Annotated in this window: 211 protein-coding genes, 4 tRNA genes and 3 pseudogenes (2 of these 218 cut by a window edge); 121 read left to right on the top strand and 97 right to left on the bottom strand. The window is 64.3% G+C overall.

What is annotated here, in order from left to right; genetic code table 11:
* Nucleotides 1-39: the 3' portion of a cold-shock protein gene (locus F0185_RS03340; RefSeq protein ID WP_010398811.1), read on the top strand. The gene continues 165 nt to the left of window position 1, outside the view; the window shows 39 of its 204 coding nt (coding positions 166-204); its start codon lies off the left edge, out of view; the stop codon is at nucleotides 37-39.
* Between the two features lie 91 nt (nucleotides 40-130).
* Here the strand turns inward: F0185_RS03340 and F0185_RS03345 are convergent, their stop codons facing one another.
* Nucleotides 131-1,045 (bottom strand): LysR family transcriptional regulator, encoded by a 915-nt coding sequence (locus F0185_RS03345; RefSeq protein WP_167221588.1) that lies wholly within the window; start codon nucleotides 1,043-1,045, stop codon nucleotides 131-133.
* A 133-nt stretch (nucleotides 1,046-1,178) separates the two neighbouring features.
* Between F0185_RS03345 and aceB the strand changes: the two genes are divergently transcribed.
* The gene (aceB, locus tag F0185_RS03350; RefSeq protein WP_167221590.1) at nucleotides 1,179-2,768 is read left to right on the top strand and encodes a malate synthase A; all 1,590 of its coding nucleotides are present in this window, start codon (nucleotides 1,179-1,181) and stop codon (nucleotides 2,766-2,768) included.
* A 101-nt stretch (nucleotides 2,769-2,869) separates the two neighbouring features.
* Here aceB and F0185_RS03355 read toward each other — a convergent pair whose 3' ends face one another.
* The 3 genes from F0185_RS03355 to gloB form a co-directional block, all read right to left on the bottom strand.
* Nucleotides 2,870-7,336 carry an EAL domain-containing protein gene (locus tag F0185_RS03355; protein ID WP_167221592.1) on the bottom strand — a complete coding sequence of 1,489 codons (4,467 nt, stop codon included), beginning with the start codon at nucleotides 7,334-7,336 and terminating at the stop codon, nucleotides 2,870-2,872.
* A gap of 4 nt (nucleotides 7,337-7,340) precedes the next feature.
* Nucleotides 7,341-8,489: an ABC transporter substrate binding protein gene (locus F0185_RS03360; RefSeq protein ID WP_229476713.1), complete on the bottom strand. Its 1,149-nt coding sequence runs from the start codon at nucleotides 8,487-8,489 to the stop codon at nucleotides 7,341-7,343.
* Between the two features lie 212 nt (nucleotides 8,490-8,701).
* Nucleotides 8,702-9,508 carry a hydroxyacylglutathione hydrolase gene (gloB, locus tag F0185_RS03365; protein WP_167221594.1) on the bottom strand — a complete coding sequence of 269 codons (807 nt, stop codon included), beginning with the start codon at nucleotides 9,506-9,508 and terminating at the stop codon, nucleotides 8,702-8,704.
* A 27-nt stretch (nucleotides 9,509-9,535) separates the two neighbouring features.
* Between gloB and F0185_RS03370 the strand changes: the two genes are divergently transcribed.
* From F0185_RS03370 to F0185_RS03385, 4 genes are all read left to right on the top strand, one after another.
* Nucleotides 9,536-10,309 (top strand): class I SAM-dependent methyltransferase, encoded by a 774-nt coding sequence (locus F0185_RS03370; RefSeq protein ID WP_167221596.1) that lies wholly within the window; start codon nucleotides 9,536-9,538, stop codon nucleotides 10,307-10,309.
* A gap of 17 nt (nucleotides 10,310-10,326) precedes the next feature.
* A complete protein-coding gene (gene rnhA, locus F0185_RS03375; protein WP_099879445.1) occupies nucleotides 10,327-10,764 on the top strand; it encodes a ribonuclease HI in 438 nt (145 codons plus the stop codon).
* A 72-nt stretch (nucleotides 10,765-10,836) separates the two neighbouring features.
* Nucleotides 10,837-11,541, top strand: coding sequence for a DNA polymerase III subunit epsilon (gene dnaQ / locus F0185_RS03380; RefSeq protein ID WP_167221598.1), 705 nt, complete (start codon nucleotides 10,837-10,839; stop codon nucleotides 11,539-11,541).
* Nucleotides 11,542-11,578: 37 nt separating this feature from the next.
* Nucleotides 11,579-11,653, top strand: a tRNA-Val gene (locus tag F0185_RS03385).
* A 158-nt stretch (nucleotides 11,654-11,811) separates the two neighbouring features.
* Here the strand turns inward: F0185_RS03385 and F0185_RS03390 are convergent.
* Nucleotides 11,812-12,336 carry a site-specific integrase gene (locus tag F0185_RS03390; protein WP_167221600.1) on the bottom strand — a complete coding sequence of 175 codons (525 nt, stop codon included), beginning with the start codon at nucleotides 12,334-12,336 and terminating at the stop codon, nucleotides 11,812-11,814.
* 24 nt (nucleotides 12,337-12,360) lie between these two features.
* Here F0185_RS03390 and F0185_RS03395 point away from each other — a divergent pair.
* The 8 genes and pseudogenes from F0185_RS03395 to F0185_RS03430 all read left to right on the top strand — a co-directional run.
* Nucleotides 12,361-13,317 (top strand): annotated as a pseudogene (locus tag F0185_RS03395) (IS91 family transposase); the annotation flags it as partial.
* Nucleotides 13,314-13,553 (top strand): hypothetical protein, encoded by a 240-nt coding sequence (locus F0185_RS03400; RefSeq protein WP_167221602.1) that lies wholly within the window; start codon nucleotides 13,314-13,316, stop codon nucleotides 13,551-13,553. The pseudogene F0185_RS03395 and the gene F0185_RS03400, both read left to right, overlap by 4 nt.
* Nucleotides 13,554-14,134: 581 nt before the next feature.
* On the top strand, nucleotides 14,135-17,311 hold the full coding sequence (locus tag F0185_RS03405; RefSeq protein WP_223164439.1) for a TonB-dependent receptor: 3,177 nt from the start codon (nucleotides 14,135-14,137) through the stop codon (nucleotides 17,309-17,311).
* Nucleotides 17,312-17,446: 135 nt separating this feature from the next.
* Complete coding sequence (locus F0185_RS03410) at nucleotides 17,447-20,758, top strand: GH92 family glycosyl hydrolase (protein WP_167221604.1); 3,312 nt, start codon at nucleotides 17,447-17,449, stop codon at nucleotides 20,756-20,758.
* Between the two features lie 120 nt (nucleotides 20,759-20,878).
* Complete coding sequence (locus F0185_RS03415; RefSeq protein WP_167221606.1) at nucleotides 20,879-22,096, top strand: AGE family epimerase/isomerase; 1,218 nt, start codon at nucleotides 20,879-20,881, stop codon at nucleotides 22,094-22,096.
* 71 nt (nucleotides 22,097-22,167) lie between these two features.
* Nucleotides 22,168-22,365 carry a hypothetical protein gene (locus F0185_RS03420; RefSeq protein ID WP_370663967.1) on the top strand — a complete coding sequence of 66 codons (198 nt, stop codon included), beginning with the start codon at nucleotides 22,168-22,170 and terminating at the stop codon, nucleotides 22,363-22,365.
* Nucleotides 22,365-24,800: a GH92 family glycosyl hydrolase gene (locus tag F0185_RS03425; RefSeq protein ID WP_167222177.1), complete on the top strand. Its 2,436-nt coding sequence runs from the start codon at nucleotides 22,365-22,367 to the stop codon at nucleotides 24,798-24,800. Before F0185_RS03420 ends, F0185_RS03425 begins: the two co-directional genes overlap by 1 nt.
* A 289-nt stretch (nucleotides 24,801-25,089) precedes the next feature.
* A complete protein-coding gene (locus F0185_RS03430) occupies nucleotides 25,090-25,686 on the top strand; it encodes a hypothetical protein (RefSeq protein WP_167221608.1) in 597 nt (198 codons plus the stop codon).
* 336 nt (nucleotides 25,687-26,022) lie between these two features.
* On the opposite strand, the gene F0185_RS03435 is transcribed toward F0185_RS03430, so the two are convergent.
* Nucleotides 26,023-27,363: an ISL3 family transposase gene (locus F0185_RS03435; protein WP_167221609.1), complete on the bottom strand. Its 1,341-nt coding sequence runs from the start codon at nucleotides 27,361-27,363 to the stop codon at nucleotides 26,023-26,025.
* A 680-nt stretch (nucleotides 27,364-28,043) separates the two neighbouring features.
* On the opposite strand from F0185_RS03435, the pseudogene F0185_RS34630 reads away from it, so the two are divergent.
* Nucleotides 28,044-28,827: pseudogene (locus F0185_RS34630) on the top strand (IS66 family transposase); the annotation flags it as partial.
* 20 nt (nucleotides 28,828-28,847) lie between these two features.
* On the opposite strand, the gene F0185_RS35395 reads toward F0185_RS34630, so the two are convergent.
* The 5 genes from F0185_RS35395 to F0185_RS03470 form a co-directional block, all read right to left on the bottom strand.
* Nucleotides 28,848-29,009, bottom strand: coding sequence for a PEP-CTERM sorting domain-containing protein (locus F0185_RS35395; RefSeq protein ID WP_167221614.1), 162 nt, complete (start codon nucleotides 29,007-29,009; stop codon nucleotides 28,848-28,850).
* 568 nt (nucleotides 29,010-29,577) lie between these two features.
* Nucleotides 29,578-30,078, bottom strand: coding sequence for a hypothetical protein (locus tag F0185_RS03455; protein WP_167221616.1), 501 nt, complete (start codon nucleotides 30,076-30,078; stop codon nucleotides 29,578-29,580).
* 71 nt (nucleotides 30,079-30,149) lie between these two features.
* Complete coding sequence (locus tag F0185_RS03460; protein ID WP_167221618.1) at nucleotides 30,150-31,331, bottom strand: hypothetical protein; 1,182 nt, start codon at nucleotides 31,329-31,331, stop codon at nucleotides 30,150-30,152.
* A 671-nt stretch (nucleotides 31,332-32,002) separates the two neighbouring features.
* Complete coding sequence (locus F0185_RS03465; protein ID WP_167221620.1) at nucleotides 32,003-32,503, bottom strand: CesT family type III secretion system chaperone; 501 nt, start codon at nucleotides 32,501-32,503, stop codon at nucleotides 32,003-32,005.
* 20 nt (nucleotides 32,504-32,523) lie between these two features.
* Nucleotides 32,524-33,690 (bottom strand): hypothetical protein, encoded by a 1,167-nt coding sequence (locus F0185_RS03470; RefSeq protein ID WP_167221622.1) that lies wholly within the window; start codon nucleotides 33,688-33,690, stop codon nucleotides 32,524-32,526.
* 553 nt (nucleotides 33,691-34,243) lie between these two features.
* On the opposite strand from F0185_RS03470, the gene F0185_RS03475 reads away from it, so the two are divergent.
* The 6 genes from F0185_RS03475 to sctV are packed head-to-tail and all read left to right on the top strand — an operon-like array spanning nucleotide 34,244 to nucleotide 38,824.
* Nucleotides 34,244-34,429 carry a hypothetical protein gene (locus F0185_RS03475; protein ID WP_167221624.1) on the top strand — a complete coding sequence of 62 codons (186 nt, stop codon included), beginning with the start codon at nucleotides 34,244-34,246 and terminating at the stop codon, nucleotides 34,427-34,429.
* A 7-nt stretch (nucleotides 34,430-34,436) separates the two neighbouring features.
* A complete protein-coding gene (locus tag F0185_RS03480) occupies nucleotides 34,437-35,591 on the top strand; it encodes a hypothetical protein (RefSeq protein ID WP_167221626.1) in 1,155 nt (384 codons plus the stop codon).
* Nucleotides 35,592-35,602: 11 nt separating this feature from the next.
* Nucleotides 35,603-35,962 carry a hypothetical protein gene (locus tag F0185_RS03485; RefSeq protein ID WP_167221628.1) on the top strand — a complete coding sequence of 120 codons (360 nt, stop codon included), beginning with the start codon at nucleotides 35,603-35,605 and terminating at the stop codon, nucleotides 35,960-35,962.
* Nucleotides 35,959-36,408 (top strand): hypothetical protein, encoded by a 450-nt coding sequence (locus tag F0185_RS03490; RefSeq protein WP_167221630.1) that lies wholly within the window; start codon nucleotides 35,959-35,961, stop codon nucleotides 36,406-36,408. Before F0185_RS03485 ends, F0185_RS03490 begins: the two co-directional genes overlap by 4 nt.
* Complete coding sequence (locus F0185_RS03495; RefSeq protein ID WP_167221632.1) at nucleotides 36,405-36,686, top strand: hypothetical protein; 282 nt, start codon at nucleotides 36,405-36,407, stop codon at nucleotides 36,684-36,686. Before F0185_RS03490 ends, F0185_RS03495 begins: the two co-directional genes overlap by 4 nt.
* 44 nt (nucleotides 36,687-36,730) lie before the next feature.
* A complete protein-coding gene (gene sctV, locus F0185_RS03500) occupies nucleotides 36,731-38,824 on the top strand; it encodes a type III secretion system export apparatus subunit SctV (RefSeq protein ID WP_167221634.1) in 2,094 nt (697 codons plus the stop codon).
* Nucleotides 38,825-38,893: 69 nt separating this feature from the next.
* Here sctV and F0185_RS03505 read toward each other — a convergent pair whose 3' ends face one another.
* The 6 genes from F0185_RS03505 to F0185_RS34635 all read right to left on the bottom strand — a co-directional run bounded on the left by F0185_RS03505 (nucleotide 38,894) and on the right by F0185_RS34635 (nucleotide 43,393).
* The gene (locus F0185_RS03505) at nucleotides 38,894-39,541 is read right to left on the bottom strand and encodes a hypothetical protein (protein ID WP_167221636.1); all 648 of its coding nucleotides are present in this window, start codon (nucleotides 39,539-39,541) and stop codon (nucleotides 38,894-38,896) included.
* 40 nt (nucleotides 39,542-39,581) lie between these two features.
* Nucleotides 39,582-40,205 (bottom strand): HrpE/YscL family type III secretion apparatus protein, encoded by a 624-nt coding sequence (locus F0185_RS03510; protein ID WP_167221638.1) that lies wholly within the window; start codon nucleotides 40,203-40,205, stop codon nucleotides 39,582-39,584.
* A 46-nt stretch (nucleotides 40,206-40,251) separates the two neighbouring features.
* Nucleotides 40,252-40,845 carry a hypothetical protein gene (locus F0185_RS03515; protein ID WP_167221640.1) on the bottom strand — a complete coding sequence of 198 codons (594 nt, stop codon included), beginning with the start codon at nucleotides 40,843-40,845 and terminating at the stop codon, nucleotides 40,252-40,254.
* Between the two features lie 3 nt (nucleotides 40,846-40,848).
* Nucleotides 40,849-41,682 (bottom strand): type III secretion system inner membrane ring lipoprotein SctJ, encoded by an 834-nt coding sequence (sctJ, locus tag F0185_RS03520; protein ID WP_167221642.1) that lies wholly within the window; start codon nucleotides 41,680-41,682, stop codon nucleotides 40,849-40,851.
* A complete protein-coding gene (locus F0185_RS03525; protein WP_167221643.1) occupies nucleotides 41,679-42,101 on the bottom strand; it encodes an EscF/YscF/HrpA family type III secretion system needle major subunit in 423 nt (140 codons plus the stop codon). The genes sctJ and F0185_RS03525 overlap by 4 nt, the downstream gene beginning before the upstream one ends.
* A 65-nt stretch (nucleotides 42,102-42,166) precedes the next feature.
* Nucleotides 42,167-43,393, bottom strand: a complete 1,227-nt coding sequence (locus F0185_RS34635) for a hypothetical protein (RefSeq protein ID WP_229476714.1) — start codon at nucleotides 43,391-43,393, stop codon at nucleotides 42,167-42,169.
* On the opposite strand from F0185_RS34635, the gene F0185_RS03540 reads away from it, so the two are divergent.
* From F0185_RS03540 to F0185_RS03555, 4 genes are read left to right on the top strand one after another with little or no spacing between them, the layout of a single operon-like run.
* Nucleotides 43,385-43,618: a hypothetical protein gene (locus F0185_RS03540; RefSeq protein ID WP_167221649.1), complete on the top strand. Its 234-nt coding sequence runs from the start codon at nucleotides 43,385-43,387 to the stop codon at nucleotides 43,616-43,618. The genes F0185_RS34635 and F0185_RS03540 overlap by 9 nt on opposite strands.
* A 3-nt stretch (nucleotides 43,619-43,621) precedes the next feature.
* Nucleotides 43,622-44,041: a hypothetical protein gene (locus F0185_RS03545; RefSeq protein WP_167221651.1), complete on the top strand. Its 420-nt coding sequence runs from the start codon at nucleotides 43,622-43,624 to the stop codon at nucleotides 44,039-44,041.
* On the top strand, nucleotides 44,038-45,924 hold the full coding sequence (sctC, locus tag F0185_RS03550; RefSeq protein ID WP_229476716.1) for a type III secretion system outer membrane ring subunit SctC: 1,887 nt from the start codon (nucleotides 44,038-44,040) through the stop codon (nucleotides 45,922-45,924). The genes F0185_RS03545 and sctC overlap by 4 nt, the downstream gene beginning before the upstream one ends.
* Nucleotides 45,915-46,367: a hypothetical protein gene (locus F0185_RS03555; protein ID WP_167221653.1), complete on the top strand. Its 453-nt coding sequence runs from the start codon at nucleotides 45,915-45,917 to the stop codon at nucleotides 46,365-46,367. The genes sctC and F0185_RS03555 overlap by 10 nt, the downstream gene beginning before the upstream one ends.
* A gap of 3 nt (nucleotides 46,368-46,370) precedes the next feature.
* On the opposite strand, the gene F0185_RS03560 is transcribed toward F0185_RS03555, so the two are convergent.
* Nucleotides 46,371-47,072, bottom strand: coding sequence for a response regulator transcription factor (locus F0185_RS03560; RefSeq protein WP_167221654.1), 702 nt, complete (start codon nucleotides 47,070-47,072; stop codon nucleotides 46,371-46,373).
* 279 nt (nucleotides 47,073-47,351) lie between these two features.
* Between F0185_RS03560 and F0185_RS03565 the strand changes: the two genes are divergently transcribed.
* Genes F0185_RS03565 through F0185_RS03615 form a run of 11 tightly spaced genes read left to right on the top strand, consistent with a single transcriptional unit; the run spans nucleotide 47,352 to nucleotide 57,850 of the window.
* Nucleotides 47,352-47,888 carry a toxin co-regulated pilus biosynthesis Q family protein gene (locus tag F0185_RS03565; protein WP_229476717.1) on the top strand — a complete coding sequence of 179 codons (537 nt, stop codon included), beginning with the start codon at nucleotides 47,352-47,354 and terminating at the stop codon, nucleotides 47,886-47,888.
* Nucleotides 47,885-49,570: a PilN family type IVB pilus formation outer membrane protein gene (pilN, locus tag F0185_RS03570; protein ID WP_167221655.1), complete on the top strand. Its 1,686-nt coding sequence runs from the start codon at nucleotides 47,885-47,887 to the stop codon at nucleotides 49,568-49,570. The genes F0185_RS03565 and pilN overlap by 4 nt, the downstream gene beginning before the upstream one ends.
* A 10-nt stretch (nucleotides 49,571-49,580) precedes the next feature.
* Nucleotides 49,581-50,870, top strand: a complete 1,290-nt coding sequence (pilO2, locus tag F0185_RS03575) for a type 4b pilus protein PilO2 (protein WP_167221656.1) — start codon at nucleotides 49,581-49,583, stop codon at nucleotides 50,868-50,870.
* Complete coding sequence (gene pilP, locus F0185_RS03580; protein ID WP_167221657.1) at nucleotides 50,860-51,435, top strand: type IV pilus biogenesis protein PilP; 576 nt, start codon at nucleotides 50,860-50,862, stop codon at nucleotides 51,433-51,435. The genes pilO2 and pilP overlap by 11 nt, the downstream gene beginning before the upstream one ends.
* Nucleotides 51,432-53,036, top strand: coding sequence for a GspE/PulE family protein (locus F0185_RS03585; RefSeq protein ID WP_167221658.1), 1,605 nt, complete (start codon nucleotides 51,432-51,434; stop codon nucleotides 53,034-53,036). Before pilP ends, F0185_RS03585 begins: the two co-directional genes overlap by 4 nt.
* Complete coding sequence (locus F0185_RS03590; RefSeq protein ID WP_167221659.1) at nucleotides 53,026-54,102, top strand: type II secretion system F family protein; 1,077 nt, start codon at nucleotides 53,026-53,028, stop codon at nucleotides 54,100-54,102. Before F0185_RS03585 ends, F0185_RS03590 begins: the two co-directional genes overlap by 11 nt.
* A 60-nt stretch (nucleotides 54,103-54,162) precedes the next feature.
* Nucleotides 54,163-54,687 carry a type 4 pilus major pilin gene (locus F0185_RS03595; RefSeq protein WP_167221660.1) on the top strand — a complete coding sequence of 175 codons (525 nt, stop codon included), beginning with the start codon at nucleotides 54,163-54,165 and terminating at the stop codon, nucleotides 54,685-54,687.
* Nucleotides 54,688-54,709: 22 nt separating this feature from the next.
* Nucleotides 54,710-55,681, top strand: coding sequence for an ATPase, T2SS/T4P/T4SS family (locus F0185_RS03600; protein WP_167221662.1), 972 nt, complete (start codon nucleotides 54,710-54,712; stop codon nucleotides 55,679-55,681).
* A 2-nt stretch (nucleotides 55,682-55,683) separates the two neighbouring features.
* A complete protein-coding gene (gene pilM, locus F0185_RS03605; RefSeq protein WP_167221664.1) occupies nucleotides 55,684-56,109 on the top strand; it encodes a type IV pilus biogenesis protein PilM in 426 nt (141 codons plus the stop codon).
* Between the two features lie 8 nt (nucleotides 56,110-56,117).
* On the top strand, nucleotides 56,118-57,431 hold the full coding sequence (gene pilV / locus F0185_RS03610) for a shufflon system plasmid conjugative transfer pilus tip adhesin PilV (RefSeq protein WP_167221666.1): 1,314 nt from the start codon (nucleotides 56,118-56,120) through the stop codon (nucleotides 57,429-57,431).
* A complete protein-coding gene (locus tag F0185_RS03615) occupies nucleotides 57,428-57,850 on the top strand; it encodes a lytic transglycosylase domain-containing protein (RefSeq protein WP_166884747.1) in 423 nt (140 codons plus the stop codon). The genes pilV and F0185_RS03615 overlap by 4 nt, the downstream gene beginning before the upstream one ends.
* On the opposite strand, the gene F0185_RS03620 is transcribed toward F0185_RS03615, so the two are convergent.
* From F0185_RS03620 to F0185_RS03635, 4 genes are all read right to left on the bottom strand, one after another.
* Nucleotides 57,847-58,278, bottom strand: a complete 432-nt coding sequence (locus F0185_RS03620) for a GNAT family N-acetyltransferase (protein ID WP_167221668.1) — start codon at nucleotides 58,276-58,278, stop codon at nucleotides 57,847-57,849. The genes F0185_RS03615 and F0185_RS03620 overlap by 4 nt on opposite strands.
* 505 nt (nucleotides 58,279-58,783) lie before the next feature.
* On the bottom strand, nucleotides 58,784-59,197 hold the full coding sequence (locus F0185_RS03625) for a hypothetical protein (RefSeq protein ID WP_167221670.1): 414 nt from the start codon (nucleotides 59,195-59,197) through the stop codon (nucleotides 58,784-58,786).
* 606 nt (nucleotides 59,198-59,803) lie between these two features.
* Entirely contained in the window at nucleotides 59,804-59,986 is a 183-nt protein-coding gene (locus tag F0185_RS03630; protein ID WP_166878676.1) for a hypothetical protein, read from the bottom strand.
* An 88-nt stretch (nucleotides 59,987-60,074) separates the two neighbouring features.
* The gene (locus tag F0185_RS03635; RefSeq protein WP_167221672.1) at nucleotides 60,075-60,224 is read right to left on the bottom strand and encodes a hypothetical protein; all 150 of its coding nucleotides are present in this window, start codon (nucleotides 60,222-60,224) and stop codon (nucleotides 60,075-60,077) included.
* Nucleotides 60,225-60,463: 239 nt separating this feature from the next.
* Between F0185_RS03635 and F0185_RS03640 the strand changes: the two genes are divergently transcribed.
* Nucleotides 60,464-61,558 (top strand): type IV pilus twitching motility protein PilT, encoded by a 1,095-nt coding sequence (locus F0185_RS03640; RefSeq protein WP_167221674.1) that lies wholly within the window; start codon nucleotides 60,464-60,466, stop codon nucleotides 61,556-61,558.
* A 152-nt stretch (nucleotides 61,559-61,710) separates the two neighbouring features.
* Here the strand turns inward: F0185_RS03640 and F0185_RS03645 are convergent, their stop codons facing one another.
* The 10 genes from F0185_RS03645 to F0185_RS34640 form a co-directional block, all read right to left on the bottom strand.
* Nucleotides 61,711-62,106 carry a hypothetical protein gene (locus F0185_RS03645; RefSeq protein WP_167221676.1) on the bottom strand — a complete coding sequence of 132 codons (396 nt, stop codon included), beginning with the start codon at nucleotides 62,104-62,106 and terminating at the stop codon, nucleotides 61,711-61,713.
* Nucleotides 62,096-63,202 (bottom strand): type III secretion system export apparatus subunit SctU, encoded by a 1,107-nt coding sequence (sctU, locus tag F0185_RS03650; RefSeq protein ID WP_167221678.1) that lies wholly within the window; start codon nucleotides 63,200-63,202, stop codon nucleotides 62,096-62,098. The genes F0185_RS03645 and sctU overlap by 11 nt, the downstream gene beginning before the upstream one ends.
* Complete coding sequence (locus F0185_RS03655) at nucleotides 63,199-63,984, bottom strand: EscT/YscT/HrcT family type III secretion system export apparatus protein (RefSeq protein WP_167221680.1); 786 nt, start codon at nucleotides 63,982-63,984, stop codon at nucleotides 63,199-63,201. The genes sctU and F0185_RS03655 overlap by 4 nt, the downstream gene beginning before the upstream one ends.
* A gap of 3 nt (nucleotides 63,985-63,987) precedes the next feature.
* Complete coding sequence (gene sctS, locus F0185_RS03660) at nucleotides 63,988-64,251, bottom strand: type III secretion system export apparatus subunit SctS (protein WP_166898655.1); 264 nt, start codon at nucleotides 64,249-64,251, stop codon at nucleotides 63,988-63,990.
* Between the two features lie 22 nt (nucleotides 64,252-64,273).
* Nucleotides 64,274-64,933, bottom strand: coding sequence for a type III secretion system export apparatus subunit SctR (gene sctR / locus F0185_RS03665; protein ID WP_167221682.1), 660 nt, complete (start codon nucleotides 64,931-64,933; stop codon nucleotides 64,274-64,276).
* Nucleotides 64,930-66,000 (bottom strand): type III secretion system cytoplasmic ring protein SctQ, encoded by a 1,071-nt coding sequence (gene sctQ, locus F0185_RS03670; RefSeq protein ID WP_167221684.1) that lies wholly within the window; start codon nucleotides 65,998-66,000, stop codon nucleotides 64,930-64,932. The genes sctR and sctQ overlap by 4 nt, the downstream gene beginning before the upstream one ends.
* A gap of 67 nt (nucleotides 66,001-66,067) precedes the next feature.
* Complete coding sequence (locus tag F0185_RS03675) at nucleotides 66,068-66,649, bottom strand: hypothetical protein (RefSeq protein ID WP_167221686.1); 582 nt, start codon at nucleotides 66,647-66,649, stop codon at nucleotides 66,068-66,070.
* Entirely contained in the window at nucleotides 66,639-67,127 is a 489-nt protein-coding gene (locus F0185_RS03680) for a hypothetical protein (protein ID WP_167221688.1), read from the bottom strand. The genes F0185_RS03675 and F0185_RS03680 overlap by 11 nt, the downstream gene beginning before the upstream one ends.
* Nucleotides 67,124-68,491, bottom strand: coding sequence for a FliI/YscN family ATPase (locus F0185_RS03685; RefSeq protein ID WP_167222183.1), 1,368 nt, complete (start codon nucleotides 68,489-68,491; stop codon nucleotides 67,124-67,126). Before F0185_RS03685 ends, F0185_RS03680 begins: the two co-directional genes overlap by 4 nt.
* Nucleotides 68,485-69,453, bottom strand: a complete 969-nt coding sequence (locus F0185_RS34640; protein ID WP_167221690.1) for an FHA domain-containing protein — start codon at nucleotides 69,451-69,453, stop codon at nucleotides 68,485-68,487. The genes F0185_RS03685 and F0185_RS34640 overlap by 7 nt, the downstream gene beginning before the upstream one ends.
* 313 nt (nucleotides 69,454-69,766) lie before the next feature.
* Here F0185_RS34640 and F0185_RS03695 point away from each other — a divergent pair, with 313 nt between their 5' ends.
* From F0185_RS03695 to F0185_RS03720, 6 genes are all read left to right on the top strand, one after another.
* On the top strand, nucleotides 69,767-70,312 hold the full coding sequence (locus tag F0185_RS03695) for an RNA polymerase sigma factor (RefSeq protein WP_166878642.1): 546 nt from the start codon (nucleotides 69,767-69,769) through the stop codon (nucleotides 70,310-70,312).
* A gap of 217 nt (nucleotides 70,313-70,529) precedes the next feature.
* Nucleotides 70,530-71,078: an RNA polymerase sigma factor gene (locus F0185_RS03700; RefSeq protein WP_167221692.1), complete on the top strand. Its 549-nt coding sequence runs from the start codon at nucleotides 70,530-70,532 to the stop codon at nucleotides 71,076-71,078.
* Nucleotides 71,079-71,485: 407 nt separating this feature from the next.
* The gene (locus tag F0185_RS03705) at nucleotides 71,486-71,797 is read left to right on the top strand and encodes a hypothetical protein (RefSeq protein ID WP_167221694.1); all 312 of its coding nucleotides are present in this window, start codon (nucleotides 71,486-71,488) and stop codon (nucleotides 71,795-71,797) included.
* Between the two features lie 165 nt (nucleotides 71,798-71,962).
* Entirely contained in the window at nucleotides 71,963-72,514 is a 552-nt protein-coding gene (locus tag F0185_RS34645; RefSeq protein ID WP_229476719.1) for an Xre family toxin-antitoxin system antitoxin, read from the top strand.
* Nucleotides 72,511-72,984, top strand: a complete 474-nt coding sequence (locus tag F0185_RS03715; RefSeq protein ID WP_167221696.1) for an RES family NAD+ phosphorylase — start codon at nucleotides 72,511-72,513, stop codon at nucleotides 72,982-72,984. Before F0185_RS34645 ends, F0185_RS03715 begins: the two co-directional genes overlap by 4 nt.
* Before the next feature lie 273 nt (nucleotides 72,985-73,257).
* A complete protein-coding gene (locus tag F0185_RS03720; RefSeq protein ID WP_229476720.1) occupies nucleotides 73,258-73,926 on the top strand; it encodes a PEPxxWA-CTERM sorting domain-containing protein in 669 nt (222 codons plus the stop codon).
* Between the two features lie 85 nt (nucleotides 73,927-74,011).
* Here F0185_RS03720 and F0185_RS03725 read toward each other — a convergent pair whose 3' ends face one another.
* Both F0185_RS03725 and F0185_RS03730 read right to left on the bottom strand, forming a co-directional pair.
* Entirely contained in the window at nucleotides 74,012-75,844 is a 1,833-nt protein-coding gene (locus F0185_RS03725; protein ID WP_167221698.1) for an AMP-dependent synthetase/ligase, read from the bottom strand.
* Nucleotides 75,845-76,046: 202 nt separating this feature from the next.
* Nucleotides 76,047-76,865, bottom strand: coding sequence for a TatD family hydrolase (locus F0185_RS03730; RefSeq protein WP_167221700.1), 819 nt, complete (start codon nucleotides 76,863-76,865; stop codon nucleotides 76,047-76,049).
* Nucleotides 76,866-77,134: 269 nt separating this feature from the next.
* On the opposite strand from F0185_RS03730, the gene F0185_RS03735 reads away from it, so the two are divergent.
* Together F0185_RS03735 and eat are read left to right on the top strand one after the other, a co-directional pair.
* Nucleotides 77,135-78,679 carry a hypothetical protein gene (locus F0185_RS03735; RefSeq protein ID WP_167221702.1) on the top strand — a complete coding sequence of 515 codons (1,545 nt, stop codon included), beginning with the start codon at nucleotides 77,135-77,137 and terminating at the stop codon, nucleotides 78,677-78,679.
* 218 nt (nucleotides 78,680-78,897) lie between these two features.
* Nucleotides 78,898-80,280: an ethanolamine permease gene (gene eat, locus F0185_RS03740; RefSeq protein WP_167221705.1), complete on the top strand. Its 1,383-nt coding sequence runs from the start codon at nucleotides 78,898-78,900 to the stop codon at nucleotides 80,278-80,280.
* A gap of 1 nt (nucleotide 80,281) precedes the next feature.
* On the opposite strand, the gene F0185_RS03745 is transcribed toward eat, so the two are convergent.
* Nucleotides 80,282-81,067: a hypothetical protein gene (locus F0185_RS03745; protein WP_167221707.1), complete on the bottom strand. Its 786-nt coding sequence runs from the start codon at nucleotides 81,065-81,067 to the stop codon at nucleotides 80,282-80,284.
* A gap of 90 nt (nucleotides 81,068-81,157) precedes the next feature.
* On the opposite strand from F0185_RS03745, the gene F0185_RS03750 reads away from it, so the two are divergent.
* Both F0185_RS03750 and F0185_RS03755 read left to right on the top strand, forming a co-directional pair.
* Nucleotides 81,158-81,736, top strand: a complete 579-nt coding sequence (locus F0185_RS03750; protein ID WP_167221709.1) for a hypothetical protein — start codon at nucleotides 81,158-81,160, stop codon at nucleotides 81,734-81,736.
* Nucleotides 81,737-81,747: 11 nt separating this feature from the next.
* The gene (locus tag F0185_RS03755) at nucleotides 81,748-82,737 is read left to right on the top strand and encodes a nucleotidyl transferase AbiEii/AbiGii toxin family protein (protein ID WP_167221711.1); all 990 of its coding nucleotides are present in this window, start codon (nucleotides 81,748-81,750) and stop codon (nucleotides 82,735-82,737) included.
* Between the two features lie 13 nt (nucleotides 82,738-82,750).
* On the opposite strand, the gene F0185_RS03760 is transcribed toward F0185_RS03755, so the two are convergent.
* On the bottom strand, nucleotides 82,751-84,226 hold the full coding sequence (locus F0185_RS03760; RefSeq protein ID WP_167221713.1) for a serine hydrolase: 1,476 nt from the start codon (nucleotides 84,224-84,226) through the stop codon (nucleotides 82,751-82,753).
* A 314-nt stretch (nucleotides 84,227-84,540) separates the two neighbouring features.
* Between F0185_RS03760 and F0185_RS03765 the strand changes: the two genes are divergently transcribed.
* The 5 genes from F0185_RS03765 to F0185_RS03785 all read left to right on the top strand — a co-directional run bounded on the left by F0185_RS03765 (nucleotide 84,541) and on the right by F0185_RS03785 (nucleotide 89,725).
* Nucleotides 84,541-84,882, top strand: coding sequence for a DMT family transporter (locus tag F0185_RS03765; protein ID WP_166898687.1), 342 nt, complete (start codon nucleotides 84,541-84,543; stop codon nucleotides 84,880-84,882).
* A complete protein-coding gene (locus F0185_RS03770) occupies nucleotides 84,879-85,454 on the top strand; it encodes a TetR/AcrR family transcriptional regulator (protein ID WP_167221714.1) in 576 nt (191 codons plus the stop codon). The genes F0185_RS03765 and F0185_RS03770 overlap by 4 nt, the downstream gene beginning before the upstream one ends.
* Nucleotides 85,455-85,568: 114 nt before the next feature.
* Nucleotides 85,569-86,453: an alpha/beta hydrolase gene (locus F0185_RS03775; protein WP_167221716.1), complete on the top strand. Its 885-nt coding sequence runs from the start codon at nucleotides 85,569-85,571 to the stop codon at nucleotides 86,451-86,453.
* A 342-nt stretch (nucleotides 86,454-86,795) separates the two neighbouring features.
* On the top strand, nucleotides 86,796-87,608 hold the full coding sequence (locus tag F0185_RS03780) for a TorF family putative porin (protein ID WP_167221718.1): 813 nt from the start codon (nucleotides 86,796-86,798) through the stop codon (nucleotides 87,606-87,608).
* A gap of 32 nt (nucleotides 87,609-87,640) precedes the next feature.
* Complete coding sequence (locus F0185_RS03785) at nucleotides 87,641-89,725, top strand: methyl-accepting chemotaxis protein (RefSeq protein ID WP_167221720.1); 2,085 nt, start codon at nucleotides 87,641-87,643, stop codon at nucleotides 89,723-89,725.
* Nucleotides 89,726-89,859: 134 nt separating this feature from the next.
* Here the strand turns inward: F0185_RS03785 and F0185_RS03790 are convergent, their stop codons facing one another.
* The 3 genes from F0185_RS03790 to F0185_RS03800 all read right to left on the bottom strand — a co-directional run bounded on the left by F0185_RS03790 (nucleotide 89,860) and on the right by F0185_RS03800 (nucleotide 93,184).
* Nucleotides 89,860-90,309: a DUF2244 domain-containing protein gene (locus F0185_RS03790; protein ID WP_167221722.1), complete on the bottom strand. Its 450-nt coding sequence runs from the start codon at nucleotides 90,307-90,309 to the stop codon at nucleotides 89,860-89,862.
* Between the two features lie 52 nt (nucleotides 90,310-90,361).
* Nucleotides 90,362-91,957 (bottom strand): cytochrome c oxidase subunit I, encoded by a 1,596-nt coding sequence (gene ctaD, locus F0185_RS03795; protein ID WP_167221724.1) that lies wholly within the window; start codon nucleotides 91,955-91,957, stop codon nucleotides 90,362-90,364.
* Nucleotides 91,958-92,113: 156 nt separating this feature from the next.
* Entirely contained in the window at nucleotides 92,114-93,184 is a 1,071-nt protein-coding gene (locus tag F0185_RS03800) for a LacI family DNA-binding transcriptional regulator (protein WP_167221726.1), read from the bottom strand.
* A gap of 194 nt (nucleotides 93,185-93,378) precedes the next feature.
* On the opposite strand from F0185_RS03800, the gene F0185_RS03805 reads away from it, so the two are divergent.
* The 7 genes from F0185_RS03805 to F0185_RS03835 all read left to right on the top strand — a co-directional run bounded on the left by F0185_RS03805 (nucleotide 93,379) and on the right by F0185_RS03835 (nucleotide 102,635).
* Nucleotides 93,379-94,629 carry an Hsp70 family protein gene (locus tag F0185_RS03805; protein ID WP_167221728.1) on the top strand — a complete coding sequence of 417 codons (1,251 nt, stop codon included), beginning with the start codon at nucleotides 93,379-93,381 and terminating at the stop codon, nucleotides 94,627-94,629.
* Nucleotides 94,630-94,638: 9 nt separating this feature from the next.
* Nucleotides 94,639-95,292, top strand: coding sequence for a 3'-5' exonuclease (locus F0185_RS03810; RefSeq protein WP_167221730.1), 654 nt, complete (start codon nucleotides 94,639-94,641; stop codon nucleotides 95,290-95,292).
* Nucleotides 95,293-95,313: 21 nt separating this feature from the next.
* Entirely contained in the window at nucleotides 95,314-95,643 is a 330-nt protein-coding gene (locus tag F0185_RS03815; RefSeq protein ID WP_167221732.1) for a hypothetical protein, read from the top strand.
* A gap of 99 nt (nucleotides 95,644-95,742) precedes the next feature.
* The gene (locus tag F0185_RS03820; RefSeq protein WP_167221734.1) at nucleotides 95,743-97,755 is read left to right on the top strand and encodes a TonB-dependent receptor; all 2,013 of its coding nucleotides are present in this window, start codon (nucleotides 95,743-95,745) and stop codon (nucleotides 97,753-97,755) included.
* Nucleotides 97,756-97,987: 232 nt separating this feature from the next.
* Nucleotides 97,988-99,373, top strand: coding sequence for a tetratricopeptide repeat protein (locus F0185_RS35290; protein ID WP_167221736.1), 1,386 nt, complete (start codon nucleotides 97,988-97,990; stop codon nucleotides 99,371-99,373).
* Between the two features lie 207 nt (nucleotides 99,374-99,580).
* A complete protein-coding gene (locus F0185_RS03830) occupies nucleotides 99,581-100,207 on the top strand; it encodes a methylamine utilization protein (protein ID WP_167221738.1) in 627 nt (208 codons plus the stop codon).
* 4 nt (nucleotides 100,208-100,211) lie between these two features.
* The gene (locus F0185_RS03835) at nucleotides 100,212-102,635 is read left to right on the top strand and encodes a putative bifunctional diguanylate cyclase/phosphodiesterase (RefSeq protein ID WP_167221740.1); all 2,424 of its coding nucleotides are present in this window, start codon (nucleotides 100,212-100,214) and stop codon (nucleotides 102,633-102,635) included.
* Here F0185_RS03835 and F0185_RS03840 read toward each other — a convergent pair.
* Nucleotides 102,608-103,087 (bottom strand): hypothetical protein, encoded by a 480-nt coding sequence (locus F0185_RS03840; RefSeq protein ID WP_167221742.1) that lies wholly within the window; start codon nucleotides 103,085-103,087, stop codon nucleotides 102,608-102,610. The genes F0185_RS03835 and F0185_RS03840 overlap by 28 nt on opposite strands.
* A complete protein-coding gene (locus tag F0185_RS03845; RefSeq protein WP_370663976.1) occupies nucleotides 103,084-103,731 on the bottom strand; it encodes a DUF6882 domain-containing protein in 648 nt (215 codons plus the stop codon). Before F0185_RS03845 ends, F0185_RS03840 begins: the two co-directional genes overlap by 4 nt.
* A gap of 35 nt (nucleotides 103,732-103,766) precedes the next feature.
* Between F0185_RS03845 and F0185_RS03850 the strand changes: the two genes are divergently transcribed.
* Together F0185_RS03850 and F0185_RS03855 are read left to right on the top strand one after the other, a co-directional pair.
* Nucleotides 103,767-105,941, top strand: coding sequence for a prolyl oligopeptidase family serine peptidase (locus tag F0185_RS03850; protein ID WP_370663968.1), 2,175 nt, complete (start codon nucleotides 103,767-103,769; stop codon nucleotides 105,939-105,941).
* A 103-nt stretch (nucleotides 105,942-106,044) separates the two neighbouring features.
* On the top strand, nucleotides 106,045-106,371 hold the full coding sequence (locus F0185_RS03855) for a hypothetical protein (protein WP_167221744.1): 327 nt from the start codon (nucleotides 106,045-106,047) through the stop codon (nucleotides 106,369-106,371).
* Between the two features lie 30 nt (nucleotides 106,372-106,401).
* On the opposite strand, the gene F0185_RS03860 is transcribed toward F0185_RS03855, so the two are convergent.
* Nucleotides 106,402-106,728: a hypothetical protein gene (locus tag F0185_RS03860; protein WP_167221746.1), complete on the bottom strand. Its 327-nt coding sequence runs from the start codon at nucleotides 106,726-106,728 to the stop codon at nucleotides 106,402-106,404.
* 267 nt (nucleotides 106,729-106,995) lie between these two features.
* Here F0185_RS03860 and F0185_RS03865 point away from each other — a divergent pair, with 267 nt between their 5' ends.
* Together F0185_RS03865 and F0185_RS03870 are read left to right on the top strand one after the other, a co-directional pair.
* Entirely contained in the window at nucleotides 106,996-107,712 is a 717-nt protein-coding gene (locus F0185_RS03865; RefSeq protein WP_167221748.1) for a hypothetical protein, read from the top strand.
* 35 nt (nucleotides 107,713-107,747) lie between these two features.
* Nucleotides 107,748-108,935 carry a DUF5694 domain-containing protein gene (locus F0185_RS03870; protein ID WP_229476721.1) on the top strand — a complete coding sequence of 396 codons (1,188 nt, stop codon included), beginning with the start codon at nucleotides 107,748-107,750 and terminating at the stop codon, nucleotides 108,933-108,935.
* 152 nt (nucleotides 108,936-109,087) lie between these two features.
* Here F0185_RS03870 and F0185_RS03875 read toward each other — a convergent pair whose 3' ends face one another.
* Nucleotides 109,088-109,663, bottom strand: coding sequence for a helix-turn-helix domain-containing protein (locus F0185_RS03875; RefSeq protein WP_167221750.1), 576 nt, complete (start codon nucleotides 109,661-109,663; stop codon nucleotides 109,088-109,090).
* Nucleotides 109,664-109,876: 213 nt separating this feature from the next.
* Here F0185_RS03875 and kbl point away from each other — a divergent pair, with 213 nt between their 5' ends.
* The 4 genes from kbl to F0185_RS03895 are packed head-to-tail and all read left to right on the top strand — an operon-like array spanning nucleotide 109,877 to nucleotide 114,178.
* Nucleotides 109,877-111,097 carry a glycine C-acetyltransferase gene (kbl, locus tag F0185_RS03880; protein WP_167221751.1) on the top strand — a complete coding sequence of 407 codons (1,221 nt, stop codon included), beginning with the start codon at nucleotides 109,877-109,879 and terminating at the stop codon, nucleotides 111,095-111,097.
* 19 nt (nucleotides 111,098-111,116) lie between these two features.
* Nucleotides 111,117-112,079 carry an NAD-dependent epimerase/dehydratase family protein gene (locus F0185_RS03885; RefSeq protein ID WP_167221753.1) on the top strand — a complete coding sequence of 321 codons (963 nt, stop codon included), beginning with the start codon at nucleotides 111,117-111,119 and terminating at the stop codon, nucleotides 112,077-112,079.
* Nucleotides 112,080-112,119: 40 nt separating this feature from the next.
* The gene (locus F0185_RS03890) at nucleotides 112,120-113,517 is read left to right on the top strand and encodes an L-serine ammonia-lyase (RefSeq protein WP_166896559.1); all 1,398 of its coding nucleotides are present in this window, start codon (nucleotides 112,120-112,122) and stop codon (nucleotides 113,515-113,517) included.
* A 10-nt stretch (nucleotides 113,518-113,527) separates the two neighbouring features.
* On the top strand, nucleotides 113,528-114,178 hold the full coding sequence (locus F0185_RS03895; RefSeq protein WP_167221755.1) for an SMI1/KNR4 family protein: 651 nt from the start codon (nucleotides 113,528-113,530) through the stop codon (nucleotides 114,176-114,178).
* Here the strand turns inward: F0185_RS03895 and F0185_RS03900 are convergent.
* Nucleotides 114,115-116,118 (bottom strand): PKD domain-containing protein, encoded by a 2,004-nt coding sequence (locus tag F0185_RS03900; protein WP_167221757.1) that lies wholly within the window; start codon nucleotides 116,116-116,118, stop codon nucleotides 114,115-114,117. The two genes, F0185_RS03895 and F0185_RS03900, sit on opposite strands and share 64 nt — an antisense overlap.
* A gap of 585 nt (nucleotides 116,119-116,703) precedes the next feature.
* Here F0185_RS03900 and F0185_RS03905 point away from each other — a divergent pair.
* The gene (locus F0185_RS03905) at nucleotides 116,704-117,423 is read left to right on the top strand and encodes a LysM peptidoglycan-binding domain-containing protein (protein WP_167221759.1); all 720 of its coding nucleotides are present in this window, start codon (nucleotides 116,704-116,706) and stop codon (nucleotides 117,421-117,423) included.
* Nucleotides 117,408-117,752 (top strand): annotated as a pseudogene (locus F0185_RS35400) (lysozyme inhibitor LprI family protein); the annotation flags it as partial. The gene F0185_RS03905 and the pseudogene F0185_RS35400, both read left to right, overlap by 16 nt.
* On the opposite strand, the gene F0185_RS34660 reads toward F0185_RS35400, so the two are convergent.
* Nucleotides 117,638-118,234 (bottom strand): TetR/AcrR family transcriptional regulator, encoded by a 597-nt coding sequence (locus tag F0185_RS34660; protein ID WP_229476722.1) that lies wholly within the window; start codon nucleotides 118,232-118,234, stop codon nucleotides 117,638-117,640. The pseudogene F0185_RS35400 and the gene F0185_RS34660 sit on opposite strands and share 115 nt — an antisense overlap.
* A 131-nt stretch (nucleotides 118,235-118,365) precedes the next feature.
* On the opposite strand from F0185_RS34660, the gene F0185_RS03920 reads away from it, so the two are divergent.
* From F0185_RS03920 to F0185_RS03930, 3 genes are all read left to right on the top strand, one after another.
* The gene (locus tag F0185_RS03920) at nucleotides 118,366-119,151 is read left to right on the top strand and encodes an inositol monophosphatase family protein (protein WP_223164442.1); all 786 of its coding nucleotides are present in this window, start codon (nucleotides 118,366-118,368) and stop codon (nucleotides 119,149-119,151) included.
* Nucleotides 119,148-119,765, top strand: a complete 618-nt coding sequence (locus F0185_RS03925; RefSeq protein ID WP_167221763.1) for an NAD(P)-dependent oxidoreductase — start codon at nucleotides 119,148-119,150, stop codon at nucleotides 119,763-119,765. Before F0185_RS03920 ends, F0185_RS03925 begins: the two co-directional genes overlap by 4 nt.
* Before the next feature lie 124 nt (nucleotides 119,766-119,889).
* Nucleotides 119,890-121,905 carry a hypothetical protein gene (locus F0185_RS03930; RefSeq protein WP_167221765.1) on the top strand — a complete coding sequence of 672 codons (2,016 nt, stop codon included), beginning with the start codon at nucleotides 119,890-119,892 and terminating at the stop codon, nucleotides 121,903-121,905.
* 75 nt (nucleotides 121,906-121,980) lie between these two features.
* On the opposite strand, the gene F0185_RS03935 is transcribed toward F0185_RS03930, so the two are convergent.
* Nucleotides 121,981-123,177 (bottom strand): acetate/propionate family kinase, encoded by a 1,197-nt coding sequence (locus F0185_RS03935; protein ID WP_167221767.1) that lies wholly within the window; start codon nucleotides 123,175-123,177, stop codon nucleotides 121,981-121,983.
* Nucleotides 123,177-124,127, bottom strand: coding sequence for a phosphate acetyltransferase (locus F0185_RS03940; RefSeq protein ID WP_167221769.1), 951 nt, complete (start codon nucleotides 124,125-124,127; stop codon nucleotides 123,177-123,179). The genes F0185_RS03935 and F0185_RS03940 overlap by 1 nt, the downstream gene beginning before the upstream one ends.
* An 85-nt stretch (nucleotides 124,128-124,212) precedes the next feature.
* Between F0185_RS03940 and F0185_RS03945 the strand changes: the two genes are divergently transcribed.
* The 4 genes from F0185_RS03945 to moaD all read left to right on the top strand — a co-directional run bounded on the left by F0185_RS03945 (nucleotide 124,213) and on the right by moaD (nucleotide 127,955).
* Nucleotides 124,213-124,818, top strand: a complete 606-nt coding sequence (locus F0185_RS03945; RefSeq protein WP_167221771.1) for a hypothetical protein — start codon at nucleotides 124,213-124,215, stop codon at nucleotides 124,816-124,818.
* A 136-nt stretch (nucleotides 124,819-124,954) separates the two neighbouring features.
* Nucleotides 124,955-126,430: a threonine synthase gene (gene thrC, locus F0185_RS03950; RefSeq protein WP_167221773.1), complete on the top strand. Its 1,476-nt coding sequence runs from the start codon at nucleotides 124,955-124,957 to the stop codon at nucleotides 126,428-126,430.
* A gap of 4 nt (nucleotides 126,431-126,434) precedes the next feature.
* Complete coding sequence (locus F0185_RS03955) at nucleotides 126,435-127,691, top strand: molybdopterin molybdotransferase MoeA (RefSeq protein ID WP_167221775.1); 1,257 nt, start codon at nucleotides 126,435-126,437, stop codon at nucleotides 127,689-127,691.
* Nucleotides 127,692-127,697: 6 nt separating this feature from the next.
* Nucleotides 127,698-127,955: a molybdopterin converting factor subunit 1 gene (gene moaD / locus F0185_RS03960; protein ID WP_166896587.1), complete on the top strand. Its 258-nt coding sequence runs from the start codon at nucleotides 127,698-127,700 to the stop codon at nucleotides 127,953-127,955.
* A gap of 5 nt (nucleotides 127,956-127,960) precedes the next feature.
* Here moaD and F0185_RS03965 read toward each other — a convergent pair whose 3' ends face one another.
* From F0185_RS03965 to dctP, 10 genes are read right to left on the bottom strand one after another with little or no spacing between them, the layout of a single operon-like run.
* The gene (locus F0185_RS03965; RefSeq protein WP_167221776.1) at nucleotides 127,961-128,857 is read right to left on the bottom strand and encodes an ACP S-malonyltransferase; all 897 of its coding nucleotides are present in this window, start codon (nucleotides 128,855-128,857) and stop codon (nucleotides 127,961-127,963) included.
* Nucleotides 128,854-129,717, bottom strand: coding sequence for a triphosphoribosyl-dephospho-CoA synthase MdcB (gene mdcB, locus F0185_RS03970; RefSeq protein ID WP_167221778.1), 864 nt, complete (start codon nucleotides 129,715-129,717; stop codon nucleotides 128,854-128,856). Before mdcB ends, F0185_RS03965 begins: the two co-directional genes overlap by 4 nt.
* The gene (gene mdcG / locus F0185_RS03975; protein WP_167221780.1) at nucleotides 129,714-130,352 is read right to left on the bottom strand and encodes a malonate decarboxylase holo-[acyl-carrier-protein] synthase; all 639 of its coding nucleotides are present in this window, start codon (nucleotides 130,350-130,352) and stop codon (nucleotides 129,714-129,716) included. The genes mdcB and mdcG overlap by 4 nt, the downstream gene beginning before the upstream one ends.
* Nucleotides 130,336-131,052, bottom strand: coding sequence for a biotin-independent malonate decarboxylase subunit gamma (gene mdcE / locus F0185_RS03980; protein WP_167221782.1), 717 nt, complete (start codon nucleotides 131,050-131,052; stop codon nucleotides 130,336-130,338). The genes mdcG and mdcE overlap by 17 nt, the downstream gene beginning before the upstream one ends.
* On the bottom strand, nucleotides 131,049-131,948 hold the full coding sequence (locus F0185_RS03985; RefSeq protein ID WP_167221784.1) for a biotin-independent malonate decarboxylase subunit beta: 900 nt from the start codon (nucleotides 131,946-131,948) through the stop codon (nucleotides 131,049-131,051). Before F0185_RS03985 ends, mdcE begins: the two co-directional genes overlap by 4 nt.
* Nucleotides 131,945-132,259 carry a malonate decarboxylase acyl carrier protein gene (gene mdcC, locus F0185_RS03990; RefSeq protein ID WP_167221786.1) on the bottom strand — a complete coding sequence of 105 codons (315 nt, stop codon included), beginning with the start codon at nucleotides 132,257-132,259 and terminating at the stop codon, nucleotides 131,945-131,947. The genes F0185_RS03985 and mdcC overlap by 4 nt, the downstream gene beginning before the upstream one ends.
* A 15-nt stretch (nucleotides 132,260-132,274) precedes the next feature.
* Complete coding sequence (mdcA, locus tag F0185_RS03995) at nucleotides 132,275-133,942, bottom strand: malonate decarboxylase subunit alpha (RefSeq protein WP_167221788.1); 1,668 nt, start codon at nucleotides 133,940-133,942, stop codon at nucleotides 132,275-132,277.
* Nucleotides 133,943-135,292 (bottom strand): TRAP transporter large permease, encoded by a 1,350-nt coding sequence (locus F0185_RS04000; protein ID WP_167221790.1) that lies wholly within the window; start codon nucleotides 135,290-135,292, stop codon nucleotides 133,943-133,945. It lies immediately after the preceding gene.
* Nucleotides 135,289-135,867: a TRAP transporter small permease gene (locus F0185_RS04005; RefSeq protein WP_370663969.1), complete on the bottom strand. Its 579-nt coding sequence runs from the start codon at nucleotides 135,865-135,867 to the stop codon at nucleotides 135,289-135,291. Before F0185_RS04005 ends, F0185_RS04000 begins: the two co-directional genes overlap by 4 nt.
* On the bottom strand, nucleotides 135,864-136,880 hold the full coding sequence (gene dctP / locus F0185_RS04010; protein WP_167221794.1) for a TRAP transporter substrate-binding protein DctP: 1,017 nt from the start codon (nucleotides 136,878-136,880) through the stop codon (nucleotides 135,864-135,866). The genes F0185_RS04005 and dctP overlap by 4 nt, the downstream gene beginning before the upstream one ends.
* Nucleotides 136,881-137,065: 185 nt before the next feature.
* On the opposite strand from dctP, the gene F0185_RS04015 reads away from it, so the two are divergent.
* Complete coding sequence (locus F0185_RS04015) at nucleotides 137,066-137,779, top strand: GntR family transcriptional regulator (RefSeq protein ID WP_167221796.1); 714 nt, start codon at nucleotides 137,066-137,068, stop codon at nucleotides 137,777-137,779.
* Between the two features lie 135 nt (nucleotides 137,780-137,914).
* Here F0185_RS04015 and F0185_RS04020 read toward each other — a convergent pair whose 3' ends face one another.
* From F0185_RS04020 to F0185_RS04040, 5 genes are all read right to left on the bottom strand, one after another.
* The gene (locus F0185_RS04020) at nucleotides 137,915-138,673 is read right to left on the bottom strand and encodes a hypothetical protein (RefSeq protein ID WP_370663970.1); all 759 of its coding nucleotides are present in this window, start codon (nucleotides 138,671-138,673) and stop codon (nucleotides 137,915-137,917) included.
* 163 nt (nucleotides 138,674-138,836) lie between these two features.
* A complete protein-coding gene (locus F0185_RS04025; protein WP_167221798.1) occupies nucleotides 138,837-139,763 on the bottom strand; it encodes a hypothetical protein in 927 nt (308 codons plus the stop codon).
* A 116-nt stretch (nucleotides 139,764-139,879) separates the two neighbouring features.
* The gene (locus tag F0185_RS04030) at nucleotides 139,880-140,809 is read right to left on the bottom strand and encodes an alpha/beta fold hydrolase (protein WP_167221800.1); all 930 of its coding nucleotides are present in this window, start codon (nucleotides 140,807-140,809) and stop codon (nucleotides 139,880-139,882) included.
* Complete coding sequence (locus F0185_RS04035) at nucleotides 140,806-141,009, bottom strand: helix-turn-helix transcriptional regulator (RefSeq protein ID WP_167221802.1); 204 nt, start codon at nucleotides 141,007-141,009, stop codon at nucleotides 140,806-140,808. The genes F0185_RS04030 and F0185_RS04035 overlap by 4 nt, the downstream gene beginning before the upstream one ends.
* On the bottom strand, nucleotides 141,006-141,392 hold the full coding sequence (locus F0185_RS04040) for a hypothetical protein (protein ID WP_167221804.1): 387 nt from the start codon (nucleotides 141,390-141,392) through the stop codon (nucleotides 141,006-141,008). Before F0185_RS04040 ends, F0185_RS04035 begins: the two co-directional genes overlap by 4 nt.
* A gap of 137 nt (nucleotides 141,393-141,529) precedes the next feature.
* Between F0185_RS04040 and F0185_RS04045 the strand changes: the two genes are divergently transcribed.
* Nucleotides 141,530-142,768, top strand: coding sequence for a TIGR03862 family flavoprotein (locus tag F0185_RS04045; protein ID WP_167221806.1), 1,239 nt, complete (start codon nucleotides 141,530-141,532; stop codon nucleotides 142,766-142,768).
* Here F0185_RS04045 and F0185_RS04050 read toward each other — a convergent pair.
* The 6 genes from F0185_RS04050 to hpnC all read right to left on the bottom strand — a co-directional run bounded on the left by F0185_RS04050 (nucleotide 142,755) and on the right by hpnC (nucleotide 147,901).
* Nucleotides 142,755-143,561, bottom strand: a complete 807-nt coding sequence (locus tag F0185_RS04050) for a head GIN domain-containing protein (RefSeq protein ID WP_167221808.1) — start codon at nucleotides 143,559-143,561, stop codon at nucleotides 142,755-142,757. The genes F0185_RS04045 and F0185_RS04050 overlap by 14 nt on opposite strands.
* A gap of 20 nt (nucleotides 143,562-143,581) precedes the next feature.
* Complete coding sequence (locus F0185_RS34665; protein ID WP_229476723.1) at nucleotides 143,582-144,547, bottom strand: DUF1700 domain-containing protein; 966 nt, start codon at nucleotides 144,545-144,547, stop codon at nucleotides 143,582-143,584.
* 18 nt (nucleotides 144,548-144,565) lie between these two features.
* Nucleotides 144,566-144,703 carry a hypothetical protein gene (locus F0185_RS04060; protein ID WP_167221810.1) on the bottom strand — a complete coding sequence of 46 codons (138 nt, stop codon included), beginning with the start codon at nucleotides 144,701-144,703 and terminating at the stop codon, nucleotides 144,566-144,568.
* A gap of 124 nt (nucleotides 144,704-144,827) precedes the next feature.
* A complete protein-coding gene (gene hpnE, locus F0185_RS04065) occupies nucleotides 144,828-146,156 on the bottom strand; it encodes a hydroxysqualene dehydroxylase HpnE (RefSeq protein ID WP_167221812.1) in 1,329 nt (442 codons plus the stop codon).
* Nucleotides 146,149-146,982: a presqualene diphosphate synthase HpnD gene (gene hpnD / locus F0185_RS04070; RefSeq protein ID WP_167221814.1), complete on the bottom strand. Its 834-nt coding sequence runs from the start codon at nucleotides 146,980-146,982 to the stop codon at nucleotides 146,149-146,151. The genes hpnE and hpnD overlap by 8 nt, the downstream gene beginning before the upstream one ends.
* A gap of 109 nt (nucleotides 146,983-147,091) precedes the next feature.
* Complete coding sequence (gene hpnC, locus F0185_RS04075; RefSeq protein ID WP_167221816.1) at nucleotides 147,092-147,901, bottom strand: squalene synthase HpnC; 810 nt, start codon at nucleotides 147,899-147,901, stop codon at nucleotides 147,092-147,094.
* Between the two features lie 152 nt (nucleotides 147,902-148,053).
* Here hpnC and F0185_RS04080 point away from each other — a divergent pair, with 152 nt between their 5' ends.
* Both F0185_RS04080 and F0185_RS04085 read left to right on the top strand, forming a co-directional pair.
* On the top strand, nucleotides 148,054-149,220 hold the full coding sequence (locus tag F0185_RS04080; protein WP_370663971.1) for an efflux RND transporter periplasmic adaptor subunit: 1,167 nt from the start codon (nucleotides 148,054-148,056) through the stop codon (nucleotides 149,218-149,220).
* Nucleotides 149,217-152,318, top strand: coding sequence for an efflux RND transporter permease subunit (locus F0185_RS04085; RefSeq protein WP_167221818.1), 3,102 nt, complete (start codon nucleotides 149,217-149,219; stop codon nucleotides 152,316-152,318). The genes F0185_RS04080 and F0185_RS04085 overlap by 4 nt, the downstream gene beginning before the upstream one ends.
* Nucleotides 152,319-152,461: 143 nt before the next feature.
* Here the strand turns inward: F0185_RS04085 and F0185_RS04090 are convergent, their stop codons facing one another.
* Nucleotides 152,462-153,781, bottom strand: coding sequence for an MATE family efflux transporter (locus F0185_RS04090; RefSeq protein WP_223164443.1), 1,320 nt, complete (start codon nucleotides 153,779-153,781; stop codon nucleotides 152,462-152,464).
* 274 nt (nucleotides 153,782-154,055) lie between these two features.
* On the opposite strand from F0185_RS04090, the gene F0185_RS04095 reads away from it, so the two are divergent.
* The 11 genes from F0185_RS04095 to F0185_RS04145 all read left to right on the top strand — a co-directional run bounded on the left by F0185_RS04095 (nucleotide 154,056) and on the right by F0185_RS04145 (nucleotide 163,956).
* Nucleotides 154,056-154,142 (top strand) — tRNA-Leu (locus tag F0185_RS04095).
* Nucleotides 154,143-154,175: 33 nt separating this feature from the next.
* Nucleotides 154,176-155,516, top strand: coding sequence for a trigger factor (gene tig / locus F0185_RS04100; RefSeq protein WP_167221822.1), 1,341 nt, complete (start codon nucleotides 154,176-154,178; stop codon nucleotides 155,514-155,516).
* A gap of 37 nt (nucleotides 155,517-155,553) precedes the next feature.
* Nucleotides 155,554-156,171: an ATP-dependent Clp endopeptidase proteolytic subunit ClpP gene (clpP, locus tag F0185_RS04105; RefSeq protein ID WP_054262583.1), complete on the top strand. Its 618-nt coding sequence runs from the start codon at nucleotides 155,554-155,556 to the stop codon at nucleotides 156,169-156,171.
* A gap of 219 nt (nucleotides 156,172-156,390) precedes the next feature.
* On the top strand, nucleotides 156,391-157,659 hold the full coding sequence (gene clpX / locus F0185_RS04110; protein ID WP_166879493.1) for an ATP-dependent Clp protease ATP-binding subunit ClpX: 1,269 nt from the start codon (nucleotides 156,391-156,393) through the stop codon (nucleotides 157,657-157,659).
* A gap of 284 nt (nucleotides 157,660-157,943) precedes the next feature.
* The gene (lon, locus tag F0185_RS04115) at nucleotides 157,944-160,364 is read left to right on the top strand and encodes an endopeptidase La (RefSeq protein ID WP_167221824.1); all 2,421 of its coding nucleotides are present in this window, start codon (nucleotides 157,944-157,946) and stop codon (nucleotides 160,362-160,364) included.
* Between the two features lie 147 nt (nucleotides 160,365-160,511).
* Entirely contained in the window at nucleotides 160,512-160,784 is a 273-nt protein-coding gene (hbs, locus tag F0185_RS04120; RefSeq protein ID WP_054262580.1) for a non-specific DNA-binding protein Hbs, read from the top strand.
* A gap of 66 nt (nucleotides 160,785-160,850) precedes the next feature.
* Nucleotides 160,851-160,926: transfer RNA gene (locus tag F0185_RS04125), tRNA-Val, on the top strand.
* Between the two features lie 30 nt (nucleotides 160,927-160,956).
* A tRNA-Asp gene (locus tag F0185_RS04130) sits at nucleotides 160,957-161,033 on the top strand.
* Nucleotides 161,034-161,242: 209 nt separating this feature from the next.
* The gene (locus tag F0185_RS04135; protein ID WP_167221826.1) at nucleotides 161,243-163,174 is read left to right on the top strand and encodes a SurA N-terminal domain-containing protein; all 1,932 of its coding nucleotides are present in this window, start codon (nucleotides 161,243-161,245) and stop codon (nucleotides 163,172-163,174) included.
* A 102-nt stretch (nucleotides 163,175-163,276) separates the two neighbouring features.
* Nucleotides 163,277-163,615, top strand: a complete 339-nt coding sequence (locus F0185_RS04140) for a hypothetical protein (RefSeq protein WP_167221827.1) — start codon at nucleotides 163,277-163,279, stop codon at nucleotides 163,613-163,615.
* Between the two features lie 53 nt (nucleotides 163,616-163,668).
* Nucleotides 163,669-163,956, top strand: a complete 288-nt coding sequence (locus F0185_RS04145; protein ID WP_167221829.1) for a hypothetical protein — start codon at nucleotides 163,669-163,671, stop codon at nucleotides 163,954-163,956.
* Between the two features lie 123 nt (nucleotides 163,957-164,079).
* On the opposite strand, the gene F0185_RS04150 is transcribed toward F0185_RS04145, so the two are convergent.
* Entirely contained in the window at nucleotides 164,080-166,296 is a 2,217-nt protein-coding gene (locus tag F0185_RS04150; RefSeq protein ID WP_167221832.1) for a hypothetical protein, read from the bottom strand.
* Nucleotides 166,297-166,484: 188 nt separating this feature from the next.
* Between F0185_RS04150 and F0185_RS04155 the strand changes: the two genes are divergently transcribed.
* The 4 genes from F0185_RS04155 (at nucleotide 166,485) to F0185_RS04170 (ending at nucleotide 170,629) form a co-directional block, all read left to right on the top strand.
* Complete coding sequence (locus F0185_RS04155; protein WP_167221834.1) at nucleotides 166,485-167,219, top strand: hypothetical protein; 735 nt, start codon at nucleotides 166,485-166,487, stop codon at nucleotides 167,217-167,219.
* 127 nt (nucleotides 167,220-167,346) lie between these two features.
* Nucleotides 167,347-168,150, top strand: a complete 804-nt coding sequence (locus F0185_RS04160; protein ID WP_167221836.1) for a hypothetical protein — start codon at nucleotides 167,347-167,349, stop codon at nucleotides 168,148-168,150.
* Between the two features lie 354 nt (nucleotides 168,151-168,504).
* A complete protein-coding gene (locus F0185_RS04165; RefSeq protein WP_167221838.1) occupies nucleotides 168,505-169,749 on the top strand; it encodes a PAAR domain-containing protein in 1,245 nt (414 codons plus the stop codon).
* A gap of 4 nt (nucleotides 169,750-169,753) precedes the next feature.
* On the top strand, nucleotides 169,754-170,629 hold the full coding sequence (locus F0185_RS04170; RefSeq protein WP_167221840.1) for a hypothetical protein: 876 nt from the start codon (nucleotides 169,754-169,756) through the stop codon (nucleotides 170,627-170,629).
* Between the two features lie 9 nt (nucleotides 170,630-170,638).
* Here F0185_RS04170 and F0185_RS04175 read toward each other — a convergent pair whose 3' ends face one another.
* Genes F0185_RS04175 through F0185_RS04185 form a run of 3 tightly spaced genes read right to left on the bottom strand, consistent with a single transcriptional unit; the run spans nucleotide 170,639 to nucleotide 172,828 of the window.
* Nucleotides 170,639-171,196, bottom strand: a complete 558-nt coding sequence (locus tag F0185_RS04175; protein ID WP_223164444.1) for a hypothetical protein — start codon at nucleotides 171,194-171,196, stop codon at nucleotides 170,639-170,641.
* A complete protein-coding gene (mnmH, locus tag F0185_RS04180) occupies nucleotides 171,147-172,202 on the bottom strand; it encodes a tRNA 2-selenouridine(34) synthase MnmH (RefSeq protein ID WP_167221844.1) in 1,056 nt (351 codons plus the stop codon). Before mnmH ends, F0185_RS04175 begins: the two co-directional genes overlap by 50 nt.
* Nucleotides 172,199-172,828, bottom strand: a complete 630-nt coding sequence (locus tag F0185_RS04185) for an arylesterase (RefSeq protein ID WP_167221846.1) — start codon at nucleotides 172,826-172,828, stop codon at nucleotides 172,199-172,201. Before F0185_RS04185 ends, mnmH begins: the two co-directional genes overlap by 4 nt.
* Here F0185_RS04185 and F0185_RS04190 point away from each other — a divergent pair.
* Nucleotides 172,827-173,543: an ABC transporter ATP-binding protein gene (locus F0185_RS04190; protein WP_166897988.1), complete on the top strand. Its 717-nt coding sequence runs from the start codon at nucleotides 172,827-172,829 to the stop codon at nucleotides 173,541-173,543. The two genes, F0185_RS04185 and F0185_RS04190, sit on opposite strands and share 2 nt — an antisense overlap.
* A gap of 116 nt (nucleotides 173,544-173,659) precedes the next feature.
* Here the strand turns inward: F0185_RS04190 and F0185_RS04195 are convergent, their stop codons facing one another.
* Complete coding sequence (locus F0185_RS04195) at nucleotides 173,660-175,141, bottom strand: NAD(P)H-hydrate dehydratase (protein WP_167221848.1); 1,482 nt, start codon at nucleotides 175,139-175,141, stop codon at nucleotides 173,660-173,662.
* Between the two features lie 112 nt (nucleotides 175,142-175,253).
* Between F0185_RS04195 and F0185_RS04200 the strand changes: the two genes are divergently transcribed.
* From F0185_RS04200 to F0185_RS04215, 4 genes are all read left to right on the top strand, one after another.
* Complete coding sequence (locus tag F0185_RS04200) at nucleotides 175,254-178,868, top strand: hydantoinase B/oxoprolinase family protein (protein ID WP_167221850.1); 3,615 nt, start codon at nucleotides 175,254-175,256, stop codon at nucleotides 178,866-178,868.
* Nucleotides 178,869-178,927: 59 nt separating this feature from the next.
* Nucleotides 178,928-179,872 carry a hypothetical protein gene (locus F0185_RS04205; RefSeq protein ID WP_167221852.1) on the top strand — a complete coding sequence of 315 codons (945 nt, stop codon included), beginning with the start codon at nucleotides 178,928-178,930 and terminating at the stop codon, nucleotides 179,870-179,872.
* Nucleotides 179,873-180,086: 214 nt separating this feature from the next.
* Nucleotides 180,087-181,958, top strand: a complete 1,872-nt coding sequence (locus F0185_RS04210; protein ID WP_167221854.1) for a WG repeat-containing protein — start codon at nucleotides 180,087-180,089, stop codon at nucleotides 181,956-181,958.
* A 4-nt stretch (nucleotides 181,959-181,962) separates the two neighbouring features.
* Complete coding sequence (locus F0185_RS04215; protein WP_167221856.1) at nucleotides 181,963-182,118, top strand: hypothetical protein; 156 nt, start codon at nucleotides 181,963-181,965, stop codon at nucleotides 182,116-182,118.
* 99 nt (nucleotides 182,119-182,217) lie between these two features.
* On the opposite strand, the gene F0185_RS04220 is transcribed toward F0185_RS04215, so the two are convergent.
* From F0185_RS04220 to F0185_RS04235, 4 genes are all read right to left on the bottom strand, one after another.
* Nucleotides 182,218-183,966 (bottom strand): serine hydrolase domain-containing protein, encoded by a 1,749-nt coding sequence (locus tag F0185_RS04220; protein ID WP_167221858.1) that lies wholly within the window; start codon nucleotides 183,964-183,966, stop codon nucleotides 182,218-182,220.
* Nucleotides 183,967-184,018: 52 nt separating this feature from the next.
* Entirely contained in the window at nucleotides 184,019-185,149 is a 1,131-nt protein-coding gene (locus tag F0185_RS04225; RefSeq protein ID WP_167221860.1) for a nuclear transport factor 2 family protein, read from the bottom strand.
* 229 nt (nucleotides 185,150-185,378) lie between these two features.
* Nucleotides 185,379-186,461, bottom strand: a complete 1,083-nt coding sequence (locus F0185_RS35295) for an AraC family transcriptional regulator (RefSeq protein WP_167221862.1) — start codon at nucleotides 186,459-186,461, stop codon at nucleotides 185,379-185,381.
* A gap of 64 nt (nucleotides 186,462-186,525) precedes the next feature.
* Complete coding sequence (locus tag F0185_RS04235) at nucleotides 186,526-188,157, bottom strand: tetratricopeptide repeat-containing response regulator (protein ID WP_167221864.1); 1,632 nt, start codon at nucleotides 188,155-188,157, stop codon at nucleotides 186,526-186,528.
* Between the two features lie 252 nt (nucleotides 188,158-188,409).
* On the opposite strand from F0185_RS04235, the gene purL reads away from it, so the two are divergent.
* The 4 genes from purL to F0185_RS04255 all read left to right on the top strand — a co-directional run bounded on the left by purL (nucleotide 188,410) and on the right by F0185_RS04255 (nucleotide 193,969).
* Nucleotides 188,410-192,456: a phosphoribosylformylglycinamidine synthase gene (purL, locus tag F0185_RS04240; protein ID WP_167221866.1), complete on the top strand. Its 4,047-nt coding sequence runs from the start codon at nucleotides 188,410-188,412 to the stop codon at nucleotides 192,454-192,456.
* A 295-nt stretch (nucleotides 192,457-192,751) separates the two neighbouring features.
* Nucleotides 192,752-193,192, top strand: coding sequence for a hypothetical protein (locus F0185_RS04245; RefSeq protein WP_167221868.1), 441 nt, complete (start codon nucleotides 192,752-192,754; stop codon nucleotides 193,190-193,192).
* A 91-nt stretch (nucleotides 193,193-193,283) separates the two neighbouring features.
* On the top strand, nucleotides 193,284-193,613 hold the full coding sequence (locus F0185_RS04250) for an NIPSNAP family protein (protein ID WP_167221870.1): 330 nt from the start codon (nucleotides 193,284-193,286) through the stop codon (nucleotides 193,611-193,613).
* Nucleotides 193,610-193,969 (top strand): antibiotic biosynthesis monooxygenase family protein, encoded by a 360-nt coding sequence (locus F0185_RS04255; protein ID WP_167221872.1) that lies wholly within the window; start codon nucleotides 193,610-193,612, stop codon nucleotides 193,967-193,969. Before F0185_RS04250 ends, F0185_RS04255 begins: the two co-directional genes overlap by 4 nt.
* Nucleotide 193,970: 1 nt before the next feature.
* On the opposite strand, the gene F0185_RS04260 is transcribed toward F0185_RS04255, so the two are convergent.
* The 8 genes from F0185_RS04260 to F0185_RS04295 all read right to left on the bottom strand — a co-directional run bounded on the left by F0185_RS04260 (nucleotide 193,971) and on the right by F0185_RS04295 (nucleotide 200,754).
* On the bottom strand, nucleotides 193,971-194,972 hold the full coding sequence (locus F0185_RS04260; RefSeq protein WP_167221873.1) for an NADP-dependent oxidoreductase: 1,002 nt from the start codon (nucleotides 194,970-194,972) through the stop codon (nucleotides 193,971-193,973).
* Between the two features lie 282 nt (nucleotides 194,973-195,254).
* A complete protein-coding gene (locus F0185_RS04265) occupies nucleotides 195,255-196,034 on the bottom strand; it encodes a peptidylprolyl isomerase (RefSeq protein ID WP_167221875.1) in 780 nt (259 codons plus the stop codon).
* A gap of 114 nt (nucleotides 196,035-196,148) precedes the next feature.
* Nucleotides 196,149-196,928 carry a peptidylprolyl isomerase gene (locus F0185_RS04270; RefSeq protein ID WP_167221877.1) on the bottom strand — a complete coding sequence of 260 codons (780 nt, stop codon included), beginning with the start codon at nucleotides 196,926-196,928 and terminating at the stop codon, nucleotides 196,149-196,151.
* Between the two features lie 108 nt (nucleotides 196,929-197,036).
* Nucleotides 197,037-197,312 carry a BolA family protein gene (locus tag F0185_RS04275; RefSeq protein ID WP_167221879.1) on the bottom strand — a complete coding sequence of 92 codons (276 nt, stop codon included), beginning with the start codon at nucleotides 197,310-197,312 and terminating at the stop codon, nucleotides 197,037-197,039.
* Nucleotides 197,309-197,944, bottom strand: coding sequence for a septation protein A (locus F0185_RS04280; protein WP_167221881.1), 636 nt, complete (start codon nucleotides 197,942-197,944; stop codon nucleotides 197,309-197,311). Before F0185_RS04280 ends, F0185_RS04275 begins: the two co-directional genes overlap by 4 nt.
* Nucleotides 197,945-197,959: 15 nt before the next feature.
* The gene (gene msrB / locus F0185_RS04285; protein WP_167221883.1) at nucleotides 197,960-198,355 is read right to left on the bottom strand and encodes a peptide-methionine (R)-S-oxide reductase MsrB; all 396 of its coding nucleotides are present in this window, start codon (nucleotides 198,353-198,355) and stop codon (nucleotides 197,960-197,962) included.
* A gap of 11 nt (nucleotides 198,356-198,366) precedes the next feature.
* Entirely contained in the window at nucleotides 198,367-199,905 is a 1,539-nt protein-coding gene (locus F0185_RS04290) for a protein adenylyltransferase SelO (protein ID WP_167221885.1), read from the bottom strand.
* Between the two features lie 90 nt (nucleotides 199,906-199,995).
* Nucleotides 199,996-200,754: a hypothetical protein gene (locus F0185_RS04295; protein ID WP_167221887.1), complete on the bottom strand. Its 759-nt coding sequence runs from the start codon at nucleotides 200,752-200,754 to the stop codon at nucleotides 199,996-199,998.
* A gap of 261 nt (nucleotides 200,755-201,015) precedes the next feature.
* Here F0185_RS04295 and F0185_RS04300 point away from each other — a divergent pair, with 261 nt between their 5' ends.
* From F0185_RS04300 to F0185_RS04330, 7 genes are all read left to right on the top strand, one after another.
* The gene (locus tag F0185_RS04300) at nucleotides 201,016-202,668 is read left to right on the top strand and encodes a 3-(methylthio)propionyl-CoA ligase (RefSeq protein ID WP_167221889.1); all 1,653 of its coding nucleotides are present in this window, start codon (nucleotides 201,016-201,018) and stop codon (nucleotides 202,666-202,668) included.
* 351 nt (nucleotides 202,669-203,019) lie between these two features.
* Complete coding sequence (locus tag F0185_RS04305; protein WP_167221891.1) at nucleotides 203,020-204,258, top strand: branched-chain amino acid ABC transporter substrate-binding protein; 1,239 nt, start codon at nucleotides 203,020-203,022, stop codon at nucleotides 204,256-204,258.
* Nucleotides 204,259-204,427: 169 nt separating this feature from the next.
* Complete coding sequence (locus tag F0185_RS04310) at nucleotides 204,428-205,372, top strand: branched-chain amino acid ABC transporter permease (protein ID WP_166898017.1); 945 nt, start codon at nucleotides 204,428-204,430, stop codon at nucleotides 205,370-205,372.
* Nucleotides 205,369-206,646 carry a branched-chain amino acid ABC transporter permease gene (locus tag F0185_RS04315; protein WP_167221893.1) on the top strand — a complete coding sequence of 426 codons (1,278 nt, stop codon included), beginning with the start codon at nucleotides 205,369-205,371 and terminating at the stop codon, nucleotides 206,644-206,646. Before F0185_RS04310 ends, F0185_RS04315 begins: the two co-directional genes overlap by 4 nt.
* Nucleotides 206,643-207,407 (top strand): ABC transporter ATP-binding protein, encoded by a 765-nt coding sequence (locus F0185_RS04320; RefSeq protein ID WP_167221895.1) that lies wholly within the window; start codon nucleotides 206,643-206,645, stop codon nucleotides 207,405-207,407. The genes F0185_RS04315 and F0185_RS04320 overlap by 4 nt, the downstream gene beginning before the upstream one ends.
* Complete coding sequence (locus tag F0185_RS04325) at nucleotides 207,404-208,108, top strand: ABC transporter ATP-binding protein (protein ID WP_187362434.1); 705 nt, start codon at nucleotides 207,404-207,406, stop codon at nucleotides 208,106-208,108. Before F0185_RS04320 ends, F0185_RS04325 begins: the two co-directional genes overlap by 4 nt.
* 235 nt (nucleotides 208,109-208,343) lie before the next feature.
* Nucleotides 208,344-210,431, top strand: a complete 2,088-nt coding sequence (locus F0185_RS04330; RefSeq protein WP_167221897.1) for a 3-hydroxyacyl-CoA dehydrogenase NAD-binding domain-containing protein — start codon at nucleotides 208,344-208,346, stop codon at nucleotides 210,429-210,431.
* Between the two features lie 63 nt (nucleotides 210,432-210,494).
* On the opposite strand, the gene F0185_RS04335 is transcribed toward F0185_RS04330, so the two are convergent.
* The 4 genes from F0185_RS04335 to F0185_RS04350 form a co-directional block, all read right to left on the bottom strand.
* Nucleotides 210,495-210,845, bottom strand: coding sequence for a hypothetical protein (locus tag F0185_RS04335; protein ID WP_167221899.1), 351 nt, complete (start codon nucleotides 210,843-210,845; stop codon nucleotides 210,495-210,497).
* Between the two features lie 103 nt (nucleotides 210,846-210,948).
* On the bottom strand, nucleotides 210,949-211,482 hold the full coding sequence (locus tag F0185_RS04340) for a DUF2867 domain-containing protein (RefSeq protein ID WP_167221901.1): 534 nt from the start codon (nucleotides 211,480-211,482) through the stop codon (nucleotides 210,949-210,951).
* 116 nt (nucleotides 211,483-211,598) lie between these two features.
* The gene (locus tag F0185_RS04345) at nucleotides 211,599-212,030 is read right to left on the bottom strand and encodes a hypothetical protein (RefSeq protein WP_167221903.1); all 432 of its coding nucleotides are present in this window, start codon (nucleotides 212,028-212,030) and stop codon (nucleotides 211,599-211,601) included.
* A complete protein-coding gene (locus F0185_RS04350) occupies nucleotides 212,024-212,590 on the bottom strand; it encodes a peptidoglycan recognition protein family protein (RefSeq protein ID WP_167221904.1) in 567 nt (188 codons plus the stop codon). Before F0185_RS04350 ends, F0185_RS04345 begins: the two co-directional genes overlap by 7 nt.
* Nucleotides 212,591-212,763: 173 nt before the next feature.
* Here F0185_RS04350 and F0185_RS04355 point away from each other — a divergent pair, with 173 nt between their 5' ends.
* Together F0185_RS04355 and F0185_RS04360 are read left to right on the top strand one after the other, a co-directional pair.
* Complete coding sequence (locus F0185_RS04355) at nucleotides 212,764-213,336, top strand: helix-turn-helix domain-containing protein (protein WP_167221906.1); 573 nt, start codon at nucleotides 212,764-212,766, stop codon at nucleotides 213,334-213,336.
* Nucleotides 213,337-213,339: 3 nt separating this feature from the next.
* Nucleotides 213,340-213,861: a GNAT family N-acetyltransferase gene (locus tag F0185_RS04360; RefSeq protein WP_167221908.1), complete on the top strand. Its 522-nt coding sequence runs from the start codon at nucleotides 213,340-213,342 to the stop codon at nucleotides 213,859-213,861.
* A gap of 42 nt (nucleotides 213,862-213,903) precedes the next feature.
* Here F0185_RS04360 and F0185_RS04365 read toward each other — a convergent pair whose 3' ends face one another.
* Complete coding sequence (locus F0185_RS04365; RefSeq protein WP_167221909.1) at nucleotides 213,904-214,356, bottom strand: GNAT family N-acetyltransferase; 453 nt, start codon at nucleotides 214,354-214,356, stop codon at nucleotides 213,904-213,906.
* A 100-nt stretch (nucleotides 214,357-214,456) separates the two neighbouring features.
* Here F0185_RS04365 and F0185_RS04370 point away from each other — a divergent pair, with 100 nt between their 5' ends.
* Complete coding sequence (locus F0185_RS04370; RefSeq protein ID WP_223164445.1) at nucleotides 214,457-214,735, top strand: hypothetical protein; 279 nt, start codon at nucleotides 214,457-214,459, stop codon at nucleotides 214,733-214,735.
* A gap of 170 nt (nucleotides 214,736-214,905) precedes the next feature.
* Nucleotides 214,906-215,448: a TetR/AcrR family transcriptional regulator gene (locus tag F0185_RS04375; RefSeq protein ID WP_166898353.1), complete on the top strand. Its 543-nt coding sequence runs from the start codon at nucleotides 214,906-214,908 to the stop codon at nucleotides 215,446-215,448.
* Between the two features lie 7 nt (nucleotides 215,449-215,455).
* Here F0185_RS04375 and F0185_RS04380 read toward each other — a convergent pair whose 3' ends face one another.
* Nucleotides 215,456-215,830: a DUF6463 family protein gene (locus tag F0185_RS04380; RefSeq protein ID WP_167221913.1), complete on the bottom strand. Its 375-nt coding sequence runs from the start codon at nucleotides 215,828-215,830 to the stop codon at nucleotides 215,456-215,458.
* A gap of 147 nt (nucleotides 215,831-215,977) precedes the next feature.
* Between F0185_RS04380 and F0185_RS04385 the strand changes: the two genes are divergently transcribed.
* The 4 genes from F0185_RS04385 to F0185_RS04400 are packed head-to-tail and all read left to right on the top strand — an operon-like array spanning nucleotide 215,978 to nucleotide 218,533.
* Nucleotides 215,978-216,622 (top strand): helix-turn-helix transcriptional regulator, encoded by a 645-nt coding sequence (locus F0185_RS04385; RefSeq protein WP_167221915.1) that lies wholly within the window; start codon nucleotides 215,978-215,980, stop codon nucleotides 216,620-216,622.
* Nucleotides 216,619-217,590, top strand: coding sequence for a threo-3-hydroxy-L-aspartate ammonia-lyase (locus tag F0185_RS04390; protein ID WP_167221917.1), 972 nt, complete (start codon nucleotides 216,619-216,621; stop codon nucleotides 217,588-217,590). The genes F0185_RS04385 and F0185_RS04390 overlap by 4 nt, the downstream gene beginning before the upstream one ends.
* Nucleotides 217,591-218,124, top strand: a complete 534-nt coding sequence (locus F0185_RS04395; RefSeq protein WP_167221918.1) for a gamma carbonic anhydrase family protein — start codon at nucleotides 217,591-217,593, stop codon at nucleotides 218,122-218,124.
* Between the two features lie 16 nt (nucleotides 218,125-218,140).
* The gene (locus F0185_RS04400) at nucleotides 218,141-218,533 is read left to right on the top strand and encodes a hypothetical protein (RefSeq protein ID WP_167221920.1); all 393 of its coding nucleotides are present in this window, start codon (nucleotides 218,141-218,143) and stop codon (nucleotides 218,531-218,533) included.
* A 54-nt stretch (nucleotides 218,534-218,587) separates the two neighbouring features.
* On the opposite strand, the gene F0185_RS04405 is transcribed toward F0185_RS04400, so the two are convergent.
* The 5 genes from F0185_RS04405 to F0185_RS04425 form a co-directional block, all read right to left on the bottom strand.
* Entirely contained in the window at nucleotides 218,588-220,291 is a 1,704-nt protein-coding gene (locus F0185_RS04405) for an MFS transporter (protein ID WP_167221922.1), read from the bottom strand.
* Nucleotides 220,292-220,529: 238 nt separating this feature from the next.
* Nucleotides 220,530-220,910, bottom strand: coding sequence for a hypothetical protein (locus tag F0185_RS04410; protein WP_167221924.1), 381 nt, complete (start codon nucleotides 220,908-220,910; stop codon nucleotides 220,530-220,532).
* A gap of 60 nt (nucleotides 220,911-220,970) precedes the next feature.
* The gene (locus F0185_RS04415; RefSeq protein ID WP_167221926.1) at nucleotides 220,971-223,160 is read right to left on the bottom strand and encodes a serine/threonine-protein kinase; all 2,190 of its coding nucleotides are present in this window, start codon (nucleotides 223,158-223,160) and stop codon (nucleotides 220,971-220,973) included.
* A gap of 155 nt (nucleotides 223,161-223,315) precedes the next feature.
* Complete coding sequence (locus tag F0185_RS04420; protein WP_167221928.1) at nucleotides 223,316-224,500, bottom strand: MFS transporter; 1,185 nt, start codon at nucleotides 224,498-224,500, stop codon at nucleotides 223,316-223,318.
* A gap of 43 nt (nucleotides 224,501-224,543) precedes the next feature.
* Nucleotides 224,544-225,221 (bottom strand): DNA alkylation repair protein, encoded by a 678-nt coding sequence (locus tag F0185_RS04425; RefSeq protein WP_167221930.1) that lies wholly within the window; start codon nucleotides 225,219-225,221, stop codon nucleotides 224,544-224,546.
* A 135-nt stretch (nucleotides 225,222-225,356) separates the two neighbouring features.
* On the opposite strand from F0185_RS04425, the gene F0185_RS04430 reads away from it, so the two are divergent.
* Together F0185_RS04430 and F0185_RS04435 are read left to right on the top strand one after the other, a co-directional pair.
* Nucleotides 225,357-226,535 (top strand): acetyl-CoA C-acyltransferase, encoded by a 1,179-nt coding sequence (locus F0185_RS04430; protein ID WP_166898334.1) that lies wholly within the window; start codon nucleotides 225,357-225,359, stop codon nucleotides 226,533-226,535.
* A 63-nt stretch (nucleotides 226,536-226,598) separates the two neighbouring features.
* On the top strand, nucleotides 226,599-226,877 hold the 5' portion of the coding sequence (locus F0185_RS04435; protein WP_167221932.1) for an acyl-CoA dehydrogenase. 1,578 nt of this gene lie beyond the right edge of the window; only the first 279 of its 1,857 coding nucleotides appear in the window; the start codon lies at nucleotides 226,599-226,601; the stop codon falls past the right edge of the window.

Genomic DNA, 226,877 nt, shown 5'->3' on the forward strand with positions numbered 1-226,877 from the left:
CCTAAAGGCAAGCAAGCTTCGAACATTCAGCCAATCTAATCGCTGAGTCAACGACAAAAAATCCTCGGTTTCCGGGGATTTTTTTTGTCGTTCTTTTCGTCGGCCCGCCTCGCGCGGGCCGATGGCGTTATCAAGCCCCGCTGCGCGCGCGCCAGTAATCGGCCTGTGCATAGGTGCGGCGCAGGAAGTCGACGAAGGCGCGAATGCGCAGCGGCAGGTGGCGGCGCTGCGCGAACACCGCGTGGATGTCGTTGCCCGGCGCGGCAAATGGATCGAGCACGGTACACAGTTTGCCCGCTTCGATCTCGGTTCCCACTTCCCACATCGAGCGCCACGCCAGGCCTTTGCCGGCCAGCGCCCAATCGTGCAGCACTTCGCCGTCGTTGCACACCATGTTGCCCGCCACTTTCAAGGTCACCAGCTTGCCGTTGTCGCGGAAGGTCCAGCCACGCTGGCTGCCTTCGCTGCTGATCGCCAGGCAGTTGTGGCGCGCCAGGTCGGCCAGGGTGTCGGGCACGCCATGGCGTTTCAGGTAGGCGGGCGAGGCCACCAGCACGCGCTGGTTGTCGGCCAGCTTGACGCCGACCAGGCTCGAATCGGACAGGCTGGCGATGCGGATCGCCACATCCACGCCTTCGCCGACCACATCGACCACGCGGTCGTTCAGGTTCAGGTTGACCGTCACATCCTGGTGCTCGGCCAAAAAAGACGGGAGCAGGGGCGCCACATGCTGGCGCCCGAAACCGGCCGGCGCCGACACCAGCAGGTGGCCGCTGGCGCGCGCACTGCGTTCGGCCACCGCCGATTCGGCTTCTTCGAGTTCGCCCAGGATGCGCTGGCAGTCTTCCAGGAAGGCCGCGCCTTCATCGGTGAGGGCGAGCTTGCGCGTGGTGCGCTGCAGGAGCTTGACGCCGAGGCGCGCTTCGAGCGCGTCGAGGCGGCGCCCGATCATGGCCGGCGCGATGCCTTCGGCGCGCGCCGCCGCCGACAGGCTGCCGCGCGCGACCACCTCGACGAAAGTGGATATCTGACGGAACTGCCCCACGTGTTACTCCTTTTGTCTGTGACAAAAACGCACAGATGAATGTATTTTTTGTCTCGTTTAGCTACCAGTTAGTGAATATACTGGAAGGCAGACGAAACGCCAATTTGCATTTTTACCTTCTACAGGAGCACGCATGACTATCAATATCCCCGCCGGCATGGAAATCACCGCCGAGATCAAGCCTGGCTACGAGCAGATTCTCACTTCCGAGGCGCTGGCCCTGGTGGCGCGCCTGACGCGCGCGTTCGAGCCGCGCCGCCAGGAGCTGCTGGCCACGCGCGTGGAACGCGCCAAACGCCTCGACGCCGGCGAGCGTCCCGACTTTTTGCCGGAAACCGCGCAGATTCGCGCCGGCGACTGGAAAATCGCGCCGATTCCGCAGGCGCTGGAGTGCCGCCGCGTCGAAATCACCGGCCCGGTCGAGCGCAAGATGGTCATCAACGCCTTCAATTCGGGCGCCGACAGCTACATGACCGACTTCGAAGACTCGAACACGCCGAACTGGGACAACCAGATCACGGGCCAGATCAATATGCGTGACGCCGTACGCCGCACGATTTCGCTCGAACAGAACGGCAAGCTGTACAAGCTCAATGAAAAAATCGCGACCCTGGTCGTGCGTCCGCGCGGCTGGCACCTCGACGAAAAGCATGTGCTGGTCGATGGCAAGCGTATCTCGGGCGGGATTTTCGACTTCGCTCTGTTCATGATCCACAACGCGAAAGAGCAGCTGGCGCGCGGCGCGGGTCCGTATTTTTACCTGCCGAAGATGGAGTCGCACCTCGAGGCGCGCCTGTGGAACGATATTTTTGTCATGACGCAGCAGGAACTGGGCCTGCCGCAGGGAACCATCAAGGCCACGGTGCTGATCGAAACGATCCTGGCCGCGTTCGAGATGGACGAAATCCTGTACGAACTGCGCGAACACAGCGCCGGTTTGAATGCGGGCCGCTGGGACTACATCTTCTCGTGCATCAAAAAATTCAAGCTCGATAAAGACTTCTGCCTGGCCGACCGTCCGAAAGTGACGATGACGTCGCCGTTCATGCGCGCGTATGCCTTGCTGCTGCTGAAAACCTGCCACAAGCGCGGGGCGCCGGCCATCGGCGGCATGGCGGCGCTGATCCCGATCAAGAACGATCCGGAGAAAAACGAGATCGCCATGGGCGGCGTGCGCAATGATAAAGCGCGCGACGCGACCGACGGCTACGACGGCGGCTGGGTTGCGCATCCGGGCCTGGTGGAACTGGCGATGGGCGAATTCAAAAAGGTCCTGGGCGACAAGCCGAACCAGATCGACAAGCAGCGTCCCGATATCGAGGTAACGGCGGCCGAACTGCTGGACTTCAAGCCGGAAGCGCCGATCACGGAAGCGGGCCTGCGCTACAACATCAATGTGGGGATTCATTACCTGGGCAGCTGGCTGGCGGGCAATGGCTGCGTGCCGATTCATAATCTGATGGAAGACGCGGCCACGGCGGAAATCAGCCGTTCGCAGGTATGGCAGTGGATTCGCTCGACCAAGGGTGTGCTCGACGATGGCCGCAAGGTCACCGCCGACATGGTGCGCGCGATGATTCCGGAGGAACTGGCCAAGGTCAAGGAAGTCGCGCCGAACGGGGATAACCCGACCTATGCGCGCGCGGCGGTCATTTTCGAAGAGATGTCGACGTCGGAGTCGTTTGCGGAGTTTTTGACCTTGCCGCTGTATGAAGAAATCTGATCGTTAGCCGGTACCGCTAACCCCTGGATCCGTCGTTCCCGGCCAGGCCGGGAATGACGCAATGACGCAGTGCCGGGCGGCGCGACCGGCTGTGGAAGTCATCACGCCCGCAGCGCCAGCGCTTCGCGCTTGATGATCAATTCCGCAAACTGCTCGGCCGGCATTGCCGGCGCCAGGTACCACCCCTGCAGCAAGTCGCAATGCTGCGCGCGCAGGTAGTCGAGCTGCGCTTGCGTCTCCACCCCTTCCGCCACCACTTCCAGCCGCAGGCTGTGCGCCAGCGCGATAATGCCCGCGATGATGGCTGCGTCGTCCGCGTCGTGCGGCACATCGGCCACGAACGAACGGTCGATCTTGATGATATCGACCGGGAAGCGCTTCAGGTACGAGAGCGACGAGTACCCCGTCCCGAAATCGTCGATCGACAGGCGCACGCCCAGCCCGCGCAGGCGGTGCAGCGCCTTGAGCGTATCCTGCGCGTGCTCCATCAAGGTGCTCTCGGTGATTTCCAGCTCCAGCAAGTCCGGCGCCAAGCCCGACTCCACCAGCACCGCTTCCACCGTATCGGCAAAATTCTTTTGCAGAAGCTGGCGCACCGACAGGTTCACCGCCACCCGCATCGGCGGCAGGCCCTGGTCGATCCACGCCTTGAGCTGCGCGCAGGCGGTGCGCAGGACGAATTGGCCGAGTGGATTGATCAAGCCCGTTTCTTCGGCCAGCGGAATGAATTCGACCGGAGGCACCATGCCGCGGGTCGGGTGCTTCCAGCGCACCAGCGCCTCCATGCCGATGATGCGCTGGTTGTCCAGGCGCGCCTGCGGCTGGTAAAACACTTCGAGCTCGTTGCGTTCCAGCGCGCGCCGCAAGTCGCTCTCCAACCGCACATGCTCCGAAATCGCCTGTTCCATCGACGCTTCGTAGAACTGGAAACCGGTGTTGGTCTTCTTGGCGCGGTACATGGCGCTGTCGGCGCGCTTGACCAGGGTCGGCACATCGAGCCCGTCGAACGGATACATGGCGATGCCGACGCTGCTGGTGACAAAAATATCGTGGCCGTCGATCTGGAACGGCGCGGCCAGCACGCGGCCGATGGCCTGGGCGGCGGCGGCCGCCGGCGCCGGGCCGTCGACATCGCCCAGCACCACCGTGAATTCGTCGCCGCCCAGGCGCGCCACCATGTCGATGCTGCGCACCGCGCGCCGGATGCGCTGCGCCACCGCCACCAGCAGGCGGTCGCCGACGTCGTGCCCGAGGTTGTCGTTGACGTACTTGAAGCGGTCCAGGTCCAGGAACAGCACTGCCAGCTGGGTCTTGCCGACGCGGGCCTGGTCGACCGCCTGGCCGAGCAGGTCGAAGAACAGGGTGCGGTTCGGCAGCCCGGTCAGCAGGTCGTTGAAGGCCAGGTGGCGGATGCGCTTTTCGGCGCGGTTCGCTTCGATGATGCGGCGCACGCGCTGCGACAAGACGGCGTAATGAATCGGCTTGGGAATATAGTCGCTGGCGCCGGCCGCAAAGGCCCGCTCGACCGAGGAATTGTCTTCCAGGGCGGTGATCATCAGCACTGGAATGCTGCTGCCGCCGGGCAGTTCCTGCATCCGCGCGCAGGCGGTAAAGCCATCCATCACCGGCATCACGGCGTCCATCAGCACCACGTCGGGCTGGAAGCGCTTGAGCATCGTCAAAGCCTGGGCGCCGTCGACCGCTTCTTCGACTTTGAAGCCATCGCGCTGCAAGGTGTAGCGCAAGGTGCTGCGGGTGCTGCGGTCGTCGTCGACGATGAGCACTTGCGGCACATCGTCGGCGCCTCCCTGGCCGGCCGGGTCGTCGCCCGTGACTTCCAGCGCGAGCGCACCGGCAACCGCATTGTAGGCCACGCGCAGGCGCGGGAGCAGCGGCACGATCAGTTCCGGCCGGCCGGCAATGGCGTGTTCTTCGGCTTCCTTGGCCAGTTGCGCCAGGTGGGTCGCGCCCAGGTTGCCCGAGGAGCCTTTGATGGCATGCGCCTTGGCGCGCGCGGTATCAAAGTCGCCGCCATGGGCCGCCGTTTCCAGGTCGAGCAGGTAGTGCGGCGTGTCTTCGAGGAAGGGGCTGATCGCCTGGGCCAGCGACGGCCCCATGATCTCGCGCAGCTTGACGAACATGGCCTGGTCGATCGGGCTGTCGCCGGTCTCCGGCACGTACTTTGCGCTGTCGCCATTGTCGCCACCGCGCACGGCGCTGCGCGACTCTTCACCGCGCGGCAGCCAGCGATCGAGCTTCTGGCGCAGTTCGAACAGGGTGATCGGCTTGGCCAGGTAGTCGTCCATGCCGGCGGCCAGGCATTTTTCGGCGTCGCCGCGCTGGGTGTTGGCGGTCATGGCGACCAACGGAGTGCGCCGCCCGCTGCCTTGCTCGAAGGCGCGGATATGCGCGGTCGCTTCGTAGCCGTCCATTTCGGGCATGCTGCAATCCATCAGGATCAGGTCGAAATTGCCGCTGCGCGCCGCCTCCAGCGCTTCGCGCCCGTTGGCGGCAAATTCGCAGGCGCAGCCGTTCATGGCCAGCATGCCGGCGGCGACCATCTGGTTGGTGCGGTTGTCTTCGGCCACCAGGATGCGGAACGAGGTGCGCGGCGGCGCGGCCAGGGCGCTGGCGATCGCCATGGCCGGCGCTTTGGCCCCGGCCAGCAAGTCCTTCAGGGCCTGCAGCAGGCGCTCTTCGCGCAGCGGCTTGCCGAGCGACGGGTGGCCGTCAACCAGGGTGCCGCCCGAGGGCGTGCCGAAGCGGTCGAGGATCAGCACCAGGGTGCCGGGCGACTCGGCGGCAATTTTGCCGGCCAGGTCGTTGCCGTCGTCGTCGCGGGCGTCGATGTCCATCATGACGATGCGGTACGGGCGCGCCTCGGCGGCGCCGACCTTAAGCTGCAGCAGCGCTTCGCCGCCCCAGCGCGTGGCGTGGCAGTCGATGCCGTGGCGTTGCATGGTCTGGGCCACGAAGCTGCGCACGATCTGGCTGTCGTCGACGACGATCACGCGCAGGCCCGCCAGTTCGAGGTGGGCCGGCTCGGGCAGCTCGCGCAGCGCGGCCTTGCACACGATGTTGAAGGCGAAGGCGGTGCCGTCGCCAAGCGCGCTGTCGACCGTGATGGCGCCTCCCATCAGTTCGACCAGCTGCTTGCAGATCGCCAGGCCCAGGCCGGTGCCGCCGTACTTGCGGGTGGTCGATGGGTCGGCCTGGGCGAAGGACTGGAACAGGTGCTGCTGCTGGTCGGCGCTCATGCCGATGCCGGTGTCGCGCACTTCGAAGCGCAGGCCGCAGTGTGGCGCGTCGGGCGGGCCGTCGGCAAGCGCAATGCTGACCGCCACTTCGCCATGCTCGGTGAACTTGACCGCGTTGCCGAGCAGGTTGATGAGCACCTGGCGCAGGCGCAGCGAGTCGCCATTGACGCATTGCGGCACGCCCGGCGCCAGCAGGTAACCGAGTTCGACATCGCGTACCTGCGCCTGCTTGGCCACCAGTTCGATGACTTCTTCGAGCAGTTTGCGCAGGTCGAAGTCGACTTCTTCGAGCGAGAGCTTGCCCGCTTCCATCTTGGAAAAGTCGAGGATATTGTTAATCAGTTCGATCAGGGTGCGCGAGGAATTCCAGGCCACGTCGACGCATTCGGCCTGGCGCTTGTTCAGGCTCATTTCCTTGAGCATGTCGAGCATGCCGACCACGCCATTGAGCGGGGTGCGCACTTCGTGGCTGACGGTGGCGGCAAACTGCGCCTTCACCAGCGCCATGCTGACGGCGGCGTCGCGCGAGTCTTTCAGTTCCGCTTCGCGCTGTTCGAGCACGTTCATCATCTTGTTGAAGGCGAGCGCCATGTCGATCAGGTCGCGCGGGCCGGCCGGTTCGGCGCGCATGCCCGATTCGCCCGCTTCGGCGCGCCGCATCAGGCGCGACAGGGCGTTGAGCGGGTTGATCATGTGGCGCGTGAGCAGGCGCACCACCGCCAGCAGGATGGCGGCGAACGACAAGGTGACGACCAGGTTTCCGACCAGGAGCGAGAGCGTCAGGCGGTTCAAGGTGTCCTTGGCGATGGCCACGTGCACGTGCCCGAGCAGTTGCCTGGGTGGCTCCTGCAGGTCGAACGGCGAGGCGATGCCCTGGCCGCCGAACACCGGCGCGGTGAAGCGCCAGGCTTGCCCGGTTTCGCTGGCGAGGCGCGCTTGGGTGGTGGGCGGGACCGGCTTGAAGTCGGCTGCGGCCGCGGCCGCGGGCGCGGCGCCAGGCTGGCTTTTCGAGAGCAGCACGACGCCGCGCGTATCGCTGATTTGTACGCTCAGCACGTCGGGGAAGGTGAGGGTGGTGGCAACGACGTCCTGGGCGTTTTCGGGCGAGTGGTACAGCAGCGCGAGGGTGCTCTGGCGCGCCAGGTTCTCGGCGATGCGTTCGCCCTGTTCCAGGAAATACTCGCGCATGCGGGTGCGCGCTTCCCAGGAATTCATCAGGGAGGAAAACAGCGCCAGGCCGACAATGGCGGCGGAAACGATGACGGTCAGTTGACGGCGGAACCCGGTGCGGCGAAGGAAGTCATGGAACATCTACTCAGGGCTCCGGATAGATAAGGTCGAAAGTGCGCTGCTGCTGCTGGCCGATGGTCAGGCCCATGTGGCTGGCGGTACGCAGGTTGATGGCGGTGTGCAGTTCGCGCAGCGGCTGCACGCCTTTTTTGAGTTCACCCGCGATTGCGCCCTCGGCGGAACTGGCCAGCGAGCGGCCCAGCTCCACGTTGTTGGGGCTCATGGCGAACAGCGCGCCCTTTTTCACGTGCAGCACATTGCTGGAAAAGATAGGCACGCCGCTGTCCCAGGCTTGCTTGAGGATCAGCGGCAGCAGGGTGCCTTCTTCGACGGTGGTGCTGTCGTGCGGCAGCCAGACGGCGTCGCGCCGGCTGTCGGCCCCCGCAAACTGCGCCATGTAGACCTGGGCCGCCTGGGCCAGGTCGCGCGCTTCGTACGACACCAGTTCCAGCCCCTGGTCGCGCGCCGCCTCGCGCGCGATGCGCAGCAGCCATTCGGTTTTTTTGGGATCGTAGACCACGATCACGCGTTTGATCTCGGGCAGCAGCGCGCGCAGGCGGGTAAACAGCAGCGCCGGATCGGGCGTGAGGCTGATGCCGTTCAGGTTGACGATTTCGGCGTCCGACAGCAGCAGGGCGCCGCCGACCAGGACGACGATGTCGCGATCGAGCGCCGCCGCCGCGTTCAGGCCCTGGCGCCCGAGCGCGATGACGACCCGGGCGCCGCTGCGTTTGAGCTGTGCGTTGAGTTCAAGCGCATCGAAGCGGGCGTCCACCGCATAGCTGCGCACGCGCAGGCGGGTGCGCTCTTCGATCCCCTGGATCATGCCGATGAAGGCGCTGCGAAACGGTTCGGACACATTCGGATAGAGCACCGCGATGGTTCCCTTGCCGACCGAGGCTTGCAGGTCGGGGCGGCGCAGCTGGTCTTCCAGCTGGGAGGGCGTCATCGGCTTCATATCGTATTGATCGCCGCTGTCGTAGCGCTCGAGCAGGCCGGCCGCTGCCGCCGATTCGGCCGCCATCCCGGGCGCGAGGTCGTCGGCGAGGGCGCGCGCCGCCGGCGCCATCGACAGCAGTAAAGACAGCAGTAAAGACAGCAGTAAAGACAGCAGAGCGGGCACGCAGCGCGCCGCGCACGGCCAGCGGCAGGCGCTGAAAAAGAGAGTAGTCATTGCGTACAGCGGGGACGCCTGGTCCGGTTAATTTGCAAGCAGCCACGCATGTGGGCAGACACCAGTCAGCAGTATACGTTACCGAAGTAGCTCGAAAGAAAGAATTTTGGCGATTCGATTAAAATTCCCGTTCAGGGTATCGGGAGCGCAATGGGCAGGTAGGCCCGGCAGCCGGAGCGGCAAGCGTCGCCTGCGTGCGACGCCAGGCGCCGCTAAAAGGTGTTTTTCCAGGTGCGCAGGGCGGCGAAGGCGGCGCCGGGTGGGGCGTGCGGGTCGAGTTTACCGAGGGCCAGGAGGTTGGCGACGATGCCGGGCTGCTCGTCGCGCAGGAAAGGATTGGTGGCTTTTTCCAGCCCGATGGTCGAGGGCAGGGTGGGGACGCCACGCGCGCGTTTGGCGGTTTCGGCGGCGATGCGCTCGGCGATGAGGTCGTTGGCCGGCTCGGCGGCGGCGGCGAAACGCAGGTTGGCGAGCGTATATTCGTGCGCGCAATACACGGCGGTGTCGCTTGGCAAGACCAGAAAGCGGGCCAGCGAGGCGCGCATTTGCGCGGGCGTGCCTTCGAACAAGCGCCCGCAGCCGCCGGCGAACAGGGTGTCGCCGCAAAACAGCCAGTGCCCGGCGGCCTGTTCGCGCAGGAAGGCGATGTGGCCCAGGGTGTGGCCGGGCACGGACAGCACGCGCAGGGCCAGCGCCAGGCCGGGCACGTCGACCAGGTCGCCATCGTCGAGCGGCACGGTGACCGTGGCGATGGCTTCGGCGCGCGGGCCGTACACGGGAATTGAGGCGGAAGCGTGCGCGAGCAGGTCCGGTACGCCGCCAATGTGGTCAGCATGGTGATGGGTGAGTAAAATGGCGGTGAGCGTGAGATGATGCGCGGCCAGGGCCGCGATGACGGGCGCGGCGTCGCCGGGGTCGACCACGGCGGCGTGGACGCCATCATGGATCAGCCACAGGTAATTGTCCTTGAAAGCGGGAACGGCGAGCACGCTCAAGGGGCGTGGCGTCGGATTGGTCATAGTGAAGGTGTCGGCAAAGGGGTAGGCATGGATAGCGCGGCATCCGAAAAGTCCATTATAGCGCTCGACGGCTGGCTGCAGACGCCGGCGGGCGCGTACGTGCGCGCGTGGGAGCAGGCTTGCCTGGACCAGCTGACGGCCGATATTTTCGGCTACAACGCCGTGCAGATCGGCTTGCCGCAGATCGATGCGCTGGCGGCCAACCGCATGCCCAACAAGTGGCAGGCCGCCACCCGCACCTCGTCGCGCGAGCAGGTGGCGCTGGGGTCGGGCAAGCGCCAGATCGCGGTGGCGCTCGATTTTGCCGAGTTGCCATTCGCTTCGCAAAGCCTGGACCTGGTGGTGATGCCGCACGTGCTCGAATTCGCGGCCGAGCCGCACCAGGTGCTGCGCGAGGTCGAGCGGGTGCTCATTCCCGAAGGCCAGTTGATTATTTGCGGCTTCAATCCGGCCAGCTTGTGGGGGCTGCGCCAGGGTTTGCGGCGGGTGACGCGCTCGCCTTACCTGCCGGTGGCGGGGGAATTCATTTCTATGCCGCGTATGAAAGACTGGTTAAAATTGCTGAACCTGGGCGTGAGCCGCAGCCATTTTGGTTGCTATGCGCCGCCTTGCCGCACCGCGCAATGGCTGGAGCGCTATGCGTTCATGGAGCCGGCCGGGCAGCGCTGGTGGCCGTATCTGGGCGCGGTGTACATGGTGCATGCGATCAAGCGGGTCAAGGGCATGACCATGATCGGTCCGGTCTGGAACAAAAAATCGGCATCGGCCGCGCAAGCGGTGCCGGCCACCAATCGGAAGTAAAGACAGAGAAAGCCAGGATGAGTAAAGTAGAGATTTTTACGGATGGTGCGTGCAAGGGCAATCCGGGTACCGGCGGCTGGGGCGCCTTGCTGGTGGCCGATGGCCACGAGAAGGAAATCTGCGGCGGCGAATTGAACACCACCAATAATCGCATGGAGTTGCGCGCCGTGATCGAGGCGCTGAGCATCCTCACGCGGCCGTGCGAAGTGGTGTTGCACACCGACAGCCAGTATGTCCAGAAGGGCATTTCGGAATGGATCCACGGCTGGAAGGCGCGCGGCTGGAAAACCGCGGCGAAGGAGCCGGTCAAGAACGAAGACCTGTGGAAGGCGCTCGACCTGGCCCAGGCGCAGCACGCGGTGGAGTGGAAGTGGGTGCGCGGACACAATGGGCATCCGGGCAACGAGCGCGCCGATGTGCTGGCCAACCGCGGCGTGGAGACGGTGCGCCGCTGAGCGGGCCACGGCGGGGGGCGCGTGCGCTTTTGCTATACTGCGCGCCTTGTTTCATTTCATTTCCAGACTGCCATGCGCCAAATTGTCCTCGATACCGAAACCACCGGCCTGAATCCTCGCACGGGCGACCGCGTCATCGAGGTGGGCTGCGTCGAACTGCATAATCGTATGCTGACGGGGAATAACTTCCACCGTTACATCAACCCGGAGCGCGATTCGGAAGAGGGCGCGCTGGCGGTGCACGGCCTGACCACGGAATTCTTGCGCGACAAGCCCAAGTTCGCCGAGATCGCCCAGGAATTGCGCGAGTACATCCAGGGCGCCGAAGTCATCATCCATAACGCGCCCTTCGATCTGGGGTTCTTGAACAACGAGTTCAAGTTGCTCGGGCTGCCGACCTTCACCGAGCATTGCAGCGGGGTGATCGATACCTTGGTCAACGCCAAGGAAATGCATCCAGGCAAGCGCAACTCGCTCGATGCGCTGTGCGACCGTTATGGCGTGTCGAACGCGCACCGCAAGCTGCACGGGGCCTTGCTCGATGCCGAGTTGCTGGCCGATGTGTACCTGTCCATGACGCGCGGGCAGAACAGCCTGTCGATGGATGTCGAGGAAGCGGCGGGCGAGGGCGGCGGCTTGCTCGAGGCGGTGGCGCTGGCCGAGGTGATCGTGCTGGCCGCCAGCGCGGACGAGCTGGCCGAGCACGAGAGCGTGTTGGGCGGGCTGGATAAAGCGGTCAAGGGAAACTGTATTTGGAGAAATTACGCAGAAGCGTGACGTTTTGCGAAACGTATGTCATAATACGCCCCGCTTCGGGAGGTTAGCTCAGGGGTAGAGCACTGCATTCACACTGCAGGGGTCGCAAGTTCGAAACTTGCACTTCCCACCATTATTTTTCCTTTAAAATCAACGCTTTACAGCGATCTGATGTGGTTTGACCAGGAATTTGGGGCAAATTTGGGGCGTTCTCAAAATTTGAACTCATCGTCAGGTCTATTCTTTTCCTTTCTGTTTTTTCTGTAAGTCAGCAATGATGTGCGTTCGATGTCATGCGGCGACGCGCCCGTACATCCTGAGTAACCGCTCACGCTTGTCGTCATTCAATCCAGACCTGATCCATTTGCCGTACGTTTCGGTAATCATCGTCGTGTCGGTGTGACCCATTTGAGACGCGATGTACAGCGGCAATTCTCCAGGCATCAACAGGCTCGAAGCGAAAGTCTGGCGTGTTTGATAGGGATTCCGGTACCGCACTCCCGCCTGCTTGAGAATGCGACGCCAGCGGCGATGAATCGGTTTGTCGCCGGCCCACTGCATTCCGTAATTCGGATTGTGAAAGACAAGATTCTTCCTATTTCCGGTGAATGCTGCTTGCGCCTGAAGCGCTTCCATCGCGCCCCTGCGCATGTCGATTTGTCTTAGCCCGGCGTCCGTCTTGGCCGTATCCCTGGCCTCTCCATCAACGAATGCGGCTTCTACGGAAATGCATACTTCGTCAAAACTGACTGCAGGCCATGCTAGAGCTATATATTCCGACGGACGCATGCCGGTGGCGAATGCGCATTGAAACACGTTGTGCTCTTGCGGGCGATCGCTCGCGGAAAGAGCGCTTCCTGGCTCGAAGCCCGCCAGAACGAGTTGCTGGCGCTCGAGTACTACCATGTCGTGTTCACCCTGCCGGCACCGGTCGCCGCGCTCGCGTGGTACAATAAGGCGCTGCTCTATCGCCTGCTGTTCGAGACGGCGGCGCAGACGCTGTGCACCATCGCCGCCGATCCCAAGCACCTGGGCGCCCGCATCGGTGCCACGCTGGTGCTGCATACATGGGGATCGGCACTGACCCACCATCCCCATGTGCACGGAATCGTCCCCGGCGGCGGCCTGTCGCCGGACGGTTCACGCTGGATTGCCTGCAGGCGCGGATTCTTCCTGCCAGTACGGGTGCTCTCGCGTTTGTTCCGGGGACGCTTCCTGGATGCGCTGGCTGCGGCCCACAACGCCGGCCAGATCCGCTTGTTCGGCGAGTATGCCGCGTTGGCGCAATCGAGCGCCTTCGCGCGTTGGCTGGCGCCGCTGCGGCACTGCGAGTGGGTGGTCTATGCCAAGCGCCCGTTCGCCGGACCCGAGGCGGTACTGGCCTGCCTGTCGCGCTACACGCACCGGGTTGCCATCTCAAACCGGCGCCTGGTCGCCATGGACGAACGTGGCGTGACGTTTCGCTGGAAGGACTATCGCACCAAGGACGCGATGCGCAAGACGATGACGCTCGACGTTGGCGAGTTCATGCGCCGCTTCCTGCTGCATGTGTTGCCCACAGGTTTCCACCGGATCCGCCACTACGGGATCTTTGCCAACGCCGGACGCAAGGCCAACCTGGCGCTGGCGCGCGCACTGCTGCATGTGCCGACGCCGGTGGCAGCAGCGCAGATTGCCGAGCCAATTGCGCCAACGTTCATCTGTCGGCATTGTGGCGCGCCGATGGCGATCACAGCTATCTTCTTGCCGATCCATCCGATTCCAGCACCACCACGACATCAAGGCGCTCCGCCATGAACCACGTCGCGCCCCCAATTTGCCAGCGCCCAGGCCGTCGGTCATGGCCGACGTGGGTTTGCTTTGCCTTCGGCACCATAACAACTAACACGCAAGAGACCGAACCTGGTTCCGGCGTTCATATCGCGATCGCTAAACGCCTCGCCGGCGCCATCGACACCCGATCGGCCGCCTCAACCGACAGCCATCCGATCACCGGCACCATTCAAATCGCCATAGCCGGTGGCACAGGTTGACGACAACGACACATCCCGCGGTTTCCTCCATCGCGGCTTGCCCAACGCCGGCCGGAGACGCTTGCGTGCATCCGTTCGGGCCTGTGACGGCGGCCGGCATCGGACAACCCTTAACGATAGCGGCCGTCCGCAAACCGCCCAGCGTTCACCGAGGCTCCGGCACGCCACGTTCCCAGGCATTCCCTCCACCCGTGTTTACTAGACAACGCTAAACTTCACGCAAATCAAGAAAGTTGATTGAAGGCTAGTACATTCCCTAGTATAAATTTGCTTTGTTGAAATGCGAAACTCACCGGCATGCACATGATCCACCGCCGTTTAGTAAATCTGCAAAATTCTAGTTGCATTTCGCTTCGTGCACGCCGCGCGCAACGCAATTGACGGTCTGCCAGGCCCGAGACAGTGTCGCGCTGGTTTCGCATCGAGCTTCAAGGTGGGTTCCGTTCCCGGTCGAGGCATCGAGTGGGATGGCAGACCCGCTTCGCCTTGCGGTGCGGGAGGCTGCGCCCGGTTGACGGACGCCTGACACTTGCTGCCGCTATAAAAGAAAGCCCGATACAGGGCACGATCAGGAGACCAACATGACTTCAAGAACCCATCACGCTTTCCGCCCGCGCTGCCGCGTCACGCCCATCGCCATGGCCGTCGGCCTCGCGTTGCTCTCGCTGTCGAGCGCCCACGCGCAAAACGCGCCGGCCGCCCAGCCTGCCCAGCCGCCCGCAGGGCAGCCGACTGCGGCACCAACGCCGGTCGCGGCAACACCAGCCGAGCAGGCCGCCGGCGCCGCCCCGACCAAAGTCGTGGTCACCGGTTTTCGCTACGCGATCGAGAAAAGCCTCGACCAGAAGCGCGAAGCCAATTCGATCGTCGAGGTCGTGACTGCCGAAGACGTCGGTAAATTCCCGGACAAGAACGTGGCCGACGCCCTGCAGCGCGTGCCCGGTGTCGTCGTCACCCGCAGCGGCGGCGAAGGCAAGAACGTCAGCGTGCGCGGCCTGTCGTCCGACCTGACCCTGACCCAGTTGAATGGCAACTACGTCGCCACCGCCGAATCGAACGGCGATCCGTCGCGTTCGTTCAACTACATGCTGATGCCGTCGAATATGCTCTCCAGCGCCGAGTTGTACAAGACGTCCGAAGCGCGCTTCGACGAAGGCGGCATCGGCGGCACGGTGATCCTGCGCACGCGCCGTCCGCTGGACGTCAAGTCGGGCTCCGGCTTCGTCAACGCCGAGGGCACCTGGGCCGACACCACCAAAAAGACCGACCCCCAGTTCTCCGGCCAGTACGCCTGGCACGACGAGAGCAACCGCATCGGCATGTTGGTCGGCTACACCCAGCAAAAGCGTACCACGCGCACGATGGGCGCCAGCACCGAGAACTGGCAGTGGTATGCCGACAGCTACAAGACGCAGCCGCCGGTCGGCGCGGACGGCAAGCCATCGAACCTCAATTCGTTCTGGTGGGGCCAGTCGGGCTTCTACGACCAGTCGGGCAAGTACTACAGCAAATTCGCGATGCCGACCTCGGTCAACCTGGACGTGCGTACCACCGAGCGCGAGCGCAAGGGCGGGCAGCTGACCCTGCAGTTCAAGCCGCTGCGCAACCTCAACATGACGGCCAACTACTTCCGCTTCGACCTGCAGCAAAATTCCCAGCTGAACCAGCTGAAGGTCCCGGAATGGAATATCGCTCGCTACGACGGCGACGGCAACTGGCCGGGCGGACGCCTGCTCGACGGCCTGAGCTTCGACCCGAGCGGCACCATCGTCACCGGCGCGCAGTACAGCGCGCATCCGGGCAAAAAGTATTACTGCAACAGCGCGCAGGCCGGCGCGGGCGGCCTGGCCAATACCGGCGGCTTCGGCCCCGACGACTGCACCGTCCCGACACCGCAGATCACCGGCGGCTACAGCCGCGAGCGCGCGCTCTCGCAGACCGCCGACCTCGACATAGAATGGAAGGGCACATCGATCGACGCCACCTTCAAGGGCGGCCGCACCTGGGCCAAAGGCGGTCCGGAACTGCAGTTCGGCATGCCGATCAAGCCGCGCATGCAAAATGCGGACAGCAGCTGGGTACTCGGCAACACCGCGACCTCGTGGGACGTGTCGGGCACGCCGTCCATGACCTTCGCGCCGCAACTGATGCAAAACCTGCGCAACGGCATCGGCGAGATCGACCTGGGCTCGACCTCGTCGTCGTGGACCCGCAACAGCACCAAGCAGGACTACGCCCAGGCCGACCTGACCTGGCATGCCGACAGCAACTGGCTCGACTCGGTCCAGTTCGGTGCCAAGTACCGTGACGGCGGCACCAGCCGCAGCACCGGCAACAACTACTGGGCCTGCAAGGGGCTCGACGCCGGCCAGTACGACAACCGCTACCAGAACGGCTGCGATGCGACGGCCAACAAGTTCCGTCCCGAATTCCTGTACGGCGAGTCGCTGGGCAACCTGACGGGCGGCCTCAAGGCCAGCGCCTTCCCAGCCATTAACTACCCGGCCTACATCTCGCACCTGAACCAGACCTATGGCCAGATGCAGACCCGTAACGAAGACAATTTCATCTACAACGTGAATGAAAAGATCATGTCGGCGTACCTGCAGGCGAACTTCAAGACCGATCGCCTGCGCGGCAACCTGGGCTTGCGCGTGGTGCGCACCCGGCAGCACGCCGATTCGACCGACAAGGTCGACTACTACAACGACTATTTCTTCGACGGTCCGGACGGCACGCCGGCACCTTGCCGCGCGGGTGGCCTGCCGGCCGCCGGCGCGCCCGCCGGTTCGGGCTGCACCAGCGGCTTCACGGTCGTACCGGACAGCCAGACCAATCCGGCCACCGGCCACGTCTCGACCTATGTGGTCAGCTCGCTCGAACGCAAGTACACCGACGTGCTGCCGAGCCTGAACGTCGCCTACGACCTCAGCGACACCCTGCTGCTGCGCGGAGCGGCCTCGAAGGTGGTGGCGCGTCCGAGCTACAACGACATCGGTGCGCCAGGCGCGCTGAACTACTACGGCCAGGAATACGTCAACGACCGCCGCCTGATCGGCGGAGGCGACCGCCAGGGCTGGTTCGGGGAGGGCAGCAACAAGGATCTCGAACCGTACCAGGCCACCCAGTACGACCTGGGCGTGGAGTGGTATTTCCACCGCGGCTCGGTGCTCGGCGCCGGCGTGTTCCGCAAGAACGTCCAGAACTTCGCGGTGCCTGTGGTGCGCGACGTCAACCTGAACATCGGCGGCGAATCGATCGCGGTGCAGAATTACGCCACCAGCGCCGGCGGACGCGACGCGGTATCGAAAGGTGTCGAGCTGTACGCCCAGCACACCTTCCGCAACGGCGTCGGCTTCCAGGTCAACTACACGTACAACAAGACCAACCAGGCCGCCATCACCCTGGCCGACGGCACCGAGATCGGCACCTCGCCGCTGGTGGGCAGCGCCAAGAACCAGGCCAACGTGACCCTGTTCTACTCGACCGACAAGCTGATGCTGCGTGCGTCGTACAATCGCCGCGGCCAGGTGGTCAACGGCCTGATGAACGGCTTGAACGTGTATGAAGAGCCGTTCAGCCAGGTCGACCTGAATGCGGCGTATAACTTCACGCCGGAACTGAGCCTGACCGCGTCGATCCTGAACGCGACCGCGGAAGAATCGCGTTCCTACCTGGGCAGCGACACCAAGGCGCGCTTCTACGCCAACAGCTACGCCGGCCGCGTGGCGTATGTTGGCTTGAACTATAAGTTCTGAGTCCGCATCCACCCTCGCCGCGCCATCGGCGCGGCGAGGGTGTTCTTTTTTCGGGACCGGTGTCGACCCTGCCGCGCGCCGCCCTCGATCCGGGTTCGCTGGCCGCCGCCCCACTCCACAGGAGATCGTCCTCACATGAACAACACGCACACCATCGTATCGACCGTGGCCATGCTGCTGGCCGGCGCCGCTGCCGCCGGCGCGGCCGAACCGCGTTTCTCGACCTCGTTCGAAGCGGGCCAGCCCGCGCCCGCCACCCTGGCCGCCGAGGGCGTCAGGGTCGAACCCGGCGACGGCCCGGAGCGCCCCTATGCGGCCAAGCCGAGGGCCGGCTACAGCGGCGCGCGCGCGCTGCGCTACCGTGCCGCCGGCAAGGGCGGACGGCTGCAGCTGTTCCCGGTCGATATCGCGATCGGGCGCGATACCACCCTGTCGTGGAAGGTGCTGCCGGAGATCGTCGACGGCGACATCGACTCCTCCACCGGCGTGGCGCTGGACCTGGTGCTCGACGACGGCCGCCGCATCTCCAGCCTGGACCTGCGCGACAACCACGGCGTGCGCGTCGATGCGGCCGCGCAGGCGCAGTCGCGCACGCTGTATCCGCAGCAGTGGGCGCACAAGGCGGTGCGGCTGGGTCAACTGGCGGGGCGGCGCATCAGGGTGATCGAACTGGTGCTGCAGCCGACATCCGGAGCCGGCTCCAGCGGCTGGCTCGACGACATCGAGCTCACGCAGCAGGCGCGCAGCGCGGCAACGCGGCCGTCGGACCATGTCCTGACCACGCGCGGCACCCAGGCCAACGGCACTTTCTCGCGCGGTAACAACATCCCGGCCACGGCGACGCCGCACGGCTTCAACTTCTGGACCCCGGCCACCGATGCCGGCACCCTGAACTGGCTGTACCGCTGGAACGAGCAGAACGACGACAACAATCGCCCGCGCCTGCAGGCGCTCTCGCTGAGCCATCAGCCCAGTCCGTGGATGGGCGACCGCCAGAGCTTCCAGGTGATGCCGTCGAACGCCAGCGGCCAGCCCGACGCCGACCGCAAGCGCCGCGCGCTGTCGTTCTCGCACGAGAACGAAGTGGCGCGCGCCCACACCTACCGCGTCGACTTCGACAACGGCATCCGCGCCGAAATCGCGCCGAGCGAGCGCGCCGCGATCTTCCGTTTCCATTTCCCGCAAGGGGGCGACGCCAACCTGCTGTTCGATAACGTCGACGAACGCGGCGGCTTGACCTTCGACGCCGCCACCCAGACCCTGCGCGGCTATACCGATACGCGCAGCGGGCTGTCGAACGGCGCCGCGCGCATGTTCGTGTTCGCGCGCTTCGACCAGTCCTGGCAGGACAGCGGCGCGATCGCCACCGGCCGTCCCACCGGCTACATCAAGTTCAAGGCCGACAAGGGCGAAGTGCGCATGCGCATCGCCACCTCGCTCATCTCGATCGAGCAGGCCGAACGCAACCTCGCGCTGGAAATCGGCGACGCCGCCTTCGACACCGTGCGCGAGCGCGCGCAGGCCGCCTGGGATGCGGAACTGGGCCGGGTCAAGGTCGAGGGCGCGAGCGATGACCAGCTCACCACCGTCTATTCCAATCTCTACCGCCTGTTCCTGTATCCGAACGTCGCCCACGAAAACGTCGGCACCGCGCAGCAGCCCGACTGGCGCCACGCCGACCAGAGCGGCTGGTCGACGGCCAACACCGGCGGCGACGCCGTGCGCACCTCGGCGTCCGTGGTGCCCGGCAAGGTGTATGTCAACAACGGCTTCTGGGACACCTTCCGCACCACCTGGCCGGCTTACACGCTGTTGGCGCCGACGCGCGCCGGCGAGATGGTCGACGGCTTTCTGCAGCAATACCGCGACGGCGGCTGGGTGGCGCGCTGGTCCTCGCCGGGCTATGCCGACCTGATGGTCGGCACCAGTTCCGACGTGGCCTTCGCCGACGCCTGGCTCAAGGGCGTGCGCGGCTTCGATGCGCACCAGGCCTACGAGGCGGCGCTCAAGAACGCCACCGTCGTGCCGCCCGTGTCGAACGTCGGGCGCAAGGGCCTGGGACGCTCGATGTACCGCGGCTACGCCGACGCCAGCGTCCACGAAGGCATGTCGTGGACGCTGGAAGGCGCGCTCAACGACTTCGGCGTGGCGCAGATAGCCACCGCCCTGGCCTCGGCCGAGGGCGACACCGCGCGTGGCCGCCGCTACCGCGAGGAAGCCGCCTATTTCAAGGCGCGCGCCGCTGACTACGCGCACCTGTTCGATCCGGCCACAGGCTTTTTCCGCGGCCGCGACGCCAAGGGGCAATGGCGCGAGGCGGCCGGCGAGTTCGACGCGCGCCGCTGGGGCGGCGACTATACCGAAGCGAATGCCTGGAATTTCGCCTTCACCGTGCCGCACGACGCCGAAGGACTGGCGGGCCTGATGGGTGGCCGCGCCGCGCTGGCCAGGCGCCTCGACACCTTCTTCGCCACCCCCGAAACGGCCGATGCCAAATTCTCCGGCAGCTATGGCCAGGTGATCCACGAGATGACCGAAGCGCGCGACGTGCGCATGGGGATGTACGCCCACAGCAACCAGCCATCGCATCACATCCCGTGGATGTATGTCGCCGCCGGCCAGCCCTGGAAGACGCAGAAGATCACCCGCGACATCGTGGCCCGCCTGTACCTGGGCAGCGAAATCGGCCAGGGCTATGCCGGCGACGAGGACAATGGCGAGATGTCGGCCTGGTACACCTTCGCGATGATGGGACTGTATCCGCTGCGGATGGGGTCTCCCGAATACGTGATCGGTTCGCCCGCCTTTGCCCGCACCGACGTGCGTCTCGAAAATGGCCGCCTGCTATCGGTGATCGCGCACGGTAACAGCCCGGAGAACGTCTACGTGCAGTCGCTCAAGGTCAACGGGGCGCCCTGGAACAAACCGTGGATCCGGCACGCCGACATTGCCGCCGGCGCCACCCTGGAATTCACGATGGGCGGCAAGCCGTCGGCGTGGGGCAGCGATGCCGGCGCCTTGCCCGCATCGATGACCAGCGCCGGACAACGCCCCGCAGGCCTGCGTGACCGCTCGCAAGACGCCGCCGTCACCGTCGACGGCAAGCGCGCCCCCGGGCCGCTGGTCGACGACGATGCGGCCACCACCGTGGCGCTGCCGGCCGGCGCGAACGTCGGCTTCACTTTGCCCAATGCCGCCACCATCGTTCACTACACCATCACCGGCGGCAAGGCGCCGGCGGGCACGCTGTCATGGACGCTGGAAGGGCGCGACGGCAGCGGCGCCTGGGTCGTGCTCGACACGCGCGAGAAGGAGCCGTTTGCGTGGGAGCGGCAACTGCGCCCGTTCGGCGTCGCCAGGCCGGGCGCCTACCGGCAATACCGGCTGCGCTTTGCGCAAGCCACACCGTTCGAGCTGGCGGAACTGGAATTGCTCGAAGCGAGGTAAAGGCATGTGCATGCGGCGTTGGCTACAACGCGCTAAACACACCCACATAACCCTGCCAGTCGAGACGAGCGTGCGCACGAGCGGCTACGACGACTGGCGTACACCCACCACCACATCACCATGACTATTTTTCCGAACTTTCGCAGCCCGGACGTGCTGCTCGACCATGCGCGCCACACGATGCGCTTCTACCACCCGCGGGCGATCGACCCCGCCGGCGGCCTGTTCCACTATTTCAAGGACGACGGCACGGTCTATGACCGGCAGCACCGGCACCTGGTCAGCAGCACGCGCTTCGTGTTCACCTACGCGATGGCGTACCGCCAGTTCCAGGATCCGGCCTACCTCGATGGCCTGAAGCACGCGCTGCGCTTCCTGCGCGAGGCGCACCGCACCCCCGATGGCAGCGGCTATGCGTGGATGCTCGATGGCGGCAAGGTGGAAGACGGCACCCAGCACGCCTACGGCCAGGCCTTCGTGCTGCTGGCGTATTCGCATGCCACGATGGCCGGCCTGGACGAGGCGCGCGCCTGGATCGGCGAGACCTTCGACCTGATGGAAGCACGTTTCTGGGACGCCGCGGCCGGCCTGTACGCCGATGAGGCGAGCCAGGACTGGAGCGTGCTGTCCACCTACCGCGGCCAGAACGCCAACATGCACGCGGTCGAGGCGCTGCTGGCCGCGTTTTCCGCGACCGGCGAGCGGCGCTACCTGGAGCGTGCCTACCTGGTTGCCTACAACATCACCCAGCGCCAGAGCGCGCGCTGCGGCGGCTTGATCTGGGAACATTATGACGCCGACTGGCAGCCCGACTGGTCCTTCAATATCGACGATCCGGAGAACCTGTTCCGCCCCTGGGGCTACCAGCCCGGCCACTTCACCGAGTGGGCCAAGCTGCTGGTGCAGCTCGAAGCGCGCGCCAAGGGCGTCCTGAGCGAGGGCCTGGATTGGCTGGTGCCGAGCGCCGAGTGCCTGTTCAAGGTGGCGCTGGAAAAGGGCTGGGATGTGCGCAACGGTGGCCTGTGCTACTCGCTGGCGCCGGACCTGACGGCGTGTGACGCGCACAAGTATTTCTGGGTGCAGGCCGAGAGCGCGGCGGCGGCGGCCATGCTGGCCGCGCGCACCGGCAATGCGCAATACTGGGTCTGGTACGGGCGCTTGTGGGCCTACAGCTGGAGCCATTTCATCGACCATGAACACGGCGCCTGGTACCGCATCCTGGACCGCGAGAACCGCAAGCTCAGCGACGAGAAAAGCCCGGCCGGCAAGGTCGATTACCACACCATGGGCGCCGTCTACGACATCGTGGCCGTGCTCAAGGGCGGCGAGCATGGTTGACGCTCCCTTCATGCTGTGCGCCGGCGAGCAATGGGTCAGCCGGGTCGGCGGCTCGACGTGGAACGTGGCGCGTGGCCGTGGTGGACACGGTGGGCGCGGGCGACGCCGGCCTGCTGCACAATCTGCGCCACCCGGATCGCCCGTTGCAGGCGCACCTGCATGCGGCCCTGGCGGCCGGTTCCGCCGCATGCCTGCAGGCCGGCGCCACCCCGCTGCCGCCCGCCGCCATGCATCAATTGTTCGAACTGCTTGAAGGAGAAGTATCGTGATGCGACATCCCCGTTTTACCTCGCTGCGGCCGGTCCTGCGTCTCGCGCTGCTGGCGTGCATGCCGCTGGCCGTGCACTACCCCGCGGCGGCCGCCGGCGATACCACGCCGGTCAACACCTTCATCGGCACCCAGGACGAAGGCAACACCTTCCCCGGCGCCTCGGCCCCGTTCGGCATGATCCAGGTCGGCCCGATCGCCGGGCACTATGCCGGTTACCGCTACAGCGACAAGCTCATTCGCGGCTTCGGCCATTCTTTCCTGTCGGGCGCCGGCTGCTGGGAGCAGGGCGGGCAGCTGTCGGTGCTGCCGGTCACCGGCACCATCGGCCCGGGCGGCGACTTCGACACCGCCAAGAAGGACACGTTCGACCACAAGCGCTACGCCGCCGGGTACACCCATGCCGACGAAGTCGGCCAGGCCGGCTACTACAAGGTCAAGCTCACCAGCTATGGCGGCATCACGGCCGAGGCCACCGCGCTGACCCGCGCCGCCGCCGAACGCTACACCTATGCGAGCGGCACCACGACCGGCCACGTGCTGCTCAACGTGGCCCAGGCCAACGAACGCCATTCCGTCATCGGCAGTGAAGTCAGGGTGGTCGACGATCGTAGCGTCGAAGGCAAGATCGTCACCAAGAGCTTCTGTGGCGGGGCCAAGTACACCACGTGGTTCCGCATGGTGTTCGACCAGCCGATCAAGGCCAGGGGCGTGTGGGACGATCGCGGCGGCTGGCCGGACGCCAGTGGCCCCAGCCAGCAGGGCGAGGCCAAGCCGCATGGCGTCTGGCTGACGTTCGACCTCAAGAACGGGCAGGCCGTCACCGCGGTCAGCGCGATCTCGCACGTGGACGCGCAAGGCGCGCGCATCAACCTGAGCGCCGAAGGCATGGCGGACGGGCGCCTGATGACGTTCGACGCGATGAAGATCAAGGCGCAGGCCAACTGGCAGCGCGAATTGAAGAGCGTGCGCATTGAGGGCGGCAGCACCGACGACCGCACCGTGTTCTATACCGCGCTGTACCACGCGCTGCTGCAACCGCTGACCGGCAACGACGCCGACGGCCGCTACCGCGGCTACGACGACGCGATCCACACTGCCAAGGACTGGACCTACTACGAGTTCTTCTCGCTGTGGGACACGTACCGCGCGCAGAACCAGCTGCTTGCGCTGCTGCGTCCGGAGCGCGCCAGCGATATCGCGACGTCGGTCCTGAAAATCCGCGAGCACGGCGGCTGGCTGCCGCGCTGGGGCTATGCAAACTTCGAAACCAACATCATGACGGGCGACCCGGTCACCCCGTTCCTGGTCGACCTGTGGCGCTTCGGCGCGCTCAAGGGCCGCGAAGCCGAAGCCTACGCTGCGCTGCGCGAGAACGCCTTCGGCATCCCGGCGCACGGGATTCGCCCGCAAGGCCGTTCGGGCAACCCGAATTACCTGAAACAAGGCTTCGTGCAATACGACCGCAGCTTTGTCTCGAAAGGCATGGACACCGACCCGCACCACGGCGCCTCGGCGACCCTCGAGTACGCGCTGGCCGATGGCGCGCTGGCCGAGATGGCCAAGGCGCTCGGCCATGCGGACGACGCCCAGGTGCTGTCGCAGCGCGCCCTCAACTGGCGCAAGATCTGGGACGCCAATGCGGTGGACCAAGCGAGCGGCCAGCGCGGCTTCCCGCGTCCACGCCTGGGCGACGGCAGCTGGTTCGCCGACGTCGGCAGCGGGTTCGATCCGCGCGGCGACCACGGCTTCCACGAAGGCACGGCCTGGCAGTACCAGTGGCTGGCGCAGCAGGACGTGCCAGGCCTGGCGGCGGCGATGGGCGGGGCCCCGCAAGCCCTGGGCCGCCTCGACCAGTTCTTCGACTACGAGGCGGTGCGGGCCGACCCGAACGCGGTGCGCAAGTCGTGGGTGGTGGGACCGTACAGCTACTATGCCCAGTTCCGCTACAACCCGAACAACGAGCCCGACCTGCATGCTCCATGGATGTACACCTTGATGGGCCAGCCGTGGAAGACCACCACCGTGCTGCGCGGCGCGGAAACGCTGTTTACCAATGGCCCGGGCGGCGTGACCGGCAACGACGACTTGGGCACCATGTCGGCCTGGTACCTGTTCAGCGCCCTGGGCATCTATCCGGACATGCCGGGCAGCGGCCGCTTCCTGCTGCACGCGCCGCGCTTCGCCCATGCCGAGATCGACCTGCCGCAAGGCCGCACCCTGCGCATCGAGGCGCCAGGCGCCAAGCCGGGTCAGAGCCGCTTCGTCAAGTCGGTGCGCTACGGTGAGCGCGCGGTGGAGCGCGTGTGGCTCGACTGGGAACAACTGCAGTCGGGCGGCGCCCTGAAGTACCAGCTTGCGCCGCAGCCGGACACCAAGGGCTGGGGCACGCGTGCCCGCGACCTGCCGCGTCCACCGGCCGGCATCGCGCCATAAGCGGCCGCAGCGCGGCACCAAGGCTCCCTGTGACGTAAGCAGGCGGCGGCACGGGCACCAGCACGGGCCCGTCGCCGTCCTGTTCTTGATGGGGACCTGGCCGCGCCGCCTGCCGCGGATTCACCAATTTGACGTTCCATCATGCAGATATTGCCGTTCGTCGTCTTGCGCGGACCGCATCGGTCCGGTCGATTAAGCTGCTTACATCCGATTACATCGGGTCTTCGCCAATAATTTTCCATGTAAAGAACGACAATAACCGATATGGAACCTGACAACATCGAGTCAGTTGGGCAAGCTGCTGCCCGGCATATTGTTTACAGCGCTATTCGCCTCCTCCGCCGCCGCGTTGGCGCAAACGACGCCGACCGATGGCGAGGCCTTGCGCGCCGAACTGCACCAGCACTATCCGTCGCTCATCTGGGTCGAGCGGTATCCGTCGCTCATCTGGGTCGAGCGGTATCGTCAAGCCTACCCCGCCGAGGCGCAAGGCGATACGGCCTTATGGCGTGGCGACCCGGCGCCAGCGCTCGATTCCAGCGCCAGGATCGTCGATGCCTTGGCCGCACTACAAGATCAGCACGTCGCGCTTGCGGGGCCGAAGGCTGGCAAGCAGGAAACCCTGGGCGTCTTGTTCCGAACCAGCGGCGATGCAGCGATGGTCGTCTGGCGTCATCTTGATCCTGACCCTTTGCGCGCCCTGTCCCTACTGAAGCACGCTGTGCAAGCCGAGCGCGGTATCGCGGCCCAATCCCTGCTCGCGCTTCCTCCCGGTGAATCAGGCGCTCCGCACGCCCGGCTTTCGATACGCGCTGCGGCACCACTGCAGATCGGCTCTGCGGACAAGCTACGCGACCAGTTTGCGGAAAGCGGTATTAGCGCATGAAGACCGCGCTCGAACCGTGGGACGATGCCGACATGCTGGCCCAGCGCCTGTGGTACGGGACGGCTGCTGTTCATTCTGATCTGGTGGCGCCCGCCAGCAGGCCGGGCGCCGCCGAGGAAAATCACTGCGCAATCAGTTTTGGATCGCCGTTGACATCTAACGCCAGATGCGACTCCAAAAGGTGCCGGGCGTGTCTGCTTTGCCCGGGGCTGGAGAAGAGGTAATCGGGAACTGAATCGGGATTGACGTCGTCGGAACTCCGGGAATCTCCATTGTCGGGATCTGTGTGGCCTCGCGAATCTTGTCGCTCGCAATGCGGCATGCTTTTTCGGGGCTCTATGCCGTTTTCAGTGGAAATGGACGTCCGGCGCGGTAGATGGTAGATCGGATCGGCGCGGCCGGTTGCATCGGATTGATGGGCAAGTTCTTTAGTTTGGACATGCGAAGGTAGGCGATGGCGACGAAGTTCTTCACGGTGCGAAATCCGCGCGCGGCCCGTTTGGTCTGCTGGAGCATGCCATTCATCGCCTCGACATAGGCGTTGCTGCGCCCATCGAGCATACCGCGCACGACGCCGGCCAGGCGCTCCTTGAGCGTGGTGGCGAGCTTCTTAAATGGATCGAGCCGGCTGCGCCGTGCCCACGAGATCCATCTCTTCAAGGCGGCCTCGGCCTGCTGCGGGCAGTTGCTCGTCACGCCGGCGGCGTAAGTCGAGCGCAGCCCTTCCTTCAGGCGCCACGCGCGTGCGCTCTTGAGGTTCAAACGCTGCAGCCGGTACATCGTGTTGATCTGATCGACGCTCCAGTCAGCATGATCCTTGCGCATGCCCCAGAGCATGCCCTTGAGCGCCTTACGGTCCGTTCCCATCGCTGCCCGCACGACGCGCGGCTGGTCACGCATCTCGTCGCGCCTGACGGCATCCATCGCCTCGTTAGCCAGGGCGATCACATGAAATCGGTCGAAGCTGATCTGGGCTTGGGGCAGCATCTCGGTCACGCCCTTGGTGTAGGCGGCGCTCATGTCCATGCAGACGTGTTTGATGTGGTCAGGATCGCCGCCGTGCGCGATCAAGTTGGCCTTGAAGTCGATGACGGTGCCGTGCTTGCGGCCTTCGGTCATGAACAGCAGGCGCTTCCCTTCCAGATCATGGACCAGCGTCACATAGTCCTGACCACGCCTGAAACTCAAGTCGTCGATGCCGACCACGGCGACGCCGTTCATGTCCTCCTGGGCGCGTGCCATGCCGACATAGTGTTCGATCCGGCGCCACAACTGCTTCGCGTTGACACGCAACAGGCTGGCGGCGTGCGCGACCGGCATGGATTGGCACAGCGTCAAGGCGAGCGCCTCGAACAGCAGCGTGAAGCCGCTGCCCGGCCGCGCCCACGGTGCCTCCACAGTCGTCGTCTTGCCGCAAGCGCCGCAATCGACGCGCGGCACGTCGGCGTGCAACCATGCCTCGTTCTGGAAGAAATCGAGATGGCGCCAGTCGCGCCGGACCCTGTCGTGAATGCCTTGCCCGTTCACGCCGCAGGCCGGGCAAGGCAGCTGCTTGGCGTTGCAGGCCACCTCGAAATCGATCCTCCGCTTAGCGGTGTCGAGCTCGACCTTGACCACCTCCCATGGCGACTTCAGCCCCAAGGCGGACGTGAACAGAGCTTCGACACCAATACTCATTGCGGCTTCCTCGCATCAAAACAACGGTCATTGCTGTGGATGGGCACATCGTCGCCGGGCGTCTGCATGGCCATCGCCCCGGCATGCCAGGTCGACGGCCATGCCCCAGCGTATTGGCCCTGCACAGCGTCAAGGGTTCGCTTCGCCGAGCCGCGCTTCGCGCGGCCCGCCCTTGACCCTGTTCCGGGCCGATCACGACGACATCAGACATTCACAGCGGTAGCCGACATGGTAGCCGAAGTCAACTTCCACTCAAAACGACATTGGGCCCAATAGCTGGTGGTCCGTCTTCGTCAACGCGTTGACACAGCCCCATGCGAGCAAAGCCAGATACGGCGCAGTTTCAACGCTGAGAGCTGGGTCTCCTTGTCATCGGCATTGTCCGCTTCGCGCGCGCAAGCTGCCGATGCTCCACAAAAGATTCGCGGGTAGCGCTGTCATTGCATGAGGGGCACATTCGAAACTTGCACTTCCAACCAAAATTGTGTTTGAAATCAGTGGCTTGCAAATTGTGTTGCCGGCCCTTTTTGATCGAGTACGGAAAAAGTATGAAAAACGATTCTGGACGATATGGGACAAGGCCGGACGTTGAGTGCTTGTCGCCGTCGCAAAATAGGGGCAACTTTGCTTGATCATTCTGACATTGATTGGCCCCGATGGACAAGGGATGAATTCGCTACGGCATGCATCTGAGCTCCCTTGCCGACGTCAGCTTCATCGCCGGCATGATCATCGACAAGTTCGCCTACCACCAGCCGTTGTACCGTCAGCACGTCAAACTGCAGGATTCCGGCATCAATGTCAGCCGCGCCTGGATCACGAAGCTGATGCCGGCAGCGGTATCGCTGATCGAGCCGATCTTCAATGCCCAGCTGGAGTCGGTGCGGCGCTCACGCGTAATCGCAATGGACGAAACGCCGATCAAGGCGGGGCGTGCTGGACCGGCCAAGATGAACGCCGCCTACTTGTGGCCGGTCGTGGGAGAACAGGATGAAATCTGCTTCCTGTACTACCCCAGCCGGGCGGCCAAGCACGTTGAGACCGCGCTTGGCCTGCAAGCGGGGATTCCTGCCGAGCAGTCCCTTCCTTGGTGCGCTGGCGTATATTCGCGAGCGCCGGGCCGGCCTGTCGGTCTACCTGGATGACCCGGAGGTATCGATCGACACGAACCACCTCGAGCGCGCCCTGCGGGTCATCTCAATGGGTAAAAAGAACTGGCTGTTTAGCTGGACCGAGCTGGGCGCCAAACATATCGGCATTGTGCAAAGCCTGCTGGCGACCTGTCGGCTGCACGACATCAATCCGTACGGCGACTTCGTGGACGTGCTGCAGCGTGTCGGCCAGCATCCGGCGTCACTCGTGCATCAGCTCACGTCACGGATCTGGAAGGAGATGTTTTCCGCCAATCCGCTACGCTCGGACTTGCATGACCTTGGCGGCCGACTTACATGCGCCGCCGCGTGATCGCTTACGCCGATAGCGCGTTACGGCGCCGCTTTGCGGCGGCGAGTCATACCCGCCAGGCCAAGCGCACCGATGGCAAACAGGGCCAGGCTTGCTGGCTCGGGTACATTGTTAGCAAGTCCGACAGCGCTCGCTCGTTGAAGAGAAATGGCTGTGGCTGGCAGGGCTTGATTGCAGTTCATCAGTGATGGAAAGGGCGTCTTGTACCTATGCGCGTACGACGAGCTTCCAAGCGTAGGCGGCCCGCTTGACTTGTCGAACGCCGCACGCTTTTCGCGCGGTGGATTGCAAGGCAGGCGATTTCGGCATCGTGCAAATCCCACTTGCTCGCTCTGACATCGTGCCTGGCTTCGCGCATGGGTTTGGCGGCCGCTGCAATACCAAATGCGCTGTCGTGCGCGCTACCACTTGTTTCCAGTCGCGCGTAAAGCGGTGGCTGGCGAGGTTCAGTCCCATGTCGATCAGGGCAAGTAATTGCATGACCGGCATTGTGGACGGATGGTTGACAGTTTGTTAATGTCGTGCCCGCCACGATGTCGGCAGAATTTGGCTGGGGATGAAGCGGCATCGGCCGGCGCGATGGGCCGCCCGATGCTTTCCACGCTGTCAAACGACGCTCGCGGCTGCGCTGCGAACCGCTCACGTCTTGCGCAGCCGGCCAGAGGCCGGCGGTTCCGCATCGGTGGCGATGGTCCGACCCCCATGACGATCGATGCCGCGCCGATCGTGACCACTGGCGGCGTCGATTACCTACGGAACGTGGCGGTCGAGCCGTCTGCGCAGTTGCGTCGCCATCGCCGGCTGCCGATGGCGTGGTTTCGCTGCTGATTGATCCGGCATGCCGCGACCCGCGGGCATGACGCCTTCCAGCAAGCTCTGCGTTTTGCCCAGCCTGTCGAGAAAGCGCGCGGGCAATGCGCTCAGATGGTCGGAAGGCAAGGTCAGCAGCGAAAACTCGCACCATAGAAGGACTTCTTCGGCACTTCCGCTGGCGCTATGGATCAATACCGGGGGCGGTTGGCCGAAGGTATTCTGATTCAATATCTGCCAGCCTGAATCGTCTTGCCCGTCCGTCCTGCTTCGCCTCAGCGGCACCACCAGCAGCGTCTGTCCAGTCGGCTCGACCGTGACGAACATCGTGTGCAAGCCGATCTTGAATTCGTAGCTTGGCGCCGCAGTGACGCATCGCGGGTTGATGCCGAAACCATGAAGCAGCGGCGACAGTTTGAGGAAGAGTTTTTCCGGTTCCATTGTTTGGTCCTGTCAGCAGGTTGGACTCACTGTCCGTAGCGGCTGGACAAGGATGAGTGTGACGACGCATTCTATGAGCTCGACGACGCATTCGATGAGCTCGAAGATACATTCGATGAAGAGCCCCACGAGCCGTCCGAGTCGTCACCTTCAACGTCGGATGCATCCGACGAGTCCGACGAGTCCGACGAGACATCGTTCGCGGTCGGGCGCATGGACTCGATAGTTTCCGTCGGCGCGCCGAAGAATTGGTGGGGTACCAGAATCTGGGGCCGTAACAAGCCGTTCATCAGCGTATTGATGTCCCCGTTTTGCAGCAGGTCGTCGCGCAGCGCGTCGGGCAGAACCCGGCCGCGCTCGATAATCAACAGACCCAAACCCTTCATGAGGTGCGGGCCGTGCATCAGCGTGTTCGCGGCGTTAAGTGTCTTGCCATGGTTATCCAGATCATCCTGGATTTTCTCGCGTTCCGGTTTCGACAGTGCCTTGAATGCCGGAACGTCCTTGAGCCAGGGTTCTACAGGCGAGAACTCACCCGTTAACACGTCGTGCGGGTGTAGCAAGCCGTGCTGCTTGACGGCGGCTTGATCGAACGGAAACCTGTGTAATTTTCTGCCGAACCGGCTGTCATCCTTCTGGTTGGGTCCGGTGCCCAGGGAAAAGAAAACATTGTCATCCGTCGCGAGCTGGAGAATATCGTTAACATCGGTATTTGTATCGTCAAACTTTATTAGCGATTCCTCGGCCTCCCTTTTTTCTTCCGTACCGTCGTCCAGCAACGCGATTCGTTCTTCTATCTTCTCGTTGATAGACTCCAGTTTTTGGCGCGAAAAAAGCACAGCGTTTCCGTTGGCGTTCAGTCCATGATTCGTGGCATGTGTGATCTGCAAATCCGCTGCCTCAAAACGCTTCCTGAACTCGATCTCGGGCTCGGTCAGTTTCCCAACTCTGACGATCAGATTCCTCAAATTGAGATGCGAGATCTGTTGCGTCGTGCGGTTTATGCCGTTTGCACCCCTGTGTTCCGTCCATCTCGCACCCTGGTCGATCATTTGACTGTGAGCTTTGACAGCCTTGCCGGTGCGATATGCCCTCGCGATTGTGAGTGCTTCAACTTGCCCGCGGGGGCCGATCATGCCCATTTGCCACTTCCCCGACATGTCACCGATACTCTTGGCCGCAGCGGCCTGCTGTGTTGCTTGCGGCGCTGAACGGGGGCTGTGGACCGAGAGGGTGGAATTGCTTGACTTCATAAGATATTCTCCTGGTTGCTTCAGGCAGGCGGACCGGCCAGTCGCCCGGCATGGCCCGCACGGCCCAAACGCGCTTGTTGAGGTGCTGCTCGATTCCTGCTCGTTGCCTCTGGCGGCGGTGGGCCGCGCAGGGCACATGGAAACAACGCCGTGCAAAGGCTGTCAGCCTGGTTTGCCCCTGTCACGGCAGCCGTGTTCGGTATTAGGTCGCTCGAAGGGGGCCGCCGGTTCCATTGCCGCGCGTGGAGATGGCGGCCTGCAGCGAGGCCGGATCGAACGCGGCGCCGCGCGAACATCGCCGGCATCACCGCTTACTCAACAGGGAGAGCATGCCGAACGCCGGTGCGGATCAGTCCGCCGGAAGGAGGCGGGCGCAAGGACACGATGGCACCGACACAATCATCGCAAAGCTGTTTACCGATTACCGCATGTTCCATCCCGCAGCCTGACGGACCCTGCGCCGACGCCGCTGTGCGCCAGCGTCGCGGCCTGGGCGGCAAGGAAGACGCAGGGCGTTGGGCCCTGTAGCTCCGGCATGGCGACCCAATCGATTTCGTCCCGGCAAGCGGCGCTGCCCCTGCACACCGTCCACGCGGCGGGGCACGACATCGCCTCGACCGGGCTGCCGATGGCTGGCGCAGGACGGCGCATCGGCGGCCGCGGCTCAGTCTCTACGCGGCGTGCCGGTCGAGCCGTTCGCGCAGTTGCGTCGCCGTCGCCGGTTGCCGGCGCTGTGGTTTTGCCGCTGTTTGCTCCGCCATGCCGGGGCCGTTCGGTTCGACGCCCTCCAGCAAGGACTGGGTTTTGAGCAGCCTGGCGAGAAAACGCTCTGGCAGTGCCCTCAGCTGATCTGAGGGTAGCGTCAGCAGCGAAAACTCGCACCACAGCAGGACTTCTTCGGCATTCCCGCTGGCGCTGTGGATCAGGATCGGCGCTGGCTGACCGAAGGTATTCTGATTCAGGATCCGCCAGCCAACATCGTCGTCCGCGCTTGTCGTGCCCCGGCTGAGCGGCGTCACCAGCAATACCTGCCCGCTCGACTCGACCGCGACGAACAGCGTGTGGCGGCCGATCTCGAATTCATAGTTTGGTGCCGGAGCGAGGCCTCGCGGGTTGATGCCGAAGCCATGAAGTAACGGCCACAGTGCCGGCAAGAGTTTATCTGGTCCCATTGTTTTCTCCTGGACTTACACTAGACCCATTCCCCACCCTCGCTGGAGGAAGAATGCGGCGACGTGAGCGGGGCTTGCGCCGCGCTGGTATAGAGTTCCTGTAGATTGAAAGAACCCTCCGAGTCGCTCATAGATCCGTTGAAGTCGCTGAGAGCACCCTCCGAGTCGCCACTCTCGCTGGAGGCAGAATGCAACGATGGGAGGGAAGGTGGCGCCGCGCTGCCATGGAATATGTGTTGATTGTAAAACGCCACGTCGCCACTAGAAACATCCGAGTCGCTAGAAGAGTCCGACGAATCGTCCAATTCGTTAAGGGCGTTCATGTCCAGCTGCTCGCTCGTTCTCGATTGCGTCGGGGTCCCATAAAATTGTCGTGGGACGAGAATCTGCGGCCGGAACAAGACATTCACGATCGTATTCAGCTCGCCATTCTGCAGCAGGTCGTCGCGCAATGCCTGCGGCAAAGCGCGGCAGCGTTCGATAACCGACAGCGTCAATGCCTGCATGATGTGCGGGCCATGAAATAGCGTGTTCGTCGCTTTGAGCTTCTTTGCCTGCGCTGCCAGCCTGTCCACTACATCCGTACGCTGATCGTCCGACATTGCCTCAACCGCTGGAATGCTCTTGAACTGCGACGCCAGTCTCGGAGGTTTGTCGATTAATGCGTCGAACAAGTGCATCATGCCCTGCTGCTTCACGGCGGGTTGATCGAACGGAAACCGATGGATGGTGCCGCCGAATCGGCTTGCGGGCTTCTGGCAATCACCCACTTCCAAGGCGAAAAAGACGTGGTCGTCCGTTGCAAGCTGGTCAATATCATTGCCATCGGTGTTCTCTGTAGGGAAGGCGACCCCTTCTTCTTGAAGCTTTATGCGGGAAAAGAGTACCGCCCTGTTATCGGTGAGTGCATGATTGGTTGCATGCGTGATATGCAAGGTTTCGGTTTCAAGGCGGTTCTTGAAATTCATTTCGTGCGCGGTAAGGTCTCCCACTCTAAATTTAAGCAATGTCAGGTTGATATGGGAGATGTTTCTTGCCGACTGGCCTACTTGATGCTGAGGGCGCCATCTCGTCCCTGTTGCGATCATCGGACCTTGGGCTTTGCTGCCGAGGTTGCGGCGGAAGAGCGCCGTAATGGTCGCCGCTGCTGCCTGCCCGACACTCCTACCCGCGTCTTCGGTCCACACATTTGTTTTCCAATTATGGATGTCATCGGTCGTGGCTACCGGCACTGGTGTGTATCGTTCCCCTGTCAATCTGGGTCGCTCCCGGAACGCGGCTGAGAGAGGGTTTATGGCCATAAATATTCTCCTGGTGGCTTCAGGTAGCGGACCAGCCAGTCACCTGGCATCACCGCATTTACCCGAACGTGCTGGTTAAAGTGTGGTTGGCGTACTGTTCGTTACGTGTTCCCGCGATGACCCGCGTGGAGCGCTTGAAACCACGGCCGTGCAAGGGATCTTAATGTCGCCGCCCCTGTCGTAGCAGTAGTGTCCGGTAGTAGGTCGCTCAGATGCGGTCGATGGTTCCATTGCCGCACGCAGACATTTCTTCTTACGGCGGAGCGGGGGGGGGGGGCGGCACCTCGCCCGTCTATCAATGGCGACAAGCGCTTCGGCTGGCACGCGCCACTCATGGAACCAATCGCCCCTCGTCGCGCACCCATGGCGGCAAGGGCGTCGTCACGCGGATGGCGCCGGCATCACCGCTTACTTACCAGGGAGGGCACGCCGAAAGCCGGTGCGGAACAGTCCGCAGGTGGGAGGCGTGCGCATCGACACCATGCCACCAACACCACGCGTACTAAATAGTTCACCGATCCCCGCCAGCGTCATCCTGCAGCCGCACGAACCCGGCGCCGACGCCGCCGTGCGCCCGCGCCGCAGCCTGGGCCGCAAGGACGACGCCGTCCGCTGGCCGCTGTAGGTCCGCCATGGCGACCCAATCGATTTCGTCTCTGCAAGCGGCACTGCCCGTGCACGGCGTCCACGCGCCGGCGCCAACGCCCCCTGCGGCTGCCAGCGAGGCCATGGGCAAGGCCGGCTTCGACCAGCTGGCCGGCGCCGGCGCCTTGAAGGCGCACTTGCCCACGGCGCGCCTGCCGCTGGCACGGCGCCTGTCGCGTACGCTCGCCGGCCCGCTTCCTTCTGCCCAGGACGAGCCCGACACGCCCTTGAACACGGCCGCAACCCGGCTGGTTGCTTCGCTGGAAGGCAAGGCGGACGACGGCGGCGATCCCTGGCAGGGCCTTGACGATCCGCTTCAGCAACAAATGCTGCTGGACCAGGCGCGCCAGATGCTCGACCAAAAAGGCGGCGACGGCGGGCGGCGGGCGGCGGGCGCGGACCGGCTCGACGCCATGCAGGCCGAACTCGCTGCGTGCCACGGCGCCGCCATCGCCCAGGGCCAGCGCGCCGCCGATGCCCTCGAAGGCGCGCTGGCCACGCTCGATGCCGCTCCCGCCACGCTGTCCGCCTTGCGCCAGCAGTTCGGCGCCCCGGCCAGCGGCCGCCGCGATGCCCCGATGGCGCCCGCCGCGCTGCTCGACATCCTGCTCGCCCAAGCCGGCCCGTCCGGCGAGGTGCTCGGCCGTCCGCCGGCGCAACTGCACGCGGAACTGCGCCGCCGCGGCCGTTCCGGTCCGCGCCTGTGGCTGTCCATGCAGGATGCCGCCTGCTTCCAGCTGGTCAACACCAGCGTTGCGCTGGCCGGCGAGCTGCGCCGCGAACTGTCGGAGCAGGCGCACACCACGCCGCTGGCCGGGCAGGGCGCGCTGGCCCGGCTGTTGCTGGGCCTGGGCGATCCGAACGCCGGCCAGGCCGGCCCCTTGCTGCGCCAGCTGGTCGATGTCGAGCGCCTGGGTCCACGCCAGCGCGGCGCCGCCTGCCGCGCCCTGCGCGCCACCCTCGCGCGCTGCCCGGACGCCATGTGGAATGGTGCGCCGCCATCCCAGCGCACCGGCCTGCTCGACCAGCTGCAAGAGATGACCATCGAACAGCATGCCGCCTTGCCGGCGCTGGCGGCCGCGCCCGCCGACCTGCTGCAGGCGCGGCTGCGCCAGGACCACCACAGCACCAGAAACAATTGATGGAGAAGGCCATGGAAAGCACCCCCGACAACACAATCGAGAACATCGCCGCACGCCTGCTGCGCCAGGCCCGCGACGAGCAGGTAGTGATGCAGCAGCCGCATGCCGACGGCTTGCAGCTGCTGGCCTATCCTTTGGCCGACGGCGCGCTGGTCGCGCTCGGCTTCGGGCGCGACAGCGCGCGCCGCGTGCAGCCCGACAGCGTCCTGCGGCGCCGCGCGCTGCAACCGGCGCGCTACGCCGGCTGGCTGCCGGCCATGCTGGGCGACGGCAGCTGGTATGTGGTGCGGCGCCTGCGCCTCGATGCCGGCGGCCTGCCATGCCTGCCCGACAGTGCCGCATGGCTGGCCGCGCGCGAGCTGCTGGCATGAGCGGCATCGCCTCCGTCGGTGGCATCGGCGCCGGCCGCGCCGGTGGCGCTGGCGGCGACGCCCACTTCGGCATCGCCGGACCGGCGGCGCCGCAGCAGACCGTCCCGGTCCAGCGTGCCGACCTGACGCCTTGGGAAGAATCGGCCTCGCTGGCGCCGGACTCAGCGGCCGCCCAGGCAACGCTGGCCCCGCTGACGCGCTTTCTGGGCGCCGCGCTGACGGTCGCCAATCCTGCCTGGTCGCGCGATCCCTTGCCGGGCCTGCGCGCACTGCAAAAGCGCCTGGTCGACCATGCGCTGGCGCTCGACCTTGCAGAACGCGCCGACAGCATGGCCGCCATCCTGGTGGTCGAGGAGGCGGTGCGCCTGCGCCTGCGCCTGCAGCAAATGGAGCTGCTGGCGCGCGCGGGCGCCGACCCGGCCACGCCGGCGCGGGCGGCGGCATGAAGCTGCGCCCGCGCCACGCCCCCATCGCGCTCGATCTTGCGGTGGCCATCGGCCTGCTGTGGGGCCTGCTCAATACCGGCCAGTTCGACCAGGCCTACCGGCTCGGCCGCGCGTGCCGGCAGATCTGGCCGGACGAGGAGCGCGTCGCGCTGCTGCTCGCTTTTGCCCAGGTCGAGCTGTTCGACGGCCCCGATCCCGACACCGCCGCCGTGCTGGCGCGCAGCAGCGCCTGCCCTTCCTGGAACGCGCTGCTGGCGCGCCGCAGCGGCGCCGCCTGATTCCTCCGTCCGTTCCACTTTCGTCACCGCGCAAGGAAACCCGCATGCTGAACAATATTGTCATGGCCGTCAACACGCTCGCCGCCCGCATGGCGAAGCGCGCCGAACTGGGCGCCGCCGGGCTGGTCATTGCCATCGTCTTCATGCTGGTGCTGCCGATGCCGGTCTGGCTACTCGACATCCTGATCGCGATCAACCTGTGCGCCGCCGGCCTGATGGTGGTGGTGTCGATGTATATGGCCGGCCCGACCGCATTCTCCACCTTTCCCACCGTGCTGCTCCTGACGACCTTGTTCCGCCTGGCGCTGGAAGTCGCCACCACCCGCTTGATCCTGCTCGAAGGCAATGCCGGCCACATTGTCGAGACCTTCGGCAATTTCGTGGTCGGCGGTAACCTGGTGGTGGGCCTGGTCATCTTCCTGATCCTGACCGTGGTGCAGTTCCTCGTCATCACCAAGGGCTCCGAGCGTGTCTCCGAAGTCTCTGCGCGCTTTTCCCTCGATGCCATGCCGGGCAAGCAGATGTCGATCGACAGCGACCTGCGCTCTGGCCTCTTGACTGCCGACGAGGCCAAGAAGAAGCGCGCCCTGCTGGGCCAGGAGAGCCAGCTGCACGGCGCCATGGACGGCGCCATGAAGTTCGTCAAGGGCGATTCGATCGCCGGCATCTTTATCGTGGTGGTCAACCTGGTGGGCGGCATCGCGATCGGCATGTTGCAGCACAACCTGGCGGCGGGCGACGCGGTGCGCCTGTACGCCATCCTGTCGATCGGCGACGCCCTGATCGCGCAGATTCCGGCGCTGCTCATTTCGCTGGCGGCCGGCATGATCACCACGCGCGTGCCGGCCGGCGACGAGAAGCCGGGCGAGGCGGCGAGCAATATCGGCCAGGACATCGCCAGGCAGCTGTTCGGCGAGCCGCGCGCCTTGCTCACGGCGGCCGCCATCATGCTGCTGTTCGGCCTGATTCCCGGCATGCCGACGGCGGTGTTCCTGATCCTGGCCTTGCTGCTCGGCGGCGGCGGCGCTGCCGGCCTGCTCAAGCCGCGCGCGCTGGCCGCCAGCGCGCGCCAGAGCGCCGAGGCGGAACGCCAGAACGCCGGCATCGTCGACCTGACCACGTTTACCGCCACCCGGCCGTTCGCGGTGCGCATGCCGTCCGCGCTGGCGGGCACGGCGGCGGCCGAGAGCGTGATCCGCGCGGTGCGCATCATGCGCAACAATGTGCTCGACCAGAAGGGTATTCCCGACCTGCAGCCGATCGATTTCGAGTTCCAGGCCAGCGTGCCGCCCGGACGCATCCACTTCCTGATGGCCGAGATTCCCCTGATCGACGTCGAGATGCGCAGCGGCTGGGGCGCCAGCACCGAATCGGCCGAGCGGCTGGAGGAACTCGGTTTTACGGCGCAGGAAGATGGCGTGGCCGGCACCCGCCGGCGCCGCGTCTGGGTCGAGCTGGCCGGCGAGGATGGCTTGCGCGAGGCCGGGGTCACCTACCTGGCCTGGGAGCAGGTGTTCGCGGCCGACGTCCAGGTCGAGATGCTGCGCAACTGCCAGATGTTCATCGGGGTGCACGAGGTGCAGCGTTTCACCGCCTGGGCCGACCGCCGCTTCCCGGAACTGGGCAAGGAACTGGCCAGGAGCGTGACCTTGCCGCGCCTGACCGAGGTAATCCAGCGCCTGGCGCGCGAGGGCATCTCGCTGCGCAATGCGCGCCTGCTGCTGGAAACCACCCTCGAATGGGCGCCCAAGGAACGCGATCCGGACGTCATCGCCGACTATGTGCGGCTGGCCTTCAAGCGCCAGCTGTGCCACGAGGTGGCACGCGACGGCCTGATCGAAGTGGTCCTGCTCTCGCCCGAACTGGAAGACCAGCTGCGCGGCGCGCTGCGCCAGACCAGCCAGGGCGCCTACCTGGAGCTGGAACCCGAACTGGAGCAGGGCATCCTCGACCGCCTGGGACAGTTGGCCGGCACCGGCGGCACCCCGGCCGCGCCGCCGGTGCTGGTGACGGCGGCCGACATCCGGCGTGCCGTGCGCAACCTGATCGAGGAAGAGTTCTTTTCGGTGCCCGTGTTCGCCTTCGCCGAACTGACCCAGCACAGCCGGGTGCAGCCGGTCGGCATGATCGAGCTGTAGGCCCGGACTGCGACGGCTGAACGAAAAAGAGCGGCCCCCGGGCCGCTTTTGCGTTGCTGCGCCGGCGCGTCAGATGGCGGCGACGGCGATCTGGTTGGCGCGATTGTGCAGTTCGGCGATGGTTTTCAACAATGTCGTGATCTCTTCGAGGACGGCCATGCGCTTCTCGATTTCACTGGCCCTGAGCTTGGCCGCCGGGCTGTCCATGTCGGCGCCGCTGGCGACGGCGTCGGCGTGCTCCTTTTCGAGCGCTGCCAGTTCGTGCAGTTGCTGTTCGATGCTTGCCACAGGCTGGCCCGCGCCGCTGCGATGCTGGTCGATCTGCGCACGGGCCGGGTCCGGCAGCGATCCGAGGAAGCGGGCAAGCGCGCGGTGCAGCGCGTGCTGGCCGGCGGCATCCGGCGCGTGGTGCTGCCCGTGCTGGCCGGGGGCATTGGGCGCGTGGTGCTGCTCGAGCTGACCCAGCAGCCACTGCGCCTGTTGTTGCTGCACCGCGGCGATGTGCTTCTCGACCCAGCCGGACAGGCGGCCGTTGATTTGGGCATGCAGCCGGCTTGAGAGGCGCGTGCCGCGCGCTTGCATCGCTGCCCGCGGCGGCCCCGCATCGCGGGTGGCCGGTGGCGGCGCGGGCCGGGATGCCTCATTCGTTTGCTGCGGTTCGGTGGGTGCGACGTGGCTTGTGCGCGTGGTGGATGTGATGTTGCCTGTTGTGGCCATGCTGACTCCAGCGAGTGGGTAAGGGTAAGTGGGGGGCGATTCAGTCGTGCGGCGGCGCGGCGGTTCCATCGGGCGCCTGCGCGGCTGCTTCGGCGAAGGCGGTCCTGAGCGCGCAGGCGCCGGCTGCGAAGTCGGCGCGCCATTCGCCGCCGCCCGCTTCCAGGCGGCAGGCGCCGCGCGCCAGGGTGGCGTCGCTGCGCAGCTCCCACGCCGCGCCGGGCGGGGCCAGGCCGCTGTCGTCGGGATGCAGGTACAGCACCGGCTGCGCCAGGGTGCGCGGGGCCTCCCGCAGCAGGAGGCGGCAGCTCGCCTCCAGCCGTTCGCGCGGCGTGGTCCCGGCCAGCGCGCGCTCGAACAGGGCCAGCGCCAGGTCGACGGCCAGCGCCTGGGCGCCGTCCAGCAGTTGCGCATGGCACTGTTCGAGCTGGCGCAGCAGCACGGCGCCGCGTTCCAGCGCACCGCGTTCGGCCTCGGCCACCGCCTCGCGCGCCGCGTCCGTGGCGCGCAACTGCAGTTGTTCGGCCTCGACGCGCGCCTGGTCGACGATATGCGCGGCGGCGGCGCGGGCGTCATGGGTCAGCGCCAGCGCCTGGGCGCGCCATACGCCATGCTCGGCGCGCAGCAGGGAATCGATGGGGATGGTGGCGACACAGAAGTCGTTCATGGAAGTGCCTTTCAAACTTGGAAAATCGGGCGGCGCTGTATGCTTCTCATGCGCCTTGCATGGCGCGCGCGCGGCAGCGCAGCCAGCAGCGTCGCGCGCGCGCGGCGGCGACGGCATCCAAGGCGTGCGGCATGGCAGCGAGCAGGGTGGCGATGCGCGCGCCGCTGGCCGCGTCGATGCCGCCGCGCAGGCGCGGCCACAGGCCGGGAAAGCCCGCCTGCAGATGGCAGGCCAGTTCGCACAGGCCGCGCAGTGCGAGGCTGTCGCCGGGCAGATAAGCGTCGCCGCCATGGCTGTGCAGCGGCTGGGTGGCGGCCAGGCGCAGGCACCAGTCGCGCTGGGCGGTGGACAGGGTGGCCAGCGCCGCCGTATCCTGCGCGCGCGCCGCCAGCAGGCCGCCGTACAGCTGCGCGGTGGGGCCGAGCGCGGAGCCATCGGTGCCGCTTGCCTCGGCCCAGGCGGGATCGAAGCTGGGCGGCAGCCCCGGCGCCAGCTGCGCGTGCGCGCACCAGACATGGTAGCCGTCGCGCAGCGCGAGCACGCCCGCCATGGCGGCGTGCGGGGCCGGCTGCGCGGCCGCGTCCCACGGCGCGAACCACCAGTCCAGGAAGGCATCGGGCAGGGAAGTGGCGCAGTTCACGCCTTATTCCCGCGCGGGGGCGCCATCGGCGCTGAAGGCCGGCGGCTTGCCGAAGTGGCTCCTGAACCAGGCCGCCAGGCCGGGATGGTAGCGGCCCAGCGCGAACAGCATGCCGACCAGCATCACGCCGCACAGGAGCGACATGCCGAGCAGGGTCAGCCCGAGCGCCATGGCCGACCCGGCCTGCACCCGGAACGGTCCCACATTGGTCCATTCGATGACCGGCGCGGTGTACACGCTTGCCGTCATCACCACCGACACCTTGGCCCGTCCGCCTTCGCCCGACAGGCCGGGGATGCTGGAGGCGACCAGCTGGCGGATGCGCGGCAGCAGCGTGTCTTCGTCGACGGTGCCGTGGTACTTAACCAGCACGGCGGCCGAGGATGGCTGGATCGGCTCGCCCGGCGCAATCCGCTCGGGCAGCACCACGTGCACGCGCGCCGCAATCACGTTATCGAATTGCTGCAAGGTCGATTCGAGTTCGGCCGACAGCGCATGGATGTAGCGCGCGCGCTCTTCCAGCGGGGTCGAAATCATGCTGTCCTTCTTGAATACCTGGCCCAGGTCGGACAGCGCGCGGCGCGGCAGGCCGGCCGCCTGCATGGCGGTGGTGGCGCGCGCGATGTCGGCGGCGTCGACGGTCAGGGTCACGCCCTCCTTGGTGGGGGCCTTGTGCGCCTCGATTCCGTAGCGGCTGAGGAGGGTGACGATCTCGTTGGCGTCGGCGTCGTTCAGGCCGACCTGCAGATTGGCGCGGTTGCCGCAGCCGGCCAGCAGCGCGCACAGGGCCACCGCCAGGAGCGGCGCCAGCAGGCGCTTCGGGGACAGATTGTTCATTGAAGCTTGGTCAGCTGGTCGAGCGCCGAGGCGGCCTTGGCGGCGGCCTTGGACACGAACTGTACCCGGGTCTGGTAGTCGCTCAGGGCCAGCGTGGCTTTCATCAGCTGCATCGAGTCGCCCGAGCGGGCCGCCTGCTCGAGGTTGCGCGAGATGAATTGCTGGTCCTTTTGCAGCTCGCCCGACAGGGCGCTGGCGCGCTGCATCACGCGTTCGCCGAGCGAGCCGTGGCTGGCGCCCGGGACGGCGGCGGCTGTCGCGGGTACGGCGCCACCGCCGTGGGCGTCGTGGCGCGCCATGATGTCGCGGAATTCGGCGTCGCTGACGGGACTAAGGTGCAGCGCGTCCTTGCCGGCGCCGCCTGCCGCATCGGCGCCGGAAGCTGCCATGTTGCCGTTGACAATATTCGAGATCTGCATGTCTGTACTCGCATTGGGTGGAGGATGGGGAGGCGCGCCCGAGCGCTGCCGGACGCGCCGGCCGTTTACTTGCTTGCGGGTTTTGTTGCGCTTGCCAGCACGGCCGCGTAGGCTTCCGGATTGATTTCCTTGAGGATGACCTTGCGATACCCATCCTTGGTTTCGTAGGCGACGACGCCGGCGTCTTCCATCTCCGGCGTAGAGAAGGCGCGTTGAACAACTGGCACTTTCTTGTCGCGGTATATACTGTAGTTGCCGTCGCCGTTGTCGTCCGCACCAGGTTTGGCGACTGCCTTGTCACTGTCGACGCGCTTGTCGCCCACCGGCCCCCACTTGTCGGCCTGTTTGTCATCGAGCTTCCATGTGCTGGAGTCGTTGGCCACGTCCCAGGTGTGCTTGCTCATCATGGTGGCTTTGAAACCTGCCTCATTTTCGTGGGCGCTGATGACTTTGTTGCCGACCCGGATGACGGTATTGTTTGTGCCCGGGACAAAGCCGTAAGTTCCGCCCTGGAAATCCTTGACCGGGATGCCGGCGGCACTCTTTACCTCGGGATCGTAGCCGCGCTTGTTCTTATTGTCTTTTTTGCAATCCTTTATTTCTTCTTTGTATTTCAAGTCGGCATAGTGCTCTGTGTCCTTGTCGGTTGCGGGTTCTGGTGGTGCGTACGGAACATATGCCGGTTTGGTGTCAGCTGGTTTTGGGGTAGCTGGTTTGGTATCGGCTGGTTTGGTGTCGGCTGGCTTGGTATCCGCTGGTTTGGTGTCAACCGGTTTAGGGTCGGCCTGTTTAGCGGCCGGCGCCATGCCGGCCCATTTCATGAAGGCCGCGTACAGTCCCCGTTCACGCCCCTTCTCTGCGCTACTGGGGTCGGAATATTGTGAGCTGGTCATGTCCTCGGTCGCCAGTGCCTCCTGCGCCGCGCCAATCACGTTGTTGCCTTTTTGCTGGTAAGAACCGATGCTGTTGCCGTCCTGGATCAGCGTCTCGGTCGTCACGTCGAGGTCCTTGTCATAGGTGATGCTGAGCTGGACGTTGTTGTTGGCGCCAGCAGACAGCGTCATCTGGTTGGAAATGGCCATAGTCGTTCTTTCATGAATAGGGTTGAGCTGGAAATGTTCGAACTGCACCGATAGGTGTTGCCGCCGCCACGAAGGTTCCGCTGGCGCCGTCGGGAAATATATTTCCGTTTCGGGCGAACTAAATCGGAACGGGCTGCCACTCACCAGCATTGCCGGGCTGTCGCCGCGACCGTTCATCATCCGCCATGAGGAAGAAACAGCATGTCCCACGATAACAATCCGATTACCCGGGCGCTGCGGCGCCTCGAAACCCGCTTCGACGACAGCGACCTGCGCATGCGCGATTTCCTGGCCGCCGACGCGGCCGGCGAGAAGCCCGACCCGGACAGCTTCCTGCGCATGCTGGAGCAGCGTTCGGTGACGCGGCGCGCCATGGAGTCGCAAGCGAAGCTGCACGAAAAGCCGCTCAAGACCGTTCTCAGCGAGGCCAAATAGATCATGGACGATCACGATCAATTGACCGCCTGGCTGCGCGCGCAGCCGCTCGGGGCACGTGTCGCCATCGACGGCGAATCGGTCTGGCTGCGCCCGGGCGAGGGCGGCGCGGAACTGTCGGCCTGCCTGTGGCCCGATCCCAGCGGCGAGCAGGTGCAGGCGGCCCTGCGTCAGGGTTTTGCCGGTGCGCTCGCGTTCGACGCCGGCCTGGGCTTGTCCGGCGACGGCCTGGTCCTGAGCTGCTGGCTGCCTTCCTGCGCCGGCTGGCGCGATGCCGCGCCCGCGCTGGAACAACTGCTCGACCAGCTGGCCGCCTGGCGCGCCGCGCTGGCCCCGCCGTCTGCGAAGCCGCGCCTGGCCGCCGGCGGCGCCGCGCGCCACGAACAGCGCATGCGCCAGATGCTCGGCGGAGCGCGGCCATGATGCGCCTTGCATTACATGCTACGCGGGTGGCGCGCGGCGTGCTGATGGCCGCCTGCCTGGCGCAGGCGGCACCGGCCGCCGCCGTGGCTCCCGCCAGCTGGAACGAGACAGGTTTCGCCGTCGACGCCAGGGGCTTGCGCCTGGCGCGCGTGCTGGAGCAGTTCGGCGCGGCCTACGGGGTCCAGGTCGATAGCCGCGTGCCCGACGCGCTGCTGGCGCCGACCCGGATCAAGGCCGCCAGCGGCACCGAGTTCCTCGACCGCCTGGCCGCGAGCGCCGGCTTTCGCTGGTTCGTCTACAACGAGACTGTCTATATAGTCCCGCGCGGCGAACAGATCTCGGTACGTCTGCAGATCGGCGAAGACGCGGTGCAGGACGCCAAGGCCGCCCTCACCGGCGTGGGCCTGTTCGACGCCCGCTTCGGCTGGGGCGAACTGCCCGACGAGGGCGTGATCATCGTCAGCGGCCCGCGCGTCTATGTCGACCTGGTGCGCTCGCTGCTGCTGCCCGACCGCAAACCGGAAGAGACCCCCGCCAGCGGCAGGCAGGTGATGGTGTTCCGGCTCAAGTACGCCAGCGCAGCCGACCGCACCATCACCACGCGCGGCCAGAAGGAGCTGGTGCCCGGCATCAAAAGCATCCTGAGCCGCCTGCTCGACAGCGACCCGGCGCCCAGGTCCGGCGCGCCGTCGTCCGGCGAATTCGATGTCGCCAGCAGCAAGCCGTCGCGCCGCGGACCGCTCGGCAAGGGAGGCGACACGCCCGCCGAGGCGCCCGAGGACAAACGCGGCGCCCGCGCGGCCAGCGCCACCAGCGCCACGCGCGCCGAGCGGGTGCGCATCGACGCCGATCCCTCGCTCAACGCCATCATCATCTACGACGATGTCGCCAGGCGTGCCACCTACCAGTCCCTGATCGCGCAGCTGGACGTGGAACCGCGCCAGGTCGAGATCGAGGCGCTGATCGTCGACATCGACCGCAGCAAATTGAGCGAACTGGGAGTGGAGTGGGGCGTACGCAGCGGCAGCACCAGCGCCACCATCAACGCCGGCGGCGCCGAGTCGCACGGCATCGAGCTGCCTTTGCCCGGCTCCACCCTGCTAATCAATAATGCCGGGCGCTTCTACGCACGCCTGAAGGCCATGGAAGGCAGCGGCGACGCGCGCGTGCTGGCCAAGCCGACCGTGCTCACGCTCGACAACGTGGCGGCGGTGCTGGACCTGAGCCAGACCGCGTATGTGCCGCTGGTGGGCGAGCGGGTGGCCGACCTGGCCGACATCACCGTCGGCACCATGCTGCGGGTGGTGCCGCGCATCGTGCAGGAGGGCGCGTCGCTGCGGGTACGCCTGGAGATCGATATCGAAGACGGCGCCATGGACAAAAACACCGGCAAGGATGGCGGCAGGAGCAGCGTGACCCGTTCCACCATCAGCAGCCAGGCGATCGTCGATGCCCAGCAGACGCTGATGATCGGCGGCTACCACGCCGAGTCGGTGTCGCGCCAGAACCAGAAGGTGCCCGTGCTGGGCGACGTGCCGCTGCTCGGCGGCTTGTTCCGCAGTGCCAGCGAAACCCACAGCACGCGCGAGCGCCTGTTCCTGATCACGCCGCGCATCATGAGCAGCGCCGGCATGCTGGCGGCCGAACAGTCGAAGGCCAACAAGGCGGCGCGACGGCTGGCGGCGGCCGAACAGCGGCAGCAGGCGCGCAGCGTCGAGACGCCTGCGCCTGCGCTTGCAGCGCCGGCTGCCGCGCCGGCAGCAGCCGCACCCACGGTCGCCGCAGTTGCGTCACCGCTGCGCCGTAGCGCGCTGGCCGATGTCATGTGGCCGAAAAAACCACGTTCGGTGCTGTGCAGACGGCAGGTGCCGCCATGGCGCTGAGCGGCGCCGTGTTGCGCCTCGCCCGTCTGGGCTGCCTGCTGCTGGCCGGCGCCGTGCCGGCGGCGCAGGCGGCGCTGTTCAAGTACGTCGATCCCGAGACGCACATTGCCAGCTACACCAACTACCGGCCCGCCCAGCCGGGCGCGCGCGAACTGGCGCTGCGGCTCGATCCTCCGCGCCGCCGCCCGGCTACCGCCCGCGCGCCCGCCATGGCCGTCGCGGCGGTGGGCAGGGCGACACTCGGGCCGGCCGATTTTCCGCGCATCGATGCGGCGCGCCAGCACGAACTCGATCGCGGCCGGCGCCACATCATCGGCACCGAACTGCAAACGGCGGAGGCGGAACTGGCGCAGCTGCTGGCCGCAGGCGGCGCACCGGCGCACATCGGGCGGCGGCGCGGCGACGTGGCCGCGCTGCGGCGCGAACTCGAACGGCTTGAGTGAGCGTCAGGGTTCCGGCGTGTATTCGAGCCGGTAGCCCTGGCTGTACGAGGTGCGGATGATGACGCGCCGCTCCGGCCCGAACTGGAGCTTCTTGCGCAGCTTGTAGACGTGCTGCTCGATGGTGCGTCCCGCCACGTCGCTGTCGGCGCTCCAGATCGACGCGCCGATGGTCCCGCGCGAAATGAACACCCCTGGCGACGAAAAGAACAGCCAGGCCATGGTGAACTCGCGCGGCGTCAATTCGACCGTCACGCCATCGTAGGCGGCGCTGGCCGCCTCGCGGTCGAGCGCGAATTTGCCCAGGGCGATGGTGCGGCGCATGCTGTTCGGATGATGGCGCCGGATCACGGCCCGGATCCGCGCGATCGCCTCCACCGCCTCGAAATGCGCGCCGATGAAGTCGTCGGCGCCGGCGTTGAGCGCCAGCGCCGCCATCTCGGGCGTGCCCTGCGACAGGGCGATCACCGGCGTGCTGTTGCCGGTGCGGCAGTTAAGCCAGGAGACGAAATCCTCGCTGTCGTCGCGGTGGTTGCCGATGTCGATCATCAGCAGCGCAAAGCCGCGCCGGCTCAGCATGCGCGAGAGACTGTTCTCCGTCGCAAAGCGTTCGCAGCCGAAACCGGACTGCTGCAGCAAAGCCTGCAGCCTGGCGAACAGGCTGTCGCTACGCACGTAGCAGCCGATGTTCTCGGAATTATTCAGCATGCTGTCGGTCCCCGGAAAAAGCCTTGATGTAGTGGTAAATGGTGCGACCGCAGTTGTATCAGCAAATCCCATTGCGCTGCAAGGAATTTTTGCGTGGAGCCAATAACGGCGGCCTGTCTGCCACATTCGAAAGAATATTTTCAGAATTATGGAACCGCTTCGATCCCGGCGACACTCATCGTCACTGGAGGCGCGCAAGCTACGCTTTCACGTTGGCGAGGCCGGGTTCATTTTTTCGGGTTCAATTTTTTCATCGGATGCTTCTGATTGATGCCGCTTATGCTCAAGTCCCTGTTTTCTCCTCCCCGTGCCGGCCTGCTGTTGTGGGTGTGCGCCGGCCTGCCGCTCGCTGCTGCCGCTGCGCCGGCGCCATTGCCGCAGCCCTTGCTGGTGCCGTCCTACGGCTACTGGATCGACGACGCCGACTGCGTGGAAGAGGCGCCCGCCGTGCGCCCACCGCCGTCAGTGCTGGCGATGATGGCGCCAGCGCCGGCCGCGCCGCCGGCCCAGATGGCGATGACGCCGCCGGCACCGCCTCCACCTCCGCCTCCGCCTCCGCCGGCCTGGCAGCTCAAGGCCGCCGACCAGACCCTGAAGACGGCGCTGGCGCGCTGGGCCTCCAGCGAAGGCTGGCAGCTGGTGTGGGAAGCGCCGGTCGACTACGCGGTCGAACGCGACACCAGCGTCGGCGGCAGTTTCGAACAGGCGATCGAAGCGGTCGCGCACAGCATGGCGGGCGCCGAAACGCCGCTGCAGGCGATTTTCTACAAGAGTAACCGTGTCATCCGCATCGTCGCCAAGGGAGCGCAATCATGAAGGCAAGCCCGATGACCAAGCCGGTCCTGATCGCCCTGTGCGCCAGCCTGGCGGCGTGCTCCGACATCGCACAGCGCGACCCGCGCACCTTCGGCGACCCGGGCGACAAGATCGCCGGCATGGCGCGCCAGGTCGGCACGGCCAAGCCATTGCCGACGCCCGCCGTGGTGCATGCCGAAGGCATCTGGCTCGGCCACAAGGCGATCAAGGTGGCCAGCGCGCCGGTGCTGCCGCCGGTGTTCCGCGAGCCGGCCAATTTCGACCGCACTGTCTCGTCGCTCGCGGAACTGGCCGAACGCATCACCATGCGCTCGGGGATTCCGACCAAGGTCAGTCCCGGCGCGCTGGCCGTGGCCAGCGGTGCGCCCGCGCCGTCGGCCGCCGCTGCCATCGCCAGCACGGCGGGCGTGGGCACGGTCAACCCGATCGTGCCGCCGCTGAACCCCGCACCGGCAAAAAGTGCGACGCCGAAAGCGGAACCGGTGCACATCTCCTACCGCAACGGCAGCTTCCAGAACTTCCTCGACACCGTGGCCGCGCGCTACGGCGTCTACTGGAAGTACGCCAACGGCGCCATCCAGTTCTTCCATACCGAAGCGCGTTCGTTCCAGATCAATGCGCTGCCGGGCGACGCCACCTTCAGCGCCACCGTCAGCAGCGGCGCGACTTCCAGCGGCGGCGTATCTGGCGGCGGCAGCGGTGGCGGCAGCGGCAGTGGCAACAACGGCGTCAGCGCCAGCAATAACCAGAACACCGCCGTCAGCTCGCAGCTGTCGGTCTACTCGAACCTGCAAAAATCGATCGGCGCCATGCTCTCCGCATACGGCCAGGTGGTGGCATCGCCGGCCACCGGCAGCATCACCGTGGTCGATACGCCCGACGCCCTGGAACGCATTACCGCTTTTGTCGAAAGCGAAAACCGGGCCATGGCGCGCCAGATCGCGATCAATGTGACGGTGCTGTCGGTCACGCTCAGCGACGCCGACGAATACGGCATCAACTGGAACCTTGTATACAGCAACCTGCTCAACACCTACGGCATCCGCAACACCATCGCCGGCACGCCCGGCAGCAGCCCGGCGGCATTTTCAGCCGGCGTGCTGGCCTCCTCGAACAGTAAATTTGCCGGCAGTTCGCTGATGATCCAGGCGCTGTCGCAGCAGGGCAAGGTGCGGCGCCAGACCAGTGCCAGCGTGGTGACCCTGAACAACCAGCCGGTCCCGGTGCAGGTGGCCAAGCAGACCAGCTACCTCAAGTCGTCGGAAACCACCGTCTCGCCGCTGGCCGGGTCGACCACCTCGCTCACGCCCGGCGTGGTCACCTCGGGCTTTAACATGAGCATCCTGCCGCACCTGCTCGACGACGGCACGGTGATGCTGCAGTTCTCGACCGATATCTCGGCCCTGCGCCAGATCCGCCGCGTCAACAGCGGCAGCGCCGGCAGCAGCACCAACACCAGCATCGAGTCGCCCGAACTCGACACCCGCAACTTCCTGCAGCGGGTGTCGATGAAGTCGAACGAGACCCTGATCATCAGCGGTTTCGAGCAGACCGACGACGACATCGACCGCCAGGGCGTGGGCCATCCATCGAACTTCCTGCTGGGCGGCGCACTGGCGCGCAAGGCCAACAAGGAAGTGATCGTGATCCTGGTGACGCCGACCACCATGGCCGGCAGTTGAGGCGCGCGCGATGAGTAATCCCGTCATCCAGCTGGGGCGCCACAAGTTCGTCTGCGGGCTGTTCTGGCAATCGCTGTCGCGCCCGCGCGAGCTGGCGCGCGAGGCGGCCGACCTGGCGCGCAAGATCGATTGCGACCTGGCCGTGCTGCGGCGCGAGTATTCGACCGCGCAGGCGGGCTTCGCGCACAGCGGCGCCGGTCCGCGCCAGGCCCTGTATTCGCTGGCTGCTGCGGTGGCCAGCCGCCTGGCGCGCGACGGCGCCCACTACGATGGCGAAAATCAGCCGGTGCACAACTGGCTGGCGGCGTTCCGCCTGCCGGACGGCCATTGGGCCTACTTCGCCGTGCGCGACGCGAACTTCCTGCCCAACGGCGACTTCGCCGGCACGCGCGAGGAAGTGTTCGAGCGCCTGCACGGCGACTATGGCCTCGGTGGCTGGAACCTGGTCATCGGCGACGCCGAACTGGAACACTACGGCTTTCACAATTTTCGCGAGCGCAGTATCGAGGAAGTGCTGGGCGACGCGGGGGATGGGCGCATCAAGGTCAGCAAGAGCTGGCTGCTGCGCCCGACCACGCCGCGCATCGCGCCGCGCCTGCTGGCGGCCGGCGTGGCCGTGTGCGCCTTGCTGGTGCTCGGCGCCGCGTTGGGATGGCGCCAGTACCAGGCGCGCCAGCAGGCGCAGCGCGCCGCCGCCGACGCTGCGCTGGCCGCGCGTGCAGGCTTGGCGCCTCCCAAGGCGGCGCTGATGCCGGCGCCGCATCCATGGATCAACAGCGCGGCCCCGAGCAGCGTGGCGCGTGCCTGCGTAGCGGGGCTGGGGCAGCTCACGCCCGGCGGCTGGGCCTTGTCCGAATACAGCTGCGGCGCACCGGAGCAGCGCTTCACCTGGATGCGCCAGGAATCGACCATCGACCTGCTGCTGGCGCAGGTGCCGGACGCCCAGGTCGACATCGGCGGCGACACCGCGACCCTGGCGCGCCCGTTCGCGCCCGCTCCCGGCGCCGACGATGTGCTGCTGCCGCGCCAGCCGCTGGTGGCGGGCATCCAGTCGCGCCTGCAGCTGATGAACCTGGGCCTGCATTTGGCCCTGCGGCCACCGCCGCCGGCGCCGCCGGCGGGTAGCAAACCGGATGGAACCATGCCGCCCGATTGGCACACGTATACATATGCGATCGGCCCGGTCGCCGTGTCGCCGCTGGAAGTGGCCGCGATGCTCGACATGCCGGGCATCCGGATCGAAAGAATGCGCTACCGCGCCGGCATCTGGTCTTTTGAAGGAGTCATTTATGCGAAATAGCCTGAGCCTGTTGTTCCTGGTGGCGGTGGCGGCCGGTCCGTCTGCCGCCGCCACCGCTGCCACCGCCGCTGCCGCCGTTCCGGTGCCGGCCGCCGCCAGCGCCTCCGACACGCTCACCCGCATCGAGTCCGAGACGTTGGTGCTGAAAGCGCGCGAGCGCCAGCTTGCGGTAAGGGCGGCAATCGCGCAGCGCCAGAACGAGATCGCCGGACGCCAGGACGAGGCGGCGCGACTGGGCAGCCCGGCGCCGGCGGCCAGCCCGGTGGTGCAGTCGCTCGAAGGGATCGGCCAGCACCAGTATGCGACCCTGCGCTTCGACAGCGGCGCCGTGGTCGAGGTGCGCGCCGGCGATATGCTGGCCGGTGGCCTGCGCGTGCTGAGCGTGGAGTCGAATGGCGTGATCGTCGAAACGGCGCGCAAAAAGCGCGTGCGCCTGCCGCTGGCCGGCAACGCGGCCGTATCGGCTCCCGCACCGGCCCCAGTGCCCGCGTTTGCACCTGCGCCGGCGCGCGCGGCAGTCGCCCTGCCGCCGCTGTTCCCCGGCGCCACCGGGAGCGAGCGATGATCCCCTTCGCCAGCTTGCGCGGCACGACGCCGGCCAAGGCCGCGCCGCCGGCAGCGCGCAGCGGTGGCGCGCCACAGGTACTGAGCAGCGCCGGCGACTTCGAGGGCAGCGCCGAAGAACGCAAGCTGCTTTGCCTGCTGTCGGACGGGCGCTTGCTGATCGCCCAAGGCCAGGAATCGAATCCGCACGTGCTGTCGTACCGCGCGCGCCTGCAGAAGATGGCGCGCCAGTGCACCGTTGAGGTGGTCGACATCGAAACCATCGCCGCCCTGTATAACAATGGCGCGGGCGAGCAGGGCGGACGCCGCCACGAGCACTCGATGATGCAGGTGACGGCCAAGGAGTTGCTTAACCGCGCCTGCCGCGAACGCGCCTCGGACATCCACATCCGCGTGCGCCGCTGCAGCACCGAGACCTATTTCCGCATCCATAACGACCTGCTGCGGGTCGGCAGCCAGACCTCGGAATACGGCGAGCGCCTGCTGGCCACCCTGTACGGCGCCATGACGTCGGTGTCGGACAGCTCGTACAAGCCGACCGAACGCCAGGACGCCAGCATAGCGGACCGCGACAAGCTGCCGCCGCAGCTGTACGGCGTGCGCATCGCCACCGCGCCCACCAGCGAAGGCACGCTGATGGTGCTGCGGCTCCTGTACAACGACGCCGGCGACACGGTCGACCTGCGTCCGCTCGGCTTCTCCGAGCTGCATGCGTGCCAGATGCAGCGCCTCAAGGAGCAGCCGACCGGGATGAACATCATCAGCGGCCCGACCGGCTCGGGCAAGTCGACCACCCTGCAGCGGGTGCTGAGCGGCGCCCTCCAGGAAGCCGGCAACAAGCTGCACGTGCTGACCGTGGAAGACCCGGTCGAGTATCCGATCGACGGCGCGGTGCAGACCTCGGTCACCAATGCCGGCAGCGAGGAAGAGCGTTCGCGCCTGTTTTCGGCGGCAATCAGCAACGCCATGCGGCTCGATCCGGACACCATCATGATCGGCGAAATGCGCGACAAGGCCTCGGCCCAGAGCGCGTTGCGGGCCTCCATGACCGGGCACCAGGTCTGGACCACGGTGCACGCCAACAGCGCCATCGCGATCGTCGACCGCCTGCTCGACCTGGGGCTGCCGATGAATATGGTGGCCGACCACCTGGTGGTGACCGGCTTGATCAGCCAGCGCCTGGTCAAGCTGCTGTGCCCCCATTGCAAGGTGAGGCTGGGCGCCGCGCCCGACACGCTGGCCGCGCCGCTGCTGGCGCGCGTGCGCCAGGCTTGCGGGGCCGCCTTCGACCAGGTGTGCGTGGCGGGACCGGGCTGCCCCGAGTGCCGCGAGCAGGGCACGGCGGGGCGCAGCGTGGTGGCCGAAGTCATCACGCCCGACGCACGCTTTTTCGATCTGGTCCGCAGCGGCGCCAAGGGGCAGGCACTGGACTACTGGCGGCGCGAGCTGGGCGGCCAGACCCTGCTCGAACACGCGCTGGCCAAGGTGGCCGCCGGCCTGGTCGATCCGCGCATGGCCGAAAAAGTGGTCGGGCACCTGGCGTTCGAGGCGTCGCGCGCCGAGCGCCACCTGAACGTGGTGGAGGCGCTGCATGCAGGTTGACCTGCAGCGCTGGTGGGCGCGTACCCAGTTCGGCGAGGCCGTGCGCCTGCGTGTGTACCGCAAGATCGCGGCGATGCTGGGCAACGGCGTGCCGCTGCTGAAAATCCTCGACGAGCTGTGGGAGCGCGCCTCCGCCCAGGGACGCAAGCCGAACGAACCGCTCGCCATCGTGCTGGCCGACTGCCGCCGCACGGTGCAGAACGGGCGCTTCCTGGGCGATGGGCTGGAATGGTGGGTCCCGAGCACCGAACGCATGATCATCCTGGCCGGCGAGCAGTCCGGGCGCCTGGAAGTGACCCTGCAGGTGCTGGCCGGCGTGGTCAAGTCGCAAAAGGAAATCAAGCGCGTGATCGTCGGCGGGCTGTCCTATCCGCTGGCCATCCTGGCGATGGTGCTGGCCTATCTGTATGTGTTCGGGGTGACCGTGGTGCCGCAGTTCGCGCGCATGGTCGACCCGGAAAAATGGCGCGGGTCGGCGCGCTCGCTGTATGTCATGTCGCAGCTGGTGCAGCAGTGGATGCTGCCGATCGTCGGCGCGCTGCTGGTGGTGCTGGTGGCGATTGCCGTGTCCTTGCCGCGCTGGCGCGGCAACCTGCGCGTGGTGCTGGACCGCTACGCGCCCTATTCGATCTACCGGCTGCAGGTCGGCAGTGGCTTCCTGATGGCGTTTTCGGCCTTGCAGTTCGCCGGCATCACGGTCGAAAAGTCGCTCCAGCGCCTCTCGGGCCAAGCCCCGCCGTGGCTGCGCGAACGGCTCGACGGCGCGCTGCTGGGGGTCAAGTCCGGCCTCAATTGCGGTGAAGCGCTGCGCAACGCCGGCTACGGCTTTCCGTCGCCCGAGGTGGTCGACGACCTGTGCGTGTATGCCGAATACAAGGGCTTTGCCGACGCGCTCAAGATCCTGGCCGACGAATGGATGGCCGATGGCGTGGAAACGGTGAGCGCCCAGATGAAGGTGCTCAACGGCTTTTCCGTGATTGCGCTGGCCGTGGTGATCGCCTGGCTGGTGACCGGCTTTTTCGGCATCCAGCAGGAGATCGCCAGCATGACGCGCAGCATGCGCTGAACCCACTACCTCATTTCTTAACCTGTAGTTTTTTCACTTTCCCACCGACTGGAGAACACCATGAAACAAGCCCGCTACCCACGCCGCCAAGCCGGCGCCTCGCTGCTCGAAGCCATCGCCTACCTCGGGATCGCCGCCATCGTCATCCTGGGCGCGGTGTCGCTGCTGACCGGCGCCTTCAGCAGCGCCCAATCGAACCAGGCCGGCGAGGAAGTCACCGCCATCCGCACCGCCGTGCGCAAGCTGTACATGGGGCAGGGCTACGGCACCGGTGCGCTCAATGCGACGCTGAGGACCGCGGGCGCCTTTCCCGGCACGCTGTCGGTCACGGCCGACGGCACCGCGACCAATGTCTGGGGCGGCAACGTGGTGGTCACCGGCGCCACTGGCAGCTTTACCATCGCCTACCCGGCCCTGCCGCAGGACGTCTGCCTGGCCACCCTGGTGGCGGCCAGCGGCTGGCAGTCGATCGCCGCGCCGGGCACGGCCTCGATCACGACCTTCCCGATCACGCCGGCCGCCGCCGCCACCGCCTGCAGCGTGACCGCTGCCGCCGGCAACGCGCTGACCTTCACCTCCAACTGAACCCGACCCGATTGACCTTCGTATGCTCGACGCTACCGCAGTCCGCCAGCTGGTGTTTTCCGACCTTTACCTTGGCCATCCGACCCTGGAGGACCGCTTTTGCGACGTCCCCGGCGCCAGTGCCAATCCGCTGCGCGCGAGCGCCGCGCTGCGCGGCGACCTCGATCTGCTGATCGATGTCTGCAAGGCGGCGCTGGCCGGGCCGCGCGCGCCGGCGCGCTGCAAGGTGGCGCACGACGGCGTCGATTACCACATGACGACCATGCTGACGGCCGGCGGCCAGGTGTTCGTGCTGCGCCGCATCGCCGCCGCCATCCGCTCGCTGGCCGAACTCGGGATGCCGAATGCGTTCATCCCGGCGCTGCTGGCGCGCGGCCTGTCCGGCCTGTTCCTGGTGGCCGGCCCGGCCAAGTCGGGCAAGACCAGCACCGCCTGCGCCATGGTCAAGGAACGGCTGGCGGCGCATGGCGGCGTAGCCGTTACCGGCGAAGCGCTGATCGAACTGCCGCTCGAAGGCAGCTACGGCGACGGCGTCTGCTACCAGACCGGCACCGGCGCCGATTCCAGCTTCGCCGAGGCGCTGCGGCGGGTGCTGGGGACCGGCGCGCACATCATCCTGCTCGACGAGATCCGCGACCAGGAAGCCGCCGTGGCCGCGCTGCGCGCCAGCATCGACGGCTACCTCCTGATCAGCACCATGCGCGCCGACAGCGCGACCCAGGCCATCGGCAAGCTTGAATCGCTGGCGGCCGAACGCCTCGGCGCCGAACACGCGCGCGCGCTGATGGCCGAAGGCGTGACCGGGGTGCTGTACCAGCAGCTCGGCACCAGCGCCAAGATAACGCTCAAGGCCGACATGCTGCTGCTGAAAGACGCTCCGTCGGCGCGCAGCCATGTGCGCAACGGCCAGTACGATCTGCTGGCGGGCATCGCCAGGCAGCAGATGGCGGCCCTGATCGCCTCCAACGCGGCGCATCCTCTGGCGCAGCGCTAGCCATGTTCAACGCCATGATCGTCGCCGTTCTGCTGGCGCTCACCACCTGGTATTGCGCCGGCCAGGGCGACCCCGGGGTGCTGGCGGCGCGCACCGCGCAGCGCGGCCAGGCCAGCGCGATGGCCCAGTACCGCCAGGCGGTGGTGGGGTACTTTACCGCCCATCCGGAGCAGTTCCAGGCCGCCCCCGTGAACCGGGCCGGCTTTGCCAACTACCGCCTCGCCGACGGCACTATTTTGGTGTATGCGCTGGCGCCGCAGCCGGGGCTGACCGCCGAATTGCTGGCACTGTCGCAGCGCTCGCACATGGTCGGACGCTTCAGCGACGGCTTTTTCTGGCCGGCGCTCGGCGCCGCGCCGAGTTCCATCGCCACCCCGGCGCTGGCGATTCCGGACGGCGGCCCGGTGTGGCTGGCCGCCGCCAACTGAGGACAAGCATGCACTACAAACAGCACGGCATCGCCATGATCGAAATCCTCGGCGCGCTCCTGATCGCCGCGATGCTGGTGGCGGGCCTGGCGTCGATGATCGACACCGGTCTCGAAGACGCCAAGGCGCAGCGCAGCGCGCAATACCAGTCGGCCATGACGGCAGCCGCCAGCACCTACCTGGCCGACCAGTACGGCGCGCTGGCGCAGCCGGCCAAGGTCGGCCAGACCCTGGTCATCACGCCGGACATGCTGCGCGCGGCCGGCATGCTGCCGCCCGGGATGGCCGCGACCAACCCCTACGGCCAGGGCGCCTGCCTGCTGGTGCGCCCGCGCGTCAAGTCGGCGGCGGCCCCAGGCACCATCGTGCTCGATGCGCTGTTGGTGAACGAAGGCGCGCCGATCCCGGACCGGGTGCTGGCCTTTGCCGCCGCCAGCGCCGGCGCGGGCTTCATCAGCAGCCGCGAGCCGGGGCGGGCCCGCAGCGCGGCCGGCGCCTGGGCGCTCGACGCGACCACCGCGCCAACCCTGGCCAGCTTCATCGGCGCCAGTTGCAGCGGCACGGCGGCCGGCGGCGGCAGCCTGGTGTCGGCCCTGCTATTCGACGGCGCCGGCCAGTCGGCCGATTTTTTGTACCGCAACAAGGTGCCGGGCATGCCCGAGCTGAACCAGATGAACGCGCCGCTCGGCATGGGCGCGGCGGCGGTGGTCACGCTCGACGCGCCGTGTAGCGGCGCCGCCATCGCGGTCGACGCCGCGCGCAACCTGATGCACTGCAGCGGCGAGAACCGCTGGACCAGGGTCGCCAGCACCTCGTCCTGGAAGGAGCCGGTGGCCGGCTACGCCGACCTGGCGCTGCAGGCGGACAGCAAGGATGGCGACGTGCGCCTGGTCGCTACGCTCGGCCTGGCCTTCAGCTACCACCAGGCCAACGGCGCATGGCGGCCGCTGGCGGCCGACCAGGACGGCAACCTGGCGATTGCGGGCAGCCTGACGGCCGGCGCCGACATCAAGGCCGGGCGCGACCTCGTCGCCGCCAGGAACGGCGAGATCAAGGGCGACCTGGACGTGTACGACCACGTGCACGCGTACACCATCACCGCCGACGACTACATCTGGGCGGCGACCTATTCGATCGGCAGCCACTACGGGCCGGGGTGGGGATGCAACAAGTGGCTGGAAGGCGCCAACCCGCCGGTGCGCGTCAATATCATCGGCACCATCGTGCTCGATTCGGACTCGCCGCCGCTGCCGCTGATCTGCACCGGCACCGACCCGGACAATGCCGTGTGGCGCTACATGAATGGCTCGCTGACGCGATGAGGGCGGCATGCGCACTGGCGCTGGCACTGCTGTGCGGGCGCGCCGGCGCCTGCTGGCAGGATGCCGCCGAGCGCCATGGTGTCAACGCCAGCCTGCTGTACGCCATCGCGCGCACCGAATCCGGGCTCAATCCGCTGGCGCGCGGCCGGCCCAACGCCAACGGTTCCTACGATATCGGCCTGATGCAGATCAACAGCAGCTGGCTGCCGGCATTGCGCCGCCATGGGCTGGAGGAACGCCAGCTGTATGACGCCTGCACCAGCATCCACGTCGGTGCGTGGATACTGGCGCAGAACATGCGCCGGCTCGGCAATTCCTGGGATGCGGTGGGGGCCTACAATGCCGCCGATCCGAAAAAACGGCTGGCGTATGCGCTCAAGGTCTACCGCAACCTGCCGCGCGAAGCGGCAGGGGGTTAGCGCGCGCGGCGGCGCCGGAACACGTGCGGCGTGGTGCTGCTGAGCAGATAGGTGATGTATTGATGGTCTTCGGCGACGCGCTCCCAGCCGCCGCTGTCCATGAAGCGGATGCAGCGCGCGTTATCTTGTTCGATGCGCACCCGCACCGGATCGCATAGCGCGAACAGCCAGTCCAAGGTGGGTTTCAGCAGCCACGCCCAGCGCCCGTGGAATTGTGGCAGCACCGCCAGGTGCAGTTCGCGGCCGTCGAACACGGCGCCGCCGGCCGCGACGCCATCGATCTCGTAGCCGACCGAGGGACAGCCGAGGTAGTGGGCAACGGTGCGCTCGCGCGTGGCAACGGCGGTCTGCGCGCTGGGGTAGCGGCTTTGTTCGATGTCGTACATGAGACCGACATCGGCGCAGTCGGTAAGGCGCAGCTCGGCCATGGGGACTCCGTGCGGATAGGGTGGGTAAGGTGGGAATGAAGCAGGGGAAGCTGCGCAGGCATCACTGCGCGGGCAACCAAGGTACGGGACCGCATCGGCAGCCCCGCACCGGGAACGCGCTTAAGTACTCGCCCGGAAATAGATGTGTTTTTGGCTGCCAGAACCGGCGCGTTGCTGCGTTGGCTCCTGCTTGCAGTGCTCGCACTGCCGCGCACTCGCCGCCTTGCACCGCATCCGGTTCCGTTCGCCAAAACTCACATTCTTTTCCGGTCAAGTACTTAGACGATGGCGGCGCTGTCAGGTTTTGGCGCAGGTGGTGGCGGTGGCGGCACCATTGCGGCGAGGGTGGAGGCGGCGCTCAGGACAGGGGCGAGGACTGGCATGGTAATTCCTTTCAAAGTGTCGGTTGCAACTCCGGTTGGAGTACGTATGAGTGGCGCGCGGGCGGCCATGGTTCCATCGGCGCGCGCCAATGCCGCATTGTCGATCGGGGCCGGAGCGCGGCCTATGACACCGAGAGCAGCCAGGCGCCGGCCTTGTCCCTGGCGTCCATGATCGCGTCGAGCAGGCTGGTCTCGTCGGCCAGCTGCCCGATGCCGATGTTGTGCAGGATGATGTAACGCCCTTCGCTGGCGTCCCACAGCCATTCGCCGCCGGGATAGCCGGGGCTGGCCAATGGCGGGGCCGCCGCTGCCGCCAGCGTACGGCGCGGCAAGTATACCGACACGCACAGGAAAGGCTGCGCCGCGTCGGCCGCCAGCGAGGTCAGCGTGACGATCTCGTCGAACTGCAGCTCCAGCACCGGTGGGCCGCCGGTGCTCTGCTGGCCTGTCAGCTCGACCAGCTCGCGCAGGCAGCGCAGGACGGCAGCGGCCGAGCCACCGAACTCCTCTGGTGGGACATAGTCGTGTTGCTGCATAGAACCTTATAGGAAAAGTAAGCGGTCGGAGCAATGCAAAATGGGTAAGTGCATGCTACGCGTTCCGGTGCGCAACGCCAAGATCAAACAATGCGCACGAGCCTGCCGCGATCCGCCCCAGGTGTTCGATCATACTGATTTTCCGCGCCGGCTTCAGTGGTCCAAAAGTGTTGCGCCGTTCCCTGTCGTTCGGGTGTTGTATGACCATCGATTTCATGCCAGGCCGCGCGGGTCGGGCAGGTGCGGCCGGTGGAACCGGGGCTGGCGGCGCTGCCACGCAGAGTCCGGCTTCTCCACGTCCCCGGAGCCCCCCCATCAAGCAATCAGAGGGGGCGAAGGAATGTCGTTCGTTTAGTTTCCAGTAGCAGAGCAGGGGGGGCAGGCGCCCGGGTCGATCCGGCCCGGCGCTGCGCCGGGCTGCGAGCGCAGAAAACGCGCGGACATAGAGGGAAGAAGGGAGGAAGGGAAGACGGGAAGAAGGGAAGACGGGAAGAAGGGGGCGAACGCGGGGAGCGGGAGAACCTCGGGAGCGAGCGCAGAGAGCGGGACCGTTACGCGCCGCTGCCGGGCCGAAAAAGACAGCGCCGCCCGATGGCGGCGCCGCATCTACTGCTGCTCGTTGACCTGTTTGGCCATGGTACTGAAGATCTGCAGCTTGGACAGGGCCTGGCCCTGCGCCGCCGCCCAGCGGATCAAGTCGGCGTCGCCGCCCGCGGCGCTGGACCATTCGCCGGCGCCGCTGCGGGGCGGTGCCGGCAAATGCTGGCTACGGTTGTTCAGATAGGTCATCGCTGCCTCCTGTCGTGGTATGTCTGTTGAGGATGGGATGCGGAAAAAGCCGCGCGCCGCAGCACGCCGGAGCGCGGCCATGCGTGCATCAGATGGCGTTCACCGCAGCGGTGTTCGCCTTCTTCTGGATCGCCGCCGCCATCTCGGCTGCGGTCAGCGCCTCGTTGGCCGCCATACCTGCTGCGATGTTTGCCTGACCTGCTACCGTACTGAGTGCCGTTGTAGCGATACCAAACATGATGTTCTCCTTAAATGGTTGATTGAAAGTGCCGCCTTGGCCATCGTCTGCCGCAGCGGTCCAACATGAGTAGCTGCGCGCAGGGCATTGGTTCCGCCGCCGCCGCGCACTTTTTCGCCGCCGGCGCGCCGCTGAGATTTGTTGAGAAATCGCCGGCCCGGGCCAAGTATCATTTGACTTGCATACGCCACAGGGCAAGAGGCAGCGGCGCCGCCTGGGCGCCATTTTCCGGGATACATATGAGCGATGAATTTTTGGCGGAACGCGATTTGCTGTCCGAGCTGATTGCACTGGTCAACCAGGGCGAGGTGTTCTCGGACATCCATATCGAGCAGGACGCGCGCATCATGATCAAGACGCCGCGCGGCTGGACCGCAGCGGGCGACGAAGCGGTGACCCTGGCCGACATGAAGCCGCTGCTGGCCGCCATCGACGAGGATTGGGAAGACAAGATCCTCAGCGCCGCCATCGACCGTTCCTTCGTGCTCACCAACTGCCGTTTGCGCTGCAATCTGTACCGCATGTCGGGCGGACGCACCATCGGCATCGCGATCCGGCGCCTGCCGATGGAGCCGCTGCCGATCGAGAAAACCGGCCTGCCGGCCTACGTGCGCACCATGCTGGAAGCGACCAAGGGCGTGATCCTGGTGACCGGCCCGACCGGTTCCGGCAAGACCACCACCATGGCCGCGCTGCTGGAGCACATCAACCACACCCGCAGCGCCCACATCGTGACCATCGAAGAACCGATCGAATACTACCTGCGGCGCGACCAGGCCATCATTTCGCAAAAGGAGGTGCCGACCGACACGGCCAGCTTCTCGAGCGGCCTGCGCGAGGCGATGCGGCAAAAGCCGGATGTGCTGATGGTGGGCGAGATCCGCGACTTCGATACCGCCGACACGGTGCTGCATGCGGGGGAATCGGGCCACCTGGTGCTGGCCACCATGCACACCAACAGCGCGCTGGGCGCGATCGGCAAGCTGCTCGGCTATTTTCCGGCCGAGCAGCAGGCGCAGCGCGCCGCCGCCCTGGCCAACTCGCTGGTCGGCGTGATCTACCAGAACCTGCTGCCGAGCGAGGACGGCCAGAGCTTCGTGCTGGCCAGCGAGATGATCTTCAACCACAACCAGCAGGTGGCGCCCTTGATCAGCGATCCGTCCAAGACGCACCTGATCGCCGATTTCCTCAAGCGCAAGGAAGACAATATGTCGCGCAGCCTGAACGACGTGCTGGCGCAGCTGGTCGCTAAAAAGATGATCGGCACCAAGGATGCGATGCGTTCGGCCTACAACCGGCTCGAACTGCATGAAATGCTGAGCAACAAGCGCTAGTGTCATGAGTTGGAAATTCGTTGATTAAATATGGCGAGATCGTGCCGAGGCAAGGAACAAAGCGCAGACAGGAAAACGCCTGGCGAGCATTTGTGACGCGGTATCGGCGCGATTATCGCTGTATTAAATCAACGAATTTCTGACTCAGGACGCTAGACCTGGTCGCGGCCGGCGAGGCAGTATTCGCCGCCGCAGCCGCTGGCGCTGGACGGATCGCAAAAGCCGTCGCTGCCGCAGCGGCGCATGCAGTCGATGCGGCTGGCCGGACGGACCGGCGCCGGTGTGCGTGGGCGTCCGGGGACGGCCATGCGCGGCGGCGGCACGGGGCTGCCGGCGACCATCGCCAGGTGGTGCATTCGGTCCTCGCCGCCGCCGACCAGGTAGTCGGTACGGGTGGCGCGGCTTGCCGGCAGCAGGTCCCGCCCTGGCGGCGGCAGCGCAGCTGGCGCCATGGGCGCCAGCGGCTGCGCGGCCAGCGCCGGCGCTGCCGGCAGCCCGGCCGCCGCATCCTGCGGCACCGGCGCAGCCTGGGCGGGCTCAGGGCGCATGGCTCGGGGGTGGTTCGCCACGGCTTTCCAGTTCGACCTCGCGGCCGCTATCGTCCTGCTCCATCAGTTCCTGCACCACCGCGTAGACCTGGGCTACCGATTCGTAGCTGGCGCGCGGCACGTAGTGGTCGGCCTTGCCGGTGGCGTACAGGGTACGCGCCAGCCAGACGTGGCGGATCACCGGAATGGCATGCGCGCGCGCTTCGCGGATCATGGCCTGGGCCACCTCGTCCTTGCCCTTGGCCAGCAGCAGCGGCGCCGGGGTCTGGCCCGGGTCGTAGAACAGCGCCACCGCGAAGTGGGTCGGATTGACCACCACCGCGTTGGCGCCGGCGGTCCTGGCCGGCGCCGATTCGGACGCCCACTGCTGCGCCAGGCCCTTGCGCGCCTGCTTGACGTGCGGGTCGCCTTCGGATTCCTTGTATTCGCGCTTGATCTCTTCCATGTCCATCATCAGCGACTTGACGTGGAAGTATTTTTGCAGCGCGAAGTCGATCACTGCCAGCACCAGGCACATGCCCACCACCGGATGGAGCACCATGCGCAGCAGCGCGATGAAGCCGAAGTAGATATCCTTCGGCTCGCCGCTGGCCATCTGCAGGATCGATGGCAGCTGCTTGCGCACCATGGCCCAGATCATCAGGGCCAGGCCGATGGCCTTGGCCAGCGCCATCAGCAGCTCGCCCAGCTTCTTCTTGGCGAACAGCTGCTTGACGCCGTTGACGGGGTTGAGCTTGTCGATCGAGGGCGTGAGCGATCCGGGCGCGATCAGCACCCCGAACTGGCCCCAGTGGGCGCAAAAGGCCACCACCGGGCAGAGCACGAAGAACACGGCGAATACGCCAAGCAGCAGCGTGCCGGCGGCGCCCAGCATGGCCGGCACGGCGTCGTGGAAGGGCCGGCCGACCTGGCGCAGGGCCAGCTCGAACAGGGCGTCGAGCGCGGCGTGCCATTGCGGTTCGGTGGCCAGCGCCAGTTCGGCCACGACGATCAGCATGGACACGCGCGCCAGGTCGCGGCTCATCGCGACCTGGCCCTTGTCGCGGGCGTCGCTCAGCTTCTTGTCGGTGGGCTGTTCGGTTTTGTCGTCGCTCATCGTCTGCCGTAGTCCAGCATCTGGGGAATCAGCTCGAGCATGCGGGCGAAGTCGCCGGCCACGTAATGCGAGAAGATCGGCCAGTAGACCAGCAGGATGAACAGCCCGGCCACGCATTTGAGCGGGGCCGAGATGAACGAGACCTGCAGGTTGCCGGCGAAAATGCCGATGATGGCGACGCCGAAGTCGATCATCAGCAGCGGCATGATCACCGGGCCGCCGTAGACCGCGACATGCCAGAAGAATTCGCCGAAGCGCTTGAGCAGCAGGTCCAGGTGGCCCGGTTCGAACGGCGGCGCCAGGTTCAGCGCCGGCCACAGGCCGTAGCTGTCGACCAGGATGCGCACCAGCGCCAGGAACAGCCCGGCCTCGATCATCATCACCACGGTCGCCTGCAGCAGCATGGCGCCGAGCGCGCTGGCATCCTGGTCGAGGTTGGACTGGATCTGGATCGGCGAGCGCTGGGTGTCGAGGATCGAGCCGATCGACTGCGCCACCCAGAGCGGGATCGCCATCATCACCCCGAGCAGCAGGCCGATCCCGGCTTCCTTGAGCGCCAGCATGGCGGCCACCAGCAGGCCGGGCGTGGACTGCTGGAGCGACAGGAAGGTCGGGGCCAGCGCCGGCAAGGCGATGGCGAAGGCCACCGCGTTGCGCATCATGCCTTGCAAGGTGCGGGTGCCGAAGCCGGGCAGGATCGCCAGGCAGACGGCGCTGCGCGGCAGCGTCAGCGCCATTGCGACCAGGAAGGTCTGCAGGTCGACCAGCAGCGATGTCGTCATGGGCTAGCGTCCGATGGTCGGAATCAGCACGAAGGCGCGTTCGGCCAGTTGCATGATCTCGGCGCCGAACCAGCGTCCCAGCATGGCGACAGTGAGCGCCACCGAGAGCAGCTTGACCACGTAGGGCAGGGTCTGGTCCTGCACCTGCGTGACCGCCTGCACCAGCGAGACCAGCACGCCGAACAGGGTCGCAATCAAGAGCGGCGGCGCCGAGATGACAATGGCCAGCCACAAGCCCTGCTGGAAGAATTGGAGTGTGTCGCCCATGGCGTGCCTCGCGGTTGGTGGATCAGAGATACGACATGGCCAGGGCATTGAGCAGCTTGCCCCAGCCCCCAACCATCGCGAACAGCAGCAGCTTGAGCGGAATCGTGATGGTTTGCGGACTGACCTGCTGCATGCCGAGCGCCATCAGCAGGTTCGACAACAGCAGGTCGATGACGACGAAGGGAATGTAGATCAGGAAGCCGATCTGGTAGCCGGTCTGCAGTTCCGAGACCACGAAGGCCGGCACCAGCACCAGCAGGTCGCTCGACGTGGCCGCTTGCGCCATCTCTTTCGGCCACAGTTTCCTGGCCGAGTCGAGGAACAGCTCGCGCTGGTCCGGGTGGGAAAAGCGCAGCATGAAGGCGCGCAGCGGTTCGACCGCTTCGCGCGCCTGGGTCAGCAGCTGGCCGCTCTGGGCGGCCCCGCCGCGCGTCTCGATGGCAAGCGCCCGGGTGCCGACCTGCTGCGCGGTCGGCGCCATGATGAAGATGCTCACGGCCAGGGCGATGCCGTAGATGGCCAGGGTCGGCGGCACCTGCTGCACGCCGATGGCGTTGCGCAGCACCAGCAGCACGAGCGAGATTTTCAGGAAGGAGGTGGTGACGACGACGATCAGCGGGATCAGCGACATCATCCCGAGCAGGATGGCAAACGAGACGACGTCGTACTGGCTGCCCATCATGCCGCGCTCCATTCGGTGATGCGCACGCCCAGGGCGCCGTCGATGTCGACCGCCTCGGCGCGGCCCAGCAGGTGCCCGGCGCAACGGATGTCGAGGGCCGCCGGGTTGGCGCCGGCCAGTTGCAGGACGCTGCCGACGGCCAGGCTGCGCAGGGCGCCGAGCGTGAGCGTGAGCTTGCCCAGTTCGATGTCGAGCGTGGCAGGCAGCTGGTCGAGCGCGGCGGCGTGCGGCTCGGGCGCCGGCGCATCCCGGGGCAAGGCGTCGTCGTTGTCGATGTCGTTGTCGTTATGGTTGTCGATGTCGATGTCGTTGTCGTTGTCGTGTATCGGTTCCATGCGTTTCTCCAAAGCTAAAATGATCAAGGTGCCCGGCGCCTGGTAGCGCACCGTGGCGCGCAGTGCGCCCAGGCCGACGTAGCCGCAGCCCTTGCAATCGAAGGCGCCGGCGTCGGGCAGCAGGATGTCGCCGGGACGCAGGCTGGCCAGCATGGCGTGCGGCAGGCGGTGCCGGGCCAGCCGCACCGGCAGCCGTAGCGGCAGGGCGGCAAAGGCATCTTGCGGAGCTTGCAGCGGCAGCCAGCCGGGGCCGGCCAGCAGGCGCAGCCAGTCGGCGGCGCTGGCGCGTGCGTGCGTCGCGACCAGGTGGCCGCCGCTGCGCAGGGTCAGGCGCAGGGTTGCCAGCGGCGCCGCCGGGGCGTCGGCGACGCCTGGCGCCAGGCTGTCGGCGCCGGCCAGTGGCGTGCCGGCCAGGCGAGCGCACACGGCGCCCTGCAGCCATTCCCAATGCGGTCCGTGCTGGTGTTCGCCCAGGTCGATGCCGGTGAGGGCGCGCAGCAGGCGCGCGCCACGGTCCAGCGCGATGCTGCCGAAGCTGCCGTGCACGGTCAGCGGATCGATCCACGCCGGCGCGCTGTCGACGGCCATGTGCAGCGCCAGGACGGCGTCCGGGGCCAGCGCCGGCAGTGCTGCCTGGCGGCCCAGGCCCAGCCGGCGCGAAAGTCCGGCCTGGACGCGGCCGATGCTGGCCACGGCCAGCGGCCTTGGGTTGATGATGGGGGAGCTCGGCATGGTCATGAATCCGGGTAGGCCCGCGGCGACGCAATGGCGGCGCCCGCATGGCGGATGGGATCGGGCGCTACAGCACGGCGATCCGCACATCCTTTTGCATACGTTGCTGCAAACGCCGTTCCAGTTCCATTTTGTTTTGACGCAGGCGTTGTTCGAGCACGCCGCCGCCGGCGCTGAGCATGAAATGCACGCCGCCCGCCACCGGCTGGACCACCACCCCGAGCGTCTGGCCGCCAGGCAGCAGCAGTTCGAAGATGCCTTGCTGCTGGCGCAGTCCGAGCAGGGCCTCTTCGACGCCGGCGTCGCCGCTGGCGGCAGCGCTGCCGACGCCGGCCACGGCGCCGTTGCCGCCATCGGGCTCGCCACCCTGGCAGCGTTCGCGCAGTGGAGCGAAGGCGTCGATGCATGGTGCGTGCGGGTCGGCGTCGGCCAGGTCCGTGGCGGCGCGCTCGCGGCGCGCGTCGGCCTGGCGCGCGGCCTGGGCATCGCGCATCCTGGCGCGCGCTGCCGGGGGCGTGGTAGTGGCGCCCGGCGCGGCCCTGGGGGCAGAGTGGGGCGCATAGCGCGGCGGTGCAGGCCGGCGTACCGGTGGCGGCGGATCGTCGTCGCGCGCCGGGGCGGGAATGCGGGCTCGTAGCTCAATCGTCATGGCGGCGCTCCGTTTCCTTGATGTGCTGGCGCAGGATGTCGAGCTTTTCCTGCTGGCGGCGGGCCTCGGCGAGCCGGTGGTGGGCGGCGAAAAACGCGCTGCCGGCCGCGCGGCTCTCGCCGGCGCGCTCGCGCCATGCCAGGAGGCGCTGTGCGGTGTCGCGCGTCATGCGTTCGTAGCCACCCTGGGCGGCGCGAAACTGGCGGCTGTCGGTTTCCATTGCAAAGAAGCGGGCGCGCGCCTGGCGCCAGTGCTCGGCGGCGCCCTCGCGCGCGTTGCGCCACGCCAGTTTGGCCAGGCGCTGTGCGGCGCGCCGGCCGCGCCAGTGCTCACGCACCTCGCGCCGCTCGCGTTCGAAGCGTTCAAGGCGCTGCTTGCGCACGCCGAGCAGGCGCTCGATGGTGCGGTCGGGAACGCGCGGCTCGGCCACCTCGGGCGCTTCGCGCCGCGTCCCCGCACCAGCGCGGCGCAGCCTCACGCCGCCAGCGCCGCGAGGCGTTCAAGGGTCTGCGCAAACGGGGTCTGGCCGCTGGTGTCCTGGCGCAGGAAGTCGGTCTGGGCCTGGCGCAGCGCCACCGCCTGGTCGGCCAGCGGATCGCCGCCGCTGCGGTATTCGCCGAGCCGGATCAGCAATTCCATCTCCTGGTAGCGCGATTGCAGCGCGCGAAAGCGCAATGCCGCCTTGCGGTGCGCGCCGTCGGTCACGTTGCCCATGGTGCGGCTGATGCTGGCGAGGATGTCGATGGCCGGGTAGTGGCCCTGTTCCGCCAGTTTTTTGCTGAGCAGGATATGCCCGTCCAGCAGCGACTTGGCTTCGTCGCCGATCGGGTCGGACGCCGATTCGCCGTCGACCAGCACCGTGTACATGGCCGTGATGGCGCCTTCGGCGGTGGCGCCGGCGCGCTCCACCAGGCGTGGCAGCATGGTGTAGACCGAGGGCGTGAAGCCGCCGCGCGCGGGCGGCTCGCCGGCGGCCAGGCCGATCTCGCGCTGGGCGCGCGCGAAGCGGGTCAGCGAATCGACCAGCAGCAGCACCTGCTTGCCGCGCGCGCGGAAGCCTTCGGCGATGGCGGTGGCGGTAAACGCGGCGCGCGAGCGCTCCATCGAGGTGCGGTCCGAGGTGGCGCAGACGATGATGGTCTTGGCGACCAGTTCGGGGTCGAGTTCATGGTCGAGGAATTCGTTCAGTTCGCGGCCACGTTCGCCGATCAGGCCGAACACGATGGCGTCGGCCTGGCAGCCGCGCGCTACCGCCGCCATCAAGGTGGTCTTGCCGCAGCCCGGTCCGGCGAAGACGCCGACGCGCTGGCCGCGGCCGAGCGTGAGCAAGCCGTCGATGGCGCGCACGCCGGTCGGCAGCGCGGTGGCGATGCGCGGGCGGTCGACGGCGGCGGGCGCCTCGCGCACCACCGGCACGGTTTCGCGCCAGGCCCCCGGGCGCAGGGGCGGGGCGTGCGGGGAGCGGAACAGCACGCGCCCGAAGCCGTCCAGCACGCTGCCGAACAGGTGCTCGCCGCTGTCGACGGTGTGCACGCCTCCCAGCGGCTCGATCAGGGTGCTGCGCGAGACGCCTTCGAGCGGGCTCAGTCCCGACAGCAGGGTGGCCTGTTCCGAGAAGCCGATGACTTCGGCCAGCATGGGTTGGGCGCCCGGACTGTGCAGGTGGCACAGTTCGCCGATGCGGGCCGGCGGCATGTGGGCCTCGATCAGGGTGCCCAGCACCTGTGCCACGCGGCCGAAGCGCTGCAGCCCGGGCGCAGCCGGCAGGGCGGCCAGCCAGGACGGCGCCTGGGCCGCCAGCTGCGCCAGGCGCCGGGTGGCGCCAGCATCGCGCGTCACCAGATCACCTCGATCTTGCGCTTGCCGAAAAAGGTCGCGCGGCTGGGCTGGATCGCCACCAGGCGCACGCCCTTGTAGTCGTCGCCAACGTACAGGCGGGCGCCGTCCTGCGTCACCACGCTGGCGTTGGCGCCCGAGATCACCTGGCCGATGCGGAACGGCAGCATCGCTTCGGCCGTCACCGCCTTGGCATGGATCGGGAAGGTGATGTTGTGTTCCTTGATGAAGCTGCCCAGGATGCGCTCGACGCGCGCGCTTTCTTCGTCGTCGAGATGGGCTTGCATGGTCCAGGACCGTTCGCCGAGCGCCAGGTCGAAGCGGTTCAGCAGCTCGGCGTCGGCCAGGCGCTTGCGGAACAGCGCGGCCAGGTCCGGCGCGGCGGGGGGCGCGCCAAGCAGGCCGGCCTGGGCGGGCGCGGGGGGCGGCGCAGGGGCGGCTGGCATGTTCAGCGGGGAGGACGCGACGGCCGATGGCGGCGGCGGGCGCGTGGTCAGCGCGTAGGCGGTGGCGGCCAGCATCGCTGCGAGCATGGCCAGCAGCGCGCCGATCCCGCGCCGGCGCCAGCGACTGCGGCTGCGGCTGGGGAGCGGCGGCGTGGCGGCGGGTTCGTCGTCGGCTTCGCGCCCATCGAATTCGGGCTCGGGAGCGGGCAGCGGCGGTGGCGCTTCCCATGGCGCGTCCGGCCAGGCGATGGCGAGCCAGATGTCGCCCACGCGCGCGCAGTCGCCGGCGCGCAGCTCGACCAGTTGTTGCGCTTCGCCGCGACCGGCGCCGTAGATGGCGCCGCCGCAGGCGGTCAGCAGCCAGGCGTCGCCGTCGGGCGAGAGCAGCGCGTGCTCGCTTTCGATGCCGTGGTCGGCCATGACGATGTCGGCCGCGTCGCCGGCGCCGAGGGTGACGCACTGCCCGTCGAGCGGCAGGGTGGCGCCGCGGTGCAGGCCGTTGAGGATGCGTAGTTCAAGCATGGTGTGGTCTCTGTGACTGGTTCGATACCGGTGAGTACCCGCAGCTGCGCTTTGGTTCCGGCCTCGCATGGCTGCGCCGCGGCGCGCCACGGACAAGGTGATGCGACGCGCGTTGTGGGCGCCGGCGCTCTCGCGGTTCCGTCGCGGCGGCGGCGCGGGCGGGCGATTTCCTCAACGTTTTTCAAAGTCTCACGAATGCTCATGGTTCAGCGAAAACGCGTTTTATCGCTGCTATCTTGGCGTCCATGGTGCTGCGACACCGGCACGGCCGATACGCACAGCACGCCCCCTTCCCGCCATTTTGGAGAACCGCATGATGACTATCGACTACGCCGCCACCCAGGCCGCCGCCAACCCCGCCATCGACGTGCGCCGCCTGTTCATGGCGCACCGCCAGCATCTGGTGCGTTTCGTGCAGCGCTACACGCGCAGCCTGGAAGACGCCGAGGACGTGGTGCAGAACACCTTCATCGAAGCGATGCGCTGCGCCGACCGTTTTTCGGGCTTGTCGAAGCCGTCGACCTGGCTGTTCGGCATTGCGCTGAACCTGGCGCGCAACCAGGTGCGCCGCAACAGCGCCGATCTGTACGAGACGGTGGAGGAGGGTTTCATGGAGCAGATCGCGGACCAGTTTGCCAATCCGGCCGACCGCTTCGAGTCGCGCCAGATCACCCTGCAGGTCGACTCGCTGCTGCGCAGCCTGCCGCCGAAGATCCGCGAAACCTTCGACGTGGTGGTCAACGGCGATGCCACCTACGAGCAGGCGGCCGAGTACTTGTCGATCCCGGTGGGCACGGTGCGTTCGCGCGTCTCGCGGGTGCGCGCCGCGGTGCGCGAGCAGTTCGGCAGCATGGCGTAGAAATGCCATTTCTGCATGCCATTTCGGCATGCCGTTGTCGCCGCATTATCGTTTTTTGCAGGGGCGGTGGCCGAACTTCTCAACGATGCTCAAAACCGCAGGAAGATGCGCGGCAAAGGCCCGAAGACGGTGTTTTTCCTGATACATTGTTAAATGAAAATTTGAAGTTCTTAAAGTTATTCATTCGCCACTGCTATCACTCCATGGAGGAATTGTCATGATGTCCGCGCCTGTTTCCAGCACCGTGTCGTTGCCCGCCGCACCGGCCGTCGACGTCCAGCGCCTGTTCATCGAACACCGCCAGCACCTGGTGCGTTTCGTGCAGCGCTACACGCGTAACCTGGAGGATGCCGAGGACGTGGTGCAGAGTACCTTCATCGAAGCGATGCGCTGTGCGGGCAGCTTTGCCGGCATGTCGAAGCCGTCGACCTGGCTGTTCGGCATTGCGCTGAACCTGGCGCGCAACCAGGTGCGCCGCAACAGCGCCGACCTGTACGAGGCGGTGGAGGAGGGCTACTTCGAACAGATCAAGGACCAGGGCGCCAATCCGGCCGAGCTGTGCGAATCGCGCCAGATCAGCTCCAGGGTGGACGCGTTGCTGCGCAGCTTTCCGCCCAAGATCCGCGAGACCTTCGACGTGGTTGTCAGCCGCGACATCACCTACGAAGAGGCCGCCGAGTACCTGGAGGTGCCGGTGGGTACCGTGCGTTCGCGCGTTTCGCGCGTGCGCGCTGCCGTGCGCGAGCGCTTCGGCGCGGGCGCCTGAGTGTGTCTTTCCGATACGTTGTGATGCCGGCGTTGGCGTTGACGGACCCTATCTGTCGTAATCGCGACTAAGAGCCTATCTCAGTAGATCGGAGTCGCTGCTGGCGCGCCTGGCAAGCGAGTGCGGCCTCGGTATTCCTTCGGAATACCCTCGTCGTTGCATGGCTAGCCATGCGGCCTCGGTATTCCTTCGGAATACCCTCGTCGTTGCATGGCTAGCCATGCGGCCTCCTCGCGCCTTGCCCTCGCTTGCCATGCATCGCCTACGCGCATGTCGCCATCAGCTTCCCCCGATCTACTGAGATAGGCTCTAAGCAGATGCATACTCTTTCATTTTCCAGCTAATCAACACGCCCGGTAACTTGGACTGCGATGGTCTGATTTGCCAGGGCGCATTAAGGTCGAAACATGTTGTTTACCGTCTCCGCTACGTTTTCCGACTTCAGCATGGGGTACGAACAGTACGAAGCCGATGGCCCGGCAGCGGCGCTGATCATGTTCTTATCACGTGCCGAATCGCTCAGCCGATATGAGCCAGCACTACGCCAGCTTGCGTGCCGAAGCGATGGGCACGACCTCCTACATGTGGCAGATGGAATCCGCGGTCTCTGGATCTGGCATCTGATGACGCCATTGGAGCCCGACGACATCGCGCTGTACGGAGGCACCGTCATTCAAACCGATGCCGACGGCCCGCTATGTGCGGCACCGGTTGCCTGACGGGCGTGTACGCCCGATGCACAATAGCTGGTGGTCCGTCTTCGTCAACGCGTTGACTGCATCTGGTTGCTCGGTGGCACTTGGGCCGGAAGCGTTTGACTGGTAGCGCGCGGCGCTTGCGATTTGCCTCACTTGATCTATACTATGGTCTCAAAGGAGACAATCATGTCGGCTTCCAAAGCGGTGGCAAAGCCAGCAGTACCGGCCAGAGGCACCGCTGGCAAGGCGGCACGATCAGCTGCCACCGGTACCTTTGCCGGAGTGAAAGCAACGCACGGGCGATCAAGTACGATGGAGGGCACACAGCTTTACCGTCTTGACCCTCAGGAACGAATTAGGGTGATCCGGCAGGGCATTGACGCGTCTGTGATTGGCAATCTGTCGTCGCGCATGGGCATGAGCAAGGAATATCTGCTGTCGAGCCTTGGCCTGTCCCGCGCCACGATCAGTCGCAAGGAAAAGGACGCGACGATGCTTTCCAAGGACGAGTCGGAACGGGTGCTCGGCGTTGAAACACTAATCGGTATGGTGCAGACCATGGTTGAACAGTCTGGCGACCCCTCCGGCTTCGACGCCGCGCGCTGGGTGTCGAACTGGCTGTCCAAGCCACTGCCGGCGCTGGCCGGCGCGACCCCGGCCAGCTATATGGACACGTTCGAGGGCCAGAAGCTTGTGGCCGAATTACTTTCGATGAGCCAGAGCGGGGCATATGCATGACCGTGGCTGTCTGGCGTATCGCGGTCGAGGCGCCCACCTACACCGCCGATGACCTGAGCGGTACCGGCGCGAAAATATCGGGCGGACGCTGGAACAGCAAAGGTACGCGTCTGGTCTACAGTGCCTCCAATATCGCCTTGGCTACACTTGAAACGGTGCATTACCTGAGCAACGGGGGGCTGCCGTTCAATCGCTATCTTGTGCGGATCGACATACCTGAAATTGTATGGGAAGCGCGCCAAGTATTCGCCCCTCTGCCAGTGGGGTGGGACGCCATTCCGGCCGGCCTGAGCGCCAGGAATGCGGGAGACCGGTGGGTCGCGTCCGGCACCACCGCCTTGCTGCTAGTGCCTTCCGTGCTTGTGCCTGACGAATACAATGTGCTGATCAATCCTCGGCACAGCGACGCGGCAGCGATTACCGCCACCACAATACGGCGTTGGATTTACGATCCTCGATTCTTCCCGTAAACCAGCCCCCACGCGCTGAGAGCCCCCGCGACGAGGGCGCGGCCAAGTATGGTTGTCTGGCAAGGCAGGCCATCGCCTGTCACTGGTACGTGGATCACGCATCTTCAATGAGCTTGAGTTCCCATAAAACGGGCGGGAATTGGCTGGGCCTGATATCAAAAACCACAGCAGTCGGCATCGCGACCGGCGCTAACGCGGAATTTACCGCTAGTTCGAGGTTCCCGCGGGGCGGCCTGCTATCATTGCTTTCTTGCTAAAATTTATGGATGAGCAATGAAAAATTGGACTGCCGCCGCAGTGCTTGCCACAGCGTTTTTCTCCCAGTCGGCGTATGCGGCCCTGCACGTCTACGAATTCTCCGCCACTGTCGGATCAATGCGGCCGGTGTACGACGATGCCCCGATTCCGTCCCAATACAATGGCTGGGACCCGGCGCAGACACGCATCATCAATGTGGGCGATAAGATCGTCGGCCGCTTCACGTTCGAGGACTCCCGCGCTCCCTGGGCCAACGCCGGGTCGACCAAGAATTTTGCGGAAACCTCGCTCTACCTGAACTCGTTTTCGTTCAGCCTTCCGGACAGCGGATTGTCGGTGGGCGATCAGCAGGCGACGATGATAGGCCGCCGTAGCGACAGCCGGCACGAGCTTGAAATGTGGTTCAGGGACTCGACCGATTTTGTGTTCGGGACGATCGACGTACGTGCCTCGGCGACGGCGGACCAACCCTATGCGATCCGGTTTGACCCGGCGCAGAGCGGCATCGGTATCGGATGGTGGACCGAGACGACCCAATACAGGCTGGGAGCGTATATGACCAGCTTTGCCGAGGTCACGGCGGTGCCGGAACCGTCCACCTACGCCATGCTCATCGCGGGGATGGGGCTGGTCGCCGGGGCAGCGCGGCGTCGACGCCAGCGGCCTGCGGCGCTGGCAGGCTGACACCGCCCGCCGGACAGGTCAGCGGGACCGTCGCCGGCCGGTTCCGGCGGCCTGCTGCGCACGCGTCGACGCCTGCCGGGTACGCTTAACGCTGATAAAGCCGTTCGATATCCGTCGCGAAGTGGTTCGCCAGGTTCAGGCGCTTGAGCTTCAGGGTGGGCGTGAGCAAGCTGTTTTCGCTGGTCCACGGCGTGCGCGTGAGGGCCACCGCGCGCGGCTGCGCATAATGCGGGAAGCCTTTGGTCAGTTCGCGAATGCGCTTCAAGGCCAGCGCCGCGGCGGCCGGCGCGTGCAGGCTGTCTGCGGCCTCGGGGTCGAGCTTGAGTTCAGCGGCCATCGCAGCCCATCCGGCCTGGCTCAGTACCACCACGCAGGCGATGAATGGCCGATTGTCGCCGAACGCGTAGGCTTGCTCGAACACCGGGCTGGCGGTGATGGCCTGCTCCAGGTCCGACGGCGCGATCTTCTCGCCGGTGGAGGTGACGATGATTTCCTTGATGCGTCCCAGAATGCGCAGGCGCCCGTTCTCGATCACCGCCTGGTCGCCGGTGCGCAGCCAGCCGTCGACGAAGGCGGCCGCCGTGTCGGCCTCGCGCTTCCAGTAGCCGCGCATCACGCTGCGGCCGCGCACCTGTAGTTCCTGCATCTCGCCAATGCGTACCTCGACCCCGGCCAGCGCCCGGCCGATCGTGGCCGGGTCGTTGTCGTCGAGCCCATTGGCCGCGACCACGGGCGAGGTTTCGGTCATGCCGTAGCCCTGCAGCACCGGCACCCCAAGGGCCAGGAAACAGCGCGCGATCGCCTGCGGCAGTGCTGCGCCGCCGCTTACGGCCAGGCGCAATCGTCCGCCGAACTGGGCCCGGATATTGGACGCCACCAGCTTGTCGAGCAAAGGCCACAGCAGCTCGTCCAGCCAGGCCGGCGCGCCGTCCGGCACGGCGAGCTGCTGCGCGCGGCAAAAGCGGCGCCAGCCTACGCTTTGCGCCATCGCGAACAGGCGCAGTTTCAGGGCCGAAGCGGCCAGTTTCGCTTCGATCGCGCCATGCACGCGCTCATAAATGCGCGGCACCGAAATGAGGATGGTGGGTCGCACCGCCTTCATCTCCACGGCCAGCCGCGACGCCGAGCGCGAGTGCGCCACGCACGAGCCGGACGCGATCGGCAGGTAATAGCCGGCCGTGCGCTCGAAGGTGTGCGACAGGGGCAGGAACGACAGGAACACGTCGTCCGCGCGCGGCGCCACCCGCTGCATGGTCGCCTTCACGTTTTCGAGCACATTGTCGTGGGTGAGCATGACGCCCTTGGGTTTACCCGTCGTGCCCGAGGTGTAGACCAGCGCGGCCAGGTCGTCGTGGCGGGGCGCTTCGCGCAGGCCCGCTTGGCCGTCCGCGCGCGCGATCAGCCAGTCCTGGAAGGCCAGCACCGGGCATTCGGCGCCAACTGCCGGGGCCAGTCCGGCGGCGTCCATGATGACGACCTGGCGCAAGGCCGGCAGCGCCATGCCGACGGCGGCGATCGCCTGCCACTGCGCGTACGACTGGGCCACCAATACCGATGCCTCGCTGTCGGCCAGGATGTAGGCGATGCTGGCCGGGTTGTCGAGCGCATGCATCGGTACCGGCACGCACGCCAGCGCCAGCGCGGCCTGGTCGACAGCGACCGCATCGATTCCGTTCGGCAGCAAGATGGCGACGCGGGCGCCGCGCCCCAGGCGCAGCCCCGCAAGGGCGTGGACGATGCGCTCGACCTGGTCGCCGATGGCCTGCCAGGAAATCGGCATCCAGCGCTCGCCGGTATCGTCGTAGCGTAAGTATGCGTTGGCGAGGGGCGTGTGCTTGACGCGCCAGGAAAACAGTTCCGCCAGGGTGCGCAGGGCGGTTAACGGGTCGGCCGGGTTGGTATCGATCAAAGAAGTCATAAATGGTGCGAAATGGCACAAGGCCGGGCAAAGTGAGAGGCGGATGATACCGGGAGAATGCGATAACGCACCTGAAACACATGGTTCCCAGATAAAAATCAGGCATTCACCGCGCCTGGCCACGTCAATGTGTGCCGGGTGCCGGGACAAGGCGCACGGCGGACTGCTTCAGGAAATCGCCGCGCATCCGCCTTGAACAGCGTCAGCCGAGCGCCGGGGGCAGCGGCTCCAGCCCGAAGAACGCCATGGTCGCCGCATGGACATCGGCCCGGACCTGCTCGACCGGCACGCCGCGCGCAATGGCCAGCAGTTCGGCAACGCGCGCCAGCGCAGCCGGTTCGTTTCTGCCCGCAATGGAGGGCGAGTAGCCGGGCGGCGTCAGGTAGGGCGCGTCGGTTTCGAGCATCGTGCGCCCGGGCGGGATGACTTGCAGCGCGCCCAGAAGGTCTTGGTTGCGGTTTTTCTGTCCGACCCAGCCGGTGATGCCGAGATAAAAGCCCCGGTCGATATACTGCCGCGCGACCGCCTCGCTACCGGTGAAGCAGTGCACCACGCATTTCGGCAAACGGTCCCTGAAGTTATCCAGGATTGCCAGCAGGTCGTCCGCGGCCTCGCGCTCATGCAGGAACAAGGGTTTTCCGACCGTGCAGGCCAGTTCGACCTGCGCCTCGAGCGCGGCGCGCTGCACATTGCGCGGCGACAGGTCACGGTTGTAGTCGAGCCCTGTTTCGCCCACCGCCACGGCATTCGGATGCGACAGCAACGCGCGCAGCCGGACCAGTGCGTCGGCGTTGAGCTCGGACGCGTAATGGGGATGAATGCCTGCGGTGAAGTAGGCAGTGCCCGGGGTCATTTTTTCGGTCAGCAGCGCCACTTCCTGGGAAATCTTGAGCGATGTGCCAGTCAAAATGAAGCGCTCGACACCGGCGTCGTGCGCGCGTGCGATGACTTGTTTCCAGTCGCGCGTGAAGCGGTGGCTGGCGAGGTTCAGTCCAATGTCGATGAGGGGAGATGTGTGCATGAGCGGTATTGTCGGTTGTGGCTTAAGAGTTTGTCAATATGGCTCGGGTGGGCAGTATTGGACGGATCGGGTGCAGCGGTCAATGCCCGTTCCAAGCCAACGGCGAAAGGCGGAAATTTATGTCCGCCGCCCCCTCAGGATTTTGTATTTCCGGTCGTTATAACCTTATATCAATGTTGCTTCAACGCTCAGACCGTCCTGAAGTGTCCAATTGATAAGCAACTAGTTGTATCAGTTAACGTGCCATCGACCTCTTACGCATCGCGATCATGAATCCTATCTCCGCCACGCCTTCCTGGAATGCCGCTACGGCGCGCAGTTCCCCTCCCACGTCGAGCCGAAGTGAGCCGCCAGCATTGCGGGCGGCGGCGCCGTCGACCATCGTCAAGCTCAGCCCGCAGAGTCTGTCCGCCTCCGCCTCGGGCCGCCCCGGCCTCAGCTGGGAATCCACGGCGCAGGACGGCGTCAGCGCGTTAATGGCGGCCAATGTCGGCGCGCGCTCGGCAGCTGGCCGTTTCAGCGGCCTGGGCGCCGCCTTGCTGAGCCAGTTCCGGGGCGAAGGCGGCAACGTTTCCCAATCGGTCCAGATGGCCCCGGCCGCAATGCCGGCCTCGCCCTACGGCGTGGCGGCCGCAGCACCGGCGTTGCACGGGCTGGGGAACGACAAGATTTCGCTCAGCATCAGCACCAAAAGCGGGGTGGAGGTCACCTTGTCGCTCGATAACACCGACGATGGCCTGGCGGTGCGCATGAGCAGTAGCGCGGACCTGAGCGATGCCGAGCGTAGCGCGCTGGCCGGCCTGGCCGACGGCTTCCAGGAGGCCATCGACGGCATGACGCAGGACCCGCCCTCGGTCCGGCTTCAGGGCTTGACGCAATTCGACCCGGCCGTGCTGGCCTCGGTCGACCTGCGCGCCACGATCAAACTGGCCAGCGACCCGGAAGCGACCCAGTCGCTCGCCTTTCATGCCGACGGCGCGCAACGCAAGGTCAGCCTGAGTGGACCATCCGGCACGGCCTCGGTCAGTGTCGATACCGGCAATCTGTCGGGACTGGGCAGCCCGGAGCAGCAGGCCAGGGCGCTTGCCAGCCATCTCAAGCAGTTCGACCAGGCGGCCAGCCGGGGCCGGGCCGATGCCGGCCTGATGACGATGTTCAAGGAAGCTTTTACCGGCCTCAATACCAATGTCGGCGCCGCGCAGACGCGCGGCGGCGTGGCCACGGGCGGCAAGTGGGAGCTGGCGGCCGCCGACCATGCCGCGCTGAGCGGGCTGGCCGACTTCAGCGCCTCGGTCAGCCAGGCGTCGACTGCGATCAATCCGATGCGTCCGAGCGAACAGGACAGCTTTGCTTACGAGTTGTCGCAAAGCACCAGCGTCGGCGGGCCGAGCCGGGGCGAGCGCACCGTCTCGCAGCAGCAGAAGTCCGAGCTGAACGCAAGCTTCCACACGCCGAGCACGCCCGGCGCCGTGTTGAGGCTCGATCACACCGAAGCATCGCAGAACTATGATTACCATCAGATCAAGGACGCGGCCAGCAGCGATGTGGACCTGGCCTACAGCGACGGACACTTGGTCAAGGCCACGCTCAATCAGTCCGCCAGCCAGTCAGCCCGGGTGCTGAGCTATGTGATGGGCAAGCTGGTGTCCGATATGGTCACGCCCGGCCAGCAATCGCTCCAGCGCGACTTGCTGGCGGCGCTGTCGCCCTACCTGACTGGTCAAACACGCTTGTCGGACGACCAAAAGGACGAGCAGCGCCAGCAATCGTTGAGCAGTTTGAGCGAGCAGGTCTTGCTCAAGAGCTACCCTTAGCCCAGGCGCCGGCCGGCGCCGCACGCCGACAATGCGCTTAGTTGCGCTAGTTGCGCATTGTCGAGCGAACTCTTCCCCAAAACCGTTGATTTAACGGCATACTTAACTCGTCAGCATCGTTGTTGCGCCGCCGATGGCCCCATCGCGCGCGCGTTCGCTGGCCGCATCGAGCAATCTTCGTATCACGTTTCCCCACCTTACCCGGACTGGAGTGACTCATGAACGCGAACACCGCAGGCGCGCCCGCGCTCAAGCAAGCATTAAGCACCTTTCAATTGTGGGGGATCGGCGTCGGCTTGGTTATTTCCGGCGAGTATTTCGGCTGGAGCTACGGCTGGGCCTCGGCCGGCACCTTGGGCTTTGCCGTCACGGCCATCTTCATCGCCGCCATGTACACCACCTTCATCTTCAGCTTTACCGAGCTGACCACGTCGATTCCCCATGCCGGCGGCCCGTTCGCCTACAGCAAGCGCGCCTTCGGCCCGGTGGGCGGCTATATTGCCGGGGCCGCAACGCTGATCGAATTCGTGTTCGCCCCGCCCGCCATCGCCCTGGCCATCGGCGCCTACCTGAACGTGCAGTTTCCCGCGCTCGACCCCAAGCTTGTGGCGGTCGGCGCCTATCTGGTTTTCATGACCATGAACATGCTCGGCGTGCAGGTGGCGGCCACCCTGGAGCTGATGCTGGCGCTGCTGGCGATCTTCGAATTGCTGGTGTTTATGGGCGTGGTGGCGCCGGGGTTTTCGCTGGACAACTTCACCAAGGGCGGCTGGGCCGGGCAGGATAGCTTCAGCATGGCGGCCGTTCCCGGCATGTTCGCCGCCATTCCGTTCGCGATCTGGTTTTTCCTCGCCATCGAGGGGGTGGCGATGGCCGCCGAAGAGGCCAAGGACCCGCGCCGCTCGATTCCGATCGCATATGTGAGCGGCATCCTGACCCTGGTGGCGCTGGCCTTGGGCGTGATGCTGTTCGCGGGCGGGGCGGGGGACTGGACCAAGCTGTCGAACATCAACGATCCGCTGCCGCAGGCGATGAAGATGATCGTCGGCGGCAGCAGCGGCTGGCTGCATATGCTGGTGTGGCTGGGCTTGTTCGGCCTGATTGCATCGTTTCACGGCATCATCTTCGGCTATTCGCGCCAGATCTTCGCGCTCGCCCGCGAAGGTTATCTGCCGCACTATTTCGCCAAAATCCATCCGCGCTTCAAGACCCCGCAGCGGGCCGTGCTGGCCGGCGGCGTGGTCGGCATCGCGGCGATCTACAGCGATGAGCTGATCAAGATCGGCGGCCAGACCCTGACTGCCAATATCGTCACCATGTCGGTGTTCGGGGCAATTACGATGTATATCGTCAGCATGCTGGCGCTGTTCAAGCTGCGCCGCAGCGAACCGGACATGGTGCGGCCGTTCAGCGCACCGATGTATCCGTTCTTCCCGCTGTTCGCCTTGCTCGGGGCGCTGGTCTGCCTGGGAACGATGGTGTACTACAACCTCGTCATGGCGCTGGTGTTCGCCGGCTTGCTGCTGGCCGGCTACGTGGTGTTTCTGATGACGTCGGGAAGGCGCGCGGCGCTGGCGGCGCCGCAGGTGGAGAACGCCTGAATTACGCGTTGTCGAAATACTCGGCGTATTTGAGCAGCAGGTAGCATCGCCCTGCGCCCAGTTGCGCCAGGCGCGCCACCCTGGCGGCGTCTTCCGCGCAATTGTAGAGGCGCCCCAGGTCGCGTCCCAATGCCTGCGCCGCGTCGGCGGGAAGGGGCGCTGTGCGCCGCAAGCCGATGCAGGCGGCGCCCATGCCGAACAGGCTGTAGCCATAGCGCTCGCGCAGCAGTTCGGCCACGGCGTAATTCTCCGACGGATCGAGGTCGCAGCTGAAGTAGCCGTTGGGAACGGCGCTGAGCATCATCGAAGGGGCGCTCACCGGAACCCGCCGCAGGATGACCTCGCTGTCGAGGAGCAGGCCGGGGTCGGCGTTGATGGCCTCGAGCGCATCGAGTTCGTCGTCTTCGATCTTGATCCCGCGCGCGCATGCCGCGGCAAAACCGGCGCCGGTGCAGAGTTTCCTGAAATTTTCTTCGAGGATGAAAAATTCGGAAGGGGTGGCCAGGTCGCCCAGGTATCGTCCATTCTCGTAGGCGGCAGGGTCCAGCTTGCTGGTGTCGTAGCCGTCCGTGTCGTCCAGTTGCAGGCTGGCGGTGGCGTGGCCCGAGGTGTATTCGGCCTGGCCGAGGTCGTCAAGCGACAACAGGATCATCGCGCCCGGATGGCTTGCGGCCTGTTCGTCGGCCAGTGCCATGAGGACGGCGAAGGAATCGATGTCGCCGATCAGCAGGCCTTCGCATGTCATGCGCAGGCGGGTGTCGGCGGGTTCCAGTTGTTTGATTTTCATGGCGGCGTTGCTTGCTTGATGTGATGGATTGTCCGTCCACTGTATCATATTGGCTTTTCGACAATTCAGGCCGCGCGCCACTGGAAGCACATGTATGAAATTCACCTGACCACCGCACCGCTTGCCGGGGCGCAGTGGGACGCGCTGGAGCGCTTCGCCGCCGCGACCGGCGCCAAGCCCATGGTCATCGCTCTTGCGCGCGGCATTCATCCGGTGCAGCCGATGCTGACCTTGTGCCGCGCCGGCCAGCTCGATGAGGTGATCGCGCATGCGCAGGCGCTGGCCGGGCAGGCGGCGCAAGCCGGTCTTGAGGTGGTGCGCTGCAAGATCGAGCAGGATGCCTCGCCCGATGCGCAAGCCGTAGAGCCCGCCCGCCAGCATTACTTTGAATGGCACGGCCGCATGCTTGTGCCTGAACCAATCCGCTTGCAACTGGCGGCGCTGTGCGCGCCCTTCGGCGCTCATTTGTCGAACAACGCGATCCGCGGCGGCGACCTCCGCTACGTCACCTTGCGCGAAACAGGCGGGCATGCCAGCTTGCGCGCGCGCGTGGCGGGATTGACCGGGGCGCTCGACGCGCACGGATGGCTAATTGAAAAACAACAGTGGGAAAGCGTCGTCTACGACAGCAATCTTGCGCTCGATAAGGGATGGCTGGAGCAGGCATGATGAGAATAACGATGCAACAAATCACGGACTACGCCGCGCAACACGACATGCACGACTATGTGGTCCGGCGCCTGGTGGCGGAAGAAGCCTTTCTTCGCCGTGCCGCGATGGTGGACGGTCCGTTCATGCTCAAGGGCAGCTACGTTACCGGCCAGCAGATCGACCAGGGCTGGCGGCGCATGCCCGGCGACCTCGATTGGGTCGGCCTGGGTGCGCTCGATGCGAAGGAGCTCACTGCCTGGGCCACGGCCGTCACCGAAACCGAGTGCGACGACGGCATTCGCTTCGACAGTTTTTCGAAAAACGCGTTCTGGCGCAATATCGACTACGCGATGGATGAAGATTTTCCGACTGTGAATACCGATATCGACGCGTGGATCGGCGATGATTATCTTGATGTTGACATCGACGTCAGTTTTGGCCTGCGCCTGGAGCCGCCGCCGCAGACCTTGCTGTACCAGCCCCGCATGGGCGATGCGTTCATGGTGAACAAGAGCGTGGCGATCGAACTGCAGATGGCGTGGAAGCTGCATCAGTGTCTGGTGCGGCCACGCTTCAAGGACATGATGGACATCATTCTCGTGTTGCGCGCCAATACGGTCGATGCCGCTGTCGTTTGGGCGGTGCTGGAAGAGGAGTGCCGGCGCGATAAAACGCCCCTGGAGCGCTTCAACTGGCTGCTCGACCAAATGATCGCGCTGCACCCGGCGTGGGAGAAGATGAAACGCGGACATTACAGTATGGACGACTGTTTTGCGGAGTGGCGTGCGCGCGAATCACCGCACCCCGGTCTGCACCTGAGCGAAAGCAGGCTGGCAAATATCTATAGCGGCGGGCCCGAGCTGTTGTGGCCCGAGTTCGGCCAGCTCCTCGCCGAACTGGCCATGCGCCTGCAAGGCGCCGGCTTTGCGCATGTGGCACCGGAGCCAGGTTATGCGCCGCCGGGCAAGCCGGCCAGCATGTCGGTGCGCTTGTGGGGCTTGCTCGGGCGGCGCGGCTGAACGCGCCCGCGCTTCACTTGGCCTGTTGCGGGGCGTTGAGCCGTGCCAGGCTGTCCTGCGCGTTCTTCGCCTGCGGATCGCGTGCGAGCGCGCGCCGGTAGCTGGCGATGGCGTCGTCCGGGCGTCCGTTCTTTTCATACGCTTCCCCCAGGCTGTCGAACACATTGCTGCTGGCCGGGTACAGCGTGGCGTTGAACTTGAACAGCGCCAGGCTGTCTTTCAGTTTGCCCTGCATCAGCAGCTCGTAAGCCCACTGGTTGACGAACACTTCTTCCAGCTTGAACTGCGGATCGGCGGCGCGCAGGTCGTGGTAGACGGCGCCGATCTGCTCGTAGCCGCGATGCGCCAGCGCATCGAGCAAGGCCGGCGGAGGGCTGTACATCGTCAGCGGGAAGGCGCGGTTCAGGGCGCGCCGCGCGATATCGTCCGAGCCGCTGTGCGAATTGGACATCAACACCACGCCGCGCCGCGTGTCCGGATCGAAGCCGATAAACGTGCGGTAGCCGGCGGTGCCGCCGTTATGCCAGACGATGTGCGAGCCGAACTTGTCGAGAATATGCCAGCCAAGACCGATGAATTCGCCCGGCTGCTTGCCGAGCGGGTGCTGCGGCTTGTGCGTGGCCTGCATCGCCGGATACAGCGGCGAGGGAACCAGGCCCGCGTTGGCGCCGACAAATTTGAGCAGGTCGGTCGTGCTCGAGCGCAGCGCGCCCATGCCGGCCAGCGCCGGCATATCCCAGTTCTGCGCCGCCTTGCCGGGCATGCCATAGCCTGTCGCAAGGCGTTTCTTCATCGCCACGCCCAGGGTGATGGCGGTGCTGTCCATGCCCAGCGGCTTGCCGATGCGCTGGCGTACCAGGGTCTCGAAATCGCTTCCGGCGCGCAGGGTCAGGATATGTCCGAGCAGGCCGACGCCGTAGTTCGAATAGCCATACACCTCGCCGCTGGCCCGCGTCGGCGCGTAAGTGCCCAGCGCCGCGTACAGTTGCGGCACCGTGTAATCGGCAAACGGATTGCCCGGATTGGCCGGCGCCAGGTTGGCCGGAATGCTCGGCAAACCCGACAGTTGCGCCGACAGCTCGCGCAAGGTGATCGGCTTACCCTTGAACTGCGGCGTCTTGACGCCGGCGGGCAGCCAGGCGCCGATCGGATCGTCCAGCTTGACGTCGCCGCGCAGCGCCATGTCGCTGAGCAGGGTGGCGGTAAAGACCTTGGTGATCGAGCCGATTTCATACACCGAGTCGGCGCCGGCCGGCGCGCCACCGATGCTCACGGCGCCGTACGAGATCACCCGGCTGCCGCCCGCATCGATCAGGCCGACCACCATGCCGCTGCCTTTTTTATCGATATCGACGCGCGCCTTCATCATGGCCAGGATCTCGGCGTCGGTGGCCGGCGCCGGCGCCGCCGCTTGCACGTTGGCGCCCAACAGGGCCAGCACGCAGGAACCCGCGAGCGCAGGCAGGGAAATCAGTCGTGATATTGTCATTGTCGTCGAATCGTGAGCGGCATGGGGCGGCCGGTGCGCCGCTTGCAGTATAGTGTCCTGAGTCAGAAATTCGTTGAATAAATATGGCGATAATCGCGCCGATACCGCGTCATAAATGCTCGCCAGGCGCCTGCCTGTCTGCGCTTTCTTCCTTGTCTCGGCACGATTTCGCCATATTGTAATCAAGGAATTTCCAACTCAGGACACTAGCAGCAAGGGCGGGCAGCCGAATAGTCCGATGAGCAATGTTCCTCGAAACATACCGTGCGGTCGGTATGTTATAGTCCGGGTTCTTGATGACGCGGAGTTCGAGCATGACAGCCTGGTTTTCTTATCTTGCCCTGGCGGGCGCCATTATCTGCGAGGTGATCGGCACCACCTTCCTCGGCAAGTCCGCGCAGTTCAGCAAAATGCTGCCGACCGCGCTGATGGCCGTGTTCTACGCCGGCTCGTTCTACCTGCTGTCGCTGGCGCTGAAACATGTGCCGCTTGGCGTGGCGTACGCCATCTGGGGCGGGGTGGGCATCGTGCTGACGGCGCTCATCGGCGTGATCGTGTTCAAGCAGCGCCTGGACCCGGTGGCGATCATCGGCATCGGCCTGATCGTCATCGGCGTGGTGCTGGTGCAGGCGTTTTCGACGTCGGTGGCGCATTGAACCCGCCAGCCGCGTCGACCAGGAAGAAGGAACCCGAGCGGGTGCGCCGCACCTTGCTCGGCTGCGCGGCGAAGATTGCGGTGGAAGAGGGCCTGGCCGGCGTCACCGTGCAGGCGGTGGCGCAGGCCGCCGGCGTGAGCAAGGGCGGCCTGTTCCACCATTTCGCCAACAAGCAGGCGCTGGTCGAGAGCATGTTCGACGACATGATCGCGCGCTTCGACGAGGGCCTGGACGCCTGCCTGGCCGGCGACGACGGCGCCTACGGGTGTTTTACGCGCGCTTACGTGCGCATGGTGTTCGACGAGCCGCCCGAGACATCGGATAATCCGTGGAGCGTTGCCTTGCCGGTGTCGCTGATCGCCGATCCCGCGCTCAAGCAGCGCTGGGACGCGTGGCTGGCAAACCGGCTGGCGCTGCACGCCGCTACCGATGGCGCGCCGCTGCTGGGCGTGGTGCGGCTGGCCGCCGACGGCGCCTGGTTCGACTGGCTGCTGGCGCGCGGCGGGCGTCCGGCGTATTTTCCGCAGGTGCGCGCGCAGTTGCTGGCACTGGCCGCGGCGCGCCCGGCGTGAGCGGGCTCAGGTGCTGCGCGTCTTCCACATGGCGGCGCTTGGCCTGATGTCGTACTGTGTTGTATAGACAATGTTTTAGTGGCAGACTAGCGCTCTCTCGCCAATGGATTTCCTATGAAAAAAATCTTGTTCGCCCTGACCGTTTGCTGCGCCGCCGTCCAATCCCTGGCCCAGTCGCCGGCCAGCCCGCCTGCCGCGTCGTCCGCCCAGCCTGCCGCCCCAACTTTGCAGTCGCACACGTTCCTGCTGACATCGACGGTGCTGTCCGAAATGCGGCGCATCAATGTGTTTGCGCCGGCCGGTCATGGCGGCATGGAGGGCGCGCCACTGCCGGTGCTGTACATGCCGGACGGCGGCCAGGCCGAAGACTTCCCGCACGTCGCGCAGACGGTGCAAACCCTGGTGGCGGCCGGGCGCATGCCGCCGGTGCTGCTGGTGGGAATCGAAAACACCGAGCGCCGGCGCGACCTGACCGGCCCGACCACGGTCGAGAACGACAAGAAAATCGCCGTGCGCGTGGGCGGCTCGGCCGCGTTCCGCCAGTTCATCCGCAGCGAGCTGATGCCGTACATCGCATCGCATTACCGTGTCACGGCCGACAAGGGGATCGTGGGCGAGTCGCTGGCCGGCCTGTTCATCGTCGAGACCTTGCTGGTCGAGCCGGACCTGTTCGACCGCTACGTGGCGATCAGCCCCAGCCTGTGGTGGAACGATGAAGCGCTGGTGCGCACGGCGGACGCCAGCGTCAAGGCGCTGCCGGCCCGGCACAAGAAGATTTTCCTGACCTCGGCCGATGAAGACAATATCGTGCCCGGCACGGCGCGCCTGGCGGCGTCGCTGCTGGCGCATGCGCCCGCTGGGGTCAGCCTGAGCTTCAGGCCGATGCCGAAGGAGCGCCACGATACGATTTACCGGGCCAGCGAAGCGCTGGCGCTGGAAACGGTGTACGGGCCAGCTGGCGGCAGCGGCGCCGGCAAGGCGCCAGGCGTGGCGCCGTAGGCTTGTCGAGATCCCCGGGAGCTCGTCCACGACGGCGCGCGCATGCGCGCGCCGCAATCTTGCCCGATCGTCAGCTGTTCGCTCCGTTATACAACGGATTTCCTTCTCGTAGTGCAACACATTTGACATGGCCGCGCGCTCGCGCCTATTCTTCATGCATGGGCCCGCGCATGCGCGCGCCAACCTGTTTCAAGCCCCCAGCACGACCGGGTGCCGCTGCCGGCCCCAAGCTCGCCGGCAGAGTTTGCCGCACGTTTGACCTGACCCTCGTCTGACTCTTCGCTCAAGATGTACCTGGTGCGGCTGTCCTTGCGCGTCCAGTAACCTTACGGAAAATTCAAGATGCCTTCTATCGTCAAGCACCGCATTGCTCTCTCCCTTGCCAGCCTGCTCGCGTGCGCTTCCCAGGCATCGGCCCAGGCAACCGACAGTACTGCGCCTGCCCCCGCGGCCGCGCCGGCCACCACCATGACCGCCAACGTCACCCTGGCTTCGCAATACATTTCGCGCGGCTTTCGCCAGACTTGGGGCAAGCCGGCCCTGCAAGGCGGCTTCGACCTGGGGCACCCGAGCGGCTGGTCGGCCGGGGTCTGGATGTCGACCGTGAGCAACCGCTTCATCGAAGATGGTACGCTCGAAATCGACCTGTACGGCGGCCACACCGGAACCGCCGGGCCGATCGGCTACAGCGCGCTGCTCTACTATTACAAATACCCTGGCGCCGAGTACCGCGCCACCGCCACCACCTACGACTACGGCGAGCTGTCGCTGGGCATGACCTACAAATTTTTCTACGCCAAGTACAACAGCACCTACACCAAGGAATTTTTCGGCATCACCAACGCGCGCGGCACCGGTTACCTGGACATCGGCGCCAATGTCGACCTCGGCTCGGGTTACACCCTCAACCTGCACGCGGGCGACGGCCGGGTGGACGGCGCCGGCAATGACATCTGGAACTGGCGCGACCTCAAGGTAGGCGTCAGCAAGGCCTTCGACGGCGGCTGGACGATGTCGGGCGCGTACACCAAGGCGCGCGGCGCCACCAATGCCTACGATGCGTACACGCTCGGCATTCCCGATTCATCAGGCAAGATCGCAGTGTCGAATCCGGCCGTCGGCACCTTCGTGGTGGCGCTGACCAAGACATTTTGATGTTCGAACCACCGACAGAGGATAAAAACACCATGGCCGCATTCGGATCGGGTCTTTCACTGAACAGCAAGATTTGCATCGCCGCCACTGGGCTGGTGGTGCTCAGCCTGGCCGTTACAGCGGTCGTGATCGGCGTCAAGAGCAGCGCCAGCGCGGAAGCGGCGGCCATGGAACTGGCGCGCACGTCCTCGCGCGAAGTCGTCGGCGCCTTGCAGAGCCGCCTGTCGAGCAACCTGTCCAGCGTGATCAGCCTGGGCTCGGCGATGCGCGCGACCATGGCCGTCAAGCAGCCCTTGCAGCGCGAGCAGATCTACGAACTGACCCGCGCCACCCTGCTCGGGACGGAGGACTTGATCGGCGCGGCGGTGACCTTCGAGCCGAACGAACTCGACGGCAAGGATGCCGAATTCGCCGACAAGAAGCCGCACTACGACGCCAGCGGACGTTTCATGCCGTACTTTACGCGCGACGCCAGCAATGCGGTAAGTATCGAACCGATCGTGTTCGGCACCGCCGCGGGCGCGAATGACTGGTACGACATTCCCAAGCGCAGCGGCAAGATCTATTTTACCGAGCCGTACGTGTATCCGGTGGGGGGCAAGGATGTGCTGATGGCCTCGCTGGTGGCGCCGATCATCGTGGAAGGCAAGTTCAAGGGCACGGCCAGCGCCGACTTCATGCTGCCGCGCCTGACCGCCATCCTGGCCGGGCTGAAGGTGATCGAGGGCGGCAAATTGTCGCTCATTTCGAATGGCGGCGTGTACGCCAGCCATCCCCAGGCGGCCAGGCTGGGCAAGGCGGCCGACGATTTGCCGGCGGCCGCGCTCGAACGCATCAAGCAGGGCAAGGCGTATGAATTCGACGATGGCCATGGCAACATCCGCCTGTTGCAGCCCTTGTCGATCCATGCCGATATCGCGCCGTGGAGCGTGGATCTGAGCTTTCCCAAAGCCGTGGCCACCGCGTCGGCGCGCGAACTGCTGCTCTACACCCTGATCGTGGCGCTGGTGTGCGCCGTGGCCACCGGGGGCATCCTGGTGACGGTGGTGTCGCGACTGACCCGTCCGCTGCGCACCCTGGGCGCGACAATGACCAGTCTGTCGTCGGGCGAAGCCGACCTGCGGGTGCGGCTGGACGTGCGCGGCAAGGATGAACTGGCGGTGATCGGCGAGGGCTTCAACGCCTTCGTGGCCAAGATTCATGCGGTGCTGGTGCAGGTGCACGAAAGCGCCGACAACGTGGCGCAGTCGAGTGCGGAAATCGCGCATGGCAACAATGACTTGTCGGCGCGCACCGAGCAGCAGGCCAGTTCGCTGGAAGAAACGGCCGCCTCGATCGAGCAATTGACCGCGACCGTGCGCGATAATGCCGAGAACGCCAAGCAAGCCAACCAGCTGGCGGCGTCCGCTTCCGAGGTGGCGCGCAAGAGCGGGGCGGCGGTGTCGCAGGTGATCGCGACCATGACCTCGATCAACGAGTCGTCGAACAAGATCGTCGACATCATCAGCGTGATCGATGGGATTGCCTTCCAAACCAATATCCTGGCCTTGAACGCGGCGGTGGAAGCGGCGCGCGCCGGCGAGCAGGGACGCGGCTTCGCGGTGGTGGCCTCGGAAGTGCGCAACCTGGCCCAGCGCAGTGCGGCGGCGGCCAAGGAAATCAAGACCCTGATCGACGATTCGGTCGGCAAGGTGGCGATCGGCAGCCGCCAGGTCGATGAAGCCGGCAGCACGATGGAGCAGGTGGTGGCCAGCGTGGGCCGGGTCAACGCCATCATCGCGGAGATCACGGTTGCCACCGGCGAGCAAAGCCAGGGCATTTCGCAAGTCAACCAGGCGATTGCCGAGATGGATGGCGTGACCCAGCAGAATGCGGCGCTGGTGGAAGAAGCCGCCGCCGCGGCCGAAAGCCTGCAGTTCCAGGCCTCGCAACTGGCCAGGGCGGTCAATGTGTTCAAGCTGGACGACCGAACCCACAGCGCCGCGCACCAGGCGGTGGCGCGCTCCACGCCATCGTCGACCATGGCCAAGGCGGGAGCCCGGCCGGCGCTGGCCAAGCCAGGCAAGCCAGCCAAGCCGGCAAGCGCGCACGCCACCGAGGAGTGGGACGAGTTCTGACCGTCGTGCGGCACGGCGACCCTTTCCAGCGGGCGCCGCTGTGCCGGGGCCGGGGCCGGCCGGCGGCGCCGGCGCCCCATCGCCCCATTGCCTCGGGCATGGTGGGCAAGGGGGCGGCAAGGGGCCGCACGCGCTCAGCGCACGAATGCACGGCTGCGCAGTTCGCGTCGCAATTCCTGCGCCACTTGCCGGCGTAGCTCTTCTCCCACAAAACCGCCGATCTCAACCTTGACGCCACGCGCTTCGAGCGCGATCAGGCCGCGCCTGCTGTCGGGCATGGCGATGCGGGTCCAGCACGCTTCCAGCCGGATGCGCTCCAGCTTGCCCGCCTCGACCCGTTCCACCACCAGGCCGCCCTCGCTGAACGCGACGGTTTCGTAGTCGCCCGCATGGCGCGCGTAGTGCAGCAGCGCCGCCGCCAGCACGCCGATTTCGAGCAGCACGAAGGCAAACACGAACCAGGCCCCGTACAGCGCAAAGGCGAGCGCGATGGCGACCAGGAAACCGCACAGGGCGCCGTAGGCCACGCCAACCTGGCGCGGCGACATCGAGCAATTCTTCTTCAGCAGCCATTCCTGTTTCATTCTTATGCCATGCGCTGTGTTCGCTGTGTTATCGGCGGTGTTCGCTGATGGGCTATTTGATCTGCGGCGGCGTGGCGAAGGTGTGGAAGGGGGCGGGACTGGGCACCGTCCATTCCAGCCCTTCGGCCCCATCCCACGGCTTGGCCGCCGCCTTCTCGCCGCCGCGCACGGTGGGCAGCACCACGGCGAACAGCCAATACGCCTGCGTCAGCCCGAACAACCAGGCGCCGACCGAGGTGAGCATGTGAAAGTCGGTGAACTGCGTTGCATAGTCGGCGTAGCGGCGCGGCATGCCCGCCAGGCCCAAAAAATGCATGGGGAAGAAGGTGACGTTGACCCATACCAGCGAATTCCAGAAGTGAAACTTGGCGCGCCCCTCGTTGTACATATGCCCGGTCCACTTTGGGACCCAGTAGTAAAAGCCGGCGAACAGGCAGAACAGCGAACCGGCCACCAGCACGTAATGAAAATGGGCCACGACGTAATAGGTGTCGTGGACCTGGATATCGATCGGCACCACCGCCAGCAGCACGCCGGACAAGCCGCCGATGGTGAATACCCAGATGAAGCCGATCGCGAACAGCATCGGGGTTTCCAGGCTCAGCGAGCCGCGCCACATGGTGGCGATCCAGTTGAACACTTTCACGCCGGTCGGCACCGCCACCAGCATGGTGGCGTACATGAAGAACAGCTGGGCTGTCACCGGCATGCCGGTGGTGAACATGTGGTGCGCCCAGACGATGAACGAGAGGATCGCAATGGCGGCGGTGGCGTACACCATCGAGGCGTAGCCGAACAGGCTCTTGCGTGCAAAGGCGGGAATGACCTGCGAAATGATGCCGAAGCCGGGCAGGATCATGATGTACACCTCGGGATGGCCGAAGAACCAGAAGACGTGCTGGTACAGGACCGGATCGCCGCCCCCGGCCGCGTTGAAGAAGGTGGTGCCGAAGTGGCGGTCGGTGAGCATCATGGTCACGGCGGCGGCCAGCACCGGCATGACGGCAATGAGCAGGTAGGCGGTGATCAGCCAGGTCCAGCAGAAGATCGGCATCTTCATCAGGGTCATGCCCGGCGCGCGCATGTTGAGGATGGTGGTGATGATGTTGATCGCGCCCATGATCGACGAGGCGCCCATCAGGTGGATGGCGAAGATGGTCAGGTCCATACCCGGACCCATCTGCAGCGACAGCGGCGGATACATGGTCCAGCCCGACGCGGTGGCGCCGCCGGCGCTGAAAAAGGCGCCCAGCAGCAGCAGCGCGGCCGGCGGCAGCAGCCAGAACGAGAAATTGTTCATGCGCGCGAACGCCATGTCGGACGCGCCGATCTGGAGCGGGATCATCCAGTTGGCGAAGCCCACAAAGGCCGGCATGATGGCGCCGAACACCATCACCAGCCCGTGCACGGTGACGAACTGGTTGTACAGCTCGGGATAGAAAAATTGCAGGCCGGGCTGGAACAGTTCGAGCCGGATCAGCAGGGCCAGCACGCCGCCGGCCATGAACATGGCCAGGGAAAACCATAGATAGAGGGTGCCGATATCCTTGTGGTTGGTCGCGTACAGCCAGCGCCGCCAGCCATGCGGCCGGGTATGCGCTTCGTCGCAGGCCAGTTCGCGCTGGCCGGGAAGGATGGATACGCTCATCAGGCTCTCCGTGCGTCGGTATCACGGATGACTATAACGAGGGCCGCACGGCACACGATTGCGCGCCGTGCGGCCTTTGGCGAGGCTCAAACGACGGCGTTTTCCAGGGAACTCTTCGCGGCGCACGGCGGCGTCATGCGCGCACGCCGGCCGCGCTCAGGCGCCCGGTCCGAGCCGCGCCGTGGCGCCTTCCACCACGGCGGCGGAAAACACGCGCCGCTCGGGGCAGGCGCCGCTTGAGCAGATCAGCCCGGTCAGCATGGCGCTGGCCGCCAGGGTCATGGTTTGCACCGGCTGGCGCAGGGTGGTCAGGTTGTAGCTGAGCCAGCCGGCCGGCGCCATGCCGTCGAACCCGGTCACCGACAGCTGGCCCGGCACGTCCAGCCCCAACTCGTGGCGCGCCGTGTCGAGGCAGCCGATGGCCATGAGGTCGTTGCCGCACATGACCGCGTCCGGCAAGCCACCCAGGCCGGCAATGATCTCGCGCAGGCCGCGCCCGCCGCTGGCGTAGTCGTAGTCGCCGCTGACGATGAGCGGCGCGGCCAGTCCCAGTTCGGCCAGGCGCGCGGTCACGCCGCGCTTGCGGTCCTGCGCGATGGCCGAATCGTGCGGGCCGTCGATCATGGCGAAGCGCTTGTGGCCGGCGGCGGCCAGGCGCGACACCAGCAGGCGCGCTCCTTGCACCTGGTCGCACACGACCGCGTTGACCGCGCCTTCGCGCAGGGTGCGGTTAAACAGCACGAAGGGAATCCGGCGCCGCTCGAACTCGGCCGCCTGGGGCGCGCTCAGGGTGGCGGCCAGCACCGCGCCGTCGACCTGGTGCTGCCAGATGTCGGCCAGGGTGGCGCCGATATCGCCTTCGCGCGCCAGCGAAAACAGCAGCACGCGCATGCCTTGCTGGCCGAATTGCCGGCTCAGCTCGGACAGGATCTGTGGATAGTGCAGGGTGACGATGTCCGACAGCACCACCGCGATCAGGTTCGAGCGGCGCGTGATCAGGCTGCGCGCGGCCGCATTCGGCGTGTAGTCGAGTTCGGTGGCGGCCTGCATCACGCGCGCATAGGTCGCCTTCGACACGCTGGCGCCCGGCTTGAAGCAGCGCGACACGGCCGACTGCGACACTCCGGCCGCGCTGGCCACGTCGTAGGACGTGACGCGGCGCGCTTCGCTGTGGATCAGCTGCTTGACGTCGGCGATGCTGGGATTGTGCGGTGGCGTGTGGGTCATTGTTCTTCTGGGTAACAATCCTTACCGGATTGCCCAGTGTAGCCCACTGACTTGCCATATGGCAATACTTTTACTGTTGAGTAATGTCGCGCGGCGATACAGGCCGATTTCAGTTGCGCCACGGAGACAAAGCACGGGAATGCCCGTTTCAGGCGCGCTCTGGTATAATATCGCCCCTTAATCTAAAGGGTACCATGGCGAATGCTTGCGGCGTCGATTTCGGAACGTCAAACTCAACAGTAGGCTGGGTCCGCCCCGGTCAGTCGTCCCTGCTCGCCCTCGAGGATGGCAAGGCAACCTTGCCCTCGGTGGTGTTTTTCAACGCCGAGGACGAGGAGGTCAGCTATGGCCGCGCGGCCCTGGCAGGCTATCTTGCGGGCTATGAAGGGCGCCTGATGCGCTCGCTCAAAAGCTTGCTCGGGACCAGCCTGATCGATGGCCAGACCGAGGTCGGCGGACGCGCATTGCCGTTCCGCATGCTGATGTCGCACTTCATCGGCGAGGTCAAGCGGCGCGCCGAGCGCGAAGCGGGGCGCACCTTCACCTCCGCAGTGTTCGGTCGTCCGGTGTTCTTCATCGACGACAGCGCTGCCGCCGACCGCCTGGCCGAGGATACCCTGGCCGAGGTGGCGCGTTCGGTCGGCTTCGAGCACGTGGCGTTCCAGTACGAGCCGATCGCGGCCGCCTTCGACTACGAGTCGCAGATCCGGCGCGAGGAACTGGTCCTGATCGCCGACATCGGCGGCGGCACCTCGGACTTTTCGCTGGTGCGCCTGTCGCCCGAACGGGCCTTGAAGGCCGAGCGGCGCGACGACATCCTGGCCACCGGCGGCGTGCACATCGGCGGCACCGACTTCGATAAATACCTGAGCCTGGCTTCGGTGATGCCGCTGCTCGGTTACCAGACCCTGCTGAACAACAATAGCGCGATTCCATCGAGCTATTTCTTCAACCTGGCAACCTGGCATACCATCAACCTGGCCTACACCAAAAAGGCCGCAGCGCAACTGGCTGACGTGGCGCGCGACGCCCGCGAGCCGGACAAGCTGGGCCGCCTGCAACGCCTGATCGAAGAGCGCTCCGGCCACTGGCTGGCGATGCAGGTCGAAGAAGGCAAGATCGCGCTGTCGGACGCGGCCAGCTATACGCTCGCGCTCGACCGCCTGTCGCCGCCGGTCGACTTGCTGCTGCAACGCAGCGAGTTCGACGACGCTATCGGCCACCTGGTCGGCAATATCGACCAGACGGTGCTGAAACTGCTGAGGGATGCGGGCGTCTCGCCGGACGCGGTCGACACCGTGTTCTTCACGGGCGGATCGAGCGGCGTGCGCATGTTGCGCGAACGCATAGGCGCACTGGTGCCCAAGGCCCGCAAGGTCGAAGGCGACCTGTTCGGCAGCATTGGCGCCGGGCTCGCGCTCGACGCCGTGCGCAAGTTCGGTTAGGGGCGCGCCGTGTTCGAGAAACCGATCGTCATGCTCGATTTCGAGACCACGGGCTTGTCGCCGGCCTGTGGCGACCGGATCACCGAAGTGGCGGCCCTGCGCATCGTCAACGGCCGCGTGACCGAACGCTTTGTGTCCCTAGTCAATTGCGGCGCGTACATTCCGGCCTTCATTTCGGACCTGACCGGCATTTCGCAGGCGATGGTCGACAGCGCCCCGCCGGTCGAGCGGGTGTTGCCGCAATTGTTGGAGTTTATCGGCAGCGATGCCTTGTCGGCCCACAACGCCAGCTTCGACGAAAAGTTCCTGCACGCCGAGGCCGGGCGGCTGGGCATGGTTCCGGGACACCAGGGACTGGTGTGTTCGCTCAAGCTGTCGCGCCGCGTGTTTCCGGGCTTGTCGAGCTACAAACTCGGCTTGCTGTCGGGCCAGCTCGGGATTCGTTTCCGCAGCGCCGCCCACCGGGCCGAGGCCGACGCCGAAGTGGCGGCCGACCTCTTGATCCACATCGCCCGGCATCTGGGCCAGACCTACGGCTTCGGCTCGGTCGCGCCGCAATTGCTGGTGTCGATGAACAAGTTGAGCGCGGCCAAGGTGCCGGCCTGGCTGCGCCAGATGGCGGACGCGGCACGGTTGGCAGAAAATCCGCCACAAACCGCCTGATCGCTTTACAATATTGGCACCATGACCCGCCAGTCCTTCATTCGCATCCTGTTGTCGCTTCTGCTGCTGATGTCGCAGCAGATGGCGACCTCGCACGTGATGTCGCACTGGAGCACCGCGCAACAGATAACGTCGCACCAGGACGGCAGTGCGCTGTCGCGCGCGGTGGCCCAGGACCAGAGCTGCGACCAGTGCCTGGCCTTCGCCCAGCTGGCCGGGCCGCTGGCCAGCCATGCGCACGGCTTTGCCTTTACCGACCCCGGCGCCACGCTGGCGGCGGCCATCGCTCCCCAGGGCGCCCGCGCGCGCTCCCTGCGCGCGTTCGAACCACGCGCTCCACCCCAGGCCTGACAGCCAGTTCCATCCCCCTTTATGTATGTGCGCTTCGCCTGTCCGTTCGCGGCCGGCGCGCGCCTGTCTGTCACTGTTTGTTTGCTTGAGGTTTATCGCATGAATGTCCAACGTACGCTGCTTGCCAGCGCGATCCTGTCCGCCCTGTCCACCCTCAATTACGCCAACGCGCAGGTCGCGGCCGCCGCCGCCGGCGCCGCCGATCCCGTCGTGCCCAGGGTGATCGTCACCGCCAATCCGTTCGGCAAGTCCGAAGGCGACCAGATCCTGACGCCCACCAAGATCTTGTCGGGCGATGAATTGCGCGACAAACTCGGCGGTTCGCTGGGCGAAACGCTGTCGCAGGAACTCGGCGTATCGGCCTCCGGTTTCGGCGCCGGCGCCTCGCGCCCGATCATCCGCGGGCTGGAAGGCGCGCGTGTGAAAATGCTGGAAAACGGCATGGCCGTGGCCGACGTGTCCGGCCTGTCGAACGATCACGCGGTCTCGGCCGACGGCGCCGTGGCGCGCCAGATCGAAATCCTGCGCGGCCCGGCCGCTCTGCTGTACGGCTCGGGCGCCATCGGCGGCCTGGTCAACGTGGTCAACGAACGCATCCCGACCGCGCTCGAAGCCAAGCCGGCCGGCCAGCTGGAAACCCGCTACGGCACGGTCGACAAGGGCCGCAGCGCCTCCGGCTCGCTCGATGGCGCGGTCGGCAACATCGGCCTGCACATCGATGGCAATATCCGCCGCTCCGACGACTACAAGATTCCCGACAACCGCGTGCTGGACGATCCCTCGTCCGCCTCCGGCCGCCTGCCGCAATCGTTCACCCGCCAGGATACCCTGGGCGCCGGCGCTTCGCTCATCGGCGACTGGGGCCATGCCGGCGTGTCGGTCTCGACCCTGAACAACCGCTACGGCATTCCAACCCTGGAAGGCTCGCAGATCGACCAGTCGCAGATCCGCTACGATGCCGATACCTTGTTCAACAAGCCGTTCGGCGGCGTCGAAACCATCAAGCTCAAGGTCGGCTACACCGATTACGAGCATGCCGAGCTCGACGACGAGAACAAGCCGGAAGTGTTGTTTACCAACCGCGCCCTCGAAACCCGCGCCGAGCTGACCCATGCGCCGCTGGCCGGCTGGCACGGCACGCTCGGCGTGCAGACCGAAAACGCCCACTTCAGCGCCCTCAGCGGCGAAGGCGGGCCGGACACGGTGCCGGTCACGCACTCGATGTCGAGCGCGCTGTTCCTGGTCGAGGAACGCGATGTCGGCCCGGTGCGCGTGAACGCCGGCGCGCGCCTGGAATCGGTCAAGCGCACCCCGCTCGGCAACGTCGAGCGCAAGTTCGACCTCGCTTCCTACTCGGTCGGCACCCAGTGGCCGTTCACCCAGGGCTACAGCATGGGCGCGACGGTGTCGGTGGCGCAGCGCGCGCCGGCCACCGAAGAACTGTACTCGGGCGGCCCGCACGACGCCACCCAGACCTTCGATATCGGCAATGCCGACTTCAAGAAGGAAACCTCGCGCAATATCGAACTGTCGCTGCAAAAGGTCACGGGCCTGGTGCGCTGGAAGGCCAATGTGTTCCAGAACAAGGTCAAGGACTTCATTTACGGCAATATCAGCGGCGCCCTGGTCGACGAAGAAGGCAATCCGGGACAGGAATTGCTGCAACGTGTCTACCAGCAAGCCGACGCCAGCATTCGCGGCGCCGAAGCGGAAGTGAGCTACAACCAGCACGGCGAGGGCCTGTCCCTGCGCGGCTTTGCCGACACCTCGCGCGGCAAGCTCGATCACGGCGGCAGCCTGCCCTTGCAGCCGGCCGCCCGCATCGGCGCCGACGCCGGCTACCGCAGCGGCCCCTTGCGCGCCGGCATGTCGGTGGTGCGCGCCCAAAGCCAGGACCGGCTCGCCAGTTTCGAGCAGCATGCGACCCCGGCTTACACCCAGCTGGGCGCGAATGTGTCCTGGACCCAGCGCATGGGCACGCTTGACCTGACCTGGTTCATGATCGCGCGCAATCTTTTGAACGAGGATATCCGGCTCTCGACCTCGGTATTGAAAGATGTTTCGCCACTGCCCGGCCGAAATTTCCTGTTCGGCGTTCGCACCAAGTTTTAAGCAAGCGCAAGCACAAATTTGTTTCAGGCTGAAACCAAACCCCGCCGAGAGCGATCTCAGCGGGGTTTTTTCATGCCCCCTTAACGTGACAACCTGCTATGACGCTTGTGCCCAGTCAAACTCCGGCACTCTTGTTCTATTAAAATTTTAGCAATACTTCTCAGGTCGCTTGTTGCCTGTTGCAGCCCAATATTTCTGTAGTTTCAACGGCCTTGGCGCCGAAGGATGAAGCATGGACCGCCAGAATACTATTCGCGAGAACTATCAAACCTACATGTGGTTCCGCCAGGCAGCCGAGCGCGGCGATGCGTACGCCCAGTTCAACCTGGGGCTGATGTACAAGAAAGATGGCGAATACGGGCGGGCGGTCGGCTGGCTGCGCAAGGCAGCCCAGCAGGGACTGGCGTTCGCCCAGAACCACCTCGGCTCGATGTATTACCACGGGCGCGGGGTTCCCAAGAACGATACCGAGGCCGCCGCCTGGTTCCGCCAGGCCGCCGAGCAGGGCGACGCCTCGGCCCAGCAAAACCTGGGGCTGATGTTCCGCAAGGGGCGCGGGGTGGGGCAATGCCACGAGCAGGCCATGACCTGGTTCTACCGCGCCGCCGAACAGGGCGTGGGCAGCGCCCAGACCCTGCTGGCCGAGTGCTATCTGTCGGGGCAGGGCGCGCCGGTCAATTATCCGCTGGCCATGGCCTGGTTTCGCAAGGCGGCGATGCAGAGCGATGCCTCGGCCCAGCTGAACCTGGGATTGATGTACAAATACGGCCAGGGCGTCGAGAGCGACGACGAACAGGCGCTGTGCTGGTTCCGCCAGGCCGCCGCGCAGGGCAACGCCATGGCGCAGCGCCAGCTGGGCGTGGCCTACGCCGACGGGCTCGGCGTGCGCGCCGATCCCTTGCGCGCCGTCGCCTGGCTGCAGCGCGCCGCCGAGCAGGGCGACAAGGATGCCCAGTTCAGCCTGGGCGTGATGCTGGCCAACGGCCAGGGCGTCGAGCGCGACGAGCCGCGCGCGCTGCAATGGTACGCGCGCGCCGCCGAGCAGCGCCACGTGCTGGCCCAGTACAACCTGGGCAGCATGTACGCGAACGGGCGCGGCACCCCGCGCGACGAGTTGCGCGCCCTCGAATGGTACCGCCGCGCGGCCGAGCAGGGCGCGGCCATCGCCCAGTTCAACCTGGGGGTGATCTACGCCAGCGGCCAGGGCGTGCCGCGCGACGACGTCCAGGCGGTGCACTGGTACCGCAGCGCCGCCGAGCAGGGCGACGCCAGCGCCCAGAACAACCTCGGCGTCATGTACGCCAACGGCCAGGGCGTGCCGCAGGATGACGCCATGGCCGTGTGCTGGTACCGCCAGGCTGCCGAGCAGGGCCATGCGCTGGCCCAGTACAACCTGGGCGGCATGTACAACAGCGGGCGCGGGGTCGAACGCGACGCCGTGCGCTCCTACATGTGGATGTTGCTGGCGGCCGACGCCGGCGACGAGACGGCCAACGCCAACAAGAGCATCGTGGCGCGCCGCCTCACCCCGGCCGAGATCGGCGCGGCGGTTGACCAGTCGCAGCAGTGGCGTATGGCCCGTGCCGGGTCCGCCAAGGCGCCCGGCGCCGGGCGCTAGCGGGCCGATGCGGCGCCCGGCGCGGCGCCGTGTTTGTTCATTTCATTGACGTCGCGCCGCTGCGCCGTATACATTTGTTCCCATGCGCACTAACTCGGTTGAAAGTTCTGTTCGGAACTTTCTTCAAGACGCTACAATAGGTCAGCCAACAGGCCGCACCTGCCTCGCCCACCGGGCGGGCTTATCGTCCACCCTGGAATCGCGCCCATGAACACCTTATTCCGTTCGATCACCCTGGCCGCACTGTCGCTGGCCAGCGCCGCCGCCGGCGCCGCCGCCATCGCGGTGCAGGTCCATGACAGCAGCGGCAAGCCGCTGGCCGACGTGGTCGTGAGCGCCGCGCCGGACGGCAACGCGGCCGTGCCGCAAACCCTCAAAGCGGCCGAGATTGAACAGCGCGGCCTCAAGTTCATGCCGCTGGTAAGCGTGATCCAGACCGGCAGCAAGATCTCGTTCCCGAACTTCGACAAGGTCAAGCACCACATCTATTCCTTCTCGCCCGCCAAGAAATTCGACCAGAAACTGTATTCCGGCGTGGCGGCCGCGCCACAGGTGTTCGACAAGGCCGGCACCGTGGTACTGGGCTGCAATATCCACGATGGCATGGTGGCGTACATCAAGGTGGTCGACACCCCGTTCTTCGCCAAGACCGACGCCGCCGGCGTGGCCCGCATCGAGTTGCCCGCGGCCGGTAAATACACCCTCACGTCCTGGCATTTCAACATGCTCGGCGCCCCCGCCGAGCAGAGCGTGGTGGTCAAGGGCGAGGGCGCCACCGCGGCCAGCGTCAAGCTGGCCTTGAAGCCCACGGCGCCTGACGCCGGCGCGCCTTAGTCGCATGCGCTTGCGTTTCAACAGTCTTGAAGGGCGCATCGTCGGCCTGTTCCTGGTGCTGATCGTGGCGGTGCAGGCGATCGGCCTGCTGGTGATCGAGCATGGCATCAATGTCAACGCGCGATCGAGCATCGCCACCGAACTGATCAACGGCGAAAAAGTCTTCCGCAAGCTGATGGAGCAGAACGCCCAGAAGCAGCGCTTTTCGGCCCAGGTGCTGGCGCGCGACACCGCCTTCGTGCAGGCCATCGGCAACGGCGACGAGGACGACCGCGCCACCGTGGCTTCGGCGCTGGCCAACAGCGGGCGGCGCGCGCGCGCCGACATGACCATGCTGATCGACGGCGAACGCCGGGTCACGGTCGAAACCGGGATCGTCAAGAACGGCGCGCTGGAAAAGCTGGTGCTCAGCCTGCTCGACCGCGCCGAGCAGCACGATGGCGTCAGCGCGATGGCCATCGTCGACCAGCGCCCGGTGCAGGTGGTGGTCATGCCGGTCAAGGCGCCGATCACGATCGCCTGGGTGGTGATGGGCTTTGCGCTCGAGCGCCAGCTGGTGCTCGACATGCGCGAACTGTCGCAGCTCGACGTGGCGATCTTCACGCGCCAGCCGGACGGGCCATTCACGCCGTTCGAGTCGACCCTGGCGCCGGCGGCCATGGCGGGCGTCACCCGCGCGCTGCAGGCGCTGCCCGACAATCAGGCGCGCCCGTTCGACCTCGATGTCGGCGGCATCCGCTACAGCGCGCGCCTGCTGCCGCTCGGCCTCGAAGGCGGGCGCCACGCCGACGTGCTGCTGGCGCGCTCGATCGACGACGCCACCGCCGAATATACGCGCCTGCAGCGCACCCTGATGATCCTCACCATCGTCGCCACCCTGGTCGCCTGCGGCGCGGCGGTGATCACCGCGATGCGCATCGCGCAGCCGCTGCGCCACCTGGCCGGCACCGCGCGCCGCATGGAGCGCGGCGATTACGACGGCCGCATCGACGTCGAACGCACGGATGAAATCGGGGCGCTGGCCAAGGCTTTTGCCGGCATGCGCGAGTCGATCGCCAAGCGCGAACAGGAAATCGGCCGCCTCGCGTACTGGGATGCGCTCACCGACCTGCCCAACCGTGCCCAGTTCGTGCGCCTGCTGGGCGAGGCCCTGGACCAGGCGCGCCAGCGCGAGCACGTGGTATTCGTGCTGATGATGGACCTGGACCGCTTCAAGCATGTCAACGACGTCATGGGCCATGCGTTCGGCGACGCCCTGCTGCAAAAAGTGGCCGAGCGCCTGCGCGCGCTGCTGGCCGGCTTGCAGCCGGCCGAGCACCCGCAACCGCAACTGGCGCGCCTGGGCGGCGACGAATTCGTGGTGCTGCTGCCGGCCTCCTCGATCGACCATGCGCACAAGGTGGCGGCCAGCATCCTGCGCGCGCTCGAAGCGCCGCTCTCGCTCGACGACCAGACCGTCGACATCGGCGCCGGCCTGGGCATGGCGGCCTTTCCGATCAATGGCGCCGATCCCGAGTCGCTGCTGTCGATGGCGGAAGTGGCGATGTACGCGGCCAAGCAGCGCAACGACGGCGCGGTGGCCTACGACGCGGCGATGGACAAGTCGAGCGCCAAGAGCCTGGGCCTGCTCACGGAACTGCGCAACGCCATCGAGCGCAACGAATTCCGCCTGCACGTGCAGCCCAAGATCCGGCTCGACACCGGCGAAGTGGTGGGCGTCGAGTCGCTGGTGCGCTGGGTCCATCCCGAGCGCGGCAACGTGTTCCCGGACGAATTCATCCCGTTCGCCGAGCAGACCGGCTTTATCCGCGTGCTCACGCGCTGGGTGCTGGACCAGTCGGCCGCGCTGTGCAGCGAGCTGCAACGGCAGGGGATTTACCTGAAAATCTCGGTCAACCTGTCCACCCGCGACTTGCTCGACCAGGACCTGCCGGCCAAGTTCATGGAGATCCTCACGCGCCACCAGCTCTCGGCCGGCTCGTTCTGCCTCGAGATCACCGAAAGCGCGATCATGGACGACCCGGTGCGCGCCCAGCAGACGCTGGAACGCCTGCACACGATGGGCGTGGACTTGTCGATCGACGATTTCGGCACCGGCTACTCGTCGCTGGCCTACCTCAAGCGGCTGCCGGTCGATGAACTCAAGATCGACAAGTCGTTTGTGCTGAACATGGAAAACGATATCGGCGACACCAAGATCGTGCGTTCGACGATCGACCTCGGTCACAACATGGGATTGCGCGTGGTGGCCGAAGGGATCGAGAGCGAAGCGGTGTGGCGCCTGCTGGCCGCGCTGGGGTGCGACCAGGGCCAGGGTTATTTCATGAGCCGGCCGATCGCCGCCGACAAGCTGGTTGGCTGGATCGCCGGCTGGACGCCTCCGGCCAGGTCGGCGCTGCCTTACACCGAGTCGGTCGGCTCGACCTGAGGTCCGCGCCGTTGCCATAGGCGCAGCGCGCCATGGAAGGGAAAATGAATGATGGCGATGAAAGCAAGCGCCACGTTCCACCACCAGATGCCGGTACCCGGATGGGCGTACTTGCCGTCGTCGAATAGTACAAGGGCGAGCAGCAGCAAGGCCGCCGCCAGGTAAACCAGGCGCGCCACACGGCTCCACCAGAACGCCGCCACGGCAAACAAGGGTACGAAGAAAAAGGCGTTGGCGCCGTTCGTCAACTGCTCTTCAAGGCTGCGCAGGGTGAGCCGCCACAAGGCGTCGTGCGGCACGCCGGTCCAGTGCGAGTCGACCGCGAGATACGTCACCGACCACCAGGTCAGCAGGCAGGCGCCGAAGGCGAGCGCGCAGTGCAGGGCGTAGTGAGCGGCGATGCGTGCCGGTACCGTGGACCGGCGCGGGACTGGCGTCGCATGTCCTGTCAAGGCTTGGTCGCCTGCCGCATCTTGACCTCTCCGAAACTCATGAACACCATCGTGGTGCCGCTCGGTCCCCGATACACGCCGTTCGCATTGGCCAAGCGATTGGCCACCGCCGCGAAGTTCCACGCCTCGTCCTCGCTCACCTTGACCATGCGGCTCGTGTAATCGGGCAGATGGTTTTTCTTGCCCCATTGGCGCGCCAGTTCCGCGTGATGGCGCAGCGGTTCGGGAACCGAAGGATGGTCCCAGCCCCACAAAAACGTGCCATCGAGCTTGTTATAGGTGCCGATCACCTGAATCGGCGCGATGACCGTCTTGCCATCCTTGAAACTGAAGGTGATCGTTCCCGCCTCCAGATCCGCCTTCCAGCGTTCGGATGAACCCAGCCCCCACGTGGCCGCATGCGCCGCTGTCTGGTCTTCCAGGCCCGCTCTCGATTGCGCGACAAATTGCGGCGAAGTCTGGCTCATCGCGCTCGCGCAGACCGCGAGCGAGACGGCTGCAAAGGTCATCTTGATCATGTGAAGTGGGTTTTGTAAGTGATGGTATGGAACATTATCCACCAAACCATGACCGGCAAGCGAATCGCCATCACGGCCGGTGGGGCGACCATCGCCAAGGCCGGCATTTCGCGCTATGATCTTCACCGGCAAAGTTGCCCATATCACCAAGAGACAGAACCATGCAAATGAGACATGCAGTCCTCGTCGCCAGCCTGCTCGCCGCATTCGGCGGACAAGCCCTGGCCCAGGTCCAGACCCAGACCTGCCTGCCCGGCGGAACGCCAACGACCTATCCGGTCACGAAAAAAGTCGAACAGCAGGATGTGTATCACGGCACCAGCATCGCCGACCCTTACCGCTGGCTCGAAGACGCCAACAGCGCCGAGACCAAGGAGTGGGTCGACGCCCAGAACAAGGTCACCCAGTCTTACCTGGGCCAGATCGGCGAGCGCAGCGCCATCAAGGAACGCCTGACCAAGCTCTGGAACTATGAGCGTTACAGCGTGCCGTACAAGGAAAGCGGGCGCTATTTCTACAGCCGCAACAACGGCTTGCAAAACCAGTCGGTGCTCTACACCATGAAGTCGCTGAGCGACGAGCCGCGCCTGCTGCTCGACCCGAACACCCTGGCCGCCGACGGCACCGTGGCGCTGGCCGGCACCGCCGTCAGCCCGGACGGCAAATACCTCGCCTACGGCACCGCCGCATCGGGCTCGGACTGGAACGAGTGGAAAGTACGCGACATCGACACCGGCAAGGACCTGGACGACCACCTGAAATGGGTCAAGTTCTCGGGCGCGTCCTGGACCAAGGATGGCAAGGGCTTCTTCTACAGCCGCTACGACGCGCCGGAAGAAGCGGCCAAGCTGGCCGGCATCAACTACTTCCAGAAGCTGTACTTCCACAAGGTCGGCACGCCGCAGAGCGAAGACACGCTGGTCTACGACCGTCCGGACGAGAAGGAATGGGGCTTCGGCGGAGAGGTCAGCAACGATGGTAAATACCTGATCATCACCGCCACCAAGGGCACCGCGCCAAAGTACCGCATCTTCTACAAAGACCTGACCAAACAAGGTTCCAAAGTGGTGCCGCTGATCGACCAGTTCGAGGCCTCGTACAACTTCATCGACAACGACGGACCGGTGTTCTACTTCAGCACCGACAAGAAGGCCACGCGTTCGCGCCTGGTTGCCATCGACACCCGCAAGCCGGCCGAGAAGAACTGGAAAGAAATCGTGCCGGAGACGGCGCAAACCCTGGTCGGCGCATCGATGGTCAACAAGCAGTTCATCGTCCAGTACCTGGCCGATGCGCGCAGCATGGTCAAGATCGTGGACCGCAAGGGCAAGCTGGTGCGCGAGATCGCGCTGCCGGGCATCGGCTCGGCGGCGGGCTTCAACGGCAAGCCGGGCGACAGCGAGACCTTCTACTCGTTCACGGGCTTTACCAACCCGACCACGGTGTATCGACTGGACATGAAAACCGGCGCAAGCACGGTGTTCCGCAAGCCGACCGTCGATTTCGACCCGAACGCGTATGAAACGCGCCAGCAGTTCTACACCAGCCGCGATGGCACCAAGGTACCGATGTTCATCGTCTCGAAGAAGGGCCTCAAGCTCGACGGCGGCAATCCGACTTACCTGTACGGCTACGGTGGCTTTAACGTGTCGCTGACCCCGGGCTTTTCGCCGGCCAACCTGGCGTGGATGGAAATGGGCGGCGTGTACGTGGTGGCCAACCTGCGCGGCGGCGGCGAATACGGCGAAGCGTGGCACGAAGCGGGCACCAAGCTGCACAAGCAGAACGTGTTCGACGACTTTATCGGCGCGGCCGAGTGGCTGGTGGCGAACAAGGTGACCTCGCCGGCCAAACTGGCCATCGGCGGCGGCAGCAATGGCGGCCTGCTGGTCGGTGCGGCCATGACGCAGCGTCCGGAGCTGTTCGGCGCGGCCATTCCGCAGGTCGGCGTGCTCGATATGCTGCGCTTCCATAAATTCACCATCGGCTGGGCGTGGATTTCGGATTACGGCTCGTCCGAAAACGCCGACGAATTCAAGGCGCTGGTGAAGTACTCGCCGCTGCATAACCTGAAGGCGGGGGCGTGCTATCCGGCGACCATGATCACCACGGCCGACCACGACGACCGCGTGGTGCCGGCGCACAGCTTCAAGTTCGCGGCGGCGGCGCAGGCGGCGCAGGCAGGCAGCGCGCCGATCTTGATCCGCATCGACGTCAAGGCGGGCCATGGCGCGGGTAAACCGACCACCAAGCAGATCGAGGAAGTGGCCGATCGCTGGGGCTTCCTGAGCCGTGCGTTGCGCATGAACGAGCCGGCCAAGGTGGCGGCGCAGTAAAGCTGTCTGTCGTCCCCTCGCCGTGCCGCCGGCGGCGAGAGGACGATGTTGAGTCGACATAAACGGTCGATGTCTGAAAAACGGAGTATCTGTGAGTGTCGGAATGTTGATTCATGAGCCGCTCAACCAGGCCGAACGCGAATTTTACCTATGCGTCTGTATTGAAAGCATACACAGGGACATTCTCGAACCGATCGCAACCGAGCATGGCCTGACCATGGTTGATAACTGGGGGACGTATGAGATCGTCGACGCATCCACCCTGGACGAATTTCTTGCGCAAATGAAGGTGCTGATAGATCGAATCGCTCATCTTGAAGATACGACAGATGCGTCGAAGGACTATCTGACGAACAGGATGCAAGGCTTGGTCGACGAGACCACCAGATGGATTACATCGCGTCCCGGCCTGGTGGTCTGGATTGGTTGAATGCGGCGCGCGGGTCGCCACGTTTGCGGTTCAAAAATCGCGCTTGATCGTATTGCTCCTGAACGAGCCGCTGAGCCCTTCCACGCTGACCAGGGCATACACCTCATCCTGCCCCCAGTCTTCGTTCAGTTGGCCGGCCGACACGGTGTTCGACAGCGAAAAGCTGCCATCGACCCCCACGCGCTCGATGCCGGTGCCGCCGATACTGAAGAGCGTGTCATCGAACCACTCGTCGTCGCCGCGAATCCGCGCACCGACTTTCTTGTTGACTGAGTTATAGAATCCTTCCCCGTTGACGACCACCAGATAATTGCCTGGTTGGTTTTCTGCTGGGGTAATGAAAAGGCTGACTTCCATGATGGTTCTCCTGATGCCGGCCCCGGATGGGCAGGCTTCCAGTATTCGCGATCGAAAAAGAGCGGCTTAAACGGAAAGCAAGCCTGCTGAGCGCAGCCTTTACGCCGGATCAATCTCGTTGAACGGACGACGCGGGTAGGGCAGTTGGCGCAACAAAGTGTCGACAGACGCTACTCAACATCCCATTCGGCGGTACTTTCGGTCAAATTTTTCGCCATTGCCGCCGCGCACGTCAGAGTGAGATCCTTTCCACCGCAAAGGACCGTCATGCAGCTCGCCGCCGCCCGACCCAACATCGCCCTGTACCTCGCCGCCATCCTGACCGCCGCCATGCTGCTGGCCGGCCCCATCCTGCAACCGGACGGCTACCACGCCTTTGCCGACGGCCGCGCGCTGTCCGGCCTGGCCAATGCGGCCGATGTGCTGTCGAACCTCGGCTTCCTGCTCATCGGCCTGCATGGCCTGCTGCACGTGCGGCCATCGCGCCCGGCCCACATCATGTTTTTCGTCGCCATCCTGATGACCGCCTTCGGCTCGTCCTGGTATCACCTGGCGCCGGACGACACGCGCCTGGTCTGGGACCGGCTGCCGATCGCGCTGGCCTGCGTGTCGCTGCTGGCGGCAAGCCTGCACGATGCTTTTCCCGCGCGCTTCGCGCCGCTGCCGACCCTGGCCGCGCTGTGCGCACTCGGCGTGGCCAGCGTCTTTTGGTGGTCCGCCACCGGCAACCTCGGCCCCTACCTGCTGCTGCAACTGGCGCCGCTGGTGCTGATCCCTGTGCTGCAATGGCAGACCGGCGCGCCGCTGGTGCAACGGCGCGCCTTCGGCATCGCGATCGGCCTGTACGTGCTGGCCAAGCTGTGCGAACTGGCCGACGGCGCCATTCTCGGCGCCATTCACGCCATCAGCGGCCACACGTTCAAGCATGTGTTTGCCACTCTGGCCGCGCTGGTGCTGGCGCGGATGATCGCCAGGATGCGCTGAGCGCGGTCCCGGCCCATCCCGGCCACATGCAGTTCATGCAAGCGATCCTGCGCTGTGTCGCACGCCGGTTCCGCTGGCGCAGCTTCAGCAATACGCTGCCCGAACCTGACCCGGCCGGGCAGGACGACCCTATCGCGTTGAGGAACTTTATGCACCGCCTGCTTGCCATCCTGTCTGCTGTTGCCGTCGTCTGCCACGTTCCGGCATCCGCCGCCGCATCGCCGCCGTTCGCGCCGGGCGCGCACAAGCTGCAACGCGGCCAGCCGAACGAGCTGATGGTGCTCGCCACACCGCACCTGCGCCAGTTGCCGGCATCGTTCGATCCGGCCACGCTCAGTCTGCTGACCGACCGTCTGGCGCAGTGGCAGCCGCAGGCGGTCGCCATCGAGGCGCTGTCCGGAGCGCAGTGCGCGTTCATGCGCAGCTATCCGCAGCGTTACGCCGATTCGATCAAATCGTATTGTTGGGATCCGGCGGCGGCGAAGGCGGCCACGGGCCTGGATGTGCCGGAGGCGACTGCGCAGGCCGGGCGTCTGCTGGCCGCCTGGCCGGCCGCGCCAGGCCCGGCACAGCGCCGCAAGCTCGCGTCGCTGTTCCTGGCTGGCGGCGAACCAGCGTCGGCATTGGTGCAATGGCTGCGTTTGCCCGGCGACGAGCGGCGTGCCGGCGACGGCCTGGACGAGAATCTGGTGACGATCCTGACCGGCCTGCTGCAGCGGTCCGACGAGCATTACCGCATCGCGGCCGTGCTGGCGGCTCGGCTCGGGCACGAGCGGATGTATCCAATGGACGATCACACGGCCGACTCTCCCGACGCCGATCCGAAAGCCGCCGGCGCCGCCATTGCGAAGGCCTGGGACAACCGCTACACGGCGGCGCGCATCGAGCGGGCCAAGGCGCTCGAAAGCCGGCTCGATACGGCTGCCGGCGTGCTGTCCATGTATCGCGCGTACAACGCCCCCGGCACCGCCGAGGAGACCTTCCGCAGCGATTTCGGCGCGGCGCTCGAAGAACCCTCGCCGCAGCGCTTCGGGCGTGGCTATGTCGCCTATTGGGAGACACGCAATCTGCGGATGGCGTCCAACATCCGCGATGTGATGAGCGCGCGGCCCGGCATGCGCGTGCTGGTGGTCGTCGGCGCGGCGCACAAGGCCTATCTGGAGGCCTACCTCGACCAGATGCACGACGTGCGCATCGTCGCGACCGACCGGCTACTGCGCTAAGTAAGTGCGCATAAATTCTTGTAACTTCTGCACACTTACTTAGTCGGCAGAATCGGCGCCCGGAGCCGCCTGATCAGGCACAATGCCGCACAGCGCCTTCAGGCCAATCCGGTGCCCGAAGGCGCCGAATCGCGCACAGCATCCGCAACAGGCTAGCGGTGCACCACCACCAGCAAGGCCTTCGCTTCGGTCTTGCCGACGTTGCGGATCACGTGATTCTGGTCGGCCGGATAGCGCGCCGTGCCGCCCAGCTTGATTTTCTTCTTGTCGCTGCCTACTTCCAGCTCCATGGTGCCGTGCAGCACCGTCATGTGCTCGCTGGTGCCCGGGTCGTGCGCCTGCGAGGCCAGTTCGCCGCCGGGCGCCAGGGTCAGTTCGTACCACTCGTACTTTCCAGCCAGATCCATCGGCCCCAGGATGCGCAGCACATAGCCGGCGTGCGCGCCGGGCAGGGTCGGCGTTTCGTGGGCGTCCACCACGCGGATGGTTTCCACCGGGCGCGTATCGCTCGAGAGCAACTCGCCGATGGCCACGCCCAAAGCGTTGGCCAGGCGCCACGTGATCGCGATCGTGGGGTTTGCCTTCTCCCTTTCGATTTGCGATAACATGGATTTCGATACGCCCGCGATGCGCGACAAGTCCTCCAGGGTCAGGCCGCGCGCCAGCCGCAAACGTTGCAAGGTCGCGCCTACTTCAGGTGGAGAATTGGTCGGTGCTGGTTGTTTCATCGGGTTTTCGGCAAAGTGGTCAAGCAAAATATTTACATAAATATAAGAAACCGAGGGTTGCCAAGTGCACCCGGCTTGGGTAGTATCCATTATATTGAATTTGTGTTCGACATAACGGAATTTCACGACGCGGTTGAAGTCGTTTGATCCGGAACACGGTACAGCATAGTCCAACAGTCGGTCAAGCCGGCAACCACATGACGAGGAATAATGATGAGCGAGCAAGCGAAAAGCGCCTTTTTCAGCGGCCTGCAACACAAGCTGGACACGCTGCGCGAACAGGGCCTGTACAAGCCGGAGCGCGTGCTGGCATCGCGCCAGGGCGCCGAAGTGGTGGCCGACGACGGCCGCACCCTGATTAATATGTGCGCCAACAATTACCTCGGCCTGTCGGGCGACCTGCAAACGCAGCAGGCGTCGATCGAGGCGACCGAAAAATACGGCTACGGCCTGTCGTCGGTGCGCTTCATCTGCGGCACCCAGACCGTGCACAAGGAACTCGAAAAAGCGCTCTCCGCCTTCCTCGGCCTGGAGGACACGATCCTGTACGCGGCCGCGTTCGACGCCAACGGCGGCGTGTTCGAGCCGCTGTTCGACGAGAACGACGCCATCATCTCGGATGCGCTCAATCACGCGTCGATCATCGACGGCATCCGCCTGTGCAAGGCCGGGCGCTATCGCTACCAGCACAACGACATGGCCGACCTCGAAGTGCAGCTGCAGGCGGCCATCGCCGCCGGCAAGCGCCACAAGGTCATCGTCACCGACGGCGTGTTCTCGATGGACGGCACCATCGCCCAGCTGGACAAGATCTGCGACCTGGCCGACCAATACGGCGCGCTGGTGATGATCGACGAATGCCACGCCTCGGGCTTCATGGGCAAGACCGGGCGCGGAACGCACGAACATCACAACGTCATGGGCCGCATCGACATCATCACCGGCACCCTCGGCAAGGCGCTGGGCGGCGCGATGGGCGGCTTTACCGCCGCGCGCAAGGAAGTGATCGACACCTTGCGCCAGAAATCGCGTCCTTACCTGTTCTCGAACACGCTGGCGCCCTCGATTGCCGGCGCCTCGCTGTCGGTGCTCGAGCGCATTTCAAAGTCGACCGAACTGCGCGACCGCCTGCACGAAAACACGGCCTACTTCCGCAAGGAGATCGAACGCATCGGCTTTACCATCAAGCCGGGCACGCACCCGGTGGTGCCGGTAATGCTGTTCGAAGCGCCCATGGCGCAGCGTTTCGCGGCCCGCATGTACGAACTGGGCGTGCTCCTGAGCGGTTTCTTCTACCCGGTGGTGCCGATGGGGCAGGCGCGGGTGAGGGTGCAGCTGTCGGCCGCGCACACCCGCGAACAACTCGATACGGTATTGAAGGCATTCGAACAGGCCGGGCGCGAGCTGGGCATTCTCAAGAATCAAGAACACTAATAAGACGGAAGTACAGAACATGGAACGCATTCTCATTATCGGCGCGAACGGCCAGATTGGCAGTGAACTGGTCGGCGCGCTGGCGCAGCAACATGGCGCGGGCAACGTCATCGCCTCCGACATCGGCGCGGCCAACGTCTACAAGGCCGCGCGCTACACCCAACTCGACGTGCTCGATAAAGGTCGCCTCGCGGCCCTGGTGGCCGACGAAGGCATCACCCAGGTGTACCAACTGGCGGCGCTGCTGTCGGCCACCGGCGAACAGGCCCCGCTCAAGGCCTGGACCCTGAACATGGATGGCCTGCTGAACATCCTCGAAGTGGCGCGCGAACGCGGCGAGGCGGGCAAGCCGCTGCGCGTGTTCTGGCCATCGTCGATCGCCGCCTTCGGCCCGAACACGCCGCCCCAGGGCACGCCGCAGTACACGGTGATGGACCCGACCACCATTTACGGCATCAGCAAGCTGGCCGGCGAGCGCCTGTGCGAGTACTACTTCACCAAGTACGGCGTGGACGTGCGCAGCATCCGCTATCCCGGCATCATCAGCTACAAGTCGCCCCCGGGCGGCGGCACCACCGACTACGCGATCGCGATCTTCCACGCGGCCCTGCGCGGCGAGCGTTATGAGTGCTTCCTCGGCCCCGAGACCACGCTGCCGATGATCTACATGCCCGACGCGATCCGCGCCACCATCGAGTTAATGGACGCCCCGGCCGACAACATCGCCGTGCGTTCGGCCTATAATGTGGCCGGTCTGTCGTTCAACCCGGCCGAGCTGGCGACGGCGATCCGGCGCGCCATGCCGGCCTTTGAAATCGGCTACAAACCGGACAGCCGCCAGGCGATTGCCGCCAGCTGGCCGCAAAGCCTGGACGACAGCACAGCCACCGCCGACTGGGGCTGGAAGGCGCAGATCGGGCTCGATCAACTGGTGGCCGACATGCTCGCCAATATCGACGTCAGCCTCACAAAGGCTGCCTGATTCGTTTTACCCACACCTATAAAACATATAAGAGACAAACATGGACATGAGCGTATTCGACCTATTCAAAATCGGCATCGGGCCGTCGAGTTCCCACACCGTGGGGCCGATGGTGGCGGCGCGCCGCTTCCTGGTCGAATGCGGTCCTCTGGCGCGCGCGGTGGGGATCGAGGCGGCGCTGTATGGCTCGCTGGCGCTGACCGGCGTGGGTCACGCCACCGACAAGGCGGTCATCCTCGGGCTGATGGGCGAAACGCCGCAGGGCGTCGATCCGGAGCGGGTCGACGACATGCTGGCCGAAGTCGAACTCGATGGCGTGATCAAGCTGCTCGGCACCCACGAAGTGCCGTTTTCGGCGCGCACCGGGCTCGTATGGCACAAGAGTTCATCGCTGCCCGAGCATCCGAACGGCATGCGCTTCACGCTCAAGCTCGATGACGGCAGCGTCATCGAACGCATCTTCTACTCGGTCGGCGGCGGCTTCATTCACGCCGCCGGCGAATCGCAGGCGCGCCAGAGCAATGGCGAGAGCACCGCGCCGATTCCCTACAACTTCGATACGATGGACCAGCTGCTCGCGCACGGCCGCGCCAGCGGCCTGTCGATCCCGCAGATGCTGCGCGCGAACGAATGCGCGCGCATGGATGGCGCCGTCCTCGACGCCGGCATCGACAAGATCTGGCAGGTGATGCGCGACTGTATCGCGCATGGCCTGGTCACCGCCGGCCAGCTTCCCGGAGGCCTGAACGTCAAGCGCCGCGCCGCCAATCTGTGGAAGCAGTCGGAAGACGCCAAGAACGGCGACAACCGCGCCAACGACCTGCCGCACGACGCGGTGCACCAGGTGAGCCTGTACGCGATGGCGGTCAACGAAGAAAACGCCGCCGGCGGGCGCGTGGTGACGGCGCCGACCAACGGCGCGGCCGGCATCATCCCGGCGGTGCTGCGCTACTACGCCGAAGATTGCCGTCCGAGCGATCCGGTGCGCGGGGTGCGCGATTTCATGCTCACCTCGGCCGCGATCGGCATGCTGTGCAAGAAGAACGCCTCGATCTCGGGCGCCGAAATCGGCTGCCAGGGCGAAGTCGGCGTCGCCTGCGCGATGGCGGCGGCCGGGCTGGTGGCGGCGCTGGGCGGGACCAATGAACAGATCGAAAATGCGGCCGAAATCGGCATCGAGCATCACCTCGGCATGACGTGCGACCCGATCGGCGGCCTGGTGCAGATTCCGTGCATCGAGCGTAACGGCATGGGAGCGATCAAGGCGATCACCGCCGCATCGCTGGCCTTGAAGGGCGACGGCACCCATTTCGTGAGCCTGGACGACGTCATCGAAACCATGCGCCAGACCGGCGCCGACATGCAGGACAAGTACAAGGAAACCTCGCTCGGCGGGCTGGCGATCCATGTGGTGACGGTCAACCACGCGGCTTGCTAAGGAGCCAGGCATGAGCGAATCGTTCGACGCATTGTCGGCATCCACCGGGATTGCCTTGCCGGCCACCCTGCGCCATCTGATCGAGCGCGGCGCGAACGGCTATGACGATCCCGGGCGCACGGCCTTGTCGGCGCTGAACGATTTTGAGTGGCTGGCGGCGCAGGAAGCGCAGGCCGTCGTCGCCGGCTGGCTCAATCCGGTCAAGCAGAACGGCAATGTGTTCCTGCCGTTCGCACGCTCGGGCGCGGGCGACGCCTATTGCATGGTGCGCTTGCGCGGCGGCGAAGAGGGCGTGTGCATGGTCTGGCACGACGCCAGCACATCGACGCTGCATTACGCCGGCTTCGATCAGTTTGTCGTGGGCGAGTACCTGAACGTGTTCGCCGAGCTCGATTTGCTCGATGACGATGACGACGATCCGGTGGCCTTGCTGCGGGCCGATGTCGCCAAGGTGAGCGATCTGCTCGATCCGGCGCTGCGAAGCATGCTGCTCGGCTGCCTGGACAAGACGCCGGCCGAGCACCCCTACCGGCAGGGACCGAAAGCGCGTGTCGAGATGGTGCGGGCGCTCATCGGCCAGGAGGAGTTCAATGCGGTTTATTCCCAAGTGAGCATTCCCGATCCGGTTGCGTTCGATGTGGTGGCGCGCTGGGAAGAATAGCGTAGTCCAACACCGTCTTGCCCATTCGGGCCGCCCTGGTTGTCGTAGTCGACAACTTCCCGGTTGGTGGCGGCGTCCAGATGCCAGATCCGCATGTGCAGGCGCTGTTTGCCGTCTGCCGTGTCCGCAGCGGCCTGCGCCGTGAGCGTGAACTGGTAGCTCCCCGCGCCATTGACCGTGCCGCCACCGCGATACGCGATCCTTGCCCCGCCCGCCGTCACCGAATCGAAGCGCTTGCTGTCGAACCGGAGATGGGCGACGCCAAAACGCAAGAATGCCTTCCCTTGCGCCCGGCGTCCGTCCGCTTGTTGCTCGGAGAGGAAGGCGAACGTCGCCGGTCCGGACTGGTTTCTGTTGCCCTTGACGGCGCCGGGGGGAGAAATGAACGAGCCTTCGCCGCTGACATAAGCGCCCGGCCCGCACACAGCCACGCTGCGATGCACGGTCGCGCTCTGTCCGCTGCTGTCGGTGACGGTGAGCGTGACCGTGTAGAGGCCGGCGGCCCGGTAGACGTGCTTGCCGCTGGCGGTGCCGGCGCCGTTCTTTTCGGCGACGACGCCGGCCTCGTCCTTGCTGCCATCGCCCCATGACCAGGTCGCCCTGTGGGTCTCGCCCGGGTCGGCATCGACGAAACCGGCGGACACCGACAAGGGCAGATCGACCCGCGCACCTCCGCTGCGCCTGATCGGGCCCACTGTGGGGGCAACATGGGTGGCGGCTGTCGGAACAAGCAGGACCAGCCCGGCATTCGAATCGGCGACAATCGCGCCATTGTCGGAGATTCCCCGAGCGGCCGTGGCCACGAAGCCCGACGGCGCGCGCGGGATGCGGGTGTTCAGGTCGACCAGGCCCTCGGCGCCGGTCCACACGAACGCGCGGCTTGCGCCATCGCGCGTTTCGGCGCTGCCGACAACCTGTCCGGGCTGGTTGACGTCGTGGGCGTAGGCGCTGCGCCCGCCAAATGTGCCCAGGTCTTTCATGCCAGCCTGCCTGGTCCAGGCGAAGGCGCGGTAGGGACCGTCGACGATGCGGATGATGCCGACCACCGTGTCGCGGTCATTCATGCCAACCGTAAAGGAGTCGGCATCCGTGCGCCTTGGGCCGAGATCGGTCAAGCCTTGCTCCGGCGTCCACAGGAACGCATGGGTCGGGCCCGCCGCCGTCGCCGAGTGGCCGGCCACGTGGCCGATCCCGTTGATGGCGACCGAATCCGAATCCGCGCCCCCAAGCGTGCCCAGCCCGACCATGCCACCCGCCTCGGTCCAGTGGAATGCCAGGCCGCGGTCGGTGGCATTTCTGGTGTTCCCCGCGACTTGCCCCGCCTCATTGATCGCCATGGCCAGCGACGGTCCGTTGAGCGTGCCCAGGTCGAGCGGCACGTTTTCCGGACTCCATCGGGTCGCATGCAGGGGCTCGAACACCGGTCCGAAGAAGGGGAGGTAGCCTGCAACCTGCCCGCGCTTATTGATATCGAACGCGGCCGACGTCGCGAAATTGTAGGGCGGCGTGTGCAAGGTCACCATGCCGCTTTGCGCAGTCCAGCGGTAAGCGTGCGTGTCGGTGCTTTCCAGGCTGAAGTTCGAACCGCCGACAATCTGGCCGACATCATTGAGCGCGTTGACGAAGGAACCCGCACCGCCAAGCGTGCCGAGATTGCTGAAGGTCGTGCCGTCGTAGAACCTTGCCATGGTCCGGTCGTTCCCGACATCCTCGGTGAACGCGACCTGTCCCTTGCCGTTGATATCGAAAGGCCCGTTGGCGCTTGGGGAAAGATGAACGATGCGATAGATCGTCTTGGCGGGCGGCGCTTTCATCGCTGCCGTGCCTTGCGGCGCGGCCGCTTGTGGATTGGCGGCCCATGCTGCCAGTGCGACAAGCGGATACAGCAGCCAACATGTCCAGCCATCCCCACGTTGGTGTGTTGTCGTTCTCGTTTTCATGTCGATCTCCCGCTAAGTGAATGCCTCAAGTCAACCCGTCCTCTGCACGAGGAACGCGGGTGTCCTTGATTTCACCTTAGGTAAAGCGCCGCGCTCGTTACTGGCGCACGTCAAGCTCTACCTTGAGATCGCGGGTGGCCAGGCGTCGGGGTGACGCCGGGCACCTCAGGATTGGCGGGGGCGGGGCTGGTGCTGCGCCGGCTTCCAGGTCACCCATATCAGCAGATGGGTGTCCAGTAACAGTTTCATTTATCGCCCCAATCTCTTCGATGTCGTCTTGTGCCATTGTGTCGAAGTCATCTGGAACTGAAAAATTGCCGGTCACGGTGAGCGTGCCTGATCCGGTTGTCTTCGACGTTGTGGCGTTGGGAAGAGTAGCCCGGTCCGGCGCCCGACGGCCACATCGCCTTTCGCGGGCCGGCCGGCAAGCCGGAACCGCTGCGCGCCTACTGCGAGAAAGTACTCTGCGTGGCGACGGCGACAATGTAGACCTTACAGACGTATCATTAATGTTATGATTGCCATCCTGACCACTCTCCTTGGAGAGTGTACCTCAACGCCAGAACGTGATGTCAAGGGGATTTTATGACGTATGAACAGTGGCAGCAGGGAGTTGTGAACGGAGCGGGCAAGCCGGAATGGAATATACACGACTGTGACATTCGGGTCGCCGTCAATGAATATAACCGCCACCTGGCGGCAACACCCGGTTATTCAGCCTTGGACTGGTTGTATGTCAAGGGCATGCTATGGACTGAAACGGGCGCAGGATCCTCTGAATGGAAAATCAAGCCCTTGCAGATCGGCGTGCCTGGCGATAAGGGCATGATGGCGCTGTTGGGAAATCATGAAGGCGGCGATTTGATCATGCCCCCGGCTTATCGGTCGGGCACCAGCAGCGGTATGGTCCGCACTAACCCGACGCACAATATTCGGGCTGCCATTGGTTATTTGTTGATGCGCTTGGCGACGTATGCTTTCCAAAGTATCCGCGAGCCTGGATCGCGGGTCGAGGAAGTCAAAGTCGATAGCGGCGATACACTTGAGCGGATTGCCAGCAAAAACAAAAGCACGGTGGAGGTGTTACGGGAGTTAAATCCGCGCGCGAACGTGCTGCATAAGGGTGACGTTATCAAATTTCAGAAAGCAAAGACGTCGAAGGTCATTACGGGCTGGCGCCCCATTAACCACAGCAATATCGCTCGCTGGTATAACGGTGGAGGTGATGAAATGTATGTAAGAAAACTCGATTTCGTGATGCCGTATGTGCGTAAAGCTGGGAGCGGAATATGCGAAGCAGAATAGTAGCAGTACTTATTTGCTCGTCGGTCGTATATTCGGGCCCTGCCGTGGCAGACAACCGTGCACAACCTGTCGCTGCAATTGAGCAATGCAATCAGTTTTCGCAGTTCGACATTCGCGAGTGCCTGAAGAAACATGCGACCGACAGCGCAGCGGCGCTGAAGCAGGCCGAAGCTAGGGCGGCGGCCGCGATTGCCAGTTGGGATGAAAGCGATACCTACATCAAGGATGCCGGCATAAAGCTGCGCGCCGCGAACGCGTCGTTCGTGCGCGACCGCCAGGTGCAGTGCGCCTTCGCTTCCTCGCTGATCGGCGGTGGCGCTGGCAATTCGCACGAGATCAAACGCTTGGCCTGTGTGGCCGACATGAATGCCCGGCGTACATTCCAACTCGACCGCGATACCGGCAAATTGGTGCCTAAATAGCACTCAAAAGCTGCCTTCGCAGCCCGGGCCAGTTGCGGCCGGCGCAGCTGGTAGCGGCTGGCTAGTTCGACGAGGTCGCGTACGGCGCGCCGGTGGTCCGGCCCTTGCAAGGCTTCGCTCGCCTCGCGCACCTGATTGAACAATTCGCGTTCGATCAGCGCGATCGTCACCGCGTCCTTGGTCGGAAAATACTGATACAGCGAACCGATGCTCACGCCGGCGCGGGTAGCGATTGCATTCGTTGTGTATCCCTCAAGTCGGTGCTGCTCGAGAATGTGAGCTGCCCCCTCCAGGATGACCCCGACGGTATGGGCGGAACGGGGCTGGGACGGCGTCTTCCTTGACGCCAGCCGGCGCGCGGTCGCCTTCTTCGATTGCGAGTTGTTCATGCAACAGCATGCTCATATCATTTCCAGGCCAAGTCAAGCGCAATTCCGAGACGCTTGACGCAACCAGGGAAGAGCCACGCAGGAACCATCCTCAATACACGTCCATTCCAGCCACCGCCGACCGCGCGCTGTTGCTGCAACCCGTCGCCGCGGTGCAGATGGCCGGCGCCATCAAGGCGCTGTTCGACCCGGCCGCGCGTCCGCGCACCATGCAGGAGATCGCATCGACCATCGCGGCCAACGATAGCGCATCGATGGCCATTCTGCGCCCGGCCCTGTCGCAAGCGCGTCCCGGCGCCCGCTGGGACGAGGACGAGGAAGGGCGCGGCTCCTTGCCCGACGGCGAATGGTGGGTATGCGACCCGGTCGAAGGCGCCATTCACCATATCCACGGCTCGCCGCACTGGTGCGTGACGGCGACGCTGGTACGCGACAATGCGCCGGTCCTGAGCGCGATTTACCTGCCGCTGACCGGCGACACCTATACCGCGCTCGCTGGCGGCGGCGCCTGGCGTAACGACACGCGCTTGCACGCGTCGTCCAAGACCGATCTGCGCGCCGCCATGGTGGGCACCGGCCAGGCGGCGCCGGGCGAGGGGGCCGGTACGCAGCGGCGTATCGGCCAGTCGGTCACGGCGATGCTGGATGCGGCGCTGGTGGTGCAGGTGTCGGTGCCGTCGACCATGCAGCTGGTCGCCGTCGCCGCCGGCCATCAAGACTTGTTCTGGCAGTTCAGCCAGGTGCGTTCGGGCCTGTTTGCGGGCGCCTTGCTCGTTGCCGAGGCGGGCGGCCGGGTGAGCGGCCTGCGCGGCGAAGCGTGGCATCCGGACAGCGGCGGCTTCATGGCGGGCGCGCCGGCGCTGGGCGCAGCGGCGCTGGCGGTCCTGGCGCGCATCGACGCGGGTGCCGGCCAATGAAGCTGGCTGTTTTTGGCGCCAGCGGCGGCGTTGGCCGGCATGCCGTCGCGCAGGCACTGCAAGCCGGTCATGAGATCACGGCGCTGGTGCGCAGTGCCAGTGCCATCCCGATTGCGCATCCGCGCTTGCACATCGTGGTCGGCACCTTTGCGCAGCCGGATGCGGTGAAAGAGGTGGTGCAGGGCGCCGATGCCGTCATCAGCGTGCTCGGTGTGCGCAAGGGAGACACGTCCGCCGTCTGCACCGACGGCATGCGCGGTATCGTGCAGGCGATGAACGCGGCCGGCGCGCGCCGGCTGGTCGCATTGAGCGCCTACGGGGCGTCGGAAACCCGGAACGCCTCGCTGTTCATTCGCTTCGTGCGCCGTATCATCGCCGCCAAAATGCGCGACAAGGACAGCATGGAGATCCTGGTGCGCGCCAGTGCGCTCGACTGGACCCTGGTGCGGCCTGCGATGCTAACCAATGGCAAGCGGCGCGGCGGTTACCGGGCCGCGCCCACCTTGACGCCCGGATTGTTTGCAGGACTGTCGCGTGCGGATCTGGCTGCATTCATGCTGCATGAATGCAGCGAAGACGCTTATCTGAGGCAGGCAGTGACTGTATCGCCATGAGCGCAGCGGCGCCGGGGAGGGCGTGTCCGCGCCAATAAATTTTTCTTGCAGGCATCAACCGTTATAATGATGTACAAATCATCATCTTACCTGCAGAGACCGCCATATGCTTCTCCCCAAAGCGTTGACCGCAAGATCCCTGGTCAGCCATGCCTTCGCGGCGCTGGCGCTCGGTGTGGCCGGCTCCAGCGCTGCCGACAGCGCCCCCATCCTGGACTCAGTGTGCCAGCGCCAGATGCCGCCGCTTCAGCGGATCGCCGTCGCGCGCGCCTTTGAAGCCGCCGGCGGCATGGCCTTCGAAGTGTGCATCCAGGGCAGCATCCCGGACCCCGACCCTGCGCTATGGGAAGCGATTGTCTCCATGCTCGGTAGCGAAGACCACCTTGCGCGGCGTAGCGCCCTGCGTTTGATACGCTGGAGTCAGGACGCGGACGTGGAGGCGAAGCACGCCATCGTCCTGCCCCTGCTGCACGCCCTGCTGCGCGATCCGGGAGCACGGCCCTACCGCCACCGCGTTCAGGAAGAGATGCTGCGTTATCGCAAACGCGCGCTGTTCGCCCTGCCGGACTTCATGGACGCGGCGATGCAGGCCCAGGACGCGCAGTCCCAGCGAGCTGCCATGAGCGCGTTCCTCGAACTGGGCAGGGAGCACCCGGCGCAGATCGACCTGCTGGTGACGGTGCTCGATTCGCCAACCGTCTCCCCGTATGCGAAAGGGCTGCTGGCCAATTACATGAGCGCCACCGCCATCGCCGGGTCAAACCGGGCCGTACCAAGCCTGCAGCGCCTGATCGAACACACCACCCACTATGGCGCCGACCCGACGGGCGACCTGGTGGGCGCCTACATTCGCGCCGAAGAAGGCGGGCGCGCCGCTGCCTACCTGATGGCGCTGCGCAGCCGGAACGTCGTGCCGGACCTGGACACCGCCATCGACTATGAAGGCGACATGCACGGCATGGACAATCACTTGATCGGTTTGCTCGACGACCCGGCGATGTCAACTGCGGCCGCCGCCACGCTGCAAGGACGCTTCCGCATGGGCCGCCTGACGGCCGTGCTGGAGCGCCAGGCCGGGGACAAGCTGCGCTCGCAAATGGCGTCGCCCGCCACGCGCGCGATGGCGATGGCGTCGATCCGCGCACTCCAACGTCCGCTCGACGGCGTCGCGCCCATGATCATGGCGTACTACCGCGGCCTGCCGCAAGCGCAAGCGGATGAGCGGCGCAATGCGTTGAAAACGCTGTATTTCAGCGGCGGTGCGGACCAGCGGCACCTGGCGTACTTGGTCACGGAACTGGTGCGCGAACTGCGCGCCGGCTACCGGGCCGGGGCCGGACAGGTGCCGCCCGCCGCCATCCTCGCCGCGCTGAAACCCGCAACGGCGATGCCGGCAAGCTCGGTGCCGGAACTGGCCGATGCGTTCAAGTTAGCCCATCGGCCCGGTAAACAATTCTGGTGGAACGACATGGTCCCATTCACCAACGAGCAGGGCACCATCCTGGCGTTGCTGGGAAAAACCCATTCAAGCGCCGGGGCGGCGGCGCTGGCGGCGCTACTTCCCCGCTTCGAGGAGGGCGACCGGGAACACAATCTCGCCACCTCGCTCGACTACATCGGCGCCGCGTTGATCGCGTCGGGTGACGCGGCGTTGCCGGTGCTCGAATGGCAGCTGCGGAACCGCAGCGGTATCGAGCAATCGTATGCCGAGGCCGTGCTGGCCCGTATCGATACGCCCGCCGCGAAGGATTCACTAAGCCGGCACGCCGCGCAGGTCGGTCCGGCGCTGGTCGCCGCGCTGGCGTCGGGCGGATCGGGCATGGTCGACACGCCCTGGCGCTTGCCAAGCCAGTATCTGGACGCGCGTGGGTCCGCGTTCGGCCTGGCGATTGCGCGCGTCGGCAACCTGAAGCTGGGCACCACGGCCGCCACGCTCGAGACGCTCGCGCGGGCGCTCGACGACGGCGATTTCGACATCAAGAACGCGGCGGCCACGGCGCTGGACATGGCGCCGGAGCGCGACATGGTGCGCGATGCGGTGTTCCGCATCGCGGCCCTGGGCGCACGGCCCAGGGCCAGCGAGATGGCAGGGAGATTGACGCTCATCCCGCCGTACGATCGCGGCCCGACCTGTCAGTAAGGCGGCGATCACCGGTGACGATGCGGAAAACGGGCCCGTGTCCCCATCCTTGGGCGCGCCGCTCGATAGCCTGTATCAGGCTGCTTGCAGCAGCGCCAGCGTATGGCGCGCGATCATCAGCTCCTCGTTGGCCGGCACCACCCATACGGCCACCTTGCTGCTTGGGGTGCTGATGCAGGCGACGTCGCGCGGATTGGCGGCGTTGGCGGCCGCATCGAGCGCCACACCGAGCCAGGCGGCGTCGCGGCACACCGCTGCACGCAAGGCCACGCTGTTTTCGCCGATCCCGCCGGAGAACACCAGCGCATCGAGTCCACCCAGCGAGGCCGCCAGCGAACCGAGTTCGCGGCCGATCCGGTACACCAGCAGGTCGATCGCCAGGCGCGCCGCCGGCGCGTCGCTCTGTTCCAGCACGCGCATGTCGGACGACATGCCCGATACGCCCAGCAGCCCCGATTGCTGATACAGCAGCTTCTGCACGGCGGCCACGTCCCAGCCCAGTTCTTCGATCAGGTACAGCACCACGCCCGGGTCGAGCGTGCCGCAGCGGGTGCCCATCGGCAGCCCGTCGACGGCGGTAAAGCCCATGGTGCTGGCCATGCTGCGCCCGGCCGCCATGGCGCACATGCTGGCGCCATTGCCCAGGTGCGCAGCGACCACCCTGGCGCCGGCCAGGCGCGCATCGGCCTGGGGCAGGCGGCTGGCGATGTATTCGTACGACAGGCCATGAAAGCCATAGCGCCGGATGCCCAGGTCGGTAATGGCGGCCGGCAGCGCGAACGCTTGCGCCAGGGCCGGCTGGGCGGTGTGAAAAGCGGTGTCGAAGCAGCCGGTTTGCGGCACGCCCGGCGCCATCGCGCGCATGGCGCGCACGGCCGCCAGGTTGTGCGGCAGGTGCAGGGGCGCCAGCGGCACCAGTTTGTCCAGCGCGGCGAGCACCTTGTCGTCGAGCGCTTGCGGGCCGCTGTAGTGCATGCCGCCGTGGACGATGCGATGGCCAACGGCGGCAATCCGGTGGCCTTGCAGGCGCTGTTCCACGAAATCGATCAGATGGCGCATGCCGGCCGCATGGTCCAGTGGCGCATCGCTCCATGTCTGTTCGCCGAGCGTGGCGCCCTTGGCGTCCTTGGCGATGAAACGGGTAGGCCCGCTGTACAGATTGTCGATGCTGCCCTTGAGCAGCAAGTCGAGCGTGGAACCGGTAAACAGCGTGAACTTGATGCTCGACGAGCCGGCGTTGATGACGACGATGCAGTCGTTCGGCGCCTCCATCACAGGCCCAGGGTCTTCACGCCGGTCAGGCGGCTTTGGGCGACGAGCACCGCCACCGCGCACGAGGCCAGACGCGCGGCCAGCGAATCGGCGCGGCTGGTCAGCACCAGCGGCACGCGCGCGCCGAGCACGATGCCGGCCGCCGCCGCATTGGCCATGAAACTGAGGCTCTTGGCCAGCATGTTGCCTGCCTCAAGGTCGGGGGCGACCAAAATATTCGCCCGTCCAGCCACCGGCGAGACCAGGTCCTTGATCGCCGCCGCTTCCGGGTCGATGGCGTTGTCCATGGCCAGCGGGCCGTCGACCAGGGCGCCCGTGATCTGGCCACGATCGGCCATCTTGCACAGGGCCGCGGCGTCGATGGTGGACGGCATCTTGGCGTTCACGGTTTCCACCGCCGCCAGGATCGCCACCCGCACTTCCGGAAACCGCAGGATGTGCGCCAGGTCGATCGCGTTTTGCACGATATCGACCTTGTCGGACAAGGTGGGAATGATATTGACGGCGGCATCCGTGATAATCAGCGGCTCGTCGCGGCCCGGCACGTCCATCACGAAGCAGTGGCTCAGGCGGCGCGCGGTGCGCAGGCCGGTATCGGCGGCCACCACGGCGCCCATCAGTTCGTCGGTATGCAGGCTGCCCTTCATCAGGATGGCGGCGCTGCCGTCGCGTACCAGTTCGACGGCGCGCCTGGCCGATGCATGGCTGTGCTCGGTGTCGTGGAGCGGCAGGGCCGAGATGTCCAGGTCGGCCTCGGCGGCGGCGCGTTCGATGCGCGCGCGCGGGCCGACCAGGATCGGCGTGATCAGGCCGAGGCGGGCCGCGTGCAGCGCCGCTTCGAGGGCGTGGCGGTCGCACGGGTGCGCCAGCGCCACGGTCACGGGGCCGGCCGCGCGCGCCAGGTCGATCAAACGGTCAAAGTACGGATGTGGCACGGATGAGACGGTCATGGTTTCTCCCAGATTGAGCGCGCGATCATAGCAGTAAAACAATGACAGCCTTTTCCGCTTGCATGCGGCCGTGTAAAATCGGCGCATGACGACACTTTGCGGATCTATCGACACCGGTTCAGCGCCTGATGATCCGGATCAGACGCTTTGCTGGCAAGCGCTGGGCATCGCACCGACCACCGATTTTGCCGCGATCGAGCGTGCCTACGCCGCGCAGGCGGACCTGCCCACGTATTGGCGCGACCTGGTCGGCGCCATCAGGCTGCGACGCCTTTACCAGGACGCGCTGGCTGCGGCTGATCGGGCTCGCCCGGGCGGCGAGACGTTCAAGTCCGCCGATCTGTCCAGGCGCATTCTCTCGACCTGGAAGCAGGGTGGCGACCAGGCGCTGCTGGCCGCCTGGCCGGCCATTCTTGACACGCTCGACAAGCTGCACAGGGACGACTGGATGTACGCGTCGAAGGCGCTGGCCCACGTCGTTCTGGGGAACCGGGCCTTGCCGCTTCGTTTCGTAGACGCGCTGCGGCGGCATTTTGTCTGGGCCGGCATCCAAGGACGCTGGCTCTGCCTGTCAATCGAAGATACCGAGGAATTGCGGCAGCGCATGATCCAGGTCATACGCGAGGTCAGTGCGCTCGACGCCATGACCGGCCTGGCCATGCGCGATCAGTCGGCAGCCGCCCGGCTCTGAGGCGAAGCCGGCGTGTTTGCCGTCAAAAGACGGAAATGTGCGCCGATTTCGCATGCGATGGCGCAGCGCACTATAATAAACGTCCGATCGCATTGTTCTGCTCCCCGCTGTCAGCCAAAACGGACCTACCAACTCTATGCACTACGTGTCTACCCGCGCCGCCAAGGCCACCGCTTCGCAAGCTCCCCAACAATTCTCCGACATCCTGCTGGGCGGCCTCGCGCCCGACGGCGGCTTGTACCTGCCGGCCGAATATCCGCAGGTAAGCGGCGCCGAACTCGATGCCTGGCGCAAGCTGTCGTACGCCGACCTGGCCTTCGAGATCCTGAAAAAGTTCGCGACCGACATTCCCGAAGCGGACCTCAAAAAGCTCACCAAGAAGACCTACACGGCCGATGTCTACCGCAACGTGCGCAAGGGCGAAAAAAGCGCCGACATCACGCCGCTGCGCATCCTCGAACAACATGGCGATAAGACGCTGATCCTGCAGGCGCTGTCGAACGGCCCGACCCTGGCCTTCAAGGACATGGCGATGCAGTTGCTGGGCAACCTGTTCGAATACACCCTGGCCAAGGATGGCGCGGAATTGAACATCTTCGGCGCCACTTCGGGCGACACCGGCAGCGCCGCCGAATACGCCATGCGCGGCAAGAAGGGCATCCGCGTGTTCATGCTCTCGCCGCACAAGAAAATGAGCGCCTTCCAGAGCGCGCAAATGTTCAGTCTCCAGGACCCGAACATCTTCAACATCGCCGTCGAAGGCGTGTTCGACGACTGCCAGGACCTGGTCAAGGCGGTCTCCAACGACCTGCCGTTCAAGGCCAAGCAAAAAATCGGCACCGTCAACTCGATCAACTGGGCGCGCGTGGTCGCGCAGGTGGTGTACTACTTCCGCGGCTACCTCGCGGCCACCACCGAGAATACGCAAAAAGTCTCGTTCACGGTCCCGTCGGGGAACTTCGGCAATATCTGCGCCGGTCACATCGCCCGCATGATGGGCCTGCCGATCGACCGCCTGGTGGCCGCCACCAACGAGAACGACGTCCTCGACGAATTCTTCCGCACCGGCGTGTACCGCGTGCGCAAGTCGACCGAAACGTACCACACCAGCAGCCCGTCGATGGACATCTCCAAGGCGTCCAACTTCGAGCGCTTCATCTACGACCTGGTGGGGCGCGACGCCGAGCGCGTGCGCGCGCTGTTCCACAAGGTAGAAACCCAGGGCGGCTTCGACCTGTCGGGCAAGCCGGGCAGCGACGGCGACGAATTCAAGCTGGTGTCGAACTACGGTTTCTCGTCGGGTAAATCGACCCACAAGGATCGCCTCGACACCATCCGCGACGTGGCCGACGACTTCGACATCACCATCGACACCCACACCGCCGACGGCATCAAGGTGGCGCGCCAGTACATGGCGCCGGGCGTGCCGATGATCGTGCTCGAAACCGCGCTGGCGGCCAAGTTCAACGAAACCATCCTCGACGCGCTGGGCGTGGACGCCGAGCGTCCGCCAGGGTTCGAAGATATCGAATCGCTGCCGCAGAAGTTCGTCGTCATGCCGGCGGACGTGGCGCAGATGCAGGCTTACATCGCCGCCAACACGGGTCTGTAACAGCATGGCAAACGAATCACCCAAGAGCCGCGCGCCGATGCTGTCGGTGCGCGAGGCGCTCGACTTCCTGGAAGGCGCGGCGCGCCCCGTGCATGAAACGCAAATCGTGCAGACCCTGGGCGCCAACGGCCGCGTGCTGGCCGCCTCCCAGGTCTCGACCATCGACGTACCGTCCGCCGACAACACGCAGATGGACGGTTACGCCGTGCGCGCGGCCGATTGCGCCGGCGGCGCGGCCACCTTGACGGTCACCCAGCGCATCCCGGCCGGCACGGTCGGCAAACCGTTGGAAGCCGGCAGCGCGGCGCGCATCTTCACCGGCGCCATGATCCCGCAAGGAGCGGACGCGGTCGTGATGCAGGAACAGTGCGAAGCTGGTCCCGACGACACGGTGACCATCATGCACGCGCCGCAAGCGGGCGAATGGATTCGCCGCGCCGGCGAAGACATTCAAGCGGGCGGCGTTATCCTGGCCGCCGGCACGCGATTGCGCAGCCAGGAACTGGGCCTGGCCGCCTCGGTCGGCCTGGCCAACCTGCCGGTGTACCGCCGCTTGCGGGTGGCGGTGTTTTTCACCGGCGACGAGCTGACCATGCCGGGCGAAGCGCCGGGCGGGCAACTGGCGCCGGGCGCCATCTACAATTCGAACCGCTTTACCCTGCGTGCGCTGCTGGAGAACCTGGGCTGCGCGATTTCCGACTTCGGCATCGTGCCCGATACCCTGGAGGCGACCCGCGAGACCTTGCGCAACGCCGCGCGCCAGAACGACTTGATCATCACCTCGGGCGGCGTGTCGGTCGGCGAGGAAGACCATATCAAACCGGCGGTGGAGGCCGAAGGGCGCCTGAACATGTGGCAGATCGCCGTCAAGCCGGGCAAGCCGCTGGCCTTCGGCGAAGTCGATCGCGATGGCGGATCGGCGTTCTTCCTCGGCTTGCCCGGCAATCCGGTGTCGAGTTTCGTCACGTTTTTGCTGTTCGTGCGTCCGTTCATCCTGCGCTTGCAGGGCGTCGCCGGCAGCGTCGAGCCGCGTGCGTACGCCATGCGCGCCGATTTCGACTGGCCGAAGGCCGACCGCCGCAATGAGTTCCTGCGCGTGCGCATCAACGACGCCGGCGGGCTCGATCTGTTCCCCAACCAGAGTTCGGGCGTGCTCACGTCCACCGTCTGGGGCGACGGCCTGCTCGATAATCCCGCCGGCCAGGCCATCAAGGCGGGCGACATCGTGCGCTTCCTCCCATTTAGCGAATTACTGCATTAGGCATCGATGAACATTACACTGCGTTTTTTCGCCAGCGTGCGCGAAGCACTTGGCTCGTCCCAGGAAACCGTTACTCTTCCAGCAGGGATCGACACGGTCGGCCAGGTGCGCCGCCACCTGATGGAGCGCGGCGAGAAGTGGGAGCAGGCCCTGTCGGAGCAGCGCGCCCTGCGCATGGCCTGCAACCAGGTCATGTGCGGTCCCGACCAGGTGGTGGAAGAGGGCGCCGAAGTGGCGTTCTTCCCGCCCGTGACGGGCGGCTGAAGCGACTATTCCTGACGCCCGACCCAGGCGGCCACGCCGTCGATGCTGCGAAAATCCGCCACCGAGCGGCAGGCAATGCGCGGATGGCGCGCCTGCATCATGCGCGCCAGGGCCGACCCTGGCCCCAGTTCCAGCGCCACCGTGACGCCGGCTTCCGCCGCCGCGTCCATGCAGTCGCTCCAGCGGATCGTTTGCACCAGCTGGCGCGATAATTCATCCATGGCCTGCGTTTTTGTGTGCAGCGCCAGCGCGCCCACGCCGCCGAGCACCGGACACGCCGGCGTGGCAAACCGCAGCGATTGCAGGGCCGCGTCGAAAGCCGGACGGGCCGGCGCCATCAGCGACGTATGCGACGCTACCGCGACCGGCAGGCGCTGGAGTTTTGCGCCTTCGGCGGCCACCGCATCGCCCAGCGCCGCAAGATCGCTCGCCAGCCCGCCGGCGATGCAGGCATCGTAGCCGTTGACGATCGCGATTTCATATCCGTATTGCGCAAGCAGTGCGGCGGCTTTCTCGATCGCCATCCCGCTGATGGCGACCAGCGCCTGTCCTGGCCCGGCACGGGCCGCATCATCCATCGCCGTAGCCCGTACCCGGCTTAGCGCAATGGCGTCGAGCGGCGCCAGCGCGCCCGCCACCGACCATGCGGCCACTTCACCGATGCTGTAACCGGCGGCCAGCATTGGCGTGGGCAGGTGCGCGCGCAGCGCTTCCCACACCGCCAGCGCGGCAGCGACGATCGATGGCTGGGCCGCCGCGTTATCGAACAGCGTGGCGGTATCGAGGCGAATGCCTGCCTGGTCGAGCAGGGCGGCTGCGGCCGGGTTGGTGCGGGCCAGGTCGAACATGCCCGCGTGCTGGCCGCCCTGGCCCGAACACATGATGAACAAACCTTGCGTCATCGTTCGTGCTCCACGGTCAGCGCATGCACGAAGCAGCTTGCCGCCAGCAGGTCGGCCGCGCCGCCCGGCGACAGATTGCGCTCGACGAAAGCGTGGTGGATCGCCAGCGCGTGCGCCTGCCATCCGCTCGACGCGGTGCCGCCGGCATGGCGGAAGGCGCTCGCCTGGATGCGCACAAAGGCCGCGCCCTGCGGCCCGCCCCGATGAACCACATTCGTGTCGCTGACGTGCGTCATCAGCGCGAACAGCGCGTCGATGCGGGCGTGCTCCAGATTGCGCCCCTCCCGCAGCGTACGCCGCAAGGCCCCCAGGCCCGTGCGGAAGACCGACGGCAAGCCGCTGGCCGCTTCGTGGCGCGCGCCTTTGGCGCCGTGCTTTGCGGCGGCCGCCAGTCCGTTCGTCAGCTGGTGGATCGCTGTCGTATGGCCGCCCAACTCCTTGCCCCATCCCGCCAGCAGGTGCGCTTGCAGCGCCGCCGCCGTCAGGTCGGCGCCGTGGGCGTAAGCCCGTCCGGCGGCGGCGCACAGCAAACCAAGGCTGAAAATGGCGCCGCGATGGGTGTTGACGCCGCCGGTGGCGCGCAGCATGCTCTGCTCGGCGTCGATGCCGAGCCGCTTGAGCGTGGCAAACGGCGCGCCGTCGCTGCCGGCCCGGCAAATATGGCGGAAGTAATGACGCAGCGAGAACAGGCTGCGCATGAAGGTGGCGGCGTTCATGTCGGTGTGGCTGCCGTTATCGACCATCGACACCAGCCCCGGTTTGGGGTACAGCGCCAGTTCGGCGTACAGGCTGGCGATGGCCAGCCGTGCCACGTGCCGGGTAAGCCGGCGCGTATCGACAAGAAGCGATGTGTCCATCATGCCAGCAGTTCCCGCAGCGAGGCGGTCGTCGCTAAACGCACGCTGCCGGCATCCTTGACCAGTACCCGGGCGCCTGCGGCATCGCGCCATTCCTTCCACGCGACGGCGGCACCATCCGGGAAGACGATTTCGCCATCAAGTGGGAGGTTTTGCTGGTGCGATTGGAGCAGGGACATGCCGGCGTCGAGTTGGTGCAGGCTGGCGGGCGTGAACAAGAGGTCGATGTCGGACGATTCGGTCAGGTAGGTCAGCCTTGTTACGGCTTGCAGGGCCAGCGAGCCGTAGGCGCGCAGCGTGATGCTGCCGGCATCGGCCAGCAGCGCCGCCAGTGGGGCTGCCCATCGTGCCGGCGCCGCTGCCGCTGCGGCGCGCAGCGTCAGCGCATTCTCAACGCGCGCCACGGACTGCTCATCGACCTGTAAAGCGATGCGCAGCTTGCGGCCCGCCTCCGGCGGCGGCGCCAGGCCAAGACACACCGCGCCGGGTGCGGCGTCGGGCGTGCGGCGCGTGACGATCAGCGGCCAGTCATGCCGGCGCCATTGTTCCAGCGCCGCCGCATGTGCCGGCGGCGCACCATCGAGCACGGCGGCCCAGCCGGCGCCGCTCAACCACGCCTGGTCATGGCGCGAGTACATTCGACCCTGCGACGATGGCGGCGATGACCGGTTGTGCCAACTTGCGCCCGCCGCGTTCCAGTCCGCGCGCGCTGCGCACGTCGGTGGGGCCGGCGTCGCGCAATGCATTGGCCAGGCTCGCGGCCAGGTCGCCGTCCCAGATCGCTTCGATGCCGCCCATGCGGGCGTAGTTTTCCGGCCCCGGCGCAAACACCGGATTCGACGCCGCCAGTTCGGTGAGCCGTTCTTCCGGCACCTTGGTGATGCGCGCCATCGCCGGCAAGCCCATGACGCGAATGGTGGCGTCGGGCAGGGCGTAGCAGGCGTCGGCCATCATGCCGCTGGTGATAAACCCGCCCGACAGCGCCTGGTCGTACACCAGGCCGACGATCTTGTGGCCGGAGCGGCGCGCCAGGTCCACGCATTTGCCCAGGTGCGCCATGTAGCTGTTAATGCCCAACATTTCGTCGCGGTGGCGCAGGCGCTGGCCCTGCGTGTCGACCATGATCAGGATTGGCCGGCCCGGATGCTCGCGCACCGTCTCCAGCACGACGCGCGCCTGCGCCAGCGCGATTTCGACCCCGATCGGGGCGTGCCCGGTGGTGCCGACCACCGCAATGTCGGCGCCGGCGACGCGCGCGCCGCCGCTCAGAAAATTGTCGCTCTCCGTGATCGCATGGCCTTCGGGGAACAGCTGTGCGGCCAGTTCATTCCAGTTCATCGTGCACCTCCCGGTGTGTAGCGTGCCGCGAGGGCGGAAAAGGCGTCGGCCTCCATCATCGGCACGGCGGCCGGGTCAGGAATGCCCAGTTCGCGCCAGGCGTCGAGCGGGTCGGCGCAGCCGCCGAAACGCGCGATGCGCTCGCCGAGCAGCGCCTGTTCGGCTTCGAGCGCGGCCAGGCTCAGTTCCACGCCGGCGGCCGTACTTTGCGCGATGACGGCGATGGCGGCGTCGCGGAAGGCCTGCACCGTGTCGGGCACGATGGCCTGGCAGTCGCCCATCAGGTAGCGGTGCTTGCCGCCGGTGGTGCGCCAGACCAGGGCGCGGTCGCGCGAATCGAATTCTTCGACGCCAGAGGCGGTTTCGATCACTTCGGGGCCGGACATGGCCAGCCGGCCTTCTTCCGACATCACCACCGCGTTGGCGCAGCGCGCCACGATGCCCATGCCGCCGAAGCAGCCGTTCGAGCCGCCCACCAGGGCGACCACCGGAATGCCGGCGGCGCGCGCGTCGAGCAGGGCGCGCATGACTTCGGAGACGGCAATCAGGCCGGCGTTGGCCTCGTGCAGGCGCACGCCGCCGCTCTCCAACAGCAGCACCACGGCGGCGGCTTTCTCGAGCACCGCGCGGCGCAACAGGCCGGTGAGCTTGGCGCCGTGGACTTCGCCGACGGCGCCGCCCATGAAGCCACCTTCCTGCGCGGCGCAGAACACCGGCTGGCCTTTCAACTGCGCGCGCCCCACGGCCACGCCGTCGTCAAAGGCGACCGGCGCGTCGAGCTGCCCCAGGTGCGGGCTGACCACGCGCGCCGAGGGCGGCAAGAATTCTTCGAAACTGCCTTGGTCGAACAGGCGCGCCAGGCGTTCGCGCGCGGTCAGTTCAATGTAGCTACTCATGCGTCTTCTCCCAGCATCGTCTGCACCGCCTGGTCCAGTCGCAGGCTCACCACGGCGGGCGTGGCGCCCATGTCGTTGATGTCGATGCGCGTGTCCATCAGTTGCCAGCGCTCGTGAAAGTCGCGCATCACCGCTTCCCAGGTGGCGCCAAAACCCACGGCGGCGGTCTTGATGGCGATGGTGCAGGCGCCGCCAAGGGGCGCCGATTCGATCAGCACTTCCAGGTTGCCCGAGCCGACCACGCCAACCACCTGCGCTTGCGCCGGCAGCACGCGGCTGCCGTGTTCGAAGCGATATTCGAGCGTTTCCATTAGATTCTCCAGTATTTACCAGTTGCGGAAGCGCTTCGGCGGGTTGTACAAACCGCCCGAGGCGCGCACCAGGTCTTTCATGTTCCTGGCGGCGAGCAGGTCGCGCGTGGCGAGTCGCTTGTCGACGCCGATATCTTCCGCGCGGCCGATAATGCCACGGTCGCGCAGGTTTTCCACCATGCGCCGGTCGCGCCCCATGCCCACCGGCGTGTAGCCGGCCACGCCGCGAATGGCTTGCTCGCGTTCCTCGTCGCTGCGGCACAGCAGCAGGTTGGCGATGCCTTCCTCGGTCAGGATGTGGGTCACGTCGTCGCCGTAAATCATCACCGGCGGGATCGCCATGCCGGCTTGTTCGGCCAGTTCCCACGCATCGAGTTTGTCCACAAAAGCCGGCTGCATATGCTCGCGGAACGTCTCGACGATTTGCACCACCAGCTTCTGGCCGCGCGGGATGGTGTTGCGGCCCTCGCGCGCCTGCTGTCCGGCTTTCAGCCACGCCGGGCTGGCATGGCGCCGTCCGCGCGCGTCGGCGCCCATGTTCGGCGCGCCGCCGAAGCCGGCGATGCGCCCTTGCGTCGCGGTCGAGGAGTTGCCCTGCAAGTCGATCTGCAGGGTCGAGCCGATGAACATGTCGCAGGCATAGTGGCCGGCGGCCTGGCACAGGGCGCGGTTGCTGCGCATGCTGCCGTCCGGCCCCGTGAAGAACACGTCGGGCCGCGCGCGGATGTAGTCTTCCATGCCCAGTTCGGAGCCGAACGAATACACCGATTCGACAAAGCCCGATTCGATCGCGGGAATCAGGGCCGGATGGGGATTGAGCGCCCAGTGGCGCGCAATTTTTCCTTTGAGGCCCAATGACTCGCCGTAGGTCGGCAGCAGCAGTTCGATGGCGGCCGTGTCGAAGCCGATGCCGTGGTTCAGGCGCTCGACCTGGTACGGCGCGTAGATGCCCTTGATGGCCATCATCGCCATCAGCACCTGGATCTCGGAGATCTGGGCCGGGTCGCGCGTAAACAGCGGTTCTATATAGTAGGGCCGTGGCGACTGCACCACGAAGTCGACCCAGTTAGCGGGAATGTCCACGCGCGGCAGGGTGTCCATGATGCGGTTCACCTGCACGATCACGATGCCGTTCTTGAAGGCCGTCGCTTCGGCAATCGGCGGCGTGTCTTCGGTATTCGGGCCGGTGTACAGGTTGCCGTGGCGGTCGGCCGCTTCGGCCGCGATCAGGCACACGCGCGGCGTCAGGTCGATGAAGTAACGGCTGAACAGCTCAAGGTAGGTATGGATCGCGCCGATCTTGAGTTTGCCGGCGGCCAGCAGCTTGGCCACGCGCGCCGCCTGCGGGCCTGAAAACGAAAAATCGAGGCGGTCGGCGACGCCGCGCTCGAATACGTCGAGGTGCTGCGGCAGCGCCAGCACCGATTGCAGCATATGCAGGCCGTTCACGCGCGCCGGGTCGAGCTGGGCCAGCGCCTGGCCCAAGAAGTCGGCCTGCTTCTGGTTGTTCCCCTCCAGGCAGACGCGGTCGCCCCGTTCGATCACGGCATACAGCAGTTCCGGCAGCAGCGCCGCCGGCAAGGCTTTGCCGTCGAGGGCACCGCCAAGCGAAGCGCCGGCGCGTGCCAGGCGTTCGGCGCGGTTGGTTTGCAGCGTGTTCCACTTCGCTGGCGATGCACTCATTTATTTCACTCCCATCATCATGTCAGGCAGGCCGGTCGCGATCGAAGGGAAAAGGCACAGCAGCACCACCGCAACGAACATCAAACCGAGGAAGGGCATGACGCCCCAGATCACATCCTTGAGCGGAATATCGGGCGCGATGTTCTTGATCACGAAGATATTCAAGCCCACCGGCGGGTGAATCAGACCCATTTCCATCACCACGGTCATCACGATACCAAACCAGATCAGGTCGAAGCCGGCTTCTTTCAGCGGCGGCAGGATGATCGGCGCGGTCATCAGGATGATCGATACCGGCGGCAGGAAGAAGCCGAACACCACCACCATCAGCAAAATCACCGACAGCAGCACCCAGCGCGACAGGTGCATGTCCACCACCCACTGCGCGGCCGACTGGCTGATATGCAGGTAGCTCATGACGTACGAATAGAGCAGCGACATCCCGATGATCAACAGCAGCATGGTCGACTCCTTGATGGTCGACGACAGGATCGGCATGAGCTGCTTCGGCCGCCACACATTGTAGACGACCGCGATCAGCACCAGCGCCAGCAGGGCGCCGAGACCGGCCGTTTCGGACGGGGTGGCGTAGCCGCCGTAGAGCGCCACCATCACGCCGATCAGCAGGACGATAAAGGGTAGCACGCGCGGCAGCATTTCGACTTTTTCGCGCAGGGTGAAGTGCTCGGTGTCGAGGTAGGGCGACTTGTCGCCGCCGGCTTCATAGATCGCCTTGGCGATGGCGTACTCCTTGCGCGCGCGGAAAACCGCATAGCCGGCGAACAGGGCGACGAGCAGGATGCCGGGGCCGATCCCGGCCAGGAACAGGCGCCCGAGCGACTGTTCCGACGCCACCGCGTACAGGATCATGGTGATCGATGGCGGCAGCAAAATGCCCAGCGTGCCGCCGGCGGCGATGATGCCGGCCGCGAAACCCGGCGAGTAGCCGCGCTTGCGCATTTCGGGAATGCCGGCCGAGCCGATGGCCGAGCAGGTCGCCGGCGACGAACCGGCCATCGCCGCGAACAGCGCGCAGGCAAACACATTGGCGATACCGAGGCCGCCGGGGATCTTGTGCAGCCAGGTGTGAATGGCCGAATACAGGTCCTTGCCGGCCGGTGACTTGCCGATCGCCGCGCCCTTGAGGATGAACAGCGGGATCGAGAGCAGGGTGATGGAGGCCATTTCTTCATACACGTTCTGGGTCACCGTGTCGAGCGACGACGACGGCATGAAAAAGAACATGAAGGAAATTGCCACCACCCCGAGGGCGAAGGCGATCGGCATGCCGGAGCACATGACGATCAGGGTGACGACGCCGTACAGGGCGCCGAGGGTCAGGTCGGTCATGGAGCGCTCCGCTGGTCGGCCGGGTTGTTGGCGGGTTTATTGGTGACATGGGCCAGGACCTGGACCAGGATTTGCAGCGTCAGGAGCGAGATCCCGAGCGCCATCATGCCGTACGGGATCCACAGCGGCGGCGCGAATGTCGACGAGGTGGTCTGGCCGTCGACCCAGGCTTCGTGAAACAGGGTCCACGACTTCCACGAAAAGAAGGTGCAGAACAGGCATGACATCACGTCCACCAGGAACAGGCGCACCGCGTTGACCTTCGGCGGCAGCAAGCTTGCCAGCGCCTCGATGCCGATATGGCCGCGCAGCGACTGCACGTAAGCGGTGCAGAAGAAGGTCACGCCAACGAGCATGAACACCGCCGCTTCATCCTGCCAGTCGGTGGGCAGCTTGAAGAAGTAGCGCGACACCACCGAATACGTCAGCACCAGCGCGGTGATGACGAGGGCCGCCATCGACAGCATGAGCAGCACAGCGTTGATCCGGTCGAGCGCGCGCGAGATGGCCGCCAGGACCGGGTGGTCCGGCACCGCCGGCCCTTTGGCCGGCGCCAGTTCGAAGCCGTGGCTCACAAGGTCTTCTCGGCCAGTGCCAGCAGCTTGGCGCAGTTGGCGTTCTTCTCGCGATAGTCGGTCCACGCGGTGGTGCGCGCAATGGCCTGCCATTTCTTGACGATGGTCGCGTTCAGGTCGACCACCTTGGCGCCGGCTTTCTGGTACACGGCGGCGACGGCCGCATCGTCGGCCTGGGCCGAGGTGCGCGCAAAGGTTTCCAGTTCGCCGCCGACCGCCACCAGGAGCGCCTGCTGTTCCTTGCTCAAGCGATCAAAAATCGCCTTGGACATCATCAGCGGCTCGAACATGAACCAGTACGCGCCGCCGCGACCGGTGGTCAGCGCTTTCGATACTTCCTCCAGGCGGAACGAGATCAGCGAGGTGGACGAGGTCAGCGCCGCATCCATCGCGCCGGTCTGCATGGCGGCGTAGATTTCATTCGACGGCAAGGTAACGACGGCGGCGCCGGCGGCCTTGAGGATCAGGTCCATCTCGCGCGAGCCGCCGCGCACCTTCATGCCGCGCACGTCTTCCGGCTCGACGATCGGCTTGCTGCGTGACGCCACGCCGCCGGCCTGCCAGATCCAGCTCAGGACCACGATGCCTTTTTCGGCCAGGATGCGCGCCAGTTCCTTGCCCACTTCGGCGTTCTTCCAGCTATAACCCTGCTCGTAGGTGGTGACCAGCCCGGGCATGAGGCCGATGTTCACTTCCGGGACTTCGCCGCCGGCGTACGACAGCGGCACCAGCGACAGGTCGAGCGCGCCCTTGCGCATGGCCGAGAACTGCGAATTGGTCTTCATCAGGGAGGAACCCGGATAGATCGAGAACTTGAGCGTACCCTTGCTGCGTTTTTCCACCTCGGCCGCGAACATCCGGCACAGGCGGTCGCGGAAGTCGCCTTCGCTGATCGTGCCACCGGGGAACTGGTGCGAAATTTTCAGGCTGGTCGTCTGGGCCCAGGCATTGTGCATCCAGAGTGGGCTCGAGGCGAGCGCGGCAAGCACGGTTCTGCGGGTCATTACGGTCATACATCCTCCAAGATGATGGAAACTGCGCGGGTGGCACTACGTCGAAGGACGACGCGGCACGTGCAGTATTTAGCGCATGCAAACGTCGTTTCTTGGTATACAGTAATATTTCTAAAAATGCCTTGTCAAGTTCTATCGTGCTTTTATAATGAAATCTTGTATACAACCGGTGACAGTAAATACACATGAGTAGCCGTTCCGTAATACTTCGCGAGAAGATTGAAGAGTTGATTGCGGTCGGCGCACTGGCGCCCGGCCAGCATCTGGACGAGACCGAACTGGCCGCGCGCTTTGGCGTGTCGCGCACGCCGATCCGCGAAACGCTGATCCAGTTGTCGTCGATGGGATTGGTGGTGATCCGCCCGCGGCGCGGCGCGGTGGTGGCCGAACTGGGGCCGCACCAGCTGGTGGAGATGTTCGAAGTGATGTCGGAGCTGGAGGCGACCTGCAGCCGGCTGGCGGCGCGCCGCATGACGGCGGCCGACCATGTCAGGCTGCTGGCGGCGCACCTGGCGTGCCGCGAGGCGCGCGACGCCAGCGATCCGGATGCGTACTACTACAAGAACGAAGCCTTCCACGAAGCCATCTACGCGGGCAGCCATAACCAGTTCCTGCTGGAGCAGACGCGCAACCTGTACCGCCGCCTGCGCCCTTACCGGCGCTTGCAGCTGCGCGTGCGCGACCGGGTCGCGGCCTCGTATGAGGAACACGATGGCTTGGTGCAGGCGATTTTGGCGGGCGATGGCGACAAGGCCGAAAAGCTCACCCGCAGCCACGTGATGATCCAGGGCCAGCGCTTCGCCGACCTGATGGCGTCCCTGCCGCAGCTGGCGGCGGGCGAGCTGCTGGAGCCGGGCGCGGCGGCCGCCACGCAGCGCGGCGCTGCCCCGATCCCTTAGAAACATGCCGGGCTGACCCGACGGCAATGTTGATGCGCCAAGGCTCTGTGCCGGCGCGATGCCGCCTCGATCGCAGACGGGAGGAGCCGGGTTGGACGGCGTCTCCCTTGCGCGCTTTTTGTGCGTGTGCCGGGCTTACTGTCGATGCGTTTTGAGCGCCGCGTCCAGCCTTTTGAACACATCGGCGTGAAGTGAGCGGGTGTGTTTGTTCATATGCTTGCGCAGGTGGTCCAGTTCGCGATTCTGTTCGTCGGCCAGCAATGGTTCCTTGTGCTCCAGTGCCCAGACGGCATACTCAACCCTTGCCTCCACGCCGGGAAAGCGCTCGACGAGATGCGCAAATTCCTCCGCCGCTTCCTTGTTCAGGCCCGCCCTGGAATATGCCTGCGCCAATAGCAAACTCAGTTTGTCCTGGCGGAAAGCGGGATGGCTGGCGCGCAGCGTCGTCAACATACGCACCGATTCGACTGCCTGGGCGTTGGCCAGCAATGCCTGCGCCGCGCCGAAGCGAATGTCGGGGTCGCCTGCGAACGGGCCTTGCAGGCACGCTTCATATTGCTGCGCCGCCTCGGCGGCCATGCCCGCCTCCAGCATGGCGCTAGCCAGTCGCGTCTGGTTATGGGCGGTTGGCGTGAGCTCGAACGCATCCCGGACATCGCGCACGGCGCGTCCAGGGTCTAAAGTGCTGAGCACGCTGCGACCTGCACGGGTCAGGGTCTGGTCGAGCCGCGACTGCGGCAGGTAGATGGCGAAGAAATACACCACGCTGCCAAGCAAAGGGAACGAGAACAGGATGAGCAGCCAGTACAGCTCGCGGCGTGAACGAACCACATGGACCGCGAAGTACAGCGCAACCAGGATATGCAAACCGACACCAAGAATGGGCACAATCACTCCACTTATCGTTATTGTAAAAGTTGCATTTTATCAAGTAACTAATCTGCACGCAATCGGAAGGATTTTCCGTGTTCCTACCCGTTTGATAAGCACCGCCGCTGAAAGTTCCTCTCGCTTGCGCCTGGCGACGCAGGGCGTGGCCAGGCGGCGTCACGGTGCGCTACGCCGGCAGCTTGTGCCAGGTGCCGACAATATCGGCCACCAGCTTTTTCACGTGCAGGCTGTGGGGGTAGGCGTCGGCGTAGCCGCTGGCGCGCCGCACCGCGCCGGCGAACGGGGCGCGCCGGCCGACCCGGGCCATCAGCTCCTTGCCTTCGCGCGTGCCGAGGTAGGCGATCAGTTTGCGCGGGTCAAGCTCCGGGTCGTCCAGGTGCGCCATGACGGTCATTTCATACGGCTGGCGGCTGATCCATTGCTCGGTCAGGGCGCTGGCGTGCAGCCAGCCGGCGTAGCGGATCGCGTCCACGTAGCCAAAACTGCCGGCCGCACGCGGGAAGTCGACCCGGGTGCGCCGCAGCAGTTCGCCGACGGCCCGGCGCGTTTCGGGCAGCATCGGGTCGAGCAGCTCGCTGCCGAAGCCCATGATCATCACGTCCACGCCGTAGCGCGATTGTTCGGCGGCGATCAGCTGCACGTAGCGCAACTGCTGTTCGCGCGGCGCAAAGCGCAGGGCGCGCGCCAGTTCGCCGGCGATTTCTTCGCTTTCCATCAGGCCGGCGCGCTTGGCGCGCAGCAGGATCTCGATGGTTTCGTCGGCGCCGACGGCCTGCGCCAGCGGATAGATGGCGCTGCGCGCGATGCGCCGGCTGGGCGAGGCGGCCAGCGTGCGCAGCTCTCCCACGATGGTGTCGTTCATGCCGGAGGCATTGCTGCGCGAGTACAGGCTGCCGAGCAGGCGGATCTGGTCGATCTTGTGCTCTTCCGAACGGGCCGCGCGCAGTGCGGCGCGCACGCGCTTGACGTTGGCCGCGGTGGGGTCCAGGCGCAAGGTGGCGCCGGCACGGACGGTGGCCGATGGTGCGGCGGCGGGTGCCGCCAGCGCGGTGAAGGATGCGCAAATCGCCAGAATGGCCAGTGCACGTTTCATGTGGTCTCCAGGGTTGAAACAGCGGGAACCAGCAGTGTGCAATGCCATTCTTGATAATTGTCAAAGCTGCATCGCGTAGCAAAAAACGCCACCGCGCGTAGCAGCCGGACGCACGATTACAGGTTTTTCAGGAAGCGGGCGATGGCCTCGTTCACCTGTTCCGGCTGGTCGATCATGGCGAAGTGCCGGGCCGGCGCCACCGTGACCACCTGCGCTGTCGGCGCCGCCTCGATCAGCGAGGCGTAGTAGGCCTTCTTGGTCTCTTCGGTCAGCTCGTGGGTGCTGGCGTCGGCATCGAAGTACGGCGCGATCAGGAGCACCGGCGCGCTGATCTTCGACAGCGCCGGGCGCAGGTCCATGGCGAACGTTTCGGCCATATACTGCAGCACCGCGCCCGGATCGCTGCGCGCACTCAGTTTGGCCAGTTCGTCGGCGCGCGCCATGTCCATCACGCCGATGCCGCGCATGTAGTCCTGCTGTTGCGCGGCGAACGCGCGCTGGTCGCCCGGCACCATGCGGCGCGCCAGTTGCTGCGCCATCTGCTCGCGCTGGCGCGGCGTCAGGTCTTCGGCGCCGGGGAAGACCGGCAAGCCGTCGATGCTGATCACGCCGCCGATATCTTGCGGGCGCTGCGCCGCCAGCGAGAAGGCCAGCACGCCGCCCAGGCTGTGCCCGACCAGCACCGGCTTGACCAGTTTGCGCGTGTCGATCAGTTGCGCCAGCGCGCGCTGGGCCGCTTCCATTTGCTTGCCCGGCGCCGGCGCGCGGCCGTCGAAGCCGGGCAGGGTGACGATGTATACGCTGTACTCGCCCATGAAGCGGCGCGCCGTGCCTTGCCAGGCCCAGGACCCGCTGGCCAGGCCCGGAATGAGGATCAGGGCGCGCTTGCCCTTGCCGTGCCGTTCGACCTGCATGGCGCCGATGTCGAAGCGTTCGGCCGGAACGAGGGTGGCGGCAAAGCGGTTGCTTGTGATCGGTGGCGCATCGGCGGCGAAAGCGGGCGCGCTGGCCGCGAACATCAGTGCGATGACAAAACGAACAATCATGGTGTCTCCTGGTCGGGATGGAAAATGGATTCGAGCGGTTGCGCGAACATCCGGGCGATGGCAAACGCCAGCGGCAGGCTCGGGTCGTAGCGCCCGGTTTCGATGGCGTTGACGGTCTGGCGCGATACCTTCAGCAGGTCGGCCAGGTGCGCCTGGCTCCAGCCATGCCGCGCGCGCAAGTCGCGGATGGTGTTGTTCATTGGTTTGTAATCTTGCGCACCAAAACGATCAGGAGCCAGCTGACGGCCATGACCGGCCACACCACGAACATCGACACGCGCGGAAAGCCCGCCAGCTCAAGGAAGCCGTAGCTGAAGGTCAGGCTGGCCGTGATGGCGGCGGCAATCGCGATGTTTTGCAGCGTCACCATGCGTACGAATTCGTCCACGCGGCGCATCTGGCGCACGATCGCCCACACGGCCAGCGCCACGCCGATCACGGGAATGGCCAGGATCAGCGTGCGCGCCGGCCCGTTGGGCAGGTTTTTGCCAAACACGATCGACAAGGTCAGCAGCAGCCAATAGACGCCAATGGCGCCGAACAGCTCGCGCAGGTAGCGCTGGCCGATGACTTTTTCGTGCATTTTTATCTCCTTGATTGTCAAGCTTGCTTTACATGGTAGGCAGCGCTGCGCGTGATGTCAAGCAAGCTTTACATCTATTTTCAGCCTCCCGAAGTCGACTACAATGCGGGTCGTCCAACCGCCGCACCGAGAATGCCATGCCCGAAATTCCTACCCAAGCCCGCGTCGCCGTCATCGGCGGCGGTCCGGCCGGCCTGATGGCCGCCGAAGTGTTGAGCCAGGGCGGGGTGGCGGTCGACCTGTACGACGCCATGCCCTCGGTCGGGCGCAAATTCCTGTTGGCGGGCAAGGGCGGCATGAATATCACGCACGCGGAGCCGGCCCTTGCATTCGGCCAGCGCTATGGCGCGCGCGCCGGCCAGGTGGCGCCGTGGCTGGCGCTGTTCGGTGCGCAGGCGGTGCGCGACTGGATCCACGGCCTTGGCGTGGACACGTTCGTGGGCACCTCCGGGCGCGTGTTCCCGACCGATATGAAGGCCGCGCCCCTGCTGCGCGCCTGGCTGCACCGCCTGCGCGAGGGCGGGGTGCGATTTCACATGCGCCATCGCTGGCTGGGCTGGAACGGCGCCGCGCTGCGCTTCGCCACCCCGGACGGCGAGCGTGAAGCGACCTTCGACGCGGTCATCCTGGCGCTGGGCGGCGCGAGCTGGGCGCGCCTGGGGTCGGACGGCGCCTGGGTGCCGCTCTTGCAAGAGCGCGCGGTGCCGGTGGCGCCGCTGGCGCCGTCGAACTGCGGTTTCGACACCGACTGGAGCGCGCATTTCAGCAGCCGCCACGCGGGCGCGCCGCTCACCACCGTGGCGGTCACCGCGCTCGGCGCCGACGGCGCCCCGCACAAGCGCCAGGGCCAGTTCGTCATCACCGCCGGCGGGGTCGAAGGCAGTTTGATTTACGCCTTGTCGGCCGGCCTGCGCGAGCAGATCGCCGCCAACGGCAGCGCCACCATCTGGCTCGACCTGGCGCCCGACTTCAGCGCTGACAAGGTGTTCGATGAAGTGACGCGCCCGCGCGGGTCGCGCTCGATGTCGAGCCATCTGCAAAGCCGGCTGGGGATCAAGGGCGTCAAGTCGGGATTGCTGCGCGAATGCCTGTCGGCGGCCGAATTCGGCGACCCGGCGCGCCTGGCGCAGGCGCTGAAAATGCTGCCCGTGGTGTTACAACGCGCGCGCCCGATCGACGAGGCGATCAGCAGCGCCGGCGGGGTGCGCTTCGACGCGCTCGACGCCAACGCCATGCTGCGCGCCGTGCCGGGCGTGTTCGCCGCCGGCGAAATGATCGACTGGGAGGCGCCCACCGGCGGTTACCTGCTCACCGCCTGCTTCGCCAGCGGCCGCGCCGCCGGCCTCGGCGCCCTGGAGTGGCTCACTCGAAACTGACGTCGCCCGAGCCGTTGCGGGTGATGTTGCGCTCGTCCGGATTGCCATGCACGCTGATGTCGCCGCTGCCGCGCAGGTTGACCGAGGCGCTTTTGCGGGCCTGCACGATGGCGCTGCCGGAACCCATCAGGTCGATGGTGACGGCGTCCGCGCTCAGGTGCTCGGCGTCCAGGTCGCCCGAACCCATCTGCGACACCTTGAACGCTTTCGCCGCGCCCACCACCGTCATGCTGCCCGAACCGACTACGCTGACATCGACCTTGTCGCTGCTGCCGCCGTTCAGTTCAATGTCGCCGCTGCCTTGCAGTTCGGCTTCCACTTCACGGTAGCGGCCATTGAACTTGACGTTGCCGGAGCCGTGCAATTGCAGTTCCAGCTTGTCGCCGTTGAAGCCATTGACGGTGCTGTCGCCGCTGCCCCGGATCTGCAGGGTCTCGAGCGCGGGCAGCACCAGCACCACTTGCAGCGGCTGTTTATGGTGCAGCAGCATGCCCTTGGTATCGATATGCAGATTGCCCCCTTCGCTGACGGTCTCCACATTGCCCAGCAGGCGCTGTTCGCCGCGCACCGTCAGCGACGGCACCGCGCCCTGGCGCAGGGTCATGTCGATCGGGCCGCCGAGGGTGATGGTGGTGATGTTGGCGGCCACGGCGCGCGTTTCGCTGGCGAGCATGCGGCCTTCGGGATTGTTGGGGCGGGTCGTGCCCTGGGCGCGCAGCATGCCGTAGAACAGGCCGATCAGCACGAACGCGAGGAGCAGCAGGCCGAAGCCGACTTTGAGTAGTGAGCGCATCAGATTCTCCGGTTCCGGATTCAGTTGCCCTTGAGCAGGGACACATTCATGTCGATATAGCGCCGGATGCCGATCAGCGTGTATTTCGTAATGACCAGGCACAGCAGGAAGATGACAATTCCCGCCAGCACGATGCCGAGGCCGAAAAAGGTTTGGGTGGTGCGCGAACCGGGTTCGAGTTCGGTGGTGATGCGCACGCCGCGCCCGGCCGCCTCTTCGGCGCGGCGCACCACGCTGCGCCCGGCCGCCTCTTCGGCGCGGCGCACCACGCTGCGCTTCTTGTGCTGCGCGCCGCCTGCTTCCGAACCCCTCGCCGCCGCTTCCTGGGCGACCCCGCGTACCGCGTCGCCGGCTTCGCGCGCCACGCTGGCCGCTTCGCCGCTGCTGGCGACGGCTTTTTCGACCACGTCGCCGGCGTCGAGAATGGCGGCCTCGGCCTTGGCCTGTTCGTCATCGTCCTTGCTGATGCGCTCCTGGTGAAATTGCACGCCTTCCTCGCCGATGGAGACGATCGCCTGCAGCTTGTCGCGGTCTTCATCGGACGCGTTGCTGAGGATAATCTCGCGGAATGGGCCGTCGAGCACCAGTTCGTTGGCGCCCGACAGGCCGCTGGCGGTAATGGCGATGCCGGCCACGTAAAACGCCAGTCCGGCCGCGTACAGGATCGCCAGGAAGGCTGCGTACACCAGCGCCGGCACCACCATGAACAGGTTGAAAATGCCCAGGCCGACGATCGACACCAGCAGGCGCAGCAGGTTGGAGGGATTTTTCTTTTGCTCGAAAGAATGCATGTGCACACTGGCGCGCAGGGTCATGGCGATCTTTTTCGGCTCGTCCAGTTCGGCGGCCACGTCTTCTTCGGTGCGGCCGGCGGCCACGCCGTCGACGAAGCGCTGTTCGTAATAGGCCAGGGTCTTGGCCTGGGTGTCGGCGGAAATGCCCGCCATGGCGCGCCGCAGCGCGTCGAGATATTCGAGTTTGCCCATGATGATCGCCTGGTTGGATCAGGAGTGGCTCAGCGCCACGCCCGAATGGAAAATCTGCAAGTCGCCGCCGAGCAAGTGCGGCATGACGATAACAAAGGTACTCGCGGCAACAAAAGCCAGTAAAGCGAGTGCGCGCAGTCCGAGTGCGATGTTCATGTGCTGTCCGTGTAAAAAACCTGTTTCGATGGTGCTACTGTACGAAAACGGACAGCTCAGCTCCAGCGGAATGCGACAGGCTGCACTTTGAGCGCCGCAAACGACCAAATCGGGGGACAGTCGTTCATTTGCTCTTGCTTGTGAGCAGGCGGGCGGCGGCCACGCCGCTGCGCACGGCCGACTCGATGGTGGCCGGATAGTCGCTGGCGGTGTAGTCGCCGGCCAGCGCCAGGCGCGCCAGGCCGGTGGCGTTGGGCGGGCGCGCCAGGCCCGGCGTGCAGGCGAAGGTGGCGCGTTTTTCGCTGATCACCTGGACCCAGTCGGGCCGCGCCAGTTCGGGGCGTTGCAACACGGCGGCCAACTGGCCGGCAACGGCCTGGGCCAGCGCTTCGCGTCCCGGTTCCGAGGCTGCGCCCGAGGCGCTGATGACGACGGAGAACATGCCGGCCTGGGCAGGGTCGAGCTGGCCGCGATCGAACACGAACTGGCCCCAGTGGCCGCTGGCGGCATTGTCGCGCAGGGCGTAGAAGGGCAGTTCCAGGCGCGTGGACGCCGGATATTGCAAATAGCAGGTGGTGATCGGCTCGTACTCGAAGCGCCCGAGCGCGGCCGCCACCTCAGGCGCGCCGGCTTGTTCCAGCAATAGGGCGGCGGCCGGCGGCGGCGTGGCGATGACCACGGCGTCGAACGGCTCGCCGTCGCCAAGCAGCCAGCCGCCCTTGTCCGCGGCGAGCGAGGCGACCTTGGCGCCCGCGCGCACGCTGCCGCCGCGGCTTTCGACGAAGGCGGCGGCGGCCACCGGAAACAGCGCGCTCAGGTCCAGGCGCGGCAGCAACATGTCGGAACTGGAGCGGGCAGCGCCCAGGCTGTCGCGCAGCACGGCCAGAAACACCTGGGCCGAGGCGCGCTCGGGCGCGGTGTTGAGCGCGGCCAGGCACAGCGGCCGCCACATCAGTTCGATCAGGCGGTCGGTCTGGTCGTAGCGTTCCAGCAGTTCGCTGACGCTGCAGTCGGTGTGCAGGCGCCAGTCCATCCAGCGCGCGGTCGAGGAAAAGCGCGCCAGCGCCATCTTGTCGGCAAAGTCGAGGCCGTCGGCGCGCAGCAGGGCGATCGCCAGGTGCAAGGGCGCCGGCAGGCGCGGGGCCACGAAATCCATGCCGCCGCTGTCCTTGGGGTAGCGCATCTGCAAGGGCAGGTGCAGCATGGCGGCGCCGGTGTCGATGCCCACCACGCGCATCAGGCGCAGCGATTCCTTGTAGGCGCCCAGCAAAATATGCTGGCCGTTATCGAGCTGGCGGCCCTGGACCTCGACCGCGCGCGCCCGTCCGCCGAGTGTGCGGGCCGCTTCGAACAAGCTGACCTTGCAGCCGGCGCGGGCCAGTTCGACGGCCGCGCTGCAACCGGCCCAGCCGGCGCCGATGACGGCGACTGTTACGGCAGCGGCGTCAGCCACGGATGTAGGTCTTCCACGCCAGCCAGAGTTTGCGCAGCGGCGTGAGCGAGATGCGCTGGCTCAGGACATGGAAATTGTCGCGCTCGATCTCGTCGAGCACGGTGCGGTAGATGGCCGCCATCATCAGGCCGGGACGCTGGGCGCGCCGGTCTTCCTTGGGCAGCAGGGCGAACGCTTCGTCGTAGATTTTTTGCGCGCGTTCGGTCTGGAAACGCATCAGGTTTTCAAACTTGTCGCTGTGGCGGGCGTTGAGCAAGTCGGCCGCCGTCACGCCGAACTGTTGCAATTCGTTCACGGGCAGGTAAATCCGGCCCTTGCGCGCGTCTTCGCCCACGTCGCGGATGATGTTGGTCAGCTGGAACGCCAGGCCCAGCTGTTCCGCGTATTCCAGGGTCTTCGGATTGCTCACGCCGAAAATGCTGGCCGACAGAATGCCGACCACGCTGGCCACGTGCCAGCAGTAGCGCTTCATGGCGGTGTAGTCGAGGTAGCGGGTCTGGTCGAGGTCCATTTCCATGCCGTCGACGATGGCCTGCATGTGCTGTTCCTGCAGATTGTAGACCGTCAGGTGCGGCTGCAAGGCTTGCGTGACCGGGTGCGTGGGCGCGCCGGCGTACATATTGGCCAGTTCGGTGCGCCACCAGGCCAGCTTGATGCGCGCGATCGACTGGTCGGTGCATTCGTCGACCGTGTCGTCCACCTCGCGGCAAAAGGCGTACAGCGCGGTGATCGCGCGGCGCCGCTCCGGTGGCAGGAACAGGAAGCTGTAATAGAAGCTGGAGCCGCTCTGGACGGTCTTTTGTTGGCAGTATTCGTCAGGAGACATGGTCAAAAGTGCAAGGGTGCGCGAAGCGAAGCCGCTATTCTATAGCCGATGCGCCCCGGACGAGAGGGGCGATGACGGTTTTTTCACTGGCAAGGGCCGATACAGCGGTTCACATCCGCAGCGCGCGCCACAGAATCGCCATCCAGTCCAGCGTTTTGAGCTGCGGGCGCTGGTTAAAGACGTCGTAACCGGCTTTTTCGATTTCTTCCAGGATGCGCAAGCCGCCCTGGATTACCAGGCGCAACTCCCAGCCGATGCGGCCCGGCAAGCGGCGCGCCAGCGGGGCGCCGCTCAGCATCAGGGCGCGCGCGCGCGCCACTTCGAAGGCCATCAGCGCGCGCCAGTTGCCGCCGGTATTCTGCTGGTCGAGCTCGGCCGGTGCAACGCCGAAGCGCTGCAAGTCATCCATCGGAATGTAAATACGGTCTTTTTGGCGGTCGATGCCGACGTCTTGCAGGAAGTTGATCAGCTGCAGCGCCGAGCAAATGGCGTCCGAATCGCGCACATTGGCGTCGTCGACGGCGCCGTAGAGCGAGAGCATCAGAAGGCCGACCGGATTGGCCGAGCGCCGGCAATAGTCGAGCAGCAGTTCAAAGTTCGGATAACGCTTGGTGTCCACATCTTGCTTGAACGCCGAGAGCAAGTCGTAAAATGGTTGCAGCGGCAGCTTGTACTGGGCAATCACTTCGGCCAGGCGCCGGAACAGGGTGTCGCGCTGGTGCTCGCCACGGCCGATGGCGTCGAGCGCGGCTTCGTAGGCGCTCAAGGCGCTAAGGCGCTCGGGGCCGCTGGCGTCGCCTTCGTCGGCGATATCGTCCGCCGTGCGGGCAAAGGCGTAAATCGCTTCGACCGCCGGCACCAGCCGCTTGGGCAACAAAATCGAGGCGACGGGGAAATTCTCGTAGTGATCGACAGGCATGGGTAATTAATGACGCAAAAGTCATTTGCAAATAAAACTTGCAGGATTATAATTACTAACCAGAAAGTCAGTTAGCTCTCAGGGCCGAACGAGTAGTAGCATCTCGACATCATCGCCAGGATGGCGCCCACCGCATAGTAAAGGAAAACACCGTGTTCCCCGTGAAAAACCTGCGCCAAAGACCTTTGGCACCGACGACCCTTCTCAGCGCCGCCGTCATGGCCGCCTTGCTGGCAGCCTGTTCCAAGCCCGTGGAGAAAAAGGAAGATATCCGTCCGGTGCGCGCCATCGTGCTCAGTTCGAGCACCGTCGGCGTTAACGCCGAGTTCGCCGGCGAGGTGCGCGCGCGGGTCGAATCGCGTCTCGGGTTCCGGGTGGGCGGCAAGATTACCGCGCGCAAGGTCGACCCCGGCACCGTGGTCAAGAAGGGCCAGGTGCTGATGCAGCTCGACCCGCAAGACTTGAAGCTGTCCCAGGCCCAGGCCAAGGCCAACCTGCGCGCCGCCGAAACCGGGCGCGACCTGGCCAAGGCGGAACTGAAGCGCTATCAGGAATTGCGCGTAAAGAATTTTGTCAGCCAGGCCGTGCTGGACGCCAAGCAATCGGCCTACAGTTCGGCCCAGGCGACTGTCGACGCGGCCCAGGCCGCGTATTTCGGGCAGTCCAACCAGGCCGGCTATGCCACGCTGGTATCGGATGTCGATGGCGTGGTCACCGCCGTGGACGCCGAAGTGGGGCAGGTGGTGTCCCCCGGCACCCCGGTGGTGCGCGTGGCCAAGATGGGCGAGAAGGAAATCGTCATTGGTTTGCCGGAAGATAAAGTCGAGCAATTGCGCAAACTGACCGACGTGACCGTGCGCCTGTGGGCCAACAAGGATGTGGTTATCCCAGGCAAGGTGCGCGAAGTCTCGCCGGTGGCCGACCCCGCCACCCGTACGTACGCGGTCAAGGTCTCGATTCCCGACAGTGCGGCCGACGTCAAGCTGGGCATGACCGCCATGGTGCAGTTCGCCAGCACCATGGCCACGCCGCAGATCAAGGTGCCGCTGACGGCCCTGTATCATGAAAAGAACACCACCTCGGTGTGGGTGGTCGACAAGGGCGTGGTACGCATGGTGCCGGTGACCATTGCCGGCACCTCCGCCAACGACGTGGTGCTGGCCGGTGGCGTGACGGCCGGCCAGACCGTGGTGACGGCCGGCGTGAACCTGATCAAGCCGGGTCAGAAAGTGACGATCCTGCCGCCCGATACCTCGTCGAGTGACGTTGCGCCTGTGCAAAAGAGCGCGGCCGCACCTCAGGTCGAGGTCGCCAAATGAAGGGATTCAATCTTTCTCGCTGGGCACTCGAACATATCCCGCTGACGCGCTACCTGATCGTGGCGCTGTTGCTGGGCGGGGTGATCAGCTACATGAACCTGGGGCAGGATGAAGATCCGCCGTTTACCTTCCGCGTGATGGTGGTGCGCGCCATCTGGCCGGGCGCGACCGCGGTGCAGATGGCCGAGCAAGTCACCGACAAGCTCGAAAAAACGCTGCAGGAAACACCCTACATCGACAAGATCAAGAGTTATTCCAAGCCGGGCGAAGTGATCATCATCCTGCAACTGCGCGAATCGACGCCGCCGCGCGAGACCGCCAACTCCTGGTACCAGGTGCGCAAAAAGATCGGCGACATCAAGGGGACCTTGCCCGCGGGCGTGATCGGACCGTTTTTCAACGATGAATTCGGCGACACCTACGGCTCGATTTTCGCGCTCTCGGCCGACGGCTTCAACTACGCCGAGGTCAAGGAATACGCCGACTTCGTGCGCCAGCAATTGCTGCGCGTACCGCTGGTGTCGAAAGTCGAACAGTTCGGCGTGCAGGCCGAAAAACTCAATATCGAGTTTTCGCACAAAAAATTCGCGCAGCTCGGCGTGCCGTTCGAAGTCATCGCCGGCCAGATCGCCACCCAGAACTCGGTCGAAGCGACCGGCGTGCTGGTCACCGCGACCGATAACCTGCAAGTGCGCGTGACCGGCGCCCTGACCACCGCCAAGGACCTGGAAAACCTGGAACTGCGCGCCAACGGCACCACCTTCCGCCTGGGCGACTTTGCCACCATCAAGCGCGAATACGAAGATCCGCCGCGCGAAAAGATGCGTTTCAACGGCAAGGAAGTGATCGGCCTGGGCGTGTCGATGGAAAAGGGCGGCAACATCATTGCGATGGGCAAGGGCCTGGACGAAACGGTGGCGCGCATCAAGGCCAAGCTGCCGGTCGGCATCGAACTCGAACGGGTATCGGACCAGCCGCGCGCGGTGACGGCCTCGGTGAGCGAATTCATCAAGGTGCTGATCGAAGCGGTGGTGATCGTGCTGGCGGTCAGTTTCCTGGCGCTGGGTTTGCACACCAAGCCGCTGCGCATCGATGCGCGGCCGGGCCTGGTGGTGGCGCTGACGATTCCGCTGGTGCTCGCCATTACCTTTTTGTTCATGCGCTTTTTCAACATCGACTTGCACAAGATTTCGCTCGGGGCGCTGATCATCGCGCTCGGCTTGCTGGTCGATGACGCCATCATCGCGGTCGAAATGATGGTGCGCAAGATGGAGGAGGGCATGTCGCGCTTCGATGCGGCTACCTTCGCCTACACCTCGACCGCGATGCCGATGCTGACCGGCACCCTGATCACGGCGGCCGGCTTCTTGCCGATCGGCCTGGCCAAGTCGGCGGCCGGCGAATACACGTTTTCGATGTTCTCGGTCAATGCGATCGCGCTCTTGATTTCCTGGCTGGTGGCGGTGGTGTTTACGCCTTACATCGGTTACATGATCCTCAAGGTCAAGCCGCACGCGGCCGGCGAGGGCGAGCACGACATGTTCAATACCCCGGGCTTCCAGCGCTTCCGCCGCGTCGTCACCTGGTGCGTGACGTGGCGCAAGACCACCATCGCGCTGAGCCTGGGCGTGTTCTTCCTGGGCGTCTTCGGCTTCAAGTTCATCGAGAAGCAATTCTTCCCGGATTCGAGCCGGCCTGAACTGATGGTCGAGATGTGGACGCCGGAAGGCACCGCGTTCAAGGCCAACGAAGCGCTGGTGAAAAAATTCGAGAAGCTGATGATCAAGGAAGCCAATGTCGAGAGCGTGACCAGCTATGTCGGCAACGGCAGCCCGCGCTTTTACTTGCCGCTGGACCAGATCTTCCCGCAATCGAACGTCTCGCAGGTCGTCGTGCTGGCGCGCGGGCTCGAGCATCGCGAGTCGCTGCGCCTGAAGATTGTCGACATTTTCAGCAAGGATTTCCCGGAAGTGCGCGGCCGGGTCAAGCTGCTGCCGAACGGGCCGCCGGTGCCGTATCCGGTGCAGTTCCGCGTGGCCGGTCCCGAAATCGCGGTCGTGCGCGACTTTGCCGACAAGGTCAAGGAGATCATGCGCGCCAATCCGAACGCGATCGGCGTCAATGACAACTGGAACGAATCGGTCAAGGTGCTGCGCCTCGACCTGGACCAGGAAAAACTGCGCGCGCTGGGCGTGACCTCGCAGACGGTGATGCGGGCGGCAAATACCATCCTGTCGGGCACCACCATCGGCCAGTTCCGCGAAGACAACAAGCTGATCGACATCGTGGTGCGCCAGCCGGTCGAAGAGCGCGCCACCATCGCGGTGCTCAACGACACCAATATCCCGACCGCATCGGGCAAGTCGGTGACCATTTCGCAGATTGCGCGTGCGCACTTTGTGTGGGAACCGGGTGTGGTGTGGCGCGAGGGCCGCGAATGGGCGATCACGGCGCAGGCCGATGTGGTCGATGGCATCCAGGGGCCGACCGTGTCGGATCAGATTGGCCTGAAGCTGGCCGACCTGCGCGCGGCGCTGCCGCCTGGCTACACCATCTCGCTGGCCGGCGCCGCGGCCGACAGCGCGGCGGCGGAAGCGTCGATCGCGGCCAACGTGCCGCTGGTGCTGTTCATCGTGTTCACCCTGCTGATGCTGCAACTGCACAGCTTCTCGCGTTCGCTGCTGGTGTTCCTGACCGGTCCGCTGGGCGTGGCGGGTGCGGCGATGGCCTTGCTGATCTTGAACCGGCCGTTCGGCTTCGTGGCGAATCTGGGCGTGATTGCCCTGTTCGGGATGATCATCCGTAACTCGGTGATCCTGGTCGACCAGATCGAGCAAGATATCGCCGCCGGTGCGGAGCCGTGGAATGCGGTGATCGAAGCGGCGGTGCGTCGTTGCCGCCCGATCATCCTGACGGCCGCCGCGGCCGCGCTGGCGATGATTCCACTGTCGCGTTCGGTGTTCTGGGGACCGATGGCCGTTGCCATCATGGGCGGGCTGGTGGTGGCGACGGCATTGACCCTGCTGTTCTTGCCAGCCTTGTATGCGACGTGCTTCAGGGTGAAAAAGCCTGCCGACGCAGTCGCGTTGCGTACCTAAGCTGCGTTAAATTCGCTACCCTACAAACCGTCGTCCCCGCGAAGGCGGGGATCCATAGCACCGTTGAGCATAGGTGCTATGGGCCCCCGCCTTCGCGGGGGCGACGAAGCGGAAGATAGCGGCGATGTATGCAGTTCCGCTGCTCACGCCGCCACATGCGCCCGTACCGCGTGCGCATGTTTTTCCCACACCCGGCTCTTCCACCTGGCATACATCGCCAGCCCGCGCACCCACTCGTCGCAGGTGAACGCGATCCACACCCCAATCAATCCCCAGCCCAGATGCAGGCCCAGCAGCCATGCCAGCGGCACCGCCACGCCCCACATCGAACACGCCCCCATGAATACCGGAAACTTCGCGTCGCCCGTGGCCCTGAGCGAATTGATCACCACCAGGTTGAACGTGCGCCCCGGCTCCAGCAACAAACTGATCCTCAGCAGTACCGCGCCACCGGCCACGATCGCCGGGTCCTTGCTGAAGAACCCCAGCAACCACGGCGCCAGCAGCACCACCACGCAGGTCGTTACCACGGTTACCCCCAGTCCCACGCGCAGGCTGCGCAACAGTTGGCGGTAGGCTTCGTCGAACTCGCCCGCGCCGATCATGTGCCCGATCATGATCTCGGTACTGATCCCGATCGAAATGCCCAGCATCATCATGATCATCGATAGCTGGATCGCATACGAAAACGTCGCCAGCTGGACCACGCCCATCTGCCCGACAAAATACGTAATGACCATGAAGCTGGCCTGCCAGCACAGATTCTCGCCCGCCGCCGGCAAGCCGATCCGCAGGATGGGCGCCAGGGTCGCGCGCGACAGGTTCACGAACCACGCCAGCCGCACGCCCAGCTTGAGCTGGCGCCGCACCACCCAGGCCAGCGCCACGCAGGCCACCGCGCGGCTGATAACGGTCGACAGCGCCGCGCCGATCACGCCCATTTTCGGCGCGCCCAGCAGGCCGAAAATGAGCACCACGTTCAGGATCAGGTTGAGCACGTTCATGCCGATGGACACGTACATCGCTTCGCGCATGTGCCCGTGCGCGCGCAGCACCGAGCCGAACGAAATATTGATCGATTCGAGGAAGAGGGTGCCGCCCATCAGCGCCAGGAAAGGCTGCGCATACGGCATCAGCGGCGGCGGCAAGTGCAGCAGGCGCAGCATGTCGTTTGAAAACGCCCAGATCGCCAGGCTGACGATCATCCCCAGCCAGAAGTTGACCCCGACCGCGGTGGCCGCCACCCGCTCGGCGCCAGCGCGGTCGCCCGCGCCCAGGTAATGGGTCAGCACCACCGCGCTGCCGATCCCGACGAATGAAAACAGGATGATGCAAAAGCCGACGATCTGGTTGGCCACCGCCAGTCCGGCCACCGCCGAATCGCCAAGGTGGCTGACCATGAAGGTATCGACCACGCCCGGCAAAATATGCGAGAGCTGCTCGATAAAAATGGGCCATGTCATGGCGAACAATCCGACCTGGCGGACTTTGTTAATATGATTGGAAGACATGCGGAGGTATTTCTTTTAGGGACTGAAAACGTTTCCAAATTATACGCCGCCCGAGTCCGATTCAAAAAACGCCCTATGTGGTCAGAAAATCCAGTAAAATACCGGGTTGAAGTTGTAGCCCCTAACAAAGGCAGTGCAGGGCGGCCGGTTTCACTGTCGGGCGCCCTTTGTTTTTTCAGATGGAAAGGTGCATGCGGCCGCCCATGGTGGCGCCGGATGCGATCCCGCGAGGATGGCGAAATTGGTAGACGCACCAGGTTTAGGTCCTGACGCCAGCAATGGTGTGGGGGTTCGAGTCCCCCTCCTCGCACCACGAGTTTAATACTATTTTTTGGACGATTTTTACATGGCAACTGCAGTCGAAACCCTGGGTAAACTCGAACGTCGCTTGACGATCTCTTTTCCGCTGACTGACGTCCGTACGGAAGTGGAAAAGCGCCTGAAACAGCAGGCCAAATCGGCCAAGGCACCTGGCTTCCGTCCAGGTAAAGTGCCAATGAAAATGGTTGCGCAACAATATGGCTACCAGATCGAATCGGACGTGCTGAACGATAAAGTCGGCCGCGCATTCAACGAAGCTGCGAACGAGAACCAGCTGCGCGTTGCCGGTTTTCCAAAAATCGAACCAAAGGAAGATTCCGCCGAAGGCGTGCTGTCGTTCGACGCCACTTTCGAGGTGTATCCTGAAGTCGTCATCGGCGACCTGTCGGGCGTCGAAATCGACACCGTGAAAGCCGACGTGTCGGACGCGGAAATCGAAAAGACCATCGAAATCCTGCGCAAGCAGCGCGTGCATTACCACACCAAGGGTGAAGCCGGCGAACACGGCGACGGCGGCGAGCCGATCGCAGCCAATGGCGACCGCGTCACCGTCGACTTCGTCGGCGTGATCGACGGCGTTGAATTCCCAGGCGGCAAAGCTGAAGACTACGCATTCGTGCTCGGCGAAGGCCGCATGCTGCCGGAATTCGAAGCCGCCACCGTCGGCCTGAAGGTCGGCGAAGCGAAAACCTTCCCACTGGCTTTCCCAGCCGATTACCACGGTGCTGACGTGGCCGGCAAAACCGCCGACTTCACCATCACCCTGAAAAAGCTGGAATGGGCGCACCTGCCGGCAGTTGACGCCGAGTTCGCCAAGTCCCTAGGCATGGAAGATGGCGACCTGGAAAAAATGCGCGCTGACATCAAGGTCAACCTGGAACGCGAAGTCGCGGGCCGCGTCAAGGCACGCAACAAGGAAGCCGTGATGGATGCCCTGGTCAAGGTCACCGAGATGGAAGTTCCTAAAGTCATGATCGCCCAGGATGCGGACCGCCTGGCTGAAATGACCCGCCAGGACATGGCGCAGCGCGGCATGGATGTCAAAGACATGCCATTCCCGCAAGAACTGTTCGCCACCAAGGCCGAGCGCCGCGTGCGCCTGGGCTTGATCCTGTCGCAACTGGTTGGCGACAACAAGCTGCAGGCAACCCCTGAGCAGGTCAAGGCACAGATCGAAGATTTCGCTCAAAGCTACGAAGATCCGCGTGAAGTACTGAAGTACTACTACAGCGATCGTCGCCGCCTGTCGGAAGTCGAAGCTCTTGTATTGGAAGAAAACGTCGTTAACTATGTACTCGGTATCGCGAAAGTCACAGCCAAGGCTGTTGCATTCGACGAGTTGATGGGAAGCAACGCACAAGCTTAAAGTTGGCTTTAGGCTGCTTACAAAGGAAGAGACAGGTATGAATCATAATCCGGCATTGGATACACAAGCACTCGGCCTCATTCCGATGGTCGTGGAGCAAAGCGGCCGTGGCGAGCGCTCGTACGATATTTACTCGCGCCTGCTCAAGGAACGCGTGATTTTCATGGTCGGGCCGGTGCATGACCAGATGGCCAACCTGATCGTCGCCCAGCTGCTGTTCCTCGAGAGCGAGAATCCGGACAAGGATATTTCGCTGTATATCAACTCGCCTGGCGGATCGGTTTCGGCCGGCCTGGCGATTTTCGATACGATGAACTTCATCAAGCCGGACGTGTCGACCCTGTGCACCGGGATGGCGGCCTCGATGGGCGCCTTCCTGCTGGCGGCGGGCGCCAAGGGCAAGCGTTTCTCCTTGCCTAACTCGCGCATCATGATTCACCAGCCGTCGGGCGGCTCGCAAGGGCAGGCCTCGGATATCGAAATCCAGGCCAAAGAAATCCTCTACCTGCGTGAGCGCCTGAACCACATCCTGGCCGAACGTACGGGCAAGACGATGGAACAGATCCACAAGGATACCGACCGCGACCGTTTCATGTCGGGCGACGAAGCTGCTGAGTATGGCCTGATCGACAAAGTCCTTGCGAAGCGCGAATAGCTTGCCAGCGCGGGTCGTCATGGCCATGCGCCGCCCAACCGGCCAGTCCGGGGTGCGGCAGCGTGATCGTGACGTTCACCTGTGGTGTTGCTGAAAAAACGCCCGGCGCTACAACGTTCGGGCGTTTCGTTTTTATTTCGGGTAGCATGCTGTTAGCGCACACTCATGTTGCGCGTCTGTTCGCGTTACATTTATAGCAATTCAAGAGAACCCTGCCCCATGTCAGAAAAAAAATCCTCCAGCGGCGAAAAACTTCTCTACTGCTCGTTCTGCGGCAAGAGCCAGCACGAGGTGAAGAAGCTCATCGCAGGTCCATCCGTCTTCATCTGCGACGAATGCATCGACCTGTGTAACGACATCATCCGCGACGAGACCTCGAACGTCGAAACGGTGGCCGGCGCCAAGTCGGACTTGCCGACCCCGAACGAGATCAAGGAATTGCTGGATCAGTACGTGATCGGCCAGCAAACCGCCAAGCGCATCCTGTCCGTTGCGGTCTACAACCATTACAAGCGCCTCAAGCACCTGGGCAAGAAGGACGAAGTCGAACTGGCAAAGAGCAACATCTTGCTGGTCGGTCCTACCGGTTCGGGTAAAACCCTGCTGGCCCAGACCCTGGCGCGCATGCTCAACGTGCCGTTCGTGATCGCCGACGCCACCACCCTGACCGAAGCCGGTTATGTGGGCGAAGACGTCGAGAACATCATCCAGAAGCTGCTGCAAAGCTGCAACTACGAAGTCGACAAGGCCCAGCGCGGCATCGTCTACATCGATGAAATCGACAAGATTTCGCGTAAATCGGACAATCCGTCGATTACCCGCGACGTTTCCGGCGAAGGCGTGCAGCAAGCCTTGCTGAAACTGATCGAAGGCACCATGGCATCGGTGCCGCCACAAGGCGGGCGCAAGCATCCGAACCAGGATTTCGTCCAGATCGACACGACCAACATCATGTTCATCTGCGGCGGCGCGTTCGACGGCCTGGTCAAGATCATCCAGAACCGTTCCGAAAAGAGCGGCATCGGTTTTTCGGCCAGCGTCAAGAGCGAGTCCCAGCGCGCCAGCGCCGACGTGCTGCTCGAAGCCGAACCGGAAGACCTGATCAAGTTCGGCCTGATTCCGGAACTGGTGGGCCGCCTGCCGGTGGTTGCCGCCTTGTCCGAATTGACCGAAGAAGCGCTGATCCAGATCCTGATCGAGCCGAAGAATGCCTTGATTAAACAGTATTCCAAGTTGCTTGAAATGGAAGGCGCGGAACTGGAAATCCGTCCGGCCGCTCTGCACGCGATTGCCCGTAAGGCATTGGCACGCAAGACCGGTGCGCGCGGTTTGCGTTCCATTCTTGAACATGCACTGCTCGATGTGATGTACGAATTGCCAAATCAGCAGAATGTGATCAAGGTCGTTATCGATGAAAATTCGATCACGAACGGCGCAAAACCTTTACTGATTTACAGCGAAAGCGCCAAAGCATCCGGCGAAAACTGAAATTCTGCGATGCGGACGCAACAAAAGCATTGATTCCTGAATTCTTGGCGGTACAATTTACCTCAATAAAAGAATCAGGCTTCATTCGAAAAGCCACTCGCAGCGGAACCGCTGCGCGGTGGCTTTTTTATTTGATGTTCCGATAAAGTTTTTTTAGATTATTCCGGTTGTATTTGAATCAAGTTGATGAATATTCAAATAACTTGTAGAAATATTTTATCCGCCGGTCTTGTGTTTTGGCAGATGGTGCCAATATCGTAAACACGCTTTCTATAAGGTATGCCATGACAACTTCCAAATTAACCGAGCAAACGACGCTGCCCTTACTGCCGTTGCGCGACGTGGTCGTCTTCCCGCATATGGTGATCCCACTGTTCGTTGGCCGTCCTAAATCCATCAAGGCGCTGGAAGCGGCGATGGAGCAGGGCAAGAGCATCATGCTGGCGGCCCAGAAAGCCGCAGCCAAAGACGAGCCATCCGCGTCCGACATCTACGAGATCGGTTGCGTGGCCAACATCCTGCAAATGCTCAAGCTGCCAGACGGCACCGTCAAGGTGCTGGTCGAGGGCGCCCAGCGTGCGCGCATCAACCACATCAGCGATGCCCCGACCCACTTTATCGCCGACCTGACCCCGCTCAGTTCGGAAATCGGCGACGATTCCGAAGTCGAGGCGATGCGCCGCGCGATCGTCCAGCAGTTCGACCAGTACGTCAAACTGAACAAAAAGATTCCTCCTGAAATCCTCGCTTCGCTGGCAGGGATCGACGACGCCGGCCGCCTGGCCGATACCGTTGCCGCCCATCTGCCGCTCAAGCTCGAGCAGAAACAGGTGATCCTCGAGATCTTCAATGTCGCCAAGCGTCTCGAGCACCTGCTCGGCCAGCTCGAAGGCGAGCTCGACATCCTGCAAGTAGAAAAGCGCATCCGTGGCCGCGTCAAGCGGCAGATGGAAAAATCGCAGCGCGAGTACTACCTGAACGAGCAGGTCAAGGCGATCCAGAAAGAACTGGGCGAGGGCGAAGATGGCGCCGATATCGACGAACTCGAGAAAAAAGTCATCGCCGCCAAGATGCCGAAGGAAGCGCTGGACAAGGCTACCAATGAGCTCAAGAAGCTCAAGCTGATGTCGCCGATGTCGGCCGAAGCGACCGTGGTGCGTAACTACATCGACACCCTGGTCAACCTGCCGTGGAAGAAAAAATCGAAGGTCAATAACGACCTGTCGAACGCCGAGAAAGTCCTCGAGGGCGATCACTATGGCCTTGATAAGGTTAAAGAACGCATCCTGGAATACCTCGCGGTCCAGCAACGCGTCGACAAACTGAAGGCGCCGATCCTGTGCTTCGTCGGTCCTCCGGGCGTGGGTAAAACCTCGCTTGGCCAATCGATCGCCAAGGCCACGAACCGCAAGTTCGTGCGCATGGCCTTGGGTGGCGTGCGCGACGAAGCCGAGATTCGCGGTCACCGTCGCACGTATATCGGTTCGATGCCGGGCAAGGTGCTGCAATCGCTGGCCAAGGTTGGCGTGCGCAATCCGCTGTTCCTGTTGGATGAAATCGACAAGATGGGCGCGGACTTCCGCGGCGATCCATCCTCGGCCCTGCTCGAAGTGCTGGACCCGGAACAGAACCACACGTTCTCGGACCACTACATCGAAGTCGACTTCGACCTGTCGGACGTGATGTTCGTGGCGACCTCGAATTCGTTCAACATTCCGCCGGCGCTGCTCGACCGCATGGAAGTCATCCGCCTGTCCGGTTACACGGAAGATGAAAAGACCAGCATCGCCCAGCGTTACCTGCTGCCCAAGCAGATCAAGGCGAATGGCCTGAAGGAAGAAGAAATCGCCGTGGCCGAAAGCGCGATCCGCGATATCATCCGTTACTACACGCGGGAAGCCGGCGTGCGTTCGCTCGAGCGCGAAATCTCGAAGATCTGCCGCAAGGTCGTCAAGATGCTGCTGTTGAAAAAGGCCGATAAAAAGGTCACGGTCAACGGCAAGAACATCGACAAGTTCCTGGGCGTGCGCCGTTACGACTTTGGCGTGGCCGAGAAAGAGAACCAGATCGGCCAGGTGGTCGGCCTTGCATGGACCGAAGTGGGCGGCGATCTGTTGACCATCGAGGCGGTGCAAATGCCGGGCAAGGGCGGCGTGATCCGCACCGGCACCCTGGGCGACGTGATGAAGGAATCGATCGAAGCGGCGCGCACCGTGGTGCGTTCGCGCGCCAACCGCCTCGGCATCAAGAATGACGTGTTCGAAAAAGCCGACATTCACATTCACGTGCCGGAAGGCGCCACCCCGAAAGACGGTCCATCGGCCGGTATTGCGATGACCACCGCGCTGGTGTCGGTGTTTACCGGCATTCCGGTGCGGGCCGATGTGGCGATGACGGGCGAGATCACCTTGCGCGGCGAAGTGCTGCCGATCGGCGGGCTGAAAGAAAAACTGCTGGCGGCGCATCGCGGCGGGATCAAGACGGTCTTGATTCCGGAGCAGAACGTCAAGGACCTGGCCGACATTCCGGACAACGTGAAGAACAAGCTCGAAATCGTTCCGGTACGCTGGATCGACAAGGTGCTCGAAATCGCGCTCGAACGGATGCCGACGCCGGTGGTGGAAGTACCGGCCGTCGCCGCCGTTGCCGCCGCCGCCACCGCGGTCGATGGCGTGGCCCCGCAGACGGACGTCGTGAAACACTAATCCGCCGCTAGCGCAGTACAGAAGCAAGCGTCCTCGTGACGCTTGCTTTTTTTACGGTTGGTAATTGGCTTGACAGGCGGATGGGCGGCTTGTTTAATACGCGCTGCGGATTTCTTTTCGCCGCAACTCTTAGGTAATGGGGCACAAGTGAACAAAACAGAATTGATCGAAGAAATCGCGAAGTCGGCGGACATCACCAAGGCCTCGGCCACGCGCGCGCTCGACGCCATGATCGATGCCGTCACCGCCAGCCTGCAGAAGAACGACAGCGTGACCCTGGTCGGCTTCGGCACCTTCTCGGTGGGCGAGCGCGCCGCGCGTACCGGGCGCAATCCGCGCACCAAGGAAGCGATCAAGATCGCGGCGGCGAAAGTTCCTAAATTTAAAGCTGGTAAAGCGCTTAAAGATGCAGTAAACTAATGTCCTTCGGTGAGGTGACAATCACCGGAAAATGTCGGTAACACTTGGTGACACAGGTGTGCTTACGGGGGTTTAGCTCAGTTGGTAGAGCAGCGCCCTTACAAGGCGCGGGTCGGGAGTTCGAGCCTCTCAGCCCCCACCAGAGCCCGGCATGTTGTGCAGTATTTTTTACGGAGTGGTAGTTCAGTTGGTTAGAATGCCGGCCTGTCACGTCGGAGGTCGCGGGTTCGAGTCCCGTCCGCTCCGCCAGCATATAGCAGTACGATGGTGCAGTCTCCGTTCGGAGGGTGCGCCGGGGTTCAGGAGTGGCCTGTACGGAACTCCATGGTTCGCACAAGGCGGCCGGGTCCTGGCAGTCCTGTCAAAAAAAAGAAGAGGCGAACGAAAGTTCGCCTTTTTTTATATGTGCGTTTTAATCGCATTCCATCGCAATTTTATTTATCTCGAATTGGCAAACCATGTTTGAATTTATTCGCAATCACAAGCGCTGGATCCAGGTCATGCTGGTGTTGCTGGCCGCTTCGTTCCTGGTCGTCGGTGGCATGGCCACCAACGAAAACGCGGACAGCACCGTTGTCGTGGCCAATGTCAACGGCAAGAAGATCACGCAGCCCGAATGGGAAGAGGCGCAGCGCCAGCAGGTCGACCAATACCGCACCATGATGGGTGCGCAGTTCGACCAGAAGCGCTTCGACACGCCTGAATTCAAGCGCGAAATCCTCGATAACCTGATCGCGCAGCGCGCGGTCGAAGCGGAAATCGAACGCAGCCACCTGACCGTGGGCGACGAGCTGCTGGTCAACACGATTCAGCAAAACGATGAATTCAAGACCGCCGGGAAGTTCGACGTCGATGTCTATAAAGCGGCGCTGGTCAATGCGCGCATGACGGCGGCCCAGTACGAAGCGAGCCTGCGCCGTAATTTCGTGCTGCGCCAGCTGACCGGCACGGTGCAGGAAACCGCTTTCCTGCCGCGCACGGTCGCCACGCGCATGTCGAACATTTTCGACGAAGAGCGCGAAGTGCAGGAAATGCTGTTCCCGGCCAGCGAGCAGCAGTCCCAGGTCAAGGTCACCGACGAGATGATCAAGGCTTTCTACGACAAGAACGCCACCTTGTTCCAGGTGCCGGAAAAAGCCAAGATCGAATACGTGGTGCTCGACGCGGCCGCGGTCGAAGGCATGGTCAGCGTGACCGATGCCGAAGTTGCCGAATTCTACAAAGCCAACAGCAAGCGCTTCACCACCCCGGAAGAGCGTCTGTACAGCCACATCCAGTTCAAGTTCGCCAAAGACGCGAGCGCGGCCGACAAAGCCGCCGCCAAGGCCAAGGCCGAGGCTGTGCTGGCCGAGCTGCGCAAGGCGCCGGCCACGTTTGCCGATGTCGCCAAAGCGAAGTCGCAGGACGTCTCGACGGCCGAGCAGGGCGGCGAGCTGGGCCAGGCGAAAAAGGGCGAGATGATCAGCCCGGCAATCGAAACGGCCGTGTTCAAGCTCAAGCAAGGCGACATCAGCGACGTGGTCGAGTCGGACCAGGGTTATCACATCGTCACCGTCACCAAGCTGGCGCCGGAAACCGTCAAGCCGCTCGATGAAGTCAAGGATGCGCTGGTGGCTGAAGTGAAGAAGCCGAAGATGTCGAAGAAGTATTCGGACCTGGCGCAAACCTTCACCGAAACCGTGTACGACCAGTCGGCCAGCCTGAAGCCGGTCGCCGACAAGCTGAAACTGAAGATCGAAACGCTCGACAACGTCACCCGCACGCCGAATCCGGCGTTGGCCCAGTCGCCGTTGAACAATGCTAAATTCCTCAGCGCCGTGTTCTCGGACAGCGTGGTCAAGAACAAGCACAATACCGAAGCCATCGAAGTCAAGCCAAGCGTGCTGGTCGCGGCCCGGATCGTCGAGTACTCGCCGGCCGCCAAGCGTCCGCTGGCCGAAGTGCAGGACATCATCCGCATGCGTGTGGCGCAGCAGGAAGCGATCAGCCTGGCCAAGAAAGCCGGCGAAGCGAAGATCGCCGCAGCCAAGGCCAGCGGCGACGCTGCCGGCTTCGGCGCGGCCAAGATGGTCAGCCGTGCAACCCCGACGGCGGTCAACCAGGCGGCGCTGCCCGTGGTCCTGAAAGCCGACGCGAGCAAGCTGCCGGCCTATGTTGGTGTCGAGATTCCTGGCATCGGCTACGGTGTGTATCGCATCAGCAAGGTATCGCAGCCGGCCAAGGTGGATGAAGCGCGCCGCACCGCCGAGCAGCAAGAAATCGCCGAGCGCCTCGGCCAGGTCGAGATGCGCGGTTATGTCGATGCGCTGAAAGAAAAAGCCAAGGCCAAGATCATCGTCAAGACCGAGGTGGCCGCAGCCGATGCGAAAGATGCGCCGGCAGTAAAATAAGCCGCCGCACAGTCGGATCAACACCCGGTCGCTCGCGCTGCCGGGTTTTTTTTCGCCGCAGCGCAGTGGCGTGTCGCCTGATAATCCTTTCCTCCTGTCGCCATGACCAGCAAACCCTATTCCTTCGCGTCCGGAGACATTGTTTTCGCCGGTGACCTGGACGCACTCGGCGCTTTGCTTGCCGTATCGGGCATGCCCAATACCGTTGGCGCATTTGCGATCAGGCTCGACGATTTTCCGACCAGCTTCGAGATTGCCTGGGTCGGCAATTTGTCGCCCGACGCTCCTTACGAGGTCGACTGCTGCGGCTACGGCATCCCGCATGAAGCGGTCGCCCTCTGGTGCGCGCGGCTGGCAGCCATCTTGCAAGCAAACGGCATCAAGTACGATTTCGCCCATTGCAATGCCGAGCATGAGGAACTTGGCGTTTATACTGGGTAGAGCCGCGCCATCGGCGCTGTCTGACCTTGCCAACACATGAACAGGAGAGCGATGTGGACAATATGAATGTGCCGCCCGCCCTGGCGACAGTGGTGACGATCGGGCCGCAAGCCTACTCCGTGAACGGCGTCGCACTGGCGGACACCGCCGGCCTGTTCCAGGCCCTGCAGGTGCAGCGTGCCGGACGTATCGAGGTGCGCATCGCTCCCGGAACGGGCACCGACTACGAGCGCGTGGGCAAGCTCATCTTTGCGCTGTCGCGCAATGGCTGGAACAGCGAATCGCCCGGCAGCATGCACTGGGCGCTGGAAGCGGCCGGCCCGGCGTCGACGGCGCACTAATCCAGATATCGCCATCAGTGCCGCCAAACTTGCCGTGTTGGGCCGTTTCACCAATGTCCCGCTGATGCTCAATTGGGACGGCGTGGCGCCAGCTGATTAGCCCGTGGCACGCCGTCCCGGTGCTCAGTCGGGCGCCAGCACGAAAGCCCGCGCCGCGCTGCTGTCGTAACCGCTCAGGCGCGACCAGCCATCGGTCCCGCTGTGCGCCACGTATAACTGCTCGGTAAAGCCCGCCAGGCTGCAAGCGTCGAGCAGGCTGCCAACGGTCGGCGGCGGAGCGGCTGGCGGCGATGCCGGTATCGCCCCGGGCATGCCGGCGGCGCTGGCCGCCGCCGTCGCCGCCAGGCTGTACTCAGGCGGCCACACCGCGCCGCGCTGCACATAAAAGCTGTAGCTGGCAAAGCGATTCAGTTGCAGCGCCAGGAAAGGCACCGCCACCGCCTGGCCCGACGCACCGTAATGCATCACCCCGCACTGATCGGCCGCCGTGCTGCCACCCACGGCCGGGGCGTCGATGCGGGCAAAGGTGGGGTTGTTGTCAATCCGCACCGTCAGCACCATGCGGTTGAGCGCCGCATCGACCAGCCCCAGCAGAGCCGCATCCTGGGTCTGGATCGTGCCGGTCAGGGTGTCGGTGGCCGGCACGCGCCATTTGATGCCCAGCGCCTCCGGGTCGACCAGCGCGCCGGCAGTGTTGAACAGCTCGATCTTGATCTGCCACAAGCCGCCCTGGTCTGGCCCGGTCGCCACCCCGTTGAGGTCGAACGGAACGCCGGGCGCGACCGCCGTGGTGGGAATCACCGCGTTTTGCGTATCGAGCACGGCGTTCGGGATCGACCACTGGCCGGTTGGTGGTAGCGACGGCGGAATTTCGTACAGATGCGCGCTGCTGCCGACCGTGCGCGGTCCCAGCGCGTACTGTTCGAGGATCAGGTCGCCGCCGACTTCGCGCGTGTAGTGGCGGTTGATCGCCTCCACGCTGGGGCGCCAGGACGATTCGTCCTCGCTGGCGCGCTTGTACGACACGCGGTAGAAGGCCACGCCCAGATCGTTGCGCAGGGAGCTGTCGAACTCGAGGCGGGGGCGGAGCGAACCACCCCAGGGCGCGCTGCCGTCGAGCAGGCCGCGCTGGGCCGGATCGAAACCGGCGCTGCCGATCCGCGTGCTGTCGTTGGCGCCATGAATGCGCCACACCGAGGTATTTCCGATGGCCATGAACAAGACCCAGTTGTTGGGTGCCACCACGGGCGGGCAGGGCGGGCAGGCGCGCGCCAGCGGGTGGCTGGTGACGAGCGTGACTTCCGAGCCGCACGCATAGTTCCACCAGGTATGGCACAGCACCGGTTTGGGTTCGTAGATGGTGACCGAAAAGCCCGGCCAGATGCGCTGGCGCGCGATGAAGTATAGATCGGGCTGGTCGAAGTTGAAGATCGAGCGCCAGATCACGGCGCGGAAGTGGCCGCACTCGTCGGTGGTCACGGTCGCGATCCTGGTTTTGCTCACAGCGAACGGGAACAGCCAGCAAAACAAGGGGCGCAACAGCTCGAGGTGGGTCAGCACGGCGCGCTCGAAGACCGGGCGCGGCGCACGCGCGGCCAGCACCAGGTCGGCCGGCAGCGTCAGCGCGCTCAGGGCCTGGGTTTGGTCGGCGGCGAGCGGCTCGGCCTGCTGAAACGCGTGCGCTTGCAGCTGGCGCGGCGGCAGCGGCTGCGGGTTCAGGGCCACGCTCAGCAGCGGGTCTTCCAGTTCGGTGGCCAGGAAGGGCTCGGGAGGGCGCGGCGGAATCGGCAGCCGCAGCGGTGGCCAGGGGCCGTCGACGATGTCGCGCAGGCGCTCGATGTCGAGCTGGGGCAGGGTGGCGATGATGAGCGGCCACGGGTCGACTTCGTAGACCTCGACGGTGGCATGGCAGACCGGCAGGTTCAGGACGATACCGCCCGAGACGACGCGCTTGAGCAGCGTGCCGTTGACCACGCACAGGCGCCCGATCCAGCGGCGCCAGCGGTCCGGGCCGAGCTCGAACAGCACCGGCTCCACTCGCTCCGTGGTCGGGCGCAGCGCGACATGGCGGTCGATGCCGCCACGCCGCAGCAGTTCGCCAACGTCGAGCGCGTCCTTCTCCAGCTCGGGGCCCAGCACGATACGCACCAGTTGCCCTTCCGCGCCGACCGGGACGGTGAGGCGCGCGCGGCCTTCCTTGTCCAGTGTCTGCATGTCGAGCAGGGTGCCGCCCTGGCTGAAGGCATAGCCGACGATGGCGGGAAGGTCGTCCGGGCGCTCGGTGATGCTGGCCTGGACTTCCAGCGTGACGCTGCGCTCTTGGGCTTGTTTCGATGACATTTCGGCTCCTTTGTTGTTGGTATGAGCTTGAAAAGTAGACCTGCCGCAAAGCGGACGCTAGCGGCGATGTCATGAAAACCATGATTAATTACTACAGATCTGATAGGTAAGGCCCGCCGCAGGGGCGTCGCGCTGTGGCAAAATGCGCCACTGGCTACGCAGGGTAGCTGGCCGGATTGAGGAAACAGATGCAAAAGATGATGTCGGAACTGAGCCGCTTGTACCTTCCCGCGGGCGCCTTGTCGCTCGAGCTGCTCGCGCAGCGCCGCGCGGGACACAGCGCGCTTGCCATCGAACTGGCCGAGGGCGGCATGACGCGTGCGCTGGTGATCCGGTTTCGCAAGATGCCGGGTGCGGGCGAGGCGCAGCACTGGGATCAGTTGTGCGCGCTGGCGAATGGCTTGCAGGCCGAACTCGGGTTTCCCGCGCCGGCGGTGAGCATTTCCGGGTCGGATGGCTATTATTTGTGGATGTCGCTGGAAACGCCGACGCCGATCGCGCAGGTGCGAACGTTCCTGGAACTGGTCCGCAAGGCCTATGTACCCGCCATGGCGCCGTTTGACGATGCGGCCGGCGCGGCGGTGGAATTGCCGCCCTGCCTGGACCCGCGCACCGGCAAGTGGGCCGCGTTCATCGACGCAGGCCTGGGCGCCGCGTTCGCCGAGGAGTCGGGGCTGGAGATGGCGCCGCCGCTGGCCGCCCAGGCGGCCTTACTGGAGCGTCTGGAGCGCATCAGCGCAAAGCAGTTCCAGCAGGCGCTGGAGGTGCTCGGGGCGGCACATGGCGCGCCGGCAGTGAGCGCCGCGCGTGCCGTCCCAAGCGCGCCCGATGGTTTGCTGCTGCGCGACGCCACGCTGGAAGATATCGTGCGATTCCTGCATGCGAAAAACATCGAGCCGACATTTCGGCATCTGATCTCTTGAACTCCCGGATAGTGATTCAATAATGGCGCATTCACGACAGTCAGAGCGTAGGCGGCTGACGAACAAATTCCTGCCACGGTGGGGCTTCATTATCCTGACGGGGATAGGGAGCGCCACCGCAGGGGAGATGCGTCACCAGGTTTTCCAGACGCAAAATACGTTTCTGGCTCCTGAAATCAATATTGTTTTGTATAACGATAAGGATTATCCAAGAAAATTCACCGTGGATTTTGGCGCCAATGACGTAAAAAACCCGGCAGCAAACCGCCACTCGTGCCTGTCACGCAAGCCTGTCGCGGTGATGAATGGCCCGCCGTTTGATCAATGGGATCCTTCCGCAAGACCGCGCCCGTATGGCTCTTTTGAACGCTCGACCAGCATGGCGGTGATTCCTGCCAAATCTTTTGCACACCGATACTATCCAGTCGGCTTCTTTTCGCGAATGCCGTGCGAAATCACGCTGACCATTACGGATCAGGCCGACGGTCAAAAAATCGCCAGCCGGATTGTCGTAGCCAAACCATCACAGGAAGAGGACGTCGAGCCGGATGATGTATCGGTTACAGCGACGGCGCAGTCCCAGGTCGAGGACAAACGCCAACTCGTCACGATACTGGTCAAAAACAACGCGGCAAAACCAGTCGCTTTCAGATTGGTGCGGAAAATGCTGCTTGACTGTGATGCTGATATCAGCGACTCCCTGATCAAGGAGGGGATGGAAGGCAGCTTTGTGCGGATCGAAAAGGATTCTTATGCGGCGGTACTCACTGCGGTCACGATGCGCTCCGAGGCTGTTTCCAAGGACTGCCGCCTATCGGCCGAGTTTCAGGGGCTTACGCAGTTGTCCCGGCGCCACCCTTTGCGCCAGGTGACGGTTCCGCTATCGGCAACAGCTCAAGATCGTCACGCGGCGCCCCGTGTAGCCAAATAATGCGGGTATGGAGCTGCTGCTAAAAGTCCAGATCGGGCATTTCATGTCAAAAGGAAATAGTGTACTCTCTGCGTCGCGCGGCAGCAAAAGTACTTTCCTGACAATGCCGCCGGCGTACCTTGGACGTACAGAGCTCGTGCGCCTTTACGACAGAAAAGATGGATTCAAATACCTCCACACCATATGAACCAGCCACCGTCAATGCATAATCACCCGCAGCGTGCTTCCCTTGAGTTTCCGGCGCAACTCAAAAACAGAGCAATGCGCTTATTACAGCGCAATGATAATTGCCCGAACTTGTTGATCATGCTGAAGTCAGGAGCCGATCTCGACCTCTCCACGGAAAGCTGAGAAATGCCGCAAGCAGCCAGACTTGGTGACCTGATCGGTCACACGCCGCCCGCCGATTCCTCGACAGGAGGCGCATCCGGTGGAGCGGGAGGTAGCGGAGGTGATATCACCGGCAAGATCACAGGACCCTGTTCTGGAAATGTGTTCACGAACGGCATAAAGGCGGCACGAGCGCATGTTGATGTAGCCGTTTGTTCGAAGCACTCGCAGGCGCCATTAAAGATCATTACCGGCAGCCCCACTGTATTCATCAACGGCTTGCCGGCGGCCAGGGTTAGCGACAAGATTGAATGTGGCGCCTTTATTGTGGAAGGGTCGGGTAATGTATTTATCGGTGGCGGCGCAGTTCAGACCGATCCGGTTATTGCAGATGCCGAGGTTGTTCCAGGGATTCAAAGCGCCTTGATGTTGACATTGACCAGTGCCGCCACTGCCGTGTCTGGGGCGCTGGATGCAACTGCAAAAAAGTTGCTTGATTCCGGCTTGGGGCGCAGTGTTACGGCGGCGCTTATGCCTGGATGGATGGAAAATGCGGCTCGTGGAGCAGGGATGTCTGCGCAAGAAAATTCTGCCCGCTATAACCCGGCTAACGGGTACCCGGTGCCGCAGGTAAATGTCAAAAAGGGCGCTGAAAAACCAATTGCACTCACTTCAAAAGATCAAGTGGTTGGCCAGGGGGGCTTTAGAATCAAATTCAATGCAGGGGTGCCGCAAGACCTCGTCGACGCTGTGTCAAAGAACTTGGGAACGCTGGAAAGCACACTTCCACAACTGTCAAAACGCTTCACCGCCATGAACAAATCGCAGGCAGGGCCAAACGTGACCGTAATGAGTGTTGAAGAACACAACAACGTCTATTTGCCAAAATATACGAAGGACGGAAAGCAAGCGGTGTGGCAGTTGAAGCCACTGTCCTCCGACACGACTCTCATGTGGACGCTCCACAACGACATCGTTGTCGTCAATACTAAGGTTGCCTCGGCAGTGCAGCCCTTGCCTGGAGACTGGGCCAGCTCATTCGGGCACGAGTTGTTGCATGAGTGGCAATGGGAGTCGCATCAAATGCCCGAGATGGCCAAACCAGAAATCGACGCCTATCAATGGCAGATTGATAATAATGGGAAATTTGGGGAGCAAAAGGTCTTTTCGGATGATGCACTGAAAGAATCGCTTGATAACTATAAGAAGGGGAAGCACCCTAGTGCTGTACCGAATAAGCGAACGCCTCCTCCGGTTGGGAAGAAATAAGAGCGTGAACAATTATTTATTGGTTGTTCCTCTCGTTCTATTCTGTGCGGCACCTGCGGTAGCAGAGGCGCAAACTCGTCATCTGGTTTTTCAGTCGAATGCGACCTTCCTGGCGCCGGAAGTCAATGTCGTATTGTTTAACGACAAAGCACACCCTGTATCCGTCGCGCTTGACTTCGGAACAAGGGGAGCCGACCTGGACTTGCTGACGGATCAGACATGTTACTCACGCAATCGTGCCGCACAGTTTGCCGGAACGCGTTTTGAAGGTTTTTTTGATAAGGATGGCGTGAAACGTCCCAAGCTGTTTGAAGCGGAATCGACAATTGCCGTCATTCCGCCCGGCGGCTTTGCCCATCGATCTATTCCCGTGGGTTTCTTTTCCTCGCTTCCATGCGAAATTTTATACACGTTGAGGGATCTGCCTGGTGATCGCCGCGTGACGCGTCAGTTCATGGTCAAACCAACAGCGGATGCCCATGTCCAGAATGCCCTCGATGTGAGCGTTAATTCAAGCGTCGAAGATTTTTCGGATAAAAAGCTGATTTTTATAACGCTCTTGTTTAAGAATAGCGCTAACAAGCCCGCGCGTTTCAAACTGATGCGCAAGACTTTGCTCGGATGTGCGGCCGATATCCGCGATGGGATGGTAAGGCAGGGCATGGAGGGCAGCACCGTCGAGATTGATCCGATGTCGTATGCGGCGACAAAAACCGTCATTGAACTTCGCCAGCGCGCCAGCGCGGTGAATTGCCGCTTGATGGTTGAATTCGCGGCGATGGACGGAACGGCCCTTCCTGAGCACCTGCGTAAAATCACTGTGCCGATGAAGCGGCGTGGCGAGTTCAAGTTCTGGCCAAGCGTGATGTTGCATCAATAAGTGTGCCGGTCAGGTGTTCGTTGAGCGCTCCGCTGCCTCGACCTTTCCATTCACGTACGCAACAATCATGCACCAGTCAGCGGAAGTGTCAGGCAGCCAGTTCCGTGCGGCCAGCCCGGAGAAGAGCGGATAGATCGTGGCGCCTTCTTTCTCGACGATGAAACCGAGCATGCCAATCCAGCCCTCCGCAATGAACCACCATCCGGCGCCTTCGATCGCATGCTGGGGATCGCAATCAAGCGGGCGTTCGACGTAGGCCGATAAGGCCGCGACGGCGAAATCGTAGGACTGCCGGGACGCAGCGCCCACGACGCCGTACGTCCCGTGCAGCGCATGCTGCTCAAGAAGCCGGCGCTTGTTCTCATCGAACGCTCGTACTCGCTCCACAGCCCGGGCTTCGCAGGCCGGGTGAAACCCATGCTTGCCGCAACCGCTGCAAACGCCGGGGCCGAACAGATCGACAGCCTGGTGAGTCAGATAGTGTTCGTGAAACGGTGATCCTTCTCGAACCAGACAATCAGATGGCATGCAAACGCCGCGCCGCCGCCAGAAAATCGGCTTCGCCAATATCGTCCAGCTCCACCACCTCGGCCTTGCCGACCTGGATGAAATTGCGGTCGATCGAGCGCAGGTAGGCCGGATCGTAATGCGACGCCAGCAGTTCGTCCACCAGCACCGGCATCTGCCCGCCATTGGCCAGCGCGTGCCAGCTGTCGATCTTGTCGCGCCCGTGCAGCAGCGTCAGGCAGTCGAGCTGGGTATTGAGGGTGTCCGGGCTGTTGGTGAAATGCTCGTAATCCTCCATCAGCAGGCGCACCCGGTTCGGGCGCGACAGCATCAGGGAAATGCAGGGCGATTGCCGCATCTTGTCCATCAGCGCGTCCGGCACGCGCAACTGGCCGACCTTTTTGCTTTCGGACTCCACGAACACCGGCCGCGCCGGGTCGAAGCGACGCAGCTTTTCCCAGATCGTCGTCTCGAACATCTTTTGCGACGGCTGTGGCTTGCTCGGCAAATTGCCCAGCACCGAGCCGCGATGCGCGGCCAGCTGTTCCAGGTCCAGCACTTGCGCGCCGATCGAGTCGAGCACCTGCAGCAGGCGGCTCTTGCCGCTGCCCGTGGTGCCGCAAATGACCTTGAAGTCGGGCAGGGGAGTGTCGAGCAGCGCCGCGCTCACATGGGCGCGATACGCCTTGTAGCCGCCGTCGAGCTGCACCGCCGGCCAGCCGATCTTGGCCAGGATCAGCGCCATCGAGCCGCTGCGGTTGCCGCCGCGCCAGCAATAAATCAGTGGACGCCATTCCTTCGGCTTGTCCAGGAACAAAGTTTCGATATGGCGCGCGATATTCTTGGCCACCAGCGCCGCGCCCACCTTTTTCGCTTCGAACGCGTTGATCTGTTTGTACATGGTGCCGACCCGCACCCGCTCCGGATCGCTCAGCACCGGGCAGTTGATGGCGCCGGGAAGATGGTCGAGCGCAAATTCGGATTCGCTGCGCGCGTCGATGATGCAGTCGAACTGGTCGAGCTGCGGCAGCAGGGTCGCAAAATTTTCAAGGGCGGGATATTTCATCGTGATTTCACCAATGGCAGCATATGCGGCCAGATCGTGGCCAGGATGATCGGATGCGCGTTGGCGGCCGGATGCAGGCGGTCTGGCTGGAACAGCGGCGGCTTGTCGGCCACGCCGTCCAGCATGAACGGCACCAGAGCCGTTTTGTACTGGGTGGCGAGCGACTTGTACATACCGAAAAAGCTGTTGGTGTATTGACGTCCGTAGTTGGGAGGAATGCGCATGCCCACCAACAGCACGCGCGCCTTGTTTTTCTGCGCCAGCTCGATCATGGTGCGCATGTTCGCTTCGGCGGCCGGCACCGGCAAGCCGCGCAAGCCGTCGTTGGCGCCCAGTTCGATGACCACGACGTCGGGCTTGTGCTTGGTCAGCAGGGCCGGCAGGCGCGCGCGCCCGCCACTGGTGGTCTCGCCGCTGATGCTGGCGTTGACGATGGCCGCCTCGATATTTTCGGCCTTGAGTTTCTGTTCCATCAGCGCGACCCAGCCGGCGCCGCGATTGAGGCCATACTCGGCGGACAGGCTGTCGCCCAGCACAAGCACGGTTTTTGGTGCAGAATAGGCGCTCGCCGAGGCGGCCATCATCAGCAGCCCGTAAACAGACCATTTTTTGAGATAAACAAGCATGCGTGACATTCCTGATTCTTCCAATCGTTACGTAAGTGACCATGCAAGGGCGCCTGCGGCGATCGAGGTGATCGGCCTGTCGAAGCGCGTGGCCGATGCCAGCGGCGAACTGACCATCCTGCACAGCGTCGATTTTACAGTGCAACCGGCCGAGACGCTCGCGATCGTGGGCGCGTCCGGTTCCGGCAAGTCGACCTTGCTGGGACTACTGGCGGGCCTGGACACGCCGTCCAGCGGCAAGGTGATCCTCGCCGGCGACGATATCTTCGCGCTCGATGAAGATGGCCGCGCCAGTCTGCGCAAGGCCAAGCTGGGCTTCGTGTTCCAGTCGTTCCAGTTGTTGGCGCATTTGAATGCGCTGGAAAACGTCATGCTGCCGATGGAGCTGCGCGGCGAAAGCGATGCCAGGGAAAAGGCGGCGGCGATGCTGGGACGGGTAGGGCTGTCGAGCCGCTTGAAGCATTATCCCAAGTTCTTGTCGGGCGGCGAGCAGCAGCGGGTGGCCCTGGCGCGCGCGTTCGTGACCGAGCCGCCGTTGTTGTTCGCCGACGAGCCGACCGGCAGCCTGGATGCGGCCACCGGCGAGGCGGTGATTCAATTGATGTTCGAGTTGAACCGCGAGCGCGGTTCGACCCTGGTGCTGGTGACGCACGACCCGTCGATCGCGGCGCGCTGTGGCAGGACGATTACGATTGCGGGTGGACGGTTGGTATAGGTCTTTCGTTCAGCGCTTACCCCGTCGTTCCCGCGCAGGCGGGAACCCAAGTTTTTTGGGCCGCCACCGGCTACGGCACGAACTTGGGTTCCCGCCTGCGCGGGAACGACGCCTTTCTACCGCGCCAGGGCATTGAGCACCGCGCGCGCGGCCAGCGGCAATTCCCCGGCCGTCAACCCAATCGGCCCGCTCCCTTGCGCCACCAGGCGGTCGGCCGCCGCGCCGTGCACCCACACCGCGCCAATCGCCGCCTCCCACGCCTGCCACCCCTGCGCCAGCAAACTACCGCACATCCCGGCCAGCACATCGCCGCTGCCCGCTGTCGCCAGGCCCGCGTTCCCGGTCGGATTAATCACCACCGCGCCGCCGGCATTGGCAATCACCGTCCCCGACCCCTTCAGCACCACCACCGCGTTCAAGCGCGACGCCAGTTCGCGCGCGGCAGCGAGCCGGTCGCCCTGGACCACGGCGCTGGTCACGCCCAACAGCCGCGCCGCCTCCAGCGGATGCGGCGTCACAATCGCCGTCGCCCCGCGCTGCGCCAGTCGTCCCTGCAAGTCCGGGCTGTCGGCGATCAGATTGAGCGCATCGGCGTCGATCACCAGCGCCGCCTTGCCTTCGAGCGCCTTGAACAGCACCCGCATCGCGGTCACCGAGTCGCCCATGCCCGGCCCGATCACCAGGGTGGCGTCGCCGCTGTCGAAGTCCTGGGCGTCGCGCATCATGATCTCTGGCTGCACGAAATCGACCGCGCCCGCCGGCTCGATGGCCGCCACGAACACCCGCCCGGCGCCGGTAAACAGCGCTCCGCGCGCCGCCATCAGTGGCGCGCCGGCCATGCCTTTGGCGCCGCCGATCACCGCCACGTCGCCAAAGCTGCCTTTGTGGCTGTTATGCCGGCGCGGCGCCAGGTGGCGCGCAAACAGCGCCGGCTCGTTCAGGCGCGCCCCGGCAGCCGGCCGCTGGCCAGGATCGATGCCCAGTGGCGCCAGCTGCACCTGGCCCGCGTAATCGCGTCCTTCAAACGTATGCAGGCCCGGCTTGTCGCCGATGAAGGTGATCGTGCGCGTGGCCTGGATCGCCACCCCATCGGGGCCGATCACGGCGCCGGTGTCGGCATCGAGCCCGCTCGGTACATCGAGCGCCAGTACCGGCCGCCCCAGCGCGTTAATGGCCTCGACCAGCGCGCGCATGTCGCCGTCGATCGGGCGCGCCAGGCCAATGCCGAACAAACCGTCGACGATCAGGCCCCAGTCGCGCCCGAGCGGCAGGCTGTCGACAAACACCGCCTTGCTGGCGCGCGCACGGGCCAGCGCCCGCGCGCTGTCGGCCGAGGGTGCCGGGCCGCCGAGGTACAGCACCGTCACCTCGGCGTCAAGGTCGGTGTCGGCGCCGGCCAGGTTGGCCGCCACTTCGAGCGCGTCGCCCCCGTTGTTGCCAGGGCCGGCCAGGACCAGTACCTTGCGTCCGGCCAGTATGGCGCGCGCGGCGCTGGCAGCCGCTTCGCCGGCGCGCTGCATGAGCGTGCCGGCCGGCAGGCTTTCTGCCATGTTGTGTTCGATATTGCGGATTTCGGCGACGCTGTACAGTGATTTCATCATAACTCCGTTGCAAAGGCGCTAAGATTGCGCCAATTTCAATACACGCTGACTAAAATTTCGGGATGGGCACTACAATATGCGCCATCCCAAACACATTGAAGGATGGCACATGGATTGGCAATTCTGGATTGATCGCGGCGGCACATTTACCGACATCGTGGCGCGTCAGCCTGACGGCAGCCTGGTGACCCATAAATTGTTGTCCGAGAATCCGGAGCAGTACGGCGACGCCGCCGTCGCCGGCATCCGCCACCTGCTTGGCCTCGCCGCCGACGCTCCGATGCCAGTGGACGCCATCGAGGCCGTCAAAATGGGCACCACCGTCGCCACCAACGCCCTGCTCGAGCGCAAAGGCGAGCGCACGGCGCTGGCCATCACGCGGGGCTTTCGCGACGCGCTGCGCATAGCGTATCAGAACCGGCCAAAATTGTTCGATCGGCATATCGTGCTGCCGGAACTGTTGTACAGCCACGTGGTGGAAATCGACGAACGGATCGGCGCCCACGGCGACGTGCTCACGGCGCTCGATGACGATGCCACTCGCGCCGCCCTGCAAACGGCCTATGACGACGGCGCCCGTTCGCTGGCCATCGTCTTCATGCACGGCTACCGCTACACCGCCCACGAGGCCGCTTGCGCGCGCATCGCCCGCGCCATCGGCTTTACCCAGGTCTCGGTCTCGCACGAGGTGAGCCCGATGATGAAACTGGTCGCGCGCGGCGACACCACCGTCGTCGACGCCTACCTGTCGCCGATTTTGCGCCGCTATGTCGACCAGGTGGCCATCGAAATGCCGGGCGTGAACCTGCAATTCATGCAGTCGAACGGCGGCCTGACCGACGCCCGCGCCTTCCAGGGCAAGGACAGCATCTTGTCCGGCCCCGCCGGCGGCATCGTCGGCATGGCGCGCGCCAGCCAGGCGGCCGGTTTCGAGAAGGTGATCGGCTTCGACATGGGTGGCACCTCGACCGACGTGTCGCACTTTTCGGGCGAATTCGAACGCGTGTTCGAAACCCTGGTCGCGGGCGTGCGCATGCGCGCCCCGATGATGAGCATTCATACGGTCGCCGCCGGCGGCGGCTCGCTGCTGCATTTCGACGGCAGCCGTTATCGCGTGGGGCCCGACAGCGCCGGCGCCAATCCGGGGCCGGCCAGCTACCGGCGCGGCGGCCCGCTCGCGGTCACCGACTGCAACGTCATGCTGGGTAAAATCCAGCCCGCCCATTTTCCGCGCCTGTTCGGACCAGGCGCCAACCAGCCGCTCGACGTCGAGCGCGTGCGCGCCCAGTTCCTCGCCATGGCGCAGAAGATCGGCGCCGCCACCGGCGTCACGCCGGCGCCGGAGCAGGTGGCCGAAGGCTTCATCCAGATCGCGGTCGGGAACATGGCCAACGCGATCAAGCAGATTTCGGTGCAGCGCGGCCACGACGTGACCGAGTACGCGCTGACCAGTTTCGGCGGCGCCGGCGGGCAGCACGCCTGCCTGGTGGCCGACGCCCTCGGCATGAAAACCGTGTTCGTGCACTCGCTGGCCGGGGTGCTGTCGGCCTACGGCATGGGACTGGCCGACCAGCGCGCCATGCGCGAACGCGCGGTCGAACTGCGCCTGCTTGAGACCACGCCCGATATGCTGCACGGCTACCTCAGCGCGCTGGGGGACGGATTGACCCGCGAGCTGACCGACCAGGGCGTGGCCGCCGCGCGCATTCGCCTGGTGCGGCGCGTGCACCTGCGCTACGAAGGCACCGATTCGGCCATCATCGTGCTGTTCGATAATCCCGAGCGCATGAAGAACCAGTTCGAAGCCGCCTACAAAAAGCGCTTCTCGTTCCTGATGCCGTCCAAGGCGATGGTCGTGGAAGCGGTGTCGGTGGAAGCCATCGGCGCCTCCGACGCCCCGGCCGAGAGCCTGGCGGCGCAGGTCCCGCGTGAAGGCGCGCTCAAGGCGCGCGAGACGGTGCGCATGTTCGGCGCCGATTCGTGGCACAACACGGGCCTGTACAAGCGCGCCGACATGCGCCCGGGCGACGTGATCAAAGGCCCGGCCATTGTCGCCGAAGACAACGCCACCACCGTGGTGGAACTGGGCTGGCAGGCCAGGGTCACGCCGCACAATCATCTGGTGCTGACGCGGATCGAAGCGATGCCCGAACGACGCGCCATCGGCACCACGGCCGATCCGGTGATGCTCGAGATTTTCAATAACCTGTTCATGTCGATCGCCGAGCAAATGGGACTGCGCCTGCAGAACACCGCGTACTCGGTCAACATCAAGGAGCGGCTGGACTTCAGCTGCGCCATTTTCGACGCTTGCGGCAACCTGATCGCCAATGCGCCGCACATGCCGGTGCATCTGGGCTCGATGGGCGAGTCGATCAAGACCGTCATGACCGAAAACGCGGGCAAGATGCGTCCGGGCGACGTGTTCATGCTCAACGACCCTTACCACGGCGGCACCCACCTGCCGGACGTCACGGTCATTACGCCGGTGTTCGACCAGGCGGGCGGCGCGATCCTGTTTTACGTCGGCTCGCGCGGCCACCACGCCGACATCGGCGGCACCACGCCGGGCTCGATGCCGCCGGACTCGGTCTTCATCGAGCAGGAAGGCGTGTTGATCGATAACTTCAAGCTGGTCGACGGCGTCGACGGGCTGCTGCGCGACCTTGAGGCGCGCGCGCTCCTGGGCGGCGCGCGCTACCCGGCGCGCAATCCCGACCAGAACATGGCCGACCTGCGCGCGCAGGTGGCCGCCAACCAGAAGGGCGTGGACGAACTGCGCAAGATGGTCGCGCACTTCGGCCTGGGCGTGGTGCAGGCGTACATGGGCCACGTGCAGGACAACGCCGAAGAAGCGGTGCGGCGCGTGATCGGCGCGTTAAGGGACGGCGACTTCACCACGCAGCTCGACAACGGCGCGCAGATCAAGGTGGCGATCCGGGTCGACCAGGCCGCGCGCAGCGCCACCATCGACTTTAGCGGCACCTCGCCGCAACTGGCCAACAACTTCAACGCGCCGTCGGCGGTGTGCATGGCGGCGGTGCTGTACGTGTTCCGCACGCTGGTCGACGATGAGATTCCGCTCAACGCGGGCTGCCTGAAACCGCTGAAGGTGCTCATTCCGCCGGGCTCGATGCTCAATCCGCATTATCCGGCGTCGGTCGTGTCGGGCAATGTGGAGACCTCGACCTGCATCACCAACACGCTGTACGGCGCGCTCGGGGTCATGGCCGCGTCGCAAGGCACGATGAACAACTTCACCTTCGGGAACGCCAAATACCAGTATTACGAGACGATTTCGGGCGGCTCCGGCGCGGGAGACGGTTACGACGGCACCGACGTGGTCCAGACCAATATGACCAATTCGCGCCTGACCGATCCGGAAATCCTGGAGTTCCGCTTCCCGGTGCGGCTCGAGAGCTACGAAATCCGGCACGGATCGGGCGGGGCGGGGCGCTGGCACGGTGGTAACGGCGGCGTGCGCAAGGTGCGCTTTTTGGAGCCGATGACGGCCGCGATCCTGTCGAACAACCGCATCCACGCGCCGTTCGGCATGGCGGGCGGCAGCCCGGGCGCATGCGGCGTCAACAGCGTGGTGCGGGCCGACGGCAGCGTGGAACTGCTGGCCCACATCGGCAAAACCGAGATGGCGGCCGGCGACCTGTTTGTGATCGAAACCCCCGGCGGCGGCGGTTTTGGCGATTTGTGCTCCAAAAGTTTGTAATATTGGCTACACTTGTGACTTGGTACACAATTTAGTGTCAGATCAATAAAGGTTAGATTTTGGAATCACATGAGCAAAACGGACCTCGGCGGGTCGAGCCGAGCCTGACACCGGACGATGCGACGTTCGATCCTGCGCCACCGGCGCCTGCCGCGAAGCTGCCGGTACCGTCCTTGCTGCCCGACGAGCCCGAGGGGCCGCCGGCGCTGTCGGGCATCCTGCAGGAAAAACCGCCCGCGGACAACTGGATCGGCACGGCGGTGGCATGGGGCGGCGGCGCGCTTGCGCTGGCGGCCCTGATTGGCGGCGGAGTATGGTTCAATGCCGAACGCAAGCTCGACGACGCCATGCATGCCGTGGCGATGAGCGCCAAGGTCGATCCGGCGGCGCCGCCCAAGCCGGTGGCCAAGCCGCCGCCGAAGGCTGCGCTCGCTCCGGTGGTCACCGAACCCGTGCCGGACAACACCTCGCCGCCGCCGGGCCGGATCACGCCGGCGCCGGAACCGATACCGCCGCTGGTGGTCTTGCCACCGGAGCCGGAAAAGCCGGTGGTCAACAAGCCGGTCGAGATTGCGCATGTGGAAAAGCCGCTACCGGTACCGAAACCGAAACCGAAACCGGCGCCCCCACGTGCGCATCCGCTGGCTGCCACCGTGGTAAAAAAAGCGCCTGCGGCCAAGCCGGTGGCGAAAGCCAGGGCGCCCGCGATTCCGACGAAAAAGCCGCTCGCAAAGGCAAAAGCGCCTGTGGTGCCGGTCAAGCCGGCGGCCAGGAAAAACATGCCGCCGGCGCCAGCGAAAGCGGCTGCGAAAAAGAAGCTCGCCGTCGTTCCGGCAAAAGCTGGCGTCAAGCCCAAAGTGGCAGCCAAGCCAGCGGCCAAGCCTGCCGTGAAGGCCAAACCCGCCCCTGCGAAACCGGTAGCTGGGCATCAACCGGCGTTCAAGCTGCATACGCCGGCCAATGCCGATCCGTGCAAGAGTGGGGGGCTGGCGCGCGAGTGCTGAAGCGCTGTCCGGCAAGCGGGACTCTTTGACGGCGAGCCGGTGGCGATTGCCGTTGCGGTCGCCGGCCATCGCGCCGCAGTGCGGGTGATTATTTCCAGCCGGGCATCTCGTCGAGATGTCCGCACATTCCGCATCAATGTTATCGACATACTCAGGTCGAGTAGTTGCTGCGGGTAAAATGCCGGCACAATCCGACTCGCCCACGCACGCCATCATGCCGATCCAGCCCATCCTGATCCGAAATCATTTCCAAGCCGACGACGACTATGACGATCTGCTCGTTATTCATGAGGGCGTGGCGCGCGCCATGGAGCCACCGCTGGTCCAGGTGCTGGGGCCGTTCTGGGACGACGGACGCGGCGGCCTGATCGCCGCCGCCTCGGCCGGCGACGCTGCATGCGGCTACATCAACGCGACCGGCGACTGGCTGGTGGCGCCCGATCTGGACGACGCGCGCACGTTCAGCGACGATGGCCTTTCCCGCTTCCGCAAGAACGGCCTCTGGGGCTACATGAATCTGCTTGGCCAGTGCGTCATCGCACCCAGGCATGAGGCGGTGAGCGCGTTTGCGCACGGGCTGGCGGCGGTGAAAGTGTCTGCGGCCGCGTGGCGCTATATCGATCTGCGCGGCCAGTTCGCCTTCGACGGCAGCTTCTTCAACGCCGGGCAATTCGCCGCGAACGGCCTGGCCGCCGTGCGTTTGAACGAACAAGATAAGACCGGTTACATCGGCCGCGATGGGCAGTGGGTCATCGCCGCGCAGTTTGACGATGCGCTCGGGTTTTCCGTCCACGGCGTGGCGCCGGCGGCGAGCGCGCCGAAAATGTTCGGCCTGATCGACACGGCAGGCAACTGGATTGTGCCACCGCTTCATGACCGGATCGACGAATTCAATGCCGACGGCCTCGCATTTTGCCTTCAGAAGGGCTTCAAGTTCGGTTATCTGGATGCCAGCGGCAAGCATGTGCTCAAGGATCAGTCCTACCACCTGTCCACCACGATGAGCTGTGGAATCGTCAAATATGGCGAAAAAACGTACTTCAAGGCGGACGGGAGCGAACTCGACACGCCGTATGTCTATTGGGGAACGGATTTCACCGAGCACGGGTTTGCCATCGGCCACGGATCCCCTGCTGCGGAAGATCCCACCGGAATCGATGACGGCTCCCTGATATGGGGCCTCGTGCGCACCGACGGCGTGTTCCTGCCGGCGCCGAAAGAGGTCATCGAAGTATTGTCGTCCGACGGCGCCCTGTGGCTTCCGGAGACGAATACGCCGCTGGCGCCGTTCCTTGGGCGCGATGGCGTGGTGCTGCTCGACCGCGACGCGCGCGTGGCGTACCGCTGGCGGCGCGAGCATGGGGACGCGGGCCAGTTCGCCGCGCTCTACGATCACGCGGGACGTTTGGTGTGGCAGGGCCGCCCCCGGGCGGAGGTGGCCATGCCGCCGGTCTTTTTTGCAGCCGCTCCGGAGACCTTCCTGGACGAACTCGATTCACGCGCCGCTTTCCCCGGCCTGGTGCGGGACATGCTGGCCGAAACCATGCAAAAACTGCAGCGCCATGCCAGCGACCCGGGGTTCGACGTCTGGGCCGCCGGGGAGCACGATGACGGGGACGAGGACTATGACGATGAGGATGACGGTGATGACCACGACAGCTACGACCGCGCCACGTGTCATGGCCCCTCGACCGTGCGCCGCCTGTTTCGCAGCTACCTCGACGAAGGCGTGAACGGCGAATACCAGTTTTTGAGCAGCATGCGCGTGGAGGCGCAGGAGGCCATCTATGACGATCTTGCGGCGCAGTTGGTGGCGCAGTTCGGCCCGGGCGATCCGGCCCCCGACCACGTCTGCCTTCGCGGCCTGTACCGGGAACAAGGCTGGGCCGTCGACTTGCCGGTCGCACTGCCTGGTACGGATGGCGCGAAAGAATCGAATCGTGTGTGGCTTGTCATCGCCACCTTTGGCGACAGCGGCGATGGCGACGAGTGGGACGAGGTCTGGTTAAGCTGCTCGCCGTCGGGCGAGACCCTGGAGGCGGCCGATGCCGCGCGCCGCCTGCTCACGGAACTTGAATCCGATTGACGCCATGACCCGCACCGTGGTGGTCCGGCATTCGCCGAAACCACCCGGCGAGCCAGGCGAGCTGCTTCGTATCGATGACGGGGACGCCATGATCGCCGACGCGGTCCGCACCTGTCAGCGCGTGTTCCGCGCGCCAGAACAGCCGCTCGAACGGCACTGACCCCTTCCCCGACATCGAGTGCGCCGACGTGCTGGACAATACGCGCGACGAACTGCTGGCGCAGCTGGAGGCGCGCTTCGGCGGATCGGCCTTGACGGCTCAACGATGACGCAGTGTGCCATCGTCGCCAATGGGGATTTTCGTGAACGCCAGACCCCGGACCTCGTCGACCGCGATCTGGAATCCGGTAACCTCATTGCCATTGCCTCGATTGAATTTGATACTCCCCATGAAGTCCTTATTGCCGGAAAAGAGGTCGGCCGTAATGGGCTTGAAAACGACCGTGCCAACACGTAGGTTTCTGGCAGTCAGGAGTCCGCCACGCGTCTCCAGTACAAAGGAAGAGTCGAGTTCCTTGCAGTAGAATGTGCCGGCGAACTGTGCCAAGGCGCTTTCCGGGTAGGAAACGGGTGTGTACGACTCGAAAACAAGCGGATCGCTGTTTGCCATGATGAAGTGCATGTCCCGGCCTTCTTTCTTATCCACAAACTTGATCGTATATTTGTCGTCGCCGTCGATTTTCAGCTGAAAAACCGAGTCGCTTAGCGGGATCGCGGCGCGTCCGTCCGAGCCTTCCGTCCTGCTGTAATGTAAGACACCGTCTTTGACGTGAACTTTTGCGGAAATGGCGCGCAGGCGGTTCCAATAGTTTCCCGCGTATTTCCGCAGCAGTTCGGGACGCACCTTGGCAGCTGCGATGCCCGCATAGTCGATCGTCTCCGGTTCGGTGAAATGGTTTTTCAGCACAACGGAGGCGATCCGCATCGCATAATTTCCGTTATAGGCCAGGCCGGAACTGAGCGCAATCGCCGTGACATTCTGCTCGGGAAAATGAAAGATCGAACTGGCGTACCCGCCAGAATTTCCCGTTCGATAGAACTTGGAAATGCCTCTTTCCATGCCCGCATGCAGCTGCCCATATGTGGAAATACCGGAAATATCCCTGACCACGTTTCCGGCATCTAGCCTGACAGGCGCATTCAATCTGTCCGCCAGCGATTTTTTGCCCGGCGCTGGCGCCGACATGGCCACCCTCCAGAGTGAAAGATCGCGGATCGTTGTGTAAAGATCGATCGGTCCTGCCGCTTTGCCGCCTGCGTGGGTGGTTTTGTACGCTCCCTTGGCGTCGGCAAGGTACGGTACCGCCACGTTGCTCACCGGTTCGGAATTTTCGGTTAGAAACAGCGTGTTCGACATGTTGAGAGGTGAAAATATGTTCTCCTTCATGTAAGTTTCGAAGGCTTGCCCCGACACGCGCTCCACAATTTTCATTAACAGGACGAACCTGGTGTCGCCACCGGGCGAAAATGCTTCTCCAGGGTTGAAGTTAAGTGCTTTTTGTCCTTTTATGAATGGCAAAATGGTCTCGTAGCGTTCCGGCTCTGTCGATTCCCACCCACCCAGGGACTTCATGACCCGATATCCGTACAGACCATCGGTGGAGCTCAGTAAATGGTTGATGGATATTTTCTTGCCGAAGTCAGGTATTTGCGGCAGGTATTTCCTGATGTCGTCGGTCAGTGCCAGCTGCCCTCGATCTTCCAGCGTCAGGATAGCGGCGGCGATGAATTCCCATGCCAGTGAATCGACTTGAAATTTCGTATCGACCGTCGCCGCCACCTTGTATTCAAGATTGGCATTCCCGAAGGCGTTCTCGTAAATGACCTTTCCATCTTGCAAAAGGGTGATGGCTAACGCAGGCTTGCCCGGCCCTCCATACTCGCTGAGCACCTTGGCGATGGCTTGCCCATGCGCGGTCTCTGCAAGATTGCTGGCGTTGGCCGTCAACGGGCATAGTGCGAGGCAGCCGGCGATCAGATAGTTTGTTGGTGAAAAATTTTCGCTCATGTCGATGTCTTCCTGTGAATTCGAATGGTCAGGCTGCGCAGTCAGGCCGCTGTCAGTGCATTTTCTGAATGGTCTCAATGACTTTCCGCGCGACCGACGCAGTGGAAGAGGGGTCTTGCCCTGTTATGAAGTTGCCGTCGACCACATGAAAATTGTCGCCGAAGCGCTTTGAATGGACAAAATTCCCGCCTTGCCTGGCGATTTCCTTGCCGATGGAAAAAGGGAAGGTCTTGTAATAGTCGGCTGCGGTATTTTCGAACATGTCGGGGAAGCCGGTAATTTTCCTGTTTGAAAAAATGGAGGCGCCGGCACTGTTTTTCAGGTTCACGATGCCGGCAGTGCCATGGCAGACAGCCGATATCACACCGCCATTGTCGTGAATCTTGAGCGCGATGCGTTGAATGGCCGTGTTCTCGGCGACGCCGAACATGGCCGCGCCGCCTCCGCTGTAGTAGATCGCCTTGTAGTCGTTCGGATCGACCTGTGCGGGCTTGAAGGTATTCTTCAGCAGATTCATGAAACCGGCGTCGTACAGGTAGTCCTTTTGCGTCTGGTTGGATGTGTCGACATAGCCCACGGGAATCGCTCCACCGTTGGGGCTGACAAAATCCACGACCAGGCCGCTCTTCCTGAAAATGTCATAGGCGATGACGATTTCTTCAAAGTGGTTTGACGCATTCAACTTGGTATTGCCGTAGGTGTGTTGATTCGAGGTGATGAACAAGACCTTGTCTTTGCTTTTGGAAGCTTCCTTCCAGGTGTAACTCTTGTGCACGATCTTCCAGCCGCCTTCATATTTCAGCAGCATGAAGTAATCGGTATATATCCTGAAGTTGGGCATCGCGATTTCGACTTTCGCGCTTGCCGCATTGTTTTCGACGTCGATCGACAGGATGCGCCCGATCCGGTTGATCTTGTTTCCCGGTTTTATGTCCGCGATATATTTGCCGCCAGAACGAACTAGCAATGTACCGGCTTCGGTGACCGCATACAGATTGAAGTCCGGGTGAAAGGCGCGTCTTAGGCGTTCGGGTTCGCCATTTGCCGTCCCTTCCATGTAGTCGGTTAAGGTTTCGCGGATTTGTTCGGTATCGCCCGGCGCGGCGATTGCCGTCGCCCGCCCGGACAGGCAAAACAGAAGACAGGCGCCGAGCAGGGCGCGCAAGAAGAAGTGTTGACGCATACATTTATCCCAAAGTCCTACAAATACCTATTACCGAAGGTAGATACGGTTGTCCGGCAGGTGCGCTGCTGTGCGCCATGCCGAACGGTAGGATAGGGCGAACGTGGTGGCCTGCTGTCGCAAGCCATGATCCGGGACTCCGGATACATGATTCCGCAGCGTGGCGGCGGTGGGAGGCCCGGCGAATGCGCCGGTGAGCCGCGAAAAATCGGCCGGCAAACGGGAGGGGTCAGGAAGGGATGCCGAGCTGGTGGTCGGGCGATGATGAAGCATGCCGGGCCGCGGATGCGGCGCGATAGCTTGCCGGTGTTTGGCCGGCGATCTTCTTGAACGCCGCAAAAAATGTCGAGTTGGAGTTGAATCCGCTACGTTCCGCAACGAGTTCCATGGTCAAATGGGACTCATCGGTCAATAACTGCTTGGCGTATTGAATGCGAAACTCGTTGATATAAAGATTGAAACTCTTGTCCAGTTTTTCATTAATCGCCTGGGATACGGTCGTTTGCAGATAGCCGACTTTCTTGGCCAATAGCGGCAGGCTCAGGTTTGGATTCAAGTACAGCCGCTGTTCGGAAATCGCCCGGTCCAGCGAATCGAGCAGTGCGCGGGCATCCTCGTCCGCCAGCTGTCGATTCTGATATTTCTCCTTTTTGGCGGTCTCCACCCGCGCGTCTTTTTGCAGGACGAAGATCAGGATGCTGATATGCATCGACACGGTGAACGAAATCGCCCCGACAATATACGAGGTGAACGGCGTGGTGGCATAGGCCACGAGGATCAGGAAACTGCTGACATAAACGCTGAGAGCGAGATAATTTTGACGTGATATCCGTCCGCCGGCGCCGAGCAGCAAGTCGCGCGATTGCCACAGCTGTTTGCCGGCCAATAACAGATAGAACAACCAGTAAGCATGTACAGCAAGAATCGAATAACGCCAGATATGCGGGTAGCGGGAATAGGGAAAGATGATGCCAATGCCGATCGCACATAGCGCCAGCAAAAGATGCGTGCGCCAGTGCTTGCCGACGGCACGCTGTGCCAGGTCCGCGAGATGGCAATGCACATACAGATAGGATAATGGACCGATCAGCAGGCAAGCCGATATGCCGGCCTGCAGGATCTCGACGGCGATAGCGGGATTGAAGTAGTAAAAAGTCGACTTTGCAGTACGAAACCCGATCGCCAGCAGCAATGCGCCCAACATGCTGTTGGTGAGGCGATGCGATCGGCGGCTGAACTGGTAGCAGGCCAGGAAAATCCCGTTGACCGCGCCGAGCGCGCTAATGAAAAACAGCAGTTGGCTTGAAATCACGAGTCGACGATGTGGAAGTGAAGAGCGGGATCCGGTTCGCATGCGCGCCGGCGTGGGAAGCGCATCAGCTCGAAATCCCGTACTTGCGCTGGGCGCCGTGGTAATCCTCGGTCAGCCCCGGCAACAGAGGATTGCCCGGATCGATCTTGCGCACGGCTTCGAGCTGGCTGATGCACACTTCGGCCAGCGGATGATCCCAGCCCAGGTCTTCGAGCTGGCGCAAGATCGCCTTGGCCAGCGCCACCATGACCTGCACGTTCTTGGGCGCCATGTGCTGCGCTTCGAGCAGGGTCTGCACCGCGCCCTTGACGTCGCCCATATTGCCTTTTTCGGCGGCCAGGTCGAGCAATTCCTGCACCTGGGTCATCAGGCGCGAGTTCATGCCTTCGGCCAGGTCGGGGCGGCCGGCCTTGACGAACACGCTCATCGCATCCTGCATCGACACCTTGCTGTCGACATCGTTCATCACCGTGAGCATCACTTCCGCCGCCGCGTTATCGAGCCGGTTCGACAGGCATGTGCGCGCCAGGCCAATCTTGAAGTCGCTCGATAAGCCCTTGGACAGCCGCACCGCCGCCACCGCCGCGTTCAGTTCCGTCACCGCCGCCGAGGTATTGCCCGCCGATTCATGCAGCAGCGCCACCGAAATGGCCTTGCAGGCGTCGATCGCGGCATTGCCGCGCAGTGACTTTTCCATATCGCGGATGACGCTGCCCGCCTGGTTGGCGTCCCCCTTTTTCAGCAGCGTCTTGACCAGATTGACGTGGTCTTCCGGATCGCGAAATTCGGAGTATTTGGACTTCGATACCACCTGTTTGAACGATTTCTCGGCCACCACCACGTCGCCCGCTTCCAGCGCCACCTCGCCCAGGCGGCGCAGGCGGCGCACCATGTGCGGCGAAATCGCCACCGCTTCTTCCAGGGTTTTCTGGGCGCGATAGGCGGCGCCGTTCATTTCGTGGCATTTGGCCAGCAGGTCGTACGCGGCCATGAACTTCGGATTGTCTTCGATGAGCTTGGTGACAACGACCTCGGCTTCCTCGATCTTGTCCTGCGCAAACAGCACGCGCGCCAGGCCCAGGCTGGCCCAGCCGATCGACTTGCTGGCCAGGATGCCGCTGTAGATATCCTCGGCCTGGGGCAACTCGCCGAGCGTCACATGCATGTCGGCGCGCAGGCGGGCAAAATCGGCCACATGGCGCGGGTGCGACGCTTCGCCGGCCGCCGCCGACTTGATCGCCTCGCGCAGGTTGCCCTGGCCGATCAGCTGATAGGTCGGCAGGAACACCGCGCGGCGCTCGATGGCGCGGTTGATGCGCACGCTGAGCGTGTCCACCGTGAACGGCTTGAGGATGTAGTCGGTCGGAGTCAGTTCGGCGGCGCTGACCACCTTGCTGTAGACGCCTTCAGAGGTAATCATGATAAAAATGGTACCGAGGCCGATCAGCTTGTGATGGCGCATGTCTTCCAGCAACTGCTGGCCATCCTGGCCGCTCTCGGCGCCGCCGCCCTCTAAATCGTACTCGCACAGGATCAGGTCGTACTTGCGCTTGTCGACTTGCTTGATGGCGGTGCTGGCGTTGACGGCGAAGTCGATCTTGGTGATGCTCGACTGCACCAGCATGTTTTGCAGGCTGCCGCGCATGCCCGGATTCGGGTCGATCACCAACACCGACAAGTTGCTGTTATCTTGCATCTGTTCACTTTCGTGCCCCCTTGAGCGGGGGGTACACCTATTAACGGTTCGTGCGGGAAACTCTTGAAACCCTACGATACGCTAATCCCGACGCCGTCGGCAACTGTCACGCAATGGCGGTGAGGCGAATACGCCGCGCTGCCAGGGTAGCAACACGGTATAATGTCGGCCTAAAGGATTCCAGCCCTGCCCAGTTTCGTGCCTTCATTACCTTTAACCCCGCAGCCTCGCTGCATCAACCACCTTCCAACCATGTTGATACTACCGGGTTCCAATGCCCTGTCCGTATTTCGCAGCCAACGCCTCCTGAGCCAATTGCAAGCTGTCGCCCCGGCGATTACGGCGGTCCAGGCGCGTTTTTATCACTTTATCGATACCAGCGCCGCGTTGTCGGCCGAGGACACGTCGCGCCTGGACGCGATGCTGACCTACGGCGAACCGGCCGCGGCAAGTCCGCGCGAGGGCGTGACGGAAGAATTCTTCGTCATTCCGCGCCTGGGCACCATCTCGCCATGGGCTTCGAAAGCGACCGATATCGCGCACAACTGCGGCATGGCGCATGTGCACCGGATCGAGCGCGGGATCGCCTTTTCGATCAGCCTGAAAACGGGCCTGCTCGGTTCGAGCATCGGCGCGGCCAAAAAGCTGACGGACGCTGAAACCGAGGCTGTCGCAGCGCTGCTGCACGACCGCATGACCGAGAGCGTGTTGCGCAATGCCGACCAGGCCTCCGACCTGTTCCGCGAACTCGAAGCGCGGCCACTGGAATCGGTCGACGTGATCGGCGCCGGCAGGCACGCGCTGGAAAAAGCCAACACCGAACTTGGCCTGGCCATGTCGGACGACGAAATCGATTACCTGTTCCAGGCATTCAGCACGGCCGGGCGCAACCCGACCGACGTCGAACTGATGATGTTCGCGCAGGCAAACAGTGAACACTGCCGCCACAAGATCTTCAACGCCGACTGGATCGTCGACGGCATCTCGCAGCTCAAGACGCTGTTCCAGATGATCAAGAACACCCACGAGTTGCAGCCGAAGGGGACCATCGTCGCCTACAGCGACAACTCGTCGATCATGGAAGGCGCGACCGTGATGCGCTTCTATCCGCGCGGCGCCGGGCACGAATACGCCCCGTCGACGGAACTGACGCACACCCTCATGAAGGTCGAGACGCACAATCACCCGACCGCGATTTCGCCATTCCCCGGTGCCTCCACCGGCGCGGGCGGCGAGATCCGCGACGAAGGCGCGACCGGGCGCGGCGCCAAGCCGAAAGCCGGCCTGACCGGCTTTACGGTGTCGAACCTGATGATCCCGGACGCCGTGCGTCCATGGGAAAACGCGGCCAACGTCACCCAGCCAGTCGGCCAGCGCGCCGAGGCGGCGGCCTACGGCAAGCCTGACCGCATCGCTTCGCCCTTGCAGATCATGATCGAAGGCCCGCTCGGCGGCGCCGCGTTCAGCAACGAATTCGGACGCCCTGTGTTGGGCGGCTACTTCCGCACCTACGAACAGAATGTGGGCGCCCTGAGCGCCGGCCTGCCCGACGCGGTGTTCGGCTACCACAAGCCGATCATGATCGCCGGCGGCATCGGCAATATCTCGGGCCAGCACACGCACAAGAACGACATCCCGGTTGGCAGCCTGCTGATCCAGCTGGGTGGTCCGGGCATGCGCATCGGGATGGGCGGCAGCGCCGCGTCGTCGATGGCGACCGGCACCAACACGGCCGACCTGGACTTCGACTCGGTCCAGCGCGGCAATCCGGAGATGGAACGGCGCGCGCAGGAAGTCATCAACGCGTGCTGGCAGATGGGCGCCGACAATCCGATCATCTCGATCCACGATGTGGGCGCGGGCGGCTTGTCGAACGCTTTCCCGGAAATCACCAACGACGCCAAGCGCGGCGCGATTTTCGACTTGCGCAAAGTGCCGCTCGAAGAAAGCGGCATGGCGCCGAAAGAAATCTGGTCCAATGAATCGCAGGAACGCTACGTGCTGGCCATTGCGCCGGAAAGCCTGCCGCTGTTCGCCGCCATGTGCGAGCGCGAGCGCTGCCTGTTCGCCGCCGTCGGCGTGGCCACCGAAGAACGCCAGCTCAAGCTGATCGATCCGGAACTGGGCAACTCGCCGGTCGACATGCCGATGAACGTCTTGCTCGGCAAGCCGCCCAAGATGCTGCGCAACGTCACCCACGTGCATAATAAATTCCCGGCGCTCGACCTGACCGGGCTCGATCTGGCGGACGTCGCCAAACGCGTGCTGCTGCTGCCTGCGGTGGCCGACAAGTCGTTCCTGATCACGATTGGCGACCGCACGGTGGGCGGCACCACGGTGCGCGACCAGATGGTCGGCCCGTGGCAGGTGCCGGTGGCCGATTGCGCCGTCACCGCCATGAGCTTCGAAGGCTACCTTGGCGAAGCGATGGCGATGGGCGAACGCACCCCGCTGGCGGTGATTAACGCCGCCGCGTCGGGCCGCATGGCGGTGGGCGAAGCGGTGACCAACATCGCCGCCGCGCCGATCCGCGACATCTCCGACATCAAACTGTCGGCCAACTGGATGGCCGCGTGCGGCCAGCCGGGGCAGGATGCCGCGCTGTTCGACACCGTGAAGGCGGTCGGCATGGAACTGTGCCCGGCGCTGGGAATCAGTATCCCGGTCGGCAAGGATTCGCTGTCGATGCGCACCACCTGGCGCGATGAAGACGCGGCCAAGGCGGTGGTCTCGCCGGTGTCGCTGATCGTCTCTTCGTTTGCGCCGGTGTATGACGTGCGCCGTTCGCTCACGCCGCAGATCCAGATGGATGCCGGCGAGACGGCGCTGATCCTGATCGACCTGGGACGCGGCAAGAACCGCCTCGGCGCTTCGGCGCTGTCGCTGGTGATCCAGCAGCTCGGCAACGAGACGCCGGACGTGGACAGCGCCGACGACCTGAAAGGCTTCTTCGCCGCGATCCAGCAATTGAACGCCGACGGCAAGCTGCTCGCGTACCACGACCGTTCCGACGGCGGCCTGTTTGCGACGCTGTGCGAGATGGCGTTCGCGGGCCGCAGCGGCTTGTCGGTCAACCTCGACATCCTCACTTTAGAGGCCGGCCATGGCGCCGACTGGGGCGACGCCAAGAACTGGGCGGGCCAGGTGGCCGAACGGCGCAACGAGCAAACCCTGGGCGCCTTGTTCAACGAGGAGCTGGGCGCCGTGATCCAGGTGCGCGCCGATGAAAAATCGGCCGTGATGAACGTGCTGCGCGAGCATAACCTCGGTGCATGCAGCCATATCATCGGCAAGCCGAACGAGCGTGGCGTGATCGAATTCACGCGCGACGCCAAGGTGATTTATACCGAGGCGCGCAGCGCGCTGCACCGCGTGTGGAGCGACACCAGCTGGCGCATCGCGCGCCTGCGCGACAACCCGGCATGCGCCGATGCCGAATACGATCGCCTGCTGGACGAAACCGATCCGGGGATCACGCCGAAGCTGACGTTCGACCCGAGCGAGAACATCGCCGCGCCGTTCGTGGCGACCGGCGTGCGTCCGCGCGTGGCGATCCTGCGCGAGCAGGGCGTCAATTCGCACATCGAAACCGCATGGGTGATGCACCAGGCCGGATTTGCGGCGGTCGATGTGCACATGAGCGACCTGATTGCCGGCCGCGCCAAACTGGACGACTTCCAGGGCATCATCGCCGTCGGGGGTTTTTCGTATGGCGACGTGCTCGGTGCGGGCGAAGGCTGGGCCAAGACGATTTTGTTCAACGCGCAGTTGGCGGAACAGTTCGCGCGCTTCTTCGGTCGTGGCGACACGTTCGGGCTGGGCGTGTGCAACGGTTGCCAGATGATGAGCAACCTGAAATCGATCATTCCGGGTGCGCACGCGTGGCCGAAGTTCACGCGCAATAAATCGGAGCAGTTCGAAGCGCGCTTTGCGATGGTCGAAGTGCTTGATTCGCCGTCGATCTTCTTTGGCGGGATGGCCGGTACGCAGGCGGCGATTGCGATTGCCCACGGCGAGGGTTTTGCCGACTTCTCGCAGACGGGCGATATCGACGCGGTGGTCAAGGCGATGCGCTTTGTCGACAACCGTGGCGCGGCGACGGAAGCCTATCCGTTCAACCCGAACGGCTCGCCGCAGGGATTGACGTCGGTGACGACGGCGGACGGGCGTTTCAGTGTGTTGATGCCGCATGCCGAGCGCGTGTTCCGGTCGGTGCAGCAGTCGTACCATCCGGAGTCGTGGGGCGAGGATTCGCCGTGGATGCGCATGTTCCGCAATGCGCGCAAGTGGGTGGGCTAAGCCAAAGTGGATGTGGAACGTAGAACGTAAAACTTGGAAGGTAAAACTTAGAAGGTAAAACTTAGAAGGTAAAACGTAGAACGTTCAACGCGACCACCACCCTTAAAACCGTCATTCCCGCGTAGGCGGGAATCCAAGGCCACTACGCTGAGCTACGTGCCTTGGATTCCCGCCTGCGCGGGAATGACGGTTTTGCGGTTAACGGCTAACGCTTACGCTTACGCTTAACCTTACCCTTACCTGAAACTGAAACTGAAACTGAAACTGAAACTGAAACTGAAACCGGAGCATCTCAATGAACGTAACAATCGAAGAAATCGACAGCGCATCCATGCGCCCGATCGGCTACAGCCCTCAACCGAGTTTCGCGGTCCACTTCCGCAGCGCCGCGTTCAGCGGCATCGCCCGCCTGGTTCCGGCGCTCGAACGCGCCGAAGACTGTCTGGGCCAGGAGTTCATCGTGGAGATCTGCCAGGGTTCGGTCACGCAGTTCGGCGTGCTCGATCAGCCGGCATTGAACGCGGTGGAAGCGCAGGACACAGCCGGTTCCTTCAAGGTCACCGGCATCGTCGAAAGCCAATCGGGCAACCCTGGTGCGCAACGCTACGCCTTCATCACGGCCGGCGAAGCCTGTTTCTGCTTGTCCGAAGCGGAAATGAATGGCGCGTGGCCCGACCCGGGTAATGCGGTCACCTTTGTCGCGCACGACGTCTCCCTCTGGGACGAGGCTCTCTAAGTAAGTGCGCATGTCGATGGTTCGTCCCAGGCCGAACCATCGACATGCGGCGTGCCGTTATAGTCAGGTCTTCACCCAACCGAGGACCACCATGACCATCGCTTGCTTCATCCGTTACGAAATCGATCCGTTCCAGCGCGAGGCCTTCCGCGCGTATGCCGAGAACTGGGGCCGCATCATTCCACGCTGCGGCGGTAATCTGATCGGATACTTCCTCCCGCTCGAAGGGACCAATTACGAAGCCTGGGGCCTGGTCGGCTTCGACAGCCTTGCCGCGTACGAGGCCTACCGCGCGCGCCTGCGCATCGATCCCGAGAGCCGCGCCAACTTCGCCATGGCCCAGGAAAAGCGCTTCATCCTGCGCGAAGAGCGCACCTTCACCGAAGTGGTCGAAGGCGCCTTCCAGCGCGCGGCGCAATGATCGCCGTGATCTTCGAGGTCGTTCCGCACGACGACCAGCGCCAGGCTTACCTGGACGCCGCCGCCACCTTGCGCGGGCATCTGGAGCAGATGGATGGCTTCGTGTCGATCGAGCGCTTCCAGAGCCTGGCAACGCCCGGCAAAATCCTGTCGCTGTCGTTCTGGCGCGATGAAGACGCCGTGCGCGCCTGGCGCAACCACGGCTTGCACCGCGCAACCCAGGAGCAGGGGCGCGCCTTCATTTTTGCCGATTACCGCTTGCGGGTAGCGGCGGTCCTGCGCGACTACGGGATGGATGAGCGAGCCGAAGCACCGCCCGACTCGCGCGCCCGCCACGACGCGCCGCCCGGGGCCTGACTTACTTGACCTTGATGACGACCTTGCCCTTGGCCCGCCCGGCCTCCACGTAATCGAGTGCCGCGTTGGTGTCGGCGAACGGGAACACGCGGTCGATCACAGGACGGATGGCGCCGGCGTCGATCAGGCTGGCAATCTGGCCCAGCTGCTTGCCCTCGGCCCGCATGAAGAGGAAGGAGTAGCCAACGCCGAGCTTCTTCGCTTTCTTGCGCGCGCCATGACTGAGCACCATCATCACCATCTTCACGAACCAGGGCAGGCCCAGTTGGACGGCAAAGTCGGGATCGGGCGGCCCGGAGATGGAAATGAGCTTGCCGCCCGGTTTGAGTACGCGCAACGATTTTTCGAGCGTGGCTGCATCCTGGCTGTTGAGCACTACATCGTAGTCGCGCAAGACATCCTCGAAGTCCTCGTTCTTGTAGTCGATCACGATGTCGGCGCCGAGCCGCTTGACCATCTCGATATTGGCGCCGCTGGCGGTGGTGGCGACCGTCGCGCCCAGGTGCTTGGCTAACTGGATGGCAAACGTGCCAACTCCGCCGGCGCCGGCCTGGATGAACACTTTCTGCCCCTTTTTCAGACCGGCTTTTTCGACCAGCGCCTGCCAGGCGGTCAGGCCGACCAGCGGAATCGACGCCGCTTCTTCCATGTTCAGCGTTGCCGGCTTGAGCGCGACATCGCTTTCGTTCATGGCGATGTACTCGGCAAACGTGCCGATGCGGTCCTTGCCGGGCCGGGCGTAGACTTCGTCGCCGACCTTGAAGCGGCGCACGCCCGGGCCGACCCTAACCACCACGCCGGCGACATCGTTACCCATGATCTGCGGCAGCCGGTAAGGCAGGACCAGCTTGAATTCGCCGGTCTTGATCTTGGCGTCGAGCACGTTGACGGCGGTGGCGTGGACCTGCACCAGCACATCGTCGGCGCCCACCACCGGTTCCGCCACCTCGGCCTGACGCAGCGTGCCTTTTCTTGAATAGGCTTCGAGAATGAATGCTTTCATATGATTCCAATCTTCATGGCAATTTCTCGGTAGTGGGGTCCAGCATTGGCTCTAATTATGATGATCATCATATATGTATCAAAACGTTGACGAGCAGCGTCGAGCTGGAAAAGGCTGGCTTGGTTCATTTCGAATGACGATCATCATATTCTATTTTGCGGCATTGCGCTTGTACATTGTGTTGGCATGTTGCGTAAACCGTCCGCCGGCGCCTTGCCTTTGCAACAGGCGTAAAAAAAGCGCATCGGACGATGCGCTTTTCTCAGAGAGGCAGACCAGGAATTACTTGATCGACGCTTTCTTCATCAGGTCTTCGCGGAACGCTTGCAGCTTGCGCTGTTGCAGCTGTTCGGCGATTTGCTGTTTGACTTCTTCCATCGGTGGAATCTTGGCCGTACGGGTATCTTCCAGCTTGATGACGTGGTAACCGAACTGCGTCTTGACCGGGGTGTCGGTGATGGCGCCTTTTTGCAGGGCAACCATGGCTTTCGAGAACTCAGGCACGTAACCGGCCGGGCTCGCCCAATCCAGATCGCCACCGTTGGCGGCCGAGCCGTCTTTCGACGAGGCCTTGGCCAGGTCTTCGAACTTGCTGCCGGTTTTCAGCTTGGCGATGATGGCCTTGGCTTCTTCTTCGGTTGGCACCAGGATGTGCTTGGCGTGGTATTCCTTGTCGCCCATCGTGGCTTTGAACTTGTCGTACTCGGCCTTGATCTCGGGATCCTTGACCGGGTTCTTTTTCACGTAGTCAGCCAGCATCGCGTTGATGATGATGCTCTGGCGCGCGTTTTCGAGCGCGGACTTGACTTCAGGACGGATGCCGAAGCCTTGCTTGTCGGCTTCCTGGATCATGACTTCGCGGCCGATCAGGTCTTTCTTGATGGCTTCGCGCAGTTGCGGGGAATCGGTTTGCTTGCCTTGGGCAACGACTTGCTTGACGACTTGGTCTACCTTGGCGGCAGGAATGCCTTTACCGTTGACGGTAGCAATATTTTGCGCGAACGCAGGCGCGGCGGCGAGCGCGAGCAGGGCTAACAACAGGCGGGCAGGCTTCAACATCATTATCTTGGATCCTTTATCAATACAAAAGTAAGCGGCTGGACGGGATCATACCGCCAATCAGTCCAGCGAGCCGGCGCACGCGTGCGGCGCGGCAATCGTGCGCCGTGCACCGGTCTATTTGACCGACGCTTTCTTGACCATGTCATCCTGGTAGGCTTGCAGCTTCTTCTGCTGCAGCGAATCGGCGATCTGCGGCTTGACTTCGTCGAACGCCGGCAGTTTTGCCGCACGGGTGTCGTCGAGCTTGATGACGTGGAAACCGGCTGGCGTTTGCACCGGGTTATCGCCGACCTGGCCATTTTTCAGGCTGACGAAGGCGTCGCTGAATTCTTTCGGGAACGACGATGGCAGTGCCCAGTCGAGGTCGCCGCCATTGTTGGCGGTGCCGCTGTCCTTGGAGGTCTTGGCCAGGTCTTCGAACTTGGCGCCGCCCTTGAGCTTGGCGATGATGGCCTTGGCGTCGGCTTCGTTCTCGGCCAGGATATGGCGGACATGGTATTCCTTGTCGCCGGCCTGCGACTTGTAGCGATCGTATTCGGCCTTGATGTCGGCGTCGCTGACGGCGTTCTTGCTCACGAAGTCACGCACCAGGGCGTTGATGACGATGGTCTGGCGCGCGCTCTCGAGCTGCTGCTTGACGGTGGCGTCTTTCTCGAAACCCTTCTTGACGGCTTCTTGCATCATCACTTCGCGGGCGATCAGGTCTTTCTTGACCATCTCGCGCAGCTGTGGGGAATCGGGCTGTTGGCCTTGGGCGACAACTTGCTTGACGACTGCATCGACGCGGGCCGAAGGAATGGGCTTGCCGTTGACAACAGCAACGTTCTGCGCAAAGGCAGGCATGGCGGCAACGGCGATCAGTGCTAACAGCAAGCGGGCTGGCTTAAAGGTCATTATTCGTTCCTGTTCGGGGATGGTTACTTGGACAAAGATTAGATTAGTTTTTTTACTTTACGTTCAATTGTCGGACAGATTTCTTAAGGCGCTCTGAAAGCGCACGGTTCACAGCTCGGACGGCGCCAGTGCGGTGATGGCCAGTGCGTGTATCTCATTGTGCATCATATCGTGCACGGAATCATACACGAGTCGATGTCGCATGACGAGCCTGAGCCCCTCGAAACGCGCTGAAACGATCTTCAGGCGGAAGTGGCTGCCTCCGGAAGCGGCCCCGGCGTGGCCTGCATGCAAGGCCGATTCGTCGGTCAGCTCGAGCACGCTCGGCGCCAGGGCGGCGGTCAGTTGCGCGCGGATGCGCTCGGGTCGGGTTGACTGGTTCATGCTTGTTCCTCCGCTTCAATGTACTTCGACAGCATCAGGGTCTGGACGATGATGAAAACAAACAGCAGGCCGTTGATGCCGAACAGCTTGAAGCTCACCCAGCCGCTGGTGTTGCCTTTGAAAATGACAAACGCGGCGACCAGGTTGATCACGCCGAGCACGAAGAAGAACACCATCCACGACAGGCCGACGTTTTTCCAGACCGGCTCGGGCAGCTTGATCTGCGCTTCCATCGCCTGGCGCATCAGGTTCTTGCCGAAGCCGAACTGCGCCACGCACATCACCAGCGCGAACACCCAGTAGATGATGGTCGGTTTCCACTTGATGAACACATCGTCGTGGAAGTAGATGGTCATGCTGCCGAAGATGGTGATGATCAGGAAGGATACCCACAGCATGGCGTCGATCTTGCGGCCGCGCAGCTTCAGGTAGACCAGCTGCAAGGTGGTGGCGACGATCGCGACCACGGTGGCGATCATGATCGGCGCCTGGTCCGGCTTGATGGTCCCACCCGCGACGAGTCCGCCCAAGAACTTGGTGGCGATGGCGAACGATGCCTGCTGGTTGATCTCGGCCAGTTTGAAGACGCCGAAGAACAGCAGGATGGGGAAAAAGTCGAACAGAAATTTCATATTGTTATTCGTGGATCAGGTTGGGTCGAAGCGCAGCGACGCGGAATTGATGCAATAACGCAATCCGGTTGGCGGTGGGCCGTCCGGAAACACGTGGCCGAGATGCGCGTCACAGACCGCGCAAATAATCTCGGTGCGCAGCATACCATGCGTGCGGTCGGTTTTTTCGATCACATTGGCCGGGTCGAGCGCGGTGAAGTAGCTTGGCCAGCCGCAGCCGGAATCGAACTTGGCGTCGGAGGCGAACAGCGGCGTCTCGCAGCACACGCAGGTGTAGATGCCGTGCTCGTGGTGGTCCCAGAATTTGCCGGTGAAGGCGCGTTCGGTGGCCGCGTGGCGCGTGACCTCGTACTCCATCGGATCGAGCATGGCACGCCATTCGGCGTCGGTTTTGGTGACTTTATCGGACATGATGATTGCTTTCAGGAAGAACAGCTCACTGCCAGGTGGCTCGCCCAGTCGGGCGGCAACGCGCAATAGTGATCGTTATGGGGTTGTTCGTCGAATGGATGCTCCAGCACGGCCAGCAGCCGCGCCACTTCGGAAAAATCCTTGTCCTGCGCTTTTTCGATGGCGGCCTGGGCCAGGTAATTGCGCAATACATACTTTGGGTTGACCCGGTCCATTGCAAGCTTGCGTTCGGGGTCGACGCTGTTTTCCAGGCGCAGGCGGGCGCGGTAGCGCAGCGCCCAGGCGTCGAAATCTTCGCGCGCGATGAACATGTCGCGCAGCGGCGCGTCCTGGTCCGGCGCGTCCAGGCGCAGCGTGCCGAGCTTGCGGAAGAACAGGGTGAAGTCGGCGTGATTGGCGTGCATCAAGGTAAACATGGCGTCGAACAGTTGCGCATCGTCATCTTGCCCGGTCGCCAGGCCCAGCTTGGCGCGCAGCAGTTCGTCGATCTTGCCGGCAAAGGCGGGCTGATACACCGCCAGCGCCTCCTCGGCTTCTTCCACGCTGCCGATCAGCGGCAGCAGCGCTTGCGCCAGCGCATAGCAATTCCAGTGGCCTACCTGCGGCTGGTTGGCGTAGGAATAGCGGCCCTGCTGGTCGGTGTGGTTGCAGATGTGCTCGGAGTCGAATGCGTCCATGAAGCCGAACGGGCCGTAGTCGAGCGTCAGGCCGAGGATCGACATATTGTCGGTGTTCATCACGCCATGCATGAAGCCAACCGCTTGCCAGTGCGCAATCATGTGCGCGGTGCGTCGGGTGACTTCTTTCAGCAGGGCCTGGTAGGGATTGGGCGCGCCGGCCAGTTCCGGGTAGAACGTGGCGATGACGTAATCGGCCAGGATGCGCAGTTCCTCGGGCTTGTCGCGCGAGGACCAGTGCTCGAAGGAGCCGAAGCGCACGAAGCTGGGGGCCATGCGGGTGACCACGGCGGCGCTCTCGACCGTTTCGCGCAGGATGCCCTGGTCGGAACCGGTGACCACCAGCGCGCGGGTGGTGGGGATGCCGAGCGCGGCCATTGCTTCGGAACACAGGAATTCGCGGATCGACGAGCGCAGCACGGCGCGTCCGTCGCCCATGCGCGAGTACGGGGTTTTGCCTGCGCCCTTGAGTTGCAGTTCCATCGGACCTTGCGGACCGGCGAGCTGGCCGAGCAGGATGGCGCGGCCGTCGCCGAGCTGGCCGGCCCAAACCCCGAACTGGTGGCCGGAATAGACGGCGGCGAGCGGCTTGGCGCGCGGCGGGACGTGGTTGCCGGTGAAGGTGGCGACGAAGTCGTCCTGCTCGAGCAAGGCCGGGTCCAGGCCCACCAGGGCGGCGGCGCGCGCGCTGGCGGCCACGAAGTAGGGCGCTGGCAGCGGCGTGGGCATCAGCCGGGTGTAGAAAGCGGGAGGCAATCCGGCAAACGAATTGTCCAGCGGCAAGTCATCAACGTTAATGGCAGATCCAGTCGCGGTAAAGGGGTGAAAACAATAGCGGAATTCTACCGTACCGGCTGTTTTTTGGCCGGTCATGCACGCTATCATCGCCGTCAACGACATTGACGAGCATCCAGGCGACAGTGGCGTCAACTGCTCATCGACCGAGCTTGCGGCCAGCCATGATCATTGAAGTTCCGCCGCCAGGGAAACTGCGCTGATCGCGGAATTGATCTTTTTCCCGTCGTGGCCGGCGTGCTGGTCAGGCGCGTAAGTAACTTTGTAAAGCGTTCCGCCATTCACCCAGAGTACTTCCTCGAGTCTTCGGCCCTGATCGTCGGTCAGCACAAGAGAGATGGCCGGTTTGCCAGCCACGGTCGTATTGACCGCCGCTTTGTTCATGTAAAACATGCCACCCGACGCGGCCAGGTCCATTTCGGATACGCGCCAGTAGCCACTGCCTTCGATATGGAAGTAGCGCTCGATGCCGGTCCATTTGCCATTGACGATCGTGCCCTGGGGCGTCGCCCCGATAAGCTTGCCGCTACGCACGGTCGCAGCATGGAAGCCTACCTTCAGGTCTCCTACGCTGTTGACGACGATGGGCGTGGTCGGGATCGGCCTTCCGGACTTGACTGTCTCGACAAACGCGGCCGCTTCCGCGGCGCTCGACTGGCGCCCTTTGACCACCTTCAGCTCGTTCATGAACTTGCGTACCTCCTCGGGCGACTTTTTGACAGCGCTGAAGCCGTCTTCCGCCTTGATCATGGCGCTGCGCTGCATCTGATGCGATTGCCCGGGCGGCGGCGGAAGCGGCATCTGATTGGGGTCGACCAGCAGCACGCGGTCGGTGCCGCCTTGTGCCGGGCGAGGCATGGCGTGCGGGCCTTGCGCGAACGCACTCGTACAAGCCAAGGTAAGGGCGGCGCCAATTATCTTTTTCATGATTCATCCTCTTTTTGTAGGTCAAGCATTGCATTTCTACCGAGACGGCAATAAGGGGTTGGGCATCGAGCGCGCCGCAGCGTTTCGACAAGTGTCGGGCTGGATCGTATTCCGATCAACGTACCACACTTCGCCCGACCACTGGACCATCCGGTCTGGATGCGCTGCACCATCGAAAATGATTGACTGTTTTAGCACGGTCGTACGAAACTAAGTCAACGGTTGCCGGAGCGCAGCCGCAATGTAATGACAGGAGTATTGATGACGTCTTACCCGATGAGCCCACTGATGGGGCAAATGATGGACCAGCCTTTGCTCATCTCCAGCATTATCGAATTCGCGGCAAGGCACTACGGCAGCACCGAAATCGTTTCGCGCCGGGTCGAAGGCGATATCCACCGCTACACCTACAGCGACTGCCACCGGCGCGCGCGCCAGATGGCCAACGCACTCACCGGCCTGGGCGTCCAGCTCGGCGACCGGGTCGCCACCCTGGCCTGGAACGGCTACCGCCACATGGAACTGTATTACGCGGTGTCCGGATCGGGCGCCGTGCTGCATACGGTCAACCCGCGCCTGCATCCGGAACAGATCGCCTACATCGCCAACCACGCCGAAGACCAATATCTGTTCTTCGACCTGACCTTCCTGCCGCTGATCGAAGCCGTGGCCGCCCACTGCAAGACGGTCAAGGCGTTCATCCTCATGGCCGGGCGAGAGCACATGCCCGCCGAGACAAAGATTGCCCAGTTGCTGTGCTATGAAGACTTGATTTCGAGCAGTTCAGCCGATTACACCTGGCCGCTGTTCGACGAAAACTCGGCCGCTTCGCTGTGCTACACGTCCGGCACCACGGGCAACCCCAAGGGAGCCTTGTACTCGCATCGTTCGACCGTGCTGCACGCGTATGGTTCCGCGATGCCGAATGCGCTCAACGTGTCGTCGGCCGACACCGTGCTGCCGGTGGTGCCGATGTTCCACGTCAATGCGTGGGGCTTGCCGTATTCGGTACTGCTGTCGGGCGCGAAGATGGTCTATCCGGGCGCGGCGCTGGACGGCAAGTCGCTATACGAGCTGTTCGAAGCTGAAAAGGTCACGTTCTCGGCCGGCGTGCCGACCGTCTGGCTGGGCCTGATCAATTATGCGCTCCAGAATCAGCTGCAGTTCAGCACGTTCCGGCGCACGGTCATCGGCGGCTCGGCCTGTCCGCCGGCGATGATGGACACCTTGATCGACAAGTTCAATGTGGAAGTCATCCACGCCTGGGGCATGACCGAAATGTCGCCGCTGGGCACCGCGGGCGGCTTGCAGACCAGGCATTTGAGCTTGCCGAAAGATGCCCAGCGCAAGATTTTGCAGAAGCAGGGGCATGCGATCTACGGCGTGGACATGAAAATCGTCGACGACGCCGGTACGGAGTTGCCGTGGGATGGCAGTACTTACGGCCATTTGCTGGTCAAAGGCCCGTGGATCATCAAGAGCTACTTCAAGAACGAAGGCGGCGACGTACTCCAGGATGGCTGGTTTCCGACCGGCGACGTGGCCACCATCGACGCCGACGGCTACATGCAGATTACCGACCGCAGCAAGGATGTGATCAAGTCCGGCGGCGAGTGGATCGGCACGATTGACCTGGAAAATATCGCCATGTCGCATCCGGCGGTGCTGCAGGCGGCATGTATCGGCATCGCGCACCCGAAATGGGATGAACGTCCGCTGTTATTGGTGGTCAAACGTCCAGGGATGGAAGTGACGCGGGGAGAGATGCTGGCGTTTTTTGAAGGCAAGATCGCCAAGTTCTGGATGCCGGACGATGTGGTGTTCATCGAGGCGCTACCGATGGGAGCGACCGGCAAGATTCAAAAGAACAAGCTGCGCGATCAGTTCAAGGCGCATCAGTTACCGGTGGTTTGAGTTAAGACGCTACCCCCAAAACGTCGTCCCCGCGAAGGCGGCTATTTCAAAAGGGAAGCGCTCAACGACTACCACCGCCTCCAGCACCGTCATTCCCGCGCAGGCGGGAATCCAAGTTCGCTGCTATGCCACGGAATGGGATTCCCGCCTGCGCGGGAATGACGGATAAGAGTCTACCGCCTAGCGGTGATTTTAGCGTTTTGAGACAGCGCTCCTGCGCGGGGCCGACGTTATTGATACCGGTGGGCGTAATACGATTAACACTTAACAAGAGGTTTTCAGCATCAGGATGGGCAGCACTCGCTGCAAGGGCATCAGACCCGCATAGACAATAGAGAAGGATGGAGACGCATGATCAAGACTATTCGCCCGTTGACACTGGCTGTTTCGTTTGCATTGCTGTCGGCTGCGGCCCAGGCCGAAACCGTGAAGATCGCCTACATCGACCCTCTGTCGGGGCCTTTCGCGCCGGTCGGGCAGAACCAGCTGAAAAGCTTCCAGTTGATCGCCGACATGGCCACCCAGCAAAAATGGGCCGGCGAGCATAAACTCGAGGTGGTCGGCTTCGACAACAAAGGCAGCCCCCAGGAGTCGCTCACCCTGCTCAAAACCGTCATCGACCAAGGGTACCGCTACATCACCCAGGGCAGCGGCTCCGGCGTCGGCCTGGCCCTGCTCGACGCCATCAACAAGCATAACGAGCGCAATCCGGGCAAGGAAATCGTGTACCTCAACTACGCGGCCATCGATCCGGACATGACCAACAGCAAGTGCAGCTTCTGGCACTTTCGCTTCGACGCCAATTCCGACATGAAAATGGAGGCGCTGACCTCCTACATGGCGCCCAACAAGGACATCAAAAGCGTCTACATCATCGGCCAGAACTATGCTTTCGGCCAGGCCGTCAGCCGCGCCGCCAAGGAATACCTGAAACGCAAGCGTCCGGACATCAAGATCGCCGGCGACGACCTGCACCCGATCGCCCAGGTCAAGGATTTCTCGCCGTACATCGCCAAGATCAAGGCGTCCGGGGCCGACACCGTCATCACCGGCAACTGGGGCGCCGACCTGGCCCTCTTGATCCGCGCCGCCAAAGATGCCGATCTCAAGGCCAATTTCTACACCTACTACGGCGTCACCACGGGCGTGCCGACCGCCATGGGCGCGGCCGGCGCCGATCGCGTCAAGATCGTCGGCAACTGGATGGTCAACAACGACAAGTTCCTCGGCAAGGACATCGTCGAAGCGTTCAAGAAGAAATACAACGACGATTACTACGCCGCCCAGACCCACAGCGGCATCGGCATGCTGGCCCAGGCCATCAAGACCGCCAAGACCACCGACCCGGTCAAAGTGGCGTTCGCCATGGAAGGCGCCAAGTTCAACAGCATCAATGGCGAAGTCATCATGAACAAGGTCGACCACCAGTTGCAGCAGCCGCTGTACATCGGCACCTGGACCAAGACCAACGGCAAGGACATCAAGTACGATCAGGAAAATACCGGCTACGGCTGGAGAATGGACAAGAAGATCGACGCCTACCTGGCGAACCAGCCGACTTCCTGCCAGATGAAGCGGCCCGGGGCTTAAGCAGCGCTCCGGCTGCGGGATGCGCCGTCCGGCCACAAGCCGGCGGCCCGGTCCCGGCAAGACTGCAGGGTGGACGGGTCCGGTTCCGGTAGTTGCGGCGCGCGTGTCCACCACCTTCGCGTTTCCGACCACGGTGGAGCCCGCACGCCCACCCAACCTGATCACACCTATGGAATTTACACTGTTCACCCTGCTGAACGGGATCAGTTACGGATTGCTGCTGTTCATGCTCTCGTCCGGACTGACCCTTATCTTCAGCATGATGGGCGTGCTCAACTTTGCGCACGCCAGTTTCTACATGCTCGGCGCCTACATCGCCTATACCATCAGCAGCGTGCTCGGATTCTGGCCGGCGCTGGTGCTTGCGCCCGTCGCGGTCGGCCTGATCGGCGCGCTGGTCGAGCGCTACGGCCTGCGCCCGCTGCATAAATTCGGGCATATTCCGGAACTGCTGTTTACCTTCGGCTTGTCCTTCCTGGTGGTCGAGCTGGTCCAGCTGATCTGGGGCAGGGCGGCGGTGCCGTATCCGATCCCGAAGGAACTCGACGGCCCGCTGTTCACCCTGTTTTCGACCAGTTTCCCGATGTATCGCGGCTTCATGATGCTCGTTGCCCTCTCGATGCTGGCCGGTATTTACCTTGTACTCACGCGCACCAGGGTCGGGCTGGTGATCCAGGCGGCGCTCAGCCATCCGGACGCGGTCGAGGCGCTTGGCCATAACGTGCCGCGCATCTTCATGTGGGTGTTCGGCGGCGGTTGCGCGCTGGCCGGGCTGGCGGGCGTGATCGGCGGCAACGCATTTGTGACCGAACCGGGCATGGCGGCCACGGTCGGCAGCATTATCTTCGTGGTGGTCGTGGTCGGCGGCATGGGCTCGCTGGCCGGGGCGTTTTATGCCTCGATCCTGATTGGCGTGCTGCAAACTTTTGCCGTGGCGCTCGATTATTCACTGATGAGCCTGTTCAACGGCCTGGGCGCCAACATCACCACGGACACGCCCGGCTACGAGGTGCTCAAGCTGACCATCTCGCAGAGTGCGGCCATCCTGCCGTTCCTGCTGCTGGTATTGATCCTGATTTTCCGCCCAAAAGGCTTGATGGGGACGCGCGAATGAGGCTCACCTACACCCCGCTGAACCTGGGCCGCTATCTCGTCTGGGGCGGCTTTGCGCTGCTGCTGGTGCTGGCGCCGCTGATCTTTTCCAAGGGAGCGGCGCTGTCGATCCTGTCCCAGATCGGCACGGTCATGATTTTCGGCCTGTCCTACAACATGTTGCTGGGGCAAGGCGGCATGCTGTCGTTCGGCCACGCCGTCTATTCCGGCCTGGGCGCCTTCTTTGCCATCCATGCCATGAACAGCAGCGGCATCGGCGCGCTGGTGCCGACCTCGCTCATTCCATTGGTGGGCGGCGTGGCCGGCATGGCTTTTGGCGTACTGTTCGGCTATGTGACGACCAAGAAATCCGGCACCACCTTCGCCATGATTACCCTGGGCCTGGTGGAACTGCTGTTTGCCTGTTCGCTGATGTTTCCCGGCTTTTTTGGCGGTGAGGGCGGCATCACCACCAACCGCGTGCGTGGCCAAGCCTTCATGGGCCTGACCTACGGGCCGCAGGTGCAGGTGTACTACCTCATTGCCGCGTGGCTGTTCGTCAGCACGGTCGCCATGTTCGCCTTCACGCAAACGCCGCTCGGGCGCATGGCCAACGCCGTGCGCGACAATCCGGAACGGGTCGAATTCATCGGCTACGACACCCAGTGGGTACGCTACCTGACCCTGATCCTGTCCGCCTTCTTCGCCGGCATCTCGGGTGGGCTGTCGGCGATCAACTTCGAGATCGTCAGCGCCGAGAACGTCAGCGCCATCCGCTCGGGCAGCATCTTGCTGTTCGTATTCATCGGCGGGATTGGATTCTTCTTCGGCCCCTTGCTCGGCACCATCGTCGGCGTGTTCTTTTCGGTGATGTTGTCGGACTTCACGCCGGCCTGGCAACTGTACCTGGGCCTGTTCTTTATCTTGCTGGTGCGCTATGCCCCGGCGGGGCTGTCGAGCCTGATTTTGCTGCTGCTGCGGGTGGCGGGGGCGCGCAAGTTCGGACGCATCTGGAAGCCCTTGCTGGCGGTAAGCGCCTGCGCGCTGGTCGGAATGGTGGGCTTGGTGATGGGCATCGAGATGCTGTATCACCTCACCCTGGACGCGGCCAATGGCAGCGTCATGACCCGTTTCGGGCAGGCGATCGACACCAGAACGGTCGGGCCGTGGCTGGTGGCCGGCGCGTTCCTGCTGGCGGGCATTGTTGGCTACCGGCGCTTCCAGCCGGGATATGACGCAGTCTGGAGTGACGTCAATGCAGAAATCGTGGCCCAACAGCGCGGAGGTGTCGCATGACGACCGCCGCACTTGAATTGAAAGACGTGCGCAAGAGTTTTGGTCGTTCCGAAATTATCCGGGGCGCGAACCTGACCGTGCAAAAAGGCGAGCGCTGCGCCGTGATCGGGCCGAACGGGGCGGGTAAATCGACCTTGTTCAATTTGGTATCGGGTCGTTTTCCAATCAGCTCGGGCGATATCTGCCTCAACGGGAACAGTATCAGCGGCTTGCGGCCGTTCGAAATCAACCGCCTGGGATTATCACGCAGCTTCCAGATCAGTAATCTGTTCGACAAGCTGTCGGTGTACGAAAACCTGCGCTGCGCGGTATTGTGGTCGCTCGGGTATAGATACTCGTTCTGGCAGCGCCTGAACGGGCTGCGCGACGCCCACGAGCGCGCGGAACAGGTATTGGAGCAGATCGGCATGCAGCGCCAGCGCAAGGTGCTGGCCGGGGTGCTGACCTATGCCGAACAGCGCGCACTGGAAATCGGCATCACCATTGCCGGCGGGGCCGATGTGATCCTGCTCGACGAGCCGACCGCCGGCATGAGCCGGTCCGAGTCCGATGCGGCGGTCGAATTGATCCGCAAGGTCACGGTCGGCAAATCGCTGGTGATGGTGGAGCACGATATGAGCGTGGTGTTCGGGCTGGCCGATAAGATCGCGGTGCTGGTGTATGGCGAGGTCATCGCCTGCGATACCCCGGCCAATATCCGCTCGAATGCGGCGGTGCAGGCGGCCTACCTGGGCCACGAAGGCAGCGAGGAAGCCGCATGAGCGCCATTCTGGAGATTAAGAACCTGCACGCGTTTTATGGCAAGGGACATATTCTGCACGGCGTCGATCTGCAGATCGGCAAGGGCGAGATTGTTTCCCTGCTGGGGAGGAATGGGGTGGGGCGCTCCACCCTGGTCAAGGCGGTGATGGGGCAGGTCAATGCGACCGGCTCGGTGCTGTTCAAGGGCGAGCAAGTGCTGGGCTTGAAGGCATTCCAGATCGCGCATAAAGGGCTGGCGTATGTGCCGGAAAATCGCGATATTTTTCCCACCTTGACGGTGGAGCAGAATCTGATCCTGGGGCAGAAGAAGACGGGTGCGGTGGGGCGCTGGTCGCTGGACGATATGTACAAGATGTTCCCGCGCTTGCTGGAACGGCGCACCGTGGCGGCCGGTTTTTTGTCGGGCGGGGAGCAGCAGATGCTGACCTTGTGCCGGAGTTTGATGGGCGATCCGGACTTGATCATGATTGATGAACCGACCGAGGGCCTGGCGCCGAAGATCGTGGCGCTGGTGGCCGAGTATTTGCTGGCGCTGAAGGAAAAGGGGATTTCGGTGCTGCTGGTGGAGCAAAAACTGGCCATTGCGCTGGAGATTTCGCAGCGGGTGTATGTGATGGGGCATGGGGCGATTGTGTTTGAGGGGACGCCGCAGGAGTTGAAGGCGGATGCGGGGGTACGGAAGGAATGGCTGGAAGTGTAGGGGGCGCGACGGAACTGGGTTCCCGCCTGCGCGGGAACGACGGTCTTAAGGGTGGTGGTCACAGCAGACCTCCGTCCTTCCCGCGCAGGGCTCGGCGCCCCCGCAGTAACCCATAGCACCTAAGCTCATACAATACTGCCCGCCCTTCGCCGGAAACCCCTCACAAAAAATAATACGACCGTTCTATTATGATGTATAGTCGAAGACTGCTGAACCCACTAACAAAGGAAGAGACATGAGCGCCGAATACCTGGTCAATGGCAGCGTTGCCGTCATCACACTGAACAATCCACCGGTCAATGGACTGGGCCTTGAGACGCGTACCGCCGCGGTCGCCGGCATTCGCCGCGCGCTGGCGGACGACGCCGTCAAGGCGATCGTCATCACCGGCGCCGGCAAGGCGTTTTCCGGTGGCGCCGACATCAAGGAATTCAATTCGCCCAAGGCCCTTACCGAACCGTCGCTGCATTCGCTGATCCAGGTCGCCGAAAGCTCGACCAAGCCGGTCGTCGCGGCCATCCACACGGTCTGCATGGGCGGCGGCCTCGAACTGGCCCTCGGCTGCAACTACCGTGTCGCCATGCCGGGCGCGCAAATCGCCCTGCCGGAAGTCAAGCTCGGCCTGCTGCCGGGCGCCGGCGGCACCCAGCGCCTGCCGCGTGTGGTTGGCCTCGAAATGGCCCTGAACATGATTGTCTCCGGCACGCCTGTGCCGTCGGAAAAGTTCGCCGGCACCGCGCTGTTCGACGAAGTCTTCGCCTCCGACGCCAACCTGATCGACGCGGCCGTGGCCTTCGCCAACAAGGTCGCCGACGTGCGTCCGCTGCCGCGCGTGCGCGACCGCAAAGTCAACTACCCGAACCACGAAGCGTTCCTGCAATTTTCGCGCAATACCGTCAAGGCCATGTCGGGCGCGTTCCCGGCGCCGCTGGAATGCGTCGAGACTGTCGCAGCCTCGGTCACGAAGAAGTTTGAAGACGGCATCAAGTTCGAACGCGAACGCTTCCTGCACCTGATCCAGACGCCGGAATCGAAGTCCTTGCGCCACGCCTTCTTCGCCGAACGCCTCGCCAGCAAGATTCCCGACGTGCCGGCCGACACGCCGACCCGCGAGATCAAGCAGGCCGCCATCATCGGCGCCGGCACCATGGGCGGCGGCATCGCCATGAATTTCGTCAACGCCGGCATCCCGGTCATCCTGCTCGAAACCAAGCAGGAAGCGCTCGACAAAGGCATTGCCACGATCCGCAAGAACTACGAAAACACGATGAAAAAGGGCAAGCTGACACAAGAGAAGTTCGAACAGCGCGTCGGCCTCATCAGCGGCACGCTGAACTATGCCGACATCGCCCAGGCCGACATCGTGGTCGAAGCCGTGTTCGAAGACATGGGCGTGAAGGAATCGGTGTTCAAGCAACTCGACGCGGTCATGAAGCCGGGCGCGATCCTGGCGTCGAACACCTCGACCCTGGACGTGAACAAGATCGCCGACTTCACCAGCCGTCCGCAGGACGTGGTCGGCACGCACTTTTTCAGCCCCGCCAACGTCATGAAGCTGCTCGAAATCGTGCGTGGCGCCAAAACCGGCAAGGACGTGCTGGCCACCACGCTGGCGCTGTCGAAAAAGCTGCGCAAGACCGGCGTGGTATCGGGCGTGTGCGACGGCTTCATCGGCAATCGCATGATCGAACAGTACAGCCGCCAGGCCGGTTTCTTGCTGGAAGAGGGCTGCTTGCCGGAACAGGTCGATAAAGCCGTCGAAAAGTTCGGCTTTGCCATGGGCCCGTTCCGCATGGGCGACCTGGCCGGCAACGATATCGGCTGGTACATCCGCAAGCGCCGCTATGTGGAGTCGCCAGAGATTACGTACTCGAAAACCGCCGACCTGCTGTGCGAAATGGGCCGTTATGGCCAGAAAACCGGCGCCGGCTGGTACGACTACAAGGCGGGCGACCGCAAGGCCTATGCCTCGCAGGATGTGAACGACATGATCGTCAAGCATTCGGCCGATATCGGCGTCGAACGGCGCAAGATCAGCGATGAAGAAATCGTCGAACGCCTGGTGTATTCGCTGGTCAACGAAGGCGCGCAGATCCTGGAAGAAGGCATTGCCATGCGCGCATCGGACATCGACATGGTCTACCTGACCGGCTACGGCTTCCCCGTGTTCCGTGGCGGTCCGATGTTCTATGCCGACACGGTCGGCCTGGCGAATGTGCTCATGGCGATGGAGAAATACGCCAAGGGCCGCCATGGCGACGCCTGGAAACCGGCGCCGCTGATGGTGCGCCTGGCTGCCGAAGGCAAGGGCTTCAACAGCTGATCAAGCGTTATCCCGATAAAAAGGCAGCCCCGGTAATCCGGCGCTGCCTTTTTATTGGCCGCTCTAGTCCACTGAAAGCCCGCTCTCCTTGGCCATTTTCGTGACTATTTTTTTGACTCGCGCAAAGCCATCCTGATCCATTTTGACCCGCGTCGCCCCCATGATCACGCCGCCGTCATCGTCGATATAGATGACGTCGGAATCTGGAACGGTAATTTTGACCCTGATACCGTCATCGATGAATGGCCCAGGCTTGGCTTTTTTGATCAATTCCAATATTTCCAGATATTTCTTATCCTGAACACCAAGTTGCCCGATATATGCACACGACTGAGAAAAATTCGATATCTTCATCCCGATAGATGTTGCGACATCAAAAGGAACATGACAAAACACTGCAGTACGCTTGTCCATCAGGAGATTTTCCTCTTTGATTCCACAAGATGTGAAAGACAGGCAAATCGCAACGCAATAGATAAGCTTGGTGGTTCTCTTCATTCTTAGTGCCAATGCATGCTCAAGTCCTCATTTCTCTTACGGCCCTTTCCAGATTCGCCCGCATAATCACGCGATGAAACGGCGCAATCGTCGCAAGATAGATACGTCCCAGTCTGTTATGGCAATGCACCACCGTGCCCGCGAGCAGCTCGCGACCATGTGCCGGATCGGCGCGAAGCTGGATGGTGACGCGGAAGTCGAGATGCCGGTCATCCGCGCCCAGGATTACCTCCGTCGCGCTCTTTGACAGCAGCGGCAAGAAGCCGATCACCGGTCCACGCGCCGCGCCGGCAAGACCGACGGCGCGCGACGATGCGACGCCGACTGTCGTCATCGCCACATCGCGGACCCGCAAGAGCGCACGAATCCACCACGCCTGGCGCTCTAACGCGATGCGTGCCAGCACCTCCAGATCATCGCTGGCCCCCACAGGCAGGTCAATGGCAAAGGCGTCCAACAGGTTCGCGTTCGCGTAAAGCGGCGCTAGCACGGTGTTGCTGGGCATGGGCACAGCGCGGGCTTTGGTCGAGGTCGTGTTTCGGGGGAGGTTCATGGTGTCCAGGAGTGGAGGTGTGAGGAGGCATCATCGATGCGGGCGGCCATATCTCGATTAAGGAGTTGCCGCGAGTCTGCCCGCATCGCGTACGTCACTGATAGAGAAACCTGGCGTCATTTCTCCACGGCCGGGAATGCTTTCGCCTTGCATTGCGGGCAATACAGGTAGACGGTTCGGCCATTGCTCAGCTTCAGCGACCCAGCGCGATACTGCTGGATCTCCCAGGTACCCGTGACGCCGCCTTTAAAGGTGACCTTGCCGCTCGCGTGGCAGGGCGACCAGTCGAGCATATGCAAGTAATCGTGTTCGGCAACTTCGGCGGCCTTGCCGATGTACTTTCGGACTTCCTGCGAGCTGAGTTTGAAATCTGCGCACTGCTCCGCAGGCTCTTTGGACGCCGGGGACGTCGCACCATTGTTCTCGATGGTGACCGTGGTGATCGGCGCAAGATGCGCATTGCGCATCTTCGGTTCGGTACCTGAACCGTCGGCCGTCGCTACAGACGCGCTTGCCGCTAACGCGAAGAGGAGGGGAGCGATTACCATGATGCGGTTGAGGCTTCAGTCTCGTTCTTGCGCGATACATCCGGGTGCCGGAATACCTCGGTCATGGGTACGCCCAAGGTCGAACTCAGCTCGGCGACCAGCCATTTAAGCGACGCATTCTGTTCCGCATTGACCGCTTCATAGACATCCTTCTTGGCGGCGCCAACAATCTCAATCCCGACGCTGTCCTCGTTGGAGGGGTAGCGCTGAGGCACCTCCTTCTTCATTTCCCTTTTATTTTCGGCCGTTGGATTGTACTTGAACTCTTTCGGGCTGCAACGGTGCTCGGCGACACAGCGCGCTTTAAGCTTACCAACGTGCCAGGTCTGCTTTTTCAACGACGCGCACTGATAAATCGATCCGTCCTTGTCGATCAAAAAATGCGCGCCGTTCGCGTTTGGCAAGGTGTAGCTACTCAAGCTCGAGGCGCCGGTCGAGCCACCAGTCTGGTGCACGATGATGCCGTTTACCTTGGTTAAAGTTCCGTGCTCGATGACGGGGCGTGGTGTACGCGTCACGCGTCCATTGACAATGTAGCCGGTACTGTCGATATTGAGCACGAGATCACCTCTTCTTGGTTATGGTAGAACTTTAATATTAACCATAAAAACACAATTGAGCTATAAATAATAACTCCTGGAAGCATCAAAAGGCAGCCCCGGTACCTCCGGCGCTGCCATTTTTTCGCCTCAAACCGCTTCTTTTTCGTCAAAAAATCCATTATAGTAGACGAATGGATACATTAAAAGACGAAACGGGCGCTGCGATTGCCCGCCGGATCCGCCTTGAGCGTGATGCGCGCGGCTGGTCGCTGGCGGATCTCGCCAGCCGCTCCGGCGTGGCCAAGGCCACCATCAGCAAGATCGAACGCGAAGAAACCAGCCCGACGGCGGTGATCCTGGTGCGGCTGGCCGGCGCCTTCGACCTGACCCTGGCCGGCCTGCTGCTGCGCGCCGAAGGCCATGACGATGCCAGCCGCGTCATGCGTGCGGCGCAGCAACCCCTATGGCGCGACCCGGACAGCGGCTACCTGCGCAGGCAAGTCTACGCACGCCCCGATCACCCGGTCGAAATCGTGCAGGTCGACATGCCGCCAGGCCAGCGCGTCGTGCTGCCGGCCTCGTCGTACGCGCATATCCGTCAGGCGATCTGGGTCCAGGCTGGCCCTTTGAGCGTGCTGGAGGGGGGCGAGCAGCATCGACTGGAAACCGGCGACTGCCTCGGCTTCGGCCCGCCGTCCGAGGTGACGATTGCCAATGAAGGCGAAGACACCTGCCGTTACCTCGTCGTTCTTTCAAGGAGCTGAAACATGCACATTGCCCCACTCGCGGCCACCCCGGCATTGATTGACGTCCTTGCCGGACTGCTTGCCGACGTCGTCGCCCAAGGCGGCTCGGTCGGCTTCATGCATCCGCTGGCCCTGGCGGAAGCGCGCCTCTTCTGGGGACGCGCGCTGCAAGCGGCGGCGGACGGCCAGCGCATCGTGTTCGGCGCGTTCGAGGACGATCAATTGGTGGCCACAGTGAGCTTGCTGCTCGACTGCCCACCCAATCAGGCGCATCGCGCGGAAATCGCCAAGATGATGACCTTGCCGCGCTGTCGTGGACGCGGCATCGCGGCGGCCCTGCTGCGCGCCGCCGAGGCCGCTGCCGTGGCACGCGGCAAGACCTTGCTGGTGCTCGACACCGCCAGCGAGGGCGGCGCGGCCGGGCTCTACGAGAAACATGGCTTCACGCTGACCGGAGAAATCCCCGATTACGCGCTCAAACCCCACGGCGGCCTGACGGGCACGCTGTTGTACTGGAAGCGGATCGGAAAGCAGGGCGCCTGACAGGCAACTCATCGCGCTGCCTTCAGGTTTTTTCAGGCGCTCTTACTCAGGAATGGTGTAGACATAAAAGAAGTCGTCGTCGCGCTCCCAGCCTGTCGCCTCGTACAGCGCTTGCGCCTTGGTGTTGATGTGCGCGGTCGAGAGGGCAAGACGGATTGCCCCCACCGTCTTCGCAAAATCGACGGAAGCGGCAATAAGCCGGGAGCCGACGCCCTTGCGACGCCCCAGTTCATTGACAAACAAATCATTCAGGATATAGATGCGCCCGAGCGAAACACTCGAAAAACTCGGGTACAACTGCGCAAAGCCGACTGGTTCGGCGCCTTCATGCGCGATAAACAAGACCGATTCGCCGTGATTGAAACGGTCCGCCAGAAACTGCTTCGCAGCCGCCAGATTGCTGTCGCGTTCGTAGAACTGGCGGTAGCCATCGAATAGAACTGACAATGCGTCAAGATCGGCAAGTACGGCCTGGCGAATATGAATCGTGCTCATGCGGTTATCATCCATGTAAGGTGTTCGGAAGCAGGGTATCCTGCTTAAATTGCAATGTATCATCAAATTTCGAAGAGGGTTGAGAGCGATGGGTGAGGCGATGAAGAAGGAAATTGCCGCGTTGGGGCGCACGGCGCACGACTTGACCGAGTCCGCCTACCGCAGCCACCCTTCCACGCGCGGTGAAGCGGGGTGGGCGGACAAGCAGCGGATACTGCTGGCCGATATGGCGCTCCACTTGTTGCAGACGGCGCTCAGGGACGGCGCGCTTCCCGCCGATGAGCTCAGGCGCAACCTGTATGCCATCCTGAGTGTTTCCGACCAGTTCATCCCCGATGACGGCATGAAAGCGGTTGCCGACCGCCTGTATGCCACCTGACGGCGGAATGTCCGTGGGAACTGTGGGCGGAAGACGGCACGGCCATGGCCAGCAAACGGTCGCTCAAGCGCCTTGTCCGGTACGCATTATTGCCCCTCGCCATACCGCGAGATATGGCAAGCTTTACATCAAGCATTGGAGTTGCCAAGACCATTCGGTATGATGACGGCATGGACGATAAAAAGAACCGACAAAGCTGGCTCGGCGCCGGCTTGCAGGCGCTGGCCGACGACGGACCGGAAGGTTTGCGCATCATGACGATCGCGCAAAAGATGGGCGTGACCAAGGGCAGTTTTTACTGGCATTTCAAGAATCTGGAAGATTATCAATCCGCGCTCATGGAAGAGTGGGAGCAGGTGCACACCCAACAGGTGATGGATATTGTCGACCAAGAGGATGTGGATGTCGGCAGCAAGCTGGGCAAGCTGTTCACGGGTGGTCCGCCGCATCTGTTTACGCTGGGCAGGGCGATCCGCGCATGGTCCATGACCAACGAGCAGGTCAGGCAGGTGCAGGAACGGGTTGACCGCAAGCGGGTCGATTACGTGGCCCACCTGCTGACCGATATCGGCTGGCCAGCGGACCAAGCGCCCGTGATTGCGCGCTGGAATTACTGCGCTTTTATCGGGCACGCCGCCATTGGCGCGCCGGAGATGAGCGAGGCCGAGATTGGCATCGTGGTGCAGTTGCTGACGCCGCCGCGCAAAGGGTAGCTTCCGGCTAGGCTATCCAACCCTCGCCAATGGCAATGAGCGCGGCCGAGACGGCGACCAATCCCCATAGCGGCGAGCGGGGAAAGGCGACGATCCCCACGGCCCCGGTCGCGAAGCCGTAGATCCCGACCAGCCCCAGGCTGGCCGCATCGGCGGCGCCGGCGGCGCGCCAGGCAAGGTGGCCGCACAAGACCAGCGGCGGGCCGAACGCGATGAACCAGAAGGCGAGTCGGCGCTCGTCTGTGGCCCCGAACCGGTTGACCAGGCCTTCGCCCCAGGCCGCGCCCAAGGCTTGCCGGAATTTCGCCACGCCAAACAAGATGTGCAAAATGCCGAGCACGAACAAGGTGGCGGCGGCGATATGTCCTGAAGAGATTGTCATGGTTTCATCCTATGATGGCAGGCGGCGTGATTGATCCATACCCTTTGGTATGGTCGTCACTATACGGGCAGTGCAACCCTTCCGTCAATACCTTGCGGTATGGTAAAGTGAATTGACATTTTGTTTGGTGGTGACATAATGTCAGCCATGAACCTCACCGAAAACGAACTGCTCCTGCGCGAAGGCAAAAAGATTGTCGATGCCCTTGGCCGCACCCTGGCGCCCATGGTGGAGGTGGTGCTGCACGACCTGACTCGTCCGGCGTCCTCCATCGTGGCAATCTCGAACAGCTTGTCCGGGCGCGAAGTGGGCGATCCGACCACCGAAATCGGCATGGCCCGGATCACCGATCCCGGTTTTCCCGATATCTTGCAGAACTACGCCAACCAGTTTCCCGACGGCCGCCCGGCGAAAAGCACGTCGATCGGTTTGCGCAACAGCGCCGGCGATTATGTTGCCGCACTGTGCCTGAACGTCGATGTGTCGATGCTCGCCAGCGTTGTCGCCAGCCTGTCGCAGCTGGCGCAAACCCAGGCCGACGTGGTCCCCGTGCGCGAATCGCTGGCGTCGCCGCGCCTGGACGAGCTGCGCGCCACCCTCGAACGCTTTGCCGCCGGCCTCAACAAAACCCCGCGCGCGCTCACGCCTGCGCAGCGGCGCGAGGCCTTGCAGCAACTAGCCGACGCCGGCCTGATGGACCTCAAGAACGCCCAGGCGGTCGTGGCGGCCATGCTCGGCGTTGCCCGGCCCACCGTGTATTCCTATCTTCCACAGAAAGATCCATCGCCATGATCCAGCTTCCCATTTCCTTCGACGACGTGGCGCGCGCGCACGAGCGCATCGCCGGCGCGGTCCACCGCACGCCGGTATTGACCTCGAGCAGCGCCAACGAGCGCACCGGCGCGCAGATTTTCTTCAAGTGCGAAAACCTGCAGCGCACCGGCGCTTTCAAGATCCGCGGCGCCTACAACGCACTGGCGCAATTTTCGCCCGAGCAGCGCGCCTGTGGCGTGGTGACCTATTCGTCCGGCAACCACGCGCAGGGCATCGCGCTGGCGGCCAAACTGCTGGGCATCAAGGCGGTGATCGTCATGCCGCGCGACGCGCCCGCCATCAAGGTGGCCGCCACGCGCGGCTACGGCGCCGACGTCGTCACCTACGACCGATACACCGAAGACCGCGAAGCGATCGGCAACGCGCTGGCGGCCGAGCACGGCCTGACCCTGATTCCGCCGTACGACCACGCGCACGTGATGGCCGGGCAGGGCACCGCCGCCAAGGAACTGATCGAAGACGCCGGCCCGCTCGACGTGCTGCTGGTGCCGCTGGGCGGCGGCGGCCTGCTGTCCGGTTGCGCCACCGCCGCCAAGGCGATGAACCCCGATTGTCGCGTGCTGGGCGTCGAGCCCGAGGCGGGCGACGATGGCCAGCGCAGTTTTCGCAGCGGCCAGATAGTCCACATCGCCACGCCCGACACCATCGCCGATGGCGCCCAGACCCAGCACCTGGGCCAGCATACCTTTGCCGTGATCCGCGCGCGGGTGGACGATATCCTGACGGTGCCGGACCCCGCACTGGTCGCGGCGATGACGTTTTTTGCCGGCCACATGAAAATCACCGTGGAGCCCTCCGGATGCCTGGGCGCGGCCGTGGCGCTCGATCCCCGCATGGACTTCAAGAACAAGCGGGTCGGCGTGATCGTTTCGGGCGGCAATATCGACCTGCAACGCATGGCCATGCTGATCCAGAAGGCGGCTTGAATGGCGCTCACTTCCTATCTCGGCGCGCACCCGCGCATTGGCGCGCAAACCTATATCCACGCGTCGGCGCAAGTCATCGGCGACGTCACCCTGGGCGAGGATTCGTCGATCTGGTGCAATGCGGTGGTGCGCGGCGACGTCAATCACATCGTGGTCGGGCGCTGCTCGAATATCCAGGATTTCGTGATGTGCCATGTCTCGCACAAGCATCCCGGCAAGCCGCTGGGCTCGCCGCTGGTCATCGGCGACTACGTCACCATCGGGCATAACGCCATTCTGCACGGCTGCACCATACAAGACGAATGCCTGGTCGGCATGGGCGCGATCGTGATGGACGACGTCCTCATTTCGTCGCGGGTGATGGTCGGCGCGGGCAGCCTGGTCCCGCCGGGCAAAGTGCTGGAAAGCGGCTATCTGTATGTCGGCCGCCCGGTACGGAAAGTGCGCGCCCTGACGCCGGAGGAGCTCGCCTTCCTCAAATACTCGGCCGAGCATTATGTGCGCGTGAAGAATAACTACCTTTGCGCGAGCTAGGCATGGCAGTGCATCGATGACGACATTGCCTGTTTTGCTGGGGCGCGTGAATGCGGCCTTTGGATGGGACTTCGCCTCGTTCTCGGCCCTGATCGAGCAGTTGGCGCCGCCCGGGCGCTGGCGCCGCACGCATGACCCGGCGTTCCAGGCCGTGGCCGACAGCGCCGCCTTTTTGCCCGAAACGCTGTACGTGGTGAGCGACGAATCGTACCGGGAAGGCGTGGGGGCGTTTGCCGTGCAGCGTGACGCGCTGCACGGCTTCATCCTGGCTTATCCCGGGCGCCATGGGGTGGCGATGTTCGATAGCGACACCTTCATTATCGGCATCGACTCGAAGCTGGTCTGGATGTTCCATCACGAAGGCGTGTGGACCCTGTTCGATGGCAGGCGCCCCGCTGCGCCGCCGTGAGACAAAAAAATGCCGCTCACGAGAGCGGCATTTTCATCAGTGAAGCCGGATGGCTTAATCGGCGGCGTAAATGTCGTTGTCCTTGGTTTCGCGGACAAACAGGCCACCGATGACCACCGTGACCAGCGCCACGATAATCGGATACCACAGGCCGTAGTAAATATCGCCCTTGTACGCAACGAGTGCGAACGCGGTGGTTGGCAGCAAGCCGCCGAACCAGCCGTTACCGATATGGTAAGGCAGCGACATCGAGGTGTAGCGGATGCGGGTCGGGAACATTTCGACCAGCATGGCCGCAATCGGGCCGTACACGGCCGTCACATACAGCACCAGGATAAACAGCAGCAGCACGACCATCGGCTTGTTGATCTGGTCCGAGTCGGCTTTGGCCGGATAGCCGGCCGCCTTGATCGCCGCGGCGACATCGGCTTTCAGCGTTTTTTCCTTGGCTTTGCTGTCGGCGTCGAAGTCCAGGTTACCGGCCGTCATCCCCGCGGTGAAGGAGGTAAATTCCTTGTCGCCGATGCGCACCTTGGCCAGCGAACCGGCCGGGGCGTCGTCACGCGTGTAGCTGACCGATGCCGCCGTCAGGATGCCGGTGGCGATATCGCACGAGGATGGGAACTTTTCGGTGCCGGTCAGCTTGAACTGGAAGTGGCACGATGCCGGATCGGCCACGACCACCACTGGCGAACTTTGCAGCGCAGCTTCCAGCGCCGGGTTGGCGTAGTGGGTGATGCCCTTGAAGATCGGGAAGTAGGTAACCGCCGCAATCGCGCAGCCGCCCAGGATGATCCACTTGCGGCCGATCTTGTCCGACAGCGTACCGAACACGATGAAGAACGGCGTGGCCAGCAGCAGCGAAATGGCGATCAGGATGTTGGCCACCGCGCCGTCGACCTTGAGCGTCTGGGTCAGGAAGAACAGGGCGTAGAACTGGCCGGTGTACCAGACAACGGCCTGCCCCATCGTCAGGCCGACCAGGGCGAGGAACACGATCTTGGCGTTCTTTGGCTGCAGGAAGGCTTCCGACAGCGGCGCCTTGGAGGTCTTGCCTTCGGCTTTCATCTTGGCGAATGCGGGCGACTCGTTCATCGACAGGCGGATCCAGACCGACACGCCGAGCAGCAGCACGGAGACGAGGAACGGAATGCGCCAGCCCCAGGCCGCGAACTCGGGTTCGCCGAGGGCGGTGCGGGTGCCCAGGATCACCAGCAGCGACAGAAACAGGCCCATCGTCGCGGTGGTCTGGATCCACGAGGTGAAGAAGCCGCGCTTGCCGTGCGGCGCGTGCTCGGCCACGTAGGTTGCCGCGCCGCCGTATTCGCCGCCCAGCGCCAGGCCCTGCAGGATGCGCAGGCTGACCAGGATGATTGGCGCGGCAATGCCGATCGACGCGTAACTCGGCAACAGGCCGACGATGAAGGTCGAGGCGCCCATCAGCAGGATGGTGACCAGGAAGGTGTACTTGCGGCCGATCATGTCGCCGAGGCGGCCGAACACCAGCGCCCCGAACGGACGCACGATGAAGCCGGCGGCGAAGGCGAGCAGCGCGAAAATGAAGGTGGTGGTGGGGTCGCCGACGAAAAATTGCTTGGCGATGATGGGAGCGAGTGAGCCGTACAGGTAGAAGTCATACCATTCGAATACCGTGCCCAGGGAGGAGGCAAAGATGACCTTGCGCTCTTCCTTGGTCATTCCCGCGTCGGCGGGATTCCCCTTGCGCCCGTCGATCGCGTTGCCAGGTGTAATTGCCATTTATGTCTCCGTGTTTAATATAGTTATTGCTTCATCGGAATAGCCGTGTTTGTCCAGCTGGATCCGAGTGTGGACTCCCAAACTTACGCGATGCTTGCTTGGAACTTACATGAAGCTGACTTTTTCGATATCGAAACAGCAGGTATTTTGTGTAAATACAATGATGTGTTTATCGAAAGAAATTGAGCAGGGGGAGGGTGGAGCGCCGCGCGCCGGTAATGGGGCGGCGCTCTCACTTCTAGTTGGGAATCGATCCGACTTGCAGTTCGGGATCGGGCAGGAGGTGGAATTCCCACTTGCCGGCATTGTTCTTGGCGTAAAAGCTAATGTAGAAACACCAGCTGCCCTGGGTGACATCGAAGGACACTACGCTATTGTTCACAATCGACATGCTGCCGTCGACCGCGCCCGAGAATGGTGAGGATCTCTCCGGAACATCCATTTTCGACGAACTCAATTTGCCGCCTTGTATGTCGGACGCATCGTCATTGAAGATGAATTGGAGCTTGTCGTCGGGCTGGGGGTTGTAAAGGCCCGCAGACAGGGTGGGGCAATTCGTGGTGTAGGTGGCGATCTTGATGCCGCTCTTGAAGTTAACCGTAAACGTATATGTCGACATACACTTCCTTTTCAGCACTACAAATAGAGGCGGGCTTGCGCCCGCGTGGACCGATCGGTGTCAATCGGCGTGATAGGCAGGATCGCGCCGCAACGCGATCAGGTCGGGTTCGGCCTCGATGAACTTGGCCGGATAACCGAGTTCCCTGGCTTTGAGAATGGCTTGCAGCGCCAGGCGGCGCTGGCCGATGAGCTCATACGCGAGGCCGGCGTAAAAGCGCACGTCGGCGCTCTCCGGCGCCAGTCCGAGCGCGCGCTTCATCAAGTCCATCGCCTGCCCCTTGTCCCCGGTGCGGGCGCAATACATCCCCATGCGGTAGACCAGCGTGGCGTTGCCGGGCGCGCGCTGCAACTGCGGCGCCAGCAAGTCGCGCGCCCTGGCGTAGGCGTTGCGCGCCTCCGCTTCGCGCCCGGGAATCCACAGCAAGGCGTCGGCCAGGTTGGCCCAGTTGAGGTAATCGCCGGGGGCGCCGCGCGTGGGCGAGACGGCATGCTCGAAGGCGGCGGCGGCGGCCACGTAGTCGCCGACGAGAAACATGGCGTTGCCCAGGTTGCCGTACAGTTTGGCGCTGGGCCGGACCTGCAAGCCTTGCTGCAGCACGGCGAAGGCCTCCTCGATGCGCTGCTGGCGCAGTAGTGAGGCGTTCAGGCCGGCATAGGAGGCGACCGCGTCCGGCTCGAGCACGATGCTGCGGCGGAAGGCCCGCTCGGCGTCGGCATACTCGCCCCGGGCGTAATGCAGCGTGCCCAGTTCGTCCTCGAAGGCGCGCTCGGTGGGGAAACGCTGGCGTGCCTGCGCCAGCGCCTTGAAGGCCTCGTCGAAGCGGCGCGCGTGGCGCAGGATCTGGACCTTGCCGTACCATGCGAAAAAATCGCCATTGTCGAAGCGCAGGGCGGCGTCGATTTCGCGCAGCGCCTGGTCGTGGCGGCGCTGGTTCAGGAACACCCAGCTCATGGCGGTATGGCTCAGCGCCAGCTGGTCGTCCAGTTTCAGGGCTTGTTGCGCGCTGGCGGCGGCTTTTTGCAACCAGTTTTCGTCTTGCGTATCGGCCATGTAGCGCAGGCTGTAGCCGAGCGACAGTCCGGCGGCGGCGGCGGCGTTGTCGGCACGGTGCGCGAGAACGCGATGGAAGCGCGCACTGCCGCTTTGCAGGCTGCCCGGGCGGTCATGCAATTTCAGTTCGGCCAGGCCGAGTTTGAGTTCGCCCGCCTCGGAATAGGGCGTCAGGGCGGCCTCGACAGCCACCAGCGCCGGCGCCGCGTAGCGCCAGGCGGCGCCGGCCAGCACGGCGACGGCCAGCACGGCGCCGCCCGCATAGGCCCATGCCAGGCGCGGGCGAGGCCGCGTGCGCGCCTGCGGCGCCGCATCCGGGGTAGCCTGCGGGGCCGGCGCCGCGTTGGACAGTTGCCCCAGCCGCAAGCGCACCTGCGCCATGTCCGGCAAGCGCTGGGCCGGCTGGCGCGCCGTCATGTCGCAGATCAGCTCGCGCAGCGGCGTGGCCAGGTCCGGCGTAAAGCGCCAGCTGCGCGGGTCCGACTGGATCTGCGCGGCCGCCAGCGCCATGCCCTTCAAGTTGTCGAAGGGGCGCGCGCCGCACAGCAATTCGTAGAAGATGACGCCAAGCGCGTAGATGTCTCCCTGCGCGTCGGGCCGCGCGCCGAGCAGGCGCTCCGGGGCCATGTAGGCGATGGTGCCTTGCAGGTTGTCCTGATGCAGCGAAGTGGTGATCAGCGGGTCCTGGAGTTGCGCCAGGCCAAAATCGAGGATGCGCAGCCTGCCGCCCGGCTCGATCATCAGGTTCGACGGCTTGAGGTCGCCATGAATCAAGCCGCTGGCGTGCGCTTCGCACATCGCATCGACCAGTTGCGTAAGCCAGTCGCAAGCGGAAGCGATGCCCGGCAGAGCGTCCTGGAGGACTTCCTTGAGCGTTCGGCCGCGCACCAGTTCCATCACGATGCCGGGGGCGTCGCCCGTTTCCTCGATCGCATGCACTTTGACAAAGGCCGCATGGTGCAGGGAGGCGGCAATCCGCGCTTCGCGCATCAGGCTGCTATCGGACGCTCCCGGCACGCTGTGCTTGGTAAATTTGATGGCGACGCTGCGCCGCAGCTTGCTGTCCCAAGCTTCGTAGACGACACCGAAGCCGCCTTCGCCAAGGCGTTTGCGGATGTCGTAATGCGAGGGCAGCGGCGGTGTTGGCGCGAGGCTGTCCGGTTCGCATGGTTTCTCAACTTGGGTCAGGGTGGTCATTACGAGTCCACATGCGCTGTTTTATCAATCTTGCCACATATCCCGATCGGCAAGTAAGGAAGCGATGTAAAGATAGCACTGTGCCGGGCAGTGCGCGGCGACTGACGTAAAAAGGCAACAAGGAAAGTCGTGGGCGGCCCTGTCCGGACCGCCTGTCAGCTGGACCCGGCCGGGTGCTGTTGCCGAGCCAGGCGGCGCGCGCCCGGCACCAGCACGATACTGAACGAGACCAGCGCGGACACGCCCAACGCGACCGGCAGCAAGCCGCCTGCCAGATACGGCGCGACCGCCATGGTCGCCAGCGCCGTCACCCCGAACGCCGCCGTCATCACCACGCCGGCCCCCTTGCCGGGATTGCCCCCGGCCAGCGACAGCGCGCGCGCCATCAGCGAGGGCCCGCGCAGACCCAGCCCGCCGCAAAACACGACCCATACGGCGATCAGCGCCGTCAGCGAACGCAGGTCGGCGAGCGCCTGCGCCAGCATCATGGCCGCCGCCAGCGCTTGCAGGCTGGCCCCGGCCAGCATGGCGCGCCCGACGCCGTCGCGCCCGGCCAGCCTGGCGCCAAGCGTGGCCGCCAGCATGAAGGCGCCGACCCCGCACAGTTGGAGTACCGCAAATCCACTCACGCTGGTGCCGATCCAGGCCGTCACCAGATGCGGCGCACTGGCGACCACCATCAGCAGCGCGCCGAACATGGCCGCGTAGCTGAGCGCATGCCGCACGAAGCCCCGGTTCAGCCATGCCGCCGGCGCGTCCGGCATCATGCCGGCGGCGCCGGCCGCCGTGCCGCGCCCGATAATGCGCGACACCAGCGGCAGCAGGCCAAGCGCCACGGCCGCGATCAGGTAGAACGAGACGCGCCAGTCCAGGTGCAGCACAATGGCCGCGCCCAGCACCGGCCCGATGGCAGGCACGGTCGACTCGACCGTGGCCACCAGCGCCATCGCGCCCGCGCTGTCGGCTTCGGAAAAGCGCCGGCGGATCAGCGCCGGCACCGCCACGGTGGCCGCGCCGGCGCCCAGGCCCTGGATCAGGCGCCCTGCCAGCAGGCTGGCCATGTCCGGCGCCAGGCCGCACAGCACGCTGCCGACAGCGAGCAAGCTGGTACCGGCCATGATGGCGCCGAAGTCGCCATAGCGGTCGGCCAGCCAGCCCCAGCCGAATTGCGACAAGGCCAGCGCCAGCATGAAAACCGCCATCGTGCCCTGGCCGGCGGCCATCGTCGCGTGCAACTCGGCCTGCATGCTGGGCAGCGCGGGCAGGTACAGGTCGGAGGCCAGCATGCCGACCGCTGTCAGCGTGGCAAGCGGCATGGCGAGGCGGCGCTGTTGGCTCATGGCTTAAAGAAAAAGATTTCGGAAAACCAAGATTAGCATAAATTCACTGTTGCATATTCAGATGTTTGGCCGCCTCGCGCCGGGTCAGGGCCGACAAGCTGGCGTCGTTTTCCACGAGAAAAGCGCGCACGGCCTCGGGGTCATGGTGGGCGTAGTCGCGCAAGCCCCAGCCGATGGCTTTGCGGATGAAAAAATCCTCCTCGTGCGCCAGTCGCCCTGCGTAGCCGAACAGCCGCGCCAGATCGGTGTCGGCGCGCCAGCCCAGCTGGTGCAGCATGGCGATGCGGCGCGTCCACAGGTCGGCGTGGCGCACGGCCGCGTCCATGCGCGGCTGGCGCTGCGACTTGTCGGCGCGCACCACCGTGCCGACGAGCACCGCCAGCGCATCGACCGTATCCCACCACGCCGCCTGGCGCGCCAGCGCGAGCAGCGCGTCGATATGCGCGTCATCGAAGCGCTTGACGTGCGCGGCCAGCAGGTCGATCGCCGCGTACTGGCATTCGCGCTGCGGCGCGCGCCACAGGGCGGCGGCGGCGTCGAGCAGCAGGCCCGCTTCCGCCCCCTTGAGGCTGGCCACGAGCGGCTTGAGCGCGGCGCGCCGGGCCGGCGTGGGGATGCCGTGGAACGCGAACTGGTCGCGCATATAGGCGCTCATGCGCGCCGCCTGGGCCGCGTCGGCCAGCGGCGCGAGCAGCGATGTCACTTGTTCGGCAATGCTCATGGTCCTCTTTTTCAAGGTGGTGGACGACAGCGCGCCAGGCGCGCATAATTTTGCGAACGACCGTACTAAAATGTGCTATTCTCGTAGCGATCAACACAGCGCATTGCGCATATTAATCCAACTCAGGAGACACAAATGATAGATGCCGTCATCGTATCGACCGCCCGCACCGGCCTGGCCAAATCGTGGAAGGGCGCCTTCAACATGACGCACGGCGCCACGCTCGGCGGCCACGTGCTGCAGGCCGCCATCGCCCGCGCCGGCATCGAGCCGGGCGAGGTCGAGGATGTCATCATCGGCTGTGCCAATCCGGAAGGCGCCACCGGCGCCAACATCGCGCGCCAGATCGCCTTGCGCGGCGGCTGCCCGGTGTCCACGGCCGGCATGACGGTCAACCGTTTCTGCTCGTCGGGCCTGCAAACCATCGCGCTCGCGGCGCAGCGCATCATTGCCGGCGAGGGCGATATTTACGCCGCCGGCGGGGTCGAATCGATTTCCTGCGTGCAGCAGGAAATGAACCAGCACATGCTGGCCGATCCATGGCTCAAGGAACACAAGCCAGAGATCTACTGGCCCATGCTGCAAACGGCCGAAACCGTGGCCAAGCGCTACAACATCGGGCGCGACCGCCAGGATGAATACGGCGTGCAGAGCCAGCAGCGCGCCGCCAACGCCCAGGCCGCCGGCTTGTTCAACGCCGAAATCGTGCCGATGACCACCACCATGGGCGTGGCCGACAAAGCCTCGGGCATGCTGGTCACGCGCGAAGTGACCATCAGCGCGGACGAAGGCATCCGCGCCGACACTACGCTCGAAGCCGTCTCCAAGATCCGCAGCGCGGTGCCGGGCGGCGTCATTTCGGCCGGCAACGCCAGCCAGTTTTCTGACGGCGCCTCGGTTGCCATCCTGATGAGCAGCAATGTGGCGCAAGCGCGCGGCTTGCAGCCGCTCGGTATTTTCCGCGGCTTCGCCGTGGCCGGTTGCGAGCCGGACGAAATGGGCATCGGCCCGGTGTTTGCGATTCCTAAACTGCTGAAAAAGGTTGGCCTGTCAGTCGCCGACATCGGCCTGTGGGAACTGAACGAAGCGTTCGCGGTCCAGGTGCTGTATTGCGCCGACCGCCTCGGCATCCCGATGGACCGCCTCAACGTCAACGGCGGCGCGATCGCCGTCGGCCACCCGTACGGCGTCTCGGGCGCGCGCCTGGTTGGCCACGCGCTGATCGAAGGCAAGCGCCGTGGCGTCAAGTACGTCGTTGCCACCATGTGCATCGGCGGCGGCCAGGGCGCCGCCGGCCTGTTCGAAGTCGTCTGATCCACGCCGGGGCGCGCCGCTCCGGCGCAGCCCCGTTTTCTTTGTCTTCCCGGGGGACGCTAGATGCCATCCAATATACTGTCGCGCCGCGACCTCGACTTCCTGCTGTACGAATGGCTCGATGTCGAGGCGCTGACCGCGCGTCCGCGCTTTTCCGACCACAGCCGCGAAACCTTCAATGCGGCCATCGATACCGCCGAACAGATCGCCACCGACCTGTTCGCGCCGCATAACAAGAAGAACGATCAGCACGAGCCGCATTTCGATGGCCACACGGTGACCATCATTCCCGAAGTCAAAATCGCGCTCGACGCCTTTTCCGCCGCCGGCCTGATGGCGGCC

It is taken from the genome of Massilia rubra (genome assembly GCF_011682065.1).
GTDB lineage: Bacteria > Pseudomonadota > Gammaproteobacteria > Burkholderiales > Burkholderiaceae_D > Telluria_A > Telluria_A rubra.

Coding starts and splice junctions, on each gene's coding strand:
- aceB (WP_167221590.1), top strand. CDS start 1,179: ATGACTATCAATATCCCCGCCGGCATGGAAATCACCGCCGAGATCAAG.
- F0185_RS03355 (WP_167221592.1), bottom strand. CDS start 7,336: ATGTTCCATGACTTCCTTCGCCGCACCGGGTTCCGCCGTCAACTGACC.
- F0185_RS03360 (WP_229476713.1), bottom strand. CDS start 8,489: ATGACTACTCTCTTTTTCAGCGCCTGCCGCTGGCCGTGCGCGGCGCGC.
- gloB (WP_167221594.1), bottom strand. CDS start 9,508: ATGACCAATCCGACGCCACGCCCCTTGAGCGTGCTCGCCGTTCCCGCT.
- F0185_RS03370 (WP_167221596.1), top strand. CDS start 9,536: ATGGATAGCGCGGCATCCGAAAAGTCCATTATAGCGCTCGACGGCTGG.
- rnhA (WP_099879445.1), top strand. CDS start 10,327: ATGAGTAAAGTAGAGATTTTTACGGATGGTGCGTGCAAGGGCAATCCG.
- dnaQ (WP_167221598.1), top strand. CDS start 10,837: ATGCGCCAAATTGTCCTCGATACCGAAACCACCGGCCTGAATCCTCGC.
- F0185_RS03400 (WP_167221602.1), top strand. CDS start 13,314: ATGAACCACGTCGCGCCCCCAATTTGCCAGCGCCCAGGCCGTCGGTCA.
- F0185_RS03405 (WP_223164439.1), top strand. CDS start 14,135: ATGACTTCAAGAACCCATCACGCTTTCCGCCCGCGCTGCCGCGTCACG.
- F0185_RS03410 (WP_167221604.1), top strand. CDS start 17,447: ATGAACAACACGCACACCATCGTATCGACCGTGGCCATGCTGCTGGCC.
- F0185_RS03415 (WP_167221606.1), top strand. CDS start 20,879: ATGACTATTTTTCCGAACTTTCGCAGCCCGGACGTGCTGCTCGACCAT.
- F0185_RS03425 (WP_167222177.1), top strand. CDS start 22,365: ATGCGACATCCCCGTTTTACCTCGCTGCGGCCGGTCCTGCGTCTCGCG.
- F0185_RS03435 (WP_167221609.1), bottom strand. CDS start 27,363: ATGAGTATTGGTGTCGAAGCTCTGTTCACGTCCGCCTTGGGGCTGAAG.
- F0185_RS35395 (WP_167221614.1), bottom strand. CDS start 29,009: ATGAACTGCAATCAAGCCCTGCCAGCCACAGCCATTTCTCTTCAACGA.
- F0185_RS03455 (WP_167221616.1), bottom strand. CDS start 30,078: ATGGAACCGGAAAAACTCTTCCTCAAACTGTCGCCGCTGCTTCATGGT.
- F0185_RS03460 (WP_167221618.1), bottom strand. CDS start 31,331: ATGAAGTCAAGCAATTCCACCCTCTCGGTCCACAGCCCCCGTTCAGCG.
- F0185_RS03465 (WP_167221620.1), bottom strand. CDS start 32,503: ATGGGACCAGATAAACTCTTGCCGGCACTGTGGCCGTTACTTCATGGC.
- F0185_RS03480 (WP_167221626.1), top strand. CDS start 34,437: ATGGCGACCCAATCGATTTCGTCTCTGCAAGCGGCACTGCCCGTGCAC.
- F0185_RS03485 (WP_167221628.1), top strand. CDS start 35,603: ATGGAAAGCACCCCCGACAACACAATCGAGAACATCGCCGCACGCCTG.
- F0185_RS03490 (WP_167221630.1), top strand. CDS start 35,959: ATGAGCGGCATCGCCTCCGTCGGTGGCATCGGCGCCGGCCGCGCCGGT.
- F0185_RS03495 (WP_167221632.1), top strand. CDS start 36,405: ATGAAGCTGCGCCCGCGCCACGCCCCCATCGCGCTCGATCTTGCGGTG.
- sctV (WP_167221634.1), top strand. CDS start 36,731: ATGCTGAACAATATTGTCATGGCCGTCAACACGCTCGCCGCCCGCATG.
- F0185_RS03505 (WP_167221636.1), bottom strand. CDS start 39,541: ATGGCCACAACAGGCAACATCACATCCACCACGCGCACAAGCCACGTC.
- F0185_RS03510 (WP_167221638.1), bottom strand. CDS start 40,205: ATGAACGACTTCTGTGTCGCCACCATCCCCATCGATTCCCTGCTGCGC.
- sctJ (WP_167221642.1), bottom strand. CDS start 41,682: ATGAACAATCTGTCCCCGAAGCGCCTGCTGGCGCCGCTCCTGGCGGTG.
- F0185_RS03525 (WP_167221643.1), bottom strand. CDS start 42,101: ATGCAGATCTCGAATATTGTCAACGGCAACATGGCAGCTTCCGGCGCC.
- F0185_RS03540 (WP_167221649.1), top strand. CDS start 43,385: ATGTCCCACGATAACAATCCGATTACCCGGGCGCTGCGGCGCCTCGAA.
- F0185_RS03545 (WP_167221651.1), top strand. CDS start 43,622: ATGGACGATCACGATCAATTGACCGCCTGGCTGCGCGCGCAGCCGCTC.
- sctC (WP_229476716.1), top strand. CDS start 44,038: ATGATGCGCCTTGCATTACATGCTACGCGGGTGGCGCGCGGCGTGCTG.
- F0185_RS03555 (WP_167221653.1), top strand. CDS start 45,915: ATGGCGCTGAGCGGCGCCGTGTTGCGCCTCGCCCGTCTGGGCTGCCTG.
- F0185_RS03560 (WP_167221654.1), bottom strand. CDS start 47,072: ATGCTGAATAATTCCGAGAACATCGGCTGCTACGTGCGTAGCGACAGC.
- F0185_RS03565 (WP_229476717.1), top strand. CDS start 47,352: ATGCTCAAGTCCCTGTTTTCTCCTCCCCGTGCCGGCCTGCTGTTGTGG.
- pilN (WP_167221655.1), top strand. CDS start 47,885: ATGAAGGCAAGCCCGATGACCAAGCCGGTCCTGATCGCCCTGTGCGCC.
- pilO2 (WP_167221656.1), top strand. CDS start 49,581: ATGAGTAATCCCGTCATCCAGCTGGGGCGCCACAAGTTCGTCTGCGGG.
- pilP (WP_167221657.1), top strand. CDS start 50,860: ATGCGAAATAGCCTGAGCCTGTTGTTCCTGGTGGCGGTGGCGGCCGGT.
- F0185_RS03585 (WP_167221658.1), top strand. CDS start 51,432: ATGATCCCCTTCGCCAGCTTGCGCGGCACGACGCCGGCCAAGGCCGCG.
- F0185_RS03590 (WP_167221659.1), top strand. CDS start 53,026: ATGCAGGTTGACCTGCAGCGCTGGTGGGCGCGTACCCAGTTCGGCGAG.
- F0185_RS03595 (WP_167221660.1), top strand. CDS start 54,163: ATGAAACAAGCCCGCTACCCACGCCGCCAAGCCGGCGCCTCGCTGCTC.
- F0185_RS03600 (WP_167221662.1), top strand. CDS start 54,710: ATGCTCGACGCTACCGCAGTCCGCCAGCTGGTGTTTTCCGACCTTTAC.
- pilM (WP_167221664.1), top strand. CDS start 55,684: ATGTTCAACGCCATGATCGTCGCCGTTCTGCTGGCGCTCACCACCTGG.
- pilV (WP_167221666.1), top strand. CDS start 56,118: ATGCACTACAAACAGCACGGCATCGCCATGATCGAAATCCTCGGCGCG.
- F0185_RS03615 (WP_166884747.1), top strand. CDS start 57,428: ATGAGGGCGGCATGCGCACTGGCGCTGGCACTGCTGTGCGGGCGCGCC.
- F0185_RS03620 (WP_167221668.1), bottom strand. CDS start 58,278: ATGGCCGAGCTGCGCCTTACCGACTGCGCCGATGTCGGTCTCATGTAC.
- F0185_RS03625 (WP_167221670.1), bottom strand. CDS start 59,197: ATGCAGCAACACGACTATGTCCCACCAGAGGAGTTCGGTGGCTCGGCC.
- F0185_RS03630 (WP_166878676.1), bottom strand. CDS start 59,986: ATGACCTATCTGAACAACCGTAGCCAGCATTTGCCGGCACCGCCCCGC.
- F0185_RS03635 (WP_167221672.1), bottom strand. CDS start 60,224: ATGTTTGGTATCGCTACAACGGCACTCAGTACGGTAGCAGGTCAGGCA.
- F0185_RS03640 (WP_167221674.1), top strand. CDS start 60,464: ATGAGCGATGAATTTTTGGCGGAACGCGATTTGCTGTCCGAGCTGATT.
- F0185_RS03645 (WP_167221676.1), bottom strand. CDS start 62,106: ATGCGCCCTGAGCCCGCCCAGGCTGCGCCGGTGCCGCAGGATGCGGCG.
- sctU (WP_167221678.1), bottom strand. CDS start 63,202: ATGAGCGACGACAAAACCGAACAGCCCACCGACAAGAAGCTGAGCGAC.
- F0185_RS03655 (WP_167221680.1), bottom strand. CDS start 63,984: ATGACGACATCGCTGCTGGTCGACCTGCAGACCTTCCTGGTCGCAATG.
- sctS (WP_166898655.1), bottom strand. CDS start 64,251: ATGGGCGACACACTCCAATTCTTCCAGCAGGGCTTGTGGCTGGCCATT.
- sctR (WP_167221682.1), bottom strand. CDS start 64,933: ATGATGGGCAGCCAGTACGACGTCGTCTCGTTTGCCATCCTGCTCGGG.
- sctQ (WP_167221684.1), bottom strand. CDS start 66,000: ATGCCGAGCTCCCCCATCATCAACCCAAGGCCGCTGGCCGTGGCCAGC.
- F0185_RS03675 (WP_167221686.1), bottom strand. CDS start 66,649: ATGACGATTGAGCTACGAGCCCGCATTCCCGCCCCGGCGCGCGACGAC.
- F0185_RS34640 (WP_167221690.1), bottom strand. CDS start 69,453: ATGCTTGAACTACGCATCCTCAACGGCCTGCACCGCGGCGCCACCCTG.
- F0185_RS03695 (WP_166878642.1), top strand. CDS start 69,767: ATGATGACTATCGACTACGCCGCCACCCAGGCCGCCGCCAACCCCGCC.
- F0185_RS03700 (WP_167221692.1), top strand. CDS start 70,530: ATGATGTCCGCGCCTGTTTCCAGCACCGTGTCGTTGCCCGCCGCACCG.
- F0185_RS03705 (WP_167221694.1), top strand. CDS start 71,486: ATGTTGTTTACCGTCTCCGCTACGTTTTCCGACTTCAGCATGGGGTAC.
- F0185_RS34645 (WP_229476719.1), top strand. CDS start 71,963: ATGTCGGCTTCCAAAGCGGTGGCAAAGCCAGCAGTACCGGCCAGAGGC.
- F0185_RS03715 (WP_167221696.1), top strand. CDS start 72,511: ATGACCGTGGCTGTCTGGCGTATCGCGGTCGAGGCGCCCACCTACACC.
- F0185_RS03720 (WP_229476720.1), top strand. CDS start 73,258: ATGAAAAATTGGACTGCCGCCGCAGTGCTTGCCACAGCGTTTTTCTCC.
- F0185_RS03725 (WP_167221698.1), bottom strand. CDS start 75,844: ATGACTTCTTTGATCGATACCAACCCGGCCGACCCGTTAACCGCCCTG.
- F0185_RS03730 (WP_167221700.1), bottom strand. CDS start 76,865: ATGCACACATCTCCCCTCATCGACATTGGACTGAACCTCGCCAGCCAC.
- F0185_RS03735 (WP_167221702.1), top strand. CDS start 77,135: ATGAATCCTATCTCCGCCACGCCTTCCTGGAATGCCGCTACGGCGCGC.
- eat (WP_167221705.1), top strand. CDS start 78,898: ATGAACGCGAACACCGCAGGCGCGCCCGCGCTCAAGCAAGCATTAAGC.
- F0185_RS03745 (WP_167221707.1), bottom strand. CDS start 81,067: ATGAAAATCAAACAACTGGAACCCGCCGACACCCGCCTGCGCATGACA.
- F0185_RS03750 (WP_167221709.1), top strand. CDS start 81,158: ATGTATGAAATTCACCTGACCACCGCACCGCTTGCCGGGGCGCAGTGG.
- F0185_RS03755 (WP_167221711.1), top strand. CDS start 81,748: ATGCAACAAATCACGGACTACGCCGCGCAACACGACATGCACGACTAT.
- F0185_RS03760 (WP_167221713.1), bottom strand. CDS start 84,226: ATGACAATATCACGACTGATTTCCCTGCCTGCGCTCGCGGGTTCCTGC.
- F0185_RS03765 (WP_166898687.1), top strand. CDS start 84,541: ATGACAGCCTGGTTTTCTTATCTTGCCCTGGCGGGCGCCATTATCTGC.
- F0185_RS03775 (WP_167221716.1), top strand. CDS start 85,569: ATGAAAAAAATCTTGTTCGCCCTGACCGTTTGCTGCGCCGCCGTCCAA.
- F0185_RS03780 (WP_167221718.1), top strand. CDS start 86,796: ATGCCTTCTATCGTCAAGCACCGCATTGCTCTCTCCCTTGCCAGCCTG.
- F0185_RS03785 (WP_167221720.1), top strand. CDS start 87,641: ATGGCCGCATTCGGATCGGGTCTTTCACTGAACAGCAAGATTTGCATC.
- F0185_RS03790 (WP_167221722.1), bottom strand. CDS start 90,309: ATGAAACAGGAATGGCTGCTGAAGAAGAATTGCTCGATGTCGCCGCGC.
- ctaD (WP_167221724.1), bottom strand. CDS start 91,957: ATGAGCGTATCCATCCTTCCCGGCCAGCGCGAACTGGCCTGCGACGAA.
- F0185_RS03800 (WP_167221726.1), bottom strand. CDS start 93,184: ATGACCCACACGCCACCGCACAATCCCAGCATCGCCGACGTCAAGCAG.
- F0185_RS03805 (WP_167221728.1), top strand. CDS start 93,379: ATGGCGAATGCTTGCGGCGTCGATTTCGGAACGTCAAACTCAACAGTA.
- F0185_RS03815 (WP_167221732.1), top strand. CDS start 95,314: ATGACCCGCCAGTCCTTCATTCGCATCCTGTTGTCGCTTCTGCTGCTG.
- F0185_RS03820 (WP_167221734.1), top strand. CDS start 95,743: ATGAATGTCCAACGTACGCTGCTTGCCAGCGCGATCCTGTCCGCCCTG.
- F0185_RS35290 (WP_167221736.1), top strand. CDS start 97,988: ATGGACCGCCAGAATACTATTCGCGAGAACTATCAAACCTACATGTGG.
- F0185_RS03830 (WP_167221738.1), top strand. CDS start 99,581: ATGAACACCTTATTCCGTTCGATCACCCTGGCCGCACTGTCGCTGGCC.
- F0185_RS03835 (WP_167221740.1), top strand. CDS start 100,212: ATGCGCTTGCGTTTCAACAGTCTTGAAGGGCGCATCGTCGGCCTGTTC.
- F0185_RS03850 (WP_370663968.1), top strand. CDS start 103,767: ATGCAAATGAGACATGCAGTCCTCGTCGCCAGCCTGCTCGCCGCATTC.
- F0185_RS03855 (WP_167221744.1), top strand. CDS start 106,045: ATGTTGATTCATGAGCCGCTCAACCAGGCCGAACGCGAATTTTACCTA.
- F0185_RS03860 (WP_167221746.1), bottom strand. CDS start 106,728: ATGGAAGTCAGCCTTTTCATTACCCCAGCAGAAAACCAACCAGGCAAT.
- F0185_RS03865 (WP_167221748.1), top strand. CDS start 106,996: ATGCAGCTCGCCGCCGCCCGACCCAACATCGCCCTGTACCTCGCCGCC.
- F0185_RS03870 (WP_229476721.1), top strand. CDS start 107,748: ATGCAAGCGATCCTGCGCTGTGTCGCACGCCGGTTCCGCTGGCGCAGC.
- F0185_RS03875 (WP_167221750.1), bottom strand. CDS start 109,663: ATGAAACAACCAGCACCGACCAATTCTCCACCTGAAGTAGGCGCGACC.
- kbl (WP_167221751.1), top strand. CDS start 109,877: ATGAGCGAGCAAGCGAAAAGCGCCTTTTTCAGCGGCCTGCAACACAAG.
- F0185_RS03885 (WP_167221753.1), top strand. CDS start 111,117: ATGGAACGCATTCTCATTATCGGCGCGAACGGCCAGATTGGCAGTGAA.
- F0185_RS03890 (WP_166896559.1), top strand. CDS start 112,120: ATGGACATGAGCGTATTCGACCTATTCAAAATCGGCATCGGGCCGTCG.
- F0185_RS03895 (WP_167221755.1), top strand. CDS start 113,528: ATGAGCGAATCGTTCGACGCATTGTCGGCATCCACCGGGATTGCCTTG.
- F0185_RS03900 (WP_167221757.1), bottom strand. CDS start 116,118: ATGAAAACGAGAACGACAACACACCAACGTGGGGATGGCTGGACATGT.
- F0185_RS03905 (WP_167221759.1), top strand. CDS start 116,704: ATGACGTATGAACAGTGGCAGCAGGGAGTTGTGAACGGAGCGGGCAAG.
- F0185_RS34660 (WP_229476722.1), bottom strand. CDS start 118,234: ATGAACAACTCGCAATCGAAGAAGGCGACCGCGCGCCGGCTGGCGTCA.
- F0185_RS03925 (WP_167221763.1), top strand. CDS start 119,148: ATGAAGCTGGCTGTTTTTGGCGCCAGCGGCGGCGTTGGCCGGCATGCC.
- F0185_RS03935 (WP_167221767.1), bottom strand. CDS start 123,177: ATGGAGGCGCCGAACGACTGCATCGTCGTCATCAACGCCGGCTCGTCG.
- F0185_RS03940 (WP_167221769.1), bottom strand. CDS start 124,127: ATGACCGTCTCATCCGTGCCACATCCGTACTTTGACCGTTTGATCGAC.
- F0185_RS03945 (WP_167221771.1), top strand. CDS start 124,213: ATGACGACACTTTGCGGATCTATCGACACCGGTTCAGCGCCTGATGAT.
- thrC (WP_167221773.1), top strand. CDS start 124,955: ATGCACTACGTGTCTACCCGCGCCGCCAAGGCCACCGCTTCGCAAGCT.
- F0185_RS03955 (WP_167221775.1), top strand. CDS start 126,435: ATGGCAAACGAATCACCCAAGAGCCGCGCGCCGATGCTGTCGGTGCGC.
- moaD (WP_166896587.1), top strand. CDS start 127,698: ATGAACATTACACTGCGTTTTTTCGCCAGCGTGCGCGAAGCACTTGGC.
- F0185_RS03965 (WP_167221776.1), bottom strand. CDS start 128,857: ATGACGCAAGGTTTGTTCATCATGTGTTCGGGCCAGGGCGGCCAGCAC.
- mdcB (WP_167221778.1), bottom strand. CDS start 129,717: ATGATGGACACATCGCTTCTTGTCGATACGCGCCGGCTTACCCGGCAC.
- mdcG (WP_167221780.1), bottom strand. CDS start 130,352: ATGTACTCGCGCCATGACCAGGCGTGGTTGAGCGGCGCCGGCTGGGCC.
- mdcE (WP_167221782.1), bottom strand. CDS start 131,052: ATGAACTGGAATGAACTGGCCGCACAGCTGTTCCCCGAAGGCCATGCG.
- F0185_RS03985 (WP_167221784.1), bottom strand. CDS start 131,948: ATGAGTAGCTACATTGAACTGACCGCGCGCGAACGCCTGGCGCGCCTG.
- mdcC (WP_167221786.1), bottom strand. CDS start 132,259: ATGGAAACGCTCGAATATCGCTTCGAACACGGCAGCCGCGTGCTGCCG.
- mdcA (WP_167221788.1), bottom strand. CDS start 133,942: ATGAGTGCATCGCCAGCGAAGTGGAACACGCTGCAAACCAACCGCGCC.
- F0185_RS04000 (WP_167221790.1), bottom strand. CDS start 135,292: ATGACCGACCTGACCCTCGGCGCCCTGTACGGCGTCGTCACCCTGATC.
- dctP (WP_167221794.1), bottom strand. CDS start 136,880: ATGACCGTAATGACCCGCAGAACCGTGCTTGCCGCGCTCGCCTCGAGC.
- F0185_RS04015 (WP_167221796.1), top strand. CDS start 137,066: ATGAGTAGCCGTTCCGTAATACTTCGCGAGAAGATTGAAGAGTTGATT.
- F0185_RS04025 (WP_167221798.1), bottom strand. CDS start 139,763: ATGAAACGTGCACTGGCCATTCTGGCGATTTGCGCATCCTTCACCGCG.
- F0185_RS04030 (WP_167221800.1), bottom strand. CDS start 140,809: ATGATTGTTCGTTTTGTCATCGCACTGATGTTCGCGGCCAGCGCGCCC.
- F0185_RS04035 (WP_167221802.1), bottom strand. CDS start 141,009: ATGAACAACACCATCCGCGACTTGCGCGCGCGGCATGGCTGGAGCCAG.
- F0185_RS04040 (WP_167221804.1), bottom strand. CDS start 141,392: ATGCACGAAAAAGTCATCGGCCAGCGCTACCTGCGCGAGCTGTTCGGC.
- F0185_RS04045 (WP_167221806.1), top strand. CDS start 141,530: ATGCCCGAAATTCCTACCCAAGCCCGCGTCGCCGTCATCGGCGGCGGT.
- F0185_RS04050 (WP_167221808.1), bottom strand. CDS start 143,561: ATGCGCTCACTACTCAAAGTCGGCTTCGGCCTGCTGCTCCTCGCGTTC.
- F0185_RS34665 (WP_229476723.1), bottom strand. CDS start 144,547: ATGGGCAAACTCGAATATCTCGACGCGCTGCGGCGCGCCATGGCGGGC.
- F0185_RS04060 (WP_167221810.1), bottom strand. CDS start 144,703: ATGAACATCGCACTCGGACTGCGCGCACTCGCTTTACTGGCTTTTGTT.
- hpnD (WP_167221814.1), bottom strand. CDS start 146,982: ATGTCTCCTGACGAATACTGCCAACAAAAGACCGTCCAGAGCGGCTCC.
- hpnC (WP_167221816.1), bottom strand. CDS start 147,901: ATGCCTGTCGATCACTACGAGAATTTCCCCGTCGCCTCGATTTTGTTG.
- F0185_RS04085 (WP_167221818.1), top strand. CDS start 149,217: ATGAAGGGATTCAATCTTTCTCGCTGGGCACTCGAACATATCCCGCTG.
- F0185_RS04090 (WP_223164443.1), bottom strand. CDS start 153,781: ATGACATGGCCCATTTTTATCGAGCAGCTCTCGCATATTTTGCCGGGC.
- tig (WP_167221822.1), top strand. CDS start 154,176: ATGGCAACTGCAGTCGAAACCCTGGGTAAACTCGAACGTCGCTTGACG.
- clpP (WP_054262583.1), top strand. CDS start 155,554: ATGAATCATAATCCGGCATTGGATACACAAGCACTCGGCCTCATTCCG.
- clpX (WP_166879493.1), top strand. CDS start 156,391: ATGTCAGAAAAAAAATCCTCCAGCGGCGAAAAACTTCTCTACTGCTCG.
- lon (WP_167221824.1), top strand. CDS start 157,944: ATGACAACTTCCAAATTAACCGAGCAAACGACGCTGCCCTTACTGCCG.
- F0185_RS04135 (WP_167221826.1), top strand. CDS start 161,243: ATGTTTGAATTTATTCGCAATCACAAGCGCTGGATCCAGGTCATGCTG.
- F0185_RS04140 (WP_167221827.1), top strand. CDS start 163,277: ATGACCAGCAAACCCTATTCCTTCGCGTCCGGAGACATTGTTTTCGCC.
- F0185_RS04150 (WP_167221832.1), bottom strand. CDS start 166,296: ATGTCATCGAAACAAGCCCAAGAGCGCAGCGTCACGCTGGAAGTCCAG.
- F0185_RS04155 (WP_167221834.1), top strand. CDS start 166,485: ATGCAAAAGATGATGTCGGAACTGAGCCGCTTGTACCTTCCCGCGGGC.
- F0185_RS04160 (WP_167221836.1), top strand. CDS start 167,347: ATGCGTCACCAGGTTTTCCAGACGCAAAATACGTTTCTGGCTCCTGAA.
- F0185_RS04165 (WP_167221838.1), top strand. CDS start 168,505: ATGCCGCAAGCAGCCAGACTTGGTGACCTGATCGGTCACACGCCGCCC.
- mnmH (WP_167221844.1), bottom strand. CDS start 172,202: ATGAAATATCCCGCCCTTGAAAATTTTGCGACCCTGCTGCCGCAGCTC.
- F0185_RS04190 (WP_166897988.1), top strand. CDS start 172,827: ATGCGTGACATTCCTGATTCTTCCAATCGTTACGTAAGTGACCATGCA.
- F0185_RS04185 (WP_167221846.1), bottom strand. CDS start 172,828: ATGCTTGTTTATCTCAAAAAATGGTCTGTTTACGGGCTGCTGATGATG.
- F0185_RS04195 (WP_167221848.1), bottom strand. CDS start 175,141: ATGAAATCACTGTACAGCGTCGCCGAAATCCGCAATATCGAACACAAC.
- F0185_RS04200 (WP_167221850.1), top strand. CDS start 175,254: ATGGATTGGCAATTCTGGATTGATCGCGGCGGCACATTTACCGACATC.
- F0185_RS04210 (WP_167221854.1), top strand. CDS start 180,087: ATGCCGATCCAGCCCATCCTGATCCGAAATCATTTCCAAGCCGACGAC.
- F0185_RS04215 (WP_167221856.1), top strand. CDS start 181,963: ATGACCCGCACCGTGGTGGTCCGGCATTCGCCGAAACCACCCGGCGAG.
- F0185_RS04220 (WP_167221858.1), bottom strand. CDS start 183,966: ATGAGCGAAAATTTTTCACCAACAAACTATCTGATCGCCGGCTGCCTC.
- F0185_RS04225 (WP_167221860.1), bottom strand. CDS start 185,149: ATGCGTCAACACTTCTTCTTGCGCGCCCTGCTCGGCGCCTGTCTTCTG.
- F0185_RS04235 (WP_167221864.1), bottom strand. CDS start 188,157: ATGCAAGATAACAGCAACTTGTCGGTGTTGGTGATCGACCCGAATCCG.
- purL (WP_167221866.1), top strand. CDS start 188,410: ATGTTGATACTACCGGGTTCCAATGCCCTGTCCGTATTTCGCAGCCAA.
- F0185_RS04245 (WP_167221868.1), top strand. CDS start 192,752: ATGAACGTAACAATCGAAGAAATCGACAGCGCATCCATGCGCCCGATC.
- F0185_RS04250 (WP_167221870.1), top strand. CDS start 193,284: ATGACCATCGCTTGCTTCATCCGTTACGAAATCGATCCGTTCCAGCGC.
- F0185_RS04255 (WP_167221872.1), top strand. CDS start 193,610: ATGATCGCCGTGATCTTCGAGGTCGTTCCGCACGACGACCAGCGCCAG.
- F0185_RS04260 (WP_167221873.1), bottom strand. CDS start 194,972: ATGAAAGCATTCATTCTCGAAGCCTATTCAAGAAAAGGCACGCTGCGT.
- F0185_RS04265 (WP_167221875.1), bottom strand. CDS start 196,034: ATGATGTTGAAGCCTGCCCGCCTGTTGTTAGCCCTGCTCGCGCTCGCC.
- F0185_RS04270 (WP_167221877.1), bottom strand. CDS start 196,928: ATGACCTTTAAGCCAGCCCGCTTGCTGTTAGCACTGATCGCCGTTGCC.
- F0185_RS04275 (WP_167221879.1), bottom strand. CDS start 197,312: ATGAACCAGTCAACCCGACCCGAGCGCATCCGCGCGCAACTGACCGCC.
- F0185_RS04280 (WP_167221881.1), bottom strand. CDS start 197,944: ATGAAATTTCTGTTCGACTTTTTCCCCATCCTGCTGTTCTTCGGCGTC.
- msrB (WP_167221883.1), bottom strand. CDS start 198,355: ATGTCCGATAAAGTCACCAAAACCGACGCCGAATGGCGTGCCATGCTC.
- F0185_RS04290 (WP_167221885.1), bottom strand. CDS start 199,905: ATGACCGGCCAAAAAACAGCCGGTACGGTAGAATTCCGCTATTGTTTT.
- F0185_RS04295 (WP_167221887.1), bottom strand. CDS start 200,754: ATGAAAAAGATAATTGGCGCCGCCCTTACCTTGGCTTGTACGAGTGCG.
- F0185_RS04300 (WP_167221889.1), top strand. CDS start 201,016: ATGACGTCTTACCCGATGAGCCCACTGATGGGGCAAATGATGGACCAG.
- F0185_RS04305 (WP_167221891.1), top strand. CDS start 203,020: ATGATCAAGACTATTCGCCCGTTGACACTGGCTGTTTCGTTTGCATTG.
- F0185_RS04310 (WP_166898017.1), top strand. CDS start 204,428: ATGGAATTTACACTGTTCACCCTGCTGAACGGGATCAGTTACGGATTG.
- F0185_RS04315 (WP_167221893.1), top strand. CDS start 205,369: ATGAGGCTCACCTACACCCCGCTGAACCTGGGCCGCTATCTCGTCTGG.
- F0185_RS04320 (WP_167221895.1), top strand. CDS start 206,643: ATGACGACCGCCGCACTTGAATTGAAAGACGTGCGCAAGAGTTTTGGT.
- F0185_RS04325 (WP_187362434.1), top strand. CDS start 207,404: ATGAGCGCCATTCTGGAGATTAAGAACCTGCACGCGTTTTATGGCAAG.
- F0185_RS04330 (WP_167221897.1), top strand. CDS start 208,344: ATGAGCGCCGAATACCTGGTCAATGGCAGCGTTGCCGTCATCACACTG.
- F0185_RS04335 (WP_167221899.1), bottom strand. CDS start 210,845: ATGGACAAGCGTACTGCAGTGTTTTGTCATGTTCCTTTTGATGTCGCA.
- F0185_RS04340 (WP_167221901.1), bottom strand. CDS start 211,482: ATGAACCTCCCCCGAAACACGACCTCGACCAAAGCCCGCGCTGTGCCC.
- F0185_RS04345 (WP_167221903.1), bottom strand. CDS start 212,030: ATGGTAATCGCTCCCCTCCTCTTCGCGTTAGCGGCAAGCGCGTCTGTA.
- F0185_RS04355 (WP_167221906.1), top strand. CDS start 212,764: ATGGATACATTAAAAGACGAAACGGGCGCTGCGATTGCCCGCCGGATC.
- F0185_RS04360 (WP_167221908.1), top strand. CDS start 213,340: ATGCACATTGCCCCACTCGCGGCCACCCCGGCATTGATTGACGTCCTT.
- F0185_RS04365 (WP_167221909.1), bottom strand. CDS start 214,356: ATGAGCACGATTCATATTCGCCAGGCCGTACTTGCCGATCTTGACGCA.
- F0185_RS04370 (WP_223164445.1), top strand. CDS start 214,457: ATGAAGAAGGAAATTGCCGCGTTGGGGCGCACGGCGCACGACTTGACC.
- F0185_RS04375 (WP_166898353.1), top strand. CDS start 214,906: ATGGACGATAAAAAGAACCGACAAAGCTGGCTCGGCGCCGGCTTGCAG.
- F0185_RS04380 (WP_167221913.1), bottom strand. CDS start 215,830: ATGACAATCTCTTCAGGACATATCGCCGCCGCCACCTTGTTCGTGCTC.
- F0185_RS04385 (WP_167221915.1), top strand. CDS start 215,978: ATGAACCTCACCGAAAACGAACTGCTCCTGCGCGAAGGCAAAAAGATT.
- F0185_RS04390 (WP_167221917.1), top strand. CDS start 216,619: ATGATCCAGCTTCCCATTTCCTTCGACGACGTGGCGCGCGCGCACGAG.
- F0185_RS04395 (WP_167221918.1), top strand. CDS start 217,591: ATGGCGCTCACTTCCTATCTCGGCGCGCACCCGCGCATTGGCGCGCAA.
- F0185_RS04400 (WP_167221920.1), top strand. CDS start 218,141: ATGACGACATTGCCTGTTTTGCTGGGGCGCGTGAATGCGGCCTTTGGA.
- F0185_RS04405 (WP_167221922.1), bottom strand. CDS start 220,291: ATGGCAATTACACCTGGCAACGCGATCGACGGGCGCAAGGGGAATCCC.
- F0185_RS04410 (WP_167221924.1), bottom strand. CDS start 220,910: ATGTCGACATATACGTTTACGGTTAACTTCAAGAGCGGCATCAAGATC.
- F0185_RS04415 (WP_167221926.1), bottom strand. CDS start 223,160: ATGACCACCCTGACCCAAGTTGAGAAACCATGCGAACCGGACAGCCTC.
- F0185_RS04420 (WP_167221928.1), bottom strand. CDS start 224,500: ATGAGCCAACAGCGCCGCCTCGCCATGCCGCTTGCCACGCTGACAGCG.
- F0185_RS04425 (WP_167221930.1), bottom strand. CDS start 225,221: ATGAGCATTGCCGAACAAGTGACATCGCTGCTCGCGCCGCTGGCCGAC.
- F0185_RS04430 (WP_166898334.1), top strand. CDS start 225,357: ATGATAGATGCCGTCATCGTATCGACCGCCCGCACCGGCCTGGCCAAA.